This is a genomic window from Streptomyces sp. NPDC000983 (assembly GCF_040299205.1).
Classification (GTDB): domain Bacteria; phylum Actinomycetota; class Actinomycetes; order Streptomycetales; family Streptomycetaceae; genus Streptomyces.
Window position 1 is genome coordinate 1 of the sequence record NZ_JBEPBM010000008.1, and the last position, 230686, is coordinate 230686.

The 230686-nt window shown below is 71.7% G+C and carries 206 protein-coding genes, 3 tRNA genes and 4 pseudogenes (1 of these 213 cut by a window edge); 140 read left to right on the forward strand and 73 right to left on the reverse strand.

Annotation, left to right across the window (positions count from 1 at the left end):
• Positions 1-496: 496 nt before the first annotated feature.
• Positions 497-616 (forward strand): annotated as a pseudogene (locus ABT296_RS11200) (IS5/IS1182 family transposase); the annotation flags it as partial.
• A 31-nt stretch (positions 617-647) separates the two neighbouring features.
• Here the strand turns inward: ABT296_RS11200 and ABT296_RS11205 are convergent.
• The 3 genes from ABT296_RS11205 to ABT296_RS11210 form a co-directional block, all read right to left on the reverse strand.
• Entirely contained in the window at positions 648-1055 is a 408-nt protein-coding gene (locus tag ABT296_RS11205) for a hypothetical protein (protein ID WP_351925676.1), read from the reverse strand.
• A gap of 181 nt (positions 1056-1236) precedes the next feature.
• Entirely contained in the window at positions 1237-1425 is a 189-nt protein-coding gene (locus ABT296_RS38720; protein WP_502977229.1) for a hypothetical protein, read from the reverse strand.
• Positions 1341-2105 (reverse strand): IS5 family transposase, encoded by a 765-nt coding sequence (locus ABT296_RS11210; protein ID WP_502977233.1) that lies wholly within the window; start codon positions 2103-2105, stop codon positions 1341-1343. The genes ABT296_RS38720 and ABT296_RS11210 overlap by 85 nt, the downstream gene beginning before the upstream one ends.
• A gap of 326 nt (positions 2106-2431) precedes the next feature.
• On the opposite strand from ABT296_RS11210, the pseudogene ABT296_RS11215 reads away from it, so the two are divergent.
• Positions 2432-2938, forward strand: a pseudogene (locus ABT296_RS11215) (site-specific integrase); the annotation flags it as partial.
• A gap of 120 nt (positions 2939-3058) precedes the next feature.
• On the opposite strand, the gene ABT296_RS11220 reads toward ABT296_RS11215, so the two are convergent.
• Positions 3059-3132: transfer RNA gene (locus ABT296_RS11220), tRNA-Gly, on the reverse strand.
• A 507-nt stretch (positions 3133-3639) separates the two neighbouring features.
• Here ABT296_RS11220 and dcd point away from each other — a divergent pair.
• From dcd to ABT296_RS11245, 5 genes are all read left to right on the forward strand, one after another.
• A complete protein-coding gene (gene dcd / locus ABT296_RS11225; RefSeq protein ID WP_351925678.1) occupies positions 3640-4215 on the forward strand; it encodes a dCTP deaminase in 576 nt (191 codons plus the stop codon).
• Between the two features lie 8 nt (positions 4216-4223).
• The gene (locus ABT296_RS11230) at positions 4224-4739 is read left to right on the forward strand and encodes a phosphoribosyltransferase (RefSeq protein ID WP_351925680.1); all 516 of its coding nucleotides are present in this window, start codon (positions 4224-4226) and stop codon (positions 4737-4739) included.
• A gap of 71 nt (positions 4740-4810) precedes the next feature.
• Positions 4811-5188: a hypothetical protein gene (locus ABT296_RS11235; RefSeq protein ID WP_351925682.1), complete on the forward strand. Its 378-nt coding sequence runs from the start codon at positions 4811-4813 to the stop codon at positions 5186-5188.
• A gap of 126 nt (positions 5189-5314) precedes the next feature.
• On the forward strand, positions 5315-5932 hold the full coding sequence (locus ABT296_RS11240; RefSeq protein WP_351925684.1) for an RNA polymerase sigma factor: 618 nt from the start codon (positions 5315-5317) through the stop codon (positions 5930-5932).
• On the forward strand, positions 5925-6878 hold the full coding sequence (locus ABT296_RS11245; protein ID WP_351925686.1) for a CU044_5270 family protein: 954 nt from the start codon (positions 5925-5927) through the stop codon (positions 6876-6878). The genes ABT296_RS11240 and ABT296_RS11245 overlap by 8 nt, the downstream gene beginning before the upstream one ends.
• A 61-nt stretch (positions 6879-6939) precedes the next feature.
• Here the strand turns inward: ABT296_RS11245 and ABT296_RS11250 are convergent, their stop codons facing one another.
• From ABT296_RS11250 to ABT296_RS11270, 5 genes are all read right to left on the reverse strand, one after another.
• The gene (locus tag ABT296_RS11250) at positions 6940-7911 is read right to left on the reverse strand and encodes a Yip1 family protein (RefSeq protein WP_351925688.1); all 972 of its coding nucleotides are present in this window, start codon (positions 7909-7911) and stop codon (positions 6940-6942) included.
• Positions 7912-7954: 43 nt separating this feature from the next.
• Positions 7955-9289, reverse strand: a complete 1335-nt coding sequence (locus ABT296_RS11255) for an FG-GAP and VCBS repeat-containing protein (protein ID WP_351925690.1) — start codon at positions 9287-9289, stop codon at positions 7955-7957.
• A gap of 89 nt (positions 9290-9378) precedes the next feature.
• On the reverse strand, positions 9379-10797 hold the full coding sequence (locus ABT296_RS11260; protein ID WP_351925692.1) for an FG-GAP-like repeat-containing protein: 1419 nt from the start codon (positions 10795-10797) through the stop codon (positions 9379-9381).
• 62 nt (positions 10798-10859) lie between these two features.
• Positions 10860-12332, reverse strand: coding sequence for a VCBS repeat-containing protein (locus ABT296_RS11265; RefSeq protein ID WP_351925694.1), 1473 nt, complete (start codon positions 12330-12332; stop codon positions 10860-10862).
• 190 nt (positions 12333-12522) lie between these two features.
• The gene (locus ABT296_RS11270; protein WP_351925696.1) at positions 12523-13818 is read right to left on the reverse strand and encodes an FG-GAP repeat domain-containing protein; all 1296 of its coding nucleotides are present in this window, start codon (positions 13816-13818) and stop codon (positions 12523-12525) included.
• A 192-nt stretch (positions 13819-14010) separates the two neighbouring features.
• On the opposite strand from ABT296_RS11270, the gene ABT296_RS11275 reads away from it, so the two are divergent.
• Both ABT296_RS11275 and ABT296_RS11280 read left to right on the forward strand, forming a co-directional pair.
• The gene (locus ABT296_RS11275) at positions 14011-14346 is read left to right on the forward strand and encodes an SCO4225 family membrane protein (RefSeq protein ID WP_351925698.1); all 336 of its coding nucleotides are present in this window, start codon (positions 14011-14013) and stop codon (positions 14344-14346) included.
• Positions 14347-14426: 80 nt separating this feature from the next.
• Positions 14427-14780: an SCO4225 family membrane protein gene (locus ABT296_RS11280; RefSeq protein ID WP_351925700.1), complete on the forward strand. Its 354-nt coding sequence runs from the start codon at positions 14427-14429 to the stop codon at positions 14778-14780.
• A 58-nt stretch (positions 14781-14838) separates the two neighbouring features.
• On the opposite strand, the gene ABT296_RS11285 is transcribed toward ABT296_RS11280, so the two are convergent.
• Together ABT296_RS11285 and ABT296_RS11290 are read right to left on the reverse strand one after the other, a co-directional pair.
• Entirely contained in the window at positions 14839-15120 is a 282-nt protein-coding gene (locus ABT296_RS11285) for a zinc-ribbon domain-containing protein (protein WP_351925702.1), read from the reverse strand.
• A gap of 175 nt (positions 15121-15295) precedes the next feature.
• Complete coding sequence (locus ABT296_RS11290) at positions 15296-17563, reverse strand: (Fe-S)-binding protein (protein WP_351925704.1); 2268 nt, start codon at positions 17561-17563, stop codon at positions 15296-15298.
• A 376-nt stretch (positions 17564-17939) separates the two neighbouring features.
• Between ABT296_RS11290 and dnaK the strand changes: the two genes are divergently transcribed.
• Genes dnaK through ABT296_RS11310 form a run of 4 tightly spaced genes read left to right on the forward strand, consistent with a single transcriptional unit; the run spans position 17940 to position 22111 of the window.
• Positions 17940-19778 (forward strand): molecular chaperone DnaK, encoded by a 1839-nt coding sequence (gene dnaK, locus ABT296_RS11295; RefSeq protein ID WP_351925706.1) that lies wholly within the window; start codon positions 17940-17942, stop codon positions 19776-19778.
• Positions 19775-20437, forward strand: coding sequence for a nucleotide exchange factor GrpE (gene grpE, locus ABT296_RS11300; RefSeq protein ID WP_351925708.1), 663 nt, complete (start codon positions 19775-19777; stop codon positions 20435-20437). Before dnaK ends, grpE begins: the two co-directional genes overlap by 4 nt.
• 33 nt (positions 20438-20470) lie before the next feature.
• Positions 20471-21655 carry a molecular chaperone DnaJ gene (gene dnaJ, locus ABT296_RS11305; protein WP_351925710.1) on the forward strand — a complete coding sequence of 395 codons (1185 nt, stop codon included), beginning with the start codon at positions 20471-20473 and terminating at the stop codon, positions 21653-21655.
• A 6-nt stretch (positions 21656-21661) separates the two neighbouring features.
• A complete protein-coding gene (locus ABT296_RS11310; RefSeq protein WP_351925712.1) occupies positions 21662-22111 on the forward strand; it encodes a heat shock protein transcriptional repressor HspR in 450 nt (149 codons plus the stop codon).
• 137 nt (positions 22112-22248) lie between these two features.
• Here ABT296_RS11310 and ABT296_RS11315 read toward each other — a convergent pair whose 3' ends face one another.
• Positions 22249-23670: a fibronectin type III domain-containing protein gene (locus tag ABT296_RS11315; RefSeq protein WP_351925714.1), complete on the reverse strand. Its 1422-nt coding sequence runs from the start codon at positions 23668-23670 to the stop codon at positions 22249-22251.
• Between the two features lie 298 nt (positions 23671-23968).
• Here ABT296_RS11315 and ABT296_RS11320 point away from each other — a divergent pair, with 298 nt between their 5' ends.
• Both ABT296_RS11320 and ABT296_RS11325 read left to right on the forward strand, forming a co-directional pair.
• Entirely contained in the window at positions 23969-25078 is a 1110-nt protein-coding gene (locus tag ABT296_RS11320) for a substrate-binding domain-containing protein (protein WP_351925716.1), read from the forward strand.
• A gap of 307 nt (positions 25079-25385) precedes the next feature.
• A complete protein-coding gene (locus ABT296_RS11325) occupies positions 25386-26408 on the forward strand; it encodes a helix-turn-helix transcriptional regulator (RefSeq protein ID WP_351925718.1) in 1023 nt (340 codons plus the stop codon).
• A gap of 11 nt (positions 26409-26419) precedes the next feature.
• Here the strand turns inward: ABT296_RS11325 and ABT296_RS11330 are convergent, their stop codons facing one another.
• Positions 26420-27424, reverse strand: a complete 1005-nt coding sequence (locus tag ABT296_RS11330; protein WP_351925720.1) for a helix-turn-helix transcriptional regulator — start codon at positions 27422-27424, stop codon at positions 26420-26422.
• A 362-nt stretch (positions 27425-27786) separates the two neighbouring features.
• On the opposite strand from ABT296_RS11330, the gene ABT296_RS11335 reads away from it, so the two are divergent.
• Positions 27787-28125 (forward strand): hypothetical protein, encoded by a 339-nt coding sequence (locus ABT296_RS11335; protein WP_351925721.1) that lies wholly within the window; start codon positions 27787-27789, stop codon positions 28123-28125.
• 151 nt (positions 28126-28276) lie between these two features.
• On the opposite strand, the gene ABT296_RS11340 is transcribed toward ABT296_RS11335, so the two are convergent.
• Complete coding sequence (locus tag ABT296_RS11340) at positions 28277-28687, reverse strand: pyridoxamine 5'-phosphate oxidase family protein (protein WP_351925722.1); 411 nt, start codon at positions 28685-28687, stop codon at positions 28277-28279.
• A 119-nt stretch (positions 28688-28806) separates the two neighbouring features.
• Between ABT296_RS11340 and clpB the strand changes: the two genes are divergently transcribed.
• Complete coding sequence (clpB, locus tag ABT296_RS11345) at positions 28807-31404, forward strand: ATP-dependent chaperone ClpB (protein WP_351925724.1); 2598 nt, start codon at positions 28807-28809, stop codon at positions 31402-31404.
• A 54-nt stretch (positions 31405-31458) separates the two neighbouring features.
• Here the strand turns inward: clpB and ABT296_RS11350 are convergent, their stop codons facing one another.
• Positions 31459-31944 carry a hypothetical protein gene (locus tag ABT296_RS11350; protein ID WP_351925726.1) on the reverse strand — a complete coding sequence of 162 codons (486 nt, stop codon included), beginning with the start codon at positions 31942-31944 and terminating at the stop codon, positions 31459-31461.
• A 135-nt stretch (positions 31945-32079) separates the two neighbouring features.
• On the opposite strand from ABT296_RS11350, the gene ABT296_RS11355 reads away from it, so the two are divergent.
• Positions 32080-32610, forward strand: a complete 531-nt coding sequence (locus ABT296_RS11355) for a YbjN domain-containing protein (protein ID WP_351925728.1) — start codon at positions 32080-32082, stop codon at positions 32608-32610.
• 90 nt (positions 32611-32700) lie between these two features.
• On the opposite strand, the pseudogene ABT296_RS11360 reads toward ABT296_RS11355, so the two are convergent.
• Positions 32701-33147 (reverse strand): annotated as a pseudogene (locus ABT296_RS11360) (aminotransferase class I/II-fold pyridoxal phosphate-dependent enzyme); the annotation flags it as partial.
• 162 nt (positions 33148-33309) lie between these two features.
• Between ABT296_RS11360 and ABT296_RS11365 the strand changes: the two are divergent.
• Both ABT296_RS11365 and ABT296_RS11370 read left to right on the forward strand, forming a co-directional pair.
• A complete protein-coding gene (locus ABT296_RS11365; protein ID WP_351925730.1) occupies positions 33310-33795 on the forward strand; it encodes a prevent-host-death family protein in 486 nt (161 codons plus the stop codon).
• Positions 33792-34142 carry a hypothetical protein gene (locus ABT296_RS11370; protein WP_351925732.1) on the forward strand — a complete coding sequence of 117 codons (351 nt, stop codon included), beginning with the start codon at positions 33792-33794 and terminating at the stop codon, positions 34140-34142. Before ABT296_RS11365 ends, ABT296_RS11370 begins: the two co-directional genes overlap by 4 nt.
• Positions 34143-34247: 105 nt before the next feature.
• Here ABT296_RS11370 and ABT296_RS11375 read toward each other — a convergent pair whose 3' ends face one another.
• Positions 34248-35438 carry a pyridoxal phosphate-dependent aminotransferase gene (locus tag ABT296_RS11375; protein ID WP_351925734.1) on the reverse strand — a complete coding sequence of 397 codons (1191 nt, stop codon included), beginning with the start codon at positions 35436-35438 and terminating at the stop codon, positions 34248-34250.
• A gap of 873 nt (positions 35439-36311) precedes the next feature.
• Between ABT296_RS11375 and ABT296_RS11380 the strand changes: the two genes are divergently transcribed.
• The 14 genes from ABT296_RS11380 to ABT296_RS11445 all read left to right on the forward strand — a co-directional run bounded on the left by ABT296_RS11380 (position 36312) and on the right by ABT296_RS11445 (position 50743).
• Positions 36312-36869, forward strand: a complete 558-nt coding sequence (locus ABT296_RS11380; RefSeq protein WP_351925736.1) for a DUF2617 family protein — start codon at positions 36312-36314, stop codon at positions 36867-36869.
• Positions 36870-36930: 61 nt separating this feature from the next.
• Positions 36931-38568 carry a polyamine aminopropyltransferase gene (locus tag ABT296_RS11385; protein ID WP_351925738.1) on the forward strand — a complete coding sequence of 546 codons (1638 nt, stop codon included), beginning with the start codon at positions 36931-36933 and terminating at the stop codon, positions 38566-38568.
• 79 nt (positions 38569-38647) lie between these two features.
• Complete coding sequence (locus ABT296_RS11390; RefSeq protein WP_351925740.1) at positions 38648-39430, forward strand: SRPBCC family protein; 783 nt, start codon at positions 38648-38650, stop codon at positions 39428-39430.
• A gap of 39 nt (positions 39431-39469) precedes the next feature.
• Complete coding sequence (locus tag ABT296_RS11395) at positions 39470-40258, forward strand: aldose epimerase family protein (protein ID WP_351925742.1); 789 nt, start codon at positions 39470-39472, stop codon at positions 40256-40258.
• Between the two features lie 10 nt (positions 40259-40268).
• Complete coding sequence (gene pyrE, locus ABT296_RS11400) at positions 40269-40817, forward strand: orotate phosphoribosyltransferase (protein ID WP_351925744.1); 549 nt, start codon at positions 40269-40271, stop codon at positions 40815-40817.
• A gap of 164 nt (positions 40818-40981) precedes the next feature.
• Positions 40982-42004, forward strand: a complete 1023-nt coding sequence (gene fbaA, locus ABT296_RS11405; RefSeq protein ID WP_351925746.1) for a class II fructose-bisphosphate aldolase — start codon at positions 40982-40984, stop codon at positions 42002-42004.
• Between the two features lie 63 nt (positions 42005-42067).
• Positions 42068-43522, forward strand: a complete 1455-nt coding sequence (locus ABT296_RS11410; RefSeq protein ID WP_351925748.1) for an MFS transporter — start codon at positions 42068-42070, stop codon at positions 43520-43522.
• A gap of 69 nt (positions 43523-43591) precedes the next feature.
• The gene (locus tag ABT296_RS11415) at positions 43592-44005 is read left to right on the forward strand and encodes a DUF3151 domain-containing protein (protein WP_351925750.1); all 414 of its coding nucleotides are present in this window, start codon (positions 43592-43594) and stop codon (positions 44003-44005) included.
• 151 nt (positions 44006-44156) lie between these two features.
• Entirely contained in the window at positions 44157-44996 is an 840-nt protein-coding gene (locus ABT296_RS11420) for a tryptophan 2,3-dioxygenase family protein (RefSeq protein ID WP_351925752.1), read from the forward strand.
• Positions 44989-46221 (forward strand): kynureninase, encoded by a 1233-nt coding sequence (kynU, locus tag ABT296_RS11425; protein WP_351925754.1) that lies wholly within the window; start codon positions 44989-44991, stop codon positions 46219-46221. Before ABT296_RS11420 ends, kynU begins: the two co-directional genes overlap by 8 nt.
• Positions 46222-46450: 229 nt before the next feature.
• Complete coding sequence (locus ABT296_RS11430; protein ID WP_351925756.1) at positions 46451-47317, forward strand: alpha/beta hydrolase; 867 nt, start codon at positions 46451-46453, stop codon at positions 47315-47317.
• A 174-nt stretch (positions 47318-47491) separates the two neighbouring features.
• Positions 47492-48805, forward strand: a complete 1314-nt coding sequence (locus ABT296_RS11435) for a sensor histidine kinase (RefSeq protein WP_351925758.1) — start codon at positions 47492-47494, stop codon at positions 48803-48805.
• The gene (locus ABT296_RS11440) at positions 48802-49467 is read left to right on the forward strand and encodes a response regulator (RefSeq protein ID WP_351925760.1); all 666 of its coding nucleotides are present in this window, start codon (positions 48802-48804) and stop codon (positions 49465-49467) included. The genes ABT296_RS11435 and ABT296_RS11440 overlap by 4 nt, the downstream gene beginning before the upstream one ends.
• Positions 49468-49540: 73 nt before the next feature.
• A complete protein-coding gene (locus tag ABT296_RS11445) occupies positions 49541-50743 on the forward strand; it encodes a cytochrome P450 (RefSeq protein ID WP_351925762.1) in 1203 nt (400 codons plus the stop codon).
• A gap of 178 nt (positions 50744-50921) precedes the next feature.
• Here the strand turns inward: ABT296_RS11445 and ABT296_RS11450 are convergent, their stop codons facing one another.
• Positions 50922-51773 carry a diacylglycerol kinase family protein gene (locus ABT296_RS11450; protein WP_351925763.1) on the reverse strand — a complete coding sequence of 284 codons (852 nt, stop codon included), beginning with the start codon at positions 51771-51773 and terminating at the stop codon, positions 50922-50924.
• Positions 51774-51958: 185 nt separating this feature from the next.
• On the opposite strand from ABT296_RS11450, the gene ABT296_RS11455 reads away from it, so the two are divergent.
• On the forward strand, positions 51959-53242 hold the full coding sequence (locus ABT296_RS11455) for an adenylosuccinate synthase (RefSeq protein ID WP_351925764.1): 1284 nt from the start codon (positions 51959-51961) through the stop codon (positions 53240-53242).
• 73 nt (positions 53243-53315) lie between these two features.
• Here ABT296_RS11455 and ABT296_RS11460 read toward each other — a convergent pair whose 3' ends face one another.
• Positions 53316-55703, reverse strand: coding sequence for an ABC transporter permease (locus ABT296_RS11460; protein WP_351925766.1), 2388 nt, complete (start codon positions 55701-55703; stop codon positions 53316-53318).
• Entirely contained in the window at positions 55700-56413 is a 714-nt protein-coding gene (locus ABT296_RS11465) for an ABC transporter ATP-binding protein (RefSeq protein ID WP_351925768.1), read from the reverse strand. The genes ABT296_RS11460 and ABT296_RS11465 overlap by 4 nt, the downstream gene beginning before the upstream one ends.
• Before the next feature lie 203 nt (positions 56414-56616).
• Here ABT296_RS11465 and ABT296_RS11470 point away from each other — a divergent pair, with 203 nt between their 5' ends.
• The 3 genes from ABT296_RS11470 (at position 56617) to ABT296_RS11480 (ending at position 59146) form a co-directional block, all read left to right on the forward strand.
• Positions 56617-57912: a sensor histidine kinase gene (locus ABT296_RS11470; protein WP_351925770.1), complete on the forward strand. Its 1296-nt coding sequence runs from the start codon at positions 56617-56619 to the stop codon at positions 57910-57912.
• Positions 57909-58598: a response regulator gene (locus tag ABT296_RS11475; RefSeq protein ID WP_351925772.1), complete on the forward strand. Its 690-nt coding sequence runs from the start codon at positions 57909-57911 to the stop codon at positions 58596-58598. The genes ABT296_RS11470 and ABT296_RS11475 overlap by 4 nt, the downstream gene beginning before the upstream one ends.
• 251 nt (positions 58599-58849) lie before the next feature.
• Positions 58850-59146, forward strand: coding sequence for a DUF3303 family protein (locus ABT296_RS11480; protein ID WP_351925774.1), 297 nt, complete (start codon positions 58850-58852; stop codon positions 59144-59146).
• 189 nt (positions 59147-59335) lie between these two features.
• Here the strand turns inward: ABT296_RS11480 and ABT296_RS11485 are convergent, their stop codons facing one another.
• From ABT296_RS11485 to ABT296_RS11495, 3 genes are all read right to left on the reverse strand, one after another.
• The gene (locus ABT296_RS11485) at positions 59336-59986 is read right to left on the reverse strand and encodes a putative DNA-mimic protein (protein WP_351925776.1); all 651 of its coding nucleotides are present in this window, start codon (positions 59984-59986) and stop codon (positions 59336-59338) included.
• Positions 59987-60098: 112 nt separating this feature from the next.
• Positions 60099-60809, reverse strand: coding sequence for a GntR family transcriptional regulator (locus tag ABT296_RS11490; RefSeq protein ID WP_351925778.1), 711 nt, complete (start codon positions 60807-60809; stop codon positions 60099-60101).
• Between the two features lie 118 nt (positions 60810-60927).
• Positions 60928-62283, reverse strand: coding sequence for an aspartate aminotransferase family protein (locus ABT296_RS11495; protein ID WP_351925780.1), 1356 nt, complete (start codon positions 62281-62283; stop codon positions 60928-60930).
• A 193-nt stretch (positions 62284-62476) separates the two neighbouring features.
• On the opposite strand from ABT296_RS11495, the gene ABT296_RS11500 reads away from it, so the two are divergent.
• From ABT296_RS11500 to ABT296_RS11515, 4 genes are all read left to right on the forward strand, one after another.
• The gene (locus ABT296_RS11500) at positions 62477-63076 is read left to right on the forward strand and encodes a type 1 glutamine amidotransferase family protein (RefSeq protein WP_351925782.1); all 600 of its coding nucleotides are present in this window, start codon (positions 62477-62479) and stop codon (positions 63074-63076) included.
• Positions 63073-63531, forward strand: a complete 459-nt coding sequence (locus tag ABT296_RS11505) for a MarR family winged helix-turn-helix transcriptional regulator (protein ID WP_351925784.1) — start codon at positions 63073-63075, stop codon at positions 63529-63531. Before ABT296_RS11500 ends, ABT296_RS11505 begins: the two co-directional genes overlap by 4 nt.
• 80 nt (positions 63532-63611) lie before the next feature.
• Complete coding sequence (locus ABT296_RS11510) at positions 63612-65450, forward strand: serine/threonine-protein kinase (RefSeq protein WP_351925786.1); 1839 nt, start codon at positions 63612-63614, stop codon at positions 65448-65450.
• 129 nt (positions 65451-65579) lie between these two features.
• Positions 65580-67133: a PstS family phosphate ABC transporter substrate-binding protein gene (locus ABT296_RS11515; RefSeq protein ID WP_351925788.1), complete on the forward strand. Its 1554-nt coding sequence runs from the start codon at positions 65580-65582 to the stop codon at positions 67131-67133.
• A 36-nt stretch (positions 67134-67169) separates the two neighbouring features.
• On the opposite strand, the gene ABT296_RS11520 is transcribed toward ABT296_RS11515, so the two are convergent.
• On the reverse strand, positions 67170-67937 hold the full coding sequence (locus ABT296_RS11520; protein WP_351925790.1) for an SLATT domain-containing protein: 768 nt from the start codon (positions 67935-67937) through the stop codon (positions 67170-67172).
• 327 nt (positions 67938-68264) lie between these two features.
• On the opposite strand from ABT296_RS11520, the gene ABT296_RS11525 reads away from it, so the two are divergent.
• The 11 genes from ABT296_RS11525 to ABT296_RS11575 all read left to right on the forward strand — a co-directional run bounded on the left by ABT296_RS11525 (position 68265) and on the right by ABT296_RS11575 (position 77852).
• A complete protein-coding gene (locus ABT296_RS11525; RefSeq protein WP_351925792.1) occupies positions 68265-68603 on the forward strand; it encodes a YbaB/EbfC family nucleoid-associated protein in 339 nt (112 codons plus the stop codon).
• 59 nt (positions 68604-68662) lie between these two features.
• Entirely contained in the window at positions 68663-69262 is a 600-nt protein-coding gene (gene recR / locus ABT296_RS11530) for a recombination mediator RecR (RefSeq protein WP_351925794.1), read from the forward strand.
• Positions 69255-69917 carry a DUF5063 domain-containing protein gene (locus tag ABT296_RS11535; protein WP_351925796.1) on the forward strand — a complete coding sequence of 221 codons (663 nt, stop codon included), beginning with the start codon at positions 69255-69257 and terminating at the stop codon, positions 69915-69917. Before recR ends, ABT296_RS11535 begins: the two co-directional genes overlap by 8 nt.
• 108 nt (positions 69918-70025) lie before the next feature.
• Positions 70026-70847, forward strand: coding sequence for a helix-turn-helix domain-containing protein (locus ABT296_RS11540; RefSeq protein WP_351925798.1), 822 nt, complete (start codon positions 70026-70028; stop codon positions 70845-70847).
• Positions 70840-71082, forward strand: a complete 243-nt coding sequence (locus tag ABT296_RS11545; RefSeq protein WP_351925800.1) for a DUF397 domain-containing protein — start codon at positions 70840-70842, stop codon at positions 71080-71082. The genes ABT296_RS11540 and ABT296_RS11545 overlap by 8 nt, the downstream gene beginning before the upstream one ends.
• A 303-nt stretch (positions 71083-71385) precedes the next feature.
• The gene (locus ABT296_RS11550) at positions 71386-72339 is read left to right on the forward strand and encodes a hypothetical protein (RefSeq protein WP_351925802.1); all 954 of its coding nucleotides are present in this window, start codon (positions 71386-71388) and stop codon (positions 72337-72339) included.
• 50 nt (positions 72340-72389) lie between these two features.
• Complete coding sequence (locus ABT296_RS11555; protein WP_351925804.1) at positions 72390-72968, forward strand: Uma2 family endonuclease; 579 nt, start codon at positions 72390-72392, stop codon at positions 72966-72968.
• Between the two features lie 158 nt (positions 72969-73126).
• Entirely contained in the window at positions 73127-74404 is a 1278-nt protein-coding gene (locus ABT296_RS11560) for an aspartate kinase (RefSeq protein ID WP_351925806.1), read from the forward strand.
• Positions 74404-75471 (forward strand): aspartate-semialdehyde dehydrogenase, encoded by a 1068-nt coding sequence (locus ABT296_RS11565; protein ID WP_351925808.1) that lies wholly within the window; start codon positions 74404-74406, stop codon positions 75469-75471. Before ABT296_RS11560 ends, ABT296_RS11565 begins: the two co-directional genes overlap by 1 nt.
• Before the next feature lie 471 nt (positions 75472-75942).
• Entirely contained in the window at positions 75943-76548 is a 606-nt protein-coding gene (locus ABT296_RS11570; RefSeq protein ID WP_453164618.1) for a SigE family RNA polymerase sigma factor, read from the forward strand.
• An 86-nt stretch (positions 76549-76634) separates the two neighbouring features.
• On the forward strand, positions 76635-77852 hold the full coding sequence (locus ABT296_RS11575) for a hypothetical protein (protein WP_351925813.1): 1218 nt from the start codon (positions 76635-76637) through the stop codon (positions 77850-77852).
• A 58-nt stretch (positions 77853-77910) separates the two neighbouring features.
• Here the strand turns inward: ABT296_RS11575 and ABT296_RS11580 are convergent, their stop codons facing one another.
• Together ABT296_RS11580 and ABT296_RS11585 are read right to left on the reverse strand one after the other, a co-directional pair.
• Complete coding sequence (locus ABT296_RS11580; protein WP_351925815.1) at positions 77911-78708, reverse strand: SURF1 family protein; 798 nt, start codon at positions 78706-78708, stop codon at positions 77911-77913.
• 45 nt (positions 78709-78753) lie between these two features.
• A complete protein-coding gene (locus ABT296_RS11585) occupies positions 78754-79128 on the reverse strand; it encodes a nuclear transport factor 2 family protein (RefSeq protein WP_351925817.1) in 375 nt (124 codons plus the stop codon).
• A 113-nt stretch (positions 79129-79241) separates the two neighbouring features.
• On the opposite strand from ABT296_RS11585, the gene ABT296_RS11590 reads away from it, so the two are divergent.
• Positions 79242-81071, forward strand: a complete 1830-nt coding sequence (locus ABT296_RS11590) for a S9 family peptidase (protein ID WP_351925819.1) — start codon at positions 79242-79244, stop codon at positions 81069-81071.
• A gap of 261 nt (positions 81072-81332) precedes the next feature.
• Here the strand turns inward: ABT296_RS11590 and ABT296_RS11595 are convergent, their stop codons facing one another.
• A complete protein-coding gene (locus ABT296_RS11595) occupies positions 81333-83213 on the reverse strand; it encodes an NAD-binding protein (protein WP_351925821.1) in 1881 nt (626 codons plus the stop codon).
• A 173-nt stretch (positions 83214-83386) separates the two neighbouring features.
• Here ABT296_RS11595 and ABT296_RS11600 point away from each other — a divergent pair, with 173 nt between their 5' ends.
• Entirely contained in the window at positions 83387-84400 is a 1014-nt protein-coding gene (locus ABT296_RS11600; protein WP_351925823.1) for a permease, read from the forward strand.
• Entirely contained in the window at positions 84397-85203 is an 807-nt protein-coding gene (locus ABT296_RS11605; RefSeq protein WP_351925825.1) for a TIGR03943 family putative permease subunit, read from the forward strand. Before ABT296_RS11600 ends, ABT296_RS11605 begins: the two co-directional genes overlap by 4 nt.
• Here the strand turns inward: ABT296_RS11605 and ABT296_RS11610 are convergent.
• Positions 85200-85412 (reverse strand): DUF4287 domain-containing protein, encoded by a 213-nt coding sequence (locus ABT296_RS11610; protein ID WP_351925827.1) that lies wholly within the window; start codon positions 85410-85412, stop codon positions 85200-85202. The genes ABT296_RS11605 and ABT296_RS11610 overlap by 4 nt on opposite strands.
• Before the next feature lie 307 nt (positions 85413-85719).
• Between ABT296_RS11610 and ABT296_RS11615 the strand changes: the two genes are divergently transcribed.
• Genes ABT296_RS11615 through ABT296_RS11625 form a run of 3 tightly spaced genes read left to right on the forward strand, consistent with a single transcriptional unit; the run spans position 85720 to position 93976 of the window.
• Positions 85720-91308 (forward strand): glutamate synthase-related protein, encoded by a 5589-nt coding sequence (locus tag ABT296_RS11615; protein ID WP_351925829.1) that lies wholly within the window; start codon positions 85720-85722, stop codon positions 91306-91308.
• A complete protein-coding gene (locus ABT296_RS11620; protein ID WP_351925831.1) occupies positions 91305-93062 on the forward strand; it encodes a sulfite reductase subunit alpha in 1758 nt (585 codons plus the stop codon). The genes ABT296_RS11615 and ABT296_RS11620 overlap by 4 nt, the downstream gene beginning before the upstream one ends.
• A gap of 2 nt (positions 93063-93064) precedes the next feature.
• Positions 93065-93976: a hypothetical protein gene (locus ABT296_RS11625; RefSeq protein ID WP_351925833.1), complete on the forward strand. Its 912-nt coding sequence runs from the start codon at positions 93065-93067 to the stop codon at positions 93974-93976.
• A gap of 97 nt (positions 93977-94073) precedes the next feature.
• Here the strand turns inward: ABT296_RS11625 and ABT296_RS11630 are convergent, their stop codons facing one another.
• The 3 genes from ABT296_RS11630 to ABT296_RS11640 form a co-directional block, all read right to left on the reverse strand.
• Positions 94074-95564, reverse strand: coding sequence for an MFS transporter (locus ABT296_RS11630; RefSeq protein WP_351925835.1), 1491 nt, complete (start codon positions 95562-95564; stop codon positions 94074-94076).
• 210 nt (positions 95565-95774) lie between these two features.
• Positions 95775-97805, reverse strand: a complete 2031-nt coding sequence (locus tag ABT296_RS11635; protein WP_351925837.1) for a cell wall-binding repeat-containing protein — start codon at positions 97803-97805, stop codon at positions 95775-95777.
• Between the two features lie 473 nt (positions 97806-98278).
• Positions 98279-99313 (reverse strand): protein NO VEIN domain-containing protein, encoded by a 1035-nt coding sequence (locus ABT296_RS11640; protein WP_351925839.1) that lies wholly within the window; start codon positions 99311-99313, stop codon positions 98279-98281.
• 929 nt (positions 99314-100242) lie between these two features.
• Here ABT296_RS11640 and ABT296_RS11645 point away from each other — a divergent pair.
• Both ABT296_RS11645 and ABT296_RS11650 read left to right on the forward strand, forming a co-directional pair.
• Complete coding sequence (locus ABT296_RS11645; protein WP_351925841.1) at positions 100243-101370, forward strand: hypothetical protein; 1128 nt, start codon at positions 100243-100245, stop codon at positions 101368-101370.
• On the forward strand, positions 101360-101800 hold the full coding sequence (locus tag ABT296_RS11650; protein WP_351925843.1) for a hypothetical protein: 441 nt from the start codon (positions 101360-101362) through the stop codon (positions 101798-101800). The genes ABT296_RS11645 and ABT296_RS11650 overlap by 11 nt, the downstream gene beginning before the upstream one ends.
• A gap of 90 nt (positions 101801-101890) precedes the next feature.
• On the opposite strand, the gene ABT296_RS11655 is transcribed toward ABT296_RS11650, so the two are convergent.
• Together ABT296_RS11655 and ABT296_RS11660 are read right to left on the reverse strand one after the other, a co-directional pair.
• A complete protein-coding gene (locus ABT296_RS11655; protein ID WP_351925845.1) occupies positions 101891-103138 on the reverse strand; it encodes an NsdA family TPR-like regulatory protein in 1248 nt (415 codons plus the stop codon).
• A 158-nt stretch (positions 103139-103296) separates the two neighbouring features.
• Positions 103297-103677 (reverse strand): GntR family transcriptional regulator, encoded by a 381-nt coding sequence (locus ABT296_RS11660; protein ID WP_351926104.1) that lies wholly within the window; start codon positions 103675-103677, stop codon positions 103297-103299.
• A 465-nt stretch (positions 103678-104142) separates the two neighbouring features.
• Here ABT296_RS11660 and ABT296_RS11665 point away from each other — a divergent pair, with 465 nt between their 5' ends.
• The 13 genes from ABT296_RS11665 to ABT296_RS11725 all read left to right on the forward strand — a co-directional run bounded on the left by ABT296_RS11665 (position 104143) and on the right by ABT296_RS11725 (position 114877).
• The gene (locus ABT296_RS11665) at positions 104143-104433 is read left to right on the forward strand and encodes a hypothetical protein (protein WP_351925847.1); all 291 of its coding nucleotides are present in this window, start codon (positions 104143-104145) and stop codon (positions 104431-104433) included.
• A complete protein-coding gene (locus tag ABT296_RS11670) occupies positions 104430-105425 on the forward strand; it encodes a DUF2637 domain-containing protein (RefSeq protein WP_351925849.1) in 996 nt (331 codons plus the stop codon). Before ABT296_RS11665 ends, ABT296_RS11670 begins: the two co-directional genes overlap by 4 nt.
• Positions 105425-105796 carry an RRQRL motif-containing zinc-binding protein gene (locus ABT296_RS11675; protein ID WP_351925851.1) on the forward strand — a complete coding sequence of 124 codons (372 nt, stop codon included), beginning with the start codon at positions 105425-105427 and terminating at the stop codon, positions 105794-105796. Before ABT296_RS11670 ends, ABT296_RS11675 begins: the two co-directional genes overlap by 1 nt.
• 90 nt (positions 105797-105886) lie before the next feature.
• Positions 105887-108112 (forward strand): cell division protein FtsK, encoded by a 2226-nt coding sequence (locus ABT296_RS11680; RefSeq protein WP_351925853.1) that lies wholly within the window; start codon positions 105887-105889, stop codon positions 108110-108112.
• Positions 108113-108253: 141 nt separating this feature from the next.
• Entirely contained in the window at positions 108254-108511 is a 258-nt protein-coding gene (locus tag ABT296_RS11685; protein WP_351925855.1) for a hypothetical protein, read from the forward strand.
• 14 nt (positions 108512-108525) lie between these two features.
• The gene (locus tag ABT296_RS11690; RefSeq protein ID WP_351925857.1) at positions 108526-108720 is read left to right on the forward strand and encodes a hypothetical protein; all 195 of its coding nucleotides are present in this window, start codon (positions 108526-108528) and stop codon (positions 108718-108720) included.
• A gap of 12 nt (positions 108721-108732) precedes the next feature.
• Positions 108733-109194: a hypothetical protein gene (locus ABT296_RS11695; protein WP_351925859.1), complete on the forward strand. Its 462-nt coding sequence runs from the start codon at positions 108733-108735 to the stop codon at positions 109192-109194.
• An 87-nt stretch (positions 109195-109281) separates the two neighbouring features.
• Positions 109282-110382, forward strand: a complete 1101-nt coding sequence (locus tag ABT296_RS11700) for a DNA cytosine methyltransferase (RefSeq protein WP_351925861.1) — start codon at positions 109282-109284, stop codon at positions 110380-110382.
• Complete coding sequence (locus tag ABT296_RS11705) at positions 110379-111269, forward strand: bifunctional DNA primase/polymerase (RefSeq protein ID WP_351925863.1); 891 nt, start codon at positions 110379-110381, stop codon at positions 111267-111269. The genes ABT296_RS11700 and ABT296_RS11705 overlap by 4 nt, the downstream gene beginning before the upstream one ends.
• On the forward strand, positions 111266-111622 hold the full coding sequence (locus tag ABT296_RS11710; protein WP_351925865.1) for a hypothetical protein: 357 nt from the start codon (positions 111266-111268) through the stop codon (positions 111620-111622). Before ABT296_RS11705 ends, ABT296_RS11710 begins: the two co-directional genes overlap by 4 nt.
• Complete coding sequence (locus ABT296_RS11715; RefSeq protein WP_351925867.1) at positions 111619-112794, forward strand: DUF3631 domain-containing protein; 1176 nt, start codon at positions 111619-111621, stop codon at positions 112792-112794. Before ABT296_RS11710 ends, ABT296_RS11715 begins: the two co-directional genes overlap by 4 nt.
• 177 nt (positions 112795-112971) lie before the next feature.
• Positions 112972-113292 (forward strand): helix-turn-helix domain-containing protein, encoded by a 321-nt coding sequence (locus ABT296_RS11720; protein ID WP_351925869.1) that lies wholly within the window; start codon positions 112972-112974, stop codon positions 113290-113292.
• Between the two features lie 70 nt (positions 113293-113362).
• Positions 113363-114877, forward strand: a complete 1515-nt coding sequence (locus ABT296_RS11725; protein WP_351925871.1) for a LacI family DNA-binding transcriptional regulator — start codon at positions 113363-113365, stop codon at positions 114875-114877.
• Positions 114878-114996: 119 nt separating this feature from the next.
• On the opposite strand, the gene ABT296_RS11730 is transcribed toward ABT296_RS11725, so the two are convergent.
• The 4 genes from ABT296_RS11730 to ABT296_RS11745 form a co-directional block, all read right to left on the reverse strand.
• Positions 114997-116934, reverse strand: a complete 1938-nt coding sequence (locus ABT296_RS11730) for an ATP-binding protein (protein ID WP_351925872.1) — start codon at positions 116932-116934, stop codon at positions 114997-114999.
• Between the two features lie 287 nt (positions 116935-117221).
• Positions 117222-117295: transfer RNA gene (locus ABT296_RS11735), tRNA-Pro, on the reverse strand.
• Positions 117296-117329: 34 nt separating this feature from the next.
• On the reverse strand, positions 117330-118088 hold the full coding sequence (locus ABT296_RS11740; RefSeq protein WP_351925873.1) for a Pr6Pr family membrane protein: 759 nt from the start codon (positions 118086-118088) through the stop codon (positions 117330-117332).
• Between the two features lie 80 nt (positions 118089-118168).
• The gene (locus ABT296_RS11745; RefSeq protein ID WP_351925875.1) at positions 118169-119098 is read right to left on the reverse strand and encodes a metallophosphoesterase; all 930 of its coding nucleotides are present in this window, start codon (positions 119096-119098) and stop codon (positions 118169-118171) included.
• 109 nt (positions 119099-119207) lie between these two features.
• On the opposite strand from ABT296_RS11745, the gene ABT296_RS11750 reads away from it, so the two are divergent.
• Entirely contained in the window at positions 119208-119672 is a 465-nt protein-coding gene (locus tag ABT296_RS11750; RefSeq protein ID WP_351925877.1) for a GatB/YqeY domain-containing protein, read from the forward strand.
• 110 nt (positions 119673-119782) lie between these two features.
• Here the strand turns inward: ABT296_RS11750 and ABT296_RS11755 are convergent, their stop codons facing one another.
• Positions 119783-122044: a transglycosylase domain-containing protein gene (locus ABT296_RS11755; RefSeq protein WP_351925879.1), complete on the reverse strand. Its 2262-nt coding sequence runs from the start codon at positions 122042-122044 to the stop codon at positions 119783-119785.
• 407 nt (positions 122045-122451) lie between these two features.
• Here ABT296_RS11755 and wblA point away from each other — a divergent pair, with 407 nt between their 5' ends.
• Complete coding sequence (wblA, locus tag ABT296_RS11760; protein ID WP_063608098.1) at positions 122452-122790, forward strand: transcriptional regulator WblA; 339 nt, start codon at positions 122452-122454, stop codon at positions 122788-122790.
• Positions 122791-122850: 60 nt separating this feature from the next.
• Here wblA and bagB read toward each other — a convergent pair whose 3' ends face one another.
• Complete coding sequence (gene bagB / locus ABT296_RS11765) at positions 122851-124197, reverse strand: ATPase BagB (RefSeq protein ID WP_351925881.1); 1347 nt, start codon at positions 124195-124197, stop codon at positions 122851-122853.
• Positions 124194-125171, reverse strand: coding sequence for an ATPase BagA (bagA, locus tag ABT296_RS11770; protein WP_351925883.1), 978 nt, complete (start codon positions 125169-125171; stop codon positions 124194-124196). The genes bagB and bagA overlap by 4 nt, the downstream gene beginning before the upstream one ends.
• A 95-nt stretch (positions 125172-125266) precedes the next feature.
• Here bagA and sp36 point away from each other — a divergent pair, with 95 nt between their 5' ends.
• From sp36 to ABT296_RS11790, 4 genes are all read left to right on the forward strand, one after another.
• Complete coding sequence (sp36, locus tag ABT296_RS11775) at positions 125267-125425, forward strand: Sp36 family protein (protein ID WP_003967454.1); 159 nt, start codon at positions 125267-125269, stop codon at positions 125423-125425.
• Positions 125422-125889 (forward strand): RidA family protein, encoded by a 468-nt coding sequence (locus ABT296_RS11780; RefSeq protein ID WP_351925885.1) that lies wholly within the window; start codon positions 125422-125424, stop codon positions 125887-125889. The genes sp36 and ABT296_RS11780 overlap by 4 nt, the downstream gene beginning before the upstream one ends.
• Positions 125890-126400: 511 nt before the next feature.
• Positions 126401-127279, forward strand: a complete 879-nt coding sequence (locus tag ABT296_RS11785; RefSeq protein ID WP_351925887.1) for an NUDIX hydrolase — start codon at positions 126401-126403, stop codon at positions 127277-127279.
• Positions 127276-128106 (forward strand): MBL fold metallo-hydrolase, encoded by an 831-nt coding sequence (locus ABT296_RS11790; RefSeq protein WP_351925889.1) that lies wholly within the window; start codon positions 127276-127278, stop codon positions 128104-128106. Before ABT296_RS11785 ends, ABT296_RS11790 begins: the two co-directional genes overlap by 4 nt.
• A 73-nt stretch (positions 128107-128179) precedes the next feature.
• Here the strand turns inward: ABT296_RS11790 and ABT296_RS11795 are convergent, their stop codons facing one another.
• Positions 128180-128854, reverse strand: coding sequence for a Crp/Fnr family transcriptional regulator (locus ABT296_RS11795; RefSeq protein WP_015658871.1), 675 nt, complete (start codon positions 128852-128854; stop codon positions 128180-128182).
• 372 nt (positions 128855-129226) lie between these two features.
• On the opposite strand from ABT296_RS11795, the gene nth reads away from it, so the two are divergent.
• The 3 genes from nth to ABT296_RS11810 all read left to right on the forward strand — a co-directional run bounded on the left by nth (position 129227) and on the right by ABT296_RS11810 (position 132179).
• Positions 129227-130147 (forward strand): endonuclease III, encoded by a 921-nt coding sequence (gene nth, locus ABT296_RS11800; RefSeq protein WP_351925892.1) that lies wholly within the window; start codon positions 129227-129229, stop codon positions 130145-130147.
• Positions 130148-130217: 70 nt separating this feature from the next.
• Complete coding sequence (locus tag ABT296_RS11805) at positions 130218-130913, forward strand: NUDIX hydrolase (RefSeq protein ID WP_351925894.1); 696 nt, start codon at positions 130218-130220, stop codon at positions 130911-130913.
• Positions 130914-130979: 66 nt separating this feature from the next.
• A complete protein-coding gene (locus tag ABT296_RS11810; RefSeq protein ID WP_351925896.1) occupies positions 130980-132179 on the forward strand; it encodes a MarP family serine protease in 1200 nt (399 codons plus the stop codon).
• Between the two features lie 27 nt (positions 132180-132206).
• Here ABT296_RS11810 and ABT296_RS11815 read toward each other — a convergent pair whose 3' ends face one another.
• The 6 genes from ABT296_RS11815 to ABT296_RS11840 form a co-directional block, all read right to left on the reverse strand.
• A complete protein-coding gene (locus tag ABT296_RS11815; protein ID WP_351925898.1) occupies positions 132207-132389 on the reverse strand; it encodes a hypothetical protein in 183 nt (60 codons plus the stop codon).
• 127 nt (positions 132390-132516) lie between these two features.
• Entirely contained in the window at positions 132517-133458 is a 942-nt protein-coding gene (locus tag ABT296_RS11820) for an alpha/beta fold hydrolase (protein WP_351925900.1), read from the reverse strand.
• Positions 133455-133946 (reverse strand): phage holin family protein, encoded by a 492-nt coding sequence (locus tag ABT296_RS11825; RefSeq protein WP_351925902.1) that lies wholly within the window; start codon positions 133944-133946, stop codon positions 133455-133457. Before ABT296_RS11825 ends, ABT296_RS11820 begins: the two co-directional genes overlap by 4 nt.
• Before the next feature lie 60 nt (positions 133947-134006).
• Positions 134007-135437 (reverse strand): Na+/H+ antiporter NhaA, encoded by a 1431-nt coding sequence (gene nhaA / locus ABT296_RS11830; RefSeq protein ID WP_351925904.1) that lies wholly within the window; start codon positions 135435-135437, stop codon positions 134007-134009.
• A gap of 203 nt (positions 135438-135640) precedes the next feature.
• Complete coding sequence (gene acs / locus ABT296_RS11835) at positions 135641-137596, reverse strand: acetate--CoA ligase (protein WP_351925906.1); 1956 nt, start codon at positions 137594-137596, stop codon at positions 135641-135643.
• Between the two features lie 274 nt (positions 137597-137870).
• Complete coding sequence (locus ABT296_RS11840; protein WP_351925908.1) at positions 137871-140270, reverse strand: bifunctional SulP family inorganic anion transporter/carbonic anhydrase; 2400 nt, start codon at positions 140268-140270, stop codon at positions 137871-137873.
• 339 nt (positions 140271-140609) lie between these two features.
• Between ABT296_RS11840 and ABT296_RS11845 the strand changes: the two genes are divergently transcribed.
• Positions 140610-141881, forward strand: coding sequence for a polysaccharide deacetylase family protein (locus ABT296_RS11845; protein ID WP_351925910.1), 1272 nt, complete (start codon positions 140610-140612; stop codon positions 141879-141881).
• A 7-nt stretch (positions 141882-141888) separates the two neighbouring features.
• Here ABT296_RS11845 and ABT296_RS11850 read toward each other — a convergent pair whose 3' ends face one another.
• A complete protein-coding gene (locus ABT296_RS11850; RefSeq protein ID WP_351925912.1) occupies positions 141889-142869 on the reverse strand; it encodes an ATP-binding protein in 981 nt (326 codons plus the stop codon).
• Between the two features lie 101 nt (positions 142870-142970).
• Between ABT296_RS11850 and ABT296_RS11855 the strand changes: the two genes are divergently transcribed.
• Positions 142971-143795, forward strand: coding sequence for a Fic family protein (locus ABT296_RS11855; RefSeq protein ID WP_351925914.1), 825 nt, complete (start codon positions 142971-142973; stop codon positions 143793-143795).
• A gap of 420 nt (positions 143796-144215) precedes the next feature.
• On the opposite strand, the gene ABT296_RS11860 is transcribed toward ABT296_RS11855, so the two are convergent.
• A complete protein-coding gene (locus tag ABT296_RS11860) occupies positions 144216-145046 on the reverse strand; it encodes an HAD family hydrolase (protein ID WP_351925917.1) in 831 nt (276 codons plus the stop codon).
• Positions 145047-145613: 567 nt separating this feature from the next.
• On the opposite strand from ABT296_RS11860, the gene ssd reads away from it, so the two are divergent.
• The 7 genes from ssd to ABT296_RS11895 all read left to right on the forward strand — a co-directional run bounded on the left by ssd (position 145614) and on the right by ABT296_RS11895 (position 151471).
• Entirely contained in the window at positions 145614-146729 is a 1116-nt protein-coding gene (gene ssd / locus ABT296_RS11865) for a septum site-determining protein Ssd (RefSeq protein WP_351925919.1), read from the forward strand.
• Positions 146726-148177, forward strand: a complete 1452-nt coding sequence (locus ABT296_RS11870; protein WP_351925921.1) for a TadA family conjugal transfer-associated ATPase — start codon at positions 146726-146728, stop codon at positions 148175-148177. Before ssd ends, ABT296_RS11870 begins: the two co-directional genes overlap by 4 nt.
• Complete coding sequence (locus tag ABT296_RS11875; RefSeq protein ID WP_351926107.1) at positions 148170-149054, forward strand: type II secretion system F family protein; 885 nt, start codon at positions 148170-148172, stop codon at positions 149052-149054. Before ABT296_RS11870 ends, ABT296_RS11875 begins: the two co-directional genes overlap by 8 nt.
• 143 nt (positions 149055-149197) lie before the next feature.
• Complete coding sequence (locus tag ABT296_RS11880; RefSeq protein WP_351925923.1) at positions 149198-149992, forward strand: type II secretion system F family protein; 795 nt, start codon at positions 149198-149200, stop codon at positions 149990-149992.
• Positions 149993-150079: 87 nt separating this feature from the next.
• Positions 150080-150286: a DUF4244 domain-containing protein gene (locus ABT296_RS11885; RefSeq protein ID WP_351926109.1), complete on the forward strand. Its 207-nt coding sequence runs from the start codon at positions 150080-150082 to the stop codon at positions 150284-150286.
• On the forward strand, positions 150273-150635 hold the full coding sequence (locus tag ABT296_RS11890) for a TadE family type IV pilus minor pilin (protein ID WP_351925925.1): 363 nt from the start codon (positions 150273-150275) through the stop codon (positions 150633-150635). Before ABT296_RS11885 ends, ABT296_RS11890 begins: the two co-directional genes overlap by 14 nt.
• Positions 150636-151138: 503 nt before the next feature.
• Positions 151139-151471, forward strand: coding sequence for an Rv3654c family TadE-like protein (locus tag ABT296_RS11895; RefSeq protein WP_351925927.1), 333 nt, complete (start codon positions 151139-151141; stop codon positions 151469-151471).
• Here the strand turns inward: ABT296_RS11895 and ABT296_RS11900 are convergent.
• The gene (locus tag ABT296_RS11900; RefSeq protein ID WP_351925929.1) at positions 151413-153890 is read right to left on the reverse strand and encodes a DEAD/DEAH box helicase; all 2478 of its coding nucleotides are present in this window, start codon (positions 153888-153890) and stop codon (positions 151413-151415) included. The two genes, ABT296_RS11895 and ABT296_RS11900, sit on opposite strands and share 59 nt — an antisense overlap.
• An 83-nt stretch (positions 153891-153973) precedes the next feature.
• Here ABT296_RS11900 and bldG point away from each other — a divergent pair, with 83 nt between their 5' ends.
• The 12 genes from bldG (at position 153974) to ABT296_RS11960 (ending at position 173965) form a co-directional block, all read left to right on the forward strand.
• Positions 153974-154315 carry an anti-sigma factor antagonist BldG gene (bldG, locus tag ABT296_RS11905; protein ID WP_003975386.1) on the forward strand — a complete coding sequence of 114 codons (342 nt, stop codon included), beginning with the start codon at positions 153974-153976 and terminating at the stop codon, positions 154313-154315.
• A 112-nt stretch (positions 154316-154427) separates the two neighbouring features.
• Positions 154428-154859 carry an ATP-binding protein gene (locus tag ABT296_RS11910; protein ID WP_351925931.1) on the forward strand — a complete coding sequence of 144 codons (432 nt, stop codon included), beginning with the start codon at positions 154428-154430 and terminating at the stop codon, positions 154857-154859.
• A gap of 333 nt (positions 154860-155192) precedes the next feature.
• Entirely contained in the window at positions 155193-157598 is a 2406-nt protein-coding gene (locus ABT296_RS11915; RefSeq protein WP_351925933.1) for a sodium-translocating pyrophosphatase, read from the forward strand.
• A 174-nt stretch (positions 157599-157772) separates the two neighbouring features.
• Complete coding sequence (locus ABT296_RS11920) at positions 157773-158381, forward strand: small secreted protein (RefSeq protein ID WP_351925935.1); 609 nt, start codon at positions 157773-157775, stop codon at positions 158379-158381.
• Positions 158382-158427: 46 nt separating this feature from the next.
• The gene (locus ABT296_RS11925; protein WP_351925937.1) at positions 158428-159945 is read left to right on the forward strand and encodes a DUF7059 domain-containing protein; all 1518 of its coding nucleotides are present in this window, start codon (positions 158428-158430) and stop codon (positions 159943-159945) included.
• A gap of 508 nt (positions 159946-160453) precedes the next feature.
• Positions 160454-160651 (forward strand): hypothetical protein, encoded by a 198-nt coding sequence (locus tag ABT296_RS11930; RefSeq protein ID WP_351925939.1) that lies wholly within the window; start codon positions 160454-160456, stop codon positions 160649-160651.
• 246 nt (positions 160652-160897) lie between these two features.
• Complete coding sequence (gene topA, locus ABT296_RS11935; protein WP_351925941.1) at positions 160898-163720, forward strand: type I DNA topoisomerase; 2823 nt, start codon at positions 160898-160900, stop codon at positions 163718-163720.
• Between the two features lie 175 nt (positions 163721-163895).
• Positions 163896-167207: a dTMP kinase gene (tmk, locus tag ABT296_RS11940; RefSeq protein WP_351925943.1), complete on the forward strand. Its 3312-nt coding sequence runs from the start codon at positions 163896-163898 to the stop codon at positions 167205-167207.
• Positions 167208-167354: 147 nt separating this feature from the next.
• Positions 167355-168560, forward strand: coding sequence for a DNA polymerase III subunit delta' (locus tag ABT296_RS11945; RefSeq protein ID WP_351925945.1), 1206 nt, complete (start codon positions 167355-167357; stop codon positions 168558-168560).
• 115 nt (positions 168561-168675) lie between these two features.
• The gene (locus tag ABT296_RS11950) at positions 168676-170298 is read left to right on the forward strand and encodes an alpha/beta hydrolase (RefSeq protein WP_351925947.1); all 1623 of its coding nucleotides are present in this window, start codon (positions 168676-168678) and stop codon (positions 170296-170298) included.
• Positions 170299-170405: 107 nt separating this feature from the next.
• Positions 170406-170479, forward strand: a tRNA-Thr gene (locus tag ABT296_RS11955).
• 444 nt (positions 170480-170923) lie between these two features.
• On the forward strand, positions 170924-173965 hold the full coding sequence (locus ABT296_RS11960; protein ID WP_351925949.1) for an AfsR/SARP family transcriptional regulator: 3042 nt from the start codon (positions 170924-170926) through the stop codon (positions 173963-173965).
• 48 nt (positions 173966-174013) lie between these two features.
• Here ABT296_RS11960 and ABT296_RS11965 read toward each other — a convergent pair whose 3' ends face one another.
• The gene (locus tag ABT296_RS11965; RefSeq protein WP_351925951.1) at positions 174014-175699 is read right to left on the reverse strand and encodes a bifunctional 3'-5' exonuclease/DNA polymerase; all 1686 of its coding nucleotides are present in this window, start codon (positions 175697-175699) and stop codon (positions 174014-174016) included.
• A 332-nt stretch (positions 175700-176031) separates the two neighbouring features.
• Here ABT296_RS11965 and ABT296_RS11970 point away from each other — a divergent pair, with 332 nt between their 5' ends.
• Positions 176032-177135: a DUF2786 domain-containing protein gene (locus ABT296_RS11970; protein WP_351925953.1), complete on the forward strand. Its 1104-nt coding sequence runs from the start codon at positions 176032-176034 to the stop codon at positions 177133-177135.
• A gap of 18 nt (positions 177136-177153) precedes the next feature.
• Here ABT296_RS11970 and ABT296_RS11975 read toward each other — a convergent pair whose 3' ends face one another.
• From ABT296_RS11975 to rpmB, 4 genes are all read right to left on the reverse strand, one after another.
• Positions 177154-177696 carry a DUF4232 domain-containing protein gene (locus tag ABT296_RS11975; protein WP_351925955.1) on the reverse strand — a complete coding sequence of 181 codons (543 nt, stop codon included), beginning with the start codon at positions 177694-177696 and terminating at the stop codon, positions 177154-177156.
• A gap of 172 nt (positions 177697-177868) precedes the next feature.
• Positions 177869-178333, reverse strand: coding sequence for a hypothetical protein (locus ABT296_RS11980; RefSeq protein WP_351926112.1), 465 nt, complete (start codon positions 178331-178333; stop codon positions 177869-177871).
• Positions 178334-178623: 290 nt separating this feature from the next.
• A complete protein-coding gene (gene rpsN / locus ABT296_RS11985; RefSeq protein WP_351925957.1) occupies positions 178624-178929 on the reverse strand; it encodes a 30S ribosomal protein S14 in 306 nt (101 codons plus the stop codon).
• Positions 178929-179165, reverse strand: coding sequence for a 50S ribosomal protein L28 (gene rpmB / locus ABT296_RS11990; protein WP_351925959.1), 237 nt, complete (start codon positions 179163-179165; stop codon positions 178929-178931). The genes rpsN and rpmB overlap by 1 nt, the downstream gene beginning before the upstream one ends.
• A gap of 62 nt (positions 179166-179227) precedes the next feature.
• Here rpmB and rpmG point away from each other — a divergent pair, with 62 nt between their 5' ends.
• The 5 genes from rpmG (at position 179228) to ABT296_RS12015 (ending at position 182234) form a co-directional block, all read left to right on the forward strand.
• The gene (rpmG, locus tag ABT296_RS11995; RefSeq protein WP_046260352.1) at positions 179228-179392 is read left to right on the forward strand and encodes a 50S ribosomal protein L33; all 165 of its coding nucleotides are present in this window, start codon (positions 179228-179230) and stop codon (positions 179390-179392) included.
• 3 nt (positions 179393-179395) lie between these two features.
• A complete protein-coding gene (locus tag ABT296_RS12000) occupies positions 179396-179659 on the forward strand; it encodes a type B 50S ribosomal protein L31 (RefSeq protein ID WP_351925962.1) in 264 nt (87 codons plus the stop codon).
• Positions 179659-180783, forward strand: a complete 1125-nt coding sequence (locus ABT296_RS12005) for a CobW family GTP-binding protein (RefSeq protein WP_351925964.1) — start codon at positions 179659-179661, stop codon at positions 180781-180783. Before ABT296_RS12000 ends, ABT296_RS12005 begins: the two co-directional genes overlap by 1 nt.
• A gap of 5 nt (positions 180784-180788) precedes the next feature.
• Positions 180789-181022 carry a 30S ribosomal protein S18 gene (gene rpsR, locus ABT296_RS12010; protein ID WP_351925966.1) on the forward strand — a complete coding sequence of 78 codons (234 nt, stop codon included), beginning with the start codon at positions 180789-180791 and terminating at the stop codon, positions 181020-181022.
• 945 nt (positions 181023-181967) lie between these two features.
• Entirely contained in the window at positions 181968-182234 is a 267-nt protein-coding gene (locus tag ABT296_RS12015) for a DUF397 domain-containing protein (protein ID WP_351925968.1), read from the forward strand.
• Between the two features lie 109 nt (positions 182235-182343).
• Here the strand turns inward: ABT296_RS12015 and ABT296_RS12020 are convergent, their stop codons facing one another.
• Positions 182344-182892 (reverse strand): ATP-binding protein, encoded by a 549-nt coding sequence (locus ABT296_RS12020; RefSeq protein WP_351925970.1) that lies wholly within the window; start codon positions 182890-182892, stop codon positions 182344-182346.
• Positions 182893-183233: 341 nt separating this feature from the next.
• Between ABT296_RS12020 and ABT296_RS12025 the strand changes: the two genes are divergently transcribed.
• The 6 genes from ABT296_RS12025 (at position 183234) to ABT296_RS12050 (ending at position 188844) form a co-directional block, all read left to right on the forward strand.
• Positions 183234-184070, forward strand: a complete 837-nt coding sequence (locus ABT296_RS12025; RefSeq protein WP_502977234.1) for a Sco1979 family transcriptional regulator — start codon at positions 183234-183236, stop codon at positions 184068-184070.
• A gap of 106 nt (positions 184071-184176) precedes the next feature.
• Entirely contained in the window at positions 184177-185637 is a 1461-nt protein-coding gene (locus ABT296_RS12030; RefSeq protein ID WP_351925972.1) for an aldehyde dehydrogenase family protein, read from the forward strand.
• A gap of 124 nt (positions 185638-185761) precedes the next feature.
• Entirely contained in the window at positions 185762-186310 is a 549-nt protein-coding gene (locus tag ABT296_RS12035; RefSeq protein WP_351925974.1) for a DinB family protein, read from the forward strand.
• Between the two features lie 106 nt (positions 186311-186416).
• Complete coding sequence (locus tag ABT296_RS12040; RefSeq protein WP_351925976.1) at positions 186417-187058, forward strand: PadR family transcriptional regulator; 642 nt, start codon at positions 186417-186419, stop codon at positions 187056-187058.
• Positions 187059-187132: 74 nt separating this feature from the next.
• On the forward strand, positions 187133-188086 hold the full coding sequence (locus tag ABT296_RS12045; protein ID WP_351925978.1) for an ATP-binding cassette domain-containing protein: 954 nt from the start codon (positions 187133-187135) through the stop codon (positions 188084-188086).
• Positions 188083-188844 carry an ABC transporter permease gene (locus ABT296_RS12050; RefSeq protein ID WP_351925980.1) on the forward strand — a complete coding sequence of 254 codons (762 nt, stop codon included), beginning with the start codon at positions 188083-188085 and terminating at the stop codon, positions 188842-188844. The genes ABT296_RS12045 and ABT296_RS12050 overlap by 4 nt, the downstream gene beginning before the upstream one ends.
• A gap of 195 nt (positions 188845-189039) precedes the next feature.
• On the opposite strand, the gene gad is transcribed toward ABT296_RS12050, so the two are convergent.
• Together gad and ABT296_RS12060 are read right to left on the reverse strand one after the other, a co-directional pair.
• Entirely contained in the window at positions 189040-190431 is a 1392-nt protein-coding gene (gene gad, locus ABT296_RS12055; protein WP_351925982.1) for a glutamate decarboxylase, read from the reverse strand.
• A gap of 26 nt (positions 190432-190457) precedes the next feature.
• Positions 190458-191741 (reverse strand): ion channel protein, encoded by a 1284-nt coding sequence (locus ABT296_RS12060; protein WP_351925984.1) that lies wholly within the window; start codon positions 191739-191741, stop codon positions 190458-190460.
• Between the two features lie 124 nt (positions 191742-191865).
• Here ABT296_RS12060 and ABT296_RS12065 point away from each other — a divergent pair, with 124 nt between their 5' ends.
• The gene (locus ABT296_RS12065; RefSeq protein WP_351925985.1) at positions 191866-192627 is read left to right on the forward strand and encodes a MerR family transcriptional regulator; all 762 of its coding nucleotides are present in this window, start codon (positions 191866-191868) and stop codon (positions 192625-192627) included.
• 52 nt (positions 192628-192679) lie between these two features.
• On the opposite strand, the gene ABT296_RS12070 is transcribed toward ABT296_RS12065, so the two are convergent.
• Positions 192680-193045, reverse strand: a complete 366-nt coding sequence (locus ABT296_RS12070; protein WP_351925986.1) for a YbjQ family protein — start codon at positions 193043-193045, stop codon at positions 192680-192682.
• 148 nt (positions 193046-193193) lie between these two features.
• Here ABT296_RS12070 and ABT296_RS12075 point away from each other — a divergent pair, with 148 nt between their 5' ends.
• Positions 193194-194141, forward strand: coding sequence for a DedA family protein (locus tag ABT296_RS12075; protein ID WP_351925988.1), 948 nt, complete (start codon positions 193194-193196; stop codon positions 194139-194141).
• Between the two features lie 34 nt (positions 194142-194175).
• On the opposite strand, the gene ABT296_RS12080 is transcribed toward ABT296_RS12075, so the two are convergent.
• Both ABT296_RS12080 and ABT296_RS12085 read right to left on the reverse strand, forming a co-directional pair.
• Positions 194176-195843 carry a threonine/serine exporter family protein gene (locus ABT296_RS12080; RefSeq protein WP_351925990.1) on the reverse strand — a complete coding sequence of 556 codons (1668 nt, stop codon included), beginning with the start codon at positions 195841-195843 and terminating at the stop codon, positions 194176-194178.
• Between the two features lie 106 nt (positions 195844-195949).
• The gene (locus ABT296_RS12085) at positions 195950-196441 is read right to left on the reverse strand and encodes an inorganic diphosphatase (protein WP_015658794.1); all 492 of its coding nucleotides are present in this window, start codon (positions 196439-196441) and stop codon (positions 195950-195952) included.
• Positions 196442-196520: 79 nt separating this feature from the next.
• Between ABT296_RS12085 and dacB the strand changes: the two genes are divergently transcribed.
• From dacB to folE, 6 genes are all read left to right on the forward strand, one after another.
• Entirely contained in the window at positions 196521-198098 is a 1578-nt protein-coding gene (gene dacB, locus ABT296_RS12090) for a D-alanyl-D-alanine carboxypeptidase/D-alanyl-D-alanine endopeptidase (RefSeq protein ID WP_351925992.1), read from the forward strand.
• Between the two features lie 78 nt (positions 198099-198176).
• Positions 198177-199310, forward strand: a complete 1134-nt coding sequence (locus ABT296_RS12095; protein ID WP_351925994.1) for an Rv3626c family coenzyme F420 biosynthesis-associated protein — start codon at positions 198177-198179, stop codon at positions 199308-199310.
• 191 nt (positions 199311-199501) lie between these two features.
• A complete protein-coding gene (tilS, locus tag ABT296_RS12100; protein WP_351925996.1) occupies positions 199502-200563 on the forward strand; it encodes a tRNA lysidine(34) synthetase TilS in 1062 nt (353 codons plus the stop codon).
• A 65-nt stretch (positions 200564-200628) separates the two neighbouring features.
• Positions 200629-201189: a hypoxanthine phosphoribosyltransferase gene (hpt, locus tag ABT296_RS12105; protein ID WP_351926116.1), complete on the forward strand. Its 561-nt coding sequence runs from the start codon at positions 200629-200631 to the stop codon at positions 201187-201189.
• Positions 201190-201410: 221 nt separating this feature from the next.
• On the forward strand, positions 201411-203450 hold the full coding sequence (gene ftsH / locus ABT296_RS12110; RefSeq protein ID WP_351925999.1) for an ATP-dependent zinc metalloprotease FtsH: 2040 nt from the start codon (positions 201411-201413) through the stop codon (positions 203448-203450).
• A 140-nt stretch (positions 203451-203590) separates the two neighbouring features.
• Positions 203591-204196 carry a GTP cyclohydrolase I FolE gene (gene folE, locus ABT296_RS12115; RefSeq protein WP_351926001.1) on the forward strand — a complete coding sequence of 202 codons (606 nt, stop codon included), beginning with the start codon at positions 203591-203593 and terminating at the stop codon, positions 204194-204196.
• 34 nt (positions 204197-204230) lie between these two features.
• Here folE and ABT296_RS12120 read toward each other — a convergent pair whose 3' ends face one another.
• From ABT296_RS12120 to ABT296_RS12145, 6 genes and pseudogenes are all read right to left on the reverse strand, one after another.
• Positions 204231-204719: a DUF3180 domain-containing protein gene (locus ABT296_RS12120; protein ID WP_351926003.1), complete on the reverse strand. Its 489-nt coding sequence runs from the start codon at positions 204717-204719 to the stop codon at positions 204231-204233.
• 55 nt (positions 204720-204774) lie between these two features.
• Positions 204775-205386 (reverse strand): 2-amino-4-hydroxy-6-hydroxymethyldihydropteridine diphosphokinase, encoded by a 612-nt coding sequence (gene folK, locus ABT296_RS12125; protein ID WP_351926005.1) that lies wholly within the window; start codon positions 205384-205386, stop codon positions 204775-204777.
• Positions 205383-205742 (reverse strand): dihydroneopterin aldolase, encoded by a 360-nt coding sequence (folB, locus tag ABT296_RS12130; RefSeq protein WP_351926007.1) that lies wholly within the window; start codon positions 205740-205742, stop codon positions 205383-205385. Before folB ends, folK begins: the two co-directional genes overlap by 4 nt.
• Before the next feature lie 266 nt (positions 205743-206008).
• Positions 206009-206512: a nuclear transport factor 2 family protein gene (locus tag ABT296_RS12135; RefSeq protein ID WP_351926009.1), complete on the reverse strand. Its 504-nt coding sequence runs from the start codon at positions 206510-206512 to the stop codon at positions 206009-206011.
• Complete coding sequence (folP, locus tag ABT296_RS12140; RefSeq protein WP_351926011.1) at positions 206509-207399, reverse strand: dihydropteroate synthase; 891 nt, start codon at positions 207397-207399, stop codon at positions 206509-206511. The genes ABT296_RS12135 and folP overlap by 4 nt, the downstream gene beginning before the upstream one ends.
• Positions 207400-207493: 94 nt before the next feature.
• Positions 207494-208860, reverse strand: a pseudogene (locus tag ABT296_RS12145) (phosphatidylglycerol lysyltransferase domain-containing protein); the annotation flags it as partial.
• A 348-nt stretch (positions 208861-209208) separates the two neighbouring features.
• Between ABT296_RS12145 and ABT296_RS12150 the strand changes: the two are divergent.
• The gene (locus ABT296_RS12150) at positions 209209-210801 is read left to right on the forward strand and encodes a hypothetical protein (RefSeq protein ID WP_351926013.1); all 1593 of its coding nucleotides are present in this window, start codon (positions 209209-209211) and stop codon (positions 210799-210801) included.
• Between the two features lie 97 nt (positions 210802-210898).
• On the opposite strand, the gene ABT296_RS12155 is transcribed toward ABT296_RS12150, so the two are convergent.
• Entirely contained in the window at positions 210899-212233 is a 1335-nt protein-coding gene (locus ABT296_RS12155; protein WP_351926015.1) for a PH domain-containing protein, read from the reverse strand.
• A complete protein-coding gene (locus ABT296_RS12160; protein ID WP_351926017.1) occupies positions 212230-212760 on the reverse strand; it encodes a PH domain-containing protein in 531 nt (176 codons plus the stop codon). The genes ABT296_RS12155 and ABT296_RS12160 overlap by 4 nt, the downstream gene beginning before the upstream one ends.
• Before the next feature lie 31 nt (positions 212761-212791).
• Here ABT296_RS12160 and ABT296_RS12165 point away from each other — a divergent pair, with 31 nt between their 5' ends.
• A complete protein-coding gene (locus tag ABT296_RS12165; RefSeq protein ID WP_351926019.1) occupies positions 212792-213940 on the forward strand; it encodes an NADH-quinone oxidoreductase subunit D in 1149 nt (382 codons plus the stop codon).
• On the opposite strand, the gene ABT296_RS12170 is transcribed toward ABT296_RS12165, so the two are convergent.
• Positions 213905-214945: an SAM-dependent methyltransferase gene (locus tag ABT296_RS12170; protein WP_351926021.1), complete on the reverse strand. Its 1041-nt coding sequence runs from the start codon at positions 214943-214945 to the stop codon at positions 213905-213907. The two genes, ABT296_RS12165 and ABT296_RS12170, sit on opposite strands and share 36 nt — an antisense overlap.
• A gap of 118 nt (positions 214946-215063) precedes the next feature.
• Between ABT296_RS12170 and ABT296_RS12175 the strand changes: the two genes are divergently transcribed.
• Positions 215064-216266 carry a sensor histidine kinase gene (locus ABT296_RS12175; protein ID WP_351926023.1) on the forward strand — a complete coding sequence of 401 codons (1203 nt, stop codon included), beginning with the start codon at positions 215064-215066 and terminating at the stop codon, positions 216264-216266.
• 94 nt (positions 216267-216360) lie between these two features.
• Positions 216361-217032, forward strand: coding sequence for a response regulator (locus ABT296_RS12180; protein ID WP_351926026.1), 672 nt, complete (start codon positions 216361-216363; stop codon positions 217030-217032).
• An 86-nt stretch (positions 217033-217118) separates the two neighbouring features.
• Here the strand turns inward: ABT296_RS12180 and ABT296_RS12185 are convergent, their stop codons facing one another.
• Positions 217119-218225, reverse strand: coding sequence for a DUF5937 family protein (locus ABT296_RS12185; protein WP_351926028.1), 1107 nt, complete (start codon positions 218223-218225; stop codon positions 217119-217121).
• A gap of 153 nt (positions 218226-218378) precedes the next feature.
• On the opposite strand from ABT296_RS12185, the gene ABT296_RS12190 reads away from it, so the two are divergent.
• Complete coding sequence (locus tag ABT296_RS12190) at positions 218379-218582, forward strand: hypothetical protein (RefSeq protein ID WP_351926030.1); 204 nt, start codon at positions 218379-218381, stop codon at positions 218580-218582.
• Positions 218583-218721: 139 nt separating this feature from the next.
• On the opposite strand, the gene ABT296_RS12195 is transcribed toward ABT296_RS12190, so the two are convergent.
• The gene (locus ABT296_RS12195; protein WP_351926032.1) at positions 218722-219927 is read right to left on the reverse strand and encodes a threonine aldolase family protein; all 1206 of its coding nucleotides are present in this window, start codon (positions 219925-219927) and stop codon (positions 218722-218724) included.
• Positions 219928-220217: 290 nt separating this feature from the next.
• Here ABT296_RS12195 and ABT296_RS12200 point away from each other — a divergent pair, with 290 nt between their 5' ends.
• The 10 genes from ABT296_RS12200 to ABT296_RS12245 all read left to right on the forward strand — a co-directional run bounded on the left by ABT296_RS12200 (position 220218) and on the right by ABT296_RS12245 (position 228487).
• Positions 220218-221138, forward strand: a complete 921-nt coding sequence (locus tag ABT296_RS12200) for a Rossmann-like and DUF2520 domain-containing protein (RefSeq protein ID WP_351926034.1) — start codon at positions 220218-220220, stop codon at positions 221136-221138.
• Positions 221135-222136, forward strand: coding sequence for a pantoate--beta-alanine ligase (gene panC, locus ABT296_RS12205; protein WP_351926036.1), 1002 nt, complete (start codon positions 221135-221137; stop codon positions 222134-222136). The genes ABT296_RS12200 and panC overlap by 4 nt, the downstream gene beginning before the upstream one ends.
• Complete coding sequence (locus ABT296_RS12210; RefSeq protein WP_502977231.1) at positions 222133-223899, forward strand: L-aspartate oxidase; 1767 nt, start codon at positions 222133-222135, stop codon at positions 223897-223899. Before panC ends, ABT296_RS12210 begins: the two co-directional genes overlap by 4 nt.
• Before the next feature lie 5 nt (positions 223900-223904).
• Entirely contained in the window at positions 223905-224882 is a 978-nt protein-coding gene (nadC, locus tag ABT296_RS12215; RefSeq protein WP_351926038.1) for a carboxylating nicotinate-nucleotide diphosphorylase, read from the forward strand.
• Between the two features lie 13 nt (positions 224883-224895).
• A complete protein-coding gene (locus ABT296_RS12220) occupies positions 224896-225693 on the forward strand; it encodes a type III pantothenate kinase (RefSeq protein WP_351926040.1) in 798 nt (265 codons plus the stop codon).
• 162 nt (positions 225694-225855) lie between these two features.
• On the forward strand, positions 225856-226503 hold the full coding sequence (locus tag ABT296_RS12225) for a hypothetical protein (RefSeq protein ID WP_351926120.1): 648 nt from the start codon (positions 225856-225858) through the stop codon (positions 226501-226503).
• A 49-nt stretch (positions 226504-226552) separates the two neighbouring features.
• Positions 226553-226732: a hypothetical protein gene (locus ABT296_RS12230; protein ID WP_351926042.1), complete on the forward strand. Its 180-nt coding sequence runs from the start codon at positions 226553-226555 to the stop codon at positions 226730-226732.
• A gap of 128 nt (positions 226733-226860) precedes the next feature.
• Positions 226861-227364 (forward strand): BlaI/MecI/CopY family transcriptional regulator, encoded by a 504-nt coding sequence (locus ABT296_RS12235; protein ID WP_351926044.1) that lies wholly within the window; start codon positions 226861-226863, stop codon positions 227362-227364.
• A gap of 9 nt (positions 227365-227373) precedes the next feature.
• Positions 227374-227922 carry an amino-acid N-acetyltransferase gene (locus tag ABT296_RS12240; RefSeq protein ID WP_351926046.1) on the forward strand — a complete coding sequence of 183 codons (549 nt, stop codon included), beginning with the start codon at positions 227374-227376 and terminating at the stop codon, positions 227920-227922.
• 229 nt (positions 227923-228151) lie between these two features.
• Positions 228152-228487, forward strand: a complete 336-nt coding sequence (locus tag ABT296_RS12245; RefSeq protein ID WP_351926048.1) for a histone-like nucleoid-structuring protein Lsr2 — start codon at positions 228152-228154, stop codon at positions 228485-228487.
• Here ABT296_RS12245 and ABT296_RS12250 read toward each other — a convergent pair.
• Positions 228466-229077 (reverse strand): SCO3374 family protein, encoded by a 612-nt coding sequence (locus tag ABT296_RS12250; protein ID WP_351926050.1) that lies wholly within the window; start codon positions 229075-229077, stop codon positions 228466-228468. The genes ABT296_RS12245 and ABT296_RS12250 overlap by 22 nt on opposite strands.
• Before the next feature lie 431 nt (positions 229078-229508).
• Between ABT296_RS12250 and ABT296_RS12255 the strand changes: the two genes are divergently transcribed.
• Positions 229509-230686 carry the beginning of an ATP-dependent Clp protease ATP-binding subunit gene (locus ABT296_RS12255; protein ID WP_351926052.1) on the forward strand. It continues 1348 nt past the right edge of the window, so the window shows 1178 of its 2526 coding nt (coding positions 1-1178); its start codon is at positions 229509-229511; the stop codon falls past the right edge of the window.

A 230686-nucleotide genomic window follows, 5' to 3' on the forward strand; every position in this document is an offset into this window, starting at 1 on the left:
CCGGCCCCCCCCCCCCCCCCCCCGGCGCCCCCCGCCCCTGTCAGTGCAGCCGATGCCACACTCTGGCCTTCGAGCCGGCAGCCGCATGGCCTATGACGGTTCGTCCGGCCGGTCCGTCCAGCTCCACCAGAGATGCCGCCCGGCACATCGTCACAGTGCCCGGCAGGTCCGCCGGCCATCGTCCTCTCGTTCGACGAGGACAAGGCCACCGGACTTCGCGGGGGTGGTACTCGGGGCAGGCCGGGGCGTCGTCGGTCACGCGGGGCGGCCTAACGAAGCGACCGCTTCGTCCCGAAGCAACTTGGACGGCCGCTCGGCCTCGGTCTGCCGCGCCTGCCGCCTGCGGAGTTGGTCCACAGGTGTGCATCGTTGTCCGCTGGTGTCCGTCCGCGTTGTCACTCAGTTAGACGCCATTTCGGGTGGTGTGATCTTCCGGCCGTCTGGTGTGGTGACGACTGGGCTTGTGCAGCGGATGATGCCGGACGGCTTGTGAGAGTTGTTCGAACGCGTGGTGTCGCCCGCGCCGGAACGTCCTCAGGGCGGTGGCCGGCGTCGGCATGGGGATCGGGAGGTGCTGGCTGCGATCATCTTCGTGGCCACCTCTGGGTGCACCTGGATGGCGGGCTGGACGCGCCGGGCGGCTTCCGCTACTTGCGGCTGAGGGTCTGGTAGTCCCCGTTATCAGGATCTCCCACGCTGCGCCGCATCTTCGGATGCGCCTCCGAGCCGCTGAATTCCCACGGGTTGCCGTCGCAGACGGTGGTCCACACCTGCTCCGCTTCCTTGTCGTCGGGATACGCGCCCCACTCGCCGGTGCCGCTGCACTCCGACACCTTGTCGCCGTCGTTATTGAACTCGGCAAGGTCGGTTGCGACGACGGTGCCGTCGTCCTTGAAGAGCAGGGTCCCGGTATCGCCCTCGGTCCAGGTGCCTACGATGTCGGCCCGAGCCAGTGTCTGCGGCTGCCATATGCACCCCGTGGCCAGCGTCAGCACCGCGACCGCCAAGACCACTTCACGCAACCCCGCAGCGACTGGCCCTCGTTCATCACGCATGACTCCCCCTTGCGTACGCCAAACCCTGGCTGCTTCGCACACCAGATCGTCAAGCGCTCACGCTGCCACGAAAGTTGAACATGTTCAACTCCGCTCGGTGCACACTGGCGGCCCCGCTCCACACCGCATTGAGCGGTGCACCTTGGCCGCTCGCCGTAAGAGGTCGTTTTCTCCCGATGTTTCATCCCGGAATTGGTGTTTGGTCCGTTGATGTCGGGTCGCGCCAGGAGATGGTGGCCTCGCCGGTGAGGCGGCGGGCCATGAGGTCGGTCATGGCGAGGTGGATCATGGCTTCGGAGCGGGCGGGCAGGGTCTCGTAGTCGCGGGCCAAGCGGCGGTGGAGCAGCAGCCAGCCGTAGGTCCGCTCCACGGTCCAGCGCTTGGGCAGGGGGTGAAACCCCTGGTCCCGGGCGTGCGTTGGACGATTTCCAGGTCGATGCCGAGTGTGGCGGCGTGCTCGACGAGGTGTTGGCGGTAGCCGCCGTCGACCCAGACCTTGCGGACCGTGGAGTGGGTGGCGGCCACATGGTCGATCAGGTGGGTGCCGGCGACGGAGTCCTGGACACTGGCCGCGGTGACCAGCACCGCAAGCAGGAGACCGAGGGTGTCGGTCACGATGCTCCGTTTCCTGCCGACGATCTTCTTCCCGGCGTCGATGCCCTGGCCGGAGAGGGGAACGCTGGTGGAGGTCTTGACGCTCTGCGCGTCGATCACACAGGCCGACGGGCTCGCGTTCCGGCCCTCCTTCTTCCGCACCAACTCCCTGAGGAGGCCGTTGAGCTGGGTGAACACCCCGCCCTTCTCCCATTTGGCGAAGTAGCCGTAAACCGTCTCCCAGGGCGGGAAGTCGTGCGGGAGGTAGCGCCACTGCACCCCGGTCCGGTCCACGTAGAGGATCGCGTTCATGATCTCGCGCAGGTCGTGCTCGGGCGGGCGCCCGATGTTCAGGGCGTGGCGCCGTCGCTCGGCCCGCCAGGCGGCCAGGACCGGCTCGATCAATGCCCAGCGGGCATCGGACAGATCACTTGGATAGGGGCGACGGTTCGTCATGACCTGGGCGTACTGCCAGGACGTGAGTGCGCCCAGGCGCGAAGGCGGGGCGGACGGAAGCTCGTCCGGATTCCGGAGCGTTTTGGGATGAGACAGGTACAAGCCGACCCCTGCCCCAACCGTCACCCCACCCGACCATCAGGCTCCGGCCGCACCGGTGACCTCACCAACGCAGCAGCCTCGTGAGACAAAAGCCAGACGATAGTGACGCATCCTGGGTGAAAACGACCTCTAAGAGGTCGTTTTCTCCCGATGTTCATCCCGGAATTGGTGCTTGATCCGTCGATATCGGGTCGCGCCGGATGATCCGCACCCCTTGGAGCCTCGGCGGCCGCCGACGAGACATCGACGCAGAGCACCTCGTGGTCCGCGTGCGCGTTGCGGAGCCGGAACGGACCAACGGCAGGCGCGCGCCGGGAGAGACCAAGTCCGGTGCGGGTGTCCGCGCGGTCGTACTCCCGGCCTTCCTCCACAAGGAGGTGGGGCAGCACCTCGCCTGGTTCGCCGAGCAAGGGTCTGACGGCCTGGTGTTCGTCGGTGAGAAGGGGGCGCCGTTCCGGCGGACCTCCTTCGGGCGGAAGTGGTGCCGGGCACGGGTAGCCGCCGGTCTCCCCGACGGCTTCCGCTTCTACGACCTCCGCCACACTGGGCACACGCTCTCAACCCGTTCGGGTGCCACTCTCAAGGACACGATGGTCCGCGCGGGCCAGTCCTCCGAGAAGGCTGCGCTGATCCATCAGCACTCCGACGAGGAGCGGCGGCGGGACGTGGCGGCCGGCCTCGACGGCATGGTCCGCTCGGAGCGTGCGAAGCGCCACACGGACGACTCTGCCCACCACAGCGAGAAACCCACCGGAAGCTGGCCGAGTTCCTATGGTGCGGATGTGGTGCGCGGATATCTCACTGGTCTAGACAGCAAACAACCCCCGGGTCATAGACCTGGGGGTTTCACATGGAGCGGGTGACGAGAATCGAACTCGCGCTCTCAGCTTGGGAAGCTGATGTTCTACCATTAAACTACACCCGCGTAAGACGCCGATCAGCTCGGTGTCGAATGCTCGCTCACTGTACCTCATGGCAGACCCCCGGTGCTCGGACCGTGGGGTCTGACGGCGTTTCAGGGGTGGGATGCGGCTGCGGGCGGCCGGAGTTGGGGCGTACGGTGGGGGCGTGGGAGAGGGTCCGGGCGGGACCGGGGTGCCGTCTGGAGAGCCGTCCCTTTGATCCCGTAATGTGGCCTTTCGTCGCCCGGCGGGCAGCAGCCGGGCGCGGCTCTTGGGGAAGGGACTCGAAGGACTTGATGGAGCGCACCGTCGTCCGATGTGCCGAGGGGCACGTCTTCAGCACCGCTTCGTTCCCGATGCAGCAGGCCGAGCGGCTCGGTCCCGGACGGCTGGTCCGGTGTCCGCGTTGTGCCCGGCTTCGCAGCGTCGTCCAGGTGACTTTGGAGAAGCAGCAGTAGCGGAAGCAGGAGCAGAGGTGCGCGGCGCCGTCCGGTTGCGGTCGGTCCGCGCACCTTGCGTATCCTCGGGGCGTGCTTCTCTCAGACAAGGACATCCGGGCCGAGATCGACGCCGGACGGGTACGGATCGATCCCTACGACGAATCCATGGTGCAGCCGTCCAGCATCGACGTACGTCTCGACCGGTACTTCCGGGTGTTCGAGAATCACCGGTACCCCCACATCGACCCCTCCATCGAGCAGAGCGACCTGACGCGGCTGGTGGAGCCGGAGGGCGACGAGCCGTTCATCCTCCACCCCGGTGAGTTCGTCCTCGCCTCCACCTACGAGGTCATCTCCCTGCCCGACGATCTCGCCTCGCGTCTTGAGGGCAAGAGCTCCCTCGGCCGCCTCGGCCTCGTCACCCACTCCACCGCCGGCTTCATCGACCCAGGTTTCTCCGGGCACGTCACCCTGGAGCTGAGCAACCTCGCCACGCTGCCGATCAAGCTGTGGCCGGGGATGAAGATCGGCCAGCTGTGCATGTTCCGGCTCACCTCGCCCGCCGAGGCCCCCTACGGCAGCGAGCGGTACGGGTCCCGGTACCAGGGGCAGCGGGGGCCGACCGCCTCGCGGTCCTTCCTCAACTTCCATCGGACCCAGGTGTGAGTGACGGCATGAGCGACGCGACCGCACGGGAGAACCTGACCTACGAGCGGTTCGGCGTCGCCGTCCGCGAACTCGCGCAGACCATCGCCGACGACGGGTACGTGCCCGACATCGTCCTGTCCATCGCGCGCGGCGGCGTCTTCGTGGCCGGCGGTCTCGCCTACGCCCTCGACTGCAAGAACCTCCATCTGGTGAACGTCGAGTTCTACACGGGGGTGGGGACGACCCTCGACATGCCCGTCATGCTCGCGCCCGTTCCCAACGCCATCGACTTCTCCGACAAGAAGGTCCTGATCACCGACGACGTCGCCGACACCGGCAAGACGCTCAAGCTGGTGCACGACTTCTGCCTCGACCACGTCGCCGAGGTGCGCTCCGCCGTCATCTACGAGAAGTCGCACTCGCTCGTGAAGTGCGAGTACGTGTGGCGGCGGACGGACGCCTGGATCAACTTCCCGTGGAGTGTGCTGCCGGTGGTGCGTAAGTCGGGGGAGCCCGTCGCGCCGTCGAAGGAAGCGCTCTGACCCGTCGCGTCCCGCCGGGCGAGTACCCCGTGTGGGACCGGGCGCTCGCGCTTCTGAACCGGGACCTGGCGGTGACGCTTCCCCGGCTGGAACCCCTGCGCCTGCTGGCCCTTCCGTCCCACGACGCGGATGAGCCGGAGGACGTGTACGTCGCCACGGCCGACGGCGAGTGGCACGGCAACCACCTGGACCCGAACTCGCGGGACAGCCCTGCCTCCGCGCTGGCGGGCGTCGCCGATGCCGCGCAGGAGACGGTCGTGGAGCTGCTGTGGCAGGCGTGGCCCCTGTGTCCCGAGCACGGCCTGGGCATGCATCCGAGGGAGGACGCGCGGGAGCGGCTGTCCTGGTGGTGCGCGGGAGAAGGGGCGCGTCGCGGTCCGGCTCATCTCCACGCGGCCGTGGGCGCACTCGACACCTCGGGCGAGCGGGTCCGTACACGGTCGCGCTGATGTCGAGGCGGGCGTCGCCGCCCTGACACGACCCGGGGAGTCCGGCGGGAACTCGATCCGGGGGATCGGCGAAGGACGGGTGAAAGCCCAAGTCTTCGAAGCGATCCCAGGACGAGAGGAGCCCCGATGACCGTCGAGCCAGGCGTCCGCACGGGGGCGGAGAGAGATGCCTCGGTGATAGCGCGGTCCCGGGACGAGCCCGAGGCGTTCGCCGTGCTCTTCGACCGGCACGCCGACGCGGTGCACCGCTATCTGGCCCGCAGGCTCGGCAGCGAGCCGGCCGACGACCTCATGGCCGAGACCTTCACCACCGCCTTCCAGCAGCGGCTGCGCTACGACCCGGCGCGCGCCCCCGGCGACGACGCCCGGCCGTGGCTGCTCGGCATCGCGACCAACCTGGTCGGCCGGCACCGCCGGGCCGAGGCCCGCCGGTTCAGGGCCATGTCCCGGGTCCCGGCGCCCGCCGACCACGAGGAGCCGCTCGCCGACCGGGCGGCGGCCCGGGTGGGGGCGCAGGCCGTGCGCCGCGAGCTGGCGGCGGCCCTGGCCGCGCTGCCCGCGCGCCACCGGGACGTACTGCTGCTGGTGGCGTGGGGCGGTCTCGGCTACGAGGAGGCGGCCGAGGCCCTCGGTGTGCCCGTCGGCACGGTCCGGTCACGGCTGCACCGGGCCCGCGGCAAAGTGCGCGAAGCGTTGGGCGGATCCGATCCGACGACCCTGCGAGAGGCATCCGGCCATGAGTGACGAACTCGAACTCCTGCGGGAGTGGGACGCGGACGCGGCCCCGCTCACCGAACCGGCCCGGGCGGCGGCCCGCCACCGCCTGCTCAACACCATGGCGCGCGCCGGGCGGAACCCCGCCGCCCCCACCCGCCGCCACGCGCTGCGCCTGGCGACGGCCGCGGTGGTCGCCCTGGCGGTCACCGGCACCGCGGTACTGATCGCGGAAGGAGACTCCGAAAAGGGCGGCGGCGCGAGCACGCCCCGGATGCACAACGCCGCCGCCGCGACGGTGCTGAACGGGGCGGCCGCCTGGGAGAGCGGGCGGGAGCGGCCCCGGGCCCCGCGCGACGACCAGTTCATCTACTCGAAGCGGATCATCCAGGAGACGGAGCGCGGCACCGGCGAGGTCAGGAGTTACACGGACGAGAACTGGGACTCGGTGGACGGCTCCCGGCGCTCCCTGACCATGGAACTGGGCCGGGTGATCTGGGAGAAGCCCCTGGGCGAGAGCAGCAGCGTGTGGCCGCCCAGGAAGTGGAGCGAGCTGGAGAAACTGCCCACCGACCCCGAGAAGCTCCTTCGCATCATCGGCTCGGGTACGTCCGGCAAGTCGCTCGGCGAGTTCACCGACTGGGACTGGTACGACGGCTACTTCATGCTCGGCGAGCTGCTGAAGTGGCCGGTCCTGCCCGAGGGGCTGCGCCCCGCCGCGTACGAGGCGCTGGCGCTGGTCCCCGGGGTCAGGGCGACGCCGGGGATGAAGGACTCCGCGGGGCGCCCGGGGGTGGGGATCTCGTATCCCGAGAGCGAGTTCTCGCAGGACAAGTACCTGATCTTCGACCCGGAGTCGTACGCGTTCCTCGGCTTCCGCGACGAGCGGACCTCGCGGTCCGGGAAGAAGACGTACACCCAGATCTCGCACGTCGAGCAGTGGGCGATCGTCGACCGGCTCCGGCAGCGGCCGTAGCGCTACGAAGGGGGCTCCCGGCGTCAGACGCCGGGAGCCCCTCTCGTCGCTGGTGAGACGGCTAGAACGTGCCCAGTTTCACGATCGACAGCAGGGCCAGCAGCTGGATCGCGGAGGCGCCCAGCGCCTTGGGCCACGGCAGGTCGTGGGAGCGGCTGACCATCACCGTCAGCAGGGCGCCGGCCGCCACCCAGGTGGCCCAGCCCAGGAGCTGGACGAAGGTCGCGTCGCCGCCGAAGAACATGGCCACCAGCAGACGCGGCGCGTCCGTCAGGGACATGATCAGCATGGAGAGGCCGACCGTGGGCTGCCAGGCGCCGTTGCCGCCGAGCTGGCGGGCCAGGGTGTGGGTGACCACGCCCAGGACGAACGAGGAGAGCACCATCGCCACGCCCGTGGTCAGGACGATGGGGATCGCGTTCGACAGGGTCGCGTTGATCGCGTCCGAGCGGGTGTCGTCGAAGCCGAACACCGCGAGCAGGCCGTAGAGGAACGACACGATCAGGGCGGGGCCCCACACCGGGTAGTCCCGCATCTGCAGGAAGGTCCGCGAGGGGGAGAGGAAGATGCCCTTGAGGAGTTCCTTCCAGGGCAGCCGGGGGCCGATCGGCACCGCGCCCGCCTGGTAGGTCCCGCCCTGGTTGTACGGGTCGTCGTGGACGGAGAACGCCTGGGTGTGGCCCGGGTTGTTCGCCGCGTACGGGTCCGGTCCGCCGTGTCCCTGCGGGTGCCGGCCGTCGTTGCCGAAGTACTCGGGCTCGCCGTGTCCGCCGTAGCCGCCGCCGGGTCCGCCGTGACCACCGCCCTGGCCGCCGTAGCCGCCGCCGTACGGCTGCTGCGGGGGCGGGGGGTAGCCGTACGACGGCCCCTGCTGCCCGTACGGAGGTTGTTGCGGTCGCGCTTGCGGGGTCCGGTTGTCCCGGCCGCCGCGTCCGATCCTGAATCCAGCCACGTCTTCGAACGTACCTGGTCCCGGCGGACGGTGTGCCGGGCCCGGTGGTCCGGGCCCGGCTTTGCTGCCGAGCTGTGACATCCCCTAAGGGGGAACGGGGGTTGGGCCAGGGGTCCCGCGGGCGTCAGTCCTGGAAGGAGCCGCCCAGTTCCGGCAGGGTGAACGCGCCGCTCGTCGTCGTACCGCCCGAGGCGCCCCGCAGGAGCACGCCGCCGCCCGCCGCGCCCACGCCCAGGTCGGCCTTGCCGTCCTTGGTCAGGTCCCGCAGACGCAGGGTGTGGCCGAAGGCGGCGTACGCCCCGTCGGCACCGGTGACGGTCTGTGCGACCCAGGTGGAGCGCGTGCCGGTCAGGCCGCCGGGGCCGCCGCGGAAGAGGTGCACGCCGCCCTGGTCCTCGTTGGAGCCGACGTCCTCGTGCGGGACGCCCACCGCGAGGTCCGCGTACCCGTCGCCGTCGGCGTCGCCGGCCGCGACGGCGTAGCCGAAGTTGTCGTCCCGCTCACGGCTGCCGGAGACACCGGAGCTGGCCTGGTTGTAGGTGTGCGAACCGCTCGGGCCGGAGGCGGTGCCGCGCCAGACCACGAGCGAGCCCATGCCGTCGTTGGAGTCGGGGCGGCCGAGGGCGATGTCGCCGTAGCCGTCCTTGTCGAAGTCGCCGATCGCGGCGCTGCCCGCGGCGACCGTCTTGGAGGCGCCCGAGGTCAGCCCGCCGGCGGCGCCCTTGAGGAACCAGACCCGCTCGACGGGGGTGTTGTTCACGAACTGCTCGCCGAGGACGACGAGGTCCGTCTTCCCGTCGCCGTTGACCTTGCCGGCGGCGAGGCCGTACGAGTACCAGCCCGCGCCCGTCTTGTCGATCTTGCTGACGGTGCCGGTGGTGCCGGACCTGGTGAACGCGCCCCGGTACAGCCAGGTCTCCATGCCGCCGATCACGGCGAGGTCGGGCGAGCCGTCCCCGGTGAAGTCCCCGGTGGCGACGTCGGCGCCGAAGTGGCCGTCAGAGCCGGTGCGCGGGGCGACGTTCGTGCCGCCGGACAGGCCCGACTTCGAGCCCCAGACGATGGTCACCGAGCCGCGGTAGCGCTGGCTGCCCACGTGCTCGGTCGGGTTGCCGACGACCAGGTCGGCGTAGCCGTCCTTGTTGAGGTCGGCACTGGCGAGGGAGGCACCGAACTGGTCGTCCTCCTCGCCGGTGCCGGGGATGCCCGCGGAGTCCTGGTGGAGGCGCTGGGGGTGCGCGGTGTCCGGGCCGGTGGCGGTGCCGTAGACGACGGTGACGGTGCCGCCGGTCCGGTCGACGTCGTTGTGACCGCCGTAGGCGAGGTCGCGGTGGCCGTCGCCGTTGAAGTCGTCGGAGTACCTGGCGACGGCCGCCGAGGCGGGCGCGGAGAGGAACAGGGGGGTGACGCCGGTCGCCAGCAGGGTGGCGGCGAGCGCGGCGGCGGTGCGTCGGGTCATGACGGGGGTCTCCTGTCGGGCTCGGGGGAGGTCGGGCTCCTGGGTGGCGCGTCAGGGCCCGGAGTGGGTGCGGGGCCGTGGCGGGTGCGTCACCTGGCGAGGGCCCAGCCGAAGGTGCTGCCCTTGAGGCCGGCGCCGGCGGCGGTGAGCGAGGTGGCTCCGGTGGTGGTCAGGCCGGTGGCGGAGCCCCGCAGGTAGGTGACGGAGCCGTTCGTGTTCTCGTAGCCGGCGCCGGTGACCAGGTCGGCCCTGCCGTTCTTGTCGAGGTCGAGCAGCCGGACGGAGATGCCGAAGGCGTCGCCCTTCTCGGCGGTGCCGGGCACGCCCGCGGTGTTCTGGGTGTACGACGTGGCGCCGGTGGCCGTCAGGCCCTGGGCCGAGCCGAACAGGACGGTCACCGAGCCGGCGTCGCGGGCGGTGCCGATGTCCTCGCCCCAGGCGCCGACGACGACGTCGGCGTACTTGTCGCCGTTGATGTCGCCGACGTCGACGGCGGAGCCGAACAGGTCGGCCTCCTCGTCGGTGCCGGGCACGCCCGGGGTGTCCTGGTGGACGACGGTGGGGGTCTGCGCGGGGTCGGGGCCCTGGGGGCCGCCGTACCAGACGGAGACGCGGCCGCCCTTGCGGCTGTCGGGGCCGGCGTAGTCGCCGAGGACGAGGTCGCCGTAGCCGTCGCCGTTGATGTCGCCGACGGCGCCGGGCTCGCCGTCGGCCCCGGGCAGCTCGACCATGGCGTAGTCGGACTCGGGGTGCGCGTCCCAGTTGCCGGGGTCGTGGCGGAAGTAGCGGATGTCGCCGCCCTCGTCGCCGTCGACCGGGAACGGGTACACGCGCTCGGCCTTCTTGTCGCCGGTCAGGTCGCCGGCGATCACCTCGTAGGTGCTGCCCAGCTCGCCGACGCCCTGATGGGTGAGCGGGGTGCCGGTGCGGGTGAAGGGGCCGCGGAAGAGGCGGGTGTGGGTCTGGCCGGTGGCGGTGACGTCCGTCTTCCCGTCACCGTCGAAGTCGCCGGTGGCGACGCCGCGGCCGTAGCCGCCCCACTCGGAGAGCTCCTCGGCGCTCGGCTGGGGCAGGCCGGAGCCGCCGCTCAGTCCGGACGCCCCGCCCCACAGGACGGTGACGGAGCCGACGCCCTGGCGGGTGCCGATGCTCTCGAACTCGGAGCCGACGACCAGGTCCGCGTAGCCGTCGGCGTTCAGGTCGCCGGCCGCCAGGCTCACGCCGAAGCGGTCGTCGGTCTCCGCTGCGCCGGGGACGCCGGCGGAGTTCTGGGTGATCACGGCCTTCTTGGCGCCGGACACCCCCGACGCCGTGCCGTACAGCACGACCACGGCCCCGGCGCTGCGCGCGGAGCCGACGTCGGCGGCCAGCGCGCCGATGGCGAGGTCGCGGTAGCCGTCGCCGTTGAAGTCGCTCGCGAGCCCGGAGGGCGCGGCGGCGGCGGGGGTGGCGGGCAGGGCGGTGAGCACGCCGGTGGTGAGGGCGGCGGCGATCACGAGAGTGCGCAAGACGTGGCTCCGGTAGGGGGCCCGCACGCGGGGGTGCGGGCCCGTGGTGGCGGTGCGGCCGGTCAGTCGGCGAAGATCGCGCCGAACTGCGGGGTGCCGGTCGTCGAGACGCCAGAGGTGCTCGGCGAGACGGTCCGGGAACCGGTGGTGGTGATCTTCGTACCGCTGGAGGGCAGGTAGGTGACGGCGCCGTTGCCGGCGTTCTCGCCGGAGCCGACGACCAGGTCGGAGCGGCCGTCGCCGGTGACGTCGTCGAGCTTGACGTCCATGCCGAACAGGTCGTCGTCCTCGTCGCTGCCGGGGACGCCGGCGGTGGACTGGGCGAAGGACTGGCCCCCGGAGGTGGTGTTCAGGCCGCTCGCGGTGCCGTAGAGGACGGTGACCGCACCGGTGTTGACGGCGGAGCCGATGTTCTCGCCCGCGACGCCGATGGCCAGGTCGAGGAAGCCGTCGCCGTTGATGTCGCCGAGGTCCAGCTCGTAGCCGAACCAGTCGTTGCCCTCGGAGGTGCCGGGGACGTTGCCGGTGTCCTGGGTGATGCCGGTGGCGGTGCCGGGGCCGTCGACGGTGCCGTACGTCACCCAGACCTTGCCGCCCTTGGCGGAGTTGGGGATGGCCGTTCCGTTCTCGGTGGTGGCGTTCCACTGGGCGCCGCTGACGATGTCGCCGTAGCCGTCCTGGTCGATGTCGCCGATGGCGGTGATGACGCCGGGCTTCAGGGTCCGGATGCCGGACGTGGTCAGGCCGCCGGCGGAGCCGGGGACGAAGTAGTTGGTGTTCCAGCCGTAGTCGGTCTGGGTCTCGAAGCCGTCCACGACCACGTCGGTGCGGCCGTCGCCGTTGACGTCGCCGGCGGTCAGGTTGACCGGGCCGTCCGCCTCCGAGCCCAGGATCGGGGGCTTGAACGTGTAGCGGCCGCCGGGGGTGCCCGTGCCGGGGAAGCCGCCCTTGAGGACCTGGACGGTGGCGATGTTGGTGCCTACGGCCAGGTCGGTCTTCCCGTCCCCGTCGAAGTCGCCGGCGGCCAGGTTCTGACCCCAGTGGTCGTGCGAGGAGGGGGTCGGGTCGGCGACGGTGGAGCCCTTGCCGGTGATGCCGGAGGCCGATCCCCACAGGATCGCGAGGCTGCCGGCGTCGGTGTCCGAGCCGATGTCCTCGCCCATGGAGGCGACGGCGATGTCGTCGTACCCGTCGCCGTTGAAGTCGGCGTACTCCATCTCAGAGCCGAACAGGTCGCCCGTCTCGGCGGTGCCGGGCACACCGGCGGTGTTCTGGCTGATGGTGGAGCGCTTGGCGGACGAGATTCCGGTGGCGGTGCCGTAGAGGACGACGACCTGGCCGGCGTGCTTCTTGCCGTTCACGTACGAGGCGTACGCGGAGAAGGCGACGTCGCCGTAGCCGTCGTTGTTGAAGTCGGCCTGCGCGACGACGGTCGAGTCCGCGGCGGTCGCGGTGGCGGCCGTGAAGGTGAGCAGCCCGCCCGTCAGCGCGGCAGCGGTGGCCGTCGCGAGGGCGAGTCGCACTGTCTGGTGCATGCGGGTTCTCCTGCGGCATGCGGGGACGCCCGGCGGGGCGTCCACAGTCGATGGGGGCGCGGCCGGTCGTGTTCTCCGGGAGTCGTCCCGGGCTTCACATCTCGGTCGGCGATCAGGAGACCCGCATGTACGGCCGAGGGTTGTACGTGAGTTCGGTTATTTTTTGAATCACCTGTGACCGGGGTGTGGCTCAGTGGCCGAGGAAGGCCGCCGTGGTGAAGGTGACCGTGGGTTTCGCGGCGATCAGGCCCCGTTCGTTCCCCGGGTAGACGGCGACGAGGTCGCGGGTCTCGCTCCGGTACGTCCGGACGGTCAGGTCCGCCCGTCCGTCGCCGTCGAGGTCCGCCACCGACACCACGCGGGTGGTTCCGGTGCCGGGGGGTTCCACGGTGACCGGGTCGGTGGCGAGTCCTGCCGCACGGCCGGGGAAGAGGCGCAGCCGGGCGCCGCTGGAGACGAGTTCGGCGAGTCCGTCGCCGTCGAAGTCGGCGGCGTCGAGCATCGAGCCGGGGGAGGCGAGGGCGGCGCGGGCGGCGGTGGGCAGGTCGTAGCGCAGGGACGTTTCCCCCATGGTGCCGACGGCGGCGTCCTGGGCCTTGCCCTTGCCGAAGTTCCCGACCGCCACGTCGATTCCGGAGGGCAGGGTGGCCCCGGTGCGGGTCGGTCCGGCCGGTCCGCCGAGCACCACGGCGGTGGGGCCGGAGCCCTCGGCGGTACGGACGAGGAGGTCGTCGTAGCCGTCCCGGTCGACGTCGGTGGCGGGGCCGGTGGGGATGTTGCCCGGGGAGGGGATCGGGTCGCCGGCCGCCTCGGCGTTTCCCTCGCGGGTGAACGGGCCGCGCAGGAAGCTCAGCCGGCCGCCGGAGGCGTGCAGGACCAGGTCCTGCACGCCGTCGCCGTCGAAGTCCCCGCACACCGGCTGGTCGGGCCAGTCGTTGCCGACGCGGGCCCGGCCCGGCACGACCAGGGTGACGGCCTTGCCGGCCAGGCCCTTCGGCGAGCCGAAGAGCAGTTGGAGGGGGACCGGCGGCTGGCCCTGGCCGTCGTAGGGCGGGTCGGTGGAGACGACCAGGTCGGTGAAGCCGTCGCCGTCGAGGTCGCAGGTGGCCTCCGCCTCGAACACGGCCGGCAGCTGCCCGTCGACGGCGGCGGCGTACTCCTCGGGGGAGAGCAGCTGACGGGTCGCCGGGACCGGGCCGCGGGCACCGCCGTAGACGATGCCGATGCCCGGGTCGTCGGCGTGCGCCTGCGCCTTGGCCAACTGGTCGAGGACGAGGTCGCGGTGGCCGTCGCCGTTGAAGTCGTCCTGGACCCGGCTGCCGTCGCCGCGCGGTACGGGCAGCCGGGCCGTGCCCTGGGCGACCCGCACGGTCGGCGAGGGCGCGCCGGCCGCGGGGTGCTGGGCGGGCCCGCAGGCGCTGAGGAGGAGCAGGGCCGAGCAGCAGCCGAGCGCCGCAGAACTGGTCCGACCGCTTCGCACGCCCATCACTCTTCTCGTCAGCATCACCGGTAACGACCTCGACATGATGCATGTGTTCGAGAGCGGGCGACAGTGGCTACCCGGACAGGGATGGTGTTCCGCGCCACGTCGCTTGAGTACTCGTACTCATGTCCGGCCGCGCCCGCCGGTCCAGTCTGGACCCAACGAACCACGGACCGACCCGGAGGGGACCGCGAGATGCCGAAGGACTCCCGAGCACGCCGACTGCTCGCCCTGGCCACCGACACCTGGCCCGCCCGCGGCTACTGGGCGCTGATGGCCGGCTCGGTGGCGGCCGCGATCGCCGCCCCGGACAGCGCCCTCGCCCAGGCCCATGTGCTGCTCACGGCGCCGCTGTCCACCATGGCGATCTTCGTGCCGGTCGGTCCCGGCACCGAGGGCGGCGGGGCGGTCGAGGCGCTGGCCGTCGGCGGGTTCGCCGGCTGGCTGCTGCTGAGCGCGCTGCTCAACGCGGCCGCGCTGGGCGCCCTCACCCACCACGTCCGCGAGAGCCGCGCCGCGCGCCACGCGTGATGCCCGCTCCGGACGACTCCCCGTACGACCCTGCGCACGACCCCCGCACTCCGGCGAACGAACAGGAAAAAGGACCCGACATGAAGCGCTCCGCCCGCCCCCGCCGCGCGATCCGCACCCTGCTGGCCCCCGCGACGGACAACTGGCTCTCGCGCGCCTACCTCGCGGTGGTCGCGGCGGCGCTCGGCTTCTTCGTCTACGCCGTCCACTTCTCCCAGGACCCCGGCTTCGCCGGTATCTACCCGATCATCACCACGGCGCCGCTGAGCTTCCTCGCCCTGACGCTGGCGATGCCGCTCCAGGGCATCGAGTGGCTGTCCACGCTGGTCTTCTCGCTGGCGACGATCGGGTCCGGCCTGGTCAACGCCACGTTCCTGGGCCTGCTGGCCCGTCGGCTGCGGACCGGGGCGGCGCGCCCGGCCGCGGGTCACTGACCGGGCCGACTGTCACCGGTGGGCCGCCGGCCGGGCCACCGGTCACCGGTGGGGCCGGTCACCGGTAGGGCTGGTTCTGGGGCTGCCCGTACGGCTGGGCGGTCCCGGCGGCCTGCTCCTGGAGCCGCTCGGCCTGCTCCTTCGCCAGGTTCTGCTCGGCACCGCAGAAGGTGCACTGCATGGAGTACTTGGTGGAGAAGGGGAACAGCGGCACGAAGAACAGCGTGAACTTCGTGACCCGCTTGCGCAGGGTGTGCGCGGCGGGGTTGCCGCACCGGCCGCAGACCAGGGTGAGTATCGCGAGCTGGTACAGGTAGCCCTTGCTGCCGAAGATGATCATCGGTGTGCTGCCTCCCGGTCGGTTCCCTTCCCACAGTGTCCGTGATGGCCCGGCGGATGCGACAGGGACGGCGGGTGTGAGAAAGACGGCCCGGGCGGGCGCGACGGCCCGGGCGGGAAGGACGGATGCCCCCGCCGGGAAGGCGGGGGCATCCGTCGTGTGCGTCGTGGTGCGGTTACTTCACCGGCTCCGGCTCCGGCTCGTTCTCCGTCTCCGCCGCGTCCTCGGGGTCGACCGGGGTCTTCACCGACTCCAGCAGCAGCTGGGCGACGTCGACGACCTGGATCGACTCCTTGGCCTTGCCGTCGTTCTTCTTGCCGTTCACGGAGTCCGTGAGCATCACCAGGCAGAAGGGGCAGGCCGTCGAGACGATGTCGGGGTTGACGGAGAGGGCCTCGTCCACGCGCTCGTTGTTGATGCGCTTGCCGATCCGCTCCTCCATCCACATCCGCGCGCCGCCGGCGCCGCAGCAGAAGCCGCGCTCCTTGTGGCGGTGCATCTCCTGCTGGCGCAGGCCCGGGACGGCGGTCATGATCTCGCGCGGAGGCGTGTAGATCTTGTTGTGACGGCCCAGGTAGCAGGGGTCGTGGTAGGTGATGATGCCCTCGACCGGGGTCACCGGGACCAGCTTGCCCTCGTCCACCAGGTGCTGGAGCAGCTGGGTGTGGTGGATGACCTCGTAGTCGCCGCCGAGCTGCGGGTACTCGTTGCCGATCGTGTTGAGGCAGTGCGGGCAGGTGGCGACGATCTTCTTCGCCGACTTCGGCTTCTTGGTCTCCGGGTCGTCGTCGTCCTCGCCGAACGCCATGTTCAGCGCGGCGACGTTCTCCATGCCGAGCTCCTGGAACAGGGGCTCGTTGCCGAGGCGGCGGGCGGAGTCACCGGTGCACTTCTCGTCGCCGCCCATGATCGCGAACTTGACGCCCGCCATGTGCAGCAGCTCCGCGAAGGCCTTGGTGGTCTTCTTGGCGCGGTCCTCCAGGGCGCCGGCGCAGCCGACCCAGTAGAGGTACTCGACCTCGGAGAGGTCCTCGATGTCCTTGCCGACGACCGGGACCTCGAAGTCGACCTCCTTGAGCCACTCCAGGCGCTGCTTCTTCGCCAGGCCCCAGGGGTTGCCCTTCTTCTCCAGGTTCTTGAGCATCGTGCCCGCCTCGGACGGGAACGCGGACTCGATCATCACCTGGTAGCGGCGCATGTCGACGATGTGGTCGATGTGCTCGATGTCCACCGGGCACTGCTCGACACAGGCGCCGCAGGTGGTGCAGGACCACAGGACGTCCGGGTCGATGACGCCGTTCTCCTCGAGGGTGCCGATGAGGGGGCGCTCGGCCTCGGCGAGGGCGGCCGCGGGCACGTCCTTGAGCTGCTCCTCGGACGCCTTCTCCTCGCCCTCCATGTTCTTGCCGCCGCCGGCCAGCAGGTACGGGGCCTTGGCGTGCGCGTGGTCGCGCAGCGACATGATCAGGAGCTTCGGCGAGAGCGGCTTGCCGGTGTTCCACGCGGGGCACTGCGACTGGCAGCGGCCGCACTCGGTGCAGGTGGAGAAGTCCAGCAGGCCCTTCCAGGAGAACTGCTCGACCTGGGAGACGCCGAAGACGTCGTCCTCGCCCGGGTCCGCGAAGTCGATCGGCTTGCCGCCCGAGGTCATCGGCAGCAGCGCGCCCAGCGAGGTGGCGCCGTCGGCGTTGCGCTTGAACCAGATGTTCGGGAAGCCGAGGAAGCGGTGCCAGGCCACACCCATGTCGGTCTTCAGCGAGACCGTGATCATCCAGATGAAGGAGGCGGCGATCTTCAGCGCGGCGAAGAAGTAGGTGAGGTTCTGGAGCGTGGAGAGGTCCAGGCCCTCCAGCGCCGAGACGACCGGGTACGAGATGAAGAACGACGCCTCGTAGCTGTCGACGTGGTGCTGGGCGCCTTCGAGGGCGTGCAGCATGAAGATGCAGACACCGACGATCAGGATGACCGTCTCGACGAAGTACGCCTGGCCGGTGTTGGAGCCGGCGAACCGGGACTTGCGGCCCGCGCCGCCCGGCCGCGACAGCTGCCGCACGGCGATCAGGACGAGGATGCCGAGGACCGTCATGGTGCCGATGAACTCGACGAAGACGTTGTACGGCGCCCACTCGCCGACGATCGGCAGCAGCCAGTCGGCCTGGAAGAGCTGGCCGACGGCGTTCACGATGGTCAGCAGCAGCGTGTAGAAGCCGATCGCCACGAACCAGTGCGCGATGCCGACGACGCCCCAGCGGTTCATCCGGGTGTGGCCGAGGAACTCCTTGGCCAGGGTGATGGTCCGCAGGACGGGGTCGTCGGTCCGGGCCCCGGCGGGGAGCGGCTGGCCGAGCATCATGAAGCGGACGATCTGCAGCACGGCTCGGCCGAACAGGGCTACGCCGACTGCCATCAGGACCATCGACACGATGATCGCGGCGAGTTGCATGGAGGCTCCTCGGGCCTGCGAGGGTTCTTCGGGGAAATTACTAAGCGGTAACTTATGCAGTCCGTCTGAGACTACCCCCATCCTCCGCCGCACTGTAGCCAGCGCCTCGGTGATCTGTGTCGCTGAGGGTTGCCTTAAGAGGCGATCGCGTTATTCACCTCAAATTAGTGCATAGGCCGCTAATTTGGAGCCGCGGTGCACGGGGCCCCTCCGCATTCCGCCCTGGTCCCGCCGACCCTGTCCGTGCAGCTCGGGGCCCGGTTGCGCGTAAGGAGCGGATAAGAGTTGAGCCTCACAGACTCAGGTCTGTTGACCGGGCGGGGCCGGTCGTGCACACTTGAGTCCGTTCCACTCAAGTCAGCTGGAGGAATCAACCATGGCACGTGCGGTCGGCATCGACCTGGGCACGACTAACTCCGTCGTCAGCGTTCTTGAAGGCGGCGAGCCCACCGTCATCACCAACGCAGAGGGCGCCAGGACCACGCCGTCCGTCGTCGCCTTCGCCAAGAACGGCGAGGTGCTCGTCGGCGAGGTGGCCAAGCGTCAGGCGGTCACCAACGTGGACCGGACGATCCGTTCGGTGAAGCGTCACATGGGCACCGACTGGAAGATCGAGCTCGACGGCAAGGTCTTCAACCCGCAGCAGATGTCCGCGTTCATCCTGCAGAAGCTCAAGCGCGACGCCGAGTCGTACCTGGGCGAGAAGGTGACCGACGCGGTCATCACCGTCCCCGCGTACTTCAACGACTCCGAGCGCCAGGCCACGAAGGAGGCCGGCGAGATCGCCGGTCTGAACGTGCTGCGCATCGTCAACGAGCCGACCGCGGCCGCGCTGGCCTACGGCCTCGACAAGGACGAGCAGATCATCCTCGTCTTCGACCTCGGCGGCGGCACCTTCGACGTCTCGCTGCTGGAGATCGGCGACGGCGTCGTCGAGGTGAAGGCCACCAACGGTGACAACCACCTCGGTGGTGACGACTGGGACCAGCGCGTCGTCGACTACCTGGTGCAGCAGTTCAAGTCCGGTCACGGCGTGGACCTCGCCAAGGACAAGATGGCGCTGCAGCGTCTGCGCGAGGCCGCCGAGAAGGCGAAGATCGAGCTGTCCTCGTCCTCCGAGACCTCGATCAACCTCCCCTACATCACCGCCTCCGCCGAGGGCCCCCTGCACCTCGACGAGAAGCTCACCCGCGCCCAGTTCCAGCAGCTGACCGCGGACCTGCTGGAGCGCTGCAAGACGCCGTTCCACAACGTCATCAAGGACGCCGGCATCTCGCTCAGCGAGATCGACCACGTCGTCCTGGTCGGCGGCTCGACCCGGATGCCCGCCGTCGCCGAGCTCGTGCGCGAGCTGACGGGCGGCAAGGACGCCAACAAGGGCGTCAACCCGGACGAGGTCGTCGCCATCGGCGCCGCACTCCAGGCCGGTGTCCTCAAGGGCGAGGTCAAGGACGTCCTGCTCCTCGACGTCACCCCGCTGTCCCTCGGTATCGAGACCAAGGGCGGCATCATGACCAAGCTCATCGAGCGCAACACCACGATCCCGACCAAGCGGTCCGAGATCTTCACGACGGCCGAGGACAACCAGCCGTCCGTGCAGATCCAGGTCTACCAGGGCGAGCGCGAGATCGCGGCGTACAACAAGAAGCTCGGGATGTTCGAGCTGACCGGTCTGCCGCCGGCGCCGCGCGGTGTCCCGCAGATCGAGGTCGCCTTCGACATCGACGCCAACGGCATCATGCACGTGACCGCGAAGGACCTGGGCACGGGCAAGGAGCAGAAGATGACCGTCACCGGTGGCTCCTCGCTGCCGAAGGACGAGGTCAACCGGATGCGCGAAGAGGCCGAGAAGTACGCGGAGGAGGACCACGCCCGCCGCGAGTCCGCCGAGACCCGCAACCAGGGCGAGCAGCTCGTCTACCAGACGGAGAAGTTCCTCAAGGACAACGAGGACAAGGTCCCCGGCGACATCAAGACCGAGGTCGAGGCCTCCGTCGAGGAGCTGAAGGCCGCGCTCAAGGGCGAGGACACCGCCGAGATCCGCACCGCCACCGAGAAGGTCGCCGCGGTCTCGCAGAAGCTGGGCCAGGCCATGTACGCCGACGCCCAGGGTGCCCAGGCCGCCGGCGGCGCGTCCGCCGACGCCCCGAAGGCCGACGACGACGTCGTCGACGCCGAGATCGTCGACGACGAGCGCAAGGACGGTGCCGCGTGACGGAGGAGACCCCGGGCTTCGAGGAGAAGCCCGACGTCCCCTCCGGCGCCACCCCTGAAGACGCCGAGCCGAAGGCCGCCACCCCGCCCAACGGCGAGGGGGCGGCCCCGGCCGGGGACGTAACCGCAGACGCCGGCCTGATCGCCCAGCTGGACCAGGTCCGTACCGCGCTCGGTGAGCGCACCGCGGACCTCCAGCGGCTCCAGGCCGAGTACCAGAACTACCGCCGCCGCGTGGAGCGGGACCGGATCACGGTCAAGGAGATCGCCGTCGCGAGCCTCCTGACCGAGCTCCTGCCCGTGCTCGACGACATCGGCCGCGCCCGGGACCACGGCGAGTTCGTCGGCGGCTTCAAGTCCGTCGGCGAGTCGCTGGAGACCGTCGCGGCCAAGATGGGTCTTCAGCAGTTCGGCAAGGAGGGCGAGCCCTTCGACCCGACGATCCACGAGGCCCTGATGCACAGCTACGCGCCGGACGTCACCGAGACGACCTGCGTCGCGATCCTCCAGCCGGGGTACCGCATCGGCGAGCGCACCATCCGCCCCGCGCGGGTGGCCGTCGCCGAGCCGCAGCCCGGCGCCCAGACCGTCAAGGCGGACTCCCCGGAAACCGCGGAGGCGGGCGACGACAAGGAGAGCGGTGGCCCGGACGAGGGCTGAGCTTGAACCGATGAGGAAGGAGGGACGTCGAGGATGAGCACCAAGGACTTCATCGAGAAGGACTTCTACAAGGTCCTCGGCGTCCCCAAGGACGCCACCGAGGCCGAGATCAAGAAGGCGTACCGGAAGCTCGCCCGCGAGTTCCACCCGGACGCCAACAAGGGCAACGCCAAGGCCGAGGAGCGCTTCAAGGAGATCTCCGAGGCGAACGACGTCCTCGGCGACCCCAAGAAGCGCAAGGAGTACGACGAGGCTCGCGCCCTGTTCGGCAACGGCGGGTTCCGCCCGGGGCCGGGCGCGGGCGGCGGCAACTTCAACTTCGACCTGGGCGACCTCTTCGGAGGCGGCGCCCAGGGCGGCGGCGCGCAGGGTGCCGGCGGCTTCGGCGGCGGACTCGGTGACGTCTTCGGGGGCCTGTTCAACCGGGGTGGCTCCGGCACCGGCCGGGTGCAGCCGCGGCGCGGGCAGGACATCGACACCGAGGTCACGCTCTCCTTCACCGAGGCCATCGAGGGGGCGACCGTGCCCCTGCGGATGTCCTCGCAGTCCCCGTGCAAGGCGTGTTCGGGCACCGGCGACAAGAACGGCAACCCCCGGGTCTGCCCGACCTGCGTCGGCACCGGACAGGTCGCCCGGGGCTCGGGCGGCGGCTTCTCGCTGACCGACCCCTGCCCGGACTGCAAGGGCCGCGGCCTGATCGCCGAGGACGCCTGCGAGATCTGCAAGGGCAGCGGCCGGGCCAAGTCCTCGCGGACCATGCAGGTGCGCATCCCGGCCGGGGTCAGCGACAACCAGCGCATCCGGCTGCGGGGCAAGGGCGCGCCCGGCGAGCGGGGCGGCCCCTCCGGCGACCTGTACGTCACGGTCCATGTGGACGCGCACCCGGTGTTCGGCCGCAAGGAGGACAACCTCACGGTGACCGTCCCGGTGACGTTCGCCGAGGCGGCGCTCGGCGGGGAGGTCAGGGTGCCCACCCTGGGCGGCCCGCCGGTCACCCTCAAGCTGCCCCCCGGCACCCCCAACGGCCGTACCATGCGCGCCCGCGGCAAGGGCGCGGTCCGCAAGGACGGCACCCGGGGCGATCTGCTCGTCACGGTCGAGGTGAGTGTTCCGAAGGACGTGACGGGGAAGGCTCGTGAAGCGCTGGAGGCGTATCGCGAGGCGACCGCGGGTGAGGACCCGCGGGCGGAGCTGTTCCAGGCCGCGAAGGGAGCTTGATGCCAGATGGAAGGCCGTCGACGCAATCCGTATGAACTGACCGAGGAGACCCCGGTCTACGTCATCTCGGTGGCGGCCCAGCTCTCCGGCCTGCACCCGCAGACGCTGCGCCAGTACGACCGGCTGGGCCTGGTCTCCCCGGACCGCACCGCGGGCCGGGGCCGGCGGTACTCGGCCCGCGACATCGAACTGCTGCGCACCGTCCAGCAGTTGTCGCAGGACGAGGGCATCAACCTGGCCGGCATCAAGCGGATCATCGAACTGGAGAACCAGGTCGCCGCCCTCCAGGGCAGGGTGGCCGACCTCCAGTCGGCGCTCGACGGCGCGGCGGCCGCGATGCAGCAGCGGGAAGCGGCGGTCCACGCCTCGTACCGCCGCGACCTGGTCCCGTACCAGGAGGTCCAGCAGACCAGCGCACTGGTCGTCTGGCGCCCGAAGAGGCAGCAGGGCGACTGACGCCGGATCAAGTCACGCAAGGGGCCGCGGGTTTCACACCCGCGGCCCCTTCGTCGTGCCGTGCCACGTCTCGCTCTGGTGAAGCGATCCAGTGGTTGGGGAAGCCGGGCCCGTTTCGCCGGGCCCGGCTTCTGCGGTCACCGCGTCAGGTCCAGCTCCGTCGCGACGACGACCTGGGCCTCGCCGGTCATCTCGAAGGTGTGGTTCCAGGAGGAGTCGACGGCGTCGACGATGAAGCAGCTCTCCTCGCCGTCCGGCTCGGTCCGGTATGCGTACGAGGTGGTGTCGGCGCTGACGTAGTAGCCGGCGGAGAGGGAGCACACCCGCTCCTCCTCGTCGCCCCACAGCTCGCCCCGGCGGACGACGTAACGTGCGATGTCCTCGGCCGGGCTGGGGTCCCAGGTGACGTGGAAGCCGTACTCGGTCGGGGTGACCTCGACGCCGGTCACCGGGGGCGGCGGGGTCTCGTCGCGGCGCTTGCCACTGACGGCGGCGGAGCGGGCGGACTCGTTGCCGGCCGTGTCGAGGGCGGTCACCCGGTAGTAGTAGGTGGTGTCCTGCACGGCCGTGGTGTCCGTGTGGGAGTCCCCGGTGGAGGTGCCGACCCGGGTGTACGTCCCGTCCGCGCTCGCGGACCGGTACACGCGGTAGGAGGCGGCGCCCTCGACGGTGCCCCAGGTGACCCACAGCCCGTCCCCGACGGACGCGGTGCGCAGGGAGCCGGGGACGGCGGGGGCCGTCCGGTCGGCGGTGGTGACCGCCGGTGCGGCCGTTCCGGGGGACTCGTTGCCGGCCCTGTCGTAGGCGCGGACGGAGTACTCGTAGGCGGCGCCGGTCACCGGGAGGGTGGCGTCCGTGTACGAGGTGGAGGTCGTCGTGGCGAGGGGCGTGGCCGGGTACGAGCCGCCCTTCGCCCGCCGGTAGACGCGGTACCCGGCGAGGTCCATCTCCGCGTTCTTCGCCCAGGTGAGCTTCGCCCTGCCGGTCGCCCGGTCGTAGGAGACGGTGGCGCCCGCCGGCGTGAGCGGATCGACCGCGTCCACGGACGCGGAAGTGCGCGGTGAATAGCCGAATGTGACCTTGGCACTGCCCGTCCAGTTGACGTAGTCGACGCGCAGGGTGTGCTTGCCCCTGGGGATGGTCACGTTGACGGTCTTGGAGACGGTCGACGAGCCGTTGGTCCACAGGCTGATCTTCCGGGCGTCGGCCGTGCCGGGGTCCAGGTAGACCCGGACGCCGTCCAGGCCGGACGCGCTGAGGGTGAAGGGGCCGCCGGAGCCGAAGTCGCGGGTGACGCTCCAGCGCACGCCGAAGTTGTTCGCGGGCAGCCCCGAGGCGGGCGCGCCGGTGCCCCAGTTCTGGTCGACGACGCTGTCGCAGTCGGTCCGCTTCGGGGTGCCGGAGAAGGTGGTGTTCGCGTAGAACGTCCGCTTGAACACCGGGGAGGAGCAGGTGACCGCGGCGGCCGCGGGGGTCGCGGCGGCGGTGAGGGTCGCGGCCGCGGTGACGAGCACGACCGACGCGGCGGCCGCCGCGGTCGTGCGTCTGGCTGGGTTCATTCGGTCCTCTGAGTCGTGAGCGAACAGCTGAGCGAAGGCTGTCGTGATCACGACGCACAGGTGTGCGCATTGGTTGTACGGAAAGTGGACTCCGGCTCTCCGGAGGGGGCGGTGGAGAGTCCGTAACGGGTGTTTGGAGGCGATTCCGCCATACCTTCACAACTCAAGCGGAGCGTGGCGTTGCGGGTTCGTTAAGTGATTCCGCTTGACGCTGGGGGGTGCCGCCGCGTTGGCTTTTCAGTCACCTGGGTCGTAATGCTGCGCCCGCGTCCGGAAGGCACCAGAAGTGAGTTCCCCAATGCGTCGTATCGCCATATCCGTGGCCGCGTCCTCGATGACCCTTTCGCTGTCCGCCTGTGGCGCCCTCGGTGTGTCGGGGGACAGCGCCGACGCGAGCCCGACCAAGGGCGACGACATCACGGTGGGTCTGCTGCTGCCGGAGACGGCCAACACGCGGTACGACAAGTTCGACCACCCGATCATCCGGGCCAAGGTCGCCGAGCTCACCGACAACAAGGGCCAGGTCGTCTACTCCAACGCGGACGCCGACGCCGGTGAGCAGAGCAAGCAGATGCAGAAGATGATCGACGACAAGGTCGACGTCATCCTGCTGGACGCCGTGGACTCCAAGGCCATCGCGACCGACGTGGAGAAGGCCAAGGAGGCCGGCATCCCGGTCATCGCCTACGACCGCCTCGCCGAGGGCCCGATCGACGCGTACATCTCCTTCGACAACGAGCTGGTCGGCGAGGTGCAGGGCCGGTCGCTGATGGCCGCGCTCGGCGGTGACGTCGACACCTCGACGAAGATCGTCATGATGAACGGCTCGCCGACCGACCCCAACGCCAAGCAGTTCAAGGCGGGCGCGCTCTCCGAGCTCAACGGCCAGGTGACGATCGCCAAGACCTACGACACCACGGACTGGAAGCCGGAGAACGCCACGGCCAACATGACCGAGGCGATCAACGAGATCGGCGCGTCCAACATCGCGGCCGTCTACTCCGCCAACGACGGCATGGCCGCCGGTGTCATCAAGGCCCTGGAGGCCGCGGGCGTCACCGAGCTGCCCCCGATCACCGGCCAGGACGCCGAACTCGACGCCGTGCAGCGGATCGTCACCGGCGAGCAGTACATGAGCGTCTACAAGTCCTACCCCGAGGAGGCGGAGGCGGCGGCCGAGATGGCCGTGGCCAAGGTCCAGGGCAAGGACATCAAGTTCGACTCCCTGACGGCGGACCGGGTCGACAGCCCCACCGCCAAGGACATCCCCTCCCAGCTCGTCCCCGTGGTCGCGCTGACCCGGGAGAACATCATCGACACCGTTGTCAACGACGGCATCTACAAGATCTCCGAGATCTGCGCCGCCAAGTACGAGGCGTCCTGCGACGAGATCGGCCTCAAGGAGTAGCCGATCCGCCCCACGCGTCAGTGCCCCGACCGGACCGCCGGCCGGGGCACTTCGTCGTGCCCGCAGGGGGTGTCGGCCGCCGTTCCTCTTGGCCCGAGGAGGCGCCGCCGAAGCGGTGAGCGACGTCGTCCGCTTGCGGAGCCGGCGGGTGGGGCGGGGCCGCGGGAGCCGGGGGCGTGTTGCACCGGCGGGCCCCTCCGCGCATAGTTGCCGTGCGGAAGTCACGGGCGTCGCCCGTGGACGCGGGCGCAGGGATCGAACACCGCGGCATCGTGTGCGGTGAGGACGGGGCAGCCAGGGGTGGGCGATGGCCGGGCACGGGACGGACGGGCATCCACACGGCGCTGACCGGCTGTGCGAGGCCGGGGACCGGGTGTACTCCAGGGCCGTACGGCGGGGCCGGGTGCTCCGGGCGGACGCGGACGCGGTGCCCTGCCTGCTGGAGCTGGCCCTGCTGCACCCGGACCCGGACGACATGGACTGGCTGGTGCCGACCTCCCCGCAGGAGGTCATGACCCGGCTGCTGCGCGGGGTCTACGACGAGGTCAGCGCGAGCCAGCACCGGATGGGCTCGGCGGTCGCGGCCTTCGAGTGGTACGCGGGCCTGGGCCCGCAGCCGCACGGCGCCCCGGGCGAGGGCGCGGCGATCCGGGTCCTGGACGGGCTCTCCCGCATCCAGGCCGCCATGGACCAGGCGACCGCCGCCTGCACCACGGAGGTGCTCACCGTCCAGCCGGGCGGCATCCGCCCCGAGCACGAGCTGACGGAGGGCCTGCACCGGGCGACGGCCCTCCGGGGGCGCGGGGTCCGGATGCGCGACCTGTACACCCATGTCGCCCGGCACGGGCAGGGGCTGCTCAACTACCTGGAGCTGATGGGCGACGCGGTCCAGGCGCGGACCCTGGAGGAGGTCATCGACCGGCTCATCCTCTTCGACCGCACGGTGGCCTTCATCCCCGCCAACGCCGACCGCACCCTGGCCCTGGAGCTGCGCCACCCGGCGCTGGTGCAGTACCTGGTGACGGTCTTCGAGCGGCTGTGGCGGCTGGCGATCCCGCTCACCGCGCCGCTGCCCGAGACCGGCATCGAGGGCATCTCCTACCGGGAGCGGTCCATCGCCGCGCTGCTCGCCGAGGGGCACCAGGACGCGGTGATCGCCGAACGCCTCGGCATCAGCGTCCGCACCTGCCGCGCCCATATCGCCCGGCTCTCGGAGACGCTCGGCGCGGCCAGCCGTACCCAGCTGGGCGTCCGTATCGCCCAGGCCGGCCTCGACGGGCCGCCCCGGTCGTTCACCCTGCCCGGTCAGGAGGCCCCGACCGCCCCCTGAGCCGGGGCCGTTCAGGGGTCGAGGTCCCCCGACGGCAGCGGTTCGTCGGACTGCAGGATGCCCGACCGGGCTATCAGGAAGCCCAGTTGGGCGCGGCTGCCGCTGCCGAGGGCGGTCGCGAGTTTGGCGATGTGCGCGCGGCAGGTGCGCACGTTCATCCCCAGGCGCCGGGCGATCGCCTCGTCGACGTAGCCGTCGACCAGGAGCTTGGCGATGGAGTGCTGGATGTCCGTGATGCCGTCGGGAGCGGTCTCGTAGGGGGCGCCGGCGCTCAGCGGGACGGCGCGGCCCCACATGAACTCGAAGACCTTGATCAGGTAGCGGACCAGCCCGGGATGACGCAGTTCGAGCGCGATCTCCCCGTCGTCGCGGGTGGGGATGAAGGCCACGGTCTCGTCGCAGATGATGAGGCGCTCGACGAGTTCGTCGATCGTGCGGTACTCCACCTTGCCGTCGGTGAACTGGGCGACGTAGGCCAGTGTCTCGGGGCTGTAGCGTGCAGGATGTTGATACAGGGTCCGGATGCGGCAGCCCCGCTCGATCAGCGGCCGGTCGCGTTCCAGGGCCTTGGTGAGGGTACGTTCCATACGGCGGCGGCTCGGCTGGACGGTGAGCATCTCGTGCTTGCACTGGGAGGTGGCGAGGTCGAGGGCCACGTTGATGCGTTCGAGGCCCTCCAGCACGGTGATGGCGTGCGTCGGGGCCGCCGACTGGGCGCTGAGGGCCATGAACGGCTCGAACGCCTCGGTGAGGCTGACGGAGAGCCGTCTGCGCTCGGCTATCTCCCGCTCCAGCGGGTTGAGCCGCTGGGCCAGGGCGACCGACGGGGGCAGCGGGCGGAGCCAGTTGGGGTCGTCAGGATCCGGGTGGAGCAGCGCGGACTCCATCAGGCAGGGAGCCGGTTCCGCGTCGGAGCGCGCGATCCGTCCCATGCGCAGGGCGGTGGCATAAAGACGGCCACCTTCCTCGCACAGGTCGGTCTCGGCGTGGGGATGCGTAGTGTTGGTCGGATTCATCCTGAAATCTCCACCCCCCAGGGTCCTGAACATGCAGGAACATGATGCACCGATCGTGTGGCCATGACGTGCCTGAATGAGCCATCGTCGTAGTCGACGGGGGAGAGGTGACCTTCAGTGAGGACGAAGCCGACCATGCAGAACACGATGCTTCGCTCGGCGCTCGCCGCTGCCTTCTCCGCTGTTGTGGCTCTCGGGGTGCTGAGCGGCCTCTCGGCGACGAAGGGCGACGCGCTCGGGGACAGTAGCTGGCGTTCGGGAACTGTGGCCGCCCCCGGGGACAGCAGTTGGGCGATCGTTGCGTCCGAGAGCCCGGCCGACAGTTCGTGGGGTACGGACGACAGCAGTTGGAGCGCTCCGGCATGACGACCCCACCCGACGACCGCTCCTTCCGTCGCGAAATGGCCACCGCCTACCGCTCCGGCTGGCACTTCATCGATCTGGTCACCGCCATCCCCCACTCCGGTGACTCGCTGATGGTGACCGTCTTCGGAGAACCGGTAGTCGTCACCCGGGACGAGGACGAGGACGTGCGGGCCTACCGGTGCCTGCGGCGGCCCCGCGGTGCGCCACAGCCGGTGCGATGTGCCATTCGCTACGGAATGATCTTTGTGAACCTGGATCAGCGGGACCACCAGCAGCTGGTGGAACCGGAGGTCTCGGCCACCCCGACCATCTCAGCCACCCCCCGCAGTGCCTGACGCGATTCCCCCGTCGTAACAGATCGCTCAGGTGCTTCCCCCCGCAGCGGCGTCACCGTGACCTGAACACGGTGACGCCGCTGCAGTTTCACCGGGTACATCCGGGTATCCGCAGGCCCGCTCGCTGGCCGAAAACCATCGGTCCCACGGTTCAGCCCCGCCCCATGGCCCGCGTCAGTTCGATCTCGATCACCACGCGCGCGGGGTTCGGCGAGGGTTGCCGTTCGTAGCGCTCGGCGTACCGCCGCACCGCCTCCGCGACCCGCTCCGGTTCGGTGCGCACCCGCGCCACCCCCTCCAGCGTCGCCCAGCGCTTACCGGCCATCTGGCACACCGCGACCCGGGCCCCCTCGGGCCCGGCGGCCAGGATGTTGCGCACCTTCCGGCTCGACCCGTTGGTGATCACCCGCGCCAGCCGCGCCTCGGGGTCGTAGGTGACCCCCACCGGCACCACGTGCGGGCTGCCGTCCGGGCGCGGGGTGGTCAGGGTGCACAGATGCCGTTCCCGCCAGAAGGTGAGGAAGGGCTCGTCGGGGGTGCCGGGGTCCACGGAGTAGCTCATGGGCCGGAACTTAGTCGCCGGAACCGCCCCGGCACCTACTTGAGTGGAATAGACTCAACTTTGTGTACGTTGCTTGAGTCAGCGTGGATGAGGGCTGCCGACAGGAGGAGAACGCACCAGTGGACGCAGAGCTGACCAACCGGAGCCGGGACGCCATCAACGCGGCGAGCAACCGGGCCGTGACCGAGGGCCATCCGGACCTCACCCCCGCCCACCTGCTGCTGGCCCTGCTCCAGGGGCGCGAGAACGAGAACATCACCGACCTGCTGGCGGGCGTCGAGGCCGACCAGGCCGCCGTCCGCGCGGGCGCCGAGAAGGTGCTCGCATCGCTGCCCAGCGTGACCGGGTCGACGGTCGCGCCGCCGCAGCCCAACCGCGAACTGCTCCAGGTGATCGCCGAGGCGCAGGCGAAGGCCCGGGAGCTCGGCGACGAGTACCTCTCCACCGAGCACCTGCTGATCGGGACCGCGGCGAAGGGCGGCCCGGCCGGCGACGTACTCTCCGCACAGGGCGCCACCGCGAAGAAGCTGCTGGAGGCGTTCCGCAAGGCGAGGGGAGGACGTCGGGTGACCACAGCCGACCCGGAGGGCCAGTACAAGGCCCTGGAGAAGTTCGGCACCGACTTCACGGCCGCCGCCCGCGAGGGCCGGCTCGACCCGGTCATCGGCCGGGACCAGGAGATCCGCCGGGTCGTCCAGGTGCTGTCGCGCCGTACGAAGAACAACCCGGTGCTGATCGGCGAGCCCGGCGTCGGCAAGACCGCCGTCGTCGAGGGGCTCGCCCAGCGGATCGTGAAGGGGGACGTGCCCGAGTCGCTGAAGGAGAAGCGGCTGGTGGCGCTGGACCTCGGCGCGATGGTCGCCGGGGCCAAGTACCGCGGCGAGTTCGAGGAGCGGCTCAAGACGGTCCTGGCGGAGATCAAGGACTCCGACGGGCAGATCATCACCTTCATCGACGAGCTGCACACCGTCGTGGGCGCCGGCGCCGGCGGGGACTCCTCGATGGACGCGGGCAACATGCTCAAGCCGATGCTCGCCCGCGGTGAGCTGCGCATGGTCGGCGCCACCACCCTCGACGAGTACCGCGAGCGGATCGAGAAGGACCCCGCCCTGGAGCGGCGCTTCCAGCAGGTGCTGGTGGCCGAGCCCACGGTCGAGGACACCATCGCGATCCTGCGCGGGCTCAAGGGCCGCTACGAGGCCCACCACAAGGTGCAGATCGCGGACAGCGCGCTGGTCGCCGCCGCCACCCTCTCCGACCGGTACATCACCTCCCGCTTCCTGCCCGACAAGGCCATCGACCTGGTCGACGAGGCGGCCTCCCGGCTCCGGATGGAGATCGACTCCTCGCCCGTCGAGATCGACGAACTCCAGCGCTCCGTCGACCGGTTGAAGATGGAGGAGCTGGCCCTCAGCAGGGAGACCGACGCCGCCTCCCGCGAGCGCCTGGAGCGGCTGCGCCGCGACCTCGCCGACCGGGAGGAGGAGCTGCGCGGCCTCAACGCCCGCTGGGAGAAGGAGAAGCAGTCCCTCAACCGGGTCGGCGAGCTGAAGGAGAAGCTCGACGGGCTGCGCGGCCAGGCCGAACGGGCCCAGCGCGACGGCGACTTCGACACCGCCAGCAAGCTCCTCTACGGCGAGATCCCGGGCATGGAACGGGACCTGGAGGAAGCCTCCCGGGCCGAGGAGGAGGCCGCCGTGGACACCATGGTCAAGGAGGAGGTCGGCGCCGACGACATCGCCGACACGGTGGCCGCCTGGACCGGCATCCCGGCCGGGCGCCTGCTGGAGGGCGAGACGCAGAAGCTGCTGCGCATGGAGGAGGAGCTGGGGCGGCGGCTGATCGGCCAGCCGGAGGCGGTGCGGGCGGTCTCGGACGCGGTGCGCCGCACCCGCGCGGGCATCGCCGACCCCGACCGGCCCACCGGGTCCTTCCTCTTCCTCGGCCCGACCGGCGTCGGCAAGACGGAGCTGGCCAAGGCGCTGGCCGACTTCCTCTTCGACGACGAGCGGGCCATGATCCGCATCGACATGTCGGAGTACGGCGAGAAGCACAGCGTGGCCCGTCTGGTCGGCGCGCCCCCCGGCTACGTCGGCTACGAGGAGGGCGGCCAGCTGACCGAGGCGGTGCGCAGGCGCCCGTACTCGGTGGTGCTGCTGGACGAGGTGGAGAAGGCGCACCCGGAGGTCTTCGACGTCCTGCTCCAGGTGCTGGACGACGGCAGGCTGACCGACGGCCAGGGCCGCACGGTCGACTTCCGGAACACGATCCTGGTGCTCACCTCGAACCTGGGCAGCCAGTACCTCGTCGACCCCCTCACCAGCGAGGAGGAGAAGAAGCAGCAGGTCCTGGAGGTGGTCCGCACCGCCTTCAAGCCGGAGTTCCTCAACCGGCTCGACGACCTGGTGGTCTTCTCGGCGCTGTCCAAGGACGAGCTGGGCCGCATCGCCCGCCTCCAGATCGACCGGCTGGCCAAGCGCCTCGCGGAGCGCCGCCTCGCCCTGGAGGTCACCGACGCGGCCCTGGCCTGGCTGGCCGAGGAGGGCAACGATCCGGCCTACGGCGCCCGGCCGCTGCGCCGGCTGGTCCAGACGGCCATCGGCGACCGGCTGGCCAGGGAGATCCTGGCGGGCGAGGTCAAGGACGGCGACACGGTCCGCGTCGACGTCTTCGGCGACGGCCTGATCGTGGGCTCGGCGACCGGCAAGACGCTGTAGCGCCGCCTGCGTACGACGGCCCGCCCCAGGAAGGTTCGGGGCGGGCCGTCGGCGTCACATCGTGTACGCGGAGAAGTGCACCAGCGCGGTCGTGGCGTCCTCGTTCACCACATTGACCTGCACCACATGGGCGCCCGCGTCGGGATGCCCCGCGGGGTCCTCGGCGGTCAGGCACAGATCCGCCTCCCACACCCCGCAGCCCCCCGTCTCGGGCGTCGGCGCGAACGGGTACGACATTTCCAGCCACTGAGCCACATCGGCCCGGGGCATCCGGAAGTGGGCGCTGTAGTGGAGGTCCTGGAAGCCCTGTCCCTCGCAGGCCCCGACCACCTCGGCGCCGCCCGGCAGCTCGGCCCCGCCGAAGTGCAGGACGTCCGCGCAGGGCACCGGCTCGGGGCCGCCGCCGAGCGGGTCGTCGCTCACCGCCCACAGCAGACCCAGGACGACGACCCCCGCCAGCGCCAGCCCCGGCAGCAGCAGGATCGCGGCGACGATCCCCCACCGCGTCCGCCCCCGCGCCCCCTCCGGTGTTCCGTACACGTTCCCCCGCCCTTCACCCGGCCCGCGCCATCCGGCCAGATCATGTCAGCCGAGGGCTGACAGGCCCTGTCGGGCTTGCCACCCCCCTCCCCGCATGGGAGAGGATGGCGGAATCCGTACGAAGGGAAAAACACGGTGAGCATCGACCCGTCCTCGATTCCGAACTTCGGGGGCCAGCCCGAGCCGCAGCCCCAAGGACCGGCGGGCCCCGTCGTCCCGGATCAGGACCTCGTAAAGCAGCTCCTCGACCAGATGGAGCTGAAGCACCTCGTCGACGAGGAGGGAGACCTCGTCGCGCCGTGGGAGCAGTTCCGCACGTACTTCATGTTCCGAGGTGAGGGAGACCAGCAGGTCTTCTCCGTGCGGACCTTCTACGACCGCCCGCACAAGATCGAGGAGAAGCCGCAGCTCCTGGAGTCCATCGACGACTGGAACCGGCGCACCCTGTGGCCCAAGCTCTACACCCACACCCACGACGACGGCACCGTCCGCCTCATCGGTGAGGCGCAGATGCTGATCGGCACCGGTGTGAGCCTGGAGCACTTCGTCTCCTCCACGGTCAGCTGGGTCCGCGCCGCGATCGAGTTCGACAAGTGGCTCGTGGAGCAGCTCGGCCTGGAGCAGGAGATCGACGACGCCGAGAAGCCCGAGGGCGACGAGGAGTAACCGGCACTCCTCCACGACACGAGAGCCCGACCGGGGCACCGGCCACCCAGGCCGCGCCCGGGGCGGGCTCTTGCCGTCTCCCGGGGCGCTTCAGCCCGCGAGCCGCTTCAGCCGCTGCGCCGCCTCCTGGAGGACCTCGGTGCGCTTGCAGAACGCGAAGCGGACGAAGGGCGCGCCCGCGTCCCGGTGGTCGTAGAAGACGGCGTTGGGGATGGCGACGACTCCGGCGCGCTCGGGCAGGGCGCGGCAGAAGGCGAAGCCGTCGGTCTCGCCGAGGGGGCGGATGTCGGTGGTGATGAAGTAGGTGCCGGCCGAGGTGAACACCTCGAAGCCCGTCGCTTCGAGCCCCGCCGCGAGCAGGTCCCGCTTGGCCTGCATGTCCGCGCGCAGCCCGGTGAGGTAGGAGTCGGGCAGCGCGAGCGCCTCGGCGACGGCGTACTGGAACGGCCCGGAGGAGACGTAGGTCAGGAACTGCTTCGCCGAGCGCACGGCCGCGACCAGGCCGGGCGGGGCGGTCACCCAGGTCATTCCGTGTCCATGCACCCATTCGTTGTCGGGTCAGGTCGGCACCCCCGTGAACTCGGCGGCGGCACAGTAGCAGCGTCGGAAGGGGGCGGGCCCTGTCGCAGGAGTAGGGCTTTCAGTTGCTACGCACCTCGCCTGATAGAAATCAGAGCACAATCAGAGTACGGTCTGAGTATGAGCATCGCGCCCTTGGCATTCGAATCGGAGTCTGTCTCGTTCACCGATCTGTCGCGGAACCCGAAGGCTGTCGCAGCCAGGGCCGCCGCCCTGGGATGCCTGCGTGTCACGCACCGAGACGCGCCCGACATGGTGTTGACCACGGCCATATACGCAGAGCGCGCCGAGGAGAACCTGACCACGGCGTCCCGCCTGTTCCTTGCGTTGTTGAAGCAGGACGACGGTGCGAAGTCGCTTTTGCTCGCGCTGCCCGAGGTGTTCCCGTGGGTGCGCCACCTGGACGCTGAGGAAGTCCGGGAATTCACTGTCGAGCTTCTGGAAGCGCTGTCCGACGCCGCTGAACTGGGCGCCAGGGAGGCTGTGCACCGGGCGATCGTCTCGTGGCGGGCCACCGCCCGCATCAACGCCGACCCTGACCAGCTCAGGGAAGCACTCCGTCCGCTTGGTGCCGTAGACCTCGGCCCGGTCGAGGTGTATGAGTGAGCCCGAAGAAAGGCGATCGGGTCAGCGTCCCTCCGCTGAGCGGCTGGAACGTCATCCACGGGACGACGGAGGCCGCGACCGGTTGGGAGGAGCTGTGCAGGGTGGCGTTGCCGAACGCGCATCGCTGTCTGGAAGCCCTTCGCGCAGACCCGCTGTCGCGGGCCAACTGGAACCGTCAGCACCAGCTCCGAGGCAGACACGCCACCAGGGAGTGGAAGGGCTCCGAACTGGAGCAGTGGGAGTACGAAATCACCAGCGGTGGCAGGGTCCGCTACCTGGTCAGCGCGGACACCTCGACCGTGATCCTTGTGTACGCCTCTCCGCGACACCCGAAGGACACCGAGTAGCCGCGGGCGGTTCGCGCTTCGAGGAGGTGGAGCCGACGCTTGGCTCACGGGGCTCCTCCGGTGTGGGCCGGAAGAGCACGGAGCAGCCCACGGACTGTAAGGCTGTTACGCGGCCAGCGACTTGAGCCGGGAGACCGCCTCCTCCAGCACCGAGGTCTGCTTGCAGAACGCGAACCGCACGAACGGTGCTCCCGCTTCCCGGTGGTCGTAGAACACCGCGTTCGGGATGGCGACGACTCCGGCGCGCTCGGGCAGGGCGCGGCAGAAGGCGAAGCCGTCGGTCTCGCCGAGGGGGCGGATGTCGGTGGTGATGAAGTAGGTGCCGGCCGAGGTGAACACCTCGAACCCGGCCGCTTCGAGCCCCGCCGCGAGCAGGTTCCGCTTGGCCTGCATGTCCGCGCGCAGCCCGGTGAGGTAGGAGTCGGGCAGCGCGAGCGCCTCGGCGACGGCGTACTGGAAGGGCCCGGAGGCGACGTAGGTCAGGAACTGCTTCGCCGAGCGCACGGCCGCGACCAGGCCGGGCGCGGCGGTCACCCAGCCGACCTTCCAGCCGGTGAAGGAGTACGTCTTGCCCGCCGAGCCGATGGTGACCGTCCGCTCCCGCATCCCGGGGAAGGTTGCTAGCGGCAGATGCTCGGCCCCGTCGAAGACCAGGTGCTCGTACACCTCGTCGGTGACGACCAGCAGATCCCGCTCGACGGCCAGCTCGGCCACCGCGGCCAGCTCCTCGCGGGTCAGGACGGTGCCGGTCGGGTTGTGCGGGGTGTTGATCAGCAGCAGCCGGGTGCGGTCGGTGACGGCGTCCCGCAGCTCGTCCAGGTCCAGCCGGAAGCGGCCCTCGGACGGGCGCAGGGTGACCGGGACCCGGCGCGCGCCGGCCATCGCGATGCAGGCCGCGTAGGAGTCGTAGTACGGCTCCAGCGCCACCACCTCGTCGCCCGGCTCCAGCAGGGCCAGCAGCGTCGCCGCGATCGCCTCCGTGGCGCCCGCCGTCACCAGCACCTCGGTGTCCGGGTCGTACGTCAGCCCGTAGTGGCGCCCCTGGTGCGCGGCCACCGCCTGCCGCAGCTCGGGCACGCCCGGGCCCGGCGGGTACTGGTTGCCGCGTCCGTCGCGCAGCGCGCGCACCGCCGCCTCCCGGATCTCCTCGGGCCCGTCCGTGTCGGGGAATCCCTGGCCCAGGTTGATGGATCCGGTCCGCAGGGCCAGCGCCGACATCTCGGCGAAGACCGTCGTACCGAACTCGGCGAGGCTGCGGTTGAGAAGGGGACGCGCGCTAGAGGTCATGCCGGCCATCCTGCGCCGAAGCTCTGGAGTTCCTCAACTCTGCTTTGGGTGCCGGCCGGGGAGGGCATCTCCCGGTCACGCAGCTGGCGAGGCGCCCACGGGGGGCCGCTTCGGGGGAGCTGCCCGGCAATGGAAGGAGGGTGACGTCATGGTCATCGGCATCATCCTGCTCGGTCTTTTCCTGGCCCTGCTCGTGGTGGCGGGCGTGCGCGGCGCCGGTCGTGGGGGGCGGGTGCGGTCCACCAGTGGGCGCCGCAGCCACAGCCACAGCCGCAGCCGCAGCCGGAGCGACTCGGGTGACAGCTCCGGGAGCTGGTGGGTCGGCGGAGGGGACTCCGGCGGCGGCTCGTCGTGCGGGGGAGGCTCGTCGTCCTGCGGGGGCGGGTCGTCGTCCTGCGGTGGTGGCGGCGGAGGCGGATGCGGGGGAGGCAGCTGACACGGGGCAGCTGAGCTCGTACCCGGCACCGCGTCCGGACGACGGGGCCCACCTACGGGGGTGGGCCCCGTTCGTGTGCTCACCCACGGGCGGTCCCGTTCGTGGGTGAGCACCCATGGGGGCGGCCCCGTTCGTGTGTGCACACCACACCCGTACGCTCCGGCGTGCGCACCGGGCGACACAACGCGCGCGGTTGTTGAACAGTTGAGCTGTGGGGCCCTCTGAGGGATGGAAACCCCACGAAGTTGGGTAAAAACGCTGTGGCGGCGCCACCGTTCATGATTCCCTCTACAACACCAACGCGGCCCCTCGGACGTCCCACGGCCATCCCCCTCATATCGCCGGCAGGGCCGACCGGGCCGATCTCCCGGTGACGGCCGGCGTCGCGCCGGACCTGTATCTCCCTCCCCCTCCCCCCTTTCTTTGCGTGCTTGCGGAGCCGATCCATGCTCACGACCCTGAACACCTCCTACACCGACACGCGCGCGGCCGATCTCGCCTGGGCCCTGGGGCGCGAACCCCTCCCCGCCCTGGCCACGCTCGACCTCGAACTGTCCGGAGCGAAGCTCCAGTTGCGGCTGCTCGGCGCGTCCCACCAGGTGCTCCTCGAAGAGGAACGGGGCAGTTGTTCGGAGACGGTGGCCTGTATCCGCGGCAGCAGCACCCCCCTCCCGCTCGGTGTCGCCAAACGGATCGGCGACTGGGAGTACGAGTTCGCCGCCCGGGTCGAGGTCCTGGCGCCGGGTCAGTTCGCGGGCCGCGCACAGGAGTTGCTGGCCCTGGTCGCCGACCACCCCAACGGGCTGGCCGGTGTCTTCCCCGGCAGCCCGCACGCCTTCACCGCGATGCTGGCCCACTGGCACGAGGGCCAGGTGCACTGGCGGACCTGGCACGCCTACCCGCAGGACGGCCAGTTGGTCGCGACCCGGACCAGGGCCGGGGTCCGGGTTCCGGCGGGCGCGCTGAGCGCGTCGGGTGCGCAGGGGCGTTTGGAGGCCGTTTAGAGGGCCAGTTCCACACTTGTGGGTGACAAAGCGTGACCCTCGCGTAACGTAACGTCGCAGCGTGATCGAAGCGCACCCGCCCGCCCCACCGGGCGCCCCGCCGCCCCGGGACGGCCCGGCGCGGCTGCCCGTCCGGCCGGCGACGGGACGGCTGCTGGTCCTCGCCTGCGTCTTCGTCTGTGCCGCCTGCGGACTCGTGTACGAACTCGAACTGGTCGCCCTCGCCTCCTACTTGATCGGCGACTCGGTCACCCAGGCGTCCGTGGTGCTCTCCGTCATGGTCTTCGCGATGGGCCTCGGCTCCCTGGTCGCCAAACGCCTGCGGTGGCACGCCGCCGCCGGGTTCGGCGCCATCGAGACCGTGCTCGCCCTGGTCGGCGGGTGCAGCGCGCCCGCGCTGTACGCGGTGTTCGCGTGGACCGGCGACTGGGGCGGACCGTGGAGCGAGGGCCCCCGGGTCCTGCTGGTCGCCTTCTCCCTCGCCATCGGCCTGCTGATCGGCGCCGAGGTGCCGCTGCTGATGGAGCTGATCCAGCGCATCCGGCGCCAGGACGCGGGCGGCGCGGTGGCCGACCTCTTCGCCGCCGACTACGTGGGCGCCCTCGTCGGCGGGCTGGCCTTCCCCTTCCTGCTGCTGCCCCTGCTCGGCCAGCTGACCGGCTCGCTGATCACCGGCGCCGTGAACGCCGTGGCGGGCGGCGCCCTCGTCCTCGGGCTGTTCCGCCGGGACCTGACCCGGCGCGCCTGCCTGCTGCTCCTCACCGCCAACCTCACGGTCCTCGCCGTCCTCGCGGCGGCCGCCCTGCACGTCGAGGACTTCGAACGGGCCGCCCGCCGCGCGGTGTACGGCGCCGACGTCCGGGTGGCGGTGCAGACCGACGTCCAGGAGGTGGTCCTCACCGGCGGCACCCACGGCCGCCCGGTCGACCTCTTCCTCGACGGCCGCCTGCGGGTCAGCGGGCGGGACGAGCACCGCTACCACGAGGCCCTCGTCCACCCCGCGATGAACGGCCCGCACGCGCGGGTGCTGATCCTCGGCGGCGGCGACGGGCTGGCGGCGCGCGAGGTGCTGCGCCACCCGGGCGTGCGGCGGGTGGACGTGGTGGAGCTGGACGCGGAGGTGGTCCGGCTGGCCCGCGAGGACCCGGCGCTGGCGCGCCTCAACGGCCGCGCCTTCGACGACCCCCGCGTCCACGTGGTCACCGAGGACGCCTTCCGCCATCTGCGCGAGCCGCCGCCGGACCGCTACGACGTGGTCGTCTCCGACCTCCCCGACCCGGGGATCACGGCGAGCACCAAGCTGTACTCGCAGGAGTTCTACGGCCTGGCCGCGCGGGCGCTGCGGGACGGCGGCCGGCTGGTGGTGCACGCCGGTCCGGTGGTCTCCCGCCCCCGGGTCTTCTGGACGGTCGAGGCGACGCTGCGGGCGGCCGGCCTGCGGACGGCGCCGTACTGCGTGGCGGGCCGGGACCCGGGGTTCGCGGCGGGCCCGGACCGCTCCTCGGGCCGGGGTGACGCGCCGCACGACTGGGGGTTCGTCCTGGCGGCGAAGGGCGCCCGGCCCCCGCTCGGGCTCTCCCCGAGGGGCCCGGACCTGCGCACACTGACCGGTGCGCGACTGCTGGAGGACGCGCGCGCGGCACGGGAGTCGAGGGTGCGGGGGCTGCCGCCGTCGACGCTGGTGCATCCGCGGTACTGAGGCCGCTCCACCCCGACGTGCCGGGAGATTACGCCGACGAGGGGTGCGGTGGCGGCTGTGCTGGGTAGGCTCGGCCGACATGGAGCTTGAGGTGTTCGTTCCGGTTGCCGCGGCTCGGCTGCGGGAGGCGCTCCGCGATCCCGCTCGGGTGGCCCGGGCGCTTCCCGGGTTCCAGCAGGACGCCGGGGCCCCGACGCCGATGTCCGGCCGGCTGAAGGTCCGCGTCGGCGGCCACACGATCACCTACCGGGGTGCTCTGACGGTCCTGGAGCGCCCGGACGGCTCGTACGTCGTGGAGGGAGACGCGACCGAGGCCCGGGGCACCGGCTCGGTGAAGCTGTCGCTGACGCTCCGGGTGGGCGACGCAGAGGACGGCTCGACCCTCACCGCCGAGGCCACGGCGACCGCGGACGGCCGTATCACCGCCCTCCCGCAGGACCAGATCGAGGCGGCGATGAAACGCCTGCTGACCCGCTTCACGGAGAACCTGGCCACGGCCCCCGAGGAACCCGGGGCCGCCGACGTCGAGCCCGCCCCACAGGGGTCACCCGCACCCGACGACGAAACCCGCACGAGCGGTGCGGGTGGGAACCAGGAACCGGCCGAAGGCGAAGCCGAGGCCGAGGCCGAACCCCCCGCCCCAGCGGCACAGGACGCCGCTCCCGAAGCCGCGCACGCCCGCCGCACCATGATCGGCCGCAGTGCGGAAGAGGTCGACCACGCCCCGCCCCGCGGCCGCTACGCCCCCGTCCCCGCCCCCCAGCCCGTACCGTCCGCCTCCGCCCTGCGCTGGGCCGCCCCCGCCGCCCTCGCCGTGGCGTCCGCGATCGTCGTCGGCCGGGTGCTCAGAAGGCGCCGCTGAGGTCACGGCCCTCTTGATCGCCCCAGATAGGGTCGTCCCGTGAGTAACGAAGACATCACGCTGACCGCGGGCGACGCGGAGGTGACCGTACAACCGGGCAACGGCGGCCGGATCGGCGGACTGCGGGTGGGCGGGACCGAACTCCTGCGCCAGGGGGAACGCTTCGGCTGCTTCCCGATGGTCCCCTGGTGCGGACGGACCAGGGACGGCCGCTTCCTCGACGGCGGCGTCGTACGGCAGATGCCGCTGAACGCCCCGCCGCACGCGATCCACGGCACCGCCCGCGACGGCGCCTGGCGCACCGCCCGGGCCGGCGCCGACGAGGCGGTCATCACGTACGACCTGGTGGAGCCCTGGCCGCACCGGGCGCGGGTCACCCAGGTCGTCGCCCTCGCCGAGGACTCGCTGACGCTGACCATGTCGGTGGAGACCTACCAGGACTCCTTCCCGGCGCAGATCGGCTGGCACCCGTGGTTCCACCGCACCCTCGGCGGCACGGACGTCACCCTCGACTTCTCGCCCGCCTGGCAGGAGGAGCGCGGCGCCGACCACCTGCCCACCGGCAAGCGGATCGATCCGGAGCCGGGCCCCTGGGACGACTGCTTCGGCATGCCGGAGGGCGTCGACGTCACCCTCACCTGGCCCGGACTGCTCGCGCTGAAGGTCACCAGCCCCGAGAGCTGGGTCGTCGTCTACGACGAGCAGGAGGAGGCGGTGTGCGTGGAGCCGCAGACCGGCCCGCCCGACGGCCTGAACACGCTCCCGCGCCTGGTCACCCCGCTGGAGCCGCTGGAGGCCACGACCACCTGGAGCTGGACCCGCCTCTAAGCTGTCGGACATGACGGACGTTCGCGGCGCGCTGCTGCAGCAGATCAAGGACAAGGCCGTGGTGCACGGCAAGGTGACCCTCTCCTCGGGGCTGGAGGCCGACTACTACGTCGACCTGCGCCGCATCACGCTCGACGGCGAGGCGGCCCCGCTGGTCGGCCAGGTCCTGCTGGACCTCGCCGCCGACCTGGAGTTCGACGCGGTCGGCGGGCTGACGATGGGCGCCGACCCGGTCGCCGCGGCCATCCTGCACGCCGCCGCCGCCCGCGGCCGCAAGGTGGACGCGTTCGTCGTCCGCAAGGCCGCCAAGGCGCACGGCCTCCAGCGCCGCGTCGAGGGCCCGGACATCGCGGGCCGCCGGGTCCTCGTCGTCGAGGACACCTCCACCACCGGCGGTTCCCCGCTGACCGCCGTCGAGGCGGTGCGCGAGGCCGGGGCCGAGGTCGTGGCCGTGGTGACGATCGTCGACCGGGCGACCGGCGCCGCCGAGAAGATCGAGGCGGGCGCGGGAGTGCCGTACCGCTTCGCGTACTCCAAGGACGAGCTCGGCCTGGACTGAGTCCGCCGGCCGGAGCCGGGGCGCGGCCGGGGGCTGAGACAGCTCTCGGAGCATCCCGGTTCGTCTGGAAGGATGTGGCCCGACGACGATGATGTCGCCTCCCAGGTCTAGGTCAGGGCCTTAAGAACGCAGAACGCCACCCGCACATCACAAGGAGCGGACAGATGCCCATCGCAACCCCCGAGGTCTACAACGAGATGCTCGACCGGGCGAAGGCAGGCAAGTTCGCCTACCCGGCCATCAACGTGACCTCCTCCCAGACCCTGCACGCTGCGCTGCGCGGCTTCGCGGAGGCCGAGAGCGACGGCATCGTCCAGATCTCCACCGGTGGTGCGGAGTTCCTCGGCGGCCAGCACAGCAAGGACATGGTCACCGGCGCCGTCGCCCTGGCCGAGTTCGCGCACATCGTCGCCGCCAAGTACGACGTGAACATCGCGCTGCACACCGACCACTGTCCCAAGGACAAGCTGGACGCCTACGTGCGCCCGCTGATCGCCGTGTCCGAGGAGCGCGTCAAGGCCGGCGGCAACCCGCTGTTCCAGTCGCACATGTGGGACGGCTCCGCCGAGACCCTCGCCGACAACCTGGCCATCGCCCAGGAGCTGCTGCCCCGCGCCGCCGCCGCGAAGATCATCCTCGAGGTCGAGATCACCCCGACCGGCGGCGAGGAGGACGGCGTCACCCACGAGATCAACGACGAGCTGTACACCACCGTCGACGACGCGCTGCGCACCGCCGAGGCCCTCGGCCTGGGCGAGAAGGGCCGCTACCTGCTGGCCGCGTCCTTCGGCAACGTGCACGGCGTGTACAAGCCGGGCAACGTGGTCCTCCGTCCCGAGCTGCTGAAGGACCTCCAGCAGGGCGTGGGCGAGAAGTACGGCAAGTCCAGCCCGTTCGACTTCGTCTTCCACGGCGGCTCCGGCTCCACCGCGGAGGAGATCGCCACCGCGCTGGAGAACGGCGTCGTGAAGATGAACCTCGACACCGACACCCAGTACGCCTTCACGCGTCCGGTCGCCGCCCACATGTTCCAGAACTACGACGGCGTCCTGAAGGTCGACGGCGAGGTCGGCAACAAGAAGACCTACGACCCGCGGACCTGGGGCAAGCTGGCCGAGGCCGGCATGGCCGCGCGTGTCCTGGAGGCCTGCGGCAACCTGCGTTCCACGGGCACCCGCATCAAGTAGTCCGCGGTACCCCACGAGCCCGGCGCCTCTCCTCGGCGCCGGGCTCGCTGTATACCTGGAACCATGCCCGACGTACGGATCAGCTCCCCGCAGGGCCGGTGGATCCTGTTCACCACCATCCTCGGCTCCGGCATGGCACTGCTGGACGCCACCGTCGTCAACGTGGCCCTGCCCCGCATGGGCGAGGACCTCGACGCGAACCTGTCCGCGCTCCAGTGGACGGTCAACGCCTACATGCTCACCCTGGCCGGCCTGATCCTCCTCGGCGGCTCCCTCGGCGACCGCTACGGGCGCCGGCGGATCTTCGTCGTCGGGGTGGTGTGGTTCGCCGCCGCCTCGCTGCTGTGCGGGCTCGCCCCGAACGCCGAGGTCCTCATCGCCGCCCGCGCCCTCCAGGGGGTCGGCGGGGCGCTGCTGACCCCGGGCTCCCTCGCCCTGATCCAGGCCTCCTTCCACCCCGACGACCGGGGGCGCGCGGTGGGCCTGTGGTCCGGCTTCGGCGGCATCGGGGCGGCCGTCGGGCCGTTCCTCGGCGGCTGGCTGGTGGACGGACCCGGCTGGCGGTGGGTGTTCCTGCTGAACGTGCCGCTCGCGCTGGTCTGCGTCCCGGTCGCGCTCCGCCATGTCCCGGAGTCCGGCGACGGCAGCACCGCGCACGGCCGCTTCGACGTCCTCGGCGCGGCCCTCGGCGCGCTCTCCCTGGCCCTGGTCACCTACGCGCTGATCGAGGCGGACTGGATCACCGCCGTCCTCGGCGTGGTCCTCGGGGTCGCCTTCGTGTACGTCGAGAAGCGGCGCCCCGACCCGATGATGCCGCTGGACGTCTTCGCGTCCCGCCAGTTCACCGCCGTCAACCTGGTCACCCTGTGCGTGTACGCGGCGCTCGGCGGGTTCTTCTTCCTCGCCGTGATCCAGCTCCAGGTCGTCTCCGGGTACTCGGCGCTGGCCGCGGGGACGGCGCTGCTGCCGACGACCCTGCTGATGCTGCTGCTCTCGGCCCGGTCCGGCGCCCTCGCCGACCGGATCGGGCCGCGCATCCCGCTCACCGTCGGACCCCTGGTCAGCGCGGCCGGGCTGCTGCTGATGCTGAGGGTCGGCCCGGACGCCTCCTACGTCGCCGACGTCCTGCCCGCCGTCCTCGTCTTCGGCCTGGGCCTGGTCGCCCTGGTCGCCCCGCTGACGGCCACCGTGCTCGCCTCCGTGGACGTCGCCCGGGCGGGCCTGGCCAGCGGCATCAACAACGCGGCCGCCCGTGCCGCGGGCCTGGTCGCGGTGGCCGCGCTGCCGCTGCTGACCGGGATGAGCGAGGAGGCCTACCGCTCGCCGGACGCCTTCGACGACGCCTTCGGGCAGGCCATGCTGTGGTGCGCGGGCGCGCTGGTCGTGGGCTCGGTCCTGGCCTTCGCGACCGTACGTTCCCTGCCGCCGGGCTGCCGGAAGCCCGAATGCCGTACGAACGCGGCGATCTCGGCGCCACCGCTGGAGGGCGGGCCGACGCGCAAGCGGCTGGCGTCCTGAAGGGGCTCGCACCCGGCAGCGGCGCGGGCCCGTATCTCCCCCCGCGCGCCGATACACCAGACTGGAACCATGACGATTCACGAGAACCTCCTCGGGGGCCCGCCCCCGACCCACCTCCCCGACGACCCGGAGCCCCGTGAGCTCCTCGCGTCCGGCACCGCGCCCGCCGACGTCGCCGCGCGGTACCCGAAGTCCTCCCTGGCCTGGGCCCGGCTGGCCGACGAGGCGTTCGAGCGGGGCGGCGTCGTGGAGTCGTACGCCTACGCCCGTACCGGCTACCACCGCGGCCTGGACGCCCTGCGCCGCAGCGGCTGGAAGGGCCACGGCCCGGTGCCGTGGGAGCACGAGCCCAACCGCGGCTTCCTGCGCGCCCTGCACGCCCTCGCCCGCGCCGCCGGGTCCATCGGCGAGCAGGACGAGTACGAGCGCTGCACCCAGTTCCTGAAGGACTCCTCCCCGACCGCCGCCCAGACGCTGGGCTAGCCGGTATCCCCGGAGTGCGGGGTCCGGCTGTGACGCGGTCGGACCTTGCACTTTCCCGGGACGACCCCCGAGGATTCGGGTGGGGACCGGGGCCCCCGTGTCGAAAACGGCAGGGGCGGACCGCTACCCGGAGTAACAACAGGAGACAGCGATGTCCCAAGAGGCTCAGGACACACAGGAGCCCGAGACCCCGCATCTCGACTTCGCCGGCACCACGCCGTACGAGGACTACGTCAAGGCGGACGTCCTCACCCACCTCCAGCACACCCTCTCCGACGATCCCGGAGAGATGGTCTTCCTGGTCACCACCCAGGTCATGGAGCTGTGGTTCACCGTGATCGTCCACGAGTGGGAGACCGCCGCGCACGCGCTGCGCGAGGACCGGGTGCCGGTCGCGATCGACGCGCTCAAGCGCTCGGTGCGGGAGCTGGAGGCGCTCAACGCCTCCTGGCGGCCGCTCGGCCAGCTGACCCCGGCCCAGTTCAACTCCTACCGCAGCGCCCTCGGCGAGGGCTCCGGCTTCCAGTCGGCGATGTACCGGCGGATGGAGTTCCTGCTCGGCGAGAAGTCCGCGTCCATGCTCGTCCCGCACCGCGGCGCGCCGCGCGTCCACGCGGAACTGGAGAAGGCGCTGCACGAGCCGAGCCTGTACGACGAGGTGCTGCGGCTGCTCGCCCGGCGCGGGCACGCCGTCCCCGCCGAGGTCCTCACCCGTGACGTGGCCCTGCGCTACGAGCCCTCGGAGCAGGTGGAGGCCGTTTGGACGGCCGTCTACTCCGGTGACGCGGCCGACGAGGTCGCCCGTCTGGGCGAGGCGCTGACGGACGTCGGCGAGCTGGTGTGGCGCTGGCGCAACGACCACCTGGTCGCCACCCGCCGCGCGATGGGCGCCAAGGCCGGCACGGGCGGCTCGGCCGGGGTGGCCTGGCTGGAGAAGCGCGCCCGCAAGAACGTCTTCCCGGAGCTGTGGACGGCGAGGTCCCATGTCTGAGCCGGGGGCGCAGGAGCCGCGGGTGCGGGAGCCGGGGGCCCACGAGCTGCGGGCGCGGGCGGAGAAGCTCGACGCCGAGGACGCGCTCGCGCACAAGCGGGCCGAGTTCGTCCTCGACGACGCGGTGTACCTCGACGGGAACTCGCTGGGCGCGCTGCCCGCGGGCGTGCCGGACCGGGTCGCGGACGTGGTCCGGCGGCAGTGGGGCGAGCTGCGCATCCGGTCCTGGGACGAGAGCGGCTGGTGGACCGCGCCGGAGCGGATCGGCGACCGGATCGCCCCCCTGGTGGGGACCGGGCCGGGCCGGATCGTCGTCGGCGACTCGACAAGCGTCAATATTCTCAAGGCGCTTGTGGCGGCCGTCCGGATGGCGGGCGAGGGCCGGGACGAGATCGTCGTGGACGCCACGACCTTCCCCACCGACGGCTACATCGCCGCGTCCGCGGCCCGGCTGACCGGCCGCACGCTGCGCCCGGTGGCCCCGTCCGAGATCCCCGGCGCCCTCGGGGACCGGACGGCCGCGGTGCTGCTCAACCACGTCGACTACCGCACCGGGCGGCTGCACGACCTGCCGTCGCTGACGGCCGCGGTCCACGGGGCGGGCGCGCTCGCCGTGTGGGACCTGTGCCACAGCGCGGGCGCGCTGCCGGTGGGCCTCGACGAGCACGGCGTGGACCTGGCGGTCGGCTGCACCTACAAGTACCTGAACGGGGGTCCGGGTTCACCGGCGTACCTCTACGTACGGGCGGACCTGCAGTCCCGTTTCGACTCGCCCCTGCCGGGCTGGAACTCGCACGCCGAGCCCTTCGGCATGCGCGCCGGCTACGAGCCGGCCGAGGGCGCCCTGCGCGGCCGGGTGGGTACCCCGGACATCCTGTCCATGCTGGCCCTGGAGGCGGCGCTGGACGTGTGGCGGGACGTCTCCGTCGAGGCGGTGCGCGCCAAGTCGCTGGCCCTGACGGACTTCTTCCTGGAGTGCGTCGAGGCGTACGTGCCACGCGGGCGGGTGGAGTCCCTGACCCCGGCCGCGCACCCGGAGCGAGGCAGCCAGGTGGCGCTGCGCTGCGACGACGCCGGCGACGTGATGCGGCGGCTGATCGAGCGGGGCGTGGTGGGCGACTTCCGGGCCCCGGACGTCCTGCGGTTCGGATTCACCCCGTTGTACGTCGGTTTCGCCGACGCCGAGCGGGCGGCTCGGGTCCTCGGCGAGCTGCTGACGGCGTAGGCGCGGGCGCGGGGTGCCGCCGTACCGCGGCACCCCGTCCCCGTACCTCCCGGCCCGGGAGAGAACCGTTTACCCCTCACCCAGCGTGACATCCGCGTGTCCGCGCACGTCACCGGCCTGATACCGTCCCCGCCAACGGCCAAGTCACGCACCTGGTCCGCCACTTCCTCCCCCCGGTGCCGTTCAGGCTGCCCGGGAGGTCCCCGCTTCGTCGCTGAGAGGTTGGAGCATGCCGGAAGACGCCGCCGCCCGGTCCGCCGCCGAAGAGCAGTCGGCCTTCTCGCACCCGCCCGTCGATCCCGACGCCACCGCCGCCTACGGCGACCACCCGGACCAGGTGATCGACTTCTACGCCCCGCGCGTCCAGGCCGCGCCCGGCACCCCTGTTCCCGTGGTGGCCGTGCTGCACGGCGGCGCCTGGCGGTCCCCCTACGACCGCCGCCACATCACCCCGTTCGCCGGTTTCCTGGCCGGCCGGGGCTTCGCGGTGGCCGTCGTCGAGTACCGCAGGGGCGCCGAGGGCGCCGCCGACCGGGCGGGCCGCTGGCCGGACACCCTCGACGACGTGGCCGCCGCCCTCGACGCGCTGCCGGCCCTGGTCGCCGGGGCCCTCCCGCAGGCCGACCTGGGGCGCACGGTCGTCACCGGCCACTCGGCGGGCGGGCATCTCGCCCTGTGGGCGGCGGCCCGGCACCTGCTGCCGTCCGACGCCCCCTGGCGCACCGACGGTCCCGCCCCGCTGCGCGGCGTCGTCGCCCTCGCCCCGATCGCGGACTTCGCGGTCGCCGACAAGCTGGACGTGTGCGGCGGCGCGGCCCGCCAGTTCCTCGGCGGCGACGAGCACTTCGCGGAGCGCAGGCCCTACGCCGACCCCGCGCTGCTGCTGCCCACCGGCATCGCCACCACCCTCGTCCAGGGCCGCACCGACGTGGACGTGCCCCAGGCCGTCGCCGAGGCGTACGCGGACGCGGCGGCCCGGGCCGGTGAGGTGGTGGGGCTGACGCTGCTGGAGGACGTGGGCCACTTCCCGCTGATCGACCCGGCGGCGGACGCGTGCGCGGTGGTCGCCGAGGAGATCGCCCAGCTCGCCTGGTGAGGGCCGGGGGCTATTGGTGAGCGCCCGGGGCTCTCGGTGAGCGCCGGGACCGCCGTGGGGGCGCCGGTACTGCCGTGGGGCCGCCGGGACCGCCATGGGCCGCCGTAGTACTTGAGACGGACCCCGCAGGACCCTTCTCGCAGGTGACGACGGCGGGCCGGGCCTGCGCCTACCGTGCTGTGCGTGACCGAGACGACCAGCAAAGCCCAGAGCCCGGAGTTCCGGCTCGCCGCGGACGCCCTGCGCGGGCTGCGGCAGGACCTGTTCCACGACGTGTTCGCCTACCGTCCGCTGCGCCGGCTGAGCGCGGACGGCCCGCTGACGCGCCAGCTGCCGGGCCGGCTGCGGGAGTACGTGACCTGGACGCCGCACGCCCTGATCGGCGCGGTGGCCCTGCTGGCCCTGCTGGTGGCGAGCGTCGACACCGACGGGCCGCCCCTGCTGCTCGGCCCGCTCTGCGTGCTCCCGGTGCTGCTGACGATGGCGCGTCCGGTCGGGGCGTTCTGGCTGTCGCTCGCGGCCACCCCCGTCAGCGGCGCGATCGGCGGCTCGTGGGGGGACTGGCCGTGGATACCCGGCGCCTTCGTCTGCCACCTGGCCGTGCTGACGATCGTGGCCATGCGCACCAGGCCCCGCACGGCGGCCTGGATGTGGCTGGTGACGGCCGCCTACGGTCTGGTCGCCGAGGCCGGCTTCGGACCGGGCTACTACGGCACCAACACCGGTCCCATGCTGGTGGTCTCCGCGATGGTGCTGCTCTGTGTCGCCGTCTGGCAGATCCGCCGCGAGGCGCGGCAGGAGGTCACCGCGCAGGCCACGGAGACCGCGCAGGAGCGCTCCCGGCGGACCCTGCTGGAGGAGCGCACCACCATCGCCCGCGAGCTGCACGACGTGGTCGCCCACCACATGTCGGTCGTCGCCATCCAGGCGGAGGCCGCCCCCTACCGGGTGGAGAACCCGCCGCCCGAGCTGGAGCGCGCCTTCGCCACCATCCGGGAGAACGCCGTCGCCGCCCTGACCGAACTCCGCCGCGTCCTCGGCGTCGTACGCGCCGAGGACTACGAGGCCCCGGACGCCCCGCAGCCCACCCTTGCCGACCTCGACGCGCTGCTCGCCAATGTGCGCGACGCGGGCCAGGACGTGGTGAAGACGGTGACCGGGGCGGTGCGCGAGCTGCCGCAGGGCGTGGAGCTGTCGGCGTACCGCATCGTCCAGGAGGCGCTCAGCAACACCCTGCGGCACGCGCCCGGCGCGAGCGCCAAGGTCGAGATCGGCTATGTCCTGGGCGGTCTCGGTCTGCGCGTGGTGAACACCCCGCCACCGGCCCCCTCCCTGGTCAAGCCCTCGCCGGGCGCCGGACACGGCATCACGGGGATGCGTGAGCGGGTCACGATGCTGGGCGGCGAGATGACGGCCGGCGCGACCGACGACGGCGGCTACGAGGTGGCCGTGTTCCTGCCTGTGCGGCCCGCGGGGGACGAGTCATGACGGTCCGTGTGCTGATCGCCGACGACCAGATGATGGTGCGCGAGGGCTTCTCGGTGCTGCTGAACGCGATGCCGGACATCGAGGTGGTCGGGGAGGCGGTGAACGGCCGCGAGGCGGTCGCCAAGGTCCGTGAACTCGCCCCGGACGTGGTCCTGATGGACATCCGCATGCCCGAGCTGAACGGCATCGAGGCGACCCGGGAGATCGTCGCCGCGGACGGCACCGCGAAGGTCCTGGTGCTGACCACCTTCGACCTCGACGAGTACGTCTACCAGGCGCTGCGGGCGGGCGCGTCCGGCTTCCTGCTGAAGGACGCCTCGGCCCGCCAGCTCGCCGACGGGGTCCGGCTGGTCGCCGCCGGGGAGGCGCTGCTGGCGCCCTCCGTGACCCGGCGGCTGATCACCGAGTTCTCCCGGCTCTCGCACACCCCCAAGCTGATGTCCGCCGCCCGCGCCGCCTACGGCGACCTGACGGAGCGCGAGACGGAGGTGCTGGTGCTGATCGCCGAGGGCCTGTCCAACGCCGAGATCGCCGGACGGCTGGTGGTCGCCGAGTCGACGATCAAGACCCATGTCAGCCGGATCCTGGTCAAGTTGGGCCTGCGGGACCGTACCCAGGCGGCGGTGTTCGCCTACGAGGCGCGGCTGGTGACACCGGGCTGACCGGGCCGCCCGTTTCCCCGCCGGTGCGAGTCGGCCCTGGTCAGACCGGGCGTCTTGGGGCTAGCGTCCGTTCATGGGAGCCTTCGATCCATGGGACCCGGCGTTCCTCGCCGACCCCTACCCCGCCTATGCCGAGCTGCGCGCCAAGGGGCGCGTGCACTACTTCGAGCCCACGAACCAGTGGCTCGTACCGCACCACGCCGACGTCTCGGCGCTGCTGCGCGACCGCCGCCTCGGCCGGACCTACCAGCACCGGTTCACCCACGAGGACTTCGGGCGTACGGCGCCACCGGCCGAGCACGAGCCGTTCCACACCCTCAACGACCACGGCATGCTCGATCTGGAGCCGCCGGACCACACCCGGATCCGGCGCCTGGTGTCGAAGGCGTTCACCCCGCGCACGGTGGAGCGCCTCGCGCCCTACGTGGCCGGGCTCGCCGGTGAGCTGGTGGACCGGCTCGTCGAGGCCGGCGGCGGGGACCTCCTCACCGACGTCGCCGAACCGCTGCCGGTCGCGGTCATCGCCGAGATGCTGGGCATCCCCGAGGCGGACCGGGCGCCGCTGCGGCCCTGGTCGGCGGAGATCTGCGGGATGTACGAGCTGAGCCCCTCGGAGGAGACCGCGGACAGGGCGGTACGGGCCTCCGTGGAGTTCTCCGCGTACCTGCGGGAGCTGATCGCCGAGCGGCGGGGGAAGCCGGGGGACGACCTGATCTCCGGGCTCATCGCCGCGCACGACGAGGGGGACCGGCTCACCGAGCAGGAGATGATCTCGACGTGCGTGCTGCTGCTGAACGCGGGGCACGAGGCGACGGTCAACGCGACGGTGAACGGGTGGGCGGCGCTGTTCCGTCATCCCGAGCAGCTGGCTCTGTTGCGGGGGGATCACTCGCTCGTGCCGTCCGCCGTGGAGGAGTTGATGCGGTACGACACGCCTCTTCAGCTCTTCGAGCGGTGGGTGCTGGACGAGGTCGAGATCGACGGGGTGGTGATTCCTCGGGGGGCCGAGATCGCCATGTTGTTCGGGTCCGCGAACCGGGATCCCGCGGTGTTTCGGGATGCGGAGCGGCTTGATCTCGGGCGGGTGGAGAATCCGCACATTTCGTTCAGTGCGGGGATTCACTACTGCATCGGGGCGCCGCTGGCTCGGATTGAGCTGGGGGCGTCCATGCGGGCGTTGTTGGAGCGGGCTCCGGGGTTGGAGTTGGCTGCGGAGCCGCGGTTGAAGCGGAACTTTGTCATCCGAGGGATGGAGGGGTTGCGGGTTTCGGTCTGACGGCGGGTTCGTGGGTGCGGGTGGGTTGTGGGCGGTTTGCGCAGTTCCCCGCGCCCCGGGTTGTCGGGTGCGGGTGGGTTGTGGTTGTTCGCGCAGTTCCCCGCGCCCCTTTTGGGGTGGTGGCGGGGTTCGGTCTGCTGCGGGAGGGGTGTGGCTGGGCGCGCAGTTCCTCGCGCCCCTACAGGGCGCTTTCCATGTTTTTGGTGGGGAGGATCAGGCCCAGGGCGTTTTGGCGGACCGTCCAGGTCTTGTGGCGGACCGGGCCTGCTTCTGTGGTGTCCGCTCTGTAGCGGAAGTCCGTTCCCGAGACCGTGATGCGGTTGCCCCTCGCCAGGAGGGGGGACGGCTCCGAGGTCTGGTGGACCTCCACCGTCGCCGTGCCTGAGCCGTGCGGGGTGACCGAGACGTCGTCCACCGGCTGGTCCAGGTCGACCAGGGTCACTCCGTCGACCTCCACCCGCAGGCGGCTCGGACCGAGCCCCGACGGGACCGGCGCCGGACGCGCCGGCACCAGGGTCCGTACCAGGGAGTGGTACGTCCGCCGCCAGGGCCGCTCCTCCAGCTCCCCGGCGCCCCCCGAGGGCGGCAGGGACGGGATGCGCAGGGTGCCCAGCACCACCCCGTCGCTGTCGTCGACGAGGACGTCCATCCGCCGCTCCACGCCCTCCAGCACGGCCCGCGCCGCCGCGACCGTGCCCGTGGGCACCCCCAGCGCCCCGGCCAGCGACAGCCCGGCGCCCACCGGGACCACCGACAGGGCGCATCCGGCCAGCTCCCGCTGCCGGTGCAGCAGGGACACCGCCCGCACCAGCGCCCTGTCGTCGCCCACCACGACGGGCCGCCGCGACCCGCGGCGCTGGAGCGCCCGGGCGAATTCCTCGGGCCCCTCCGGCATGCAGACCTTCGTCGCGGCACCCGCGCTGAGCACGTCTTTCGCGATCCGGACGGACTCCCCGTCCGTATGCCGGGCGACCGGGTCGATGACCACCAGCAGCTGATCGGACGTCGCGAAAGTCGCCACCTCGGCCATGCCTCGCTTCCTCGGGTAGCATCTTTGTGCAAGAGCCCCTTGCGCTATTGCGCCAGGGGCTTCGTCTATTCCGGGGCATCCGGTCCGACGGGTTGCGACCGACGATGGTCGCCGGTGTGCGTGCACAGCAGTGTCGCGTACGCCCCTGACCTTGGACATGCCCCGCCCGGAAGGGGTGTACGCGCGTGCCCGCACTTGTGCTGCTCGGTGCTCAGTGGGGTGACGAAGGCAAGGGAAAGGCCACCGACCTGCTCGGTGGATCCGTGGACTATGTGGTGCGCTACCAGGGCGGCAACAACGCCGGCCATACGGTGGTCGTGGGCGATCAGAAGTACGCCCTGCATCTCCTCCCTTCCGGAATCCTGTCCCCGGGGTGTACCCCGGTCATCGGCAACGGTGTCGTCGTCGACCCGTCGGTCCTGCTCTCCGAGCTGAGCGGACTGAACGACCGAGGCGTCGACACGTCCAAGCTCCTCATCAGCGGTAACGCGCACATCATCACGCCGTACAACGTCACGGTCGACAAGGTGACGGAACGCTTCCTCGGAAAGCGGAAGATCGGCACGACCGGGCGCGGTATCGGTCCCACCTACGCGGACAAGATCAACCGCGTCGGCATCCGGGTCCAGGATCTGTACGACGAGTCGATCCTGCTGCAGAAGGTCGAGGCGGCGCTCGACGTCAAGAACCAGCTGCTGACCAAGCTCTACAACCGTCGCGCCATCGCCGTGGACCAGGTGGTCGAGGAGCTGCTCGGCTACGCGGAGAAGCTCCGGCCGTACGTCGCCGACACGGTGCTGGTGCTCAACCAGGCCCTGGAGGACGACAAGGTCGTGCTCTTCGAGGGCGGCCAGGGCACGCTGCTGGACATCGACCACGGCACGTACCCCTTCGTCACCTCCAGCAACCCGACCGCGGGCGGCGCCTGCACGGGTGCGGGCGTGGGCCCGACGAAGATCAGCCGGGTCATCGGCATCCTGAAGGCGTACACCACCCGCGTCGGCGCCGGCCCGTTCCCCACGGAGCTGTTCGACGAGGACGGCGAGGCGCTGCGCCGCATCGGCCACGAGCGGGGTGTCACCACCGGCCGTGACCGCCGCTGCGGCTGGTTCGACGCGGTGATCGCCCGGTACGCGACCCGGGTGAACGGTCTGACGGACTTCTTCCTCACCAAGCTCGACGTCCTCACCGGCTGGGAGCAGATCCCGGTCTGCGTGGCGTACGAGATCGACGGCAGGCGCGTCGAGGAGCTGCCCTACTCGCAGTCCGACTTCCACCACGCGAAGCCGGTCTACGAGACGCTGCCGGGCTGGTCCGAGGACATCACCAAGGCGAAGTCGTTCTCCGACCTGCCGAAGAACGCCCAGAACTACGTCAAGGCGCTGGAGGAGATGTCCGGCGCCCCGATCTCCGCGATCGGCGTGGGCCCGGGCCGGGACGAGACGATCGAGATCAACTCGTTCATCTGATTCCGGCGCCGGTCACGGCGCGTGCGGGAAGGGGCGTCCCGGTCACGGGGCGCCCCTTCCCGCTGTCCCCCTCTCACTCCGTGCGCAGGGCCTTCGCGGTGTCGGTGCGGGCCGCCCAGCCCGCCGGGAGCAGCGCGCCGCCCAGGGCGATCGTCAGGGCGCCCAGGGAGAGCGCGGCCAGCAGCGCGGGCGCGTAGACGGCGGTGTACGCGGCGGGGAGGTTCATGCCGACCGCGTCGCCCATCAGCGGGGTGACCCAGTGGTGCAGGGCGACCCCGGCCGGGACGCCGACGGCGCCCGCGAGCACGCCGACGGTGGTCACCGAGGTGAGGACCAGGGTGAGGGTCTGCCGGGGCGTCATGCCGAGCGACTTCATGACACCGAGGTCGTGGACGCGGTCGCGGGTGTCGAGGACGACCGTGTTGAGGACGCCGAGCGCCGCGACGGCGACCAGCATCAGGGTGAGCGTCGCGATCAGCGCGTTCATGGCCGCGATCACCGAGGAGCTGTCGCCGCCGGTGGTGTGCGCGAAGGCGCCGGTGCCGTCCAGGGCCTCTTCCAGGCTCGCCAGGTAGGCCGCGGTGGAGGTGCCGGAGTCCGGCTGGACGTGGAAGCGGTGCGGGGCGGTGTCCAGGCCCAGGGCCTTCAGGGTCGACGTCCCGGTGAGCAGGAGCATGCCCTCCTCCTCGGTGAAGAACGCCTCGCCGACGACGCGCACGGTCGTGCTCCGGCCGCCCTCGGAGAGCTTCACGGTGTCGCCGACCTCCAGCCCGGCCGCGTCCAGGAACCGCTTGGTCACCACGGCCTGGCCGGTGCCGTCCAGCCAGTGGCCCGACACCAGGTCCGGTGCCGCCCAGGACGCGTCGCCCCCGTAGGCGATCACGGAGGTCCGGCCCGCGATGCCGGACGCCTTCACCTCGCCCTGGGCCGTGGAGTAGTGGCGCCGGGTCGCCGGCTCGGCGTCCAGGGCGGCGGCGACGTCCGCCGGGTCCGCCGCCTTCACCGGCTCCTGCCCGGGCGCCGGGACCACCTCGGCGCCCCGGGGGCCGCCCGGCCCGTGCCCGGTCTCCACGACGACCGGGGCGGCGGCGTCGAGCATCCGCCGGCCCTGGATGTCGCCGAGGGTCTGGCCGAGGCCGACCGCGAAGGTCACCGTGACGGTGGCGAAGGTGACGGCCGCCGCCGTGGTCGCCGCCCGCGCCGGGCGGGCGAAGGGCTGCGTGAGACCCAGGCCCACCGGCCGGGGCAGCGCGAGCCGGCCCGCCAGCCGCCGGGCCCACCGCCCCCGCCCGCTGTCCGGGGTGCGCCCCACGGTGAGCGCCTCGACCGGCCGCAGCCGCCCGGCCCGCAGTGCCGGCACCAGCGCGGCCAGGCCCACCAGGGCGAGTGCCACGGCGGGGGCGCCGAGATCGACCCACCAGGGGACGGTGGCGGAGGCGCCGCTGTAGACGTCCTCGACCCCGCCCAGGACCGGCCCGGCCAGCAGGTTCCCCAGGCCCACGCCGAGCGCGCAGCCCACCGAGGCCGGCACCAGCGCCTGGGCGACGTAGGCCCGTACGACCTGGGCCGGGGTGAAGCCGAGCGGCTTGAGGACGCCGATGCGCCGGGTCGCCGAGCCGACCGAGCCGCTGACGACGATCCCGATGATCAGCACCGACATGACCAGGCCGAGCACCCCGAAGGCGGCCACGAACGGCACGAACGCCAGCGCGTTGGCGAGCTGCTCCTGCCGGACGGCGAGATGGGACCGGGTGCCGGTCAGCGCGCCCTCGGGCGTGGCCGCCGCGATCGCGGTGCGGCCCGCCGTCACCTCGGCGTCGGTGTCCGCCTCGGTCAGCCGGTACAGCATCCGGTACTCCCAGGCGCCGTCGCCGGTGGTGAACGCCTCGGCCTGGGCGGGGGTCACCCAGGCGCCGGCGGTGCCGGTCACCGACCGGGCGAGCCCCACGACGGTCAGCGTGGGCGCGCCGGGCAGGTCCGGGAAGCTCAGCCGGGTGCCCTTCTCCAGCGGGGCCTCGCTCTCGGCGAGCACGATCTCGCCGGGGCGGGCGGCCCAGCGGCCGGTGAGCAGTTCCAGCCGGTCGACCGTCCCCCCGGGGCCCGCCCGGCCGGTCACCGTCAGCTCGGGCAGCGTCGCCCCGGCCGGCAGCCCGGCGCTGTCCGCGACGGTGCGCGGGGCCGCCTGGAGCGTCCGGAAGGGGCCCGCCGCCTCGCTCACCCCGGCGGCCCGCGCGGTCGCCGCGAGCTGGTCCGGGGTGGCCGCGCGGGGGTCGAACGAGGCGGCCAGATGGGCACCGGCCCGCTCGGTCATGGCCTGTTCGAAGGGGGCCCGGGACGCGGCGAGCACCCCGGCGGCCACCACCGAGGCGGTGACGGCGATCAGTGTCGTCAGGACCATCACCGTGGTCTGCAGCGGGCGCCGTCCCACTCCGGCGCGCACCACCCGGCCCAGGGCGCTCATCGCGGCACCGCCACGGTGTCGCGGACGATCCGGCCGTCGACCAGCTCGATGGTGCGGGTCGTGCAGGACTCGGCGAGCACCGGATCGTGGGTGACCAGCAGGACCGTCTGACCGTCCGCGTTGAGCGCGGTCAGCAGGTCGCGTACGTCCTGCCCGGCGGCGGAGTCCAGGGCGCCGGTCGGCTCGTCGGCCAGGAGCAGCGCGGGACGGTTCATCAGGGCCCGGGCGACGGCGACCCGCTGCCGTTCCCCGCCGGAGAGCCGGCCCGGGTGGGCCTCGGCGTGCCGGCCGATGCCGAGGCGGTCCAGCAGTTCGGCGGCGCGCCTGCGGGCCTCGGCGCGGGGGATTCCGGCCAGCTGGGCCGGGAGCAGCACGTTGTCGGCGACGGTGAGGTCGTCGAGGAGGTTGAAGAACTGGAAGACCATCCCGATGCCGGCCCTGCGGTACTTCGCCGAGGCGGCCTCGCCGAGGGTGTCCACCCGCACCCCGGCCACCGTGACGCTGCCGCTGTCGGGGCGGTCCAGGCCCGCGATCAGGTTGAGCAGGGTGGACTTGCCGCTGCCCGACGGCCCCAGCACGGCCACCGCCTCCCCGCGCCGCACGGTCAGCCGGACCCCGTCGAGCGCCGGCGGCCCCTGCCCGTAGCGCCGGCTCACGTCCCGGATGTCGATGACGGGTGCCGTGGTGCCGGTGCTGTCGTTCGTGTCCATGGGCTCTCCCAGCCGGTGGCGGACGGTTCGCCAGGACGCTAGGGGCGGGCCGGGCGCCGGGTCGTCGCCCGCGACGGCGACCGCGGCTGCCATACCGGACGGAGTCCGCGGGCGTGTCATCCCCCGGAGGTACGCGGTGGATGTACGGCGGATCGGCGGCGGGAGGGATGTGCCCGGCGCCGGGCGCCCGCCAGACTGGCCGCATGGACGGGGCGGGGGTACACCGATGGCGGGCCGGGGCCGGGGTCGCGGCGCTGCTGCGCCCGGGGCCGCCGCCGCGGCCCTCGCGCTGGATGTGGACGGCGGACGGGGTGCTCGCCCTGGTGCTGGCCGTCTGCACGGCCGGCGCCGTCGAGGGCGGTGACCGGCCGGACGTCACGCCGCCGTTCCAGGTGCCCGCACCCGGGATGCCCCCGCCCCCGGAGGGCCCGGAGCCGGCCCCCGGGACGCTGCTGCTGGCCGTGCTGACCGCGCTGCCGCTGGCCGGCCGGCGGCGGTATCCGCTCGCCGCGTTCTGGGCGGTGCTGGTGCTGAGCCTGCTGTTCGGCCGGAGCACGGCCGGCACGGCTGACCCGGTGTCCGTGTACCCGTTCCTGTCCTGCATGGTCGCCGCGTACAGCGCCGCCGTGCACAGCCCGCACCGGCTGCACACGCTGGTGAGCCTGCTGGTCGGCGCCGTCCTCATGGCGGCGCTGCACGAGCGGTACCTGCCCGCGTTCACGCCCGGCTTCGTGCCGTTCCTGGTGCTGCTCGGCGTGGGCATCGCGGCCAACGCCATCCACACCTGGCAGCAGCGCTTCAGGGACCTTCAGCAACGGCAGGAGGCCGCGACCCGGCTCGCGGTCGAGCTCGAACGAGCCCGGATCTCCCGGGAGTTGCACGATGTCGTGACCCACAATGTGAGCGTGATGGTGATCCAGGCGGGCGCCGCCCGGAAGGTGATGGACAAGGCCCCGGACCGGGCCCGTGAGGCGCTGCTGGCCGTGGAGGCGGGCGGGCGCACCGCCCTGGCCGAACTACGCCATGTGATGGGCCTGTTGACGATGGACACCGAGGGCGGCCGGGAACCGGAGCTGTCCCCGCAGCCCGGTCTCGCCCAGGTCGCCGCCCTCGCCGGCCGGGTGCGCGCGACGGGCGTGCCCGTCGAACTCGCCGTCACCGGAAGCCCGGTGGCGCTGGCGGCGGGCGCCGATCTGGCCGCGTACCGGGTGGTGCAGGAGGCGCTGACCAACGTGGTGCGGCACGCGGGCGGTGCGCGGGTGCGGATCAGCGTCGCGCACGGCCCGGACGCGGTGCGCGTGGAGGTGTCCGACACCGGCGGCACCCCGTCGGCGGAGGCCGGACCCGGGGGCGGGCGGGGGCTGACGGGGCTGCGGGAGCGGCTCGCGGTGTACGGCGGCACGCTGGAGAGCGGGCCCCGGCCCGCCGACGGCTTCCGGGTCCGGGCCGTGATCCCGGCGGAGGGGCCGCCGGGCGTCGCGGTGGGGGAGGCCGGATGAGCGCGCCGAGGGTCGTGATCGCCGACGACCAGGCGCTGGTGCGCACCGGGTTCTCCATGATCCTGGCCGCCGACGGCATCGACGTGGTCGCCGAGGCGGCCGACGGCGAGCAGGCCGTGGAGGCGGTCCGGCACACCCGTCCCGACCTGGTGCTGATGGACGTCCGCATGCCGGGCCTGGACGGCCTGGAGGCGACCCGCCGCATCCTCTCCGGCGCCGTGGTCCCCGACCCGCCGCCGCGCGTGCTGATCCTGACCACCTACGACCTGGACCGCTACGTCTACGCCGCCCTCACCGCCGGGGCCAGCGGCTTCCTGCTCAAGGACGTCACGCCCGAGCACCTGGTCGCCGCCGTCCGCCTGGCCCGCTCAGGCGACGCGCTGCTCGCCCCGGCGATCACCCGGCGCCTGGTGGAGCGGTTCGTCTCCCAGGACACCCGGACCGCCGCCCTCCACCGCGACCTGTCCGTCCTCACCCCGCGCGAGACGGAGGTCCTCCAGGCCCTGGGCACGGGCCTGAGCAACGCGGAGCTGGCCGCGCGCTTCACCCTGAGCGAGGCCACGGTGAAGACGCACGTGGCCCGCATCCTCGCCAAGCTGCGCCTGCGCGACCGCGCCCAGGCCGTGGTCGTCGCCTACGAGACGGGACTGGTCGCGCCGGGCGCGGGCCGACCCGGAGCGCCGTGAGAAGAAGGGTGAGTGCGCACCCGTCGTCGTGAGGGGCACGAGTCGTGGGTCCGCGTGCCGGTCGACGGCGCCGAGCCGGCCCGGAGAAGGGTCAACACCGCTTGCGCACAGGCCGTGACGGGCTGATCGGGGGCCCTTCTCCCTCTGCGCCGGGGTGTGGGGCGGGCCTATCCTTGAGGTGTACAAACCGGCCGAAATCGGTTGAGGCCGGTTTGAGGTCGGGGCGCGAGCGGCGGCGGAAGGTGAGTGCGATGCGCGTGATGCTCAAGGCCACGCTGGACACGGAGAAGGGCAACGAGGCCATACGTGAGGGCCGGATGCCCAAGGTGATGCAGGAGGCCATGGAGAAGTTGCGGCCGGAGGCCGCCTACTTCGGCCCGGAGGGCGGGCGCCGCACCTGCTGGCTGGTGATCGACCTCCAGGACAGCTCCCAACTGCCGCCCGCGGCCGAGCCCTTCTTCACCGAGATGAACGCCAGGGTCGAGTTCATCCCCGTGATGAACGCCGACGACCTCCAGAAGGGCCTCTCGCAGCTAGGGCCCTCCTGATGGATCTCCGCGGCGTCGCGACGCCCGGCACGCCCGCTCGGCGTGCGGCGCGAAGGGACAGGTGGCTCCGCCACATGACCCTCCACGCCGCACGTCGAGCGCACGCACCGAACGCCGCTCCTTCTCCCGCGGAGATCCATCAGAAGGGCCCTCGGCGGCTGATTCGCGGGACCCGCCGGAGGGCCGCGCTCAGCTGAAGATGATCATCGAGCCCTGGGCCAGGCTCCGGGTCGCCGCCGCGTGCAGGCCCAGCCAGACATGGCGCTCACGGGCGAAGGGGCTGGGGTCGTAGGGGGCGGGCACGGCCGGCTCCTCCAACTCGGTGGGAGCCAGGGGCGGCTGGGGCGCGGACGGAGGGTTGGCCGGGTCGATGCCGATCGACGGGGCCACGAACTCCAGCTCCCGCAGCAGGCTCTGGGACGAGCCCAGGGGGCCGCCGCCCGCGAGGAGTTCGTCGCTGGCGAGCGGGTGCGGGAAGTCGACGGGCACGTACGCGCCCGCGTGGTCGTAGTGCCAGACCAGATGCGACTGCTGGGCCGTCGTCTCGAACATCTCCAGCAACTGCTCGTAGTCGCCGCCGAGTTCGTCCACCGGCGTCACCGGCAGACCGCACATCTGAAGGAGGTAGACGCGGCGCAGGAAGTGCAGGGCGTCGTAGTCGAACCCGGCCACCGGGGCGACCTCGCCGGACAGGCCCGGCATGTACTGGTACACCGGCACCGGTGGGAGGCCGGCCTCGGCGAGCACCTTGTTGTACTGCGCGAGTTCCTCGGCGAAGGGGTTGTCGGGGGTGTGGCACAACACGTCGACGAGCGGTACCAGCCACAGGTCACAGGCCAAAAGAGGACTCCTCGTACAGCGGGCCGCAGGGCGGTGGTCAGGGCAGGGTAATCGGTCGGGCCCGGGGTGAAACCCCCTGGTACCGGACTCCGGTACGGGCCGTGCCGGTCCCCTACCCAGTCGCCCGGTGCCCGAGTCGCTCGATCAGGGCCAGGGAGTGGGTGTTGTAGGCGTCGACGACCGAGCGGGCGCCGTCGATGTCGCCGCGGGACAGCGCGTCGACCAGCTCGGTGTGGCCCGACCAGAGCACGCCCCGCAGGTCGGGCAGCAGACGCAGCCGCTGCACGGCGCAGACCCAGGACTGCACGCGCAGCCGGTGCAGGAAGTCGGCGAGATAGGGGTTGCCGAAGAGCATGGCGAGTTCGCGCCAGAACCGCAGGTCGTAGCCGATGAGGACGGTGAGGTCGCCGGCGGCGGCGGCGCGCTGGGCCTCCTCGCCGCGGCGGCGGACGCCGGCCAGGACGGCGGCGGTGCGGGGCTCGGCGGGCTCCTGGGTGCCCTTGCGGCCCTTCTCGACGGCCTGGAACATCCCGTCGGTGACGAGGCTGCGGGCCTCGACGATGCCGCGGAAGTCGGCGGCGGTGTACTCGTGGACCCGGAAGCCGCGGTGCTGGTCGGCCTCCAGCAGGCCCTGCGCGGACAGGTCGACCAGTGCCTCGCGCACGGGGGTGGCGGAGACGCCGTACTGCTCGGCTATCTCCTTGACCGTGAACTCCTGCCCCGGCTGGAGCCGCCCGGCCAGCACCTCGTCGCGCAGCGCCTCCGCGATCTGCTGGCGCAGGGTGCTGCGGGTCACCGCACCGGTGCCGGTGGTGCCGGGCATGGTCGGGGCGTCTCCTCGTCGCGCTGGGTGGCGTGCTCGCCTTTGTCTACGAGCACGCCACCTTACGCGTTCGCCCTCCGGACCGGCTCGGGGGTGATCCCCGCCACAGCGGGGGGTTCTACCCGGTGTACTCGTCGGCGACCGACAGGGCCGCGTCCAGGGCCGCCAGCCCCTCCTTCAGCTCGGCCTCGGAGGCGTTGCAGGGCGGCACGACATGCGTCCGGTTCATGTTCACGAAGGGCCACAGACCGTGCTTCTTCGCGGCGGCTCCGAAGGCGGCCATCGGTGCGTTCGCCTCGCCGGCCGCGTTGTACGGCACCAGCGGCTCGCGGGTCTCGCGGTTGCGCACCAGCTCCAGCGCCCAGAACATGCCGACCCCGCGCACCTCGCCGACCGACGGGTGCCGTTCGGCCAGCTCCCGCAGCCCGGGCCCGACCACCGAGGCACCCAGCCGCGCCGCGTTCTCCACGACGCCCTCCTGAGCCATCACGTTGATGGTGGCCACGGCCGCCGCGCAGGCCAGCGGGTGCCCGGAGTAGGTCAGACCGCCCGGGTAGGGCCGCTTGGCGAAGGTCTCGGCGACGGCGCCGGAGATGGCGACCCCGCCCAGCGGCACGTAACCGGAGTTCACGCCCTTGGCGAAGGTCATCAGGTCCGGGACGACGCCCGCGAGGTCCGCGGCGAACCACTCGCCGGTCCGGCCGAACCCGGCCATGACCTCGTCCAGGACGAAGACGATCCCGTACTTGTCGCACAGCTCGCGCACACCGGCGAGATAACCGGGCGGCGGGACCATGATCCCGGCGGTGCCGGGGACGGTCTCCAGGACGATCGCGGCGACGGTCGACGGCCCCTCGAAGGCGATCGTCGTCTCCAGGTGCTCCAGCGCCCGGGCGCACTCCTGCTCCTCGGTCTCGGCGTAGAAGCGCGACCGGTACAGGAAGGGCGCCCAGAAGTGCACGACACCGGCCGAGCCGCTGTCGGAGGCCCAGCGGCGCGGGTCGCCGGTGAGGTTCACGGCCTGCTGGGTGCCGCCGTGGTACGAGCGGTACGCGGAGAGGACCTTCGGACGGCCGGTGTGCAGCCGGGCCATCCGTACCGCGTGCTCCACGGCGTCGGCGCCGCCGTTGGTGAAGAAGATCCTGTCCAGGTCGCCCGGGGTCCGTTCGGCGATCAGCCGGGCCGCCTCCGAGCGCGCCTCGATCGCGAACGCGGGCGCGAACGTCGTCATCCGCCCGGCCTGCTCCTGGATCGCGGCGACGACCTTCGGGTGCTGGTAGCCGATGTTCGTGTAGACGAGCCCGCTGGTGAAGTCGAGGTAGCGGTTGCCGTCGTAGTCCCAGAAGTAGGACCCCTCGGCGCCGGCGACGGCGAGCGGGTCGATGAGCTCCTGCGCGGACCAGGAGTGGAACACATGCGCACGGTCCGCGGCCTTCACGGCGGCGCCGACCTCGGGATCTGGCTGAGGGGTCATGCGGCCGAGGGTAAATGTCCGCGATGCGGAAGCGATATCGGCGTCCTGTCTGCGGGACGGGACGCGGGGGCGACAGGTTGTCGACACGGGGCCCGGTGCGACGGGTTGCCGACACGGGCCGACCTCAGTCTATTGACAGCATGCTGCGTTAATGACAGGATACTGTCATAAGCAGCCAGCCGAGGAGGCCGACATGAGCCGCAAGCCCGTACACCTCGCCGTCTACGACACCTTCGCCGACTGGGAGACCGGACACGCCACCGCGTTCCTCGCCCGCGCCGGGTTCGAGGTCCGCACCGTCGGCCCCACCACCGAGCACGTCCGCAGCATCGGCGGCCTCTCCGTCCGGCCCGACCTGGCACTCGACGAACTGCGGCCCGAGGACAGCGCCCTGCTGATCCTGCCGGGCGCCGACCTGTGGGACACCTCCGCGGACCTCGCGCCCTTCGCCCGCGAGGCGCGCGGGTTCCTGGACGCAGGCGTGCCGGTCGCCGCGATCTGCGGGGCCACCGCCGGGCTCGCCCGGGAGGGGCTGCTCGACGACCGCGACCACACCAGCGCGGTCTCCTTCTACCTGGCGGCCACCGAGTACGCGGGCGGCGGACGGTACGTCGACACCGACGCCGTCACCGACCGCGGACTGATCACCGCCGGCCCCACCGACCCCGTCGCCTTCGCCCGCGAGATCCTGCGACTCCTCGGGGTCTACGAGGGCGAGGTGCTGGACGCCTGGTACCGGCTGTTCCACGACTCCGACGCCGAGGCGTACGCCGTCCTGGAGGCCGCGGGATGAGCCGCGCGCGACAGGACCTGCTGAGCCGCGCCGCGCTCGGGGTGTTCCGCCTCAACGGACAGTTCCTCGCCGTGGCCGAGGAACTCGCCAGGCCCGCCGGGCTCACCGCGGCCTGGTGGCAGGTGCTCGGCGCGGTGCTGCCCGAGCCGCTCACCGTCTCCGGGATCGCCCGGGACATGGGCATCACCCGGCAGAGCGTGCAGCGGATCGCCGATCTGCTGGTGGAGCGGGGGCTCGCCGAGTACCGCCCCAACCCCGCCCACCGGCGGGCCAAGCTGCTCGCGCCGACCGAGGAGGGCCTCGCCGCCGTCCGCCGGATCGACCCCGGCCACGCGGCCTTCGCCGACCGGCTGGCCCTGGCCTTCGGCGAGGCCGAACTCGCGGACGCCGTACAGGTGCTGGAACGGCTGTCGAAGGTGCTGGCCGAGACGGAACCGGCTGTTACGGAACCGTAGAGACGGGCCCGCTCGCCTCCCCCGACGCCCGCACTATCGTGGGGCCGTTCACACAGGGGCGTCTCAGGGGGAGGGCCTGCATGGATCAGCTGGGGCCGGGGGATCCACGGCGGATCGGGGCCTATCGGCTGCTCGGCCGGCTCGGGGCCGGCGGGATGGGGCAGGTGTTCCTCGCCCGCTCGGACCGGGGGCGAACGGTCGCGGTCAAACTGGTGCGCCGGGAACTCGCCGCCCAGGAGGAGTTCCGGGAGCGGTTCCGGCGCGAGGTGAGCGCCGCCCGGAACGTCGGCGGCGCCTGGACCGCGCCCGTGCTCGACATGGACACCGAGGCCGAGGTGCCGTGGGTGGCCACCGGGTACGTCGCCGGGCCCAGCCTCCAGCGGGTCGTCGGGCACGACTACGGCGCGCTGCCGGAGCGCTCGGTGCGGATCCTCGCCGCCGGGCTCGCGCACGCGCTCACCGACATCCACGCCGCCGGGATCATCCACCGGGACCTCAAGCCGTCCAACGTCCTCGTCACCATCGACGGGCCGCGGGTCATCGACTTCGGTATCGCGCGGGCCCCGGAGACGCTCGTCGACTCCGGTCTCACCCGCCCCGGCGCGCTGGTCGGCTCGCCCGGCTTCATGGCCCCCGAACAGGTGCGGGGGGACCGGCTCACCCCCGCCTGCGACGTCTTCTGCCTGGGCTCGGTCCTGGCCTACGCCGCCACCGGCCGGCTGCCCTTCGGCGCCGGGCACAGCGGGGTCCACGCGCAGATGTTCCGCATCGCCGAGGAGGAGCCCGACCTGGAGGGCGTGCCCGAGGGCATCGCCGAACTGGTCGGGGAGTGCCTGCGCAAGGACCCGGCCGCGCGGCCCTCGCTGGCGCGGATCCTGGAGAGCACCGGGGTCGAGGACACCGTCACCGACGGCCGCTCCCGGGACCCCTGGCTCCCCGGCGCGCTGGTGGCCCAGCTCGGCCGGCACGCGGTGGGGCTCCTGGACGCGGAGGACCCGGAGGCGGTCTCCCCCGAACACGGTTCCGCCGCGGACTCCGGGTCGGTGGACTCCGGGGCCGCGGACTCCGGGGCCGTGGGGGCGGGTGCCGCGCCCGCCCCGGCCCCGGCGTCGGCTCCGGCCGCGGGGCAGACCCCGGCACCGCCCGGCACCCCTCCGGCGGGCGCCTTCGGGCCCCCGGCGCACCCGGCGGGCCCGCCGCCCGGTCCCGGAGGACACCAGGCGTACGGCTACCCCCACCCGCCCCACGCGGTGGCGCCGCCCTCCCCGTACACCGGGTCGCCGTACGGCTCGACCACGCCGTACGGGTCCACCGAGCCCTACGGGCCCGCCCCCTCGTACGGGCCGGGGGAGCCGCCGCGGCGCGGCGGGCGCTCCACCGCGCTGCTGCTCGCCGTGGCCGTGGTCGTGGCGGTGGCCGCCGGCGGTTCGGTCTACGCCCTGATGAACAGCGGCGACGACCCGGGCACCCAGGGCCGCGGTGACGGCAAGCCCACTTCGACCGCGAGCGACTCCGCCACCCCGGGTCCGACGAGCGAGGGCCCGACCCCCTCCGACTCCGCCTCCACCCCCGAGGACGGCGCGATCCCCGCGGACTACCTCGGCACCTGGTCCACCACCCTCGACAACGCCGACGGTCTGCACACCCGCCGCATCACCCTCCAGCAGGGCGGGCCGGGCGACACCGTGCTCTCGCTCGTCGCGGACGGCGCCGACTACCACTGCGTCTTCCAGGCGGAGCTCACCGAAGAGCCCACCGAGGGCGGCCCGTTGGAGCTCGGACCGTCCACGGTCACCGTCGGCGAACCGGCCTCCTCCTGCACCCCGGGCGGCGCGACGGTCCTCACCCTGCTCGGCGACGGCACGCTGGAGCGGGTCAACGCGAGCACGGGGGAGAAGCTGACCTACACCCGCGAGTGACCAACACCCCCTGTTCCGGACCTGGTTGAACGCTCGGCGAACATCGGCGGACCAGTCCGGAACGCCCCGCCCGGCGACCGTAGGGTGTCCGCACACCTGTCCGGCTCCGGGGAGTTGCGGGGGCACCCGATGGAGTTGCTGAGCGCAGAGAACGTCGTGGCCGTGTCGACGGCCGCGGCCGGCATCGTCGCCTCGGCCGTCATGGTCTGGTACGAGCGCCGGGTGCCGCGGCGCAAACGGATCGGCTACCGCGTCCAGATGGACAACCCGATCGGCGACGACGTGACCTCCGGCCGCGCCAACGTCCGCCTCGGCCTCTTCGACGAGGCCCCCGGGATGCACCAGGCGACGCTGGTGCTGCTGCGGGTCGAGAACGACGGCTCGCAGGGCATCGGCCACGACGACTACACCGGCCGCGAACTGCACGGCCTGACCGCGGAGTTCACCGACCGCAGCATCCGCGGGGTGTCGGTCACCCAGCCGCCCGGCACCGACCACCTGATGAGCCACTTCACCCCGCACGCCGGTTTCGGCTACGACCCCGGCGGCAACGAGCTGCGCATCCCACGGGTCCCGCTCAACCGGGGCGAGCACTTCAAGCTGCTCGTCCTGCTGTCGGGCGGTGACGTGGGCCGGGACATCCGGCTCGTCGGCGGCATCCGCGACGGCGAGGTGCACCCCAACCGCAGCGCCACCCCGGACGACAAGCCGCCGCTGTTCAGCCGGGCGGCCCGGCTGATCACCCTCATGCTCACCGTCTCCGTCCTCGTCCTCTCGGCGATCGTGGTGGTCCGCGACGACACCCCGCCCCCGCTCGGCTGCGAGAAGGGCACCCTCACGGTCACGGGCTCCACCGCGTTCGCGCCCGTGGTGCGGGACCTCGCGAAGGAGTACGAGAAGGACTGCGAGGGCGCCGACATCTCCGTAGAGGCACGCGGCAGTTCGGCCGGCGTGGGCGAACTCGCCGCGCTGGAGGGCGGATCGGGGCAGGAGCGGGCGTCGATGATCGCCTTCCACGACGGGCCCAGCAAGCGGGCGGACGCCTCACTGACCCGGCTGCCGATCGCCCTGTCGGTCTTCGTGCCGGTCGTCAACGACGCGCTGCGCCTGCCCGGCGGCGGCCTGTCCACGGCGGACGTCAGGCGCGTCTACGCCGGTGAGATCGCGTACTGGGACGAGCTGGACCCGGGGCTGCCGCACTGGCGGGTGGTCCTGGTGAGCCGGGACGCCGACTCCGGCACCCGCCAGGTCTTCCAGGACCGGGTGCTCGGCGGCGCCTGGGAGGGCGTGCCGAGCACCTCCCTGGACTGCGACGTGACGACCGACCGGGCGGCGCCCGTCCGCTGCGAGCCGGACTCCACCGAGGAGGTCCTGGCGAAGGTCGCCGAGATCAGGGGCGCGATCGGCTACAGCGAACTCAACCTCGCCACCGGCCGTGACCACGTCGGCCGGGTCCGCCTCGACGGCGCCGACGCCTCGGTGCAGGCCCTGGAGAGCGGGGCGAGCACCTACCCCTACACCGGGGTGGAGTACGCCTACACCTACGGCGACCCGCCCGGCGGCTCCCTGGCGGGGAGCTTCCTCGACTACGTCAGGAACAACGGCGAGACCCTGATCCGCACCCACGACCACGTGCCCTGCTCGACACCGGAGGGCGAACGCCTGTGCCGGGAGGCCGACTGAGAGCCAGGGTGGACACCCCAGGGTGGACACCGCGGGTCAGCGGGGCTCCGGCGGGCGCTGGCGGGGCATGTTCGGCCGGGACGGACCCCCGGGCGGCATCGGGAACCGTCCGTGGACGACCGTGCCGTCCGGCCGGCCGCCCCCCGACACCGCGCCCTGGATGCCCATCGGCGCCGTACCGGTGCGGAACTCCACCATCCAGTCCGCCGTCTCCGTGCGGACCAGCTCCGTCACGTCCTCGGAGAACCGCCGCAGCACGCCCAGGCACCGGTCCGCGGCCTCGCTCGCCGTGCCCTCCGTCGGGCCCAGGACCTCCCGCACGCTCTCCGACGCCCAGTCGAACTGGAGCACCTGGAGCCGCCGCTGCACCGCCTGCGCCGTGGCCACGTCCCTTATCCAGCCGGAGGTGACCCCGAAGAACCGGTCCACCCCGACACAGGCGACCGCCAGCAGCAGCGCCAGATACCCCCAGGGCGCGACCCCGCCCATCACCCCGGTCAGGTCCAGCAACGGCAGCGCGGCCCCCGACGCCGCCCCCGCCGCGGCACCCCCGCGCAGCACCCGGGCGCCCCGGCGCTTCCACACCCGGTCCGCCAGGTACCAGGCCGCGATGTCCAGCGCGCCCTGCTCCACCCACCGGTACAGCTCGTCGAGCCGTACCGCGGGCTCGCCCCAGTCGCCGGCCGGAAACGTCCGCCCGGTCAGATCGCCCGGCCGGAGCCCGGCGGCGCCCTCGCGGCCCTCGCGGCTCTCGCCGCGCCCGTCGTGCGGCGGACGCTCGGGCTGCATCTCCGGCTGACCCACCCGGCACTCCCTACTGATCCCTGCTGATCCCGACGAAAACCGGCCGGTACCGACCGGTCCCGACCGGCGCCGGTCCGTACCGGCCGATCACTTTGCGTGACACTGTGACGCCTGTTTCCCATGCGCCGGACTCTTCCTACCGCCCAATGGGTGGCGAAGGGGAGCCTTTAGCGGCTTTTCCGCTCGGAAGTGGCCCTTGATCAGGTATAGGCCACACATTCGCCTCACTCGAAAGAGTGCCGGGGCGACGGCCGGGCAGAGCACGTAGGCTCGTGCCGAACGGCAGAAGCGGTACGGGACGAGCGCAGAAGAGAAGAGGAGCTGATCGTGATCCCCGGTGGTGGCCAGCCCAATATGCAGCAGCTGCTCCAGCAGGCCCAGAAGATGCAGCAGGACCTGGCGAACGCCCAGGAGGAACTGGCGAGGACCGAGGTCGAGGGCCAGGCGGGCGGCGGCCTGGTGAAGGCGACCGTGACCGGCTCCGGCGAACTCCGCGGTCTCAGGATCGACCCCAAGGCGGTCGACCCCGAGGACACCGAGACCCTCGCCGATCTGGTCGTCGCGGCCGTCCAGGCGGCCAACGAGAACGCCCAGGCACTTCAGCAGCAGAAGCTCGGCCCGCTCGCCCAGGGCCTCGGCGGCGGTATCCCCGGCCTGCCTTTCTAAGACGGCCGCCGGACCTCTACCGTACGTAGTGAAGGAACCCCAGGAAGGACGGCAGTCCGTTGTACGAAGGCGTGGTCCAGGACCTGATCGACGAGCTGGGGCGGCTGCCCGGCGTCGGTCCCAAGAGCGCGCAGCGGATCGCCTTCCACATCCTCCAGGCGGAACCGACGGACGTACGGCGTCTCGCGCAGGCCCTGATGGAGGTCAAGGCGAAGGTCCGCTTCTGCGCGACCTGCGGGAACGTCGCGCAGGAGGAGTTCTGCAACATCTGCCGCGACGCCCGCCGCGACCCCTCGGTCATCTGTGTGGTGGAGGAGCCGAAGGACGTGGTGGCCGTCGAGCGCACCCGTGAGTTCCGCGGCCGCTACCACGTCCTGGGCGGAGCGATCAGCCCCATCGAGGGTGTGGGCCCCGACGACCTGCGTATACGAGAACTTCTCGCGCGGTTGGCCGACGGTACGGTCACGGAGCTGATCCTGGCCACGGACCCGAATCTGGAAGGCGAGGCCACGGCCACGTACCTCGCCCGCATGATCAAGCCCATGGGCCTCAAGGTCACCCGCCTGGCCAGCGGCCTCCCGGTGGGTGGCGACCTGGAATACGCGGACGAGGTCACGCTCGGCCGCGCCTTCGAGGGGAGACGACTCCTAGATGTCTGACGCCACGCTGCACGCGACCACCCAGGACCCGGACGACTTCGCCGTCCAGATCGCCGACCAGGTGGAGAGCTTCCTCGTCGCGGTCATCGAGGTGGCCAAGGGCGACGAGCCGGAATCGGCGATCCCGTTCCTGCTGCTGGAGGTCTCCCAGCTGCTGCTCGCCGGCGGGCGGCTCGGCGCGCACGAGGACATCGTCCCCGACGAGCGCTACGAGCCCGACCTCGGTCCCGAGCCGGACGTGGACGAGCTGCGCGAGAACCTCGCACGCATCCTTGACCCGGTGGACATCTACTCCGAGGTCTTCGACCCCTACGAGCCGCGCAAGGCACCCGTCCCCGCGCGGATCTCCGACGACCTCACCGACGTCATCACCGACCTGCGGCACGGCATGGCCCACTACCGCGCGGGCCGCACCACCGAGGCGCTGTGGTGGTGGCAGTTCTCCTACTTCTCCAACTGGGGCTCCACGGCCTCGGCGACCCTGCGCGCCCTGCAGTCCGTCCTCGCCCACATCCGGCTGAACCAGCCACTGGAGGAACTGGACGGCCTGGACACCGACCAGGGCGTCATGGGCGACGAGACACTCGAGTTCGAGGCCGGCCGCGTCATGGAACAGGAGATCGGCGGCCAACTGGGCCTGCGCCCCGCGAAGTAGCCCCCGCGGAGCAAACGCCGAACGCCGTGAAACCGGTCACTCCGGAGTGCCCGCCGGGCTACGCTCAGTAGCGACTGGTGCGGCACTCCTGCGCCGTACCGACCGGAGGTGGGCGCGGTGACGGCTCGGAACAACTCCCAGCGACCAGCCGCCTGGCGCTACAGCGGCGACCAGTTGAAGCGCTGGCGCATGAAGGCGGACGTCAGCCGCGAACAACTGGCCTCCGCGTGCAACTACTCCCCGGAAACCATCGCGTCCATGGAGCGCGGCGTACGCAGACCGACGCCCCATGTCCTCGACGTCGCAGATGAAATGTGCGGCGCGGAGGGCATGTTGAGCGCGGGGAAGCAGTTCTTGGACAGGGAGCGGTTTCCGGCACGGGCGCAGAACTTCATGGAGCAGGAGAAGAAGGCCACCAGCCTCTGGTGGTACGAAGTCTCGTTGGTACCAGGGCTGTTGCAGACCAAGACATACGCTCGCGCGCTCATCGACAACCGCATCCCGCCCCTGGACGAGGATGTTGTCGAGGAGCGGATCGCGGCCCGCATCGAGCGGCAGGCCATCCTGACCCAGCAGAAGCCGACGGTAGGGCTGAGCTTCGTCCTCTACGAGGCCGTGCTGCATGCCCCGCAGGTGGATGCCGAACAACTGCGCCGACTGCTGGAGGTGTCCCGGACGCGGAACGTGGTTGTGCAGGTGCTGCCCTTCGAGCGGGCTGTCCCTGCCGCGCTCATGGGGCCCATGGTGCTGCTGGAGACCCGCGACAACGATCGATTCGCTTTCACCGAAGGGCCGTTGGTCAGTGAGATGTCGGCTGATCCGGGGGCTGTCAGCCGCCTGACCGAGAGGCTTAGCCTGATCCGCGCGCAGGCTCTCAGCCCGGACGAGTCGGCCCGATTCATCGAGCGGATGGTGGACAGCCGTGAGTGACCAGCTGAAGTGGTTCAGGTCCAGCTACAGCGACGACGAGGGCGGCAACTGCGTCGAGGTGGGGCTGGGTTGGTTCAAGTCCAGCTACAGCGACGACGAGGGCGGCGCCTGCGTCGAAGTCGCGTTCGCCACCCGCGTCCACATCCGCGACTCCAAGGTCCCCTCCGGCCCCGAACTCCACCTCGCCGTCCCCGCCTGGACGGCCTTCATCTCCGCAGTTCGGCCCGGGGCTTGAGCCTCGGTCTTCGAGCTCTTCCCATGGGTTTTCCGGGTTTCCGGGTGGGTTGAAATCCAACCCAACCAACCAAACCGGTGGGCGAGTTGAGGTGTCATACCTCGAACGGGTGACGTTCCGTAACCGGCTTGTGCCGGAGCGTGAAGCCGCTCTAGGTTCGCGGCAAACGCGCACATAGTTCGGCCCCGGTCGGTGCACCACCACCGGCTCCGGGGCCTGGACCTACGGATCGAAACGGAAAGAGAAACCTCGATCGTGGCTTACCCACACCTTAGTCCTGCCTTGCCGTCGCCGTCCCATCCAATGGCCGAAGCGGGTTACGGAAAACGCTCCGCCGGTGACGAAGGCCCGAACGCCGACGCCGACTTCGCACATCTGAGCCCCCGTGAGCGCGAGATCGCGGTCTTCGTCGACCATCTCGAAGAGGGCCACGCGATGGGCTACAAGGCGATCGCGGCGGCACACCCCCGCTACGGCCAGCAGGCCGTGCGCACTTCGCTGGGCCGCATCACGGCCGCCGGCCGTCTGCGCTGGATCCGGGAGCACATCACCGTCGAGGACGACTCGATGCGGTGGGTGACGCGTACGTACTGGCAACGCACGGCCAGGTCGGCGCAGTGGTGGGCGGACTTCGCGGAGAAGCGGCACGGCAGGGACGTGACCGAGGAGTACGTGTCGGGCCTGGTCCGTACCGAGGAGGCCGCGGAGACGGAGCACGGGCCGGGGCCGGCCGAGCAGCCGGCCGAGCCTTCCTCCAGCACCGCCTACCAGGCCCTGGCCGACCTCCGGACCGCCGACGAACGTATGCCGCTGTCCGACCGCGACTGCCGCACCCTCGAACCCCTCGCCTCCGAGTGGCTGTCCCGTGGGGCGTCGCCGCGCGACCTCGTCAAGGCCCTGACGGACGGGCTGCCGTCCGCCGTCACCAACCCGGGCGGACTCGCCCGCAGACGATTGGAGAGCAAGATGCCCCCGAAGAAGGCGAAGATCCGGCAGAAGGCCGCCCGCCGTGGCCGGGTGGACCGCGTGCTCATGGTCTGCCCGCTGTGCGACAGGGACGAGCGGACGGCCGAGATCGTGAACGGCCTGTGCCGCGAATGCCTGGCGGAGATCGAGGCGGAGGGGCCGGTGTACGGGTACGTCCCGCCCACCTTCCTCCCCGGCCCGCGAAACGGCGGCGGCCCGCCCGGCGCCGAGGAGACCGTCGACGTCACCGAGCGCGTCAACGAACTGCGCCGTGCGGCGGGGCTGCTGTGAGCGTGCGGGAGGCGCCGGCCGGGGCAGGATGGTGTCGAGGAGGCGACGCCATGACCCCCAGGATCGAGCACCAGCCGTCGATGACCGTCGAGGAGTTCGAGGAACTGGAACGCCATGCCCCGGAAACCGTGCGGCTGGAGTTCATCATGGGAAAGGTCCAGGTCAAGGCCGTGCCGGACGGTAACCGCCGCGAGATCTACATGTGGCTCCTGGAACGGTGCATGCAGCTGCGCCCCGACCTTCGGCTCTATCCGGAGTCCGGCCTCAGGACCGAGGCGTATCGCAGGGGGCGCGCTCGCGCGGACGCGGTCCTGGTGCCGAGGGGAAGTCTCAAGGGGCACGGTGAGTGGTCGGAAACAGACGGTGTGCTGATGGTTGTGGAGATCACGTCGCACGATTCCGACACCAACCAGCGCGACCGCGTCGACAAGGCGGAGGGGTACGCGGCCGCAGGCATTCCCGTCCACCTCCTCGTCGACCGCGACGACTGCTCGGTCGTGGTGTTCAACCAGCCGGAGGGCGGCCGCTACCGGCACGCGGAGAAGCTCCCCTTCGGTGCCACTGTCGAAATCCCGGACCCCGTGAACATCACCCTCGACACGGAGCCCCTCAAGGAATTCGCGGACTGAGAATCCCGGTGTCCTGTGACGCGTTGCACTTTTCCCGGAGCCGTTCCCCGGGCAGGGGCTGACCTGGGCGCCCGAGTCTCACCATGCGGTATCGCGGAGGCGAAATGCGGGCGCTCGTTAAAATGAGCCGACACACACGGACTGAGCGAGGAGCGCACGTGGGCCTTGTCGTGCAGAAGTACGGAGGCTCCTCCGTAGCCGATGCCGAGGGCATCAAGCGCGTCGCCAAGCGGATCGTGGAAGCGAAGAAGAACGGCCACCAGGTGGTCGTCGTCGTTTCCGCGATGGGCGACACGACGGACGAGCTGATCGATCTCGCCGAGCAGGTATCCCCGATGCCTGCCGGGCGTGAGTTCGACATGCTGCTGACCGCCGGAGAGCGTATCTCCATGGCGCTGCTGGCCATGGCGATCAAAAACCTGGGCCACGAGGCCCAGTCCTTCACCGGCAGCCAGGCCGGCGTCATCACCGACTCGGTCCACAACAAAGCCCGGATCATCGATGTCACGCCGGGCCGGATCCGGGAGTCCCTGGACAAGGGCAACATCGCCATCGTCGCCGGGTTCCAGGGCGTCAGCCAGGACAAGAAGGACATCACCACGCTGGGGCGCGGCGGGTCCGACACCACCGCTGTCGCGCTGGCCGCCGCCCTCGACGCCGAGGTCTGCGAGATCTACACCGACGTGGACGGCGTGTTCACCGCCGACCCGCGGGTGGTGAAGAAGGCGAAGAAGATCGACTGGATCTCCTTCGAGGACATGCTGGAACTGGCCAGCTCCGGGTCGAAGGTGCTGCTCCACCGCTGTGTGGAGTACGCCCGCCGCTACAACATCCCGATCCACGTGCGGTCCAGCTTCAGCGGACTTCAGGGCACATGGGTCAGCAGCCAGCCGATCGAGCAAGGGGACCAGAAGGTGGAGCAGGCCATCATCTCCGGTGTCGCGCACGACACCTCCGAGGCCAAGATCACGGTCGTCGGTGTGCCGGACAAGCCGGGCGAGGCCGCCGCGATCTTCCGCACGATCTCGGACGCCGAGATCAACATCGACATGATCGTGCAGAACGTGTCCGCCGCCTCCACGGGGCTGACGGACATCTCCTTCACCCTCCCCAAGGCCGAGGGCCGCAAGGCCATCGACGCCCTGGAGAAGAACAAGCACGGCATCGGCTTCGACTCGCTGCGCTACGACGACCAGATCGGCAAGATCTCCCTGGTCGGCGCGGGTATGAAGACCAACCCCGGCGTCACCGCCGACTTCTTCACCGCGCTGTCCGACGCGGGCGTCAACATCGAGCTGATCTCGACCTCCGAGATCCGCATCTCGGTGGTCACCCGCGCCGACGACGTCAACGAGGCCGTGCGCGCCGTGCACACCGCCTTCGGACTCGACTCCGACAGCGACGAGGCCGTCGTCTACGGAGGCACCGGTCGCTGATGCCGGGGAACCGACGGCCGACGCTGGCGGTCGTGGGAGCGACCGGAGCGGTCGGCACGGTCATGCTCCAGATCCTGTCCCAGCACGCGGACATCTGGGGTGAGATCCGACTGATCGCCTCGCCGCGCTCGGCCGGCCGCAAGCTGGCCGTCCGCGGCGAGGAGGTCGAGGTGGTGGCCCTGTCGGAGGAGTCCTTCGACGGGGTCGACATCGCCATGTTCGACGTACCCGACGACATCGCCGCGCGCTGGGCGCCGGTCGCCGCCGCGCGCGGTGTCGTCGTGGTGGACAACTCGGGCGCCTTCCGGATGGACCCGGAGGTGCCCCTCGTCGTTCCCGAGGTCAACGCCCACAAGGCCCGGATGCGGCCGCGCGGCATCATCGCCAACCCCAACTGCACCACGCTCTCCATGATCGTGGCGCTGGGCGCGCTGCACGCCGAGTTCGGGCTGCGGGAGCTGGTGGTCTCCTCCTACCAGGCGGTCAGCGGCGCGGGCCGGGAGGGCGTGGAGACGCTGCGCCGGCAACTGTCCCTGGTCGCCGGCACGGAACTGGGCACCCACCCCGGTGACGTACGGCGGGCCGTCGGCGACGACACCGGGCCGTTCCCGGAGCCGGTCGCGCTGAACGTCGTGCCCTGGGCCGGTTCGCTGCGCGAGGACGGCTGGTCCTCGGAGGAGATGAAGGTCCGGGACGAGTCCCGCAAGATCCTGGGCCTGCCCCGCCTGCCGGTGGCGGTCACCTGTGTCCGCGTCCCCGTGGTCACCACGCACTCCCTGACCGTGCACGCCCGCTTCGAGGGCGAGGTCACCGTCGCCCGGGCCCGCGAGATCCTCGCCACCGCCCCCGGCGTCGTCCTCTTCGACAACCCGGAGGCGGGCGAGTTCCCCACCCCCGCCGACGTGGTCGGCACCGACCCGACCTGGGTCGGCCGGGTGCGCCGGGCGCTGGACGATCCGACCGCCCTCGAACTCTTCGTGTGCGGGGACAACCTGCGCAAGGGCGCGGCGCTGAACACCGCCCAGATCGCCGAACTGGTGGCCGCCGAGCTGTCGGCGGGTTCGTGACGGCGCCGGAGTTCCCGTCACAACGGCCCTCGGCCGGAAAAGTCCGGGGGTCCGACGGGAAACGTTTGTAGGATCTGCGTGAAGGATGTGAGCCGGATGATGGTCCGTACCACTTGATCGGGACCTCTTCGGCGTTCGAAGATTTCCTCCCCGTCCCCCGCAACCGCGCGGAGGGCGGGGAGCGTCTTTGCGGTCGCCTTCCGGCGGACGTTCGGGCGTGACATCCGTGGCGTGGGGACGCCATGGGGCGGGCGTGGGGACGTCCGTACATATGGGACATAGGGGAAGAGCGGGACGCATGAGTGCATGTGAGGCACCGTCAGTCGTGCTGCCTGACGTAAAAGTGACGTCCGGCACGTACAACCCTCATGGGGGTAGACGTGTCCAACAGGCGTGGCAGAGGTACTCGACTTCCATGCGGCGACGCGCGGCACGGCCCTACGGCCGCCGCGCCCTTCCCGCAGATCCCGCATGCCCGGTACGCCCGGCGGCATGCCGGTGATCGCACCCATGCCCGCAGCGCGGCCAGCCCGCATCCCCAGTCAGCGTGACGGCTCCGACATCGGCGAGGAGACGGCGGCCGCCGGTACGACGGTCGACCATCTCACCGAGACCTACCGGGCCCATTACCGGTCGCTGCTCGGACTCGCCGCGCTCCTCCTCGACGACACGGCCTCCTGCGAGGACGTCGTCCAGGAGGCGTTCATCCGCGTCCACTCGGCACGCAAGAGGGTCCGGGACCCCGAGAAGACCCTCGCGTATCTGCGGCAGACGGTGGTGAACCTCTCCCGCTCGGCCCTGCGCCGCCGCATCCTCGGACTCAAGCTGCTGTCCAAGCCGATGCCGGACATGGCGAGCGCGGAGGAGGGGGCGTACGACCAGCTGGAGCGGGACTCCCTGATCAAGGCGATGAAGAACCTCCAGCGCCGCCAGCGCGAGGTCCTCGTCCTTCGGTACTTCGCCGACATGACCGAGGCGCAGGTCGCGGAGACGCTCGGGATATCGCTGGGCTCGGTCAAGGCATACGGCTCGCGCGGCATCGCCGCGCTGCGGGTCGCGATGGAGGCGCCGGTATGAGCGGCGACCACGACGAACGGCGGCGTCCCCCGAGCCCTGCTCGGGACGACCGGACGCCGAAGCAATCGCACGCTGGGAACGGAACTGTGAACGACGGCCCCGAGGGCCAGGCCCCGACGGAACGCACCACGACGGACGACGCGGCGAACGGCGCCACGGCGCCGGACGACGCGTCCGACCTTGCCGCGTCGGGGGACGCGGACGGTACCGGTGGCGCCGACGAGGCGGCCGGCGGGTCGGGTCCGGACGCGTTGCTGCGCGAGCTGTCGGGCGGGGGCCCTGCGGTCCCCGCCGGGGCCGGCGCGGACGACCTGGACCTGCGCAGGCTGCTTCAGGACGCCGTACAGGAGATCGAGCCGCGCGACGGCACGCTGGAGCATCTGCGGCGGGCGGTGCCCGCCCGGCGGGCGCGCAAGCGGCAGGCCCTCGTCGGCATGGCGGCGGCCGCGCTCTTCGTCGGTACGGCCGTCCCCGCGCTGCTGCACGTCTCCGGCGCGGTCGGCCCCGGCGCCAACCCCTCCGTGGCGGGCCACGGCACCCAGGCACAGGGCGGCGCCAGCCAGGGCCTCGACCCCGACTCCGGGCAGGGCTCCTCCGGCGGCACCTCCGGCCAGGCCCAGAAGCCCGGCGAGGGCGACCGGCCGACCGAGACCGACGGCGCCGGTGACGGCGGCACGGGCTCCGGCGGCACGGCCGACCCCTCCGCGACGGCCGACACCGGCTCCGCGGTCTGTACGGCGGACCAGCTGGCGGTCGCCACCGCGGGCGCCGACGCGCCGGACAGCGTGGGCGTTGTCTACGGCACGTTCCGCTTCACCAACTCCTCCACGGCGGCCTGCTCGGTCTCCGGCCCGGGCACGGTCGGCGCGGTGCCGGGCGGCGCCGCGGACGCGGCCAAGATCTCCACGGCCCGGCACGTCTCCGGCGACGCGGCCACGGGCCTGCCCGACCCGTCCCTGGAACTGACGTCCCTGCTGCTCCAGCCGGGCTCCTCCTACGAGGTCAAGTTCGCCTGGGTGCCGTCCGAGACCTGCCCCACGACGGGCGACAACTCCGGCGGCACGACCGGCGGCGGCGACCCCACGCCCGACCCGACCCCCACGGACGGCGCGGGCACGGCCGAGGGCACCTCGACGGGCACCGACAGCGGCACCGCCGCCCAGCTCCTCCCGGCGGAGGGCACGCTGGACGGCACGGTGACGGTCGTCAACACGGCGGAGGCGGGCGGCCCGACGGCCCAGGCGACGGTCTCGGGCGCCTGCGCGGGAACGGTCCTGTGGACCGGGGTGCTGGCGGGAGCGTAGGGAAGAGGCCCGCGGGGTGCCGGCGGGAGTCCGGTGAAGAGGTGAGCGGGGGCGTCGCTCAGACGGCGACCCGCTCCTCGCTCCCCGCCGGGTTCTCCTCCGGCACCAGGCCCAGTTCGGCGTCCCGCGCGAACTCCACCTCGCGGCGCAGCAGCCGGAACCACATGAAGACCACGAACCCGGCGAAGACGAACCACTCCCCGGTGTAGCCGAGGTTCTGGAAGGCCTTCAGGTCCAGCCCGGAGCCCTGCGCGGTGTTCACCGGGACCGCCTTCATCCCCGAGTCGCCCCGGTTCAGCGTCACCCACGCGTCGGTGACGTCGTAGGAGACCAGGTTCACCAGGGACGCGGCGCTGATGGCGCCGGTCTGTCCGGCGGGCAGGCCGCCCTGTCCGGGCACCCCGTTCTCGCCGGGCTGCTCGGACGCCTGGAGGGCCCCGGTGACGGTGACCTCGCCGGTGGGCGCGGCCGGCGCCTTCGCGGGGTCCGCGTCGCCGGGCAGCCAGCCCCGGACGACCGGCAGGGCCTCGCCGTCGTCGGTGCGCAGCAGGGTCAGGACGTAGAAGCCGGGCTTCTCGTCGATCTCGCGGTCGGGCACCAGCAACTGGTCGGCGTAGCGTCCGGTGGCCGTGACCTGCTTGCCGACGGTCGCCTGGTCGACGGGCAGCAGTTCGGCGAGCGGCCGGGCGGTCTCCCGCTTGTCCGACGCGGCCCGCGCCTCGGCGCCCTGATGGCTGTCCAGCCGATCCTCGAACCGGCTCAGCTGCCATGACCCCATGAAGACGCAGAAGGGGATGGCGAGCAGCACGAAGACGTTGATCCCCCACCAACGGGGCGTCAGCAGAAACCGGTACACGCTCCCCACGGTACGGCCCGTGCCGAAACGCCCTTCTCGCGGGGGTCAGAACCGCTCGGTGAGATGTGCCCGGTTCGCCGGGGGCTCGTACGGCTCGGGCCAGAAGTCCGTGACGGCGCTGATCCGGCCCTCGTCGTCGGCGGTGAAGAAGGAGATCCCTATGTTGACCTCCTCCCCGAGCGTGAACCGGGTCCGGGACACGGCCCGGCCGGGCTCGGCGACCACCTGTTCGACGGTCACGTGCCAGTCGCCGGGGAACTCGCGGTTGAACCGGACGTACGCCTCCCGCCCCCGTACCCGTTCCCGGCTCAGCGGCGCCTCGTACGTCACCCCGGCCGCGAGGGTGCCGGCGAACGCCTCCCAGTCCCGCGCCTCGGCCGCGGCCCAGTACTCCTCTACGGTCTTTCGCAGATCGGTCATGTCCGGCAGTGTGCACCCCGCCACTGACAACGGCTGTCCGCCCGTGGCGGAAGTTTTCCACAGGCTGGGGGCGGAGTCGGCACGTTGTCGTCCTGGCCGGGCAGTATGGGGCCATGACTGAGAGCAACGGGTCCGCCGCGCCGGATCAGCAGGAGCAGGACCGGTCCGTGCCGGACTGGGAGAAGCGCTTCCGGGCGCCGCGGGTGTCACTGCCGGAGTGGGCGGAGGACGCCCCGGACCGCTCCCTGTTCGTGTCGAACGCGACGGGGACGTACGAGCTGTACGCCTGGGACCGCGCCACCGGTGAGCAGCGGCAGGTGACGGACCGGCCCAACGGCACCACGGACGGCGTGCTCTCCCCGGACGGCGCCTGGATCTGGTGGTTCGACGACAAGGACGGCGACGAGTTCGGCGTCTGGCGGCGCCAGCCCTTCGCGGGCGGCGAGGACGAGCCGGCGGCGCCCGGTCTCGACCCCTCCTACCCGGCCGGCCTCGCCCTCGGCCGCGACGGCCGTACGGCGGTCGTGGGCCGTTCCACGGACGAGGAGGGCACCCGGATCCACCTCGCGCGCCTCGGCGAGCCCCCGGCCGAGCTGTACCGCCACCGGGAGTCCGCGGGGGTCGGCGACCTCTCCCACGACGGTTCGCTGATCGCGATCGAGCACACCGAGCACGGCGACGCGATGCACTCCGCGCTGCGCGTCCTGCGCCTCGACGGCTCGGCCGTCGCCGAGCTGGACGACACCCAGGGCGGCACCGTCGAGCTGGGCCTGGAGGTGCTGGGCTTCGCCCCGGTCGACGGCGACACCCGGCTGCTCGTCGGCCACCAGCGCCGCGGCCGCTGGGAGCCGCTGGTGTGGGACGTGGCCTCCGGCGTGGAGACCGACCTGGCCCTCGACCTGCCGGGCGACGTGAGCGCGGAGTGGTACCCGGACGGCTCGGGCCTGCTGGTCGCGCACAGCTTCGAGGCGCGCAGCGAACTCTTCCGCTACGACCTCACCACCCACGACCTGACGCGGATCGCCACCCCCAAGGGCACGGTGTCCGGCGCGACGGCCCGCCCGGACGGCACGGTCGAGTTCCTGTGGTCCTCGGCCGCCGAACCGTCCGCGGTCCGCTCGACGACCGGCGAGACCGTCCTGGACCCGCCGGGCGTGAAGTCCCCGGGCTCGGTCCCGGTGGAGGACGTGTGGGTGGACGGCCCGGGCGGCCGCATCCACGCCCTGGTCCAGAAGCCGGCGGGCGCCGAGGGCCCGCTGCCCACGGTGTTCGACATCCACGGCGGCCCCACCTGGCACGACAGCGACGCCTTCGCGGCCGGCCCGGCGGCCTGGGTGGACCACGGGTACGCGGTCGTCCGGGTCAACTACCGCGGCTCCACCGGCTACGGACGGGCCTGGACCGACGCCCTGAAGCACCGGGTGGGCCTGATCGAGCTGGAGGACATCGCGGCGGTCCGGGAGTGGGCGGTGGCCTCGGGTCTCGCCGACCCCGAGCGCCTGATCCTCACCGGCGGCTCCTGGGGCGGCTACCTCACGCTCCTGGGCCTGGGCACCCAGCCCGACGCGTGGACCCTGGGCATCGCGGCGGTACCGGTGGCGGACTACGTCACCGCGTACCACGACGAGATGGAAGCCCTGAAGGCGATGGACCGCACGCTCCTCGGCGGCACCCCCGAGGAGGTCCCGGACCGCTTCGAGGCGTCCTCCCCGATCACCTACGTCGACCAGGTGAAGGCCCCGGTCTACATCTCCGCCGGCGTCAACGACCCGCGCTGCCCCATCCGCCAGATCGAGAACTACGTCAAGCGCCTGGAATCCCGCGGCGCCCCCCACGAGGTCTACCGCTACGACGCCGGCCACGGCTCCCTGGTAGTAGAAGAACGCATCAAACAACTCCGCCTGGAACTCAACTTCGCCACCCACCACCTCCCCACCCCGTAACCCCACCCACCTAGCTGCGCACAGCCGTGCCGCCCACCCACCCACCTAGCTGCGCACAGCCATACCACTTAGCTGCGGGCAGCCGTGCCGCCCCTCTCTCACCCAGCTGCGGGCAGTCGTGCCGCTGGGGCGGCACGGGTGGGCGCGGCGGCACCCCGACGGCGCCGGGCTGCGCCCCCCACCGGCACCCCCCACCGGCCCGCACTGGCCCCCACCCCCACCGGCCCGCACTGACCGGCACCCCCACCACCCCGCACCCACCTACGCCCCCGCCGACTCCCGCCGCCGCCCCAACAACTCCGCCAACCCCCGCTGCGTGGCCGCCAACACCACCCGATCCTCCCCCCGCAGGACATACGTGTCCGGCAGATCCCACACCAGCCCCCTGCCACCCCCGACCCCCGCACCACCCCCCGACGCGCCACCGGGCTCCCCCACCCCGTCCTCCACCCCCGCATCCAACGCCAACACCCGCCACGCCCCCGCCCGAAACGCCTCCCCCACAGTCCGCCCCGCCAACTCCGGAAGCCCCCCGACCTCCACCGCGGCGAACAGCAACACCCGCCGCTCCACCGGAATCGCCCCCAGGATCTGCCGCCCCAACATCGCCCCCGCGAAGGCGGGCGCAGCCAGATGCGTCACGCTCCGACTCCGCGTGGAGGCCCGAGGATGCGCGGCCCGCAGCGTCCGGTACACCGCGGTGGCGAAGTCGTCGTCGTACAGCCGCAGCACCACCCGCAGATCGGGCCGCACGGACCGAGCCGCCAGCACCGCCTCCAGATTCGTCGCGTCCGCACTGGTCACCGCCAGCAACGCGTTCGCCCGATGCACCTTGGCGGCCTCCAGCACCCCTTCCTGCGTCACGTCCCCCAGCACGACCGGCACCCGCAGCCGCCGGGCCGTGGCCATCCCCCGGGCCTCCGGGTCCGCCTCGACGCACACCACCGGGATGTGCAGCTCCCGCAGCCGGGTCAGCACCCTCGTGCCGATCTTCCCCAGCCCGAGCAGCACCACATGCCCGCCCAGCCCCCGCGGCGGCTTGCGCAGCGCGGACCCGGTGCGGAAGGTCCCCAGCGCCTCCAGCACCGCGGCCAGCAGCACTGGCAGCAGCAGCAACCCCAGCAGCCCGGTGAGGAGTTGGAGCACCTGACGCCCGGTGGACTCGTTCAGCGCGGGTTCGTTGATGGCGAAGAGGTCGAGCAGGGTCTCGTAGGTGGCGTGCAGCGGATGGTCCCCGGTGGCCACGGTCAGCGCCACGGCCAGCGCGAGGACACAGCCCACCAGTCCCGCCAGCGACCACCGCAGCCGCCGCGAGAACAGCGAGGAGAAGGCCGGCACGACACCCCGGCCGGGCGGCATCGAGGGCCCGGAGTAGGAGACCTGCTCCAGTACGACCGCCCCGCGCCCCCGGGCCCGCCGTACGGCCGCCTCGTCGGGCAGCAACTGCGGCCCCTGCTCCTCCCCGTCGCCGGTGCCGTTCTCGCCGCCGGGGCCGGACAGCAGGGCCAGCGTGGCCAGTCCGGGCGCCGGTTCCTCGCCGGGCCCGCCCGGCTGCCGTTCGACGGCCCGCAGCAGTAACCCGTCGGTCTGCACGACCTTGCTGGTGCCGACGAGCGCGGTGGCGACCAGCGCGGGGGCGGCGGTGTCGGCGTCGGAGAGGACGGTCGTGGAGGCGTCCCCGACCTCGCCGCCGGTGGCCAACGCGGCGGCCTGGTCGAGGAGTTCCTCGATGTGTCGCCCCAACCGCCGGTTGTACAGGCGCAGTACGAGCCGCAGCCGGGGGTTGATCCGGCGGGCGGTGAGGGCGGCGCGGATGTTGGTCTCGTCGTCGTCGTAGACGAGGGCGAGCGCGGTGGCCCGCTCGACGCCGACGTCCGCCAGCAGCGCCTCGGTCACCTCGGCGGCCTCGACGACCCGGTCGCCGTCGGCCGGGGGAGGGGTCCCGGTGCCGGCGGCCCGGCTGACCGCGGCGCTGACCATCCGGTCCAGCAGCGCCGCCGAGGCGGCCCGCGCCCGTCCCACCACCGGCTGCCGCACGCTCCGTTCGGAGGGCGGCACGACCAGCGTGACCTGTTCGCCGTAGACGACGCGCAGTTCGCCGGCGAGCCGGTGCGCCAGCCCGTCGTCTCCGCAGACCACCATGTGCGCGGGGGGCGCACCCCCCGGCTGACCCTGACTCGGAACGCTCACCACGAGGGAGAAGACTGCCTCACCGGGACGGGTGGTTCCAGCACGCATCTGAACACGGGGTGCCCGCTTCCCGTATGCAAGGGGAGGGAGACCAGCGAGAGTTCACCGGAGGGACGCGACCGCCCGTGGCGACCACCACCCGTACCCGGCCCCCGGAGCAGCCCTCCGGCCGGCCCCGCGAGACCGAGGAGACGCGCACCGGCGCCCCCCTCGCCTTCATCACCCTGCTCCTGCTGGCCGTGCTGTTGCAGGACCCCCTGCGCGGCGCCCTGTCGGCGCCGGTGATGCAGAGCTGGACGACGGTGTTCGTGGCGGTGGTGATCCAGGCGCTGCCCTTCCTGGTGCTGGGCGTGCTCCTCTCGGCGGCGATCGCGGTGTTCGTGCCGCCGTCGTTCTTCGCGCGCGCCCTGCCCGCCCGTCCCGCCCTCGCGGTGCCGGTGGCGGGCGCGGCCGGGGCGGTCCTGCCCGGCTGCGAGTGCGCCTCGGTGCCGGTGGCGGGTGCGCTGGTGCGCCGCGGAGTGACCCCGGCCGCGGCCCTGGCCTTCCTCCTGTCCGCCCCGGCGATCAACCCGATCGTGCTGACCTCGACGGCGGTGGCGTTCCCCGGCGACCCGGAGATGGTCCTGGCCCGGCTGGTGGCGAGCCTGCTGGTGGCCTGCGCGATGGGCTGGCTGTGGCTGCGGGTGGGCCGTACCGACTGGCTGCGTCCGCCGTCCCGCCCCTCCTACGAGGGGCAGGGCCGGGGGGCCGCGTTCTGGGGGTCGGTGCGGCACGACGTGATGCACGCGGGCGGCTTCCTGGTGGTGGGCGCGATGGTGGCGGCGACCCTGAAGGCGGTGACACCGGAGAGCTGGCTGAGCGGGCTGGCGGCCAGCCCGGTGGCCGCCGTGCTCGCGCTGGCGCTGCTGGCGGTGGTGCTGTCGATCTGCTCGGAGGCGGACGCGTTCGTGGCGGCGTCGCTGACGCACTTCTCCCTGACCGCCCGGCTCACCTTCCTCGTGGTGGGTCCGATGGTCGACCTGAAGCTGTTCGCGATGCAGGCGGGCACCTTCGGCCGGGCCTTCGCCCTGCGGTTCGCCCCGGCGACCTTCGTGGTGGCGGTCCTGGTCTCCACGGCGACCGGGGCGGTGCTGCTGTGAGGCGCCAGGCGCAGGCCGCGCTGCTGTTCCTGCTGGGCGCGGCCCTGCTGCACGCGGGCACCACGGACCTCTACCTCCGCTATGTGAAGGCCGGCCTGCGGCCGCTGCTCCTGCTGTCGGCGGCGGTCCTGATCGCGACGGCCCTCGCGACGGCCTGGTACGAACGCAAGCCCCCGAAGGCCCCGGCCCCGGCCCCGGCCCCGGCCCCGGCCCAGACCGACGACCAGGAACCCCTGGCCCAGGAGGCCGACGACCAGGAATCCCCGGCACCCTCCGCGCACGCCCCCGCCCACCACCACGAACCCCGCATCAGCTGGCTCCTCGCCCTCCCCCTGCTGGCCCTCATCCTGGTCGCCCCGCCGGCCCTGGGTTCCTACAGCGCCGTGCGCGCCGGAACCGCCCTCCAGAAGCCGTACGGCTACGCCGAGCTGCCGACGTCCGACCCCGTGCCCCTGGCGCTGACGGACTACGCGGCCCGGGCGGTGTACGAGCACGGCCGCTCCCTCGACGGCCGCCGGGTCCGGATCACCGGCTTCGTCGCCCTGGCCCCCTCCGGCACCCCCTACCTGGTCCGGATGACCCTCAACTGCTGCGCGGCGGACGCCCAGCCCGTGAAGATCGCCCTGACCGGGGAGGTCCCGCCGGTGCTGCGCCCCGACACCTGGCTCCGGGTGACGGGCACCTACACCCCGCGCACCATGAAGGACCCGGTCAACGGCGCCCCCGTCCCGTACCTGAAGGTGACGGAGGCCGTCCCGGTGAAGCCGCCGAGCGACCCGTACGACGAGACCTGGAACAACTAGCTGCCGGTCTCGGCCAGGGTGTGCGCGACGAGCGCGTTGGCGTGCCCGTGGCCGAGGCCGTGCTCGGCCTTGAGCCAGTTCACGAGCTCCATGTGCCTGCTGAGCGGGGAGGTCCGGATGATCTCCTTCCACTCCGCGATCGGGCGCCCGTACTTCTTCTCGATGGAGGGGAAGTAGCCGGCGGGACCCTTGGCGGCGGCGGTGGCCATGTGACTGCTCCTGTCGGTGACGACGCTGTTGCCGTAGATGACCGACGGGGCCCGCGAAACTCATCGGTGTCCGCTACCCGGACACCGTTTCCCCCCGGCGGCCGGGCAGCGTATACATGCAGAGTGCAGTCTTGCGGTTAAAGTTAGGTAACCCTTAGCTTTAGAGATCGCACCACACTGGGCCCCGGACGTCTCGCCGGACCGCCCGCGGCGAGCGCTCCATCGACGCAGCCTGGCCGACCTCCCCCAGCGCCTCACGGGCCTGGGCGGTATCCCCAGCCGGAACTCGCTGCTCAGGACATGCCACGTGAATGCCTTCTCCCCGGGTCTGTACGACCCTGCCCTCGACCACAGCGACTGCGGCGTCGGCTTCATCACCCGCCTCGACGGGACGCCGGGCCACGACGTCATCACCAAGGGCGACGAAGCGCTGCGCGCCATCCCGCACCGCGGCGGCAAGTCCGCCGAGGGTGTCGGTGACGGCGCCGGTGTGAGCGTCGACCTGTCCCGGGAGTTCTTCACCGCGCTCACCGGCGAGGAACTGGCCCCCGGCCGCTTCGGCGTCGCGAACTGCTTCGTGCCGACCGACGCGGACCGCCGTACCGCGGCCGTGGAGCTCGTCGGCCGGAGCATCGCCGAGCAGGGCTTCGAGATCCTGCTCGTCCGGGACGTCCCCGTCGACCACACCGTCGCCCGCCCCGCCGCCGAGCGCTACCAACTCCCCATCGTGCAGTGGGTGTTCCGCGCCCCCGAGGACTGGGAGCGCACCGACGTCGACTCCGCCGCCCACCGCGCCCTGCTCGCGATCGAGGCCGTCGCCTACGCCGACGCCGGAACGTACGGCGGGCTGTACCCGCTCTCGCTGAGCGCGCGGACCCAGGTGCTCAAGGGCCGGCTCAACTCCGCCGAGGTCATCGGGTTCTTCCGCGACCTCGTCGACCCGCGGCACTCGGTGCGCACCCTGTACTTCCACACCCGGTTCTCCACCAACACCGAACCGCACCCCACGATGGCCCAGCCGTTCCGCCTCATGGCGCACAACGGCGAGCTGAACACCGACCGCAAGAACCGGCTCAGCGACGAGGCCCTGGCCCGCGCCCGGACCCGGTCCATCGTGCGCCCGCCCGGCCAGTCCGACTCCAGCCGGCTCGACCAGACCCTTCAGAGCCGGGTCTTCGACGACGGCCTGGACCTCGTCGAGGCCGTCGTCTCCCTGATGCCGCCCGCCTGGGAGAACGACCGCACCCTCCCCGAGGACGTGCGGGACATGCTGGAGTACTTCTCCCTGTACGAGGAGAAGAACGACGGCCCGGCCGCCCTCGTCTTCAGCGACGGCGACGTCGTCGGCGCCCGCCTCGACCGGCTCGGCCTGCGCCCGCTGCGCACCGTCGAGACCGCCGAGTACCTGATGGTCGCCTCGGAGGCCGGCCAGGTCGCCTTCCCCGACGACGAGGTCGTGCACCGGGGCCGCATCGAGGCCGGCGGCATGCTCGTCGTCGACCACCGCACCGGACGCCGGATGCGCACCCGCGAGGTCCTCGACGCGCTCGCCGCGCGCCGCCCGTACTCCGACCTGCTCACCGCCGCGCGCATCGACCTCGACGACATCCCCGCCCCCGACTACTACCGGGGCACCACCACCCTCGGCTACGACGGCGACCTGTCCCTGGCCGGCCGCTACGTGGCCTACGCGCTGAACCAGGAGAGCTTCCGGTTCATGCTCGACCCGATGCTCGCCGACGGCTCCGAGCGGATCTCCGCGATGGGCTACGGCAACGCCATCAACGCGCTCAGCGACACCGAGGGCGGCATGGCGAAGTACTTCTCGCAGCGGTTCGCCCAGGTCACCAACCCGCCGCTGGACAGCATCCGCGAGGCCGACGGCATGAGCATGCGGGTCGCGCTCGGCCCGAAGCCCGACGGCACCCACGACACCAACGGCCGCCAGCTCGTCGTCTCCTCGCCCGTCCTCGGGCACCTCGACATGGTGCGGCTGCGCGACCAGCGGATCGTGCCGCTGGAACGGTTCGCGATGCTCTACGAGCCGGTCGCCGGCGACGAGAGCGCCAACGCCGACGCCCTGCGCTCCGCCCTCACCCGGCTCTGCGACGACGTCGAGCGGTTCGCCGCCGAGCGGGGCGGCATCGCCCTGCTCACCGACCGCGCCGTCTCCTCCACCCGCGCCCCGCTGCCGGTGATCCTCGCCGTCGCCGCCGTCAACCAGCGGCTCATCGAGACCGGGCAGCGGCTGCGCGTCTCGCTCGTCGTGGAGAGCGGCCAGCTGGCCTCCTCCCACCACGTCGCCACCGCCCTCGGCTTCGGCGCCTCCGCCGTCTACAGCCTCAGCGCCCGGCTGCGCGCCGAGGAGAAGTACCCCAGCGCCGCCGCCCCCGCCGGTGAGATCACCGCCACCGACCGGGCGCTGGCGAAGTTCCGCAAGGCCGCCGAGAAGTCCCTCGCCAAGACCATGGGACGGGTCGGCCTGTGCACCGCCGAGAGCTACATCGGCGGCGAGTTCTTCGAACCCAACTACCTCGACACCCGCGACGACGTGTTCGCCCTCGCCTTCCCGCACATGCAGGCCCCGGTCGGCGGCGTCGGCTTCGCCCGCATCGCGCAGGCCGCGACCGACTGGCACGAGCGGGCCCGCAACGTCGAGACCGAGCAGCAGATCCCGCTGCTCGGCCTGTTCAAGGAGCGCTCGGACGGCGCCGGGCACTCCTTCGGCGTCACGGCCGTGCGCGGGTTCGGTGAAATGGTCGAGGAGCGGCCGGAGTTCGGCCGTCCCGAGGACTCCGACGCGCTGCGCCTGCTCACCCTCGGCCAGCTCGACGACGCCTTCGGCATCACCGACACCGCCTACCGCAACACCGGGTACGACGCCCTCGGCGAAGCCGAGATCGACGCGTTCCGGATCACCCCCGGGTACCGCTCCTTCCTGCGCACCACGCACGAGGAGCGCTCCCGTCGCCCCGCCGCCCTGCGGGACGTCCTCGCGCTGCCCGCCGATGTCACCGGACTGCGCACCGCCGAGGACTTCGCCCGTGAGCTGGGCCGCTTCTCGACGGACGGCAACGCGAGCGTCACGGTCCGCGGGATCGCGGTCTCGCGAAGCGGACAGGACGCCGGTGAAGCTCAGGACGTCGCCGCCGGCCCGGACCGTACCGGCGACGACGGCAACACCTTCCACCTCCGCCTGACCGCCCCCGGCGAGGAGCCCGCCGAGCGCCACGCCGCCCTCGCCGAAGCCCTCGTGCGCCTCGGCGAGGCCGACACCGACACCCTCGCCGTACGCGCCGACGGAGTGACCGTCACCGCCACCGGCCCCGCCGCCCGCCTGCTCGCCCTGCTCGAACAGGCCCCCGACAGCGTCCCGTTGGACGAGGTGCAGCCCGCGCACCAGATCACCCGCTCGCTCGCCTCCGGCGCCATGAGCCACGGCGCGCTCGTGGCGACCGCCCACGAGGCCGTCGCGCACGGCACCAACATGGTCGGCGCGATGTCGAACAGCGGTGAGGGCGGCGAGCACCACACCCGCTACGGCACCATCCGGGGCTCCCGGATCAAGCAGTTCGCGTCCGGCCGGTTCGGCATCTGGGCGGGCTACCTCGCCGACCCGATGCTGGAGGAGCTGGAGATCAAGATCGGGCAGGGCGCCAAGCCCGGCGAGGGCGGCCAGCTCCCCGCGCCGAAGGTGACCGTCGACATCGCCGCGGCCCGCGGCGGCACCCCCGGCATCGAGCTGATCTCCCCGCCCCCGCACCACGACACGTACTCCATCGAGGACCTCGCGCAGCTCATCCACGACTGCAAGGCGGCCCGCGTCCGGGTCGTCGTCAAGCTGGTCTCCTCCGAGGGCATCGGCACCATCGCCGTCGGAGTCGCCAAGGCCGGCGCCGACGTCATCAACGTCGCCGGGAACACCGGCGGCACCGGTGCCGCGGCCGTCACCAGCCTCAAGTACGCCGGACGTTCCGCGGAGCTGGGCGTCGCCGAGGTCCACCAGGCGCTCGTCGCCAACGGGCTGCGGCAGAAGGTCGTCCTGCGCTGCTCCGGCGCCCACCAGACCGGCGGCGACGTCGTCACCTCCGCCCTCCTGGGCGCCGACAGCTTCGAGTTCGGCACGACCGCGCTGATGATGCTCGGCTGCGTCATGGCGAAGAACTGCAACGTCAAGTGTCCCGCCGGACTCACCACCAACCCCGAGGTCTTCGAGGGCGACCCGCGCGCCCTGGCCCAGTACCTCCTCAACATCGCCCACGACGTGCGCGGCATCCTCGCCCGCCTCGGCCTGCGCTCCCTGCGCGAGGCCCGCGGCCGCACCGACCTGCTCCAGCTGCTCGACCACCCCGCGAGCGTCGGACGCCTCGACGTCCGCCGCCTGCTCGCGGTCCTGCCGGAGAAGACCGTCGAGGACCCCGAGTACCTGGAGAAGGACTTCACCACCGACGACGCCCTCATCGAGCGCGTCCGCACGGCCCTGTTCGACCGGCGCGAGCCGTCCCTGCTCGTCGACGGCGTCCGGCTCGGCAACAGCGACAAGTCGGTCGGCGGCCAGCTCGGCATCGACATCGAACGGCTCCTCAACCACCGGCCGGGCGAGGCCGGGGACGTCCCCGCGGTCACCACCGACGACCGCGGCCGCCGCCGTCTCGTCGACGACGCCGTCCGCATCCGCACCACCGGCTCCGCCGGCCAGTCGTACGGCGTCTTCTGCAACGACGGCATCACCCTCGAACACACCGGCACCGCCAACGACGGCGTCGGCAAGAGCCAGTCCGGCGGCCGGATCGTCGTCCGCGCCCCGGGCGGCGGCAGCGCCGAACGCGGCGGCAACGTGCTCATCGGCAACTTCGCGCTGTTCGGCGCGACCGGCGGGCGGACCTTCGTGCAGGGCGAGGCCGGCGACCGGTTCGCGGTGCGCAACTCCGGCGCCACCGCGGTCGTCGAGGGCGTCGGCGACTTCGGCTGCGAGTACATGACCGGCGGCACCGTCCTCAACCTCGGCGGCTTCGGCAAGGGCCTCGGCAACGGCATGAGCGGCGGCTTCCTCTACCAGTACGACCCCTCCGGCGAGCTGCCCGGCCGGGTCAGCGCCGACTCGCTGCTGGTGTTCCCGGTGACGGACACCGCGCGCGGCGCCTTCCACGAGGAGGCCGTACGGCTGCTGCTGGCCTGGCACGCGGAGGCCACCGGCTCCGAACTGGCCGCCCGGCTGCTGCACGACTGGGACTCCACGCGCGAGCACATGTACTGCGGGATGCCCCGCGCGCTGCTGCTGTACCAGGACTCCACCGAGATCCTCGCCGCCGCGACCCGGGGCACGCTCCTCGACGAGCTGGCCGGCTCCATCGCCACCGACAAGCTGCGCGCGTTCAAGGTCGACTACCGCGACCGCCGTACCGTCCTCGACGGCCGCGCCCCGGCCTTCGGCGACCAGGGCAGCGACGACATGTTCTCGCTGCTGTCCTCGTACACGGTGCTCGGCGTCGCCCAGGACGTCGCGCTCCAGCGGACGCCCGGCGCGAGCGGCCCGGACGACCCCAGGGTCGCCGAGGCGGTGCGCAACCTGGTCCTCACCGAGGACTTCTTCGTCAAGCAGCGCGTCGTGAAGTACCTGCGCGGCACGCTGGAACGCTTCGAGGACGGCGAACTCGCCACGCTCATCGCGATCAAGCGCCTCGACGACTACAAGCGCGCCCTGAAGCAGCGCAACAACCTGAGCGTGGACGCCCCCGGCACCTCCGGCTGGATCGTCCACCAGACCACCAAGAACGCCGGCCGCGCCCGCGCCGCCCGCTTCGACGAACTGCTCGCCAACGCGGCACTCGACGAACTGGCCGCGATCGCCACCCGCCGTGCCCCGCAGGCCCCCACCGAGGCGGTGACCGCATGACCGTCATGCCCCCCACCGGGACCCTGATCCCGGCCGACGCGCCCTTCTCCGCCCAGCAGGAGTCGTGGCTGGCCGGGTTCATCGCCGGCATCGCCGCCGCCGGCCGCCGCGACGGGGCGGCGTCCGCCGCGCCCGCCGCGACGATCGACATCCTCATCGGCACCCAGACGGGCAACGCCGAACTCGTCGCCGACGAGGCGGCGGCCGGCGCCCGCGCCCACGGCCTGGGCGCGCGCACCACCGCCCTCGACGACGTCACCCCCGAGGCGCTCGCCGCGATGACCCACGTCCTCGTCGTCACCTCCACCTACGGCGAGGGCGAGATGCCCGACAACGCGGGCCTGTTCTGGGAGGCGCTGCAGTCCGACACGGCCCCGCGCCTCGAAGGCGTCCGCTACGCCGTCCTCGGCCTCGGCGACCGCGGCTACGACGAGTTCTGCCAGGCGGCGAAGCTCATCGACACCCGCCTGGAGCAGCTCGGGGCGACCCGGCTGCACGAACGCGTCGACTGCGACGTCGACTTCGAGGAACCCGCGGCCCAGTGGACCGCCGAGGTCCTGGAACGGCTGGCCGCGCAGACGGGCGCGACCGCCGACGCCGGTGCCACGGACGCGAAGGCTGCGGCCCCCGCCAAGAGCCGCTCCCCGTGGAACAAGCGCACCCCCTACCCCTCCCGCCTCACCGAGAACCGGCTGCTGTCCTCGCCGCGCAGCGCGAAGGAGATCCGCCACTACGCGTTCGACCTCGGCGACAGCGGCATCACCTACCAGGCGGGCGACGCCCTGGCCGTCGTACCCGTCAACGACGACGCCCTCGTGGGACCGCTCCTGGAACACCTCGGCGCGAGCGGCGAGGAGGACGTCGACGGGCGCCCGCTCGCCGACGTCCTGCGCACCGGCCGCGAGATCCGCATCCCCTCCAGGGAACTCGTCGCCGACCTCGCGGAACGAGCCCCGGCGAGCGAACTGGCCGCGGTCGTCGCCCACGGCGACCGCTCCGACCTCGACTCCTGGCTCTGGGGCCGGGACGTACTCGACCTCCTCCGCGACACCGGGCCGTCCGCCCCTTCCGCGGCCGAACTCCTGCCCCTGCTGCGGCCGTTGCAGGCCCGCCAGTACTCGATCTCGTCGAGCCCGCTCGCCCACCCGGGCAGCGTCCACCTCACGATCGCCTCCGTCCGCTACGGCGCCGGACGGCGCACGTACGAGGGCGTGGCGTCGACGTACCTCGCGGACCGCGTCGGCGAGGACGGCACGGTCGGGGTGTACGTCCAGCCGAACTCCGCCTTCGGTGTCCCGGCCGACGACAGCGCCCCGATGGTCATGATCGGCCCCGGCACCGGCATCGCCCCGTTCCGCGGCTTCCTGCACGAGCGGGCCGCGCGCGGCGCCTCGGGCCGCAACTGGCTGTTCTTCGGCGACCAGCACCGCGCGACGGACTTCGTCTACGAGGACGAGCTGACCGAGCTGCGCGCGAGCGGCGTACTGACCGAACTCGACCTCGCCTTCTCCCGCGACCAGGCCGAGAAGGTCTACGTCCAGACGCGGATGCGGGAGCGCTCGCGGGAGCTGTACGCGTGGCTGGAGGAGGGCGCGCACGTCTACGTGTGCGGTGACGCCTCCCGGATGGCGAAGGACGTCGAGGCGGCCCTGCTGGGCGTCGTCGCCGAGCAGCGCGGACGCGGCCACGACGACGCGGCGGAGTACCTCGCCGAACTGCGCCGGGCCAAGCGCTACGTCCGGGACGTGTACTGAGCATGAGCACCCAGGACGCCGACGGCGGCTGCCCCTTCGAGGGCTGCTGCCCGAGGCGGGACAGCAGCGTGCGCCTGATCGACGCGCGCATGCCGCAACTGGCCCGCTCCCTGTCGCTGTTCCGCTACGTCCAGGCGGTCACCGGTGGCCCGGTGGCCCACCTGGACCAGGCCGGCGGCTACGCCGTACCGAGCCTGCGCGGCGAGGCGTTCACCGTCCACCCGGACTCCATCACGCTACGGCTCGACGCCGGGGGAGTCGGATCGGCGATGCTGATCCGGGACGACGGCACGGGCTCGGCCGCGCTGCACCTCCTCGACGAGAACGGCACGACCGTCCACCAGGGACGCCTGCTGTCCGACGGAGACCGCCTGCTGTCCGGCCTGGTCCCCACGGTCGCCCCCGGCTCGACCCCCGCGGTCCGCCTCCCCGCCCTCGCCGTCCCGCCGTGGCAGCACGGCGACCAACTCGCCCAGCTGGACGAGATCCTCGCGGACGGCGGCGCCAACCGTCGCGCACGGTTCGCCGACTACACCGGCGAACACCGCCCCCTCGATTTCGAGGCCGTCCCCACGGTCCTGGAACACGCCTGCTCGACCGGACTCCCGCTGGGCGTCGCGGTGTTCGCGGGTCCCGCGATGCAGGCGTGCGCAGGCCACGTCCACGTCACCGACCGCACGACCGGCGGCCGGGTCTTCGCCGCGTTGGCGAACAGCACCCTGGAACTGGACCTCACCGCGATCCGTGCCTGCCACCTGGTCCGCGCAGCCGCGACCCACGGCCCGACCACGGCCCTGGAACTCGACGACGCGGACGGCAACTGCGCAGCCCTCATCACCCAGTTCGGCATGGTGACCCCCGAAACCCACGCGGCCTGGGAAGCCCTGACGGCATCCCTCCCACCGGCCCCCTGAGCGTCAGCACCCCTCTCCCACGGCAACGGTGTGGGCAGGCGAAGCCGCGGCTCCGTATTCACCGCCTGGGCCCACCACCGCTGGGACCCCACCGCCCTCACCGTCTCCCCTCTCCGACGGGGATGGTGTGGGCATGCGAAGCCGCGGCGGCTCCGTAGGCACCGGGCTGGGCGCGCCGGCGCCGGGCCCGGACCGCCAGGACCGAGAGCAGCATGCCCAGCCCGGACGCGATCACGAGCAGCAGACAGGCCCGGGACAGGCCCGCGGCCAGAGCGTCGGCCGCGGACTCCCCGGCCGCACGCCGCGAGTCCCCGACCGTCGCGTTGACCGTGGCCACGGCGGCCGTGAAGGCCGCGGCGCCGATGTAGCGGGCCATGTTGGAGATGCCCGAGGCCGCGCCGACATCGTCCGCGGACACGGTCGACGTGGAGGCCGAACTCGCCGGACCGTTGACGAGCCCGAGCCCGGCGGCCATGAGCACGAGCGGCAGGACGAACGCGGCGTACCGCCAGTCGCCCTGGACGAAGACGAGCAGCAGACAGCCGGCCGTCGCCGCGGCGAACCCGAGCGCGATGACCGGACCGATTCCGAGCCGTTGGACCATCCGGGGGACGAGCGGCGTCACCGCGATCAGCCCGACCGTCGCGGGCAGTGTGGCCAGGCCCGCCTCGAACGGGCTCAGCGCGAGCGTGGCGGGGTTCTGGAAGTAGAGGCTGACGAGGTACATCAGGCCGTTGATGACGCCGGCGCTGAGCAGAATCCCGACAGTCGCCCCGATGAGCACCCGGTCCTTGAGCAGCCGCAGGTCGACCAGGGGCGCCTCGACCCGCCGCTCCACGGCGACGAACGCCACGGCGGCCGCCAGCGCCAGCGCGAAGCACCCCAGCACCGCGGCCGACGTCCACCCCCAGTCGGCGCCCTCGCTGAGGGCGAGCAGCGCCGGGGCGAGCACGGCGGCGATCAGCAGGGTCCCGGCGAAGTCGATGGAGCGGCTGCGCTCGGGGTCACGGGACTCGGCGACGCCCTTGAGCGTGACCGGTACGCAGGCGAGGGCGACGGCCGCGTCGATCCAGAACAGCCCCTGCCAGCCGGTGCCGTCGACCAGCACACCACCGACCAGCGGCCCGGCCGCGGCCCCCACGGCGGAAGCGCCACCCCACAGCGTCACGGCCCGCACCTGCCCCGCACCGGAACTGGACACGGACAGCAGACTCATCCCACAGGCCAGGATGGTCGCCCCCGAAGCCCCTTGGATCGCCCGCCCCGCGATCACCCCGCCCCCACTGTCGGACAAGGCGATGAGCACGCAGGAGGCGATGAACAGCCCAAGACCCCCCAGAAAGACCAGCCGCCGCCCGAACACATCCCCAAGCGCCCCGGCGGTCACAATCACGGCCGCCCCCACCAGCGAATACCCGGTGACGGCCCACTGCAGCACATCCAACGACGTCCCGGTGTCATCACTGATGGCCGGCAGCAGAATGCTCACCGCGGACGTGTTGGCATTCACCACCAGAGTCGACACACAGGTAGCCACCAGCACGGCCACCGGAGCCGAGCTCCCCGTTCCAGACCCCTGAACACTCACCCCCGCACCTTCACACGCCGCCCACACCGCCGCAGCCCGGAATGCACCGGGTTGGTCTGCGCTGAGGTTGAGCCCTGTTCTTGCCGGCAGGGGTCGTGGAGGCGCACACCTCCGCGCGCACCGGCCCGACCGGCCCGCGCTCGCGAGATGCCCCCAGCCGATCCGCCGGTGGTCCGGGCCGCCCTCGGGGAGGGCGGCCAGGACAGCGGGTCACTTCGAGACTGTCACCTTGAGCGGGGCCAGGTCCGGGTTCGGAACGGGCCCGCCGGTGCTCGTGGTGCTCGCGGACAACGGCTGGGAGGCCGGGCTCCGCGGGATGTCACCCTGGTAGTACGGGGTGTACGCGTAGGCGTTGTCCACGCCGATGGCCCTGCCGATCGACGAAACCACCTTGGCGTCGACGGAGCCGTTGCCGCCGAAGACGGCCATGTGGTTCAGGCTCGCCGACGTGCGCATCATGTACCACTTGGTGTCGTACGTCAGCGAGGTGACGTCGGTCCACAGCAGCGGGCCGTACGTCGCCATCGCCGATGACGCGGAGACGCCGCCCCTCCAGCTGTTCACCGAGGCCACCGCCGCGTCCGACGGTGACGACCACCAGAACTCGGCGAGCCTCGCGGCGACCGGCGCCGGACTGCCGGTGAAGCGGTAGTAGCTGTACCTGCTGGGCCAGTGCGGCAGTTTGCCGGCGTTGTACGCCTTGGTCAGCGCCGACTCGGCGTCGACCCCCACCGTGATGATCTTCGTGGTGCCCGGGCTGTACTTGTTCAGGTAGCCGTACACGGACGCGGTCATGGTCGAGCCCTGCGTCAGCAGTACCACCGCGGTGCCCGAGGTGCCCAGCGCGCCGGCGGCGGAGCTGGCCGCGAGGGCGTTGTGGTAGTCGGTGCCGGTCGCCAGGAACACGTACTTCGGGGCGCTGGTGATCGTCTTGGCCACGGCCACCGAGGTGGAGTAGCGCGAGACGTCGGACAGCCGCTTGGCGACGTAGCCGAGTGAGGTCACCTTGGACGCCACCGGGCTGTTGAGGATGCTGGTTCCGCCGACCAGGTAGACGGTTCTGCCCTTGGGCAGGATGCGCTTCAGCTCGGTCTGGACGGCGGAGTCCAGACCCGTGCGGGAGGTCATCAGCACCGGTCCGTGCTTCTTGCCGGCCAGCGAGGTCGCGGTGGTGGCGTACGCGGAGTCCGAATTGCTGATCAGAACGGCCGAACTCGCGTTCATCAGGCCGGGCGCGCTCTTGCCAAGGGTGTTCCAGGTCCACCTGGACGCCGCGATGTTGGTGCCGTAGGTGTCGGCGCCGTAGACCCGGGAGATCGCGTTCTTCCGCAGCGGCTGCCAGGCCACGTCCGTGCCCTCGGCCATGGGCACGCGTGTCTCCGTGCCCGCGGCGAGGTCGCGGATCCATATCTGCGGACCGCTGCGGGTGTCCTCGCTGCCGCTGAAGTAGGTGTCGTACGCGATCCGGTCGCCCTTCGGCGACCAGGCCGGACGGTTGTGGTCGACGGGGTCGGTGGTGACCTGGGTCAGCCCGGTCCCGTCGGTCCTGACGGTGAAGAGCTGCTTGTGTCCGTCGACGCTGCGGGTGAAGACCAGCGACTGTCCGTCCGGGGACATGCTCGGCTCGTCCGCGTCGGCGGCCACCTTGGTGAACGCCTTGGTGGGGCCGTCGTAGACCCAGACGGCAGGAGCGCCGGCGGTGGTGCAGGTCGTGCCGGTGCGCACGAAGGCCAGTTTGCCGTTGACGGCGCCGCTGGCCCTGGAGTCGCAGCCGTCGACGTCGGTGCCGAACAGGGTCTGCGGAGCGCGGGCGCTGTTGGCCGCGGCCACCCGCAGCCGGCCTCCGGCGGTGAAGACGATGTCGCCCCCACCGTACCAGAACGTCGGATCGGTCGCATGCCAGCCACTGCCCGCCGGCATGACGATGGCGTTGCCCGTTATGGACTCCTGGGCGTACGTCATCGTCCGGAGACGGCTGTCCGAGGAACTGGTGAAGGCGATCTGGCTGCCGTCGGCGGACCAGGCGGCCTGGTTCGCGGTCTCGTAGAACTGGGTGCTCTTGGTCCCGTCGGGGTTGATGTAGCGCAGCGAGCCGAGTTCGTTGTAGAGCAGCTTGCCGTCCGTCGCCGGCCAGCCGGCGGTGTCGGCGCTCGCCCGGCCCGGGAGCCCGGCGACGAGACCGGCCGTGAGCGCGGCGACGGTTGTGAGCGCCGCGAATCCGCGACGCGCGGAGATGTTCAATGTGCCCCCACAGGTGAATGGACGGCTGCGTCACCCCTCCCCTGAGGCGAACGGACGGCATCGTGTGTCGCCCGCACGGCAGCGGCGAAACCTTAGCCCTGTGCCACGGCATCTGCGCAGGCAGGGGCACCCGGTCTCTCGTGGTCCCAGTCCACGGGCCAGTGGTCTCGTCGGCATCTTCGAGCAGGTTCCGGAGCAGGAGTCACGCAGATGGACCCGCACGCAGAAACAGGTGAGGGACCTACCGAATCCGGTAGGTCCCTCACCTGGTGTTACGGCTGTCGGGGTGGCGGGATTTGAACCCACGACCTCTTCGTCCCGAATAAGGTCAGGGCGAGATCCAGACCTGGCCTGCGGAGGTTTTATGCAGGTCAGAGCCTTGGTATCGATAGGTCTGGCAAGGCGTCTGGGAGGCAGCGGGAGAAGATCTTCTCCCAGATTTCTCCCAGAGGCATGGCGCGTGGGGAGGGTTGTTAGGCCGAAGGACGACCCCAGTGGCTTCCCTCTGGAAGTGGGTAGCGGTACGCGGTGGCAACAAGCTCTTCCCGCCTTGGCGTCCACCCAGTCCACCTCCGCCAACGTCCGCCATGGCAGAAGAGATCATCGTCTAGTTCGATCTGATCTATCACTATGAGGCAGGTAGATATGCCTTCAGCATGGCGTACCTCTCCCTCGGTCAGGTCGATAGCCTCGCGGGTCGTCGTGCTGCCCTTCACCTCTATGTGAGTCTCACTCCCGTCCTTGCGCACGGTGATGTCCCACGGCGAGTGATCACCCACGTCCTCAGCGTCATAGCCCAGCGAGCGGTAGTGACCGAGTACGAGATCCATGGCGTGCCGCTCGACAGCCTGTCGCCGTTTGGCGTCACTCTGGCGACCGTAGCCGGATGAACTCGCCAGCTTGGTTGACGACGAGGCGGACAGGTCGGGTGCTTCCGCCTCATGGGGTTCGGAGGTCGCAGTCTGGCGTAGCTCCAGAAGCTCAGGGAGCTCTTCCACCAGTGCCCGTGGCAGCTTGGTCAGGTATCCCTGTGCGGCTCGTAGGGGCCGGGTAGCCGACAAAGCGAAAGGGAAGTAGAGCGGCCCCTCGACTGCCTCTGCGAGGTGATCCCGCAGCCTTCGGATAGTCGGCTCGATCTCACGCAGGCGGGCCTGCGTGACTGGATGCTTCAACCGCCGATACCCGCCCAGGGCCGCCTCCCAAGCGGACTCTGGGCCCGACGTACTCCGCTGCCGACCGTAGGTGCCTCGGCTCTGCCAGGTGATCGTGGATGCGAAGGCCTCACCCCGAACGTGGGAGTACCCCACCACTCCGGGGCCGTGGTTCTTGTCCCAATGCAGAACGAGGTCCCCGGGCCGTACCTCACGGACGAGTGCGTAGGACCAGTACTCCTCGCCCCGGTCATTGACTTGGGGTGCGAGCAGGTTGGTGCCTATGTCCTCGCGGTTCGTAATTTCCAGCCAGAAGCGTTCGTTCGGGTCGTGTCGCCACCACCTGTTGATGGGCATGGTCCCCCCTGACTAGCAGCCGTTGTCTTCCGCCGATCTTGTCAGGGCCATTTGGATCCGTGGGCGCATTCGAAGGCACCGCCTTACGGGCCTGAGCCGGGCGTGGGCGCCCACCAGGTGCCACCTACATGCGCTCTGCAGCAGCCTGGAGGCAGCGACCTCTTCGTCCTGAACGCGATCAGACCCCCTTCTGACGTCGCTCCAGGGGGAACTGCCTGCTCGTTCACCGCCGCCACAGTCCACTACTGTCCGGGACGGTCTTTGGGGGACCACCTCGTTTGGCCCCTGGACATGTGCCCTCAGGAGGCGATTCCGGCATGTCAACGCAGCGCATTGCGGCCGTGCTGTCTCGCCTTCCCTCAGTGCAGGTTGAGCAGCCAGGACCTGCGGTGCTCTACCGCGGCGGGGGCGTGTGGGCCACGATTAAGGGCCAGCCGGGCGAGGTGCGCCGGCAGACGGCCACTCGAAGGGGGACAGAGTGCGAAACCCGGACGCGATCCGATACGAATGTGCCCGCTGTGGCGCGACTACCAAAGTCAACACTCGGACGGGCCGCCTCTACTCACACCAAGCGCCGGGGGAAGTCGCAGCTTGCTCAGCTTCGGGCGAGGTCGTGGCACCTCCACAGGGCGGTGAACCGATCCTTCTTCCACCGCTGAAGGCTGTGCAAAAGCCTGCGGTTCCCGAGCCACCCAGGCTTGTGGTCGACGAACCGTCGAGCAGCGTTCGGACTGTGTCCGGCGGATTGCCAGGCCTCGGGAGGCGGAGCTGACGCCGTCGGTCAACCTTCGGCGGGAAGGAGCAAGTGCCCCAGAGGCTTCAAGGTGAGATGTTGTTCGATTGCTTCTGAGGGGGCGACAGAGCAAAATTGATCTGCGCTGGAGTGCGACATCAGGGGGTTCTGGCGCTGTCTCAGTAGGGTGGGGGGTATGGGGACGGACAGTCGCGCTTTTGGATCATGGCGCCTGCAAGGCGGGCGCTACGAGCAGCCAGGCTTGCCTGTTGAGGTCCTGGCTGAGTTCGCCAGGTATGAGCGCTTGGTGGTGGACGTCGCTCGCGGGCTCTACAAGCAGCGTCATGCATCGCGCCAACGTGTCCCCAGGGGATTTGCTTCTTCTTTCTCGCTCCGCCTCTCGGATATCCGTAGAGGAAGCGTTATTCCGGTCCTGGAGAGGACCGCAGTCGACGCTGATGCACTCTTCGATGATCGCGACGCGGGCATCTTCGAAGAGGCGCGGATGATTATTCAAGATGCTCTTCGGTCGATCCAGGACGGATCGGGCATTCCTCGAACATTTCCGCCGCATGCCTTGCGTGAGTTCTCGCGTTTCGGAAGAAGTCTACGGGACGATGAACTCATTGAATTCGATAGTGGCACTCCCAATTCTGTCATTTACTCGCAGCCTGTTCGTCGTCAGATCCAGGAACAGGCGCGCCTGGAAAGATTTGAGATCGAAACACTGGTCTCAGGGCAGGTGGTTGGGGTTAGTGCGGACAAGGGTATTTTCGAATTCCGCCTGACCCGGGGTGACAAGGTAGTTCCTGGCCGCTTTTCTTCGGACGACATTGTTGCTGATCTAAAGCAGTATCTTGATCTCTCGACGATGGCGCCGACGGTTGCCATTAATGCTGTGGCGATTCAGTCGATGAATGAAGAGATTATCGAAATTCAAGACGTTCTGTCCATTGAGCCGGTTCTGCCGCCTGAGTGGTCGGAGCGTCTGGCTGAGCTGCACGATCTCGAAGCTGGTTGGCTGGACGGGGTGGGGCAGCAGGTAAGTCGCAAGGTCCTCCGTGAGGCGGAGTCGTTGCTGCTGGAGTTCCTGGACGAGCAAATTCAGCGTCCTTACATCTATCCGACGGAAGATGGCGGCGTACAGCTGGAGTGGCCCTATTCGGCGGGTGAAGTGACGCTGACCGTTACGGCAGATGAGAAAGTGGAAGCTTACGCGTTCTCCAAAGAAGATGATCGGGAGAGCGATCGGACGTTCCACTGGCGCCAGTTGAGCGAGATTACAGAGTTCGTGATCGGGGGGATCACTGAATATGCCGACTGATGGCTCGAACCTTCGTCCCGGTGAGTTCGAGATAACGGATCTAGAAGAGAAGCTCTGGCGCCAAGTTCATCCCATCTGGGTCCACGAAGGACGAGTCACCAGTCAGCTTTTCAGTCCCACCCCTAAAGACTCGGGTGAACTCTCCGTGACCAGGGCCTCAGTGGTCACAGCCGAGGCTGCCCATCAGCACCACACTGAGGTGGTGGGGCTGAAGTCGATCGGCGTCTACTGCGTGGAAGTTGCCGAGGTGCAAGAGGTGGGACTCAACGCGGTAGACGATTCTCAAGTCGATGATGGGGCGGAACGCCCTCCGGGACATGCGTTCGTCGATTTCAAAGCCGTACCGAGCGCAAAGCAACAGAAGAGGCGTGCCAGCGCTTTGCGCGACAAGGCTGAGAAGCGCGGCTGGCAGCACGGGCCGGCAAGCTGAGGTTCCCCTCAGGCTTGCGCAATGCTGCTGACGGCCCGCTCTGAGGGCTCGCTGCGGTAGTTTCCTGGTCTGCCGCAGCGAGCCGACCGCTCATCGGGGCATGAATCCGGGCTTCTGCTCGGCGAGCGAGTGAAGCCGCGCGAGGTAGTCCTGCGCCCCCGGTTCGGAGCTGTACCGGCGCCTCATCTCGGCAGCGAGTTCCCGGCTGGTCATGATGAGCGACGGCACCGACTGACGGTCCCCTTCAAGAGCCCGCTCACCCATGATGAGTGCCTGCTCCAAGTCGCCCTCACGTGCCGCCGTGACGCCCAGCGTGACGCGAGCTTCAGCGTTACGCATCGGCGAGCGGTCGGTGCCGTCAAAGTCCGTTCCTACCCTCAGCACCTCTTCGGCGAGCGTGCGCGCGAGCTTGTCCTCACCGACCAGGCGGTAGCAGTCCATCGCGTAGAAGTCGAACTTGGCAGGGTCCACCACGAAGTGGTTGTCCAGGTTCCCGGGGTGCGGCATCGCTTCGAGCAATCGTCGCCCCTTATCCAAGGTGACCTCGACCTGCCGGCGGTCTCCGAGCCGCGCCCATGCCTTGGCTTCCTGGGCAGCGAGCTGCACAGCCACTCCGTGATGCGCCGCCGTCTCAGCTCCGGCCCGCGCCGCCGCGATGACGCCGCGGTAGTCGCCGGTCGTGAGGGCGAACCATGCCCGCATCTCATGCGCCCACCCGGCAACCTCCGCATGGTCAGCCTCGGTCGCGAGCGAGAGCGCAGCCTGTCGCGTCGACTCGGCCGCGTGGCGGTCGCCCGTGTCGTACTCGACGCATCCGACCAGTAGTGCGAGCCAGCCGGACAGCGCGAGAACCTCGCGGTGTTGCGCGAGCGTGAGGCTTTTGGTGTGAAGTTCGACGACACGGCGAAGCCACTGCCGCCCCTCGATGAGAAGTTGCTCGCTCGGCATGAACGGGTACTCCGAGGCGAGCCGGTCCGTCGTGATCCGCAGAGCGTCAAGCGTGGCGTTGTCGACGTCGGATCGGTTGAGACGACTCACGATCTCCAGTGTCTCCATGCCGGACGCTGCCAAGATCTCCTTGTCTCCGTCCCGCCGTGAGGGCGCCGGGAAGAGCGCGTGCGTCACGGTGCCGAACGTGGCCGCGATGATCGGTTGGTAAAAGTCGTTCGGTGCCTGGCCGGACTCCCAGCGCTTCCACTGGCGAATCATGCTCTCTTCTGCGGGCAGCTCCGTGGGAGCGTGCGCCCGCAGGGCCCTGACTGCGTCGCGCTGCGACCAGTCGCGCGCCATCCGCTCGGCCGCGATGCGTCGCGCCCATGCGGGCCTGTTGTCGGTCATGCGCCCTCCTCCGAGTGCCTGCTCCGAGTCTCGCGCGCGAGCCGGGGGGACAGGGAAGGTGACAGGCGGGTGTCACCGAACATGTCCCCTCCTCCGGCTTGCCGTCCCCAGGCTGTCACTTACCTCTCAACTCCCGTTCTGGGCATGCTGGTTGCAGATCACGCACCACCTGGCACGGAGCGGTTTTCGAGCGCTTCGAGCCTGCCGCGGAGTTCCGAGACTTGGGAGGTGAGATGTTCGAGCTGGCGCAGGACTTCGGGAATGTCGACGCCCGCGTCGGCTTCGCTGGCTTCGGTGGCCTGCTCGGGGTCACGGGCGTAGCTGCCGCGCGACGTGGTCAGGATGAGCCCGTCCTCGCGGAGGATCGTGAGGGCGCGCTGCACTGTCATTCCCGAGATCTTGAAGCGCGTAGCCAAGTCTCGCACGGACCCCACATGGGCCCCCGGCTTGATGTCGCCACGCAGGATCTCTTGCCGCAGGATGTCGGCCGCCTGCTCGGACTCCGGTCTCGGGTCGTCTTTCGAGATTTCAGCGCTCATCACGCCATCGAGCGTACCCACCCCTAGTACGACCTAGCACGAATCTTCGCGGCCCTCTTGCGTCGTAGTACGTGCTAGTACATGCTGTTACACGTCAGCACGACGGGCCTGGAAGGGCTTCGCCGGGCTGTCCGTAAGTGCTTGACCTGCAAGACCGCACGACCAGGAGCCCCGCATCGGACGGGGGGAGGCGACCCGGCGCCTTGGCATTAACCGGAGGGCTTAGACCGAAAGGTCACGTCTCCATACGCCTACTTCGAGGCCGGACGGCTCTACCTGATACGGGAGCGCGGTCGCGATGAAGGAGACACGCACTACCGCCCCGATGGTCGTAGACCGGGTTCGACTCCCGGTCGGGGCACTTTCCCCTGTCGCATTGCGGCTCGGGTTCTTCCGGGGCAGTCGCCGTCTCACCAAACGCCTGTGGCTCTCCGGCTCCGTGTCCCTCCCACTTCAGGAGCTGTCATGCGTACGTACATCGGCCACCAACAGGCCGTCTCTGCCGCGGACTTCGCGGAGTTGGCGCTCGGCACCCCGGTTGAGCTGTGGCTCGGGGTCGAGGGCGAGACGGACGAAGAGCGCGCGGCCCGCGAGGACGCGGCGCGCGACATCCTCGCCGACAACCCCGACCTTCCCGACGACCTGATTCGCATCGCCGCGCAGGTCATCGAGGAGAACCCGGACCTGGTCGACGTCATCCCCCTGGCCCGCCCCGCCCGGCGCCGCCGCGCGGCACGCAAGGGGGTAGCGGCATGACGACCAACCCTGCTCCCGAGGCGCCTGCGTCCGGGGTGCCGCCGCTGACGAAGCCGGAGATGGGGCTCGCCGGAGTTGGCGCGCTCGCCGCGGCCGGCGTCGGCGCGCTCGGTCTGATCTCTTCCTTTGACGCCGTGTCGGCCGCTGCTGCCCGATGGGGCTTCCACGTTCCGTGGATGCTGCCGGTCGGGATCGACGTGGCCATCCCGGTGTTCACCGTCGCCAACCTGCTGTTGATCCGGATGGACATGGCGCTCGCGTGGGTGCGGTTCGTGCCCTGGGTGCTCACCCTGATCACCTGCGGTTTGAACGTCGCCGCCGGGCAGGGCATGTGGGCCAAGGTCGCCCACGGCACGATGCCGCTGCTGTGGGTGGTGTTCTCCGAGATCGGCGCCCACATCTACGCTGTGCGGATCGGCGCGGCCACCGGTCGCCGCATGGAGAAAATCCGTTTCTCCCGCTGGCTGTTGGCCTTCCCCTCCACGTTCGCCCTGTGGCGCCGCATGACGCTGTGGGAGGTCACCTCCTACTCCGAGGCGCTGGCGCGCGAGAAGGAACGGCAGTTGGCCCGCGCGGACCTACGCGAGCGCTACGGCCGTAAGTGGCGCTCCAAGACCCCGCGGCGTGAGCGCGTGATGCTGCGCATGGGCGACCTGGCCCCCGCTGCTGAGCAGGAGACGCCCGCACCGCCCCCGGCGGACAATCCGCCGGCGCCGGTCGACGCCAAGCCGCGCCCGCGCCGCCGGACCCCAGCCAAGGGCAAGGCCAAGACACAGCGCACCTTCGAAGAGGCGCTGACCGAGGCGCGCACGGTCACCACAGAGTGGACCGAGGCGGAGCTGACCGCAGACCGTCTGCGCACCACGCTGCATGTCTCGCAGGCCAACGCCCGCAAGCTGCGGGAGCAGTTGAAGGCGGAGCGCGTCGACGGCCGTCCGCTGCACTCCGTGGACGACGCGGAGGGCGACGGCACGACGGCTGAGGCTGCCTGATGTTCGCCAAGTGCTTCGACCCGACCGGCGCGAGGCACGGACTGCCCACCTACCCGTGGCGTTACGCCCCGGACGGATTGGCCACCCGCCGTCAGCTCCGCGCCCGCGGCTTACGGCCCGGTGGGCAGTCCATCGCGGCGCAGATCATGCGCCCGCGCTACCGGCGCGGCCCGCTGGTCGCCTACCTCTACCGCGTCGACCGCGCCAAGCCCGTCCGGCCGATGACGCCGGGCAAGTGGGCCGCGCTCGCCAAGGCGAACCGTGCCCGCCGCACTTGCCCCGCCTGCCGACAGGACGCCGGATACGTCATCCCCACGTCGCTCGGCATGTGCGTGCCCTGCGCCTACCCCGAGGAACAGCGCGCCGCCTGACCTGCACATCACGATCCGGCGGGGTCCGTCCGCCCACCTCCTACAGCGACGGCCGGACCCCGCCTTTCCTCCCATTGGAAGGGACTTTCAGTGAAGCACCCCGACGACGACAACGAACTGTTCAACCGACTCGAAGCGGAGATGAGCGCCGACTCCGGGGGCGAGGTAGTCGACCTCGACAAGGCGCGGTCGGCCCGTTCGGAGTCGGCCGACCCGACCGCCCGACCCGACTCCGACCCGTCGCCCGACTCCGAGACCGCGCGGTCGGGTGCTGAGTCGGGCGACCCGACCGCGCGCGTGATGGTCGACCTGCCGACCCCGACGGCCACCGGTCCGGGCTACCTCGGTCGGCTGCTCGCGGCACAGCGCCGTGCGGTCGTTCCCGTGTGGCTGCGGTCGATGGCGGAGCTGCGGACCGCCACAGCGTGGGTGGCTCGCCACTACGCCCACGCTGCCGGGTATCACGCGCTGCGTGCCCCGGTCTACGCCGCCCGGCTCGCCCTGCAAGCCCCGACCGGCGCCGCCCGATTCGTGGGCGGCACGATGCGGTGGGTGGCCGACCGTGAGGGCGAACCGGTCCGACTCGCCGCGGTCCGGCGTGAGGACGCTGCGGAATACCTGAAGCTGTCGCGGCAGCGCGACGGACGGGTCCGACTGCGCACCCTCGTGGCCGTGCTCGCGATGTTCGTCGGGCTCGGCTCCGCCCTTGCCATGTACGTGCTCGCCCCCGACTGGCTTCAGGCGGTGTCGGTGGGCGCGGTCGTGATGGCGCTCGGGTTCGCCGGCCGCCGCGCGGATGACCCGGTCATCCACCGCGCGGTGGAACTGCCCAAGGCGGTCAAGCTCACCAGTGACATCGTGCTGCGGGCGCTGGGTGCTCTCGGCATCCCCGCCATCAACCAGGCGCAGGCCAAGGGGCGCGATGGGTTCGAGTTCACCGCCCCGATCACCCGTGATGGCCCCGGATGGCGAGCGGAGGGCAATCTCCCGTACGGCGTCACGGTGACCGACGTCATCGAGCGTCGCGACCGGCTCGCCTCCGGCCTGCGCCGCCCTCTCGGGTGCGTGTGGCCCGAGGCGGTACCGGATGAGCACACCGGTCACCTCGTGCTGTGGGTGGGGGATCAGGACATGTCCCGCGCCAAGCAGCCCAAGTGGCCGTTGCTCAAGTCGGGTTCGGTCGACCTGTTCAAGCCGGTCGCCTACGGCACCGACCAGCGCGGACGCTGGGTCGAAGCGACGCTGATGTACATCGCGGGCGTCATCGGCGCCATCCCGCGCATGGGCAAGACGTTCCTGCTGCGTCTGCTGCTGCTCATCGCGGCACTGGATCCGCGCGCGGAGCTGCACACCTACGACATGAAGGGCACGGGCGACCTGGACCCGGTCGGTGACGCTGTCTCGCACCGGCATGCCGCGGGTGACGATGACGAGTCCGTCACCTACTGCCTGAATGACTTCCGGGCGCTGCGTGAGGAACTGCGGCGCCGTACCAAGGTGATCCGCTCGCTTCCGCGGGATGTCTGCCCGGAGTCGAAGGTGACCAGCGCCCTTGCCGACAAGCGCTCGCTTGGGCTGCACCCGATCGTGATCGGGGTTGATGAGTGCCAGGTGCTGTTTGAGCACCCCGAGCACGCCAAGGAGTTCGAGGAGATCGCAACCGACCTGGTCAAGCGCGGTCCGGCCACGGGCATCGTCCTGCTGCTCGCCACGCAGCGACCGGATGCCAAGGCGCTGCCCACCGGCATCAGCGCGAACGCGTCGGCCCGCTGGTGCCTGAAGGTCATGGGTCAGCTCGAAAACGACATGGTGCTCGGCACGTCCGCCTACAAGCGCGGTGTACGCGCCACCATGTTCGCCTGGGGTGACAAGGGCATTCACTACTTCGTCGGTGAAGGCTCAGACGCCCGGATCGTGCGCTCCGTCTACGTCGACGGCCAGGGTGCCGACGCCATCGGCGCCCGTGCTCGCCGTCTGCGCGAGGAGGCAGGCACGCTGTCCGGGCACGCGCTCGGGGAGGCACCCGAGCCGGTCACCAGCGCGTATGACCTGCTGCGCGACATTCTCGCCGTGGTGCCGGCCGATGAGCCCAAGGTGTGGTCCGAGACGGTCGTCGCCCGGCTCGCAGAGCTGCGCGAGGAGGTCTACGACGGCTGGGACCCCGAGGGACTGGCCGCGGCCCTGAAGCCGCACGGCGTCTCCACGATCCAGGTGGGCCGCCGGGTCAAGGGCAAGGTCGTCAACCGGCGCGGTATCGACCGCTCCCACATCGTCGCTGCGATTGCGGAGCGTGACGGAAAGCGGGACGCGGGCTGAGGCTCTGGGGCCGCTAGCGCTAGCGGCACGCCCCGCTAACGTTAGCGGCCCCGCTAGCGCCCCAAACCCGCTCTGATCAGGCCGCTAGCGGATAGCGGCCCACCTGCGGAAACCCCTGAAACCCGCCTGGAAGGGCCCGTCATGCCTCCCGTCCTGCTCGCTATCACCCTGATTCTTGGCGTAACGCTGTGTTACGTCGCTGTGTGTGCTGCCTCGCCGTTCGGCAACTGCCGCAAGTGCAACGGCTGGGGCTTCTCGATGAAGACCGACCGCAAGGGCCGCATGAAGCGCGGCAAGGACTGCCGCCGCTGCAAGGCCACCGGCAAGCGCATACGCGTCGGCCGCTGGCTCTACAACCGCTGGGCCCGCATCTACCGCGCCGGCGCCGACACCCCCTGACCGGAAGGCTTCCGATGATCCTGAACATCTCCGCCGTGCTGCTGTTCGGCGCCGCGTCCGCCCTCGCCGTCAAGACCAAGTCCGCCGGAGGCGGTGCGGCCATCGTCCTGTTCCTGTTCGGGTTCTTCACCGCCGGGACCGGCGCGTACGAGCCCATCCACAACCTCGTGCAGGCGTCCGCCGACGCCCTGTCCGCCCTCGGGAACTGAAGGAGGCTCGCTGTGCACGAGCACGCCAACCTCGTACCCGGCCGTCGTGAAGCGGCCGTGGAAGTCCACCGGCCCACTCCGCTCGCCCCGGTGCCGTCGGCGCCGGTCGTACCGGTACAGCCGGGCGCCATCCCGTCGGTGACGCGTGTCGTCCTGCCGGACGGTCGCGTCGTCACCGGCTACGCCCTCGAACCCGCCAAGCCCGAACCCGTCGCGGCCAAGCCACCCGTCTCCCGCGCGGCGGTGAACATCGCCCTCGGGGGAATCGGGTTCGGTGCCGTCTGCGGCGGGCTGTTCCTGCTGACCGCGTTCATCACCGCGCTGACCGCGCTCATCACTCAGCTCATCACCCTCGCCGCCGTCATCTTCGGCGGCTGGGTCGCCGTACAGGTCTTCAGCGCGAGCGGCCACGGCAGCGGGACCACGGTCAACATCCGCAAGGCCGTCTTCAAGCGCAACCACTTCCACGGCTAGCTACGCCCGAGGCGGGCGCCGTCTCACCACAAGCCTGCGCCCGCCCCGGTTCTCCTGTCCCTCCAACAGAACAAGGAGACCTCCAGCATGACCCAACGTCGTGCATTCGGCGAGGGCCGTCCGGCCCAACCCGCCCCCATCGGGCGAGCCTCGGGCTCGCCGCCGCGTCTGCTGGCACTGTGCGCCGGCTACGGCGGACTCGAAGAGGCGATCCGCGCCGGGACCGGCGGTGTGCCGGTCGCGTTCGCGGAGAACGACCAGTACGCCGCAGCGGTGTTCGCTGCGCATCACCCCGGGGTGCCCAACCTCGGGGACATCACGGCCGTTGACTGGAAGCGGGTCCGCGACCTGTACGCGCCGGACGTGATCGGCGCGGGTTTCCCCTGCCGCAACATCTCCAACGCTGGACGAAGGGACGGGATCAATGGCCAGTGGTCGCGGGTCTGGAAAAACGTCGCTCAGGCTGTGGGCGTCATTCGACCGCGCTACGTCTTCCTGGAAAACGTGGCGGCGCTCCGCTCGCGGGGGCTGGACGTCGTCGCCGCGGACCTGGCCGCGATCGGGTATGACGTCCGGTGGACATGTCTACGAGCTGGTGACGCCGAAGTCGGCGCCCCGCACCCGCGGGATCGCTGGTTCGCAGTTGCCCATCCCGCTGATGCCGACCCCGACCACGGCGGACGGTACCGGTGGACCCGGCACCAGCCCCAACCGCAAGGGCGGACTGAATCTCCGCACGGCGGTCACCCGACTGCCGGCGCCGCCGGACGCCTGACCCTGCTGCCCACGCCGAAGGCATCCGACGGCCCGCACGGCGGCCCAAATCAGCGCGATACCAAGGGCAATTACTACCTGCCCGGCCAGGCCGTGCGGCTCGATGAGCGGTGGGTGTCCACCGACGGCACTGACTATGGGCCCGCCATCCGGCGGTGGGAGCGCGTCACCGGCCGTGCGGCGCCGTGCCCGACCGAGCCCGGTACGCGCGGCAATCGTCGACTGTCGCCGGCGTTCGCGGAATGGCTCATGGGCCTTCCCGCCGGCTGGGTCACCGCCGTGCCCGACATCCCCCGCAAGGAACAACTCAAGATCCTCGGCAACGGCGTGGTGCCCCAACAGGCCCAACACGCCTACGCCCTGCTCTTGGGCGCCCGCATCCCCGCGCGCCTCGAAGGGAGGAACGCCGCATGAACCGTCACCTCCTGTTCGCCGCACTGGACGCTGCGGAACGAGGATGGGCCGTCCTCCCGCTCCGTCCGGGCGACAAGCGTCCAGCCCTGCACGGTGAGGACGTCTGCCCCGGCATCGGGGACTGTGCGGGCGGTCACCGTAAGTGGGAAGAGCGCGCCTCCATCGACCCTGACCGCATCCGCCGGGCGTGGGGCGACCTGGCGTTCAACGTCGGCGTCGCGACTGGCCCGTCCGGTCTGGTCGTCGTCGACCTCGATATGCCCAAGCGCAAGAGCAGTACGGACACGCCTAACGGCGTGACGACCTTCACGGCGCTCTGCGAGCGCGCCGGGCAGGTCGTGCCCACCACTCGCACGGTGCGGACCGCGAGCGGCGGGGTCCACCTGTACTTCACCGCCCCGCCCGGCGTCCGGCTCGGCAACACCGCCGGACGGCTCGGCAAACGCATCGACACCCGCGCATGGGGCGGCTACGTGGTCGCCCCCGGCAGCCTCACCCCCACGGGCGCCTACGCGGTCGTCAACGACGTGCCGCCCGTGCCTCTGCCGGAATGGCTGTGCGCCCGCCTGACGACCCGTCAGAGTTCGCGGGTACTGACGGTTGCACCGTCGGCGGTTCGAGCGTCCAGCTACGCGGCAGCAGGCTTGAACGCGGAAACCGCGTCCGTGCGGCAGGCGCCGGAGGGCGAGCGCAACGCCACGTTACTGCGGGCGGCGCGAGCCTTGGGGCGGTTCATCGCGTGGGGCGACCTCCCCAGGGAGCGGGTTGAGGAAGCTCTTCAGTGGGCGGGGGAGCAAGCCGGTTTGTCGCCGCGGTCGTGTGAGTCGACCATCCGCAGCGGTCTGAACTGGTCGATTGCCCGCAACAGTCAGGGGAGGGCGGCATGAGCACCCCGCCCCGCCATTCACTGAAGAGCCTTCCCGTCACCCCGACCGGCCCGCGCGCCGCCGCACAAGCCGCGCTCGGTCCGGCCGTAGACGAGCCGAAAGGCGCCGCCCGTGAGGGCGTCCCTTCTGCTCTTCGTGCTGACCCGCACCAGGGAGACGGTCGGTACCCGGTCGCGTGGCTGCACATCCGTGCACCGCGCGGCGCCGTCCCCACGGCCATCTCGACGTGCCTGTGCGGCAGGGACCGCAGCGCCGTCGGCCACACGAAGGTGCTCGCCCTGATCGAAGACCACACCGCCCACCGCGACGCATGCCCGCTCCGCATCAACCAGGAAGGGAGGCAGGCGGCATGAGCGCCAACCCGCCGGCACCCGCCATGGACGGCTCCGCATTGCTCGATGAGGTGGAAGCCTTCCACCGACGCTTCAACATCTTCCCCCTCGAAGCCGCGTACGTGGCCGTGACGCTGTGGGACGCACACGCGCACCTGCTCGACTGCTTCGACTCCACACCGCGGCTCGCGTTCCTCTCCCCGGAGCCTGGCTCCGGCAAGTCCCGCGCGCTGGAGATCGTGGAAACCCTCGTGCCGCAACCGATGGTCGCGGTCAACGCCTCCGCCTCCGCGCTCTTCCGCGCGGTGTCCGGGATGGAGGGACGGCCCACGATCCTGTTCGACGAGATCGACACTGTCTTTGGCCCCAAGGCCGGAGAGAACGAACAGCTCCGCGGGTTCCTGAACGCCGGGCACCGTCGTTCCGGCGTCATGTGGCGTTGCGTCGGCGACGGCTCCAACCAGCAGGTACAGGAGTTCCCGTCGTTCTGCGGGGTCGCGGTCGCCGGTCTCGGCTCGCTTCCGGACACGATCCTGACCCGCTCGGTCATCGTCCGCATGCGCCGCCGTGCCCCCAACGAGCAGGTGGAGCCGTTCCGGCAGCGTATCCACGAGAAGGAGGGGCACGCGCTGCGTGACCGGCTCGCCGCATGGGCACAGTCCGTGAGTCACCTGGTCGACGGGGTGTTCCCGGAGCTGCCGGAGGGCATCAGCGACCGGCCTGCGGACGTGTGGGAACCCCTGCTCGCCATCGCGGACGCTGCGGGCGGCGCGTGGCCGGAGCGGGCCCGCACCGCGTGCATCGAGCTGGTGACCGCGGCCAAGACCAGCGACAAGGGCAGTATCGGTATCCGCCTGCTCACGGACCTGCGCGACTACGTGTTCAACGGCATCGACCGCCTGCCCACCGTCGCCATCCTCGACAGGCTGCACAACCTCGAAGAGGCGCCGTGGGCGGACATGAGCGGCAAGCCGCTCGATGCCCGCGGGCTGTCGCGGATGCTGCGGGAGTACATGACCGCAGACAACACCCCCATCGCGGCCCGCAACATCAAGGCAGGCGGGAGCGTCATGAAGGGCTACTACGCGAGCGACCTGCACGACGCGTGGCAGCGCTACTGCCCACCCCCCGCGGAAAGTGCGCTACTTCCGCTACCTCCGCTACCTGGCAGCTCAGAGGCGGTTTCCGGGTAGCGGCAAGCCGCTCCGCATCCGCTACCGCAACACCCCATCCGCTACCCCGCAGCCACGAACCCGGAACCGGTAGCGGCTCTATCCGCTACCGCTACCCCTATCCGCTACCTGGATCATGCCCTGACCAGGGCGGTAGCGGAGGTAGCGGAAGTAGCGGAACTGAGAGGAAGAGGAGCCATGAACTCGGGTGAGACGAACTCCGCCCTTCCCAAGTCCTTTTCGGCTGCGGAGGTAGCCGAGGCGCTCGACTGCTCCGAGTGGTGGGTGAAGGAGCAGGCACGGCGGCGCCGTATCCCATTCCTCCGGAGCGGGAGCGGCTACCGCTTCACACGGAGTCACGTAGAGGAGATCTTCCAGATCCTTGAGGAACGTCCCGACCCGGTGAACATGCCGGAGATCAGCACCACTTCGACCCGCCGGCGCACGTTGGTCCCCTTCGACGTACCCGCGGTACAGCTCAGGGCGCGGCGCCCACGGCGCGCTAGGGATGCCGTCTGACAGCAGGAAAACCATGGCGGGCGAGAGTGGAACACCGGCTCTCGCCCGCCTCTTTGTGATGAGAGGGAGCATGGGGTTCGTCGAGAACCGAGGCACGTACTGGCGTGGCCGCTACAAGATCTCGCAGGGCAAATACGGCACCGTGGCCGACGAGAACGGCAACGTCATCCGCTTCCGTACGAAGCGGGAAGCCAAGAAGGCCGCTGACGCCGAAGAGGCCAAGGTGGAGAGCGGCACTTGGAAGGACCCGGCGGCCGGGCAGATCACCTTCGGCGAGTACGCCTCGCGGTGGTACGCGGCGCAAGACCTTGCTGCGTCCACGATGCAGAATTACCGACGTCACCTGGAAGAGCACCTACTTCCCGAGTTCGATCACCGCCCACTTGCCGCGATCCAACGCACTGACGTCGACGCCTGGGAGAAGAAGGAAAAGGCGCTCTATGCCGCATCGAGCGTGAAGACATGGCGCGGCACGCTCCACCTGGTCCTCGAAGACGCGGTGGACGAGGAACTCATCAGTTCCAACCCCGCCACCAAGCGACGCGGCAGAGGGAAGCGCGCAGGTCGTTCGCGTGACCGAGGACCGGAAAAGGTCGTCACGGATCCGCTCGGCATCCTTCTGTGTGCCGAGCGCGCGTCACTCCTTTCTGGACGCGATGACGAGTTCGTGGCTCTCGTCACCAAGGGCTTCACGGGGATGCGGTGGGCCGAAATCGTGGGCTGGGAGACCGAGTTCATCCGCCCAAAGGCCGTACGCGTGGAATGGCAGCTCTACGAACTCGACTCGGGAGAGTTCGAGCGCTGCCCGCCCAAGGACGACAGCTATCGCACCATTGACGCCCCGCCGTGGCTCACCCGCCTCTGGGCCGGCCACATCGCCCGGACGCAACCGACCCCGTGCGCTTGCCACGGTAAGACGTACATGTTCCGCGGACAGGGCGTGTCCCGCACGGGGGAGACCGGTGCGAAGGTGGTGGACGTGGCGAGACATGCAGGCGTTTCCACAGGCACGGTGTCCAACGTCCTCAACCGGCCGGACGTCGTGGCCGAAGCCACCAGGGCTCGGGTGCGCGAGGCCATCGACGTTCTCGGGTTCACCCGCGGCGGGGGTGCCGTCGACCAGGCTGCGCACTGGCGGAGGAACGGATTCGCCACGTGGCTCTTCACACCGGCCGCCTCCGGCTGGTACCCGAAGAAGGCACCGCAGGAAGCGCGGCCCGTGCCCGTGCTCGCCCATCCCTGGCCCGGCGTGCCAGCGCGGGGGAGAGGCGCCCAAGCGCGAGCGGATGCCTGCTGGGTGCCAATCGCGAAGGGGCTTACGCCCCATGGGCTGCGCCACACGCACAAGACGCGTATGGAGGGGTTCCGCACCCCGCCGAAGCTCATGGATGAGCGCATGGGACACATCGACGGCTCGGTCCAGGCGCGCTACACGCACATCACCCGAGAGATGCGGGAGGAACTGCTGGCCAACCTCACGATGGAGTGGGAGGCGGCTTTGGATGCTCGGTTGGCGATGTGTCCCAGGTCTCCGGTAACCGTGCTCGATCGTCTCTTACAGCAGCGGCTGGGAGTGTGCCGATAACTAGCGATTTAGAGCGATGGAATCTCGCATCTCTCGCAGAGAGGAGTCATGAAAAGGGTCGGATCCACCTACCTCACGAGCAGGTGGATCCGACCCTGTGCCGTACTGACCGTGTTCTTTTACGAGTCGGCGCGACGCCCGAACTGTCCTCCACCCTGGGTCAGGATGCGCTGCTCGACGTTGACGAGCCCCAGTAGCGCTGCGGACAGGGCGGCGGGCTCCACGAGTAGCCGCACGTCCTCCTCGCCGATGAGAATCGGCTCATCGTCCTCGGTCTTGCCTACGAGAGTTCCGTTCAGCCGTTGGGCGTGAACTACATGCGCGACAGCTTCTTCGCCGTAGACCCGCTTCACCAACTCCTGCACCTTCGCTGGATCGGCCTTCGGCCAGATCTGATCGGCCCAGTGAGCGAACTCCTGCACGAACACTGGGTGAGCGGAGTTGAGGTAAACAATGCCTCGGTACTCCGTTCCCTCGATGGTGCGTGTGTCGTTGCGTACGTACTGCGCCAGGTGCTTGCTCTCCTCAGGGTCGAAGCGCTTCCAGTCGAATGCCGGGTAGCCGCCCCGCACCCGTGAAGGCGAACCCTGCATCGAACCGTTCGTCGTAGGCACGAGGATGTGCCGGGGCCCGGACGTTCCACCCGTTCCGCCGGGCCGCCCGGTTCCGCCAGCGGCCCGCGGACCCCGCGACCCAGGAGTACCCGCGAAGGAGCCGCTCGGGTTGCCAAGGACTTTACCCATTGCCGAGCTGAGCACCCTGGACGCCTTGAAGCGAGGGTTCAGCCGATCCAGGATACGCGCGAGGTTCTTGGCCATCGACGGATCCGTCTGCGTGGTGTCGCGTGCACGGGCCTGCTCTTGTGCCTTGGTCAACTCCTCGGGGAAGTTGTCGAAGAAGGCATCCCCCCACTCCTCCCAGGGCAACTCCAAGCCGCCCTTGCCGAAGAGAATGTGGCGGGATGCCTGCGTGATCACACCCCACCGGGTGGGCTGGCTGTCGCTGTAGACCGGCGGGCGCACGATCAGCCAGGTACGTCCCATGATCTCGTCGGTGATGCCGAACAGGCGGTACCGGCTCTTGCTCCTGTCCGCGTGGTAGGCCTCACCCTGGTAGTCCACGACCGCGACGGGGCGTTGGACGATGTAGTCGGACGTACCACCGACGGGCGCCTCCGGCTCCGGAACAAAGAACCAGTCCACTTCGGTTCCATGTTCATCGACGGTGACCGTGCCCGTCACGGCGGCGTCCGGGATGTAGTGCCGCAGGCCGTAGACGCGCCGAGGGCGCCACACCATCGACCTGCCGTCGGGCAGGTTCACAGTCTTGTCGCGGGTGTCCCTGCGGTCGCTGCTCTTCTTGGCGTACAGGTCGACGACCGTGGTTTCGATGGGCGAGCCATCCCTCTTCGGCACCTCGATCAAGCGGCTGTTGAGGTATCGAATGAGGTCGTCAACGGATTCCTTACGGGAGGAGTCCTGGTCTCCCATCCACGTGTCGCTGTCCGGGGCCGACCCCAGCAGCACCATGATTGTTCCTGTGTTCATCCACGGAGGACGGATACGGCTCCAGTCACAGCCGTGCTCGTCATCCATGAACGGCTGCACCACGTCCGTGAGGGTGACGAATTCACCGTGCTCGTCCTCGGCGGGCCATTCCTTCAGGGCGTAGTTGCCGTCACCGTCGCGGTAGATCCACAGCATCGCGCCGTCCGGCGCCTCGGCCGTATAGCTGATGACGACCACGCCGTATGGGTTCCACGGCAAGACGGAGGACTTGAACCCCTGGCCGAAGTTGCCGTCAACCCCGATGGGCTTACCACCGCCGCCGAACGTGGTGAGGAAGACCTTGAGGTCGTTCGGCTGCATGCCGGCGCCGTTGTCCATGATTGTGCGCCGCAGAACGCCCTGTCGTTCGGCGGACTGCTCCTCGATCCCGAAGTGGATGATCGATGCGCCGCTTTCCTCGGAGTTCTTCCACGCCTCCCGCGCCCACTGGTAGGGCCCGCCGGCCTCGTATGCCTGGCGGATGAGGTGAGTGGTGGCCTCCGTGGGCACGTGTACATACCTGGGCATGCTCTGCCCCCTTCTCCCCTAGAGCCGCGGCCCTAGAAGTTCCGACAAGAGCGGTAGCCCTTGTCAGGAGTAACCGTACCTGCCCGCCTTCGGGGGGTGCGATCGTATTTGGGGTGGGTGAAGAGGGGCGGCCGGTGGCGCCTAGATCCGCAGCCTGAAGCCCGGTGCGCGGTCAAGATCTTCTCCCAGATTTCTCCCAGCACCCCCCGGAAACCACTCAGGGGCCCGACCCGCTAAGCGGATCAGGCCCCTGACCTGGTGTTTCACTGTCGGGGTGGCGGGATTTGAACCCACGACCTCTTCGTCCCGAACGAAGCGCGCTGCCAAGCTGCGCTACACCCCGATCGTCCCCGCTCGTCGCGGTGACGTCGTTTACTTTAGCCCACCGGTGGCTGGAGACGAAATCCGGTTTTGGCGCGGTGGCGGACGAGGTTGGGGCGGGTGTGGTCGAGGGCCACCAGCAGGACCGCGAGGGCGTAGATGGACAGGCCCAGCAGGAGCGCGTTGCCCAGGACGGACTTGTAACCGTGCAGGTCGACGTCGAGGAAGGGGTAGAGGTAGCGCCCGGATGCGCCGGCGGGGAGCAGTTCCGCGCGGGCGAGGGAGAAGGCCAGGTAGGCCAGGGGGTAGGCGAGCCAGGGTGCCGCCTGGCGCAGGCGCAGGGCGCCCGGTGCCGTGAGCAGGAGCCAGTCCAGGGCGGCCGCGATCGGGGTGACCGTGTGGAGGACCTGCTCGCTCACCGCGTGCCAGCCGGTCGGGGGCGGCCCCGCGGGAGTCAGGAGCACATGGTGGACCAGGGCGGTGATCGCGACGTAGAGCAGGGCCGCGCCCGTCAGGGCCGGGGTCAGGGGTCTGCGGGCCGTCCAGGCGCGGCGGGCCGCGAGGAGCATGACCGCCGCCAGCAGGATGTTGCTCTGGACCGCGAAGAGGCTGAGCACCCGCGCGGGGCTGCCGAGGACGAGTTCGATCGTCACCGCCCCGGCCGCCGTCAGCGCGGTCAGCAGGCGGAAGGCGGCGGTCAGGCGGCGGCGCGAGGGTGCCACCACCGCCGTGGCGGGGACGTGCGACGGCATCAGCCGGGGTATGCCCGGAATCGCGGGCAGATCCGGGATGTCCCTGGGTATGGGGGCGGTCATGCCCTCACGCTAAGCAGGGGGGACAAAACGGGCTATAGGGGTGGTCCGTGCGGGTTACCGCACGGACCACGAACCCGGCGTCAGCCCTCGCGGCCCACCAGCGTCAGCAGCGTCGCCTCCGGCGGGCAGGCGAAGCGGAACGGCGTGTAGCGGTTCGCTCCGCAGCCCGCCGAGACATGGAGATGGGCCGTACGGCCGTCCGCCGTGTGCGTCGACAGGCCCTTCACCCGGTCCGTGTCCAGGTCGCAGTTGGTGACCAGCGCGCCGTAGAAGGGGATGCACAGCTGTCCGCCGTGGGTGTGGCCGGCGAGGACCAGCGGGTAGCCGTCAGAGGTGAAGGAGTCCAGGACGCGGAGGTACGGCGCGTGCACGACGCCCATCGAGAAGTCCGCCGTACCCGACGGGCCGCCCGCGACCTCGGCGTACCGGTCGCGCTTGATGTGCGGGTCGTCCAGGCCGGTCAGCTCCACCGACACCCCGTCGACCTTGAGCGTGCCGCGGGTGTTGGTCAGGTTGAGCCAGCCCGCCGCGTCGAAGCTGTCCCGCAGGTCCTCCCACGGGTTGTGGATCACGCCGACCGCCGGCGGGTTGCCGTTCAGGCCGTACTTGCCCTGCGCCCTCTCGATCAGGTAGCGCGCGGGGTTGCGCAGCTTGGGCCCGTAGTAGTCGTTGGAGCCGAAGACGTACGCGCCGGGGAACTCCAGCAGCGGGCCGAGCGCGTCCAGGACCTCCGGTACGCCCTCGGGGTCGGAGAGGTTGTCGCCCGTGTTGATCACGAAGTCGGGGCGCAGGCCCGCCAGTGAGCGCAGCCAGCGCTGCTTCTTGCGCTGTCCGCCCACCATGTGGATGTCGGAGACCTGAAGGACGCGCAGCGGGCGCATCCCGGCCGGCAGGGCCGGCACGGTCACCCGCCGCAGGCGGAAGGAGCGGGCCTCGAACCCCGCCGAATACACCAGACCGGCGGCACCAGCCGCCGCGATCCCCAGAGGTACTCCGTATCGCGCGCGCATACCTCCATCGTGTCAGACCGTCCCCAACTCCCGTGCCCGGCCGTCCCTCAAGCGCCCCACGGGGAAATCCGGGGGCGTTGTCTCCCACGCACCTGCGACAATCGGCGGCATGACCACGCTCAAGTCGAAGCTGCACGACGACCTCAACGCCGCGATCAAGGGACGCGACGAGCTCCGTTCCTCGACGCTCCGGCTCACCCTCGCCGCGATCACCAAGGAGGAGGTCGCGGGCAAGGAGAAGCGCGAGCTCTCCGATGACGAGGTGCTGAAGGTGATCACCAAGGAGGCGAAGAAGCGGCGCGAGGCCGCGGACGCCTTCGCCCAGGGTGGTCGCCCGGAGTCCGCCGAGCGGGAGAGGGCGGAGGGGGAGCTGCTCGCCGAGTACCTGCCCAAGCAGCTCGGCGACGAGGAGCTGGAGCGGATCGTCGGCGAGGCCGTTGCGGAGGCCCGGGCGGCCGGTGCCGAGGGGCCGCGGGCCATGGGCGCCGTCATGAAGATCGTGAACCCGAAGGTGGCGGGCCTGGCCGAGGGCGGCCGGGTGGCTGCCGTGGTGAAGAAGCTGCTGGCCGGCTGAGGACGGCTGAAGGCCTGTAGGCCCGAAAGGCCGAAAGCCTCAAAGGCCGAAAGGCGCCCCGCACCTCGATGGTGTGGGGCGCCTTTCGCGTGCCGTGCCCGGCGGGGCCGTTATCCGCGTCCGCCGCCGTTCCCGTTGCCCTGGATGAAGCCCTCGGGGATCTCGGGGAGGGTCGGCTCCGTGCCGCCGGTGTCCCCGCCGCCCGTCAGGCCGGCGATGAAGCCGTCGTCCCCGTTGTTGTCGTCGCCCGGACCGGGGTCACGGTCGCGGTCCCGGTCCTCGTCGTCCTTCGGCTTCTCCTCCGGGTCGGGGATGACGACCGGGACGAAGGACTCGGGGGCCTTGCCGGCGAGGGCGCCGGTCATGGCGTCCTTCCAGATCGGGCCCGGGGTGTCGGAGCCGTAGACGAGGTCGTGGTAGACGCCGCCGATGGTGATGTTCCGCATCTTGACCTGCTGGCTGGCGCTGCCGACCCAGACGGCGCCCGAGAGGTTCGGCGTGTAGCCGACGAACCAGGCGTTGCGGCGCTCGTCGGTCGTACCGGTCTTGCCGGCGTTGTCCCGGTCCCCGAGGCCGGCCTGCTGGCCGGTACCGGAGTCGACCACTCCCTTGAGCAGCGCGTTGATGGTGTCGGCCGTACCCTCCGACATCGCCCGCGAGCAGGTGGAGTTCGGCACCGCGAGGCTCTTCTTGGAGTCGCCCACCCGCTGCGTGACCGCCTCGATGGCGATCGGCGTGCAGTACATGCCGCGGTTGGCGAAGGCGGCGTAGGCGGTCGCCATGGTCAGCGGGGAGACGGACTCGGTGCCGAGGGCGATCGAGGGGACCTGCGGCAGCTTCTTGCCGCTGCCCTGCCGGATGTGCAGCTTCTCGGCCATCTCGGTGACCGGGCAGAGGCCGATGTCCGCGACCATCTCGATGAAGTAGGTGTTGACCGAGAGGGCCATCGCCTTCTTCAGCCGGTAGGGCCCCTTCTCCGACTCGTTCTCGTTGGGGATCTTGGTGCCGTCCTCGTTGGTGTAGGGCTTGCCACACGTCTGAATCGGGCTCGGGACGGTCAGCTCGTACGGTGAGGGGTACTCCTGGGTCGCCGGGCGGCCCGCCTCCAGGGCGGCGGCCGCCACGAACGGCTTGAACGTGGAGCCGGTCGGGAAGCCGTTGCTGGTTCCCATCTGCTGGCCCACCGAGTAGTTGATCACCGTCTCGTTCTGCTTGGGGTTGGTGCCGTACGGCTTCGACTGCCCCATCGCCACGATCTTGCCGGTGCCGGGTTCGACGAGGGTGGCCGCGGAGGCGACCTCGTCGCTCTCGTCGACGTGGTCCTTCAGCGACTGCTGCACGGACGCCTGGGCCTGCGGTTCGAGCGTCGTGCGGATCGTCAGACCGCCCTGGTTCCAGACCTTGGCCCGGGCCTCCTTGGTCTTGCCGAAGGCCTTGTCGTTGAGGAAGACGTTGCGCACGTAGTCGCAGAAGAACGCCGCGTCGTTGACCGCGGTGATGCAGCCGTTCTTCGGGTTGCTGACCTTCAGGCCCAGCGGGGACTTCGCCGCCTTGGCCGCCTGCTCCTTCGAGATGTCGCCGACCTGGGCCATCCGCTGGAGCACGGTGTTGCGCCGCTGCTTGGCCTCCGCCTCGTCGTTGACCGGGTCGTAGCGGCTCGGCGACTGGACGATTCCGGCGAGGAGGGCGGACTCCTGGAGGTTGAGGTCCTTGGCGGACTTGGAGAAGTAGCGCTGGGCCGCGGCCTCGACGCCGTAGGCCTGCTGGCCGAAGAACGTGATGTTCAGGTAGTTCTCGAGGATCTTCTTCTTGCCCAGCTCCTCCTCGACCTGGATCGCGAACTTCAGTTCGGCGATCTTGCGGCCCAGGGTCTGCTGGGTGGCCTGCGCGACCTTGGTGGGGTCGTCGCCGGCCTCCTCGACGAAGACGTTCTTCACGTACTGCTGGGTGAGCGTGGAGGCGCCCTCGGCGACCCCGCCGCTCTGCGCGTTGCGGTTCAGGGCGCGCAGGACGCCCTTCAGGTCGACCGCGCCGTGCTGGTAGAAGCGGGCGTCCTCGATCGCGACGATCGCCTTCTGCAGGTGCGGCGAGATGTCCTTGAGGGCGACCACGGTGCGGTCCCGCGAGTAGACGGTGGCGATCTGGCCGCCGTCGGCGTCGAGGATGGTGGTGCGCTGGCTCAGCGGCGGCGTCTTCAGGTTGGCCGGGAGTTCGTCGAAGCTCTCTACCGACCCCTTCGCGGCAAGCCCCAGCGCACCCACGGCGGGCAGGGCGATGCCGGCCATGACGGCACCCGCGAGGACACTGACACCGAGGAACTTGGCGGCCTGCTGCGTGGAGGACAGACCACCGCCCGAGCGCTTCTTTGGCATGAGGGCAGCCTACGTTCTCATTCGCCGGACACGCGTATATGCCTTGGCCTAAGCTGCTCCCAACTGTCACAGCAGTAGGGCCACGTATCAATACGTCCGGCGACCCCGAATCGTTCCGGTCGGCCGTCAACTTTTTGGCGGAGGCGTGTCCGAATCCACCTTGTGTGTCACCCGGCGTCCGTTGTGACTCAACAGGACTGTCCCGGTTTGCCGGGATGATCACGCATGTCACCAGCTCACTCCCCCGGGTGATCTGCCGCTTACCCATAGTCCGTTCGGACCATTCAAGATTGGGCCCGCTGGGGGTGTTGCGCCGTGCCCGCCTTCCGTAACGTCCTCAACTGGCGGCGGTGAATATGCCGCTGCCGCCGTGGGGGAGCCTCGATTCGGGAGAGGACGGCGCCGGTATGGGCTGGGTAACCGACTGGAGTGCGCAGGCGGCCTGCCGCACTACCGATCCGGATGAACTGTTCGTGCAGGGAGCAGCGCAGAACAGGGCCAAGGCGGTGTGCACCGGATGTCCGGTACGCACGGAATGTCTGGCCGATGCGCTCGACAATCGCGTCGAGTTCGGCGTATGGGGAGGAATGACGGAGCGGGAGCGCCGCGCACTGCTGCGCAGGCGGCCCACCGTCACCTCGTGGCGCCGACTGCTGGAGACGGCTCGTACGGAGTACGAGCGTGGGGCGGGCCTGGTGCCCCTTGATGACGACCAGGTGTACGAGAACTACGCGGCGGTGAGCTGACGGCACGGGCCCATCGGGGCTCGGGCCGACAGGGCCGACCTCCGTCGGCTCACGGCCGGCTCAGGTGTCGGAGGTCTCGGAGCTGGGCAGCTCCGGCCTGCCGGCCGCCAGCCGGTCTCCGATGTCCCGCAGACCGGTGATGTCGTGCACGTCGCCGGGGAGCGCGGCCACCTCGGCGACCGCCACCTCCGGGTGGAGCGTGGCGAAGCGATCCCGTGTGCGCTGCTCACGGGAGAGCAGGTGCATACGGTCCGCGTGCAGCCTCAGCAGGCCGGCGGTGAGCCGGTCGGTGGGGTTCGCCGCAGCCGTGTCCAGGGTGGCGGGGGAGCCTTCCTCGGTGGCCTCGGATGCGGGAGATTCTGAACTGCCGGACGTGTCGGGGGAGTTACGAAGTCCAGCTTTCCCGCCCTCCTGATCCACAATGCGGGACTCGTCAAGATTTTCCGCGGCGGCGAGCGCCCGCTCGGCCGACAGTCGGGCGGCGCCACTGCCGTGGACACGGTTGAGCACCAGACCCGCGAGCGGCATGTCCTCCGCGGCCAGCCGCTCCACGAAGTACGCCGCCTCGCGCAGCGCGTCCCGCTCGGGCGCCGCGACCACCAGGAACGCCGTCCCGGGCGCCTGGAGGAGCTTGTACGTGGCGTCGGCGCGGGTACGGAAACCGCCGAACATGGAGTCCATCGCGGCCACGAACGTCTGGACGTCCTTGAGCAGCTGGCCGCCGAGCAGCTTGCCGAGCGCGCCGGTCATCATCGACATGCCGACGTTCAGGAACTTCATCCCGGCCCGGCCGCCGACCTTCGCGGGCGCCAGCAGGACCCGGATCAGCTTGCCGTCGAGGAAGGACCCCAGGCGCTTGGGCGCGTCCAGGAAGTCCAGCGCCGACCGGGACGGCGGCGTGTCCACGACGATGAGGTCCCACTCGTCCCGCGCCCGCAGCTGCCCCAGCTTCTCCATCGCCATGTACTCCTGCGTGCCCGCGAAGCCCGCCGAGAGCGACTGGTAGAACGGGTTGCCCAGGATCGCGGCCGCCCGCTCGGGGTCCGCGTGCGCCTCGACGATCTCGTCGAAGGTGCGCTTCATGTCCAGCATCATCGCGTGCAGCTCGCCGCTCGCGGAGTCGTCGATGCCCTTCACCCGGCGCGGGGTGTTGTCGAGGGAGTCGATGCCCATGGACTGGGCGAGCCGGCGCGCCGGGTCGATGGTGAGCACCACGACCTTCCGGCCGCGCTCGGCGGCCCGCAGCCCGAGCGCCGCCGCGGTGGTCGTCTTGCCGACACCGCCCGACCCGCAGCACACGATGATCCGGGTCCCCGGGTCGTCCAGCAGCGGATCGACGTCCAGCGCGTGCGTGGGGGAGAGGTGGTGGGGTGCCTGGGTCTGGGACCGGTCGGCGTCCGGGCTCATGTCATCCCCTGCTCTCGCAGCTCGGTGGCCAGTTCGTACAGTCCCGCCAGGTCCATGCCCTCGGCGAGCAGCGGCAGTTCGTGCAGCGGCAGGTCCAACTCGCCGAGCGCGGACCGCTGTTCCTCCTCCAGCGTGTACCGCTCCGCGTACTCCTCGGCCTGCCTCAGCAGCGGGTCCACCAGCCGCTCCGCGTGCCCGCCGCGCCGCGCCCCGCCGAGGCCGGCCGCCGACAGGGACTGCGCGAACGCCGTACGGGGTGTGCCGCGTACGAGTTCCAGCTCGTCCGCGTCCAACACCTGGGGGCGCACCATGTTCACGATGACCCGGCCCACCGGGAGGCGTGCCGCGCGCAGTTCGGCGATGCCGTCCGCGGTCTCCTGGACCGGCATCTCCTCCAGCAGCGTCACCAGGTGCACCGCCGTCTGGGGCGACTTCAGCACCCGCATCACGGCCTGGGCCTGATTGTGTATCGGGCCGATCCTGGCGAGGCCGGCGACCTCGTCGTTGACGTTCAGGAAGCGGGTGACGCGGCCGGTGGGCGGGGCGTCCATGACCACGTAGTCGTAGACGAAGCTCCCGTTCTTCTCCTTGCGCCGCACCGCCTCGCACGCCTTGCCGGTCAGCAGGACGTCCCTGAGACCCGGGGCGACGGTGGTGGCGAAGTCGATCGCGCCGAGTTTCTTCAGGGCTCTGCCCGCACCGCCCATCTTGTAGAACATCTGGAGGTAGTCCAGAAGGGCCAGTTCGGGGTCGATGGCGAGGGCGTACACCTCCCCGCCCCCTGGAGCGACGGCGATCTTCCGCTCCTCGTAGGGCAGCGCTTCTGTTTCGAAGAGCTGTGCGATGCCCTGCCTGCCCTCGACCTCGACGAGAAGCGTGCGCTTCCCCTCGGTTGCGAGGGCGAGCGCGAGCGCGGCGGCGACCGTGGTCTTTCCGGTCCCGCCCTTGCCGCTGACGACCTGGAGCCTGCTCACGTCTTCGAGCCTAACCAGTCGGCCGCCGGATCACGCCGGAGGCTGTGGACAACGTGTGCGCGAGCGTCCCGGCGGCAGCGGCTAGAGTCGCCCACATGACCAAGTGGGAATACGCGACTGTGCCACTGCTCGTCCACGCCACGAAGCAGATTCTGGACACCTGGGGCGAGGACGGCTGGGAGCTCGTCCAGGTCGTGCCCGGGCCGAACAACCCCGAGCAGCTGGTGGCCTACCTCAAGCGGGAGAAGGCGTGAGCGCGGTCGAGGAGACCCTCGCCGAGCTGGGGCTGACCCTGCCGGCGGTCGCCGCGCCGCTGGCCGCGTACCAGCCCGCCGTGCAGTCGGGCGTGTACGTCTTCACCTCCGGCCAGCTCCCCATGGTCGAGGGCAAGCTGCCGGTCACCGGCAAGGTCGGGGCCGAGGTCACGGCGGAGGAGGCCAAGGACCTGGCCCGGATCTGCGCGCTGAACGCCCTCGCCGCGGTCAAGTCGGTCGCGGGCGACCTGGACCGCATCGCGCGCGTGGTGAAGGTCGTGGGCTTCGTGGCGTCCGCCTCGGACTTCACGGGCCAGCCGGGCGTCGTGAACGGTGCCAGCGAGCTGCTCGGCCAGGTCCTCGGCGACAAGGGCGTCCACGCGCGCAGCGCGGTGGGCGTGGCGGTGCTGCCGCTGGACGCGCCGGTCGAGGTCGAGGTCCAGGTGGAGCTGACGAGCGCCTGACGCGGAGCGGAGCCCGCGGCGACGGGCGCGGTGCGGCTACCCCGGTTGCGGACGTTGCGAGGTGACCCGGTTACGGGTGCTGCGTGATGACCGGGGTACGGGTGCCGTACGGAAACCCGGGTTACGGGTGTTGCGCGGCAACCCCGGTTGCGGGTCTTGCGCGGCAACCCTGGTTGCCGTCGCCGCTCGGCGCCCCCGGCTTGGATGTTTCTCGGCGCCCCCGGCGACGGCTCGGCTTCGGCCGCCGTACGGCAGGGGCGCCGAACCGTTTCTCGGCGCGGGCCGCCCGTACGCCCGCGTGCGTGCCGCCCGCCGTACGCCCGTACTCGGACCGACTGCCGTACGCCCGCGTCGGGCCGACCGCCGTAGCCCCGGGTCGCTCCGGCTCCCGTACCCCCGCGTGCGTGCCGCCCGCCGTACGCGGGTGCAGGCCCCCCACCTGCGGACCGCCACCCCGCCGGAGGCCCCGGCACCCCTCGAACATCCGCGCGCACCGAGATAGCCTCCGCACATGGCGAACGGTCAGTGGTATCCCCCGGAGTGGCCCGACCGCATCCGTGCCCTCGCGGAAGGCACCCTCACCCCGGTGTCCCCGAAGCGGGCGGCGACGGTCATGCTGCTGCGGGACACCGACACCGGCCCCGCCGTCCACATGCTGCGCAGACGCGCCTCCATGGCCTTCGCCGGCGGGGCGTACGCGTACCCGGGGGGTGGCGTGGACCCCCGTGACGACGATCACCACGTCCGCTGGGCGGGTCCCGCACGCGCGTGGTGGGCCGAGCGGCTCGGCGTCGACGAGGCGGGCGCCCAGGCGATCGTCTGCGCGGCCGTACGGGAGACGTACGAGGAGGCGGGCGTCCTGCTCGCCGGACCCACCCCCGAGTCGGTCGTCGGCGACACCACGGGCGCCGACTGGGAGGCCGACCGGGCCGCCCTGGTCGCCCGCGACCTGTCCTTCGCCGAGTTCCTGGACCGCCGGGGCCTGGTCCTGCGCTCCGACCTGCTCGGCGCGTGGACGCGCTGGATCACCCCGGAGTTCGAGTCCCGCCGCTACGACACCTGGTTCTTCGTCGCGGCCCTCCCGGAGGGGCAGCGCACCCGCAACGCCTCCACCGAGGCCGACCGCACGGTGTGGATCGCACCCCGGGAGGCGGCCGAGTCCTACGACCGGGGCGAACTGCTGATGATGCCGCCCACCATCGCCACCCTGCGCCAGCTGACCCCCCACGCCACCGCGGCGGAGGCCCTCGCCGCCGCCCCCGCGCGGGACATGACGCCCGTCCTCGCCGAGGCCCGTCTGGAGGACGGCGAACTGGTGCTGTCCTGGCCGGGCCACGACGAGTTCACCAAGCACATCCCGACCGCGCCGACCGGGGGAGCCCCCGCATGACGGACGCCAGCACCCTTCCCGGCCGGCCCAGGGGCGGAGTCCTCTCGGGTCCCGCGACCGCGCGCGCCGTGAACGTCCTCGCGCCCAACGCCTCCGCGATGACCCTGGACGGCACGAACACCTGGATCCTGTCCGAGCCCGACTCCGAGCTGGCCGTGGTGGTCGACCCCGGCCCGCTCGACGAGGGGCACCTGCGGCAGGTCGTGGACACCGCCGAGCGGGCGGGCAAGCGGATCGCGCTCACCCTGCTGACGCACGGTCACCCCGACCACGCCGAAGGCGCCGCCCGCTTCGCCGAACTGACCCGTACCGCGGTACGCGCCCTGGACCCGGCGCTGCGGCTCGGCGAGGAGGGACTCGGGGCCGGGGACGTGGTCCGGGTGGGCGGTCTGGAGCTGGTCGTCGTACCGACGCCCGGGCACACCGCGGACTCCCTGTGCTTCCATCTCCCGGCCGATCGGGCGGTGCTGACCGGGGACACGGTCCTGGGGCGCGGTACGACGGTCGTGGCGCACCCCGACGGCCGTCTCGGCGACTACCTGGACTCGCTGCGGCGGCTGCGCTCGCTGACGGTCGACGACGGCGTCCACACGGTGCTGCCCGGTCACGGCCCGGTCCTCGACGACGCCCAGGGCGCCGTCGAGTTCTACCTCGCGCACCGCGCCCACCGGCTCGCCCAGGTGGAGACCGCGGTGGAGGACGGCTACCGCTCGCCCGACCAGGTCGTCGCGCACGTGTACGCCGACGTGGACCGCTCGCTGTGGCCGGCGGCCGAGCTGTCGGTCCGCGCCCAGCTGGAGTACCTGGGCGAGCACGGGCTGATCTAGCCGCACGCTGCCCGGACATGACGAGGGGCCCCACCGTCCGACGGTGGGGCCCCTCGTCATGTCCTGCTCCGGGTCAGCGCGAGCGCTTCGCCAGGCGTTCGACGTCCAGGAGGATCACCGCGCGGGCCTCCAGGCGCAGCCAGCCGCGCTGGGCGAAGTCGGCGAGGGCCTTGTTGACCGTCTCGCGGGACGCGCCGACCAGCTGGGCCAGCTCCTCCTGCGTGAGGTCGTGCACCACGTGGATGCCCTCCTCCGACTGCACGCCGAAGCGGCGGGAGAGGTCCAGCAGGGCGCGCGCGACCCGGCCGGGGACGTCCGAGAAGACCAGGTCGGACATGGCGTCGTTGGTGCGGCGCAGCCGGCGGGCCACGGCGCGCAGCAGCGCGGTGGCCACCTCGGGACGGGCGTTCAGCCAGGGCTGGAGGTCGCCGTGGCCGAGGCCGAGCAGCTTGACCTCGGTCAGCGCGGTCGCGGTCGCGGTGCGCGGGCCCGGGTCGAACAGGGACAGTTCACCGATCAGCTCGCCCGGACCCACCACGGCCAGCATGTTCTCGCGGCCGTCGGGGGACGTGCGGTGGAGCTTGACCTTGCCCTCGGTGACCACGTAGAGCCGGTCACCGGGATCGCCCTCGTGGAAGAGGGAGTCGCCGCGCGCGAGGGTCACCTCACTCATGGAGGCGCGGAGCTCCGCGGACTGCTCGTCATCGAGCGCCGCGAAGAGCGGGTTGCGCCGCAGAACGTCGTCCACGAGTTCTCTCCTTGTCGACCTGCTCAGGGGATCTTGCTACCCCTTGGTACCAGGGGACCGTGTTCCCCATCTTGCCGGACGGTCCAAACAGTGTGATCTGTCACAAGGATGCCGCACACATGTCCCGAGGTAAGCGGCAGGGGTCCAATTGGGGGCTGATCTTCAGGGCCCGGGGCGGATGTCAGTGCCGGGCTCTAGGCTGGCCGGGTGTCCAAAACGCCGGTGAGAGCACAGGCCAAGGGGGCTGGGCGGGTGGTTGTACGTCGTGATTCCGCTGTGGGCGAACAGAACCCCGGTGGCGGAAGGAACCCGGCAAAAGCGGCAGGAGGTGCGGGGGTCTCAGAGGCTTCGAGCGCGGAGAAGGCGGCCCCGGTGAGGAAGGGCGCGCCGAAGAAGGCCGCGCCCGCGGAGAAGGCCGCCTCGGCGAAGAAGAAGGCGGCGCCCGCCGCGAAGGCCGCGTCCGCCGGGAAAGCCGCGCCCGCCAAGCCGGCCCCGCCCGCGAAGAAGGCCGCGCCGAAGGCCGAGACCCGCACCGCCCTGGTCCGCCGCGCCCGCCGCATCAACCGCGAGCTCGCCGAGGTCTACCCCTACGCCCACCCCGAGCTGGACTTCGAGAACTCCTTCCAGCTCCTGGTCGCCACGGTCCTGTCCGCCCAGACCACCGACCTGCGCGTCAACCAGACCACCCCCGCGCTGTTCGCCAAGTACCCGACCCCGGAGGACCTGGCCGCGGCCGTCCCGGAGGAGGTCGAGGAGATCCTCCGGCCGTGCGGGTTCTTCCGGGCCAAGACCAGATCGGTCATGGGCCTGTCCAAGGCCCTCTCGGAGGAGTTCGGCGGCGAGGTGCCGGGCCGCCTGGAGGATCTCGTCAAGCTGCCCGGCGTCGGACGCAAGACCGCCTTCGTCGTCCTCGGCAACGCCTTCGGGCGGCCCGGGATCACCGTGGACACCCACTTCCAGCGGCTGGTCCGGCGCTGGAAGTGGACCGAGCAGACCGACCCCGACAAGATCGAGGCCGAGATCGCCGCGCTGTTCCCGAAGAGCGACTGGACCGACCTCTCGCACCACGTCGTCTGGCACGGCCGCCGGATCTGCCACGCCCGCAAGCCGGCCTGCGGCGCCTGCCCCGTCGCCCCGCTCTGCCCCGCGTACGGCGAGGGCGAGACGGACCCGGAGAAGGCGAAGAAGCTGCTCAAGTACGAGAAGGGCGGCTTCCCCGGCCAGCGTCTGAACCCGCCGCAGGCGTACCTGGACGCGGGCGGCAGGCCGGCGCCGCCGCTGGGGGCCGGATGACGGGCCGCACGCGGGCGGAACGATCTCGGCGCGGCCCGGCGTTGTACACGGCAGGACGACGGGGGTGGCGATGACACGGGCGAGCGATACGCAGGGCGGTCCGGTGGTGCTCAGCAAGGAAGGGCTGCCCGTCTGGCTGGACCCGGTGGTGGAGGCCGTCGAGACGGTCCAGCCGCGCCAGCTGAGCCGCTTCCTGCCGCCGAAGGACGGCGCGGGACGGCAGTCCGCGGTGCTCGTCCTCTTCGGGGACGGCGAGCGCGGGCCCGAGCTGCTGCTGATGGAGCGGGCCGGCTCGCTGCGTTCGCACGCGGGCCAGCCCGCCTTCCCCGGCGGCGCCCTCGACCCCGAGGACGGCGACCCCGAGGCCGACGGGCCGCTGCGGGCCGCGCTCCGCGAGGCCGAGGAGGAGACCGGGCTGGACCCGGCCGGGGTGCAGCTCTTCGGCGTCCTGCCCAGGCTGTACATCCCGGTCAGCCAGTTCGTGGTCACCCCGGTGCTCGGCTGGTGGCGCGAGCCCACCCCGGTCGGTGTCGTCGACCCGAACGAGACGGCCCGGGTCTTCACCGTCCCCGTGGCGGATCTCACGGACCCGCGCAACCGTGCCACCACCGTCCACCCGAGCGGCCACCGAGGTCCGGCATTCCTGGTCGAATCGGCTCTGGTCTGGGGTTTCACCGCGGGGATCATCGACAGATTGCTGCACTTCGCGGGCTGGGAGCTGCCCTGGGACCGGGAGAACCAGGTCCCGCTCGACTGGCGGTCATGACAGGGTGGTCGCCGTGTGTTGTGCAATCCGGGGTTGCCGTGAAGTGACGAGGCGAGGCTTGAAGCGGTGAACGTGCTGGACATCCTGCTGCTGCTCGCCGCGGTGTGGTTCGCGATCGTCGGCTACCGCCAGGGCTTCGTCGTCGGCATCCTGTCGGTGATCGGCTTCCTCGGTGGCGGTCTCGTCGCCGTCTACCTGCTCCCGGTGATCTGGGACGCCCTGACCGACAACTCCGAGGTGAGCACCACCGCGGCCGTCGTCGCCGTGGTCGTCGTGATCGTCTGCGCCTCGGTGGGCCAGGCCCTGACCACCCACCTCGGCAACAAGCTGCGCCGCTACATCACCTGGTCCCCGGCCCGCGCCCTGGACGCCACCGGCGGCGCCCTGGTCAACGTCGTCGCCATGCTGCTGGTCGCCTGGCTGATCGGCTCGGCCCTGGCCGGCACCACCCTGCCGACACTCGGCAAGGAGGTGCGCAACTCCAAGGTGCTGCTGGGTGTTTCCCGGGCCCTGCCCGATCAGGCCGACACCTGGTTCGCCGACTTCTCCTCGGTCCTCGCGCAGAACGGCTTCCCGCAGGTCTTCAGCCCGTTCTCCAACGAGCCCATCACCGAGGTCAGTCCGCCCGACCCGGCGCTCGCCGAGAGCGCCGTCGCCACCCGCGCCAAGCGCTCCATCGTCAAGGTCGTGGGCACCGCGGAGAGTTGCGGAAAGGTCCTGGAGGGCACCGGCTTCGTCTTCGCCGACCGCCGCGTGATGACCAACGCGCACGTCGTGGGCGGCGTCGACGAACCCACCGTCCAGATAGGCGGAGAGGGCCGCAAGTACGACGCGAAGGTCGTCCTGTACGACTGGAAGCGCGACATCGCCGTGCTCGACGTACCGGATCTGGACGCGCCCGCACTGCGGTTCACCTCCACCGACGCCCGCGGCGGCGACGACGCGATCATCGCCGGCTTCCCGGAGAACGGCGCGTACGACGTCCGCGCCGCCCGGGTCCGCGGCCGTATCCCGGCCAACGGTCCGGACATCTATCACCGCGGCACCGTGCACCGCGATGTGTACTCGCTGTACGCCACCGTCCGCCAGGGCAACTCCGGCGGCCCGCTGCTCACGCCCGAGGGCAAGGTGTACGGCGTGGTCTTCGCGAAGTCGCTCGACGACGCCGACACCGGGTACGCGCTGACGGCGGACGAGATCCAGGAGGACATCGCCGCCGGACGTACCGCCGACCAGCAGGTGGACAGCGACAGCTGCGCGCTCTGACCCCGGGAGGGATCAGCCCGGGAGGGGTCAGCCGCGCGGGTGGCGAAGTCGTACCGAGACCCAGCGGGCCCGGCGGCGAAGGATGTGTGGAATACCCACTCGAAGATCGGTGTCCGCCATCTCCGGGGCGCTGCCGCCCTCGTGGGAGCTCAGGGCGCTGCCCGAGCGGCGGTTGCGTGCTACGTCGTTGTAGTCGTGCGTCCAGCCCATACCCCGACGTCTGCCCCCGCCCCAAGGTCGATAACCGCCCCCAGGGCCCCCAATTGGCCTATGCGCCGGGCAATTGGCCGTTCGTAGTACAGGCGTTCAGTGCCGGGTACCGGGAGCGTCGGAACCGTCACCGATCGGGTTCGGGATCCTTCAGCCAATTGACCAGTTCTGTGGAGAAAGCGACCGGATCCTCTTCGTGCGGGAAGTGTCCGAGTCCGTCGAACAGGCGCCAGCGGTACGGGGCTTCGACGTACTCGCCCGAGCCGGCCGCGCTGCGGGTGCGCATCACCGGGTCGAGCGAGCCGTGCAGATGCAGCGTCGGCACCCGGACCGGGCGCTTCATCCGGCGGTTGAACTGGATGCCGTCGGGGCGGGCCAGCGAGCGGACCATCCAGCGGTACGGCTCGATCGCGCAGTGCGCCGTGGAGGGGATGCACATCGCCCGGCGGTAGGTGTCCACCACGTCGTCCTCGGGCAGCCGGGGCCCGGACCAGTCGCGTACCAGCCGGCCCACCAGCGCCCCGTCGTCTGCGGTCAGCTGCCGCTCCGGGACCCAGGGCCGCTGGAAGCCCCAGACGTAGGACCCGGCGGAGGTCTGCCGGACGTCGTAGAGCATCGCCGAGCGCCAGCGCCGCGGATGCGGCATCGACGCCACCGCGAGCCGCCGCACCAGCTTCGGGCGCATCACGGCGGCCGTCCACGCCAGGTAGCCGCCGAGGTCGTGGCCGACCAGGGCGGCGTCCGGCTCGCCGAGGGAGCGGATCACGCCGGTGATGTCGAGGGCCAGGTTGGCGGGGTCGTAGCCGCGCGGGGTGCGGTCGCTGCCGCCGACGCCGCGCAGGTCCATGGCGACCGCCCGGAACCCGGCGTCGGCGAGCGCGGGCAGCTGGTGCCGCCAGGTCCACCAGAACTGCGGGAAGCCGTGCAGAAGCAGGACCAGTGGCCCGTCGCCCATCTCGGCGATGTGGAAGCGCGCACCATTGGCAGCGACGTCCCTGTGGGTCCAGGGACCATCGATGCGCACGACCGAGGCGGGTTGCGCCGAAGGAGTGGGGGCCGGGTCCGTCATGACGTCGAGCGTGCCACAGCTTCGAGGGCCGCGGGCGACCGGTCCTCCAGGGCGGGCACCGGGCGGGGGTGCGGTTTGGCGTTCTGCAGGACGCCGGCCGTCTCCTTCACCGAGGCGGCGACCTTCTGCGGGCCCTTGCCCTTCTTGGCCTTCTTCGCGAAGACGACGCCGACGAGGGCGAGGACGACGGCGATGAGCACGTTGGCCGCGAAGGAGAGCAGGAAGCACAGGGCGAGGTTCCAGTCGCTCCAGGTGTGGATGCCGTACGCCAGGGCGAAGTTCAGCATCGGCAGCGAGAACACCAGCACCGCGCCGGCCACCATGAACGCGCCGCCGCTGGTCGCGCCGCGCTTCACGTCCTGCTTCAGCTGCGCCTTGGCGAGGGCGATCTCGTCGTGCACCAGTGCGGACATCTCGGTCGTCGCCGAGGCGAACAGCTGGCCGATGCTGCGTTCGGCGCCGACCGGGCTGCCGTCGGGTGCGCTCATCGCGTTCTCCCTCTTCTGACCATGTGGGTGAGGTCTCGTCTTTTGTACCGTCCCGTCAGATCATGCCCGACGGCGGTTCTCCTCGCCTGCCCCGCCCGTCACTTCGGCAAGCCGTGCGCGTTCCGCGGCCCGCACTTCGGCGATCCGCCGGTGCTCGGCGGCCTTGGCGTCGTGGATGGCCGCCATCCTCAGGTGGTACTCCGGGTCGTCCTCCTCGTAGATGTCCGGGATGCCGTCCTGGTCGTCGTCGCGCTCCTCGGCCTCCGTCATCCGGCGGTACCGGCTGTTGCGCAGCTTCAGCAGGACCGTCGCCAGGACCGCCGCGATCAGGGAGCCCATCAGCACGGCGGCCTTGATCTCGTCCGTCATGGCCGCGTCGCCCTCGAAGGCGAGTTCGCCGATGAGCAGCGACACGGTGAAGCCGATACCGGCCAGGGTGGCCACCGCGAACACGTCCGGCCAGGCGAGGTCGTCGCTGAGCGAGGCCCGGGTGAAGCGGGCGGTCAGCCAGGTGCCGCCGAAGATGCCGACCGTCTTGCCGACGACCAGTCCGAGGACGACGCCCAGCGTCTCCGGCTGCGTGAACACCTCGCCGAGCGCGCCGCCGCCGACGGTGACGCCCGCGCTGAACAGCGCGAACAGCGGTACGGCCAGACCCGCCGAGAGAGGCCGGACCAGGTGCTCGACGCGCTCGCCCGGGGAGTGCTCCTCGCCCTCGCGGCGCGTGCAGCGCAGCATCAGGCCCATGGCGACACCGGCGATGGTGGCGTGGACGCCGCTGTTGTACATCAGCGCCCAGATCACCAGGGCGAGCGGCACGTAGACGTACCAGCCGCGTACGCCCGTGCGCAGCAGCAGCCAGAAGACGGCGAGGCCGAGGAAGGCGCCGCCGAGCGCGGCGAGGTCGATGGTGTCGGTGAAGAAGACCGCGATGATCAGGATCGCGAAGAGGTCGTCCACGACGGCGAGGGTGAGCAGGAAGGCCCGCAGCGCGCTCGGCAGGGAGGTGCCGATGACGGCGAGCACGGCGAGCGCGAAGGCGATGTCCGTGGCGGTGGGCACCGCCCAGCCGTCCAGGGAACCCCCTCCGAGGGCGTTGGTGAGGGCGTAGACGAGCGCCGGTACGGCCATTCCGCACAGGGCGGCCACCACCGGCAGGGCGGCGGCCTTCGGGTCGCGCAGGTCACCGGCGACGAGTTCGCGCTTGAGCTCGATCCCGGCGACGAAGAAGAAGATCGCGAGGAGGCCGTCGGCCGCCCAGTGCTCCACGGACAGGTCCAGGCCCAGGGCCTCGGGTCCGATGTGGAAGTGCCCGACGGTCTCGTAGCTGTCGCTCAGCGCGGGGATGTTCGCCCAGATCAGGGCGGCCACGGCGGCGACGAGCAGCAGGACCCCGCCGACGGTCTCGGTGCGCAGCGCGTCCGCGACGAAGGTGCGCTCCGGCAGGGAGAGCCGGCCGAGGACCTTGCGGGGGGTGCGGGGCGCGGACACGGGAACCTCCGAGAAGTGGGCAGCACAAACTCTTGCCGACCAGACTTCCCGGCGCACCTTCAGTACCTGTTGCGGTGTTCACCCTATCCAAGGGCGCCGGGTGAGGACACCGGGCCCCGGGCGCGGGCGCGGGCCCGGACGTGGGTGACGCCCGGCGCGGGGTGCGCCGGGCGTCGGTGGTGCGGGTGCTGTTTCGGTGTGGGTCAGTCCTCGCTGGACGAGGCCGGGAGCTTGGCCTGGATGAAGTCCATGACGGTGGAGTCGGTCAGCGTGGTCACGTCGCCGAGCTGCCGGTTCTCCGCCACGTCGCGCAGCAGGCGGCGCATGATCTTCCCGGAGCGGGTCTTGGGCAGTTCCGCCACCGGCAGGATCCGCTTGGGCTTGGCGATCGGTCCCAGTGTCGCGCCGACGTGGTTGCGCAGGTCGCCCACCAGGTTGTCGGTCTCCGCCGCCGAGCCGCGCAGGATCACGAAGGCGACGATCGCCTGTCCGGTCGTCTCGTCGGCCGCGCCGACCACGGCCGCCTCCGCCACCGACGGGTGCGACACGAGGGCCGATTCGACCTCGGTGGTGGAGATGTTGTGCCCGGACACCAGCATCACGTCGTCCACCCGGCCCAGCAGCCAGATGTCGCCGTCGTCGTCCTTCTTCGCGCCGTCGCCGGCGAAGTACCTGCCCTCGAAGCGTGACCAGTAGGTGTCGATGAACCGCTGGTCGTCGCCCCAGATGGTGCGCAGCATCGACGGCCACGGCTCGGTCAGCACCAGGTAACCGCCGCCGCCGTTCGGAACCTCGTTGGCCTCGTCGTCGACGACGGTCGCCGAAATGCCGGGCAGCGGGGTCTGCGCCGAGCCGGGCTTGGTCTCGGTGACGCCGGGCAGCGGCGAGATCATCATCGCGCCGGTCTCGGTCTGCCACCAGGTGTCCACGACCGGGGTGCGGTCGCCGCCGATGTGCTTGCGGTACCAGACCCACGCCTCGGGGTTGATCGGCTCACCGACCGAGCCGAGCACCCGCAGGCTGGAGAGGTCGAACTTCGCGGGGATGTCGTCGCCCCACTTCATGAACGTACGGATCGCCGTCGGCGCCGTGTACAGGATCGTCACCCCGTACTTCTGCACGACCTCCCAGAAGCGGCCCTGGTGCGGGGTGTCCGGCGTGCCCTCGTACATCACCTGGGTGGCGCCGTTGGCGAGCGGGCCGTAGACGATGTAGGAGTGCCCGGTGACCCAGCCGACGTCGGCGGTGCACCAGTAGACGTCGGTCTCGGGCTTGAGGTCGAAGACCGCGTGGTGGGTGTACGCCGCCTGGGTGAGGTAGCCGCCGGAGGTGTGCAGGATGCCCTTGGGCTTCCCCGTGGTGCCCGAGGTGTAGAGGATGAACAGCGGGTGCTCGGCCCCGAACGCCTCCGGGGTGTGCTCGGCGCTCTGCCGCTCGGTGATCTCGTGCCACCACACGTCGCGGTCGGTGTCCCAGGCGACCTCCTGGCCGGTGCGCCGGACCACGAGTACGTGGTCGACGGTGCCGGCCTTGGCGACCGCCTCGTCGACGGCCGGCTTCAGCGCGGAGGGCTTGCCGCGCCGGTAGCCGCCGTCGGAGGTGATCACGACCTTGGCGTCGGCGTCCTGGATGCGGGTGGCGAGGGCGTCGGCGGAGAAGCCGCCGAAAACCACCGAGTGGGCGGCGCCGATCCGGGCGCAGGCCAGCATCGCCACGGCCGTCTCGGGGATCATCGGCATGTAGACGGCGACCCGGTCGCCCTTCTGCACACCCAGCTCCAGCAGCGCGTTGGCGGCCCTGGAGACCTCGTCCTTGAGCTCGGCGTAGGTGATCGCGCGGCTGTCGCCGGGCTCGCCCTCGAAGTGGATGGCGACGCGGTCCCCGTGCCCGGCCTCCACGTGCCGGTCCACGCAGTTGTACGCGACGTTGAGCTCGCCGTCCTCGAACCACTTCGCGAACGGCGGGTTCGACCAGTCCAGCGTCTGTGTCGGCTCCTTGGCCCAGCTCAGCCGGCGGGCCTGCTCGGCCCAGAAGCCGAGCCGGTCAGCCTTGGCCTGTTCGTACGCCTCCGCCGTGACGTTGGCGTTCGCGGCCAGGTCAGCGGGCGGCGCGAAGCGTCGCTCCTCCTTCAAGAGGTTGGCCAGGCTTTCGTTGCTCACGACATCTCCCTTTCCCAGGGTGTCCGTTGTGTCCCAGGCCACAGCTCATCAGACCCGGGGGCCCGATGACAAGGGCCGACGGGAAATTGGTTTAGACCTGTGGGCGCCCTGTTGGCGGCCGTTCTCCGGCAGTCGGCTCATCCGTACCCACGGACGCTGACCAGGCGGAGTTCATGGTCTGTAACGCCTTTCACACCCCGAGTGGCGGCGGGCCCGCGACGCGCCGGAGGCGGCCCCGCCGTCCCGGGGCCGCCCACCGCCGTCTCCGCCGGCCTCAGACCACCAGGTCCGCCGCCCGTACGTGATCGAACACCTGGCCCTGATCGGCGCCGGTGAGCAGATACGCCTGCGCCTCACCGACATGGAAGTACATCCCGTGCAGCTCCAGCTCGCCCGCACCGAGCGCGCGGACTACCGAGTCGTGGGCCCGCAGGTGCTCCAGCTGCTGGACCACGTTGGTCAGGCAGAGCTGCTCGACCGCGTCGGCCGGTGCGCGCCCGGTGAGGCTCGGCCGGGCCCGGCCGTCTTCGGCCATCCGCTCCAGGCTGGGCAGCCCGTGCCGCAGCCACCGCTTGAGCGGGGTCGGCGCACCGCTCGGGTCGGAGGTGAGCAGGGCCTGCATGGCCCCGCACCCCGAGTGCCCGCACACGGTGATGGACCGCACCTTCAGCACGTCCACCGCGTACTCGATCGCGGCCGCCACCGAGTCGTCCCCGCTCTCCGCGCCGGGCAGGGGCACGAGGTTGCCCACATTGCGCACCACGAACAGGTCGCCGGGACCGCTGGAGGTGATCATCGAGGTGACCAGCCGGGAGTCGGCGCAGGTGAGGAAGAGCTGGGAGGGCTGCTGCCCCTCCCGCGCCAGCCGGGCCAGCTCACCGCGGACCAGGGGCGCGGTGTGTCGCTGGAACGCGCTGATGCCACGGGCCAGTTCATGTCTTCTCGGGCCGTGGGCGGATCCGGCCGGGTCCGCCTCGTCGCCGTCGGTCCGTGCCTCGGACTCGGGTGCGAAGAGGGGGCCCTCGCACTGGTGGTTGCGCCAGGGCGTCCAGGGGCGGCAGCGGCAGCCGGTCGTGGCCGACTCCCCGGGCTCGGCGTGCCCGGTGGCGAGGGCCTCCGGTCCGGCGATCCGCACACCTGCCCGCCGGCCGGTCAGCTCGACCGAACCACCGTGCGCGGTATGGGAGTTCTGCCAGTCCTGGAGCGACTCGTAGGCCGCGTGGTCCATGAACGAGCCGTCCAACTCGACCACGACGGGCGCGCCTTGGGGGACGAGGTGCAGGGCGCGGCTGAGCCGTGGCACGGCGAGGAACGTCAACTGGCCGCGGACGTGTACGTGATGGACTCCTTCCTGCTCGTCGTGGGTGATACGGGTGCGGGCGAGGCGGTGCAGGGAGACGCCGACCGCCACGGCGATCCCGAGGAGCACGCCCTCCAGGACGCCGAGGAAGACGACGCCCGTGGTGGTGACGGCGTAGACCGCGACCTCCCGGTGGCGGGTGACCGTGCGGATGTGGTGCAGGGACACCATCTGGATGCCGACGGCCATCACCAGGGCGGCGAGGGAGGCGAGCGGGATCAGCTCCAGCAGCGGTACCAGCAACAGCGCGGCGATCACTACGAGAACGCCGTGCAGCATCGTGGAGTTCCGGCTCACGGCACCCGCGTGCACATTCGCCGAGGTCCGTACCGCGACCCCGGCCACGGGCAGCCCGCCGAGGCCGCCGGAGACGATGTTGGCGGCGCCCTGGCCCAGCAGTTCGCGGTCCAGGCCGGAGCGGCTGACGCGGACGGGCAGCCCGGGCCGGCCGGCGACGAGCTTGTCGGCCGCGACCGCGCCGAGCAGTGACTGCACACTGCACACCAGCGTGGTGGTCAGTACGGCGGCCAGGATGCCGAGCACCGGCCCCTCGGGCAGGCCGGCCAGGGCGTGGCTGGACCAGGACGGCAGGTCGACCTTGGGCAGCCGGAGCCCGGCGAGCGAGGCGGCCAGGGTCGCGCCGGTGACGGCGACCAGGGCGGCCGGGATTCTGCGCAGCAGGCGGCCGGGGCGGCCGGGGATGCGCGGCCAGAGCAGCAGCAGGGCGAGGGTGAGGGCGCTCACCGTGAGCGAGGCGGGCCGCACCTCGGCCAACTGGGCGGGCAGGGCGCGCAGGTTGTCGGGGACGGAGCTCTGCGGGGTGCCGCCGAGGACGATGTGCAGCTGGGCCACGGCGATGGTGACGCCGATGCCGGCGAGCATGCCGTGCACGATGGCGGGGCTGACGGCGAGCGCGGTGCGGGCCACCCGCAGACAGCCCAGGGCGATCTGGGTGACCCCGGCGAGCACGGTGATGGCGCAGGTCGTCCGCCATCCGTAGCGCTGGATCAGTTCGGCGGTGACGACGGTGAGGCCGGCGGCGGGACCGCTCACCTGGAGCGGGGAGCCGCCGAGCCGGCCGACGACGAGTCCGCCGACGGCGGCGGCGACCAGTCCGGCCTGGAGGGGCGCGCCGGTGGCGAGCGCGATGCCCAGGGACAGGGGCAGGGCGATCAGGAAGACCGCGATCGACGCCGAGACGTCGGCGCCCGCGATGCGGAAGCGGCGGGGGCGTGGGGGTGGCGGGCTGTGGGACTGGTGGCCCGGATCGGTGTGGGTGGGGTCGGTGGTGCGGGTGGGGACGCAGGCTGACATGGTTCCCGTCTCCTCCGGGGCGGCGCGGTCGCGGATCTGGTGTCCCTCGTCGGGATGGCGGGGGTCGGGTCGGCGGCCGTGGGTCACGGCGTGCAGCGGCGGGATAATTCAACGCTCAGTAAACGGATCGTAATTCAGAGTAAAGGTCGAGCATAGACATTACGGGCAAATGGGCTTATAGCTCACCCAGAAGAGTGAAGCGGCCTTTTCTTCGGCTTGTCGTACTAATTCCTTCTCGGTCCCGTGCGACCTTGGCGGCGCTGTCGGCGCTTTCCCGACAGATCACCTCAAAACGCCCCAGCCAGCGTGGCCTGAGAGAAGGAAGTAGGTGGGCGGAATATGACCGCCAGCCAGAGGATCGCCGCGGGCGCCGTGGTAGCCGCGGTCTGTGCCGCGTCACTCGCCGGTTGCGGAATCGGCGGCGACGCCGAGAAGGGGACCGCCGGCCCCGAGAAGGCGAAGCCTGTGCAGGCGCCGCCCAAGAGCGCGGTCCGGCTGATCGGCGACGGCTCGACCGCGTACACCGGCGCCCAGCCGCACCTGCCCAAGCCCGAGCGGCTGAAGCCCGGTCAGAAGCCGCCGCAGTTCGTGGTGTTCTCCTGGGACGGCGCCGGCGAGGACGGGCAGAAGCTGTTCTCCCACTTCCGCAAGGTCGCCAAGGCGAACAACGCGACGATGACGTACTTCCTGAGCGGCGTGTACATGCTTCCCGAGCACAAGCGGGACCTGTACCGGCCGCCGCAGCACTCGCCGGGCCGCTCCGACATCGGCTTCAACGACGACCAGGGCATCGCCGACACCGTGGAACAGCTGCGCGGCGCCTGGCTGGAGGGCAACGAGGTCGGCACCCACTTCAACGGCCACTTCTGCGGAAAGGGCGGCGGGGTCGGCGAGTGGTCGGTCGAGGAGTGGAAGGACGAGATCGCCCAGGCGAAGCAGTTCGTGAAGTCCTGGAAGACCAACACCGGCCTGAAGGACGCCTCCCCGCTGCCCTTCGACTACGAGAAGGAACTCATCGGCGCCCGCACGCCGTGCCTGGAGGGCCGCGACAACTTCATGGCGGCCGCCCGCGAGCTGGGCTTCCGCTACGACACCAGTGGGGTCAACAACCAGGTCTGGCCGAAGAAGAAGGCCGGCCTGTGGGACCTGTCGATGCAGCTCGTGCCGTTCCCCGGCCGAACCTTCGAACAGCTGACCATGGACTACAACTTCATGGTCAACCAGTCCGGCACCACCAGCCAGGGTGACCCGGACAAGTTCAGGTTCTGGGGCGACCAGATGCGCGACGGCCTGCTCGCGGGCTTCCAGCGCGCCTACGACGGCAACCGCGCGCCCCTGATCATCGGCAACCACTTCGAGTCCTGGAACGGCGGCACCTACATGAGGGCCATCGAGGAGGTCATCGAGGGCGTGTGCACCAAGCCCGAGGTGCGGTGCGTCTCCTTCCGCCAACTGGCCGACTGGCTGGACGCCCAGGACCCCAAGGCGCTGGACCGGCTCACCACGCTGACCGTGGGCCAGGCCCCCAAGCAGGGCTGGGCGTCCTTCCTGGCGGACCGTCCCGCCCCGGCGCCCAAGGGTGTCCCCGGGGCGCCGGCGGCCGGGCGCTAGCACCCGCTCACACGGGGGCTGCGACGCTCTCACCGAGCACGAAGGCGGGGTCGACCTGCGCGGCCAGGTCGGCCCCCGTCCGCTCGTTCCCCCACGACTGCGCGTTCTTCAGATGGAAGTGCACCATCTGCTGGGTGTAACGCGCCCAGTCACGGCCCCCGTACGCCGCGTCGGCGGCCTCCCGCAGCCGGCGCAGGGCACGGTGGTTGGCCTCCTCCAGGAGTTCGAACCGGGGCGGGCGGCCCTTCTCCATGGAGCGCACCCAGTCCGAGTGCCCGACCGTGACGAGCAGGTCGTCCCCGGTCTCCGCGCGCAGGAAGTCCAGGTCCTCCGGGCCGTGCACCTTGTTGCCGACGACCTTCAGCGCGACGCCGAAGTCCCGGGCGTACTCCTTGTACTGGCGGTAGACCGAGACGCCCTTGCGGGTCGGCTCGGCGACGAGGAACGTGAGGTCGAAGCGGGTGAACATGCCGGAGGCGAAGGAGTCCGAGCCCGCGGTCATGTCCACCACGACGTACTCGTCGCGCCCGTCCACCAGGTGGTTCAGGCACAGCTCCACCGCTCCCGTCTTGGAGTGGTAGCAGGCGACCCCCAGGTCGGCGTCGGTGAAGGGGCCGGTGACCATCAAACGGACGGTGCCGCCGTCGAGTTCCACCGGCCGGGCGCAGGCTTCGAAGACCGGGTTGTCCTCGCGCACCCGCAGCAGCCGGGAGCCCTCACCGGGCGGGGTCGTCTTGATCATCGTCTCGGCGGAGGAGATCCGCGGGTTCGCGCCGCGCAGGTAGTCCTTGATCAGCGGCAGCCGGTCGCCCATCGCGGGCAGTGCGGCCGCGGCCGACTCGTCCAGTCCGAGCGCGGCACCCAGGTGCTGGTTGATGTCGGCGTCGATCGCCACCACCGGCGCCCCGGAGGCCGCGAGATGCCGGACGAACAGGGAGGACAGGGTCGTCTTGCCGCTGCCGCCCTTCCCAACGAAAGCAATTTTCATGTTCACCAAGCGTAGTCAGCCGACTGCGCGCTGTCCTGGTCCGGCGTGAAGAACGCCACTCGATCGTGGGGTGCGGCCCCGAGGTGCGTAGTGTCGTACTCATGAGTACGACAGGCGCGACCGCCGATCCGCTCGCGGCCCTGGGCGCGCTGCCCGGAGTGGCCGATTCCGTGGAGTCCGTGCGCAAGGCCGTGGACCGGGTCTACGGACACCGGATCATGCGCCGCCGCAGCAACGCGATCACCTCCGAGGCGGCGCTGCGCGGCGCCCGCGGCTCGGCGGCGCTGTCCGGCGCCGACTGGGCGCTGGAAGAGGTGCGCCGCCGCACCGACTTCAGCGGCGACGACGAGGCGCGGACCGTGGGCGCCGCGCTGCGGCTGACCGCCGAGGCGGGGCAGCTGCTCTCCATCTGGCGCCAGTCCCCGCTGCGGGTGCTGGCCCGGCTGCACCTGGTGGCGGCGGCGACCCACGGCCCGGAGGTCGGGCGTCCGCGCCAGGCGGGCGAGCCGGTCGACGAACCGCTCGTCGAGCTGCCCCTGCCCGGCGCCGCCGAGGTCAACGGCCGGCTGGAGGGACTGTCGGAGCTGATCATCACGGGCGGCTCGGCCCCGGCGCTGGTGACCGCGGCCGTGGTCCACGGCGAACTGCTGGCACTGCGCCCCTTCACCTCCCGCAACGGCCTGGTCGCGCGCGCGGCCGAGCGGATCGTGCTGATTGGCAGCGGCCTCGACCCGAAGTCGGTGTGCCCCTCCGAGGTCGGCTACGCCGAACTGGGCCGCGCGGCCTACCTGGCGGCGCTCGACGGATACGTCTCCGGCACCCCCGAGGGCATGGCGGCCTGGATCGCCCACTGCGGCAGGGCGGTCGAGATGGGCGCGCGCGAGTCGACGGCGGTCTGCGAGGCGCTCCAGCGCGGGGCGGCGTAGCCGGCGACGGGCCTGCGGCCTGCGGAGGCGATGGGCCTGCGGCCTGCGGAAAGGTCCCGGACAAAGGGTTGCGGCGGTACGGAGATCCGTACCGCCGCTGGCATGTTCACCCGGTTACCAAGCGTCCTCGAAGTGTTGCCCATCAGGTCGGGGACTTTGCCCGTCACCTGGTGCGGCTGGCCCGTAATCGACGGGTCGACGTCGCGTGGGTGCCCGGTGTTCATGCTCGGTCCGTGGGGCCAGTTGCGTTTTGAAGGTGATCCTCTCGGATGTCCTTGGTCTCGCGGGCCGTTGACTCCTTTCTACTCCAGCTCCGGAGCAAGCGGAAGCCCTGGCCGCGGTTCTTTACTTTTGCTGCCAAAGAGGAGTCAATCGGTCACTGATCTGCCGAACCACCCCAAAGGTCAGTATCGGCGCAGGTCAGACGGTCGCGGTGCGACGCCGGCTGGCGTACCAGACCAGCCCCGCGGTGGCCGCCGCCCCTATGGCCGCCGCCGCGACGAGCGCCGGACGGGTGGGGACGGAGAGCGCGGGCAGTCGCTGCTTGAGCCGCACCGGACGGTGGAAGTCGAGAATCGGCCACCCGCGCGCGAGTGCCTCGCGGCGCAGCGCGCGGTCCGGGTTCACGGCGTGCGGATGGCCCACGGACTCGAGCATCGGCACGTCGGTCGCCGAGTCGCTGTAGGCGTAGCAGCGGGCGAGGTCGTACCCCTCGGACTCGGCGAGTTCCCTGATGGCCTCGGCCTTGGTCGGGCCGTAGGCGTAGTACTCCACCTCGCCGGTGAAGCAGCCGTCGTCGCCCACGACCATGCGGGTGGCCACCACGCGGTCGGCGCCGAGCATCTCGCCGATCGGCTCGACCACCTCGGCGCCCGACGTGGACACGATCACCACATCGCGGCCGGCGACGTGGTGGTCCTCGATGAGGGAGGCGGCCTCGTCGTAGATGATCGGGTCGATCAGGTCGTGCAGGGTCTCGGCGACGATCTCCTTGACCTGCTGGACGTTCCAGCCGCGGACGAGCGCGGAGAGGTACTCGCGCGTGCGCTCCATCTGGTCATGGTCCATACCGCCCACACGGAAGACGAACTGGGCGTACGCGGTCCGCAAGGCGGCCCTGCGGTTGATCAGGCCGCCTTGGTAGAAGGACTTGCTGAACGTGAGCGTGCTCGACTTCGCAATGACCGTCTTGTCCAGGTCAAAGAAGGCCGCTGTGCGGGGCAAGGAGTGGTTTTCCACGACCCAGAGCATAGGCGCAGCCCATTCGGCGTAAGGTGGGGCGTGTGGGTTTGCCTGAGAAGGCTCTCGGGTACACCATGGAAGTCACGGATCGTTCGCGACCGTGCTAACCCGGTCCGGCTCCTCCCCCCCCGAGTCGGCCGTGGGGACGACCCCCGCTCTCCCCCCCGGCGGGGGTCGTCGCATGTCCGGATGCATTTTCTCCCTTATTCAACGGCTTTGACGCCGTTCCGAGGCGGCTTCGGCCGCCTCTTCGTCATGCCCCCGAATCCTCACTGTACGTAGTCGTCGCGCTGCTCTGCGGAAGTCGTACGGGGTTGGTACAACGCTCACCGGTATGGGTGACGGCGATATTCACAGGCACTGCGTTGTCCACAGTTATCGACCAAGATCCACACGTTTTCCGACATCGCTGCACCGTGATTCCTACGCGTCCCGCCGGTGCCGGCTTCATGGCCGGCTCCGGTTAGTCGGGCGTCTTCGGCCGGTTCGTATCGGCCGCTCATATGGAGACCCGGATGCCGGTTCTTCACACCTTTGGGAATCGCGGGGCCGCAGGAGCTGCGCGAAAGACACCGCATGGGGGAGACCGTGGCCGCAGCCGTCACACAGGAACCACCGCCCGCCGCATCGGGCCGGCCGGGCGCACCGCTGATCGTCACCGAGGACGCCGCTCTGCTGGACGACCTGCTGCGCCTGTGTGCGGCGGCGGGCGCCACACCGGAGGTCCATCACGGGGTCCCGCGGCCGCGCGGCAGCTGGGAGGCCGCGCCACTGGTCCTGGTGGGCGACGACGCCGCCCGCCGGGTGCGCGGGGCCGCCCGCAGACGAGGGGTGGTGCTGGTCGGGCGGGACCAGGACGACTCGGGGGTGTGGCGCCGGGCCGTGGAGATCGGCGCCGACCACGTCCTGATGCTCCCCGACGGCGAACAGTGGCTGGTCGACCGGATCGCCGACGTCGCCGAGGGCGTGGGCCGCCCTGCCCTCACCGTCGGCGTCATCGGCGGGCGCGGCGGCGCGGGGGCCTCCACGCTCGCCTGCGCCCTCGCCGTCACCGCGGCGAGGGAGGGGCTGCGCACGCTGCTGGTGGACGCCGATCCGCTGGGCGGCGGACTCGACGTACTCCTCGGCGGCGAGACCGCCGACGGGCTGCGCTGGCCGGCGTTCGCCGCCTCGCGCGGCCGGGTCGGCGGCGGCGCCCTGGAGGAGTCGCTGCCCCGGCTGCACTCGCTGCGGGTGCTCAGCTGGGACCGCGGGGACTGCGTCGCCGTGCCGCCGCAGGCCGTGCGGGCGGTGCTGGCCGCCGCCCGGCGCCGGGGCGGCACGGTCGTCGTGGACCTGCCGCGCCGGATCGACGACGGGGTCGCCGAGGTGCTCGCCCAGCTCGATCTCGGTCTGCTGGTCGTCCCCGCCGAACTGCGCGCCGTCGCGGCCGCCGGGCGGGTGGCCTCCGCGATGGGCATGGTCCTCGGGGACCTGCGGGCGGCGGTGCGCGGACCGTACCCGCCAGGGCTCGACGACCGCGAGGTCGCCCGGCTCCTCGGACTGCCGCTGGCCGGGGAGGTACCGGTCGAGTCGGGGCTGCGCCGCCCGCACGGCGGCAAGGCGCCCCCCGCGGCGACGGGACGCGGTCCGCTGGCGCGGTTCTGCCGCGAGTTCTGGGAGCGGGCACTGATCGAGTCGGGGGCGGCATGAGCGGCTTCGCGGGGCGCGGCTCGCTCGGGTCGGTTGGGTCCCTTGAGGCGGTTGGGGCCGTCGGGATTCGTGGGGCCTTCGGTGGCGTCGAGGGGGTGGGCGGTCCGGTGGACGGACCCGATCTGACGCCGGCGCTGCTCGACGGGGTGCGGCGGAGGCTGGCGGAGAGCGGTGCCGAACCGACACCCGCGCGTGTGGCGCAGGCGCTGCGTCAGCAGGGGCGCGTGCTCGGGGACGCCGAAGTCCTCGGCGCCGCCGAGCGGTTGCGGTCCGAGCTGGTCGGCAGCGGACCGCTGGAACCCCTCCTGGCAGACCCGTCGGTGACCGACGTGCTGGTCTCCGCGCCCGACCGGGTCTGGGTGGACCGCGGCGGCGGTCTCGAACTGACCGGCGTCCGCTTCCCCGACGCGTCCGCCGTACGGCGGCTCGCGCAGCGGCTCGCGGCGGTCGCCGGGCGGCGCCTGGACGACGCGCGGCCCTGGGCCGACGCCCGGCTGCCGGACGGGACCCGGCTGCACGCCGTGCTGCCGCCGGTGGCCGTCGGCTGCACCTGCCTGTCCCTGCGCGTGGTGCGTCCACGGGCGTTCACGCTCGACGAACTCACGGCCGCCGGCACGGTGCCGCCCGGCGGGGACCGGGTACTGCGGGCCCTGGTCGAGGCGCGGCTGTCCTTCCTCATCAGCGGCGGTACCGGCAGCGGCAAGACCACGCTGCTGAGCGCGCTCCTCGGGCTGGTCGGGCCCGGCGAACGGATCGTGCTCGCCGAGGACTCCGCGGAGCTGCGGCCCGACCATCCGCACGTCGTGCGCCTGGAGAGCAGACCCGCCAACCAGGAGGGCGCCGGCCTGGTCACGCTCCAGGACCTGGTCCGCCAGGCCCTGCGGATGCGACCGGACCGGCTGGTCGTGGGCGAGGTCCGCGGACCGGAGGTGGTCCATCTGCTGGCCGCCCTGAACACGGGTCACGAAGGCGGCTGCGGGACGGTTCACGCCAACGCCGCGGCGGACGTCCCGGCGCGGCTGGAGGCGCTCGGTACGGCCGCGGGGCTCGACCGGGCGGCACTGCACAGCCAGTTGGCCGCCGCGTTGTCGGTGGTGCTGCATCTCGCCCGGGGGCGGGACGGCAGGCGGCGGATCGCCGAGGTGCAGGTACTGGAGCGGGACCCGTCCGGGCTGGTGCGGACGGTGCCGGCGCTGCGGTGGGGGACGAGGGCGTTCGTGGCCGAACGGGGGTGGGGGCGGCTTCGGGAGCTGCTCCGGGACGCGGGCGGAGAGCCGGGGACGGTGCCTGTTGGGCCTGGGGCGGAGGGGGTGGGGTTCGGTGCGGGCGCGGTGCCGTTGGGGCCCGGGGCGGAGGATGCCGGGGCGGTGCCGGTCGTGCCCGAGGGGTGGGGTGCCGGGGTCGGTGGAGGAGTTCAGCGGGGAGAGGCGGGTGATCGGCATGGGTGAGGCGATGGGCGGGTCCTCCCTGGGGGCGGCCGCGTTGTGTGCCGGGGTTGTTCTCTGGTTGCTGGGCGGGCGGAACGTCGGGGCCCGGCGGGCGCGGCTGTTGCTGGCCGGGAGCGGCAGCGGGGTCGTGGGGACCGGGCCGCCCGGCCGACGGGCGGCGCCGGGTGGGGTCGCGTGGCTCCGGGGGCGGTTGCGGTTGCGGGGCGAGTGGTGGGCGGCGGTCGCAGGGGTGGCGCTGGCGGTCCTCGGGGCCTCGGTGCTGCCGCTCGTGGCGGGGGCTGTCGCGGTGCCGTTGCTGCGTCGGGTACGGCTCGCCGGGCGGGCTCGGAGGGCGCGGGAACGGCGCATGGACGCGGTGATCGCCCTGTGCGCGGCGCTCGCCGGGGAGGTGCGCGCGGGACGACAGCCCGGCGAGGCGCTGCTGCGGGCCGCTCGGGACTCCGGCGGGCTCGGGGAGGCGCAGGCGACGGTACTGGCCGCCGCCCGGTTCGGCGGGGACGTCCCCGGCGCCCTCGCCACCGCGGCCCGGCAACCCGGCGCCGACGGACTGCTCGGGCTCGCCGCGTGCTGGCGGGTGGCCGTGGACCAGGGCGCCGGGCTCGCGGCCGGCCTGGACCGGCTCGAAGCGGCGTTGCGTGCCGAACGGGATCAACGTGCCGACCTGCGGGCGCAGTTGGCGGGCGCCAGATCCACGGCGCTGATGCTCGCGGGCCTGCCGGTGCTGGGGCTGCTCCTCGGCGTGGTCATGGGCGCCGATCCGCTGCGGGTGCTCCTGCACAGCGGCGCCGGGCTGGGGTGCCTGTTCGCCGGTGGGGTGCTGGAGGGGGTGGGGATGTGGTGGGCCCTGCGGATCGTGCGGGGCGCTGAGGCGGGGTGAGGCTCGGTGGGGCTCGGTGGGGTGTGCGGCTGGTTGGGGTGCCGGGTGCGGGTGGCGGGTGCGGCGGTCCGTGGGTGGGCGAGTGGCGGGTGCGGGGGCCCGTGGGCGGGCGTGTGGCGGGTGTATGGGCGAAAGGAGGCGTGGTGAGTGCGGAAGTTGTCCACAGGCTGGGGGTTGTTGTGGGGATGGTGCTGGGGCTGATGTGGCTGGTGCGCGGGGTGGGGGCCGTGCGGTGCGAACGGAGGGTCCGGCGGCGGCTGAGCGGGCTGATGGCCGCGGTAGAGGTGCCGGAGGGGGCGCCGGCCGCCTCCCGGGCCGATGTGCGGGGCCTGGTGCGGCGGTGGCTGCCGGTCGGGGCGGTGGGGTGTGCCGGGTGGGTGCTGGTCGGTGGTGTCGCCGGGGTGGCGGTGGGGGTGGTCGGGGCGGTCGCCGTGGATCGGTGGCGCGCGCGGCACCTGGCTTCCGTCGGCGAGGAGGGCGACGCCGTCGAGGCGGCCCGGCAACTGCCCCTTGCCGCAGATCTGTTGGCCGCCTGCATCGCGGCCGGGGCGGGTCCGGTGATCGCCGCGCAGGCGGTGGGCGAGGCGCTGGGCGGCCCGGTGGGGGAGGGGCTGGCCCGGGGTGCGGCAGAGGTGAGACTCGGCGGCGAACCGGGCGAGGCCTGGCGGAAGTTGGCGGCACTGCCCGGCGCAGGGGACCTGGCCCGGTTGCTGGAGCGGGCGGACGTGTCCGGACTTCCGGCGGCCGGACCGGTCGCACGGCTCGCCGCGGACTCCCGTGACACCTGGGCGCGTGCCGCCACGGCCCGGGCGCGCCGGGCGGCGGTCCTGGTCACCGCGCCGGTGGGGCTGTGCTTCCTCCCCGCGTTCATCGCGGTGGGTGTGCTGCCCGTGGTGATCGGGCTCGCCGACGGGGCGCTGGGAGGAGGTGGCGGATGACCGACGTACGGCACTGAACAGACGAATTCGACGGAATCGAACCTCACGGGGGTTGCAATGAACAAGGCAGGAAAGGCAGTTCAGAAGATGTGGACGACGGCGCGGGCGATGCGGGCTCGGGCGCGCGCGTTCGTGGCGGGGCGGTGGGACTCGGGGATGGTCACCTCCGAGTACGCGATGGGGATCATCGCGGCGGTGGCGTTCGCCGTGGTGCTCTACAAGGTCGTCACCAGCGGGCAGGTCAACGCGGAGCTGCAGGCCATCGTGAAGCGGGCACTCAGTGCGCGGATGTGAGCGGCGACAGGCCGACCGGGGTTTCGTCACGGCGGAGTCCGCCCTGGTGCTGCCGGTCCTGGTGATGTTCGCGATGGGGCTGGTGTGGGGGCTGCTGGTGATCGCCGCCCAGATCCAGTGCGTGGACGCGGCCCGCACGGGTGCCCGGGCGGCGGCCCGCCAGGACCCGGCCGAGGAGGTCGTCGCGGTGACCCGCGCGGCCGCCCCGGCGGGCGCCGAGGTCACCGTCGGCCGGACCGGCGACCAGGTCCGGGTGGTCGTGGTGGCCAAGCCGCCGCTGCTGGGCGGACTGCCCTTCGAGGTGCGGGAGGAGGCCGTGGCCGCGGCGGAGGAGGTGCCGACCTCATGAGCGGCCACCGTCGCGGGGGCGGCACGGCAGCGGGCGGTGCCCACCGCCGAGGTCGCGCCCGCGGGGTGGGCCGTGCCCATCGCCCCGGCCGGTCCTGGGCGATGCGCGGCGCCCACCGCCCTGGTCGGGTCTCCGCTTCCGGCGGGGTCTCCGCACCAGGCGGGGCCTGCCTTTCCGGTGGAGGCTCCGCACCGGGTGGGACCTCCGCATCTGACCGTGCTTCTGGACCAGGCGGTGCCCGACTTCCCGGCGGGGTCTCCGCCCCCAGCGGTGCCCGCCTCCTCGGCGGAGTTCCCGCACAGGGCGGGGCCTGCGCACCTGACCGTGCCTCTGGACCAGCCGGTACCCGCCTCCCCGGCGGAGTCCGCACACCCGGCGGGACCTCGACACCCGGCGGGACCTCCGCTCCCGACTCTGCCTACAGGCCTGCCCCTGCCTCCGCTCCCGACCCTGCCCCCGCCCCGCCCAGCGGCGGCTCCGTACCCGATCGCGGTTCCGCCACCGTGTGGACCGTTGCCGTTGTGGCCGTGCTCTGTGTGGTGTTCGGGGTGGTGCTGGCGCTGGGGCAGGCCGTGGTTGCCCGGCATCGGGCGGCCGGTGGTGCCGATCTGGCGGCGCTCGCGGCGGCCGACCACTGGGCGGAGGGCGCCGGGGCGGCCTGCGCCCGCGCGGACCGGGTGGCACGGGCCCAGGGCACCCGTCTGGTGCGGTGCGCCCTGGTCGGCGACGTGTCGGACGTGACCGCGGCCGCCGGACGGGGGCCGTTCGCGGCGGAGGTCAGGGCGCGGGCAGGTCCTCCGGCTGCTTCTTTGGGGCTCCCCGCAGCAGTTCCGTGAGCAGCCGTACCGCACCTCGCTTGTGCAGCGGATCGTTGCCGTTGCCGCACTTGGGGGACTGGATGCAGGACGGGCAGCCGGCCTCGCACTCGCAGGAGGCGATGGCCTCACGGGTGGCGGCGAGCCAGGCGCGGGCGGTGTGGAAGGCGCGCTCCGCGAAGCCCGCGCCGCCGGGATGGCCGTCGTAGACGAAGACGGTCGGGAGCAGGGTGTCGGGGTGCAGGGGCACCGAGACGCCGCCGATGTCCCAGCGGTCGCAGGTCGCGAAGAGGGGCAGCAGGCCGATCGAGGCGTGCTCGGCGGCGTGCAGGGCGCCGCCGAGGATCTCCGGGGTGATCCGGGCCGCGTCGAGCTGGTCCTCGGTGACCGTCCACCACACCGCGCGGGTGCGCAGTGTCCGAGGAGGGAGGTCGAGTTTCGTCTCGCCCAGGACCTCGCCGGTGATGAGTCGCCGGCGGAGGTAGGAGACGACCTGGTTGGTGACCTCGACGGAGCCGTAGCACAGGCGGCCGTCGCCCCAGGGGATCTCGGTGTCGGTCTCCAGGACGGAGATAGCCGTCGTGTCGCGGGCGACCGTGGAGTACGAGGGCGCCGCCTCCTGGACCAGGGCGACCGAGTCCTCCAGGTCCAGGGAGCGCACCAGGTAGGTGCGGCCCTGGTGCAGATGGACCGCGCCCTCGTGCACCGTGGTGTGGGCGGCGCCGGCGTCGACCGTGCCGAGCAGCCGGCCGGTGCCGGACTCGACGATCTGGACCGGGCGCCCGCCCCCGCCGCGGATGTCGGTGAGGTCGGCGGCCCGTTCCCGGCGCGTCCAGTGCCAGGCCTTCGTGCGGCGGCGCAGCAGCTTCGCGGCCTCCAACTGCGGGAGCAGTTCGGCGCAGCCGGGGCCGAACAGCGGCAGGTCCTCCTCGGTCAGGGGGAGTTCCGCGGCCGCGGCGCACAAGTGCGGTGCGAGGACGTAGGGGTTGTCGGGGTCCAGGACCGTGGATTCCACGGGCTGGTCGAACAGGGCCTCGGGGTGGTGGACGAGGAAGGTGTCCAGCGGGTCGTCGCGGGCCACGAGCACCGCGAGGGCGCCCTGGCCGGAGCGTCCGGCCCGGCCCGCCTGCTGCCACAGCGAGGCCCGGGTGCCCGGGTAGCCGGCGATGAGGACGGCGTCCAGGCCGGAGACGTCGATGCCGAGTTCCAGCGCGGTGGTCGCGGCGAGGCCCAGGAGCTCTCCGGAGTGCAGCGCCTGTTCGAGGGCGCGGCGTTCCTCGGGGAGGTAGCCGCCGCGGTAGGCGGCCACCCGGCGGGCGAGCGAGCGGTCGACCTCGCCGAGGCGCTCCTGGGCGATCACCGAGATCAGCTCGGCACCGCGCCGGGAGCGGACGAACGCGACCGTGCGCACCCCCTGCACGGCGAGGTCGGTCAGCAGGTCGGCCGTCTCGGCGGTGGCGGTCCGGCGGACCGGGGCGCCCTTCTCGCCCTGCATCTCGGTGAGCGGGGGCTCCCACAGGGCGAACACCAGTTCCCCGCGCGGGGAGGCGTCGTCGGCCACCTCCACGACCGGCAGGCCGGTGAGGCGGCTGGCGGCCACCGAGGGCTCGGCGGCGGTCGCCGAGGCGAGCAGGAAGACGGGTGAGGCGCCGTAGCGGGCACACAGACGGCGTAGTCGGCGCAGAACTTGTGCGACGTGCGAGCCGAAGACGCCGCGGTAGGTGTGGCACTCGTCGACGACGACGTACTTCAGCGACTTCAGGAAGGAGGACCAGCGGGGGTGGGAGGGCAGGATGCCGCGGTGCAGCATGTCCGGGTTGGTGAGGACGTAGTTGGCGTACTGGCGGATCCACTCGCGTTCCTCGAACGGCGTGTCGCCGTCGTACACGGCCGATCGAACGGATTTGCCCAACGGTTGTGAAAGTTCCTTCACGGAGCGGCGCTGGTCCGCCGCGAGCGCCTTCGTCGGGGCCAGGTACAGCGCGGTGGCGCCGCGGCCGTTGGGGGCCTCGGAGCCGTCCAGCAGGGCCGAGAGCACCGGCACCAGGTACGCCAGGGACTTGCCCGAGGCGGTGCCGGTGGCCACGACCACCGACTCGCCGTCCAGGGCGTGCTCGGCGGCCCGTGCCTGGTGGGCCCAGGGGTGGTCGACCCCGGCGGCCTGCACGGCGGCGATCACCTCCGGGCGGATCCGGTCCGGCCAGACGGCATGACGACCCGCGCGCGGGGGCACATGCTCCGTATGAGTGATGCGCGAAGCCCGGTTCGCTCCCGAGGCGAGCCGGTCCAGCACCGTGCCCGGGTCCGCCCGGGACACGGGGCCCGTCAGGGATCTGTCGGATCGATGATTCTTGGCCATCGGACCCGAGTGTGTCACTGGCGTGACGGACAATGGGACCAAGGCGTCGTGCACGCCTGCCGGTAAGTGATTGAATGCCATCGCGGCTGGCGAACCGTCCTGGGGGTTGCAAGCCGAGGTGTCCCCAACGGGCGACCGCTCGATAGCAAGGTGCTGGAGGATCCGTGGACCTATCCCTGTCGACCCGTACCGTCGGCGATCGTACGGTCGTCGAGGTCGGTGGAGAAATCGACGTTTATACCGCGCCCAAGTTGCGCGAGCAGCTGGTCGAGCTGGTCAACGACGGGAGTTTCCACCTCGTCGTCGACATGGAGGGCGTGGACTTCCTCGACTCCACCGGGCTCGGCGTACTGGTCGGCGGCCTGAAGCGAGTGCGTGCCCATGAGGGCTCGCTGCGCCTGGTGTGCAACCAGGAGCGCATTCTGAAGATCTTCCGCATCACCGGCCTCACCAAGGTGTTCCCGATTCACACCTCGGTCGAGGAAGCGGTGGCGGCCACCGACTGATCTCCGGCTCCGGGGCGGTCGTGCCCCGGGACGGACGAAGTTTAGGAAGGGGGACCGGGCTTTCGGCCGCCCGGTCCTCCGGACAGCACGCCCGTAGTTCCGAGGGGGACGCATGGCCACCGTTGAACTCCGTTTCAGCGCGCTGCCCGAGCACGTCAGGACCGCCCGGCTGGTGGCGGCGGCGGTGGCGCGCAGGGCCGGAGTGGACGAGGCCGTCCTCGACGAGGTGCGCCTCGCGGTCGGGGAGGCGTGCAGCCGTGCCGTCGGACTCCATCAGCTCGGCGGGGTCACGGCACCGGTGAAGGTGGTGCTGATCGAGGAGGAGAAGCAGTTCTCCATCGAGGTCGGCGACGAGGCGCCGCGATCGGCCCCGGGCGACCGGGCGCCGGGCGCCTTGGGCGACGACGCGGACGCCGAGGAGGACGAGATGGGCCTCGCGGTCATCAGCGGGCTCGTCGACGACGTGGAGGTCAGCGCCGGCGCGCACGGCGGGCTGATCCGTATGACCTGGCCGACGACTCCGGCCGTGGCCGAACTCGCCTGATCCCCCCGCGGCGGTCGATCCCCCGCGGCGGTTGCGCGAGTCGCTTACGCAAGACTTGATTCACCCGAAGGGCCCTGTCTCAGGCAGGGCCCTTCGGTATTTCGTGAATTCCTTCACGATCAGTCGCCCGGCAATCGATCAGGTCCCTGTCGTGCGGATTCCCGCGGTGAATGCTTTTGGGTCATTACAACTTTCGGGTTCCGGGGCCGTGGGCGATCATTTGCTCAAGAGCTCACGAAGACCAATTCTGTTAACCGCGCACTGTTTTGATCAGGTTCCGGTACCTACAATCCGTCCACATCTTGAGCTCAGCCCAAGCGTCAAGGAGGACGAATGGCGGGGCTTTCTACCCCTCATCAGTTGGATCACTCCACAACCCTCGCAGCCGCGGTCCTGACCGACGGCAACCGCGCCATGGTCGTGGTCATCGGCGTGGTGGCCCTGGCGGCGCTGGTGGTCGCCGGGGTGCTGGTGCGACAGGTGCTCGCCGCCGGCGAGGGAACCGACCGCATGAAGGAGATCGCGGCGGCGGTCCAGGAAGGCGCGAACGCCTATCTGGCACGGCAGTTGCGCACCCTCGGCGTATTCGCGGTGGTGGTCTTCTTCCTGCTCCTGCTGCTGCCCGCGGACGACTGGAATCAGCGGATCGGCCGATCGGTGTTCTTCTTGATCGGCGCCGCGTTCTCGGCGGCCACCGGCTATATCGGTATGTGGCTCGCCGTGCGCAGCAATGTGCGGGTCGCCGCGGCGGCCAGGGAAGCCACTCCGGCGGAAGGTGAACCGGAAAAGGATCTCACCGCCGTCTCGCACAAAGCGATGAAGATCGCTTTCCGTACGGGCGGCGTCGTCGGCATGTTCACGGTGGGGCTCGGTCTGCTGGGCGCCTCCTGCGTGGTGCTGGTGTACGCGGCCGACGCGCCGAAGGTGCTGGAGGGGTTCGGCCTCGGAGCCGCCCTGATCGCCATGTTCATGCGGGTCGGCGGCGGCATCTTCACCAAGGCCGCCGACGTCGGCGCCGACCTGGTCGGCAAGGTCGAGCAGGGCATTCCGGAGGACGATCCGCGCAATGCCGCGACCATCGCCGACAACGTGGGCGACAACGTCGGCGACTGCGCGGGCATGGCGGCCGACCTCTTCGAGTCGTACGCGGTGACCCTGGTGGCCGCGCTCATCCTCGGTACGGCGGCCTTCGGCGACGCGGGCCTCGCCTTCCCGCTGCTGGTGCCGGCGATCGGCGTGATCACGGCCATGATCGGCATCTTCGCGGTGGCCCCGCGGCGCAGCGACCGCAGCGGTATGTCGGCGATCAACCGCGGCTTCTTCGTCTCCGCGGTGATCTCGCTGGTCCTGGTGGCCGTCGCGGTCTTCGTCTATCTGCCGTCGTCCTACGCCGACCTCGACGGTGTCACCGACGCCGCGATCCAGGCCAAGGGCGGCGACCCGCGGATCCTCGCCCTGGTCGCCGTGGCGATCGGCATCCTGCTCGCCGCCGTGATCCAGCAGCTGACCGGCTACTTCACCGAGACCACCCGCCGGCCGGTCAAGGACATCGGCAAGAGCTCGCTCACCGGCCCCGCCACCGTCGTCCTCGCCGGTGTCTCGGTCGGCCTGGAGTCCGCCGTCTACACCGCCCTGCTGATCGGCCTCGGCGTCTACGGGGCCTTCCTGCTCGGCGGCACCTCGATCATGCTCGCGCTGTTCGCGGTGGCGCTGGCCGGCACCGGTCTGCTCACCACGGTCGGTGTGATCGTCGCGATGGACACCTTCGGGCCGGTCTCCGACAACGCCCAGGGCATCGCGGAGATGTCCGGCGACGTGCAGGGCGCCGGCGCGCAGGTGCTCACCAACCTGGACGCCGTCGGCAACACCACCAAGGCCATCACCAAGGGCATCGCCATCGCCACCGCGGTCCTCGCGGCGGCGGCGCTCTTCGGCTCGTACCGCGACGCCATCACCACCGGCGCGGCGGACGTGGGCGAGAAACTCTCCGGGGACGGAGCCCCGCTGAGCCTGATGATGGACATCTCGCAGCCCAACAACCTCGTCGGCCTCATCGCCGGCGCTGCGGTCGTCTTCCTCTTCTCCGGACTCGCCATCAACGCCGTCTCCCGGTCGGCCGGTTCGGTGGTCTACGAGGTGCGCCGACAGTTCCGCGAGAAGCCCGGGATCATGGACTACACCGAGAAGCCGGAGTACGGCAAGGTCGTCGACATCTGCACCAAGGACGCGCTCCGGGAGCTCGCGACACCCGGACTGCTCGCCGTGATGGCGCCGATCTTCATCGGGTTCACGCTCGGAGTCGGAGCCCTCGGCGCCTTCCTCGCCGGGGCGATCGGCTCGGGCACGCTGATGGCGGTGTTCCTCGCCAACTCCGGTGGCGCCTGGGACAACGCCAAGAAACTCGTCGAGGACGGCCACTACGGCGGCAAGGGCAGCGAGGCCCACGCCGCCACGGTGATCGGCGACACGGTGGGCGACCCGTTCAAGGACACCGCGGGTCCCGCGATCAACCCGCTGCTGAAGGTCATGAACCTGGTGGCCCTGCTGATCGCACCCGCGGTGATCGACTTCTCCTACGGCGACGACAAGAACATCGCCGCCCGGGTGCTGATCGCCGTCCTCGCCTTCCTGGTGATCGCCGTCTCGGTGTACATCTCCAAGCGGCGCGGGATCGCGATGGGCGACGACGGCAACGCCGAGCGGGCGGCCAAGTCGCCCGATCCGGCGGTGGTTTCGTAGCCTCCCGACGGGAACCGGTTCAACGGGCGGGCGGACGGCGCGTGTTGGCGCGCCGGCCGCCCGCTCCGCGTCTGTTCACGCCCCCGGCCGTGAGCCTTCTCTCGCCTGGTGCGAAAGGCCACGAATAGTCCCTTTTCGGACGTCCGGAATGCGGGTGTACGCCATCCGCCGTGTATGTTCCGGGGCCGAGAGCCATGTGAAGGGACCAAACCGGTGAACAAGAAGCTCGCGGCCGCACTGTCCGGCGGTGCGGTACTGGTACTGGCGCTGTCGGGATGCAGCAGCGACGACGGCGACGACAAGCTGGACGCCTGGGCCAAGCAGGTCTGCGACAGCGTGAAGCCGCAGGCGAAGAAGATCGAGGCCGCCAACGCCGCGATCCAGAAGGAGACCTCCGACAACAGCACGCCGGAGGCGGTCCAGAAGACCGACTCGCAGGCCTTCCAGGACATGTCCGACGCCTACAAGGCGATCGGCACGGCCGTGAACAAGGCGGGGGCGCCGGACGTCGAGAACGGCGCGAAGAAGCAGCAGGACGCCGTCAAGGAGCTCAACGGCATCTCCGCGTCCTACGCCTCCCTGAAGAAGCAGGTCGACGACCTCGACACCAAGGACCAGGCGAAGTTCGCCGAGGGCCTCAAGGACATCGCCACCGAGCTGAACAAGCTGAGCACCAGCGGCAGCAACGCGCTCAAGGCGCTGGAGGAGGGCGAGGTCGGCAAGGCCATGGCGAACCAGGCCAGCTGCCAGGCGGGCGCCGGGGCGACGTCCGCCGCGAGCTGACGCCGAGCGGCCGCGGCGAGCGGGCGGCGCGGGTCACAATGGGGGCGTGAGTACCTCCAGGCTGCCCGCTCTGCCCGCAACCGACCACCCCGAAGTCGCCGCACGGCTGCGCCAGGCGCTGCTCGGGGCCTCCTTCACCGCCGACGGACTGCTCGACCTGCTCGGCGCGCCCGCCTACGCGGCGCTGGCCCGCAGCGAGACCGTCCCCGCGCTCCGGGCGACACGCGGGGACACGCCGCTGGAGACGCTCGTGCGCCTCTTCCTGCTCCAGCAGCCGGTGCCGTACGCGCGCGTGGCCGGCGTCCTTCCGGCCGACGAGGCCCTGGAAGCCGGGTGGCTGGTGCGCGCCGGGGACGACGAGGTCGCCGCGACCGTCGACGTACGGCCCTACGGCGGGCCCGGGGGCGAGGACTGGTTCATCGTCTCCGACCTCGGCTGCGCGGTCGGCGGCGCCGGCGGCATCGGCAGCAGCGAGGAGGGCGTCGTCCTCGGGGTCGGCGGTGCCTCCACGACCCTCGCCGGCATCACCGTCCGCACCCCCGTCTCCGCCGCCCTCGATCTCGGCACCGGGTCCGGCATCCAGGCCCTGCACGCCGCCCAGCACGCCACGCGCGTGACGGCCACCGACCTCAACCCGCGCGCCCTGCACATCACGGCGCTGACGCTCGCGCTGTCCGGCGCGCCCGCCGCGGATCTGCGCGAGGGCTCGCTGTTCGAGCCGGTCCGCGACGACGAGACGTACGACCTGATCGTCTCCAACCCGCCGTTCGTGATCTCGCCCGGCGCCCGGCTGACCTACCGGGACGGCGGGATGGGCGGGGACGATCTGTGCCGCTCGCTCGTTCAAGGGGCGGGGGAGCGGCTGAACGAGGGCGGGTTCGCGCAGTTCCTCGCCAACTGGCAGCACGTCGCGGGGGAGGAGTGGCAGGACAGGCTGAGGTCGTGGGTGCCGCGCGGGTGCGACGCGTGGATCGTCCAGCGCGAGGTGCAGGACATCACGCAGTACGCCGAGCTGTGGCTGCGGGACGCCGGGGACCACCGCGGGGACCCGGCCGCGTACCAGGCGCGTTACGACGCCTGGCTCGACGAGTTCGAGGCGCGCAAGGTGAAGGCCGTGGGCTTCGGCTGGATCACCCTGCGCAGGACGGGCTCCGCCGTGCCCTCGATCACGGTGGAGGAGTGGCCGCACCCCGTCGAGCAGCCCCTCGGCGACACGGTCCGGGCGCACTTCGCCCGGCTCGACTACCTGCGCGCCAACGACGACGCCGCCCTGCTCGAAGGGCACTTCCGGCTCGCCGCCGAGATCGTCCAGGAGCAGGTCGGGCTGCCCGGCGCCGAGGACCCCGAGCATGTGGTGCTGCGCCAGAACCGCGGGATGCGCCGGGCCACCAAGGTGGACACGGTCGGCGCCGGTTTCGCGGGCGTGTGCGACGGCTCGCTGAGCGCCGGCCGCATCCTCGACGCCATCGCCCAACTCGTCGGCGAGGACCCGGTGCTGCTCCGCGACCGCACGCCCGCGCAGATCCGCCTGCTGGTGGAGCAGGGGTTCCTGGACCCGGCGTGACCCCGGCGGCGCCCGCATCCGACCGGCGTCGGCACGGCGTGGGCGACCCTCCCCGGTTTTCCTCGGTCCACCTCGGTACGGCGGAGTAGGCGGCGGTACGGCAGGTTCCGCAAGAGAGGGGTGTCGTATACGGCGCCCCTCTCCCGATTGCGCCCGAGGGCGCGCGCCGGGTTCGGCCGGAACGGTTCTGACACTCGGGGAAATGGGCTTCGGGAAGCCGCCCCGGAACGCGATCATGCGGTGCGGCAAGAAACGGACCGGGACGCGTTCGCACCCGGCGAGAAGCCGCCGCCGTCGTCGGCCGACCTGAAGTCGACCGGAAACAAGCCGTGCCGGGGCGCTCCCGGCGCGGGCCGTGAGCGGTGCGCGCGGACTCTCCGGGCGGCCGGGCTGAGCGCACAGCGGCGTCGGCCGTGCGTTCACCTCGGGTTCGCCCGGACGCCGCCCGCGCGTGTCAGCCTCGCGGGGCTGAGGCGTGCGCGGAGCGGAGAAAAGGGGCAGGAACGCCATGGAGAGCGGACCGGCGATCTTCACGGGGCTGGTGTTCGCCCTGTTCGGAGCAGGGCTGCTGGTGTGGACGGCGGCCCGGGCCCGGCACCGCGAACCGGTGGCCGACGGTGTGAACCCCGTCGCATCGGCGACCCTCGCCGGCCTCGCCGGAACGCTCGCGCTCGCCCTCGCCGCATGGTGCTTCACCCGCCTGTGAGAACCGTGTCGGAGCTGCGGCTCCGTTAATCGGTAGCTGCTCTTCCGGAAAGGCTCGAAAAGGCCGGTGGGCACTCCGGGCGGCAGGAATGGCGGTAGTCGGGTTACCGTTCGAGTGGCCGTTGCGGGCTTTTCCCGTTTGACACGGGGGCGGGATGTACCGTCACACTCCGCAGCGTCACCATGACCCGACCCCCGGGAGCAAGGCCTGGGGAGGCCCCAGCGTCGACCGGAGAGAAGAGCGAAGTTGTCCCCGACCAGCGAGACCGCGAAGGGCGGCCGCCGACTCGTCATCGTCGAGTCGCCTGCCAAGGCGAAGACGATCAAGGGCTATCTCGGCCCCGGATACGTTGTCGAGGCGAGCGTCGGGCACATCCGCGACCTCCCCAGCGGTGCCGCGGAGGTGCCCGAGAAGTACACCGGCGAGGTCCGGCGCCTCGGTGTGGACGTCGACCATGACTTCGAGCCGATCTATGTGGTCAACGCGGACAAGAAGGCTCAGGTCAAGAAGCTCAAGGACCTGCTGAAGGAGTCGGACGAGCTCTTCCTCGCCACCGATGAGGACCGCGAGGGCGAGGCGATCGCCTGGCACCTCCAGGAGGTGCTCAAGCCCAAGGTCCCGGTCAAGCGGATGGTCTTCCACGAGATCACCAAGGCCGCGATCCAGGCCGCCGTCGCCAACCCGCGCGAGCTGAACCAGAAGCTCGTCGACGCCCAGGAGACCCGCCGCATCCTCGACCGCCTCTACGGCTACGAGGTCTCGCCGGTCCTGTGGAAGAAGGTCATGCCGCGGCTGTCGGCCGGGCGTGTCCAGTCCGTCGCCACCCGGCTCGTCGTCGAACGGGAGCGCGAGCGCATCGCGTTCCGCTCCGCCGAGTACTGGGACCTGACGGGCACCTTCGCGACCGGTCGCGCCGGGGACTCCTCGGACCCGTCGTCGCTGGTCGCCCGGCTCCAGACGGTCGACGGCCGCAGGGTCGCGCAGGGCCGTGACTTCGACTCCCTGGGGCAGCTCAAGGGCGCGAACACCCTCCACCTCGACGAGGCGAACGCCCGCGCGCTGGCCGCCGCCCTGGAGCAGACGCGGTTCGCGGTCCGCTCGGTCGAGTCCAAGCCGTACCGCCGCTCGCCGTACGCGCCCTTCCGTACGACGACCCTCCAGCAGGAGGCCAGCCGCAAGCTCGGCTTCGGCGCGAAGGCCACCATGCAGGTCGCCCAGAAGCTGTACGAGAACGGCTTCATCACCTACATGCGTACGGACTCCACGACCCTGAGCGACACGGCCGTCGCCGCGGCCCGGGCCCAGGTCACGCAGCTCTACGGCGCCGACTACCTGCCGTCCGCCCCGCGCACCTACGCCGGGAAGGTCAAGAACGCGCAGGAGGCACACGAGGCGATCCGACCTTCGGGTGATCGTTTCCGCACGCCCGCCGAGACCGGTCTGACCGGCGACCAGTTCAAGCTCTACGAGCTGATCTGGAAGCGGACCGTCGCCTCCCAGATGAAGGACGCGACCGGCAACAGCGTGACCGTCAAGATCGCCGGCACCGCCGCCGACGGCCGGGACGTCGAGTTCAGCGCCTCCGGCAAGACGATCACCTTCCACGGCTTCCTGAAGGCGTACGTCGAGGGCGCCGACGACCCGAACGCCGAACTGGACGACCGTGAGCGCAGGCTGCCGCAGGTCTCCGAGGGCGACGCCCTGTCGGCCGAGGAGATCACCGTCGACGGCCACGCGACCAAGCCGCCGGCCCGTTACACCGAGGCCAGCCTGGTCAAGGAGCTCGAGGAGCGCGAGATCGGCCGCCCGTCGACGTACGCGTCGATCATCGGCACGATCCTCGACCGTGGCTACGTCTTCAAGAAGGGCACGGCCCTGGTGCCGTCCTTCCTCTCCTTCGCCGTGGTCAACCTGCTGGAGAAGCACTTCGGGCGGCTCGTCGACTACGACTTCACCGCCAAGATGGAGGACGACCTCGACCGCATCGCCCGCGGTGAGGCCCAGTCCGTGCCGTGGCTCAAGCGGTTCTACTTCGGAGAGGGCACCGGTGCGGGCGGCGCCGCCGACGCCGGCAACGGCGACGGGGACCACCTCGGCGGCCTCAAGGAGCTGGTGACCGACCTCGGCGCGATCGACGCGCGCGAGGTGTCCTCCTTCCCGGTCGGCAACGACATCGTGCTGCGGGTCGGGCGCTACGGCCCGTACATCGAGCGCGGCGAGAAGGACTCCGAGAACCACCGGCGCGCGGACATCCCGACCGACCTGGCGCCCGACGAGCTCTCCGTGGAGATGGCCGAGGAACTCCTCGCCAAGCCGAGCGGCGACTTCGAGCTGGGCGCCGACCCGGTCAGTGGCAACCAGATCGTCGCCAAGGACGGCCGTTACGGCCCCTACGTCACCGAGATCCTGCCCGAGGGCACGCCGAAGACCGGCAAGAACGCCGTGAAGCCGCGTACGGCCTCGCTGTTCAAGTCGATGGCGCTGGACACGGTGACCCTCGACGACGCCCTGAAGCTGATGTCGCTGCCGCGGGTCGTCGGCGCCGACGCCGAGGGCCAGGAGATCACCGCGCAGAACGGCCGCTACGGGCCCTACCTGAAGAAGGGGACGGACTCGCGGTCGCTCCAGGCCGAGGAGCAGCTCTTCACGATCACCCTCGAAGAGGCGCTGGAGATCTACTCCCAGCCCAAGCAGCGGGGCCGGGCCGCCGCCAAGCCGCCGCTGAAGGAGCTGGGCACCGACCCGGTCAGCGAGAAGCCGGTCGTCGTCAAGGACGGCCGCTTCGGGCCGTACGTCACCGACGGGGAGACCAACGCGACCCTGCGCTCCGGCGACAGCGTCGAGGACATCACCCCGGAGCGCGGCTACGAGCTGCTCGCCGAGAAGCGTGCCAAGGCGCCCGCGAAGAAGACGGCGAAGAAGGCCCCGGCCAAGAAGACCGCCGCCAAGAAGGCCCCGGCCAAGAAGGCGACGGCCGCGAAGAAGACCGCGGCGAAGAAGACGACGGCGACCGCCAAGAAGACGGCCGCGAAGAAGGCGACGGCGGCCAAGCCGGCCGCGGACGACTGAGCCCACCGCTCGCGCGCGGCTGCTTGTCGCTTCCGCGGCTCGGTTCGGGTTCGGGTTTCACAGGCTCGCTCGCGCTTCGCGAAACGAACGCCCCGGCATCACTCTTTGGTGTCGGGGCGGCCGTACGTTCGGGCGCACCCCGCGAGCTGTCGGCGGCTGCCGATAGGCTGAAAGCATGACGCCTGCCGAGCAGCCAACGGCCCCCCACACGGCCCCCGACGAAGCCCTGGCGGCGGACTCCCGCGAACGTGCAGTCCGTGCCCTGCTGCGCCGACCGCAGCTGAGGCGGTTGTGGAGCGCACAGCTGGTGGGTGGCGTCGGTGACGTCCTCGCCCTGCTCGTGCTGGTCCTGCTCGCCCTTCAGGCGGCCGTCGCCGAGGGCTCGTTCGGCGGCGGCTACCGCGGTGCGGCGTTCGCAGTGGCGACCGTCTTCGGGACGCGGATCCTCGCGACCCTGCTCTTCGGTGCCGTCCTGCTGGGTCCGCTCACCTCGCTGACCTCCCCGGAGGGCCCGCTCGACCGACGCTGGACCATGGTCGGCGCGGACGGACTGCGCGCCGCGCTGCTCATCGTCGCGCCCCTGTGGATCGACTGGACGCCGGACAACGCCCTCGCCCTGCTGCTGGTGACCGTCTTCGTCACCGGGGTCGCCGAGCGCTTCTGGGCCGTGTGCCGGGAGAGCGCGGCACCCGCGCTGCTGCCCGCTCCGCCCCCGGAGGGCGCGACGGTACGGCCGCTGCCGGACCACATGGACGCGCTGCGGCGCCTGTCGCTGCGCACCGGGTTCCTCGCGGTCCCGCTCGCGGGCGCGGCGCTGGTCACCGCCGCCCTCTTCAACAACCTGCTGGGCGCCGGCATCGACTGGTTCGGCCAGCACCAGGCCGCACTCCCCTCGTACGTCGCGGCCGGGCTGTTCGCTGCCTCCCTGTCCGTGGTCACCTTCCTCGAACTCCCCGACACCCGCACCCCGCGCGCGCGTTCCCCGCTGGAGGGACTGCGCCGGCCCAAGACGGGCACCGGGGTGGACAAGGGCCGTACCGGCGCGATCCCGCTGCTCGTGCCGGCCTGCGCGTCCGTCGCGGGCGCGGTGTCGGCCGCGGTCGCCGTGTCGGTGCTGCACGCCAAGGACCTCGGCGGCGGCCCCGTGCTGTACGGCCTGCTGGTGCTCGCGCTGACCGGCGGAGTCGTCGTCGGCGTCCGTACGGCGCCCAGGACGCTGGTGTCGCTGTCGCGGCGGCGGCTGCTCGCCCTCGCCATCGCGCTCACCGGTCTGGCGCTGCTGGCCGCCGGGCTCGTCCCGGACGTCACCACCGTGCTGCTGGTCGCCGCGCTGGCCGGCGTCGCCGCGGGCGTGGCGGCCAACACCGGCCACACCCTGCTCGACCAGGAGACCGAGGAATTCCGGCGCCCGCGCACGACCGAGCATCTGCACGCCGTCGTACGGGTGTTCGTGGCGCTCGGGGCGGTCCTCGCCCCCCTGGTGGCCGCCGCGATCGGCCCGCACCGGCTGGAGAGCGGCCGGTTCGTCTTCGCGCACGGCGGTGCCGCGTTCACGCTGATGCTGGTCGGCGCGCTGCTGCTGCCGGTGGCCGCGCTGGTGCTCGCCAAGGTCGACGACCGGTCCGGGGTGCCGCTGCGGCACGACCTGCGCGACGCGCTGCTCGGCGGCGACGACCCCGTGCAGGTGCCCGCGGGGACCGGCTTCTTCCTCGCGCTGGAAGGCGGCGACGGCGCCGGCAAGTCCACCCAGGCCGAGGCGCTCGCCGAGTGGATCCGGGCCAAGGGCCACGAGGTCGTCGTGACCCGCGAGCCGGGGGCGACGCCGGTCGGCAAGCGGCTGCGGTCGATCCTGCTGGACGTCTCCAGCGCCGGGCTCTCGCACCGCGCGGAGGCGCTGCTGTACGCCGCGGACCGCGCCGAGCACGTCGACACGGTGGTCCGCCCCGCGCTGGAGCGGGGCGCGGTGGTCATCTCCGACCGGTACATCGACTCGTCGGTGGCCTACCAGGGCGCGGGGCGCGATCTGTCGCCGACGGAGATCGCCCGCATCAACCGCTGGGCCACCGCGGGACTGGTGCCGCATCTGACCGTGCTGCTGGACGTCGACCCGGAGACCGCGCGCGAGCGGTTCACCGAGGCGCCGGACCGGCTGGAGTCGGAGCCGGCCGAGTTCCACGCGCGCGTGCGGTCCGGTTTCCTGACGCTGGCCGCCGCCGACCCCGGGCGCTACCTGGTGGTCGACGCCGGCCAGGAGCCCGAGTCGGTCACCACCGTCATCCGGCACCGGCTGGACCAGGCGCTGCCGCTGTCCGAGGCCGAGATCCGGGCCCAGGAGGAGGCGCGGCGCAAGGCGGAGGAAGAGGCCCGGCTGCGCGCCGAGGAGGAGGCGCGGCGCAAGGCCGAGGAGGAGCGGCTGGAGCGCGAGCGCCAGGAGCAGCTCGCCCGGCTGCGCGCCGAGGAGGAGGAGCGCAAGCGCCGCGAGCTGGAGGAGGCGCAGCGCCGCGAGGCCGAGCGGCAGGCGGAGGAGGCCCGGCAGCGTGCCGAGGAGGCCGCCCGCCGCGCCGAGGAGGAGCGGCTGCGGCTGCTCGCCGAGGAGAAGGCGCGCGCCGAGGAGGAGGCCCGCCGCAAGGCGGAGGAGGACCGTCGGCGCCGGCAGGCCGAGGAGGAGGCCCGGCTGCGCGCCGAGGCCGAGGCGCGGCGCCTGGAGAAGCAGCGCAGGGCCGAGGAGGCGCTGCTGCGTGCCGAGGAGGCGCGTCGGCTGGCCGAGCGTGCCGCCCAGGCGGCGGAGACCGGCCCGAAGCCCACGCCTCCGGCGGCTCCGGCCGCGCCCCAGGACGCGGCGACGGTGCCCACCCCGGTGGTGAAGCGGGAGGACGTCGCTCGGGGTGCCGGGGGTTCCTCGGGTGCGCCGCGTTCCTCTGGTCCGGCGGCCGACGAGACGGCGGTTCTGCCGCGCGTGGGTTCGGCGCCCTCGGACGCCGAGATCACCGCGGAGCTGCCGCAGGTGGAGGCGCCGAAGAAGGACGGCGGGGCGCCGGGTGCCGCGGACGAGACGGCGGTGCTGCCTCCGGTACGGCCGTCCGGGGCGAAGGACGACGCCACCACGGTGCTGCCCAGGGTGGGTTCCGGTGCGGCGGACGAGACGGCGGTGCTGCCTCCGGTACGTGACGCGGGCCCCGCGGACGAGACGGCCGTACTGCCTCCCGTACGCGGTGAGGGTCCCGCGGACCGGGTTCCGCCGGGGTACTTCCGCGACGAGCGGCAGGGCGACCCGGCCGACCAGGCCGACCGGACCCGGGAGCTGCCCCAGGTGGACCCGCAGGGCCGTGACGCCCAGGGTCCCGCTTCCAAGGCGCGTCGGCGTGGGCGGCCGCGGTCCGACTGGGCCGAGGAGACGCCGCTGGACGATCTGCCGTCGCTGGCGGACGAACTGCTCGGCCCGCGGGACGACGAGCACGACGACGACCGCGGGCGCGGCCGGCGCTGACGTCCGGCACCGGCCGCTCCGTTCGGAGCCCTGAACGGAACGGCCGGTCCCGCTCGCATGGGCCCCGGCTCGGCGTCCGGGTTGTCAGTGCCACCCCCCACAATGGATGGCGTACCGCGACATGGGGACGGAAGGGCGGCGCAGGACATGACCGTGTGGGACGACCTGGTGGGGCAGGAGCGGGTGAGCGAGCAGCTCACCGCCGCTGCCCGGGACGCCGACGCCCTGGTCACCGCGGCCGCCTCCGACGCCCCGCCCCCGGAGGCGTCGAAGATGACGCACGCCTGGCTGTTCACCGGCCCCCCGGGCGCCGGCCGGACCCAGGCGGCGCGGGCCTTCGCCGCCGCGCTCCAGTGCGTCAGCCCCGACCGCGCCCTCGGCGGCGCCCCGGGCTGCGGCTTCTGCGACGGCTGCCACACGGCGTTGATCGGCACGCACGCCGACGTCAACACCGTCGCCGCCGTCGGCACCCAGATCATGGTCGCCGACATGCGGGACACCGTCCGCAAGTCGTTCACCTCACCGGCCAACGGCCGCTGGCAGGTGATCCTCGTCGAGGACGCCGAGCGGCTGAACGAGAAGTCCGCCAACGCCGTCCTGAAGGCGGTGGAGGAGCCCGCCCCGCGCACGGTGTGGCTGCTGTGCGCGCCGTCCATCGAGGACGTGCTGCCCACGATCCGCTCCCGCTGCCGCCACCTGAACCTGACGACACCCTCGGTGGACGCCGTCGCCGACATGCTCGTGCGGCGGGAGGGCATCGAGCCCGCAGTCGCGGCCGCGGCGGCCCGCGCCACCCAGGGGCACGTCGACCGGGCCCGCCGACTGGCCACCGACCCGGCGGCCCGTGAGCGCCGGGCCGCCGTGCTGAAGCTGCCGCTCAGGGTCGACGACATCGGCGGCTGCCTCAAGGCCGCCCAGGAACTGGTCGACGCGGCGGCCGAGGACGCCAAGCAGCTCGCCGAGGAGATGGACGGCAAGGAGACCGAGGAGCTGAAGGCGGCCCTCGGCGCGGCCCAGGGCGGCCGGCTCCCGCGCGGCACGGCGGGCGTGATGAAGGACCTGGAGGACAAGCAGAAGCGCCGCCGTACCCGGACCCAGCGCGACAGCCTCGACCTCGCCCTGACCGACCTCACCGCCTTCTACCGCGATGTCCTCGCCCTCCAGCTCGGCTCCCGGGTGGCCATCGCCAACGCCGACGCCGAGGACACCCTGGAGCGGCTGGCCCGCGGCGGCTCCCCGGAGTCCACGCTGCGCCGTATCGAGGCCATCGGCGCCTGCCGCGACGCCCTGGACCGCAATGTGGCACCGCTGCTGGCGGTGGAGGCGATGACCATGGCACTGAGAGCCGGCTGACCGCCCGCCTGCTCCTCCGTCGCCCACGATCAACGCAGGGTTGACCAGGTCATCCGAACGAGCAGGTACCTGCACGGAGGGCATCCGTACGGCTGCGCAGAGTTACGCTCGACCGATGCAGATCAGGCGCCCCCACCCGACCCGTGACCCCGGCGGCCGGTCACGTCGTCCGCACGCCCGCCCCCACCCGCACGGAGTCCGCGCCGCCGGAGTCCTCCTCGCCGTCACCGCCCTGGTGGTCCCCGCGTGCTCCACGGGCGGGTCGACGAGTTCCGCGAGCCCGGCGGCGCAGGCGGGGCTCGCCGCGCTGCCGCAGGCGACGCCGGACGCGCTCGCGCCGTACTACGGGCAGAAGCTGAGCTGGCGCGGCTGCGGGGTGCCGGACTTCGAGTGCGCCACGCTCAGGGCCCCGCTCGACTACGCCGAGCCGGCAAAGGGCGAGGTCAGGCTGGCCGTGTCCCGGAAGAAGGCCACCGGGCCCGGCGAGCGGATCGGGTCGCTGCTGGTCAACCCGGGCGGGCCGGGCGGCTCGGCGGTCGGCTACCTCCAGGCGTACGCCGGGATCGGCTACCCGGCCGAGGTCCGGGCCCGCTACGACATGGTCGCCGTGGACCCGCGGGGCGTCGCGCGCAGCGAGCCCGTGGAGTGCCTCGACGGGCCGGACATGGACACGTACACGCAGACCGACCTCACGCCCGACGACGGTGCGGAGCGGTCGGCGCTGGTGGACTCCTACCGGACGTTCGCGGAGGGCTGCGGCGCGGACTCGCCGAAGCTGCTGCGCCATGTGTCCACCGTCGAGGCGGCCCGGGACATGGACATCCTGCGCGCGGTGCTGGGGGACGGGCGGCTGAACTACGTGGGGGCGTCGTACGGCACCTTCCTCGGCGCCACCTACGCCGGGCTCTTCCCGAAGCGGGCGGGCCGGCTGGTGCTGGACGGTGCCATGGACCCGTCGCTGCCGGCCCGGCGGCTGAACCTCGACCAGACGGCGGGCTTCGAGACGGCGTTCCGGGCGTTCGCGCGGGACTGCGTCCAGCAGCCGGACTGTCCGCTGGGCAAGAAGGCCGACGACGTCGGCGACAACCTCAAGGCGTTCTTCGAGGAGCTGGACCGCAGGCCGATCCCGGCCGGCGACGTCGACGGCCGCCGGCTCGGCGAGTCGCTCGCCACGATCGGCGTGATCGCGGCGATGTACGACGAGGCGGCGTGGGCGCAGCTGCGCGAGGCGCTGACCTCGGCGATGCGGGACAACGACGGCGCCGGCCTGCTGTTCCTCGCGGACAGCTACTACGAGCGGGACGCCGACGGCGGCTACTCGAACCTGATGTTCGCCAACGCCGCCGTGAACTGCCTGGACCTCCCCGCCGCCTTCGACGGGCCCGAGCAGGTGGAGGCGGCGCTGCCCGCCTTCGAGAATGCCTCCCCGGTCTTCGGCGAGGGGCTCGCCTGGGCCTCCCTGAACTGCGCCTACTGGCCCGTCGCCCCGACGGGCGAACCGCACCGCATCGAGGCGAAGGGCGCGGCGCCGATCGTGGTCGTCGGCACCACCCGCGACCCGGCGACCCCGTACCGCTGGGCCCGCTCCCTGGCCGCCCAGCTCTCCTCGGCCCGGCTCCTGACCTACGAGGGCGACGGCCACACGGCGTACGGCCGGGGCAGCGACTGCATCGACCGCACGATCAACGCGTACCTCCTGCGAGGGACCCCGCCGACGGACCGCAAGCGCTGCTCGTAGCCACCCCACCAGCCCCGGAATCACCCCCTCCGGGGCTGGTGCGGAGCACCTCCGGAAACTGTGTAGACTTACCGACGTTGCTGATCGCACCATGGTGCCGACAGCGCGCCGCCTTAGCTCAGATGGCCAGAGCAACGCACTCGTAATGCGTAGGTCTCGGGTTCGAATCCCGAAGGCGGCTCTACTGAAACCCCAGGTCAGATAATTCTGACCTGGGGTTTTTGCGTGCGGAGAAAGAGGGTGGAGGGTGGACGCGGGTCCCGGTCGTTCACCTCTGTCGACCGGGACCCGGGTGCGTCCCCGGATCCGGCCGCGGCGGTAACACTCCCCCGAGCAACGCGTCCTACGCGCGCACCGTCGGGCCAGATCCGATGTGCTGATCAGATCAGGCCGCACCAACGGATCGCTAACATGTGGCCAACGGTTCTCCGGGCCGTCGTCGACCGATTGGCGTGAATTCGTCGGGGCGATCTTGTCGGACGGCCGGAAGATTAGCGGATCCCTGCGGGTTGGCCGTCGGGGAAGGTGGCGGAATACCGCCGTCCAGGGGCGGAATCCCGCCATGGACGGCCGGGCTGCGCCGAGGTGTGCACCCGGACGGGCGGGTGGGAAGGCAAAGGGCGTCGTGAAGCGGTGCGAGCTGCGCTTCGGACTGCTGGGGCCGCCGGTGCTGTACGACCACGGCGGTGACGGCGCCGTGGCCCTTCCCGTCGGCAGTCCCAAGGTGCGGGCCCTGCTCGCCGCCCTGCTGCTCGAAGCCGGCCGTACCGTCTCCGTCGAGTCGCTCAAGGACGCGCTGTGGGGCGGGGCACCGCCCGCCTCGGCACACGCCTCCCTGCACAACCACGTCACCCGGCTGCGCCGGCTCCTCGACGACCCCGCGCGGCTGCGGGCCGTCTCGCCCGGGTATCTGCTGCGCGTCGACGACGGCGAGCTGGACGTGCACGTCTTCGAGACGCACCTGGCCGCCGCGCGCGCCGCCCGCACCGCCGGGGACTGGCGCCGCACCCTGTGCGAGTGCACCGCCGCGCTGGCCCTGTGGCGCGGCACACCACTGGGCGGTCTCCTCGACGGCCAGGGCGGCCACGACGGGCTCGGCGCCTACGACGGCCTGGGCGGCCACGCGTTCGTCGAGCGCCTGCGGGAAGCGCGGCTCCTCCTCCTGGAGTGGCGCTACGACGCCGAGTTGGCCCTGGCCGAGGACCGACCGGACGCCCTGCTGCCGGAGTTGTCCGCCCTCGCAGCCGAACACCCCTTGCGGGAGGCCTACCACCGCCAGCTGATGCTCGCCCTGCACCGCGACGGGCGCCGTGCCGAGGCCCTCGCCGTCCACCGTGACCTGCGGCAACGGCTGCTGGACGAGCTGGGGGTGGAGCCGGGGACCGCGGTCCGCGAGGCGCACCTGGAGGTGCTGCGAGGAGCGCCGGAGGAGGCCGACACGGGGGAGAGCGACACGGGGGAGGGCCGCCGCGGCGCCGCCGATCCGGCCACCGGGACCCGGGCGCGCCCCGGTCCGCGGCCCGCTCAACTCCCGCCGCAGCCGGCTCACTTCACCGGCCGGACCATCCTCGCCGACCACGTCCGGCGCACGCTCACCGAGCACGGCCCGACCGTCACCGTGCTCACCGGCATGGCCGGCATCGGCAAGAGCGCCCTCGCCCTGCACATCGCCCACGCCCTCACCGGCCGCTTCCCCGACGGCCAGCTCTACGTCAACCTGCACGGCGCCACCCCGGGCGTCGCCCCGCTGACCTCCGCGCAGGCCCTCGCCGCCCTGCTGCGGGACGTCGGCGCCGACCCGCGCTCGGTCCCCGAACACCCCGACGCGGCCGCCGCGTTGCTGCGGTCCACGCTCGCCCCGACCCGCACCCTGCTGGTCCTGGACGACGCCGCGAACGCCGCCCAGGTCCGTCCGCTGCTGCCCGCCGGGCCCGGCTGCGCCGTGATCGTCACCAGCCGTTCCTCGTTGGCCGCCCTCGACGGCGTCCGGCGCTTCCCGCTCACCCCCCTGTCCGACGAGGACAGTGCCGCGCTGCTGCGGGCGGTGTCCGGGCGGGACGACGGGATCGACGCCGGGCACCCCCTGGTGCGGCTCACCGGCCGGCTGCCGCTCGCCCTGCGGGTCGTCGCCGCCCGGCTGGCCGCCCGCAGCGCCCTCACCCCCGAGGTCCTGGCCGGCCAGCTGACCGCCACCGAGGGCCGGCTGCACCACCTGGAGTACGACGACCTCAGCGTCCGCAGCTCCCTGGCCGTCGCGCACGACGCGCTCGCCGCCTCCGACCGCGAGGCCGACCGGGACGCCGTCCTCGTCCTGCGCCGCATCGGCGCGCTCGACCTGCCCGAGTACGGCGCGCCCCTGTTGGCCCGGCTCAGCGGCATCGGCCCCCGGCGCGCCGAGGACGCCCTCGACCGGCTCGTCGACGTGGCGCTGCTGGAGGAGGGCGCGCTCGGCCGGTACGTGCCGCACGACCTGGTCCGCGACTTCGCCCGCGAACTGGCCGGCACCCCCGACGGCACGGCCGTCGCCGAGGCCGCCCTGAACTGGTACGCGGCCCTCGCCGAGCACACCCTCACGGCGATCGTCGAGCCCGGCCTCGACCAGGACGACCGGCGCCGGCCCACCCCCTGCCAGCCCGCCGAGCACGCCGCGCACCTCACCGGCACGCACCCCTTCGACGGCCCCGAGGCCGCCTTCGCGTGGGCCGACACGGAGCTGGAGAACATCGTCGCGCTCGCCGAGCGGTACGCCGACGCGCCCGACACCCGGATCGCCTCCCGCGTCAGCACCCTGCTCAGGCTGATCTTCCCCTGCCTCCAGCGCGGCGGCCGGGTCGCCGAACTGGAGGCACTCGGCCAGGCCGCCCTGCGGGTCGCACGGCGGCTCGGGGACGAGGCGGCCGAGGCGTACGCCCTCGGCGACCTGGCCGGCGTGCACTTCCTGACCGGACGCCAGAACGAGGCCCTCGCCCTCACCGACCGGGCGCTGGCCATCTGGCGTCGGCTCGGCGCCGACTCCTGGATCCGCCGCTGCCTCAACAACCGGGGTCTGCTGCTCGAAGGACTCGGCCGCCACGAGGAGTCGCGGCGCGCGCTGCGCCAGAGCCTCGCCCACTCGCGGCGGCTGAACGACCCGTACGGCCAGGCCGTGACCCACAGCCACCTCGGCAACCTGTACGAGCACACCGACCCGCGGGCCGCCATCGAGCAGCATCGCCTCTCGCTGGCCATCGGCGAGACGATCGGCAACGTCCTCGTGCAGGTCTACGCCCGCTGCAACATCGGCTACGCCCATCTCACCCTCGGTGAACCCGCCGAGGCGGCACCGCACTTCGAGGAGAGCCTGCGCGTCCTCGTCGACCAGGGCGACTGGCACGGCGAGTCGCAGACCCGGCTGGGGCTGGTCCGCTCCCTGCGGCTGCTGGGCCGTACCGAGCGGGCCGACCGGGAGTGCGCGGAGCTGCTGCGCCTGGCCGACGGCCGCGCCGACCGCTACATCGGCGGTCTCGCCCGCCACCAGCACGGACTCCTGCTCAGGGAGGCGGGGCACGTCGAGGAGGCGGACGCGGCCTGGCGGACCGCCCTCGACGCGCTGGAGGGAACCGACGAGAAGGCGGTCCTCGCCGAACTGACCGCGCTGCTCGCCGAACGGCCCGCCGACCGTGTCTGATCACTTCGCGTGGGCCATGCCTGATCACTTCGCGTGGGCCATGTCCGATCACTTCGCGTCGGCATAGCACTTCACCACCGCCGTGCTGAACGGGAACCGCACCGGTGTCTCCCCGAACGTCAGCCGTCCCGCCAGCGCGGCCGCCTGCCGTATCGCCGCGGCGACCGCCTCCGCCTCCCCCTCGGGACAGTGCACGATGACCTCGTCGTGCTGGAAGAAGACCAGCTCGGCCGCCATGTCCGCGCAGGACCGGCGCAGCGCGGCGAGCATCAGCAGCGCCCAGTCGGCGGCGCTGCCCTGGACGACGAAGTTGCGGGCGAAGCGGCCCCGTGCGCGGGCGTCGGTGGAGGCGTAGCCGGGCACCCACTGCTGACGGTCCTCGGAGTCGTCGCCGGCGACGGGGATGCCCGCCTCCTCCGCGCCCTCGCCCGAACCCGCCGCGGGCGGACAGGTCCGGCCCAGCCAGGTGCGCACCAACCGGCCCTCCGTACCGGCACGCGCAGCGTCGTCGACGTAGGCCACGGCGAGCGGGAAGCGGCGGCGGAGCGCGGCGAGGTTCTTCAGGCCGTCGCCGGAGGTCTGGCCGTAGACCGCGCCGAGCACCGCGAGCTTGGCCTGGTCGCGGTCGCCGGAGAAGGCCCGGTCGGACACCGCCTGGTAGAGGTCGCCCGGTCGTCCGGCCACCTCCATCAGGCCGGGATCGCGGGAGACGGCGGCCAGGACACGCGGTTCCATCTGGTCGGCGTCGGCGACCACCAGCCGCCAGCCCGGGTCGGCGACCACGGCACGGCGGATCACCTTGGGAATCTGCAGCGCACCACCGCCGTTGGTCACCCAGCGCCCGGTGACGGTGCCGCCCGCGAGGAACTCGGGCCGGAACCGCCCGTCGCGGACCCAGTCCTGGAGCCAGGACCAGCCGTGGGCGACCCAGATCCGGTACAGCTTCTTGTACTCGATCAGCGGGGCCACCGCCGGGTGGTCGAGGGACTCGAGCTCCCAGCGCCGGGTCGAGCGCACCTTGATGCCGGCCTGCCCGAAGGCGCGGACGACGTCGGCGGGCAGATCGGGCCGGACCCGGCGTCCGAAGGCGGCGGACACCTCGTTGGCCAGTTCGGCCAGGCGCCGGGGCTCGCCGCCGCCCGCGTACCGGTCGCCGAGCAGTTCGTGCAGCACCCTGCGGTGGACGTCCGCGCTCCACGGCAGCCCGGAGCGGTTCATCTCGGCGGCGACCAGCATCCCCGCCGACTCCGCCGCCGTCAGCAGCCGCATCCGCTCCGGGTGCTCGGCCTTGTCGTGCCGGCGCTGCTGCTCGGCGTAGACGGCCAGCAGGTCGGCGAGCGGGACGTGCTCCGCCCGCGGTTCGAACAGGGAGTCCTGCGCGCCCGGTTCGGCGGATCGCTGGGGCGGGTCGGGCGGTACGGGTCCGCCGCGCAGCCGGGCCAGGGCGGCTGCCGCGGAACGGGGTTCGCCGTACCGCCCCTCGTGGCCGAGCAGGAGGGTCTCGGCGTCCTCGATGTCGTAGCACCGCTCCACTCGCACCCCCGTGGCGAGCAGGCGCGGGTAGACCTCGGCGGTGGAACGCCAGACCCAGCGCGCGACCTCCGGCCTGCCGCGCACCGCCGCGGCGAGGTCCGGTTCCCGCACGACCGGCCCCGCGGGCAGCCCGTCCGGGCCGAGGGGGGCGAGCTCCACGCCGCCGTCCTCGGCCGGTGCGAGAGCCCACCGGTCGGTCATGCTCGTGAGTCTGACAGGGGGGTCTGACAACGGCCCCGGACGCCGGGCGGGGCTTGATGTCCGGACGGCCGTGGACGGTGTGCGGGGCTCGGCGGTCGGACGGTCCGGACGGCCGCCTCGGCGAACCGACGTCCCCCGGATCGACCGGCTGGCCGGCCTCGGCGAACCGACGTCCCCCGGATCGACCGGCTGGCTGGCCTCGGCGAACCGACGTCCCCCGGACCGGCTGGCCGGCCTCGGCGAACGGGCGCTTTGCACAACCGGCGGCGCCCCCCGCAGGCCCTCTCACGGCCGGCCGCCCCCGTCGCGGCACCCCGTGACACCATCCTCCCGTGACCAGCACTCCCCGCACCGTCGACCTGGCGTTCGAAGCCGCGCTCCACACCGACTCCGACACGGCCCTGGACACCGGTGCCTCCCTGCTCGCCGCCGACCCGGGCGCGGACGCGGAGCTGGAGCGCAGGGGCCGGGAGTTCGTCGCCGCGGCCTGGCGGCGTGGCTGGCAGCCCGCCGACGTCGTACGGATCGTCCGCCGCGACCTTGACGACGTACACCTGCGCCTGCTGGGCGCCCTCGTGCACGCGCAGGCGCCGGACGACGTCGTGCGCGGCCCCCGCTGGCGCGCGCAGCTCGACGAGCTGGACCCGGCGCCCGCGCCCCGCGCAGACCGCTTCACGCACGCCACCGCGGTACTGGAGCTGTACCGCCTGCTGCTGCGCCTGCCGTCGCTCGAACCGCTGGACGAGCCGCAGCGTTCCCGCGCGCCCGAGTCCCGCATGCTGACCCGGATCCGCGCGCTGCTCGCCAAGGCGGAGGGGACCGGCTTCCCGGAGGAGGCGGAGGCGCTGACCGCCAAGGCGCAGGAGCTGATGGCGCGGCACAGCGTGGACGAGGCCCTGCTGTCCGCCCGGGCGCCCGCCCCCGACACGCCCGGCGCCTGCCGGATCGGCGTCGAGGCGCCGTACGAGCAGGCCAAGGCGGTGCTGCTGGACGCGGTGGCCGGCGCGAACCACTGCCGCGCCGTGTGGAACGAGCCCCTCGGCTTCTCCACCGTCGTCGGGTTCGAGGGCGAGCTGGAGGTCGTCGAGCTGCTCTACACCTCGCTCCTCGTCCAGGGGCAGACGGCGATGACGAAGGCGGAGGCGGCCCAGCGCGCGGGCGGCCGCAAGCGGACCAAGACGTTCCGGCAGTCGTTCTTCGCCGCCTACGCCCACCGCATCGGCACACGCCTCGCGCGGGTCGCCGAGACCCAGGTCAGCGACGACCTGCTGCCGGTGCTGGCCTCCCGGGAGGTCGCCGTCACGGCCCGGCTGGACCGGATGTTCCCCGAGACCACCACGACCCGGCTGCGCGGCGTCACCGACGCGGCAGGCTGGAACGAGGGGGCGGACGCGGCCGACCGCGCCCAGGTGAAATCCCGCCGCCCGCTGGACTGAGCGGCCGCGCCCACGGGTTCAGTCGCCCTGCTGGAACCCGCTCACCGTGGCGTCCGGCTGCTCGCCCTTGAGCGCGACCTCGCCGTACGACCACGGGAAGCCGTGCGTGGCCGGGGCGCCCGGCAGGGCGAACTCGGCCGTCTTCACGGCGAGGCTCTGCGCGCCGCCCTCCTCGCCGCGCACGTAGGTGACGGTGAAGGAGGTGACGCCGCCCTCGGCCAGCGTCTGCTTGCGCGCCGTGGCCGCCGCGTCGGGTTCCACGTCCGCCGATGCACCGTCCGCCTTCAGCGCCACGGCGGGCAGGCCGTCCAGGACGCAGGCGGCGCCCTTGTTGGTGAGGGTGACGGGCACGTTGCCGGTGTCCCCGGCCGCCGGGGCGGCGTTGGCGGGGCCGACCTGCACGTCCAGGTCGTCGATCACACAGGCGGCCGCGGCCCCCGAGCCGCGCGACTTCTGCCCGCCGTCGCCGTTGGCGCCGTCCTCGTCGCCGCTGTCGCCGCAGGAGGTGAGCAGAAGGGCCGCGGCGAGAGCTGCGGCGAGGGGGAGTGCGGTGGCGCGCATGTGGTGTCCTCTGGGCGTGCGTGACGGATCGCTGCATCGATCATCACGCATACGGCTGTGCGCCGGTTGCCCCAACCCTGTGACCTGCCGCGCCTGTCGCGTGCCGAGCGTGTCGGACATGGTGCGCGGGTCGGACCGGCCGGGCGTGTCGGACCGTCGCGACGGTCCGGGGCTACTGTCCGAGACCCGCCGTGGGCAGCCCGGAGGGCAGGGTCGCGCCCTCCGCCTTGCGGTACGTCTCGGTGCCGAGGCCGCTGTCCCAGGTGACCTTCAGTGTCTCCTCGTCCACGGAGTCGACGGTGCCGCTCGCGCGGTCGTCGTTCTCCTCGCCGCAGGTCAGCTCGATCTTCTCGCCCACGGTCCCGCTGCACACGGTCCCGCCGGTCGCGAAGAGCGCGGCCTTGCTGCCGGTGACCATCAGGGCCACGGCGTCGCCGTCGGTCGTGGCGAGCCAGCTGCCCTCCAGGCCGCTCACGGGGGACGCCGTACCGCCGCCGCTCCCGCCGCTGTCGGCGTCCCCGGTGGCCGACGGCGCGGCGCTCGCGCTGGGCGCGGAGTCGTCGGAGGAGCCGCCGTCACCGCACCCGCCGAGCACGAGCACACCCACGAGCCCCGCGGCCCCCGCCACGGTCCGCATCCGCCTGCGCGCCACGCGCGCGTACGTCGCCGAAGTCACTGCAAGCCCCCAGGGTGGCCGGATCGGTCGCTACGACGCCAGAAGCTACCAGCCCGTAACCCCGACCAGAACGCCGACGACCCCACGGTCGGCAACCACCCCGGGTGCCCACCGGTCCCGGTGGCGGCGATCACCCCCGGTGGTCTCCGGCCGGGGCGGCGGCAATCACCCCGGTGGTCACCAGCCCCGGCGGCGGCAGCCACCCCGGCGGCCACCGCCCACAGCGCCGACAACCACCCCGGACCCACCGCCTACCAGGACGACTTGCGCACCCCCGGCAGATATCCCGCGTGCGCCTGCTCGCGCAGGGAGACCCGGGACAGGCCGAACGCCCGGAAGTAGCCGCGCGGGCGCCCGTCCACCTGGTCGCGGTTGCGTACGCGCGTGGCGCTCGCGTCCCGCGGTTGGCGGCGCAACTCGCTCTGCGCGGCGAGCCGTTCGGCGTCCGTCGAGGAGGGCCGTCGGATGATCTCCTTCAGCTCGGCGCGCCGAAGGGCGTACCGGGCGACGATCTCCTGCCGCCGTCCGTTCTTCGCGATCTTGCTCTTCTTGGCCATCAGACACGCACCCCACGCGCGCGGATGCGCGCGACGGCCGCCTCGACGCCGATGGCGTCGACGGTCCTGATGCCCTTCGCGCTCAGCCGCAGCCGCACATGGCGGCCCTCGCTCGGCAGCCAGTACCGCTTGGACTGGACGTTGGGGTCGAACCGGCGCGGGGTGCGCCGGTGGGAGTGGGAGATGTGGTTGCCGAAGCCGGGCCGGGCGCCGGTCAGCATGCAGTGGGCGGACACGGGTGACGCACCTCTCTCGAAACGGTTATGCAAATGGAAGTCGTTTTCATTAAGGTATCAGCATGGCTCGCAACGAACTCCGCCCGGTCATCAAGCTCCGGTCCACGGCCGGCACCGGCTTCACGTACGTCACCCGCAAGAACCGCCGCAACGACCCGGACCGGATGACCCTGCGCAAGTACGACCCGGTCGCCCGCCGCCATGTCGACTTCCGAGAGGAGCGCTGACCCGTGCGCAAGGGAATCCACCCGGACTACGGCCCCGTCGTCTTCCGCGACCGCGCGGCCGGTTACGCCTTCCTCACCCGCTCCACGCTCGCCCGCGCGGCAGCGGACGGCGGGCGGACGATCGAGTGGGAGGACGGCAACACCTACCCGGTCGTGGACGTCGAGATCTCGAACGTCAGCCACCCCTTCTACACCGGCACCGCGCGCGTGCTGGACACCGCGGGGCGCGTCGAGCGCTTCGAGCGCCGGTACGGAAAGCAGGACTGATGCTCCCCGTCGTGATCGTCGGCGGACTGCACGCCGACGCCCGCAGGGCCGCCGTCGACCGGCTGCTCGCCGAGGTGCCGGGTGCCGTCGTGCTCCACCACGACCTGGCCACGGCAGCCGCCGGCACGGTCGTACGGACGGTCCGTGACGCCACCGGCCTGTGCGAGGCCGCCGAGACGCCCCTGGTCAACGACTGCGCCTGCTGCGCGCTGCGCGAGGATCTCGTCCCGGAGCTGAGGCGCCTCGCGGACGCCGGATCCGCCCGGCTGGCGGTCGTGGAGCTGTGGGACTCCGTCGAGCCCAAGGCGATGGCGGAGGTCGTCGTCGCCGGCGGCCTCACCGTCACCGGCGTGGTCACCGCCGTCGACCCGGCGCTGCTGCTGCCGTACCTCGGCAACGGCGACGACCTCGCCGAGCGGGGCCTGGCGGCCGCCGCCACCGACGGGCGCACCGTCGCCGACACCTTCGCGCGCCAGCTGGAGTACGCCCCCGTCCTCGCCCTGGTGGAGTCCGCGGAGGCCGACGACGAGGACCGCGCCCTGCTGGCGCAGCTGCACCCGACGGCTCGCCGGGTCGTGATCGGCCACGGAGACCTGGCGGGCGCCGTCCTCGCGGGCTTCGACACCGAGGCCGCGGCCGCCGCCCAGCACCCCGCCTGCGCGCTGCTGCCCGCCGAGGCCGACGCGCACGGCGTGTCCACGCTGGTCTGGCGCCGCCGCCGGCCCTTCCACCCCGGGCGGCTGTACGCGGCGCTGGAGGACCTGACCTGCTCGGCCGCCCGCAGCCGGGGGCGGTTCTGGCTGGCCGACCGGCCGGACACGCTCCTGCACTGGGACGCGGCCGGCGGCGCCCTGTGCGTGGAGGGCGCGGGTCCCTGGCTCGCCTCGCTCCCCGACGCGGCCTGGGAGACGGTCCCGCCGGTGCGCCGGGCCGCCGCCGCGCTGGAGTGGCACCCCGAGCACGGCGACCGCTGCCAGCACCTGGTCTTCACCTCGCCCGGCCTGGACCGCGACGGTCTCGCCCGGCTGCTGGAGTCCTGCCTGCTGACCGACGCCGAGTACGCCGCCGGGCGCGACGCCTGGAAGCGGCTGCCGTCCGCCTTCGACACCTTCCTGGAGGTCTGACCGACATGCCCCGCAAGAGCGAACGCCAGCCCGTCAGGAACCGCCCCAACCCCCTTGACCGGGCCGGGGTCGAGTACATCGACTACAAGGACACCGAGCTGCTGCGGCAGTTCGTCTCCGACCGCGGCAAGATCCGCGGCCGTCGCGTGACGAGGGTGTCGGCCCAGCAGCAGCGACAGCTGGCGAGGGCGATCAAGAACGCCCGCGAGATGGCGCTGCTGCCGTACGCGTCCCGGTGATCCGAGCGGGGCCGCGCAACTCCGGCCCCGCCGGGTGATTCGGCCGGGGCCCCGGCCCCGCCCGGCGATTGGGCAGGGGCCGCACACCAGGGCCTCGCCCGCGAGTCGGCGCGGAGGCCGGCCCCCTCGGCCCCTCGGCCCCTCCGAAGACGCCACGGCAGACCGCACCCGTCCTCCAGGAGCGCAACGGCCGACAGCGCCCCCACCCTCCGGCCCCGGCTCCGCTCCCCGACGTACGGCACCGGATCCATCCGTACGAGCGGTTTCGGCGCGGTCGTCCGAGGGCACCCGGCGCGCTGCCGGACCGTATGCCCGACGATGACCCGACATGGGCACCGCATCCGAGGGCGACCTCAGAGGCCCCGGCGTCGACCGGCTCCTCCCGCACCACTCGCCGACGTCCGGCGCGCACGGGCCGGACGCGGGTCCCTCGCGCGGTGGCAGATGCCAGGCGCACAGGCCGTTCGACGCCAGGTCGGACACCACCGCCGTGCGACCTCGGCGCCCTCCCCGTGGACCGGCCCCCGCGCTGCCGCCGGGGTGGGGGGCGCGCGACTACGACATCGAGCGGATGCCGATCGTCCGCCCGACGGACAGCGGTGCGGACGGTTCCGCGGACCGGACCGTCTCACCGGGGTTGGAACAGGAACGGCGTGGTACGCGTCTGTTCCTAGTGCACGGAGGATTCGATCCGGACGATCGGGCTCGCCGACGTACGGAAGAACATGGACGGGGGACGGCGTTGGTATGTCCTGCGGGCTCCGGGAAGCGGCCGGAACGGCTTCGCTGAAGCGCACGGCGGCTGTAACCACAGGAACACCCCGCGTGCACGTGCATCTGCCCGTGCATACGCTCATGCATCTGCACATGAACAGGGTTATGATCCGGGTCAGTTGACCAATGCATCAATGGCCTCACCAGCCAGTGCACACCGGGGAGCGACCTGTGGACCACGACGTGTACGACGTTGACGCGTCCGGCGTGTACAACGGCATGGCCGCGACTCGGCTCAGCGGTGTCGCCTGGCAGAAGAGCCGGCACAGCAACTCGCAGGGCTCCTGCGTGGAGTTCGCCCGGCTGCCCGGCGGTGATGTCGCCGTGCGCAACTCGCGTTTCCCGGACGGTCCGGCGCTCGTCTACACACGCGCCGAGATCGAGGCGATGCTCCTGGGCATCAAGGACGGCGAGTTCGATCACTTGATAGCGGGCTGACACCCGGTCGGGCAACTCGCGGAACCTTTCCGGCAATTCGCGCCCGCTACGGGATGTGTCCGGTCGATTACGCGCGTAGAACCGCGGCGCCGTGAAGCGCCGCGGTTCGTCATTCGGCGAGGCCGGGTTGCGGCTCGTGCGGCAGCCGGAACAGTGCCCAGACCACCTTGCCGTTGAGCGTCCCGGCCAGCGGGTGCCAGCCCCAGCTGTCGGCGAAGGAGTCCACCAGGAACAGTCCGCGGCCCGACTCGGCCGAGAAGTCGTCCGAGTCCTGCGCGACAGGGCTGTCATGACTGGGGTCGCGCACCGCGCATACCAGCCGCTCCGTCCACCGCATCAGGTGCAGCCGCACGGGCGGCGTCTGCTCGGGCACGCGCGCGTGGGCCGCCGGGTCGCAAGGAGCGGTGCGCCGGCCCTCGGCCGAGGAGTTCCGGTGTGTCAGGGGCAGACCGTGCCGCAGCGCGTTGGTGACGAGTTCGGACACCACCAGACAGACGTCGTCGAAGCGCTCGCCTATGTCCCACTGGTCCAGTGTTCTTCGGGTGAACTGCCGGGCCTCGCGCACCGCTTCGTAACGAGCGGGGAGAGCGCAGGAGGCGGCGTTGGACACGGCCGCGGGATCAAGCGGCGGAAGGCCCTGCCGTAACGGCTCGAGCATGGTCGATCCATTCGTCCCCATGCGAGGCACTCCCGGGAATTCGCGGTCGTTGCGATGCAGCGGTTGCGCGGGACCATGGTTTCGGATGCGTACAGCAGATGCAAGGGCAGATGCACGTGCACCTGACCGAATTGACCTCTCCCGTACCGCTTGTTGGCCATTTTTTCCGCCATCTTCGCGTGGTTCGCTTGCCTTCCGGCTCCTCCTTCCTGAAAGAAATTTTTGGCTTCTTTCCGTCTGCGTAATCGGACGAGTACAGCTCGGAGTGTTTTAGTGGCAGACTTCGGGCCCTGAAGAGGTTGGGGAGGCTGGCGAACGTGAGCGCGGGAGAGCCCGGATCGGTGGTGCGGCGCATGCTGCTCGGCTCGCAACTCAGGCGGCTGCGTGAGGCACGCGGGATCACGCGTGAGGCGGCGGGTTACTCGATCCGAGCGTCCGAGTCGAAGATCAGCCGGATGGAGTTGGGCCGGGTGAGCTTCAAGACCAGGGACGTCGAAGACCTGTTGACGCTGTACGGCATCACCGACGAGGCCGAGCGCACCTCGCTGCTCTCCCTCGCCAAGGAGGCCAACGTCGCGGGCTGGTGGCACAGTTACTCCGACGTGCTGCCCAGCTGGTTCCCCACCTACGTCGGCCTGGAGGGCGCAGCCGCGCTGATCCGCGCGTACGAGGTGCAGTTCGTGCACGGTCTGCTGCAGACCGAGGACTACGCCCGCGCGGTCGTCCGGCGCGGGATGACGGGCGCGAGCGAGGCCGACGTCGAACGGCGGGTGGCGCTGCGCCTGGAGCGGCAGAAGTACCTGGTCGACGAGAACGCCCCCGAGTTCCACATCGTCCTCGACGAGGCCGCCCTGCGCCGCCCGTACGGCGACCGCGAGGTGATGCGCGGGCAGCTCCAGCACCTGATCGAGATCTCCGAACGCCCCAACGTGCGGCTCCAGATCATGCCGTTCGGCTTCGGCGGGCACTCCGGCGAGTCCGGCGCCTTCACCATCCTCAGCTTCCCCGAGTCCGACCTGTCGGACGTGGTCTATCTGGAGCAGCTGACCAGTGCGCTGTATCTGGACAAGCACGAGGACGTGGCCCAGTACGAGAAGGCGCTGAAGGAGCTCCAGCACGACAGTCCCGGCCCCGACGAGAGCCGCGACCTTCTCCGAGGACTCCTTCAACTGTCTTGAAACACAAGTACGATGACGTGTGATCAGACCGTGGGGACGATCAGAATCTGATCGGGTGTCCGCAGGGATGTCCGCGAGGGGCGTCCGCTAGGGATTGAGGGATCACATGTCGTCGGACTTCACCGACCTGGCCCAGCAGTACATCGACGGTGAGTGGCGCCCGGGGACCGGCTCCTGGGACATCATCGACTTCAACCCGTACGACGGTGAGAAGCTCGCCTCGATCACGATAGCCACGGTCGACGAGGTGGATCAGGCCTACCGGGCCGCCGAGCGCGCCCAGAAGGAATGGGCCGCCACCAACGCCTACGCGCGTCGCGCCGTCTTCGAGAAGGCCCTCCGGCTGATCGAGGACCGCGAGGCGGAGATCAGCGAAATGATCATCGCCGAGCTCGGCGGCACCCGGCTCAAGGCCGCCTTCGAACTGCACCTCGCCAAGGAGTTCCTGCGCGAGGCGGTGCATCTGGCGCTGCGTCCCGAGGGCCGGATCATCCCCTCGCCGGTGGACGGCAAGGAGAACCGCGTCTACCGCGTCCCGGTCGGGGTCGTGGGTGTGATCAGCCCCTTCAACTTCCCCTTCCTGCTGTCGCTGAAGTCGGTCGCGCCGGCCCTCGCGCTCGGCAACGGCGTCGTCCTCAAGCCGCACCAGAACACCCCGATCGTCGGCGGCACCCTGGTGGCGAAGCTCTTCGAGGACGCGGGCCTGCCCGGCGGCCTGCTGAACGTCGTCGTCACCGACATAGCCGAGATCGGCGACGCCTTCATCGAGCACCCGGTCCCGAAGGTCATCTCCTTCACCGGCTCCGACAAGGTCGGCCGCCATGTCGCCACCGTCTGCGCCTCGCACTTCAAGCGCTCGGTCCTCGAACTCGGCGGCAACAGCGCACTGGTGGTCCTCGACGACGCCGACCTCGACTACGCCGTCGACGCCGCGGTCTTCAGCCGCTTCGTCCACCAGGGCCAGGTCTGCATGGCCGCCAACCGCGTCCTGGTCGACCGCTCGGTCGCCGACGCGTTCACCGAGAAGTTCGTCGCCAAGGTGCGCACCCTCAAGGCGGGCGACCCGCGCGACCCGCAGACCGTGATCGGCCCGGTCATCAACTCCTCGCAGGCGGACTCCCTTTCGGGGGTCGTCGAGCAGGCCGTGGCGGAGGGGGCGACCGCCCTGGTGCGCGGCACGACCACCGACAACCTGGTCGAGCCGTCCGTGCTGACCGGCCTCCCGGCCGACTCCGCGCTGCTGCGGCAGGAGGTCTTCGGACCGGTCGTCTTCCTCATCCCCTTCGACGGCGAGGAGGAGGCCGTCCGCCTCGTCAACGACACCCCGTACGGCCTGAGCGGCGCCGTCCACACCGGTGACGTCGAGCGCGGCGTCTCCTTCGCCAAGCGGATCGACACCGGCATGTTCCACGTCAACGACGGCACCGTGCACGACGAGCCGATCGTGCCCTTCGGCGGCGAGAAGGCCTCCGGTGTGGGCAGGCTGAACGGCGAGACGATGCTGGACGCGTTCACCACGCAGAAGTGGATCTCGGTGCAGCACGGGCGCAGCGGCTTCCCGTTCTGATTCCTTCTCCGCTTCCTTCGGCGCGCCGGGCCATCGAGGACAGAAACTGACCTCGATGGCCCGTAGCTTCGTCGGTGTCAGGAGGCCCCAGGGCCCCGATCACCGCGAAGAAAGGCGGCCACCCATGGTCACTCACGTTCCCGCCGAGGCGCACGGCGACGAGCGCGGCGCACTCCTCAGCTTCCTGGCGGAGCAGCGCGGCGGCATCCGCCGGGCGGTGCTGGGCCTGACCGACGAGCAGGCGTCCACCCGGCCGAGCGCCAGCGAGCTCTCCCTCGCCGGGCTGGTCAAGCACGTGGCCGAGGTGGAGCAGGGCTGGATCGCGCGGGCCCGGGGCGAGGAGCCGGCCGTACGCCGGGACCAGTCCAACTGGCACGAGTGCTTCGTCCTGGTCGGCGACGAGACCGTGGCCTCGCAGCTCGCGTACTGGGACAAGGTCGCGGCCGAGACCGAGGCGTTCATCCGCTCGGTGCCCAGCCTCGACGACACCTTCGGCCTGCCCGACCAGCCCTGGTTCCCGCCTCAGGGGCGGGTGTCGATGCGCTGGGTGGCGCTGCACCTGATCCGCGAGACGGCCCGGCACGCCGGGCACGCCGACATCATCCGGGAGTCGCTGGACGGGAAGACGGCGTTCGAACTGGTCGCCCTCGCGGAGGCGGAGGGCACGGCCTGAGCGGGGGCCGCGCGGCCCCCGGGTGCCTACGGACGCCGGGGTACGGACCGGCCGGAGTGCCGGGGGCACGGACCGGCCGCGATGTCGAGGCCATAACCTGGACCGCATGTCAGCGATCCGTCTCCTGGTGCTCGGCGCGGTCCGCCAGCACGGGCGGGCCCACGGCTACCAGGTCCGCAACGACCTGGAGTACTGGGGCGCGCACGAGTGGTCCAACGCCAAGCCCGGCTCGATCTACCACGCCCTGAAGCAGATGGCGAAACAGGGCCTGCTGCACGCGCACGAGATCGCGCCGTCCACGGCCGGCGGCCCGCCCCGGACCGAGTACGAGATCACCGAACAGGGCACCGAGGAATTCCTCCGGCTGGTCCGTGAGGCGCTGACCTCGTACGACCAGAAGATGGACGTGAAGTCGGCGGCCGTCGGGTTCATGGTCGACCTGCCGCGCGCCGAGGCCGTCACCCTCCTCAAGGAGCGCATCCGGCGCGGTGAGGAGTGGCGCTCGGCGGTCACCGACCACTACGTCCCCGAGGAGGGGCCCGCCCAACTGGGCCACATCGGCGAGATCATGAACCTCTGGGTCCACACGGCCGACGCCGAGACCGAGTGGACCCAGGGGCTGATCGAGCGGATCGAAGGGGGCGCGTACACCTTCGCGGGGGAGGGCGAGCCGTTCGTCGGCATCCTCACCGAGGGCCAGGAGAACCCGTACGCGACCGGAGAGCCGCATCCGGGAGATGCTCGCTAATCAAGTTTGACGACTGAGACTCCGGGGTATTAGCCTCCCGCTGGTAGTCAAGTTTGACTAGCGAAGGAGGGTCCGTGGCCGAAACGGCGATCACCGTCGAAGGCGCGACGAAGACGTACGGCGGGAAGAAGGCACTGGACGGGCTCGACCTGAAGGTGGGGCGGGGCACCGTGCACGGCGTGCTCGGGCCCAACGGCGCGGGCAAGACCACCCTGGTCCGCGTCCTTTCCACCCTGGTCCGGCCGGACGCCGGGCGGGTCGAGGTGGCCGGGCACGACGTGCTGACCGAGGCCCGGGCGGTCCGCTTCCGCATCGGCCTGCTCGGCCAGCACGCGGCGCTCGACGAGGAGCTCGGCGGCCGGCAGAACCTCGAGATGTTCGGCCGGCTGTACCACCTCGGCGCCCGCCACGCGCGCGTGCGGGCCGACGAACTGCTGGAGCGCTTCGGTCTCGCCGACACCGGCCGCAAGGCGGTACGGCAGTACAGCGGCGGTATGCGCCGCCGCCTGGACCTGGCCGCGTCCCTGATCACCGACCCGGAGGTGCTGTTCCTGGACGAGCCCACGACCGGACTCGACCCGCGCGGCCGCGCCGAGGTGTGGAGCGCGGTCCGCTCCCTGGTCGGCGGCGGTACGACGGTCCTGCTCACCACCCAGTACCTGGAGGAGGCCGACCAGCTCGCCGACCGGATCTCGGTGGTCGACTCCGGCCGGGTGATCGCCGACGGCACGTCCGACGAACTGAAGGCCGTGACCGGCGGCGACCGCATCGACATCGTCCTGCGGGAGGCGGGGCAGTTGGGTGCCGCCGTCGCCCTGCTGCCGTTCGACGCGGCGGGCGTCCGGGTCGACGCCGACCGCCGTCTGCTCAGCGCCCCGGTCACCGACCGGATGGCAGCGCTCTCCGGGGCCGTCCGGGCCCTTCAGGAGGCCGGGATCGCGGCGGAGGACATCGCCCTGCGCCGCCCCACCCTGGACGAGGTGTTCCTGCACCTCACCGGTGACCCCCGAGTGAAGGAGGCCGTGTGACCACCTACGCACTGACCGACTCCTGGACCATGACCCGCCGTGAACTCGCCCACTGGGCACGGCAGCCGGCCCAGATGGCCGTCGGGCTGGTCTTCCCGGTGATGCTGCTGCTGATGTTCGGCTACCTGATCGGCGGCGGCCGGGGCGTCGGCGGCGCGTACCTCGACTACCTGGTGCCCGGCATGCTCGCGCTGACCATGGCCTTCGGCCTGGAGGGCACCATGCTCGCCGTCACCACGGACCTCAACAAGGGTGTGATCGACCGCTTCCGCTCGATGCCGATGGCCAACGGCGCGGTGCTGGTGGGCCGTTCGATCGCCGACATGCTCCAGTCGGCGCTCGCCCTGCTGATCATGATCGCCGTCGCTCTCGCCCTGGGCTGGCGCGCGCACGGCGGTGCCGCGGCCTTCGTCGGCGCGATCGGCCTGCTGCTGCTCTTCCGCTTCGCGATGCTGTGGATCGGCATCCATCTGGCGCTGGTCGCGGGCAAGCCGGAGATGGTGCAGGCCGTGCAGATCCTGGTCTGGCCGGTCGGCTTCCTGTCCAACGCCATCGCCAGCCCCGAGTCCATGCCCGGCTGGCTGGGCACGGTGGTCGAGTGGAACCCCATGTCCCACACGGCGACCGCCGTACGGGACCTCTTCGGCGGGCCGGGCGGGGAGGCGGGGCACGTGTGGCCGGCGGTCGGCTGGTCGCTGGCGCTGCTCGCCGTGTTCTTCCCGCTCGCGGTGCGGAGGTTCGCGGGGCTGAGCAAGTGATCCGGATTTCGTAGGCCGGGATGTGGAACCCCGGGCCGGTCCGCGGTGTACCAGAAGCAGCGGTCCGTTTCCGGACACCGCGGATCGGGGGGTTCCATGGGAAAGCGTCCACCGGGGACATGGTTGCGCGCGGCGTTGACGCGGCTTCTGGCGCTCGCGCGCCGCTTACGCCGGACAGGTGACGCGCGGCGCGGCCTAGTGGTGGAAGGAGGTCGCGCCCTCGTCCCGGGCCAGGGGGCCCGACTGCCGCCGCAGTTCCGGCAGCAGCTGCTTCAGGTCGTCCACGAGCAGGCCGGCGAGGTCGGTGGAGAAGCCGTTGCGGCACACCACCCGCAGCACGGACAGGTCCTCCCGGTTCGGCGGGAAGGTGTACGCGGGCACCAGCCAGCCCTGCTCCCGCAGCCGGCGGGAGACGTCGAAGACGTTGTAGGCCGTCACCTCGGGTGCCGTGGTGAAGGCGAAGACCGGCAGCTCGTCGCCCCGGGTGAGCAGCCGGAAGTCGCCGAGGTCCTCGATCTGCCCGGCGAGGTGGCCGGCGACGTCCCGGGAGGTCTGCTGCACGGCCCGGTAGCCCTCGCGGCCGAGCCTGATGAAGGTGTAGTACTGCGCGACGACCTGGGCGCCGGGCCGCGAGAAGTTCAGCGCGAAGGTCGGCATGTCGCCGCCCAGGTAGTTCACCCGGAACACCAGTTCCTCGGGCAGCGCCTCCCGGTCCCGCCACAGCGCCCAGCCGACGCCCGGGTAGACCAGCCCGTACTTGTGCCCCGAGGTGTTGATGGACGCCACCCGCGGGAGCCGGAAGTCCCAGACCAGGTCCTCGTCGAGGAAGGGGGCGACCATCGCGCCGGACGCGCCGTCCACGTGCACCGGGATGTCGAGCCCGGTGCGTTCCTGGAGGGTGTCCAGGGCGGCGCACAGGTCGGCGATGGGCTCGTAGGACCCGTCGAAGGTGGAGCCGAGGACGCCCACGACCCCGATGGTGTTCTCGTCGCACAGCTCGGCCGCGGCCTGCGGGTCGAGGTGGAACCGCTCGCCCTCCATGGGCACCAGCCGGGCCTCCACCTCCCAGAAGTTGCAGAACTTCTCCCAGCAGACCTGGACGTTGACGCCCATGACCAGGTTGGGCCGGCCCCCGGTGTTCCGTTTGCTCCACCGGCGCTTGAGCGCCATGCCCGCGAGCATGCACGCCTCGCTGGAACCGGTCGTGGAACAGCCCACGGCGGCCGACGGGTCGGGGGCGTGCCACAGGTCGGCGAGCATCGCCACGCAGCGCCGCTCCAGTTCGGCGGTGCGCGGGTACTCGTCCTTGTCGATCATGTTCTTGTCCCGGCACTCCGCCATCAGCACCCCGGCCTGCGGCTCCATCCAGGTGGTGACGAAGGTGGCGAGGTTCAGCCGGGAGTTGCCGTCCAGCATCAGTTCGTCGTGCACGAGCTGGTAAGCCGTCGACGGTGTCAGCGGATGGTCCGGCAGCCGGTGGTCGGGGGGCGCCTCGGTCATGCCGCTGACCGGGTTGGCCTCGCCGTAGAAGGGGTTGACGGTGCGGGGGCGGCCGTCGGGGCGTTCGGGTCCCTTGTGCAGTGCCATGGGCGTCTCCTTGCGGGTGGGGGAGTTCAGCGGACCTGGGTGCCGTCCTCGCGCAGCTGCATCTGGACACGGCCGGTGACCAGCAGCCAGGCGGGCAGCGAGGCGATGCAGAGCAGGGCGAGGATGGCGGGGGAGGACACCAGTACGGCGGCGGTGAACAGGCTCACCCAGCCCTGCCGGGTGACGGCGAGCAGGACACCGAGCACACCGGCCGAGACGGCGAGCGACGGATGCACGCCCGGGACCAGGGCGTGGGCGCACAGCCCGAAGGCCACGCCGACGAACACGGAGGGGAAGATCCGCCCGCCCCGGAAGCCGCAGCAGGCGGCGACGAGCAGCGCGGCCAGTTTGACCACCGCCATGGTCGCGAACTCGCCCGCCGACCAGCCGTCGGGATCGGCCGCCAGCTCACCGATCTCCTCCAGCCCCTTGAAGAGCGTCAGATGGCCGCCCAGGGCTCCCAGCAGGCCCAGCACGAAGCCGCCCACCGGGAGCATCAGCATCGGGTGCCGCAGCTTGGCGAAGGCGGCGTGGACGTACGGGAAGGCGTACACGGCCGCCATGCCCAGGATCGCGCCCGCCGAGGCGATCACCAGGGCGGCCAGCAGATCGCTCCAGCCGGGATGGTCCAAGGGGGGCAGACCGAGGTCGAAGGTCGGCTCGTCCAGCAGCGCGGTGGTCATGGCGCCGGCCGCGGCCGCCATCAGCGGGGCGAAGACGTTGTCCCACAGCGCGCCCCGGACCTGGCGCCCGGCCAGCGCCTCGGAGATCACCAGCGCCGCCGCCACCGGCGTGCCGAACAGGGCGCCGATGGTCGCCGCCTCCGCGAGCATCGGCCACAGCGCCCCGGGCGCCCGGGGCAGGTACCGGCGGCCGATCCAGAACGCCAGTCCCACATTGACGGCGATGATCGGGTTCTCGGGGCCCAGGCTCGGGCCGCCCGCGAGCATCAGGGCGGTGGCCAGCAGCAGACCGGGAAGGACGGCGGGCGGCAGGACGGGTGCGTCCAGACCGGTGGTGGCCGGGTCGGGTCCGGCGTGGCCGGGCACCTTCCACACCACCAGACCCACGGCCACCCCGGTGGCGGTGAGCATCACGAGCATCCACAGCACGGAGTAGCGGCCCACGCCGAGCGCGTCGGGCAGGGTCTGCCACAGCACGTCCTGGAGGGCCTCGGCGGCCGCGCTCACGCCCAGCAGCAGCAGGCTGGCACCCACGCCCACCACCAGGGCGGGGAGGGTCAGCGGCAGCAGGGTGCGTGCCGGGGTCGAGGGGGCCGCGGGCGCCTGAGGCGCGGAGTCCTGAGCCACGAGGGAAACGATAAACGGACAATGCACCCAAAGCAGGCGGAGCGGGCGGGGTGGGGTGCGGACTTGCACCTCACGCGGCGTGAGGCAGCACCGTGGAGCGCGTACCGAGAAGGGAGCGGACGAAGTGAGCTATTCCGTGGGACAGGTCGCCGGCTTCGCCGGAGTGACGGTGCGCACCCTGCACCACTACGACGGCATCGGGCTGCTCGTGCCCAGCGAGCGCAGCCACGCGGGCCACCGGCGCTACGGCGACGGCGACCTCGACCGGCTGCAGCAGATCCTGTTCTACCGGGAACTCGGCTTCCCGCTCGACGAGGTCGCCGCCCTGCTCGACGACCCGGACGCCGATCCGCGCGCGCATCTGCGCCGCCAGCACGAACTGCTGACCGTCCGGATCCAGAAGCTCCAGAAGATGGCGGCGGCCGTGGAACAGGCCATGGAGGCACGCAGGATGGGCATCAACCTGACCCCCGAGGAGCGGTTCGAGGTCTTCGGCGACAAGGACCCCGACCAGTACGCCGAGGAGGCGGAGGCGCGCTGGGGCGGCACGGAGGCGTACGCGGAGTCGCAGCGCCGGGCCGCGAGCTACACCAAGGAGGACTGGAAACGCATGCAGGCCGAGGTGGCCGAGTGGAGCGAGCGCTACTCGGCCCTGATGGCGGGCGGTGAACCCCCGACGGGCGAGCCCGCCATGGACATGGCCGAGGAACACCGCCGGCACATCTGCACCTGGTTCTACGAATGCCCGTACGAACTCCACCAGTGCCTGGGGGACATGTACGTCGCGGACGAGCGCTTCAAGGCGTTCTACGACGCCATGCGCCCGGGCCTGGCCGAGCATCTGCGGGACGCGATCAAGGCGAACGCGGCCCGTCGGACCGCGTGAGCCCCGGTCCTGGTCCGGGCCCGCTCCGGGTCCGCTCCCGAGCCGCTCGGGTCTACTCCCGGGCCAGGACCACGGCCGTCCCGTAGGCGCACACCTCGGTGCCGGCGTCGGCGGCGTCGGTGACGTCGAAGCGGAAGGCCAGCACGGCGTTGGCCCCGCGCGCGCGGGCCTGCTCGACCAGCCGTTCCATGGCCTGGTTGCGGGTCTGCACGAGCGTCTTGGTGAGCCCTTTGAGCTCACCGCCGATCATCGACTTCAGGCCCGCGCCGATCTGGCTGCCGAGGTGCCGGGAACGCACCGTCAACCCGAAGACCTCGCCGATGACCTCCTGCACCCGGTGACCGGGCACGTCGTTCGTGGTGACCACCAGGACATCGGCCTGGGGGCCCTGTCCGCCGCCGTACTCATCGATACCCATGGTTCACAGCTTTGTCCGGGCCGGGGCACAGCGCATCCTCTGCGCATCCATGGAACCTGGGGCTCCAGCGGTGCGTTGGTACCAGTGCCGCGTTGGTACTTTTAGCAACCAGCCCCCGCCCGCCCCACCCCGCAGGAGCCACGAACCCGTGACCACGCTTGCGCTCGGCCCCGAGTGGCTCAGCCCGGACTACCTGATCGAGACCTTCAGCCTGCCCGGCATTCTGCTGATCGTCTTCGCGGAGTCGGGCCTCTTCGCCTTCCTGCCCGGTGACTCGCTGCTCTTCACGGCGGGCCTCTTCGTGGCCGAGGGGTCGTACATCACCCAGCCGCTGTGGCTGGTCTGCACCCTGATCGTGCTCGCCGCCGTCATCGGTGACCAGGTCGGCTACATGATCGGCAAGTTCTTCGGGCCGAAGCTCTTCAACCGCCCCAACTCCAAGCTCTTCAAACAGGAGAACCTGGAGAAGGCCCACGAGTTCATGGAGAAGTACGGTCCCAAGGCCATCGTGCTGGCCCGGTTCGTGCCGATCGTGCGGACCTTCGCGCCCATCGTGGCCGGCGCCGGCCGGATGAAGTACCGCACCTTCCTGACGTACAACATCATCGGCGGTATCGCCTGGGGCACCGGCGTCACCCTCGCGGGCTACTGGCTCGGTCAGATCGGCTTCATCAAGGCGAACGTCGAGCCGATCCTGATCCTGATCGTTCTCCTGTCGGTCGTCCCGCTCATCGTCGAGTACCTCCGCGAGCGCTCCAAGAAGAAGCGCGCCGCGGCCGAGGCCCCGGCCGACCCGGACCGCCACCAGCAGCAGAACCAGCAGCACCCGCAGAACCAGCAGTACCCGCAGGCGATGGACGACGCGACGACCCAGCTCCGCCGCATCGACCCCACCGACGAGCCGCCCCAGCAGTACTACGGGCAGCAGCAGCCCTACGCCGAGCCGCAGCCCTACGCCCAGCAGCACCCGCAGCAGTACGGCAACCCGCAGTACGGCGGTCAGCAGGGCGGTCAGCAGTACGGGAACCAGCCCTACGGCGGCCAGCAGTACGACCACCAGCAGAACGGCCAGTACCCCCACAACCAGGGGTACTAGACGCCCAGGGGGGCGCGGGGTACCGCGGAGCCGCTCAGAAACCCCGAGTGCGCTTCGCTGCCCTGCGCCCCGCCATGGAGCCCCCCGGGACCCGCAGGAACAGCCGCGAGATCTCCGAGCCCAGATTGACCCCGATCGCGATCGCCATGGCCAGGGACGCCGCCGTGGCCAGCGACACCAGCCCCTTGTCCACCTCGTTCTGCGCGATCGACAGCAGCCCGAAGTAGGTGGCGGAACCCGGCAGCAGCGGCCCGATCGCCGCGGTCGTGTAGGGCAGGGCGGACGCGAACCGGAACCGCGACAGCAGCTGGCCGAACAGCCCCACGAGCCCCGCCGCCACGGCCGTGGAAGCCACCGGCGACAGCCCGCCGGCGTAGTGCAGCGCCCCGTACACCGACCAGGCGACACCGCCGTTCAGCGTCACGGCCAGCACGGTGGACCGTTCCTGCTGAAGCAGCACCGCGAAGGTCAGCGACAGCAGCATCGACGCGCCGATCTGCCACAGCGGCCGCTCGGAGACGTTCAGCGCCGCGTCCGGGTTGAGCTTGGCCCCCAGGTTCACCCCGAAGTACAGGATCACCAGCACCCCGGCGACGATCCCCACGAAGAAGTACATGACCTCCAGCAGGCGCGCGGACGCGGTGATGTAGAAGCCGGTCAGGCCGTCCTGCACACCCGCCACCAGGGCCCGCCCCGGCAGCAGCGCGAACAGCCCACCGGTGATCACGGCGGACGCCTTCGCGTCCACGTGCGCCAGGTTCAGCGCGACCCCTATCGCGGCCGGAGGCATCGCGGCCACCGTGAACTGGTAGAACTCCGGCAGCCCCCGCCCCGCGCACAGCCAGGCCAGCCGGTCGCCGAGCATGGCGCCCATCGCGGCGGCGATGAACACGATCAGGTCACCGCCGACCAGCACCGAGGCCGCGCCCGCCAGCAGCCCGCTCGCCGAGGTCAGCACCCACGTCGGATACGGGTGCCGGTTGCGCCGGATCTCCGCCAGCCGCCGGTAGGCCTCCTCCAGGGAGAGGTGGTTCTCCGGGTCGCTGAGGTCGTCGACCAGCCGGAACACGGCCGCGAGCCGGGTGTAGTCGGTCCCGCGCCGCCGTACCGTCCGCGCCGCCGAGACCGGGTCGTCCACCAGGGACGGCTGGTAGGAGATCGACAGCAGGGTGAAGGTGACGTTCGGCTCGCAGCGGTCCAGGCCGTAGGAGCGGCAGACCGCGAACATGGCCGCCTCGACGTCCTCCGCGCCCTCGCCGCCCGCCAGCAGCAGCTCACCGATACGCAGGGTCAGGTCGAGCACGCGCGGGACGGCCGGACCCTCCTCCTCGGCCCGCGGGGCCCGCTCCGGAGCCGGCCGCTCCGCCACCGGCATCCGCAGCATGGTGCGCATCCGGTCCTGCCACGGCACGTTCTTGGTCAGGCTGACCGCGGGCATACCGGACGCCGGGGTGAACGCCGGGGGAGCGTCCCTGGAGTGGTACGTCCGCGGCGTGCTGAACGCCGACCCCTCCGGTTCGGCGGGCGGGCCCGACGGCGTGTCCATGCCGTCCGGGAGCGCGAACTCGGAGGTCGTCTCGGGGTCGGGGCCGCCTCTGGGGACGGCCAGCCCCCGGGGGATGGCGAATTCGGATGTGATCTCGGGGTCGAACGTGCTGGTCGCCTCGTCCGACCGCGGCTTGCGGTCCTCCGCCTCCGTCACTTGCGCAGAGCTCCCTGTACGACACCTCAAGGCCAGGCCACAGTATGCGCACAACAACACGACGGGCCGCACGCGTGCGCGTGCGGCCCGTTCGTGGACTGGGGGCTCAGTGGCCGCCCTGGTCCTTGAAGCGCTTGTAGGAACGCTCGATCTCGGCCTCGGCCTCGGTGCGGCCGACCCAGTCGGCGCCCTCGACGGACTTGCCGGGCTCCAGGTCCTTGTAGACCTCGAAGAAGTGCTGGATCTCCAGGCGGTCGAACTCCGAGACGTGGTGGATGTCGCGCAGGTGCTCCTGGCGCGGGTCCGTCGCCGGAACGCACAGCAGCTTGTCGTCGCCGCCGGCCTCGTCGGTCATCCGGAACATGCCGATCGCGCGGCACTTGATGAGGCAGCCCGGGAAGGTCGGCTCGTCCAGGATGACCAGCGCGTCCAGCGGGTCGCCGTCCTCGCCGAGGGTGTTCTCGACGAAGCCGTAGTCGGTCGGGTAGGCGGTCGAGGTGAAGAGGCGACGGTCCAGGCGGATCCGACCGGTCTCGTGGTCCACCTCGTACTTGTTCCGCGAACCCTTCGGAATCTCGATCGTGACGTCGAACTCCACCGGTGGCTCCTCCATGATCAGCACATAGTTCTGGTGATTAAGTGTCCCTCACGCAGGTGTGTGATCGCGAAAGGGGCTGGTGGTCGTGCCGGAGCTGAGGCCTTGGCGGGCCGCGGGACCGCGGCTGGCACGGATCGCGGGCGCCGTACGACCGCGTCTCGCACGGGCCGTCACGGCCGCACGACCCCGTGTCGCTCGGCTCGGCCGAGCCGTCTCGACGCAGGTCACAAGGCCGAAGACCTGGCAGTACACCACCGGCGCCGCCACCGCGGGCCTCGCGCTGGCCGTCGGGGTGGTGACCGCCGCCGGTCCCTGGGACTCCTCGGGTCAGCGTACGGCCGAGCGCGACCTGGCAGCCGCCCGGGACCACACGGGTGGCGCAGATCACGGTCGTAGATCCGCTACGGCGGCCGAGGCGCCCCGACCCGCTCCGAGTGCGGCAGCCGTTCTCACCGGCCTCGGCAAAGTCACCGGCGGGCCGCGGTCCACCGTCGGCACCAAGGCCCTGGCCGGAGTCCTGGACCCGCTCCTGGACGCCCCCGGACTCGGCGCCCGCCGCGCCGCCGCCGTCGTGGACGTGACCACCGGGGAGCGCCTGTACGGCGCCGGCGACGGCACCGCGCTCACCCCCGCCTCCACCACGAAGATCGCCACCGCGGCGGCCGCCCTGTCCGCCCTCGGCCCCGACCACCGCCTCACCACCCGCACCGCCCTGGAACCCGGCACCGGCGAACTCGTCCTCGTCGGCGGCGGCGACCCCACCCTCACCGCCCGCGAGGACGCCGACGGCAACGCGAGCCTGCGCACCCTCGCGAAGGACACGGCCGCCGCCCTGAGGAAGGACGGCGTGCGCGAGGTGACCCTGTCGTACGACACCACCCTCTACGCGGGCGACGAGGTCCACCCGATCGGGGTCAACGACAACCTCGCCGAGGTCACCGCCCTGATGGCCGACGAGGCCCGCACCGACGACTCCGACCGCGGCCCGGCCCCCCGGGTGAGCGACCCGGCGGCCGACGCGGCCCGCACCTTCGGCGACCTGCTCGCCGGACACGGCGTCAAGACGTCGTCGCCGGGCCCCTCCAAGGCGACCGCCCGCGCCGAGACGCTCGCCGAGGTCTCCTCCCCGCCGCTCGCGGCACTCGCCGAACGGATGCTCACCAACAGCGACAACGACATCGCCGAGGCCCTCGCCCGGCACACCGCCCTCGCCACCGGCGAGCGCCCCGACTTCGACGGCGCGGGCCGCGCGATCCACGCCGAGCTCAAGAAGCTCGGACTGCCCGTGAAGGGCGCCGACTTCAAGGACGGCAGCGGCCTCGACCGCGACGACCGCCTCACGGCCCGCCTGCTGACGGCCCTGCTCGCCAGGTCCGGCGACCCCGCCCACCCCGAACTCCGCCCGATCCTGACGGGCCTGCCCGTGGCGGGCTTCACCGGCACCCTGGCCGGCCGCTACACGGACGGCGCGGCCGGCCTCGTACGGGCCAAGACCGGCACCCTGACGGGCGTGAACGCCCTGGCCGGAACCGTCGTGGACCGGGACGGCCATCTGCTGGCCTTCGCGTTCCTGGCGGCCGACACGACGGACCCCGGGGCGGCCCAGGCGGCGCTCGACGCGGCGGCGAACGCCCTCGCGGCGTGCGGATGCGCCTGACCGAGCCCGCACCCGACCCCGCGGGCGGGCGGCCGCGACGCCCTGCCCCCGGCGGCGGCGCTCACGTACGGTTGACGCATGACGAGCATCGGTGGTGCCGCAACTCCTGGGATGGTCGACTGGAATCTCGCGGTGGCGACCGCGACCCGGCTCGTACGGCCGGGACCGGAGGTCAGCCGTGACGAGGCCCGTGCCGTCGTCGCGGAGCTGCGCCGGCACGCCAAGTCCTCGGAGGAACACGTCCGGGGCTTCACCCGGCTGGGCACCGAGGACACCCACGACACCCCCGTCCTCGTCGTCGACCGGCCGGGCTGGGTCCGGGCCAACGTCGCCGGGTTCCGCGAACTCCTCAAGCCGCTCCTCGACAAGATGCAGGAGCGCCGCAGCGACTCGCCCGGCGGAGCGGTCCTCGGCACCGTCGGCGGCAAGGTGACGGGCGTCGAACTCGGCATGCTGCTGTCGTTCCTGGCCTCCCGGGTCCTCGGCCAGTACGAGACCTTCGCCCCCGCCACCCGCGACCTGCCCGCCGGGGCGAACGGCGGCGGCCGGCTGCTGCTGGTCGCGCCGAACATCGTGCACGTGGAGCGTGAACTCGACGTCCAGCCGCACGACTTCCGTCTGTGGGTGTGCCTGCACGAGGAGACCCACCGCACCCAGTTCACGGCCGTGCCTTGGCTGCGGGACCACCTGGAGGGCGAAATCCAGTCGTTCCTGGGGGAGACCGAGGTCGACCCCATGACGGTGCTGGAGCGGGTCCGCGAGGCCGCGCAGTCCCTGGCCGGCGGCCGGCCCGAGGGCGAGGAGGAGGACGGCGGCCGTTCCTTCGTCGAGATCGTGCAGACCCCGGCCCAGCGCGAGATCCTCGGCCGGCTCACCGCGGTGATGTCCCTGCTGGAGGGGCACGCGGACTTCGTCATGGACGGTGTCGGCCCGGACGTCGTGCCGTCCGTCGCCGAGATCCGCGAGAAGTTCCAGCAGCGGCGGGCCAAGGGCGCGTCCCGACTGGACCTGGCGCTGCGCAAACTGCTCGGCCTGGACGCCAAACTCCGCCAGTACCGCGACGGCGAGCGCTTCGTGCGGGCCGTCGTCGACGAGGTCGGCATGGACGGCTTCAACCGTGTGTGGACCTCACCGAACACCCTCCCGACCAAGGCGGAGATCGCCAAACCGGCGGACTGGGTCGCGCGGGTGCACCGAAAGGCCGAGTCGTGAACCCCTGGAGACGGTCGTGAACCGAATCCGGCCGACGGCAGGCGAACGCCCCTCCAATCACCCGTCCGAGGGACCGTGAGCCATGCGTAGGCGTGCAATGCTCGGGGAACCGCCCGCTTCTGTCACCATCTACACACTCTGAGTGACCGGACTCGGGCTCACCCCCCGAAATTTCATGAAGGGAACCGGACATGGGTCCCCATCCTGCGGTCGCGGCGATACGCCTGGCGGTCCGCCGCGTCCTCCACGACATCCTCACCACCCACCCGTCCACCACCGCCCCCGAACCCCTCCAGCCTCTCGATCCCTCCCCCGGCCTGTCCGCGCACGAGCGCCGGCCGTCGCCGCTCGTGCTCGTGGCGTGCTCCGGCGGCGCCGACTCGATGGCCCTCGCCTCCGCCCTGGCGTTCGAGGCCCCCAAGCTCGGCATCCGCGCCGGCGGTGTCACCGTCGACCACGGTCTCCAGCCCGGCTCCGATCTGCGCGCCGGGGAGGTCGTCCTGCGCTTGCGCGAACTCGGCCTGGATCCCGTCGAGTCGGCCGCCGTCACCGTGGGCCGCGCCGGCGGGCCCGAGGCCGCCGCCCGGGACGCCCGCTACGCCGCCCTGGACTCCGCCGCCCAGCGCCTCGGCGCCACCGCGATCCTGCTCGGCCACACCCGCGACGACCAGGCCGAGACGGTCCTGCTCGGCCTCGCCCGCGGCTCCGGTATCCGCTCCCTGTCCGGCATGGCCGCGGTCTCGGGGGCCGACGGCCGCTACCGGCGCCCCTTCCTGGAGCTGGACCGGCAGACCGCCCGCCGGGCCTGCATGGTGCAGTCGCTGCCCGTCTGGGACGACCCGCACAACGCCGACCCCGCCTACACCCGCTCCCGGCTGCGTCACGAGGGACTGCCCGCCCTGGAGAAGGCGCTCGGCAAGGGCGTCGTGGAGGCACTCGCCCGTACGGCCCAACTGTCCCGCGACGACGCCGACGCGCTCGACGCCTGGGCCAGCCAGGCCGACCCCTCCGTGCGCGACGCCACCGGGCTGCTGGAGTGCGCCAAGCTCTACGCCCTCCCGCCCGCCGTACGGCGCAGGATCCTGCGCCGCGCCGCCATCGAGGCGGGCGCTCCGGCGGGCTCGCTGTTCGCCCGGCACATCGAGGAAGTCGACCGGCTGATCACCGGATGGCGCGGTCAGGGGGCCATCAATCTCCCCGGCAAAGTCGTCGCCCAGCGTCAGGGTGGCAGACTGGTGATCCGGCAAGGCTGAATCCTCGCCCGTCGGTCCCCGCTGTGGGGGTCCGGGGTGGGCAGCCGGTGGGACGACCGAAAGTGATGCGGGTGGACGCGAACGACATGGGTGCCGACCTTCAGCAGGTACTCATCACCAAAGAAGAGATCGACGCGAAGCTGGTCGACCTGGCCGCGAAGATCGACGCGGAGTACGCGGGCAAGGACCTGCTGATCGTCGGTGTGCTCAAGGGCGCGGTGATGGTCATGGCCGACCTCGCCCGGGCGCTGTCCACCCCCGTCACCATGGACTGGATGGCCGTGTCCTCCTACGGCGCGGGCACCCAGTCCTCCGGCGTGGTGCGGATCCTCAAGGACCTCGACACCGACATCAAGGGCCGGCACGTCCTGATCGTCGAGGACATCATCGACTCCGGCCTGACGCTGTCGTGGCTGCTGTCCAACCTCGGCTCCCGCGAGCCGGAGTCGCTCAAGGTCTGCACCCTGCTGCGCAAGCCGGACGCGGCCAAGGTCGCCATCGACGTCGAGTGGGTCGGCTTCGACATCCCCAACGAGTTCGTCGTGGGCTACGGCCTCGACTACGCCGAGAAGTACCGCAACCTCCCGTTCGTCGGTACGCTCGCGCCTCACGTCTACGGCGGCTGAAGCACGGCCGACGCCGCGCGCCCGGCCCGGCACTGAGCCACAAGGGCGACGCCGGTAGGACCATCGGGAACCCCAGCACGGTTCGCGCCGTTGGAGCATGCAGAGACGGGATTGCCAGCCGTCCCCTGCGGCTTCGGGCAACAATGCTGGGGTACCGTCAGAAGAACTGTCTTATCAAACTCACTATGGCAGGAGGGACGGGGCGGCTCCGCTCCGTATGGATGGACGTGAAGCGATACTTCCGTGGGCCGGTCATGTGGATCGTGCTGGCCGTCCTTGCCGTGGTCGTGTTGATGCAGGTCGTCGGCTCGTCCGGTGGCTACAAGACGGTGGACACCGGCCAGGTCGTCCAGGCGATCAATGACAACAAGGTCGAGTCGGCCAAGCTGACCACCGGCGACGAGCAGACCATCAAGGTCCAGCTCAAGGACGGCGTAAAGATCGAGGACAGCTCGAAGATCCAGGCGAGCTACATCGGCGATCAGGGTGTGACCATCGCCAGCACCCTGCAGGCGAAGTTCCAGGACAAGCAGATCCCGGACGGTTACACGGTCTCGCCGACCAAGCAGAACGCCTTTGTGAGCATCCTGCTCTCGCTGCTGCCCTTCGTTCTCATCGTCGTCGTGTTCCTGTTCCTGATGAATCAGATGCAGGGCGGCGGCTCCCGAGTGATGAACTTCGGGAAGTCCAAGGCCAAGCTGATCACCAAGGACACCCCCAAGACGACGTTCGCCGACGTCGCCGGTTCGGACGAGGCGGTCGAGGAACTCCACGAGATCAAGGAGTTCCTCCAGGAGCCCGCCAAGTTCCAGGCCGTCGGCGCCAAGATTCCCAAGGGCGTACTCCTGTACGGCCCTCCCGGCACCGGCAAGACCCTGCTCGCGCGCGCTGTCGCGGGCGAGGCGGGCGTGCCGTTCTACTCGATCTCCGGTTCCGACTTCGTCGAGATGTTCGTCGGTGTCGGTGCCTCCCGGGTCCGTGACCTGTTCGAGCAGGCCAAGGCGAACGCCCCGGCGATCGTCTTCGTCGACGAGATCGACGCGGTCGGCCGCCACCGCGGCGCCGGCCTCGGCGGTGGTCACGACGAGCGCGAGCAGACCCTGAACCAGCTGCTCGTCGAGATGGACGGCTTCGACGTGAAGGGCGGCGTCATCCTGATCGCCGCCACGAACCGGCCCGACATCCTCGACCCGGCGCTGCTGCGTCCCGGCCGTTTCGACCGGCAGATCGCGGTCGACCGTCCGGACATGCAGGGCCGTCTGGAGATCCTCAAGGTCCACCAGAAGGGCAAGCCGGTCGCGCCGGACGTCGACCTCTCGGCCGTCGCCCGCCGTACGCCCGGCTTCACGGGTGCCGATCTGTCCAACGTCCTGAACGAGGCCGCCCTGCTGACGGCCCGCTCGGACAAGAAGCTGATCGACAACCACATGCTCGACGAGGCCATCGACCGCGTCGTGGCGGGCCCGCAGAAGCGGACCCGGATCATGTCGGACAAGGAAAAGAAGATCACCGCGTACCACGAGGGCGGCCACGCCCTGGTCGCGGCGGCCTCCCCGAACTCCGACCCGGTGCACAAGATCACGATCCTGTCCCGGGGCCGTGCCCTCGGCTACACGATGGTCCTGCCGGACGAGGACAAGTACTCGACCACGCGCAACGAGATGCTCGACCAGCTCGCCTACATGCTGGGCGGCCGCGCGGCCGAGGAACTGGTCTTCCACGACCCGACCACGGGTGCCGCGAACGACATCGAGAAGGCCACCACCACGGCCCGCGCGATGGTCACGCAGTACGGCATGACCGAGCGTCTGGGCGCGATCAAGTTCGGCGGCGACAACACCGAGCCCTTCCTCGGCCGTGAGATGGCCCATCAGCGCGACTACTCGGAAGAGGTCGCCGCGCTGGTGGACGAGGAGGTCAAGAAGCTGATCGAGACGGCGCACAACGAGGCCTGGGAGATCCTGGTCGAGAACCGCGACGTCCTCGACAACCTGGTCCTCGCGCTGCTGGAGCGGGAGACGCTGGGCAAGGAGGAGATCGCCGAGATCTTCGCCCCCATCGTCAAGCGCCCGCCCCGGCCCGCCTGGACCGGCTCCTCCCGGCGTACGCCGTCCACCCGTCCGCCGGTGCTCTCCCCCAAGGAGCTCGCCCTGACGAACGGCGCCAACGGCTCGACCCCGGCGATCAGCACCGCCAAGTCGGCCCTCCCCGAGCCCGCCCCGGTGGCGGAGCCGGCGCCCGAGGAGCGGCCCGAGAGCTGAGTACCGGCTCCGGTCCTCGGACCGGGCCCGGAATGGATGCCGCGCCCCCCTGGTTCTAGCCTGGGGGGCGCGGCATTTCGCATGCCCGCAGTTCAGACGCGTGCCCCACGCGCGCCACCCGCAGAGGAACGAGGCACCACATGACCGACCCGGTGACGCTGGACGGCGAGGGCCGCATCGGCGAGTTCGACGAGAAGCGCGCCGAGAACGCCGTACGCGAGCTGCTGATCGCGGTCGGCGAGGACCCGGACCGCGAGGGGCTCAGGGAGACGCCCGGCCGGGTGGCTCGGGCGTACAAGGAGATATTCGCGGGGCTGCGGCAGAAGCCGGAGGACGTGCTGACGACGACCTTCGACCTCGGGCACGACGAGATGGTCCTGGTGAAGGACATCGAGGTCTACAGCACCTGTGAGCACCATCTGGTGCCGTTCCGGGGCGTGGCGCACGTGGGGTACATCCCGGCGACCACCGGCAAGATCACGGGGCTGTCCAAGCTGGCGCGGCTCGTCGACGTCTACGCGCGCCGTCCCCAGGTGCAGGAACGACTCACCACGCAGATCGCGGACTCCCTGATGGAGATCCTGGAGCCGCGGGGCGTGATCGTGGTCGTGGAGTGCGAGCACATGTGCATGTCGATGCGGGGCATCCGCAAGCCCGGTGCCAAGACCCTCACCTCGGCGGTGCGCGGTCAGCTGAGGGACGCGGCCACCCGCAACGAGGCGATGAGCCTGATCATGGCGCGCTGAGGGCGGCCGTCGTGAGCGCCCGGTCAGAAGGACCCTAGGCGGCGGGTGCCGCCCCGGTGCCGTTGTGCTCGTCGTCCTCCGGGAGCTTGCAGACGCGCTCCAGGAAGATGGCCGCCGCTATCACGGCGATGCCCGCGACGACCGAGAAGCCGGCGTAGATGGCCTGGTCGCGGCGGGCGGGGATGTCCAGGGACTCCAGCAGGAAGACGCCTGTGCCGCCGTACATGCCGGCGACGAGCGCGGCGACCAGGGCGCTGGCCTGGCCGAAGACGACCGCGCGGGCCGCCATCAGCGGGTCGACGCCCTTGGCTCCGGGGCGGCGCTCCCGCTGGGCCTTGAGACGGGCCCGCAGGGAGAGCGCCGTGGCCAGCAGCACGACGGCGATCAGGGCGAGCACGACGGGCGCGGCCAGGGGGACGCTCGGCAGGGTCCCGACCGAGTTCCACAGGCGGGCACCCGCCCAGGACAGGACGCCCGCCACCACGAACACTCCGGCCAGCACCCTGATGCGCAGCTCTTTCACGGCGTCCCTTCAGCTCCCCCGCTCCCACGGACTGTGGTCGTCTCGACCTTAACGACTACTCGGGCAGTCGGAGTTCCAGGTCGCCGCGGGCGGTGACGCCCTCACGGGTGACGGTGGAGAGCAGGTCGGCGACGGCGCCGCGGCCGGGCAGCCGGGCCTCGGGGTCCAGGTCGTGCCACGGGGCCAGGACGAAGGCGCGTTCGTGGGCGCGCGGGTGGGGGAGGGTCAGCGCCGGGTCGTCGGAGACGACGTCGGCGTAGGCGACGATGTCGACGTCGAGGGTGCGCGGGCCCCAGCGCTCGTCCCGGACGCGGTGGAAGGCCTCCTCGACCGCCTGGCCCCGCTCCAGCAGCGAGGACGGCGGCAGGGTCGTCTTCAGGACCACGACGGCGTTGAAGTAGGACGGCTGGCTGCCGGGCGCCACGCCCCAGGGCTCCGTCTCGTAGACCGGGGAGACGCCTTTGACGCGGACGCCGGGGGTGTCCTCCAGGGCGTCGATGGCGCCCTGGAGCGTCTCCAGGCGGTTGCCGAGGTTCGAGCCGAGGGAGATCACCGCGCGCTGCGGGTTGTGCAGGGTGGTGTCGGCGGCGTCGACCTTCTCCACGACGGACGCGGGTACCGGCTGGACGGTCGGGTCGCTCTGACCCTCGGTGAAGGACGCGGTCATGCTCGGCTCCGGGTGATGGTGACGGTCACGTCGTCGAAGGGGACCGTGATCGGCGCGTCGGGCTTGTGGACGCGGACCTCGACCTCCTGGACCCCCTCGTGCCCCAGACAGGTCCGGGCGATGCGTTCGGCGAGCGTTTCGATGAGGTTGACCGGCTCCCCCTCGACCACGGCGACGACCTCCTCGGCGACGATGCCGTAGTGCACGGTCTTCGCCAGGTCGTCGTCCGCGGCGGCCGGGCGGATGTCCAGGCCCAGCACCAGGTCCACGATGAAGGTCTGGCCCTCCTCGCGCTCCTTGGGGAACACCCCGTGGTACCCGCGGGCCTTCAGGCCGCTCAGCGCGACACGATCCACGCGAATCACTCCTGCAATCGTCGGTAGCGGCCGGTCCGTGCCGTGTGCGGGCGGCACACCGGCCTCGGACGAATCTACCCGCGGGCACTGACAGAGCCGTCGCACGGGGGCGGCGGCCCGGCCCGGTGCCGGAGGCTTCACCAGGTGTTTCCCCTGGGGAACCCGGCGGCTCACGGGTCGGTAGCCGCCCCTACCCGGGTGGCGTGAATCCAACCCCGTGTTGGTCCCTGTGGGGGCCTTGCCGCCAGGTGCGCCGGGTCGTCCGCTCAGGAGGGTGAACCCTCGTCGTCCTCCTGGTCGGTCTCGGTCAGGACCGGCGAGGCGTGGTGGGACCAGACCTTCCAACCCGCGGGGGTCCGCCGGAAGACGTTGGTGGCGACCACGAGCTGGCCGACGAGCGGACCCAGCTCCTCACCGCCCTCGGGCGCCGGGCCGCCGCTGAGGATGTTCTCGGTGCAGGTCACCACCGCGGTGTCGCCGGTGACGGAGACCCGCAGATCGGTGAGGAAGAACTGGATGTACTCCGTGTTCGCCATGATCAGCGCGTACGACCTGAGAACCTCGCCGCGGCCGGTCAGCACCGGCCAGCCGGGGTGCACGCAGGAGATCACCCCGGTGTCCGCGGGGTCGTGGTACGTCTCGTCGACGCCGAGGTCGGCCGGGGCGAGCCAGAGCGAGGACAGTTCCTCGAAGTCGCCGCGCTCCATGGCCTCGTAGAAGGCGGTGTTCGCCGCCTCCACCTGCTCGACGTCGGTGTGCGGGGCGCTCACCGGGCTCCTTCCGCGGTGCGCTCGTCGTCCCGTGCTCCCTGTACGGCGCGGGCGACCCGTACCGCGTCCGCCGTCGCGCGGACCTCGTGGACCCGTACCGCCCAGGCGCCGGCGTGGGCGGCGAGGGCGGAGACCGCCGCCGTGGCCGCGTCGCGCTCCCGGGCGGGCGGTGGCGCGCTCCGCGGACCGGCGAGGACCCGGCCGAGGAAACGCTTGCGGGAGGCGGCGACCAGCAGCGGGTGGCCGAGGCCGAGCAGCCGGTCGAGGTGGGCGAGGAGCACGAGGTCGTGCTCGGCGTCCTTGGAGAAGCCGAGGCCGGGGTCGACGACGACGCGGTCGGGCGCGATGCCGCCGGCGAGGACGGCCTCCACGCGCGCGTGGAGTTCGCCGACGACCTCGGTGACGACGTCGGCGTAGACGCCCTTGACGTTGCCGCCCTCCAGGAAGCCGCGCCAGTGCATGACGACGAAGGGGGCGCCGGCGTCGGCGACGACCGGGATCATCGCCGGGTCGGCGAGGCCGCCGCTGACGTCGTTGACCAGGGCGGCGCCGGCCGCGAGGGACTGTTCGGCGACGCGGGCGCGCATGGTGTCCACGGAGACGGTGACGCCCTCGGAGGCGAGGCCGCGGACGACGGGGATGACGCGCTTGAGCTCCTCGGCCTCGTCGACGCGGGTGGCGCCGGGGCGGGTGGACTCGCCGCCGACGTCGATCAGGTCGGCGCCCTCGGCGACCAGGGCGAGGCCGTGCTTGACGGCCGCCGTCGTGTCGAACCAGCGGCCGCCGTCGGAGAAGGAGTCGGGGGTGACGTTCACGACCCCCATGACCGCGCAGCGGTCCCAGTCAGGAAGGCCTGCCACGGGCCCGCGTCCGCTCTGCTTGCTCATACGTTCAGCGTAGGCCCCGGGCGGGGGCGCGCAGGTCCCGCGGTGGGGCTTGGGAGGGGGAGACGGCGCGGGGGTCGCGGCCGGCCGCGAGGGTCCGGTGGGTGGTGGCGATCAGACGGGTGCCGTCGGCGGGGGCGGCGATCCGGCGGCGGGCCACGGGGAGGCACGGCGGGTGACGGTGGTGGTGGCCGTGTCGCGCCGGCGTGCGGTGCCGCACCGGTGTGCGGTGACGCGCCAGCGGGCGGTGACGCGCCAGCGGGCGGTGGCGCGGCGCACGCGGGTCGGTTCGGGTTCGCCGAGGTCATGGACTGGTCGGGCCGGGGTTCCGTAACCGGCTCGCCCGATGCGTGCGGCCGTCCGGCGCGCCCTTCGCATCGCGCGGCCGGCGAGAGGGAAATCCGCGCCGCCCACCACCTCCCCGTCGCCCGGTGGGAGGGCGTCCAGGCCGGTCTCGCGGTGCCAGACCTCGCCGCCGGTCCCGGAGCAGCCCGTGACGGCGGGCGTCCAGGAGCGGGCCCGGGCCACGTCCATGAACCGCTCGATGGCGCCCGGCCACGCCTCGGCGTCGCCGATCGGGTCGCCCTCGGCGAGCATCACTCCGGAGACGACGCGGTAGACCACCGCCGCCCGGCCGCTCGGTGAGAAGACGACAGCGGCGTCCCGGCGGGGCGCGGCACGTCCGCCGTGCCGCTCCAGCAGGGCCCTCAGACGAGCCGTGTCGTCCTCGGTCGGACGGGCGGCAGGGCGCCCGGGGCGCAGGGCGAGGTGGACCGTGGTGACGACGGTGAGCAGACCGAGGGCGCCCAGCGAGCAGGCGACGGTCCAGGCGGTCGTACCCCGGTAGTCGACCGGGCCCTCGAAGCCGAACAGGCCGTACAGGACGTGGGTGATGCGGTCCGCGAGGCTCGGGTCGCCGACCAGGGTCCCCGGATGGACGCTGACGATGACGAGCCCGAGTGCGAGCGAACCGGCCCCCATGAGGACGAGGTTGGCGAGCGCGCGCCAGCGGCTGCGGGGGCCGGGCAGCGCCGTGAACCGGTCGCGGTGACGCAGCAGCGCGGCCAGCAGGGCCAGCGGGACCACGGTGCCCAGCAGGGAGGGGCGGTGGGCGAGCTGGGCCGCGGCGCCGGCCGGGAGCAGGACCGCCGCCGCCCGCCACGCCCGGCGCTCGCCGCGCCGCAGTCCGGGCGCGAGCAGCAGCAACAGCACGCCCGCGCCGAGCGAGAGGGCCGCCGCGAACGGGCCGAGCGTCCCGGGGAGTATCTCGGCGAGCGGGCGCACCCTGCCGTGCCGGAGGTGGGGGAAGACGCCGGACACGATGTCCAGGGCGCCTGCGAGGGCGCAGGCCCGTCCGACGACGAGGGGCACCGCCTCGGGGCGCGGGCCGCGCGGGAATCGGCGCGGGCCGCGCCGTCGCCGGGGACTCCCGCCCGCCGTATCCGCATCAGTCCTGACAGACATCGCATCCTGTGGTTCCGTCGATTCGGGCATCCGGCGACATTGCGCCCTCTAGGACGGTGGCTCGGGGGCAGTGGTTCACTCGCCGCGCCGAAGCCGTGTCCAGGGCGGGGGAAAGATCCGGGCAAGTCCCCTGCCGGATTGGTCCGGTGGCGCCCGCCGTGCGTCGGCCGACGCGCCGTCAGCGGCATTTCGGCGCCCCTCACGGATCGCGCCGGTCATGGTCGAAAGGGGCCGTTAAACCATTTAATGATCTTGTTCTGACCGGTGAATTCGATGAACGCCAGGGGATGGCTGGGTTTTTACGGGGCGGGGCTCCAAGATTCGCCTACGCGCGGTAAGTTTCTGGCCATGCCACGTGGACGTCACCGCCATTCGCCGCCTCTGCACAAGATGCTGCCCCTGTCGGCCATCGCGGGTGTCTCCGTCGTCTGTGCGCTCGGCCCCTGGGCGTTCTCGGAGCCGATGGTGCTCCGGGGCCTGGCCGCGGCCGCCGCCGCGACGGCGATCCTCGGCGCGGTCGTCATGCGCCGCTGGGACACCCAGGCCGGAAAGCGCGTCGCCGACCTGACTCGCGCGCGTGCGAGTGACGAGTGGCGTTTCGAGGAACGGGTCGCCGAACTGGAGACCGATCTCGACGAATCGCGTGAACTGCGCGGCAAGCTGGAACAGCGACTGCGTGCCAAGCGCGCGGAACTCGCCGGACTGCGCAATGAGCACGCCGCTCTGCTGCGCCGGTACGCCACCGCCGAGACCGAGCGGGCGACCGCCCTGGAGGGGCGCCGGCTGCTGGAGATAGAGACGACGTCGCCCGCGCTGGCGTTGCCGCCCGCGTCGACGCCGGCCGACGAGGAGACCGGGGAGACCGTGGAGACGGCCTCCGAGGCCGTGTCGGAGGAGGCGGGGGCCGTGGCAGCCCCGGCCGCCGAGCACGGCACCGGGACCGACCGGGCGGAGCACGCGGCGGATGAGGCCGAGCAGGCCGGTGAGGCCGAGGCGTCGGCCATCGCGGCCTTCTCGCCCGAGGGTTCGAAGCTGTACCTGCGTGCGAGTGCCGCGCTGTCGAAGTTCGACGGCGCCGTCGAGTCCGCGGACGACGCCGAGTCGGACACCGAGTCCGACACGCGGGCGGACGCCGCGATCGACGAAGCGACCGACATCCCGGCCGACGTCGAGACGGCTGACGAGGCCGACGCCGAGACGGTCGACGACACCGACGGCGAGCCGGAAGCCGACCCGGACGCCGCCCTGGAGGCCGACGCTCCCGAGGAGACCGGCACCGACGACACGCCCGAGACCCTCACGCCCGTACCGGCGGACGACGCGCCGAAGCACGGAGCCTCCGCGAACGTGAGCACGAGCGCGAACGCGAGCACGAGCACGACGGCGGGCACGGACCGCGAGCCCGAGCGCGCCGACCACATGCAGGCGAGCGTCGCCACCCCGGCCCGGGAGTCCGGCGGCACGCGGGCGGAGGTTCCCGCGCAGCACGACGGTTCCTCGCAGGAGAGGGCGGCACGGGCCGCCGCGCAGGAGGACGAGGCGCAGGGGAAGCCCGAGGCGGACGCGCAGGAGCACGGGCACGCGGCCGCCACCACGGGCCGGCCCGCGCTCCCCGCCCCGCAGCCCTCCGGTCACTTCGTGGCGCCCACCGCGGTGGCGGTCGCTCCGACGGCGCCCGTACGGCGCCCGATGGTCGAGGGCGGTTTCGACTTCTTCGGGATGCAGAAGGACGAGGCGCCCGCCGCCCTGGAGGCCGTACAGAACGAGGACCTCGCCGATGTCGTCGGCGAGGAGGCGCTGGCCCTGCACAAGGCCGAGGCCGAGGCGGAGTTCAAGCCGGCCGACGCGGAGTCCCGCGGCATCGGTCAGGTGATCGACCTGACGGCGCACGACGAGACGGAGCACATCGACGTGGAGGGGCTGCGCAGCGCGGTGTCCTGACACCGGAAGCGCGCACCGCACAAACCCGCACCCGCACCGAGGGGCCGGCCTCATGGCCGGCCCCTCGCGTCGTACCCGGGTCGTGCCGCGCGTCGCCTCACGCCATCCAGCGGTCCGGGCGGGCGTCCCGCCGGCCCGTCCGGGACCGTTCGGCCTGGGCGCGCAGCAGCCGTGCGGCCTCCTCGGCGTCCCGCAGCCGCGCGGTGACGGTCTTGTCGGCGCCGGTGTCCACATGCACGTCAGCGATGCCCAGGGCGCGCTGCCAGGGCCCCTGGGCCAGCCGTACGCTCTGCACCTTCGCGTGCGGCACCAGCGCCAGACGCCGCTTCAGCAGCCCCTCGTGCGCGGCGAACACGGCGTCCGTGACGGCCAGGCCGTAGCCCTTCCACCACACCGGTACGTACCAGCGCGCCCGCCGCGGGGACCGGGACAGGGCCGACTCGGGCGGGACGGTCACCCCGGGCAGCACGCGTGCGATGACGGCCTCGGCGACCTCGCGCGGGGCGACCGGCACCAGGACGGAGTTCGACGACCCGGCCACGTCCAGCTCCACCCGTACCCACCCGCGCCGCCGCCACAGCAGCGGCCGTACGACGCGTACGGTCTGCACCCGGCCCGGCGGCACCGTCTCGTGGACGCGGTCCAGCAGCCCGCGGTCGATGCGCAGCCCGTCCGGGGAATCGGCCACCGTCCAGTCGTACTCGGCGACGAACCGGCCCACACTGTTGGCGCCGGCCGCGCCGAGCAGCGGTACCGCGGTGGCGAGCACCGTCCACAGGCTGTGGGTGGCGAACCAGAGCACCGGCGGCACGACCAGGGAGGCGATCAGCGTGCCCCAGGTGGCGCCCGTCAGCAGGAGGGACAGCGCCAGCTCGCGCGGGGGCGTGCGCAGCAGCTCGCGGGCCGGGGCCTCACCGACCTCGTGCGCCGTCTCGGGCGCGAATCCGGCGGCGCGCGCGAGGAGTTCCGCGCGCAGCGCACGAGCCTCGTCCGCGCCGAGGAAGGCCAGTTCGTCCTTCTTGTCCGCGCCGACCACGTCGAGTTTGAGCTTGGCGACACCCGCCACGCGCGCGAGGAGCGGCTGGGTGACGTCGACGGCCTGGATGCGTTCCAGCCGGATGTGCGCGGTGCGCCGGAACACCAGCCCGGTGCGGATGCGCAGTTCGGAGTCGGTCACCGCGAAGTGCGTGAACCACCAGGTGAGGAAGCCGTACAGCGCGGCCGCCAGGAGGGCGCCGGCCAGCGCCAGCAGCAGCACGGTGGTGGTCAGCCGGGTCAGCTGCCGCTGCGCCTGGTCCGGGTCGTGCACCGCCCAGCCGATGACCACGGCCACCGGCGCCCAGGCCCGCCGCAGGGGCGTCACGGGATGCAGCCGCCGCTCCACGACGGGCGGCCTGCGGCGGACGGCGCCCTCGACGCCGGGAGCGGTCACAGCCCCGCCGATCGGGCCTCGCCCAGCTCGGTGAGACGGTCCCGCAGCCGTTCCGCCTCGGCCGGGTCGAGGCCGGGGATGGTGGCGTCGCTCGCGGCGGCCGCGGTGTGCAACTGCACGCTGGCCAGCCCGAAGTGCCGTTCGACGGGCCCGGAGGTGACCTCCACGAGCTGCATGCGCCCGTACGGCACGACCGTCTCCTCGCGCCACAGCACGCCCCGGCTGATCAGCAGGTCGTCGGCGCGCTCGGCGTAGCGCCAGGACCGCCAGTTGCGCTCCAGCATCACCCACCCCCAGGCCGCCGCCGCGAGGGGCAGCAGCGCGAACGCGGCCCAGGCCGGGCCGGCCAGCAGACCGAGCAGGACGCCGAGGCCGGCCGCCAGCAGTCCGAGCCACACCACCAGCAGCAGCCGGCGCATCCGCAGGAGCCTCGGTGGCAGCCCGGTCCAGACCGGCTCGTGCCCCGCTCCGGGCTCGGTCGCGGACCGCCCGTCGAGCGCCGTGTTTTCCTGGCTCCCCGTCTCCATACGGCCAGCCTACGTAGGAGAGACTGTGTCCATGCCTACGACGGAGACCACGGTCGGTATCGGCGGAGCCGCGGAGAGCACCGACATGGTGCTCAACATCGGGCCCCAGCACCCGTCCACGCACGGTGTGCTGCGCCTGCGGCTCGTCCTGGACGGCGAGCGCATCAAGAGCGCCGAGCCGGTGATCGGCTACATGCACCGCGGCGCGGAGAAGCTCTTCGAGGCGCGCGACTACCGCCAGATCATCATGCTCGCCAACCGCCACGACTGGCTGTCGGCCTTCTCCAACGAGCTGGGCGTGGTCATGGCCGTCGAGCGGATGCTCGGCATGGAGGTGCCCGAGCGGGCGGTGTGGACGCGCACCCTCCTCGCGGAGCTGAACCGGGTGCTCAACCACCTGATGTTCCTCGGCTCGTACCCGCTGGAGCTGGGCGGGATCACGCCGATCTTCTACGCCTTCACGGAGCGCGAGGAGCTCCAGCACGTCATGGAGGAGGTCTCCGGCGGGCGGATGCACTACATGTTCAACCGGGTGGGCGGTCTGAAGGAGGACCTGCCCGCCGGCTGGACCACGCGCGCGCGTGGCGCCGTCGCCGACGTGCGCTCCCGCATGGACCGCTTCGACGACCTGGTCGTCGGCAACGAGATCTTCCGCGGGCGCACCCGGGACGTGGGCGTCCTCTCCCCGGAGGCGGCGCACGCGTACGGCGTGAGCGGGCCCATCGCGCGCGCCTCCGGGGTCGACTTCGACCTGCGCCGCGACGAGCCCTACCTCGCGTACGGCGAACTCCAGGACACGCTGAAGGTGGTGACCCGGCGGGAGGGCGACTGCCTGGCCCGGTTCGAGTGCCTGCTGGAGCAGACCCACAACTCCCTCGACCTCGCCGACGCCTGCCTCGACCGGCTCGCGCAGCTGCCGCCCGGGCCGATCAACCAGCGGCTGCCCAAGGTGCTGAAGGCGCCCGAGGGGCACACCTACGCGTGGACCGAGAACCCGCTCGGCATCAACGGCTACTACCTCGTCAGCAAGGGCGAGAAGACCCCGTACCGGCTCAAGCTGCGCTCGGCCTCGTTCAACAACATCCAGGCGCTGGTGGAGCTGCTGCCGGGCACGCTGGTGGCGGACATGGTGGCGATCCTGGGGTCAATGTTCTTCGTGGTCGGGGACATCGACAAGTAGGTCCCGCAGGTCATCGGGCCCCACGGGTCGCAGGAGCCAGCCGAAGTCGCCGAGGCCGCCGGGTGCGGTGAGTTCGGCGGCCTCGCCGGCGCTCGCCAGGGCGCGGACGTAGGCGGCGGGCCGGGTGGAGGCGAGCGCCAGCGGGGGGCGTGCGCCGGTGACGCCGAGGACGCGCAGGGCGCCGCGCTGTGAGGTGAGCCGCGCCCCCGCCTCCTTGCCGCCGCCCGCCGACGCGCAGGCGTCCAGGGCCACATGGGCCGTGATGTCGCAGGACCCGTCCGGTACCGGCGCCGTCTCGCGGCCCTCCCGGAACCCCGTCAGCGTCCCGAACGGGGGGCGTGCGCCCCGCGTGTGCCCGTAGTCGACGGCCACCGCGAGCCCCCGCTCGACGCGGCCGACGGCCGCGGCCCAGGCCTCGTCCCGGGGCCGCCCGATCTCGGCCCGCAGCCCCTCCTGAGCGGCGAGCGGCCACCACCGCGCGAGCCACTCGGCGTCCGCGCCCGTGACCGGCTCCCCGAGCCGCTCGGTCCCGTCGCGCCGCACCAAAACCGTGCGCGGTACGCCCGCGGCGTCGACCTCCGCGACCTCCACGGGCACGTTGTCCAGCCATTCGTTGGCGAAGAGCAGGCCCGTGATCCCGTGCGGCGGCTCCGCGAGCCACTCGATCCGGTGATCGAGGGCGGGCGGCCGCCCGGCCAGCTCCACGGCGTACGCGCGCGTACGTGCGGACACCTCGGCGGGCAGGGCGGCGAGCACCGCGGTGACGAGTTCGCCGCGCCCCGCGGCCATGTCCACGAAGTCGAGCCTGCCGGGCCGCCCGAGCGCCTCGTCGATGTGGCACAGCAGCCGCGCCACGGCCCCGGCGAACAGGGGCGAGGCATGCACGGACGTACGGAAGTGCCCGGCCGGGCCCTCGGGCCTGCGGTAGAAGCCGCGCGGTCCGTACAGCGCCTCCTGAGCCGCCGCCCGCCACCCCTGCCATCCGTCGTCAGCGTCTCGCGTCACGGGCTCAGGCTAAGCGCACAGGGGAACGGCTCCTCCACCTTGGGGAGTACGCCCGACCGCCGCGGATCGGTCCTCCGGTTGACCCCTGCACACGCCACGCTTCCCTACGCTGGGTTACGTGCAGCGCCTCTATGACTTTCTCCGCAGACACCCGACCTGGGTCGACGGCTTCTGGGCCGTCTTCCTGTTCGGGATCACTGTGGTGTCCGGGGCCGTGCAGCAGGAGACGGAGGGCGTCGACCATCCGGTCGCGGCGATCCCCGTCGCGCTGCTGCTCTCCCTGGTGATCGCGCTGCGCCGGCGCGTGCCGGAGCGGATGCTGCTGCTGGCCATCGGGATCGGTGTGGCCCAACTGGTGCTGGACGTCGAGACGATGCCCGCCGACTTCGCGCTGCTGGTCATCACCTACACGGTCGCGGCGACCGGGGCCCGCTGGGCCTCCCGGCTGGCGCTCGGCGTCGGTCTGTGCGCGGCGCCGCTGGCCCAGCTGCGCTGGCCGGAGGACGAGTCCAGCGCCCTGGGCACCGTCGCGATCATGATCTTCACCACGGTGCCGTTCGCGCTCGCCTGGGTGCTCGGCGACTCGATACGCACCCGGCGCGCGTACTTCGCGCAGCTGGAGGAGCGCGCGAGCCGGCTGGAGAAGGAGCGCGAGGCGCAGGCCAAGGTGGCGGTCGCCGCCGAGCGCGCCCGGATCGCGCGCGAGCTGCACGACGTGGTCGCGCACAACGTGTCGGTGATGGTGGTGCAGGCCGACGGCGCCGCCTACGTCCTGGACGCCGCGCCCGACCAGGCGAAGCAGGCCCTGGAGACGATCTCCTCGACCGGCCGCCAGGCGCTCGCCGAGATGCGCCGCCTGCTGGGCGTGCTGCGCACCGGCGAGCACCAGGAGAGCGGGGAGTACGTCCCGCAGCCGGACGTCGAGCAGATCGACGACCTGGTCCAGCAGTGCCGTACCTCCGGACTGCCCGTCGACTTCAAGGTCGAGGGCACCCCGCGCCCACTGCCCAGCGGTGTCGAACTGACCGCGTACCGCATCGTGCAGGAGGCGCTCACCAACACGCGCAAGCACGGCGGGCCCAACGCGGGGGCGAGCGTGCGCCTGGTCTACTTCGACGACGGTCTCGGACTGCTCGTCGAGGACGACGGCAAGGGCGCCCCGCACGAGCTGTACGAGGACGGCGGCGTCGACGGCCAGGGCCACGGGCTGATCGGCATGCGGGAGCGGGTCGGCATGGTCGGCGGCACCCTGGACGCGGGCCCCCGCCCGGGCGGAGGATTCCGCATCAGCGCCCTGCTGCCCCTCAAACCGGCGCACTGAGCCGGCGTGTGCAGCGCATTGACACCTGTAACGGCCGGAAACGACCTGTGACGGCCTGGAACGACCTCGTGTACCGAGACGGAAGAGGACCCCGATGACGATCCGCGTAATGCTCGTCGACGACCAGGTGCTGCTGCGCACCGGGTTCCGGATGGTGCTCGCCGCCCAGCCGGACATGGAGGTCGTCGCGGAGGCGGGCGACGGTGTCGAGGCCCTCCAGGTGCTGCGCGCGACCGCCGTCGACGTGGTGCTGATGGACGTGCGCATGCCGAAGCTGGACGGGGTGGAGACCACCCGCCGGATCTGCTCGGAGCCCGAGCCGCCGAAGGTGCTGATCCTGACCACCTTCGACCTCGACGAGTACGCCTTCTCCGGGCTGAAGGCGGGCGCCTCCGGCTTCATGCTGAAGGACGTGCCGCCCGGTGAGCTGCTCGCCGCCATCCGCGCCGTGCACAGCGGCGACGCGGTGGTGGCGCCGTCGACCACGCGCCGGCTGCTCGACCGGTTCGCGCCGATGCTGCCGAGCACCGGCAGGGAGCCGCAGCACAAGGAGCTGGACCGGCTCACCGACCGCGAGCGCGAGGTCATGGTGCTGGTCGCGCAGGGGCTGTCCAACGGCGAGATCGCGGCCCGGCTGGTGCTGTCGGAGGCGACCGTCAAGACGCACGTGGGCCGCATCCTGACCAAGCTGGGGCTGCGGGACCGGGTGCAGGTCGTGGTCCTCGCCTACGAGACGGGACTGGTGCGGGCCGGCGGCCAGTCCTGAGACGGGCGGCACGCCGGCGGTGGGGCCGGGTGGCGCCCCGACCGGGTGGCGCCCTGTGCTGAAGCCGGGCGGTGCGGGCCCGCGGCTCACCGCAGCAGTGCCTCCAGGAAGTCGCTGCCGAGCCGGGCCACGGCCGTCACGTCCAGCTGGTGCAGCACGTACCGTCCGCGCCGCCGGGTGGTGACCAGGCCCGCTTTCTTCAGCACCCCCAGGTGCCGGGATATCTCGGGCGCGGTCATGCCGTGGATCTGCACCAGCTCGCCGGTGGTGTACGTGCTGCGGGCCAGGTTCCGGCACAGCTGCATCCGCACCGGGTGGGACAGCGCGGTCATCCGCAGCACGAGCTGTTCGACCGAGGGCGGCGAGGAGAGCTCGGGGGAGCCGACCGGGTAGTGCACGACGGGCTGCCAGCCGTACCGGTGCAGCACCATCAGATGCGGCCAGCCCAGGCTGGTCGGCACCATCAGCAGGCTGCGGTCGCGGATGACGGTGTGGCCCTGGCGCAGCTTGTCGATGGTGATCCGGCCGCCGGTCTCGTCGAGCGTCACCGCCGCGGAGACCGACGTCAGGGCCTCCCCCAGCCCCTTGTGCCGCAGCAGGTCGGTCCGGTGCCGGGCGTCGGCGGCGAGCTGGTGCCGCAGCCGGTGCCAGACGTCGGCGAAGAACGCCTCGTCGCAGTCCTCCAGGAACTGCCGCAGCCAGGCCCTGATGCGCGGCGGATCGTCGAGCAGCCGCTTGCTGAAGCGCAGTTGCTGCGGCCCGCGCGCGGCGGCCAGTTCCAGGGCGCGGCGGCCCAGCTCGGCGTTGCCGAGCACCGGGGGGCCCGGGGTGGTGTAGGGCAGCGCGCAGGTGAACTCCAGCGCCGCGTCGACGAACTGCTCGTCCGTCAGCTTGTCCAGCAGGTCGAGGTCCTCGGCGAGGTCGGCTCCGGGCAGGCCCGGCCCGCCGGGGATGCCGGCGCAGGGCAGGAAGAGGTCCGAGAAGGTCGTGCGCCACAGGAAGTCGGCCTCGCACATCCGGTCCGCCAGATGCGGGTCGAGGCCGGCCGTCACGCTCGTCGCCCAGCCCTGGAGGCCCGGGTGGTGGGCCGGTTCGGACAGCGCGTGCAGCGCCATGCCGAGCTCGGCCAGGGGAGAGGGCACGACGGCGACCCTCTCCGGCCGCAGCCCCGCGATGTCGATGCTCAGACTCATGTCCTCATGGTGCACCCGGGCACCGACAACGCCGTCCCCGATTGACGTCCGCCGTCAATCGACGCGACGCCGTCGCCGGACAGGCGCACGCTGGGAGGACCGGGGGAGCCGCGGAGCCTTCCGGATCCCTCCCCGAACCGCGGAGGCGGCGCCATGAGCATCACCCAGCAGTACCTCCTCGACACCTACCGCGCCGGGCTGCACGGCGAACCCGCGCCGCCCGCGCCCGGCACCCATGACGTGCGGGTCCTGCGCGAGGGGCGCGAGTACCGGCGCTTCCGGGCCGTCCTCGCCGGGCGCCCCGTGGGCGGGCGGCTGCGGCGGGCGCTGGGGTGGGGGCCGGGGCGCCGCCGCTGAGAGGTACCGCGGGGAGCGCCCACCGCGCGAGCCGCTCCCCCAGCCGCTCGACGGGCCCCGGAGCCGCCGGGGGAGCCCGTCAGCCGTTCGCCGAGCCCTTCAGTCGCTGGACGAGCCCGTCAGCCGTTCGCCGAGCCCTTCAGTCGCTGGACGAGCCCTTCAGCCGCTCGACGAACTCCGCGACCGCCGTGCGCACGTCGTCGGCTGTCCAGGTCAGGCCCGCCTCGCGCACCTCGATCTCGGTGACCGCGAGCCCCGGCCCGGGGGCGTCCCAGGGGCGGCCGAACAGCAGCGTCCCGGTCTCCTCGGCGTGCCGGACCGCCGCCTCGGCGACGTCGTCGGCGTCGTACGGGAGCCAGAGCTGGAACTCGTTGGTGTGCGGCACCTCGGGGTGGACGCGGGCCCAGGGCACGCCCGCCGCGGCGAAGCCCTCGCGCAGCGCGCCGGCCACCACGCGCGCGTGCCGTACGTGTCCGGGGAGCCTCGGCAGCTCCCGCTCCAGCCCGAGGAGCGCCGACAGCGCGGTCGGGAACTGCTGGAAGACGGTGCCGCCGTACCGGTGCCGCCAGGCCCTCATCTCCTCGCAGAGCCAGGCCGGGCCGGCCACCGCGGCGCCGCCGTAGCCGTCGAGCGACTTGTAGAACGAGACGTAGACGCTGTCCGCGAGGTCCGCGATCTCGTGCAGGGGGCGGTCGAAGTGGACGGTGGACTCCCACAGCCGGGCGCCGTCGAAGTGCACGATCGCGTCACGCACCCGCGCGGCCTCGACCACCTCGGTGAGCTCCTCCCAGGAGGGCAGGAGGAAACCGGCGTCCCGGAGCGGCAGCTCCAGCATCAGCGTCCCGAAGGGCTCGTCGAGGCCGTGCACGTCGTCGGCGGTCGGCTGCCGGGGCCCGCTCGTCACCCGGACCGGGCGCAACCCGCTGACCTGGCTGAAGGCGTTGCGTTCATGCACTTCGGGGTGGGACAGGGCGTGCAGGGCGACGGTCGGGTTCCCGGTCCGGCCCGCCCAGCAGCGCAGGGCGACCTGCTGGGCCATCGTGCCCGTCGGGAAGAACACGGCGGCCTCCTTGCCGAGCAGCCCGGCGACCCTGGTCTCCAGGGCCTCCACCACGCCGTCGCCGTACAGGTCGGCCGGCTCGTCCAGGTCGTGGACGTCCGCCGCGTGCTCCAGCAGCGCCAGCCGTTCCCGGAGCGTGCGCTGGGCTCCCGCGCGCCCCAACGCGCGCCGTGCGTTCCGGGAGGCGCTGTTGCGCCGTTCCCTCAACCGCTTGCGCCGGTCCGCGGCCGTCAACCGCTCCGCCGCCCCCGCGCCCTGCTGTTCCGTCATCTCCGCATCGCTCATGCCCGGATGATTTCGCGCCCCGGCGCCCACGGGCACCCGTATTTCACGCCCGAGCCCGCGCCCCGGTGTACCCGGCCTGCGCACCAGGCCCGCGCCCCACGGCACCATGCCGAGCCCCGGGCCCGCCCCACGCACCCCACGCACCCCACGCACCCGGGAACCCACAGCCTGTGGACAGTCGAGCCCGGCCGAGCCTGTGGACAGCCGAACACCCCTCGAACCGATCGCGTTAACATGACGAGAAATCGTCCGGTACCCGGAGCGGACTGGAACGGGAAGGCCGCCGTCGAGTGAGTACAAGCCAACAGCCAGATCCGAGGGACCGCCCCGCGCGGCTCACCGTGGGCGTCGTCGGCGCCGGCCGGGTGGGCCCCGCGCTCGCCGCGTCCCTCCAGCTCGCCGGGCACCGCCCGGTCGCCGTCTCCGGGGTCTCCGAAGCCTCCCGGCGCCGCGCCGCGCAGCTCCTGCCCGACGTGCCCCTGATGGCGCCCGCCGAGGTCCTGGCCCACGCCGACCTGGTCCTGCTGACCGTCCCCGACGACACCCTGCCCGGCCTGGTCACCGGCCTCGCCGAGACCGGGGCGGTCCGGCCGGGCCAGCTGCTCGTGCACACCTCCGGCCGGTACGGCGCCAAGGTCCTCGACCCCGCCCTGCGCGCGGGCGCGCTGCCGCTGGCCCTGCACCCGGCGATGACCTTCACCGGCACTCCCGTGGACGTGCAGCGCCTGGCCGGCTGCTCCTTCGGCGTCACGGCCCCCGAGGAGCTGCGGCTGGCCGCTGAGGCCCTGGTCATCGAGATGGGCGGCGAACCGGAGTGGATCGCCGAGGAGATGCGGCCGCTCTACCACGCGGCCCTCGCGCTGGGCGCCAACCACCTGGTCACGCTGGTCGCCCAGTCCATGGAGCTGCTGCGCGAGGCCGGTGTCGAGGCCCCCGACCGGATGCTCGGCCCGCTGCTCGGCGCCGCCCTCGACAACGCCCTGCGCTCCGGTGACGCCGCCCTGACCGGCCCCGTCGCGCGCGGCGACGCCGGCACGGTCGCCGCGCACATCACCGAGCTGCGTCGGCACGCGCCGGGGACCGTCGCCGGCTATCTGGCGATGGCCCGCGCGACCGCCGACCGGGCGCTCGCCCACGGACTGCTCAAACCGGAACTCGCCGAAGACCTGCTGGACGTGCTCGCCGACAGCACCGAGGGAGACGCGGGATGACGACCACCCTGCTGCACACGGCCGCCGAACTGTCCGCACGCACGCGTACCGGCCGCCGTGCCGTCGTGATGACCATGGGCGCCCTGCACGAGGGCCACGCCACCCTGGTGCGGTCCGCGCGCGAGCTCGCCGGGCCGGACGGCGAGGTCGTGGTGACGGTCTTCGTCAACCCGCTCCAGTTCGGCGCGGGCGAGGACCTCGACCGCTACCCGCGCACCCTGGAGGCCGACGTCAAGATCGCCGCGGAGGCGGGCGCGGACGTCGTGTTCGCCCCCTCGGTGGACGAGGTCTACCCGGGCGGCGACCCCCAGGTGCGGATCAGCGCGGGCCCGATGGGGGAGCGCCTGGAGGGCGGCGCGCGCCCCGGCCACTTCGACGGCATGCTCACCGTCGTCGCCAAACTGCTCCACCTCACCCGCCCCGACGTGGCGCTCTTCGGCCAGAAGGACGCGCAGCAGCTCGCCCTGATCCGCCGGATGGTCCGCGACCTGAACTTCGGCATCGAGATCGTGGGCGTGCCCACCGTCCGCGAGGACGACGGCCTGGCCCTGTCCAGCCGCAACCGCTACCTCTCGCCCGCCGACCGGCGCACCGCGCTCGCCCTGTCCCAGGCGCTCTTCGCGGGCCAGGACCGGCACGCCGCCCAGGAGGCCCTGCGCGCGCGGGCCCGCGAGGTGCCCGCAACGCACGCGCGTGCCGAGGCGCTCAGCGCCCTCGGGGAGTCCCGGGCCGCCGCCGACGCGCACGCCGTCGCCAAGTCCGCCCCGGGCGGCCCGGCCGCCGTCCGGGCCGCCGCCCGCCTGGTCCTGGACGAGGCCGCCCGGCTCACCCCGCCGCTCGCCCTGGACTACCTCGCCCTGGTCGATCCCTCCGACTTCACCGAGATCCCCGACGACTTCACCGGCGAGGCCGTCCTCGCGGTCGCCGCCCGGGTCGGCTCGACCCGGCTGATCGACAACCTCCCCCTCACATTCGGAACCTTCGGAGCCGCCTCGTGACCAGCACAGGCATACGCCCGCCCGTCGCCCACCACCACCCTCGAACGAGTGCGCTTCGCGCCCGCCCCTGCCTGCACGCCCCCGCCCCCGGGTGGTCCATCGACGCCGACGTCGTGGTCGTCGGTTCCGGCGTCGCCGGGCTGACCGCGGCCCTGCGCTGCGAGGCCGCCGGTCTGACGACGGTCGTCGTCACCAAGGCCCGCCTCGACGACGGCTCCACCCGCTGGGCCCAGGGCGGCATCGCCGCCGCCCTCGGCGAGGGCGACACCCCGGAGCAGCACCTGGCCGACACCCTGGTGGCCGGCGCCGGGCTGTGCGACGAGGACGCGGTGCGGATCCTGGTCACCGAGGGCCCGGACGCGGTGCGCCGGCTGATCGAGACGGGCGCCCACTTCGACGAGTCGGAGGGGGGCGGCCTGGAACTCACCCGCGAGGGCGGCCACCACCGGCGCCGGATCGCGCACGCGGGCGGCGACGCGACCGGCGCGGAGATCTCCCGCGCGCTCGTCGAGGCGGCGCAGGCGCGGGGCGTGCGCACCATCGAGAACGCGCTCGTCCTGGACCTCCTCACGGACGCCGAGGGCCGCACCGCGGGTGTGACCCTGCATGTGATGGGAGAGGGCCAGCACGACGGTGTGGGCGCCGTGCACGCCCCCGCGGTGGTCCTCGCCACCGGCGGCATGGGCCAGGTCTTCTCGGCGACCACCAACCCCTCGGTCTCCACCGGCGACGGCGTCGCGCTCGCCCTGCGCGCGGGCGCGGAGGTCTCCGACCTGGAGTTCGTGCAGTTCCACCCCACCGTGCTGTTCCTCGGCGCCGACGCCGAGGGCCAGCAGCCGCTGGTCTCGGAGGCGGTGCGCGGCGAGGGCGCCCACCTGGTCGACGCCGACGGGGTGCGCTTCATGGTCGGTCAGCACGAACTGGCCGAACTGGCGCCCCGGGACATCGTGGCCAAGGGCATCATGCGGCGGATGCAGGAGCAGGACGCCGAGCACATGTTCCTCGACGCCCGGCACTTCGGTGCCCGGATGTGGGAGCACCGCTTCCCGACCATCCTCGCCGCCTGCCGTGCCCACGGCATCGACCCCGTCCACGAGCCCATCCCGATCGCCCCGGCGGCCCACTACGCCTCCGGCGGCGTGCGCACCGACTCCCGCGGCCGCACCACCGTGCCCGGCCTGTACGCGTGCGGCGAGGTCGCCTGCACCGGCGTGCACGGCGCGAACCGGCTCGCCTCCAACTCCCTGCTGGAGGGCCTGGTCTACGCCGAGCGCATCGCCGCCGACATCGTGGCGGACCGGGCGCAGGACGGACCGCACACGCGCGTGCCGCAGCCGGTGCCGTATCCGGAGGTGCCCGCGCATCCGCTGCTGGCGTCGGAGGACCGGTTCGCCATCCAGCGGATCATGACGGACGGCGCGGGCGTCCTGCGCTCCGCCGACTCCCTCGCCCGGGCCGCCGACCAGCTCCAGCGGCTGCACGCCAACGCGCGGGTCGAGCTCGACGAGAACGGCAAGACCGCCGAGCCCGGGGTCGACACCTGGGAGGCCACCAACCTGCTGTGCGTGGCCCGCGTCCTGGTCGCCGCCGCCCTGCTGCGCGAGGAGACGCGCGGCTGCCACTGGCGCGAGGACCGTCCCGACCGCGACGACACCGCCTGGCACCGGCACATCGTCGTACGGCTGAATCCGGACCGCACACTCGCCGTGCACCCCACCGATACCGCAGACTTCCCCCCGACCCGGCAGCCCCAGGAGCAGTGACAGACGTGAGCACCCCCGACCTCCCCCTCGTCCAGGAAGACGGCTGCGGCGACGGCTGCGCCTGCGGGGCGGACACCGAAGAGTCGTACCTGGAGTGCGGGCTCGACCCCGCGCTCGCCCAGCTCCTTGCCGACGCGGGCCTCGACCCGCTGGAGGTCGAGGACATCGCGAACGTCGCCATCCAGGAGGACCTCGCGCACGGCGTGGACGTGACGACGGTGGCGACCATCCCCGAGGAGGCCGTGGCCACCGGCGACCTCACCGCGCGTGAGGCGGGCGTGGTGGCCGGTCTGCGGGTCGCCGAGGCGGTGCTCTCGGTGGTCTGCACCGACGAGTTCGAGGTCGAGCGGCACGTCGAGGACGGCGACCGCGTCGAGGCCGGCCAGAAGCTGCTGTCGGTCACCACGCGCACGCGTGACCTGCTGACCGCGGAGCGCAGCGCGCTGAACCTGCTGTGCCGGCTGTCGGGCATCGCGACCGCCACGCGCGCGTGGGCGGACGTGCTGGACGGCACCGGGGCACGCGTGCGGGACACCCGCAAGACGACGCCCGGACTCAGGTCGCTGGAGAAGTTCGCGGTCCGCTGCGGCGGGGGCGTGAACCACCGGATGTCGCTGTCGGACGCGGCCCTGGTCAAGGACAACCACGTGGTCGCCGCGGGCGGCGTCGCCCAGGCGTTCGAGGCTGTGCGGAAGACCTTCCCCGAGGTGCCGATCGAGGTCGAGGTGGACACCCTGCACCAGCTGCGGGAGGTCGTGGACGCCGGTGCCGACCTGATCCTGCTGGACAACTTCACCCCCGGGGAGTGCGCGGAGGCGGTGGCGCTCGTCCAGGGGCGGGCCGTGCTGGAGGCGTCCGGCCGGCTGACCCTGGAGAACGCGAAGGCGTACGCGGACACGGGGGTCGACTACCTGGCCGTCGGCGCCCTGACGCACTCCTCGCCGATCCTGGACATCGGTCTGGACCTGCGAGCGGCGGAGTAGGCGGGATCCGGTCATGCTGCTGACGATCGACGTAGGCAACACCCACACCGTCCTCGGCCTGTTCGACGGCGAGGACATCGTCGAGCACTGGCGCATCTCCACCGACGCCCGCCGCACGGCGGACGAGCTGGCGGTGCTGCTCCAGGGCCTGATGGGCATGCACCCCCTGCTCGGCGAGGAGCTGGGCGACGGCATCGACGGGATCGCGATCTGCGCCACCGTGCCGTCCGTGCTGCACGAGCTGCGCGAGGTGACCCGGCGGTACTACGGCGACGTGCCGGCGGTGCTCGTCGAGCCCGGTGTGAAGACCGGGGTGCCGATCCTCACCGACAACCCCAAGGAGGTCGGCGCGGACCGCATCATCAACGCGGTCGCGGCGGTCGAGCTGTACGGCGGTCCGGCGATCGTCGTGGACTTCGGCACGGCGACGACGTTCGACGCGGTCTCCGCGCGCGGGGAGTACGTCGGCGGGGTCATCGCGCCCGGCATCGAGATCTCGGTGGAGGCGCTGGGCGTCAAGGGCGCCCAGCTGCGGAAGATCGAGGTGGCCCGGCCGCGCAGCGTCATCGGCAAGAACACGGTCGAGGCGATGCAGTCCGGCATCGTCTACGGCTTCGCCGGTCAGGTGGACGGCGTGGTGGGCCGGATGGCGCGCGAGATGGCCGACAACCCCGAGGACGTGACGGTGATCGCGACCGGCGGCCTGGCGCCGATGGTGCTGGGCGAGTCCTCGGTCATCGACGAGCACGAGCCCTGGCTGACGCTCATCGGACTGCGGCTGGTGTACGAGCGGAACGTCTCCCGGATGTGAGGCACGCGCGCGGGGAGGGCCGCCTCCTCCGCGCGCGGCTGACCTCCCGGGACGGCGCGCAACCGGGTGGCTTGTCCGCGCCACGCCCGTACTTCATGTCTGGTTTGTCTGATTAGCGCGTACGGTCGGCTCATGCCCACGCCATACGGATCCCGCGGCGGCATGGCGTTCGGCGTGGAGGAGCTGCGTGTGCTCCGCCGCGCCCTCGCTCTCGCCCTGAACCCCGACCCCGCCCCGGCCGAGGACGTCCAGGACTGCCTCCGCCTAGCCGAGTCGCTGGACGAGGCCATGCGCGAGGGTGCCCGGCTGCGCGCCTTCCTCGTGGCCGACCTCGCCCGCTACCGCGCAGCCCTGCCCGGCACGGCCGCCGGCTACTTCGCCCTGCTGGAGGAGGCGCTCGGCGCCGCCTACCGGCCCGGACCGGACGACCTGGCCGCCCTGCGCGCCCTGCGCGGCAACCCGGTCGCCGCCGCCCTGCTCAGCCGCTGCCAGGTCCTCGCGGAACAGGACGTACGGGCCCGTCTGGCGCGCGGCACGGCCCGGCGGACCGGAACGGCCGCCCCGACCGTCCCCGCCTCCCGTACCCGCCTCCTGGCCCTTCCCGGGGGCCTCGGCGCCGCACCCGCGGGGGACGCGGAGCGGGAACCGGCGCCGGAACCCGCGAAGAAGCCCGCCCGGCGCCCCGGCGCCCCGCAGCCCGCGGCCCCGGAGCAGCCCCGCCGGCCCGTCCCCACCCCGGGCGAGGTCTTCCCCCGGCGCAAGCCGGCCCCGCCCCCGGAGGAGTCGTCCCGGCAGCTGGCGGCCGGCTGAACCCGCCCCGCCCCCACGCCCCGCCCGCCCGTCTCGCTACCCTGGCGCCATGGACTACGTCTCCGCGCTCTTGCCCCCCGTCGTCATGGCCGTGTTCTTCGTCGGGGTGATCAGGGTGATCGTGAAGACCCAGGGCGGGGCCAACAAGGCCAAGGAGGACGCCGTCGTCGACGCCGCCCTCGCGCGGGCCGAGGGTGCCCCCCGGACTCCCGTGCGGCAGGACGGCTGACCCGGCCCGACGGCAACGGCGTACGGCTCGCTCATTTCGCGAGTCGTACGCCCTTTTTGTTCCTGTTTGATGTTGAAAACGCACGTCCGGCAGGCCAATCCCGGCATCTCCCACTATTGTGCTGAGCTGTGCCTCGCCCATTGGGAGAACTCGAAGACGCGGTCATGACGCGGGTGTGGAAGTGGAACCGCCCGGTGACCGTTCGAGAAGTCCTCGAAGATCTGCAGCAGGAGCGGACCATCGCCTACACCACGGTGATGACCGTTTTGGACAATCTCCACCAGAAGGGCTGGGTGCGCCGTGAGGCGGAAGGCCGGGCCTATCGATATGAGGCGGTCTCCACACGCGCCGCCTACTCCGCGGCGCTGATGAACGACGCGTGGTCGCAGAGCGACAACCCCGCGGCCGCCCTCGTCGCCTTCTTCGGCATGATGAGCGACGAACAGCGACAAGCCCTCAGTGACGCGGTGCGGATCGTCCAAGGACCGGCGACGGAACAGCCGGTGGAACAGCCGGCGGAACAAGCACCGGAACACGCGGCGGAACAACCCCCACAACCCGAGCGAGCGGATAGCGGCCCGGATACGGCCGCCGAGAACCCCGGCTCGGCGCCGGAGGGCGACGGGCGATAGCGTCCGCTCATGTCCGCACAGAGCTCACCGGCAGAGGGTCCCGAAGTCACCGCGAAAGCCATCACCGTCCGCCGGGCCCGCACCAGCGATGTCCCGGTGGTGCGCCGCCTCCTTGACGCCTACGTCCGCGGCGCCATCCTGCTCGACAAAGCCACGGTGACGCTTTACGAGGACATCCAGGAGTTCTGGGTCGCGGAACGCGACGACAACGGCGAGGTCGTCGGCTGCGGCGCCCTGCACGTGATGTGGGAAGACCTGGCCGAAGTGCGCACTCTCGCGGTGAAGCCCGGACTGAAGGGCGCGGGCGTCGGTCACCAGTTGCTGGAGAAGTTGCTGCAGACCGCGCGTTGGCTCGGCGTTCGCCGGGTATTCTGCCTGACCTTCGAAGTGGACTTCTTCGCCAAGCACGGCTTCGTCGAGATCGGTGAGACACCGGTCGACACCGATGTGTACGCCGAGCTGATGCGTTCCTATGACGAGGGCGTCGCGGAGTTCCTCGGTCTCGAACGAGTGAAACCGAACACCTTGGGCAACAGCCGGATGCTTCTGCATCTGTGATCGCCGGGTAAGCGAACCGGAGACCCGAACCCGAGAGCCGGTGCCCTATGTCCGAAACGCGCATGTTTCCGGGCCGGGGGCGGGCTGTGGGTCTCTCCCAGGGGTTTGTGTTTTTCCAGCAAAAGCGGTTTGCTTTCCGACGTACTGCAGTACTGCATATAACAAGGGGACGGTGAAACGGCGGACGCCGCAGACCGGAGCCCTCACGTTATCGATGAAAGGAAATCCGGTGGCACAGAAGGTTCAGGTCCTTCTTGTCGACGACCTCGACGGCGGCGAGGCGGACGAGACCGTGACGTTCGCGCTGGACGGCAAGACGTACGAGATCGATCTCACGACCGCGAATGCGGACAAGCTCCGTGGCCTTCTCGATCCTTACGTGAAGGGTGGCCGTCGTACCGGGGGCCGTGCCGCGGGTGGGCGTGGGAAGGCGCGTGCCGCTGCCGGCAGCAGCCAGGACACCGCCCAGATCCGCGCCTGGGCGAAGGAGAACGGTTACGAGGTCAACGACCGCGGCCGTGTTCCCGCCTCCATTCGCGAGGCCTACGAGAAGGCCAACGGCTGACCGCACGGGCGGCGCAGCCGCAGCCGGTGGCAGTGCGTGGCCACCGTCTCCAGGAGTCGTGCGAGATCGGGGGCGCCCCCACCGCCCCCCAAAGCCGACAGCGTCGGCAGCGAGGTCTCGACCTCGCACCCCGGCTCGGGGGGTCGCAGCCACACGGCGGCCCCCCGCGGCATGCCGGGGCGGCCCGGGGAAAGCGGCCGCCCGTCGGCCGGGGGCGGCCCGGGGGGCTCGGGAGCGTCCATGACCCCGCCCTCCCCGGTCATCGTCAGATCGAGGGCCAGCGCGCCCCACTCCAGCCAGGCCAGCACCCCGGGCAGCTCCTCCGCGCTGCCCGCCGCGACCAGCAGCCGCATCCGGTCCCCGGCGAGGGCCACCGGAGAGCCCGGCACCAGATGGCGCAGGCCCGCGCGGCCCGCCTCGGCCGGCACCTCCAGGACGTCGAAGCGCAGGCCCAGCCGCAGTCCCGGAGGGCTTCCGGGCACCGTCGCCCACCCCAGTTCGTTCTCGTACCACCGGCGGACCTGATCGCTCGAATTGAGCGGCCGACGGGGGAGCGGGACCGTGGTGGTGTGAGGAAGGCTGTCGACCATGCCAAGTGCAACCGCCCGGAGAGCCCCCGGGTTACGCTGGGTGTCCGTATGTGTGCGAAGCGTGCGCACCCGGGGGGCGTGCGGGGGGTGGGGCGAGGCGTGAGGTTGTTCGCCCGTAGCGGAGGGAAGGGGTGCGCGCGGCATGGACTGTCAGTCGCTGCGGGTAAGACATCCCTAGTGGGAGGGGGCGACACGCAGGGCACGGCGTCTCACGTTCGCCATCGGCGTACTGGCGAAGCGGGTAACTGCCTGGCCTGCGGGAACATCGTCTCGCACCATCGGGTTGGAGCAGATGTCGGCGTTCGGGGTCAGGAGGCCATCGACGGTGTCGGCAGTTGGAATGAGCGGTCCCCGCTTGCGGGACTAAGCTGCGGAAGGACAGGGAGGGGAAGTTCCCCCCACTGCCTGACCGCTCTGAGGAGCGATTAACGATGTTCGAGAGGTTCACCGACCGCGCGCGGCGGGTTGTCGTCCTGGCTCAGGAAGAAGCCCGGATGCTCAACCACAACTACATCGGCACCGAGCACATCCTCCTGGGCCTGATCCACGAGGGTGAGGGTGTCGCCGCCAAGGCCCTTGAGAGCCTCGGGATTTCGCTCGAGGCGGTCCGCCAGCAGGTGGAGGAGATCATCGGCCAGGGCCAGCAGGCCCCGTCCGGGCACATCCCCTTCACCCCCCGTGCCAAGAAGGTCCTGGAGCTGTCGCTCCGCGAGGCCCTTCAGCTGGGCCACAACTACATCGGCACGGAGCACATCCTGCTCGGCCTGATCCGTGAGGGCGAGGGCGTCGCCGCCCAGGTCCTGGTCAAGCTGGGCGCTGATCTCAACCGGGTGCGGCAGCAGGTCATCCAGCTGCTCTCCGGCTACCAGGGCAAGGAGACCGCCACCGCCGGCGGGCCTGCCGAGGGCACCCCCTCGACGTCCCTGGTCCTCGACCAGTTCGGCCGGAACCTCACCCAGGCCGCTCGTGAGTCCAAGCTCGACCCGGTCATCGGGCGCGAGAAGGAGATCGAGCGGGTCATGCAGGTGCTGTCCCGCCGTACCAAGAACAACCCGGTCCTGATCGGTGAGCCCGGTGTCGGCAAGACCGCCGTCGTCGAGGGCCTCGCCCAGGCCATCGTCAAGGGCGAGGTGCCCGAGACCCTCAAGGACAAGCACCTCTACACCCTGGACCTCGGCGCGCTGGTCGCCGGCTCCCGCTACCGCGGTGACTTCGAGGAGCGCCTGAAGAAGGTCCTCAAGGAGATCCGCACCCGCGGCGACATCATCCTGTTCATCGACGAGCTGCACACGCTGGTCGGTGCGGGTGCCGCCGAGGGCGCCATCGACGCCGCCTCCATCCTGAAGCCGATGCTGGCCCGCGGTGAGCTCCAGACCATCGGTGCCACCACGCTGGACGAGTACCGCAAGCACCTGGAGAAGGACGCCGCGCTGGAGCGCCGCTTCCAGCCCATCCAGGTCGCCGAGCCGTCCCTGCCGCACACGATCGAGATCCTCAAGGGTCTGCGTGACCGGTACGAGGCCCACCACCGGGTCTCCATCACGGACGAGGCGCTGGTCCAGGCCGCCACCCTGGCCGACCGGTACATCTCGGACCGCTTCCTGCCGGA

Bases quoted from the DNA above. Each gene is read 5' to 3' on its own strand.
- ABT296_RS11390 (WP_351925740.1), top strand. From the start codon at position 38,648: ATGGAGCTTGAGGTGTTCGTTCCGGTTGCCGCGGCTCGGCTGCGGGAG.
- ABT296_RS11275 (WP_351925698.1), top strand. From the start codon at position 14,011: ATGCCGAAGGACTCCCGAGCACGCCGACTGCTCGCCCTGGCCACCGAC.
- ABT296_RS12035 (WP_351925974.1), top strand. From the start codon at position 185,762: ATGGTCACTCACGTTCCCGCCGAGGCGCACGGCGACGAGCGCGGCGCA.
- ftsH (WP_351925999.1), top strand. From the start codon at position 201,411: ATGGACGTGAAGCGATACTTCCGTGGGCCGGTCATGTGGATCGTGCTG.
- ABT296_RS11915 (WP_351925933.1), top strand. From the start codon at position 155,193: ATGGCGGGGCTTTCTACCCCTCATCAGTTGGATCACTCCACAACCCTC.
- ABT296_RS11240 (WP_351925684.1), top strand. From the start codon at position 5,315: ATGACCGTCGAGCCAGGCGTCCGCACGGGGGCGGAGAGAGATGCCTCG.
- ABT296_RS12165 (WP_351926019.1), top strand. From the start codon at position 212,792: ATGCCTACGACGGAGACCACGGTCGGTATCGGCGGAGCCGCGGAGAGC.
- bagB (WP_351925881.1), bottom strand. From the start codon at position 124,197: ATGAGCCCGGACGCCGACCGGTCCCAGACCCAGGCACCCCACCACCTC.
- tmk (WP_351925943.1), top strand. From the start codon at position 163,896: ATGACGCCTGCCGAGCAGCCAACGGCCCCCCACACGGCCCCCGACGAA.
- dnaK (WP_351925706.1), top strand. From the start codon at position 17,940: ATGGCACGTGCGGTCGGCATCGACCTGGGCACGACTAACTCCGTCGTC.
- ABT296_RS11565 (WP_351925808.1), top strand. From the start codon at position 74,404: ATGCCGGGGAACCGACGGCCGACGCTGGCGGTCGTGGGAGCGACCGGA.
- ABT296_RS12250 (WP_351926050.1), bottom strand. From the start codon at position 229,077: ATGGTCGACAGCCTTCCTCACACCACCACGGTCCCGCTCCCCCGTCGG.
- rpmG (WP_046260352.1), top strand. From the start codon at position 179,228: ATGGCTCGCAACGAACTCCGCCCGGTCATCAAGCTCCGGTCCACGGCC.
- ABT296_RS11685 (WP_351925855.1), top strand. From the start codon at position 108,254: ATGCCTCCCGTCCTGCTCGCTATCACCCTGATTCTTGGCGTAACGCTG.
- ABT296_RS11645 (WP_351925841.1), top strand. From the start codon at position 100,243: ATGGGGACGGACAGTCGCGCTTTTGGATCATGGCGCCTGCAAGGCGGG.
- ABT296_RS11790 (WP_351925889.1), top strand. From the start codon at position 127,276: ATGACGGACGCCAGCACCCTTCCCGGCCGGCCCAGGGGCGGAGTCCTC.
- ABT296_RS11420 (WP_351925752.1), top strand. From the start codon at position 44,157: ATGTCCCAAGAGGCTCAGGACACACAGGAGCCCGAGACCCCGCATCTC.
- ABT296_RS12160 (WP_351926017.1), bottom strand. From the start codon at position 212,760: ATGGAGACGGGGAGCCAGGAAAACACGGCGCTCGACGGGCGGTCCGCG.
- ABT296_RS12195 (WP_351926032.1), bottom strand. From the start codon at position 219,927: ATGAGCGATGCGGAGATGACGGAACAGCAGGGCGCGGGGGCGGCGGAG.
- ABT296_RS11875 (WP_351926107.1), top strand. From the start codon at position 148,170: ATGGGTGAGGCGATGGGCGGGTCCTCCCTGGGGGCGGCCGCGTTGTGT.
- ABT296_RS11380 (WP_351925736.1), top strand. From the start codon at position 36,312: ATGCTCACGACCCTGAACACCTCCTACACCGACACGCGCGCGGCCGAT.
- ABT296_RS11280 (WP_351925700.1), top strand. From the start codon at position 14,427: ATGAAGCGCTCCGCCCGCCCCCGCCGCGCGATCCGCACCCTGCTGGCC.
- ABT296_RS11920 (WP_351925935.1), top strand. From the start codon at position 157,773: ATGTTCCGGGGCCGAGAGCCATGTGAAGGGACCAAACCGGTGAACAAG.
- ABT296_RS11505 (WP_351925784.1), top strand. From the start codon at position 63,073: ATGAGCCGCGCGCGACAGGACCTGCTGAGCCGCGCCGCGCTCGGGGTG.
- ABT296_RS11950 (WP_351925947.1), top strand. From the start codon at position 168,676: ATGCAGATCAGGCGCCCCCACCCGACCCGTGACCCCGGCGGCCGGTCA.
- ABT296_RS12030 (WP_351925972.1), top strand. From the start codon at position 184,177: ATGTCGTCGGACTTCACCGACCTGGCCCAGCAGTACATCGACGGTGAG.
- ABT296_RS11535 (WP_351925796.1), top strand. From the start codon at position 69,255: ATGTCTGACGCCACGCTGCACGCGACCACCCAGGACCCGGACGACTTC.
- ABT296_RS11740 (WP_351925873.1), bottom strand. From the start codon at position 118,088: ATGACCGCCCCCATACCCAGGGACATCCCGGATCTGCCCGCGATTCCG.
- ABT296_RS11655 (WP_351925845.1), bottom strand. From the start codon at position 103,138: ATGACCGACAACAGGCCCGCATGGGCGCGACGCATCGCGGCCGAGCGG.
- ABT296_RS12180 (WP_351926026.1), top strand. From the start codon at position 216,361: ATGACGATCCGCGTAATGCTCGTCGACGACCAGGTGCTGCTGCGCACC.
- ABT296_RS11820 (WP_351925900.1), bottom strand. From the start codon at position 133,458: ATGACGGACCCGGCCCCCACTCCTTCGGCGCAACCCGCCTCGGTCGTG.
- ABT296_RS11860 (WP_351925917.1), bottom strand. From the start codon at position 145,046: ATGCTCTGGGTCGTGGAAAACCACTCCTTGCCCCGCACAGCGGCCTTC.
- ABT296_RS12240 (WP_351926046.1), top strand. From the start codon at position 227,374: ATGTCCGCACAGAGCTCACCGGCAGAGGGTCCCGAAGTCACCGCGAAA.
- folP (WP_351926011.1), bottom strand. From the start codon at position 207,399: ATGAGCAAGCAGAGCGGACGCGGGCCCGTGGCAGGCCTTCCTGACTGG.
- ABT296_RS12040 (WP_351925976.1), top strand. From the start codon at position 186,417: ATGTCAGCGATCCGTCTCCTGGTGCTCGGCGCGGTCCGCCAGCACGGG.
- ABT296_RS11945 (WP_351925945.1), top strand. From the start codon at position 167,355: ATGACCGTGTGGGACGACCTGGTGGGGCAGGAGCGGGTGAGCGAGCAG.
- ABT296_RS11490 (WP_351925778.1), bottom strand. From the start codon at position 60,809: ATGCCCGGCACCACCGGCACCGGTGCGGTGACCCGCAGCACCCTGCGC.
- ABT296_RS11785 (WP_351925887.1), top strand. From the start codon at position 126,401: ATGGCGAACGGTCAGTGGTATCCCCCGGAGTGGCCCGACCGCATCCGT.
- ABT296_RS11550 (WP_351925802.1), top strand. From the start codon at position 71,386: ATGGCCGAAGCGGGTTACGGAAAACGCTCCGCCGGTGACGAAGGCCCG.
- ABT296_RS11625 (WP_351925833.1), top strand. From the start codon at position 93,065: ATGAGCACCCAGGACGCCGACGGCGGCTGCCCCTTCGAGGGCTGCTGC.
- ABT296_RS12225 (WP_351926120.1), top strand. From the start codon at position 225,856: ATGGCGTTCGGCGTGGAGGAGCTGCGTGTGCTCCGCCGCGCCCTCGCT.
- ABT296_RS11230 (WP_351925680.1), top strand. From the start codon at position 4,224: ATGAGCGACGCGACCGCACGGGAGAACCTGACCTACGAGCGGTTCGGC.
- ABT296_RS11845 (WP_351925910.1), top strand. From the start codon at position 140,610: ATGACCGCCAGCCAGAGGATCGCCGCGGGCGCCGTGGTAGCCGCGGTC.
- ABT296_RS12070 (WP_351925986.1), bottom strand. From the start codon at position 193,045: ATGGGTATCGATGAGTACGGCGGCGGACAGGGCCCCCAGGCCGATGTC.
- folE (WP_351926001.1), top strand. From the start codon at position 203,591: ATGACCGACCCGGTGACGCTGGACGGCGAGGGCCGCATCGGCGAGTTC.
- ABT296_RS11375 (WP_351925734.1), bottom strand. From the start codon at position 35,438: ATGGCCGGCATGACCTCTAGCGCGCGTCCCCTTCTCAACCGCAGCCTC.
- ABT296_RS11815 (WP_351925898.1), bottom strand. From the start codon at position 132,389: ATGGGCTGGACGCACGACTACAACGACGTAGCACGCAACCGCCGCTCG.
- ABT296_RS11855 (WP_351925914.1), top strand. From the start codon at position 142,971: ATGAGTACGACAGGCGCGACCGCCGATCCGCTCGCGGCCCTGGGCGCG.
- ABT296_RS11640 (WP_351925839.1), bottom strand. From the start codon at position 99,313: ATGCCCATCAACAGGTGGTGGCGACACGACCCGAACGAACGCTTCTGG.
- ABT296_RS11415 (WP_351925750.1), top strand. From the start codon at position 43,592: ATGACGATTCACGAGAACCTCCTCGGGGGCCCGCCCCCGACCCACCTC.
- ABT296_RS12150 (WP_351926013.1), top strand. From the start codon at position 209,209: ATGCCACGTGGACGTCACCGCCATTCGCCGCCTCTGCACAAGATGCTG.
- ABT296_RS12190 (WP_351926030.1), top strand. From the start codon at position 218,379: ATGAGCATCACCCAGCAGTACCTCCTCGACACCTACCGCGCCGGGCTG.
- ABT296_RS11690 (WP_351925857.1), top strand. From the start codon at position 108,526: ATGATCCTGAACATCTCCGCCGTGCTGCTGTTCGGCGCCGCGTCCGCC.
- ABT296_RS11825 (WP_351925902.1), bottom strand. From the start codon at position 133,946: ATGAGCGCACCCGACGGCAGCCCGGTCGGCGCCGAACGCAGCATCGGC.
- rpsN (WP_351925957.1), bottom strand. From the start codon at position 178,929: ATGGCCAAGAAGAGCAAGATCGCGAAGAACGGACGGCGGCAGGAGATC.
- ABT296_RS12005 (WP_351925964.1), top strand. From the start codon at position 179,659: ATGCTCCCCGTCGTGATCGTCGGCGGACTGCACGCCGACGCCCGCAGG.
- ABT296_RS11315 (WP_351925714.1), bottom strand. From the start codon at position 23,670: ATGAACCCAGCCAGACGCACGACCGCGGCGGCCGCCGCGTCGGTCGTG.
- ABT296_RS11670 (WP_351925849.1), top strand. From the start codon at position 104,430: ATGACGACCAACCCTGCTCCCGAGGCGCCTGCGTCCGGGGTGCCGCCG.
- ABT296_RS11885 (WP_351926109.1), top strand. From the start codon at position 150,080: ATGTGGACGACGGCGCGGGCGATGCGGGCTCGGGCGCGCGCGTTCGTG.
- ABT296_RS11450 (WP_351925763.1), bottom strand. From the start codon at position 51,773: ATGGCCGAGGTGGCGACTTTCGCGACGTCCGATCAGCTGCTGGTGGTC.
- ABT296_RS11460 (WP_351925766.1), bottom strand. From the start codon at position 55,703: ATGAGCGCCCTGGGCCGGGTGGTGCGCGCCGGAGTGGGACGGCGCCCG.
- rpsR (WP_351925966.1), top strand. From the start codon at position 180,789: ATGCCCCGCAAGAGCGAACGCCAGCCCGTCAGGAACCGCCCCAACCCC.
- ABT296_RS11470 (WP_351925770.1), top strand. From the start codon at position 56,617: ATGGACGGGGCGGGGGTACACCGATGGCGGGCCGGGGCCGGGGTCGCG.
- gad (WP_351925982.1), bottom strand. From the start codon at position 190,431: ATGGCACTGCACAAGGGACCCGAACGCCCCGACGGCCGCCCCCGCACC.
- ABT296_RS11745 (WP_351925875.1), bottom strand. From the start codon at position 119,098: ATGCGCGCGCGATACGGAGTACCTCTGGGGATCGCGGCGGCTGGTGCC.
- ABT296_RS11750 (WP_351925877.1), top strand. From the start codon at position 119,208: ATGACCACGCTCAAGTCGAAGCTGCACGACGACCTCAACGCCGCGATC.
- ABT296_RS11320 (WP_351925716.1), top strand. From the start codon at position 23,969: ATGCGTCGTATCGCCATATCCGTGGCCGCGTCCTCGATGACCCTTTCG.
- ABT296_RS11440 (WP_351925760.1), top strand. From the start codon at position 48,802: ATGACGGTCCGTGTGCTGATCGCCGACGACCAGATGATGGTGCGCGAG.
- ABT296_RS11840 (WP_351925908.1), bottom strand. From the start codon at position 140,270: ATGTCAGCCTGCGTCCCCACCCGCACCACCGACCCCACCCACACCGAT.
- ABT296_RS11475 (WP_351925772.1), top strand. From the start codon at position 57,909: ATGAGCGCGCCGAGGGTCGTGATCGCCGACGACCAGGCGCTGGTGCGC.
- ABT296_RS11340 (WP_351925722.1), bottom strand. From the start codon at position 28,687: ATGAGCTACTCCGTGGACCCCGGCACCCCCGACGAGCCCTTCCTCACC.
- ABT296_RS11570 (WP_453164618.1), top strand. From the start codon at position 75,943: ATGCCCGGTACGCCCGGCGGCATGCCGGTGATCGCACCCATGCCCGCA.
- ABT296_RS12220 (WP_351926040.1), top strand. From the start codon at position 224,896: ATGCTGCTGACGATCGACGTAGGCAACACCCACACCGTCCTCGGCCTG.
- ABT296_RS11715 (WP_351925867.1), top strand. From the start codon at position 111,619: ATGAGCGCCAACCCGCCGGCACCCGCCATGGACGGCTCCGCATTGCTC.
- dnaJ (WP_351925710.1), top strand. From the start codon at position 20,471: ATGAGCACCAAGGACTTCATCGAGAAGGACTTCTACAAGGTCCTCGGC.
- ABT296_RS11975 (WP_351925955.1), bottom strand. From the start codon at position 177,696: ATGCGCGCCACCGCACTCCCCCTCGCCGCAGCTCTCGCCGCGGCCCTT.
- panC (WP_351926036.1), top strand. From the start codon at position 221,135: ATGACGACCACCCTGCTGCACACGGCCGCCGAACTGTCCGCACGCACG.
- ABT296_RS11660 (WP_351926104.1), bottom strand. From the start codon at position 103,677: ATGAGCGCTGAAATCTCGAAAGACGACCCGAGACCGGAGTCCGAGCAG.
- ABT296_RS11495 (WP_351925780.1), bottom strand. From the start codon at position 62,283: ATGACCCCTCAGCCAGATCCCGAGGTCGGCGCCGCCGTGAAGGCCGCG.
- ABT296_RS11325 (WP_351925718.1), top strand. From the start codon at position 25,386: ATGGCCGGGCACGGGACGGACGGGCATCCACACGGCGCTGACCGGCTG.
- ABT296_RS11720 (WP_351925869.1), top strand. From the start codon at position 112,972: ATGAACTCGGGTGAGACGAACTCCGCCCTTCCCAAGTCCTTTTCGGCT.
- ABT296_RS11515 (WP_351925788.1), top strand. From the start codon at position 65,580: ATGGAGTTGCTGAGCGCAGAGAACGTCGTGGCCGTGTCGACGGCCGCG.
- ABT296_RS11290 (WP_351925704.1), bottom strand. From the start codon at position 17,563: ATGCAACTCGCCGCGATCATCGTGTCGATGGTCCTGATGGCAGTCGGC.
- ABT296_RS11980 (WP_351926112.1), bottom strand. From the start codon at position 178,333: ATGCGGACCGTGGCGGGGGCCGCGGGGCTCGTGGGTGTGCTCGTGCTC.
- ABT296_RS11700 (WP_351925861.1), top strand. From the start codon at position 109,282: ATGACCCAACGTCGTGCATTCGGCGAGGGCCGTCCGGCCCAACCCGCC.
- ABT296_RS11250 (WP_351925688.1), bottom strand. From the start codon at position 7,911: ATGTCACAGCTCGGCAGCAAAGCCGGGCCCGGACCACCGGGCCCGGCA.
- fbaA (WP_351925746.1), top strand. From the start codon at position 40,982: ATGCCCATCGCAACCCCCGAGGTCTACAACGAGATGCTCGACCGGGCG.
- pyrE (WP_351925744.1), top strand. From the start codon at position 40,269: ATGACGGACGTTCGCGGCGCGCTGCTGCAGCAGATCAAGGACAAGGCC.
- ABT296_RS11265 (WP_351925694.1), bottom strand. From the start codon at position 12,332: ATGCACCAGACAGTGCGACTCGCCCTCGCGACGGCCACCGCTGCCGCG.
- ABT296_RS11595 (WP_351925821.1), bottom strand. From the start codon at position 83,213: ATGGTGGTCTGCGGAGACGACGGGCTGGCGCACCGGCTCGCCGGCGAA.
- ABT296_RS11510 (WP_351925786.1), top strand. From the start codon at position 63,612: ATGGATCAGCTGGGGCCGGGGGATCCACGGCGGATCGGGGCCTATCGG.
- ABT296_RS11465 (WP_351925768.1), bottom strand. From the start codon at position 56,413: ATGGACACGAACGACAGCACCGGCACCACGGCACCCGTCATCGACATC.
- ABT296_RS11805 (WP_351925894.1), top strand. From the start codon at position 130,218: ATGACACGGGCGAGCGATACGCAGGGCGGTCCGGTGGTGCTCAGCAAG.
- ABT296_RS11850 (WP_351925912.1), bottom strand. From the start codon at position 142,869: ATGAAAATTGCTTTCGTTGGGAAGGGCGGCAGCGGCAAGACGACCCTG.
- kynU (WP_351925754.1), top strand. From the start codon at position 44,989: ATGTCTGAGCCGGGGGCGCAGGAGCCGCGGGTGCGGGAGCCGGGGGCC.
- ABT296_RS11620 (WP_351925831.1), top strand. From the start codon at position 91,305: ATGACCGTCATGCCCCCCACCGGGACCCTGATCCCGGCCGACGCGCCC.
- ABT296_RS11650 (WP_351925843.1), top strand. From the start codon at position 101,360: ATGCCGACTGATGGCTCGAACCTTCGTCCCGGTGAGTTCGAGATAACG.
- ABT296_RS11430 (WP_351925756.1), top strand. From the start codon at position 46,451: ATGCCGGAAGACGCCGCCGCCCGGTCCGCCGCCGAAGAGCAGTCGGCC.
- ABT296_RS11710 (WP_351925865.1), top strand. From the start codon at position 111,266: ATGAGCACCCCGCCCCGCCATTCACTGAAGAGCCTTCCCGTCACCCCG.
- folK (WP_351926005.1), bottom strand. From the start codon at position 205,386: ATGACCGCGTCCTTCACCGAGGGTCAGAGCGACCCGACCGTCCAGCCG.
- ABT296_RS12095 (WP_351925994.1), top strand. From the start codon at position 198,177: ATGACGAGCATCGGTGGTGCCGCAACTCCTGGGATGGTCGACTGGAAT.
- ABT296_RS11285 (WP_351925702.1), bottom strand. From the start codon at position 15,120: ATGATCATCTTCGGCAGCAAGGGCTACCTGTACCAGCTCGCGATACTC.
- ABT296_RS11965 (WP_351925951.1), bottom strand. From the start codon at position 175,699: ATGACCGACCGGTGGGCTCTCGCACCGGCCGAGGACGGCGGCGTGGAG.
- ABT296_RS11335 (WP_351925721.1), top strand. From the start codon at position 27,787: ATGACGACCCCACCCGACGACCGCTCCTTCCGTCGCGAAATGGCCACC.
- ABT296_RS11255 (WP_351925690.1), bottom strand. From the start codon at position 9,289: ATGACCCGACGCACCGCCGCCGCGCTCGCCGCCACCCTGCTGGCGACC.
- tilS (WP_351925996.1), top strand. From the start codon at position 199,502: ATGGGTCCCCATCCTGCGGTCGCGGCGATACGCCTGGCGGTCCGCCGC.
- ABT296_RS11500 (WP_351925782.1), top strand. From the start codon at position 62,477: ATGAGCCGCAAGCCCGTACACCTCGCCGTCTACGACACCTTCGCCGAC.
- ABT296_RS11585 (WP_351925817.1), bottom strand. From the start codon at position 79,128: ATGACCGATCTGCGAAAGACCGTAGAGGAGTACTGGGCCGCGGCCGAG.
- ABT296_RS11445 (WP_351925762.1), top strand. From the start codon at position 49,541: ATGGGAGCCTTCGATCCATGGGACCCGGCGTTCCTCGCCGACCCCTAC.
- ABT296_RS11205 (WP_351925676.1), bottom strand. From the start codon at position 1,055: ATGCGTGATGAACGAGGGCCAGTCGCTGCGGGGTTGCGTGAAGTGGTC.
- wblA (WP_063608098.1), top strand. From the start codon at position 122,452: ATGGGCTGGGTAACCGACTGGAGTGCGCAGGCGGCCTGCCGCACTACC.
- ABT296_RS11480 (WP_351925774.1), top strand. From the start codon at position 58,850: ATGCGCGTGATGCTCAAGGCCACGCTGGACACGGAGAAGGGCAACGAG.
- ABT296_RS11555 (WP_351925804.1), top strand. From the start codon at position 72,390: ATGACCCCCAGGATCGAGCACCAGCCGTCGATGACCGTCGAGGAGTTC.
- ABT296_RS11365 (WP_351925730.1), top strand. From the start codon at position 33,310: ATGAGCATCGCGCCCTTGGCATTCGAATCGGAGTCTGTCTCGTTCACC.
- ABT296_RS11675 (WP_351925851.1), top strand. From the start codon at position 105,425: ATGTTCGCCAAGTGCTTCGACCCGACCGGCGCGAGGCACGGACTGCCC.
- sp36 (WP_003967454.1), top strand. From the start codon at position 125,267: ATGACCAAGTGGGAATACGCGACTGTGCCACTGCTCGTCCACGCCACG.
- ABT296_RS11755 (WP_351925879.1), bottom strand. From the start codon at position 122,044: ATGCCAAAGAAGCGCTCGGGCGGTGGTCTGTCCTCCACGCAGCAGGCC.
- ABT296_RS11900 (WP_351925929.1), bottom strand. From the start codon at position 153,890: ATGGCATTCAATCACTTACCGGCAGGCGTGCACGACGCCTTGGTCCCA.
- ABT296_RS11330 (WP_351925720.1), bottom strand. From the start codon at position 27,424: ATGAATCCGACCAACACTACGCATCCCCACGCCGAGACCGACCTGTGC.
- ABT296_RS11930 (WP_351925939.1), top strand. From the start codon at position 160,454: ATGGAGAGCGGACCGGCGATCTTCACGGGGCTGGTGTTCGCCCTGTTC.
- ABT296_RS11665 (WP_351925847.1), top strand. From the start codon at position 104,143: ATGCGTACGTACATCGGCCACCAACAGGCCGTCTCTGCCGCGGACTTC.
- ABT296_RS11870 (WP_351925921.1), top strand. From the start codon at position 146,726: ATGAGCGGCTTCGCGGGGCGCGGCTCGCTCGGGTCGGTTGGGTCCCTT.
- ABT296_RS11310 (WP_351925712.1), top strand. From the start codon at position 21,662: ATGGAAGGCCGTCGACGCAATCCGTATGAACTGACCGAGGAGACCCCG.
- ABT296_RS12185 (WP_351926028.1), bottom strand. From the start codon at position 218,225: ATGAGTCTGAGCATCGACATCGCGGGGCTGCGGCCGGAGAGGGTCGCC.
- ABT296_RS11270 (WP_351925696.1), bottom strand. From the start codon at position 13,818: ATGGGCGTGCGAAGCGGTCGGACCAGTTCTGCGGCGCTCGGCTGCTGC.
- ABT296_RS11910 (WP_351925931.1), top strand. From the start codon at position 154,428: ATGGCCACCGTTGAACTCCGTTTCAGCGCGCTGCCCGAGCACGTCAGG.
- ABT296_RS11245 (WP_351925686.1), top strand. From the start codon at position 5,925: ATGAGTGACGAACTCGAACTCCTGCGGGAGTGGGACGCGGACGCGGCC.
- ABT296_RS11725 (WP_351925871.1), top strand. From the start codon at position 113,363: ATGGGGTTCGTCGAGAACCGAGGCACGTACTGGCGTGGCCGCTACAAG.
- ABT296_RS11705 (WP_351925863.1), top strand. From the start codon at position 110,379: ATGAACCGTCACCTCCTGTTCGCCGCACTGGACGCTGCGGAACGAGGA.
- ssd (WP_351925919.1), top strand. From the start codon at position 145,614: ATGGGGGAGACCGTGGCCGCAGCCGTCACACAGGAACCACCGCCCGCC.
- ABT296_RS11210 (WP_502977233.1), bottom strand. From the start codon at position 2,105: ATGACGAACCGTCGCCCCTATCCAAGTGATCTGTCCGATGCCCGCTGG.
- ABT296_RS12230 (WP_351926042.1), top strand. From the start codon at position 226,553: ATGGACTACGTCTCCGCGCTCTTGCCCCCCGTCGTCATGGCCGTGTTC.
- ABT296_RS11410 (WP_351925748.1), top strand. From the start codon at position 42,068: ATGCCCGACGTACGGATCAGCTCCCCGCAGGGCCGGTGGATCCTGTTC.
- ABT296_RS12020 (WP_351925970.1), bottom strand. From the start codon at position 182,892: ATGCTCGAGCCGTTACGGCAGGGCCTTCCGCCGCTTGATCCCGCGGCC.
- ABT296_RS11610 (WP_351925827.1), bottom strand. From the start codon at position 85,412: ATGGCCACCGCCGCCGCCAAGGGTCCCGCCGGCTACTTCCCCTCCATC.
- ABT296_RS11590 (WP_351925819.1), top strand. From the start codon at position 79,242: ATGACTGAGAGCAACGGGTCCGCCGCGCCGGATCAGCAGGAGCAGGAC.
- hpt (WP_351926116.1), top strand. From the start codon at position 200,629: ATGCGGGTGGACGCGAACGACATGGGTGCCGACCTTCAGCAGGTACTC.